This window comes from Demequina rhizosphaerae (assembly GCF_000971255.1).
Taxonomy (GTDB): Bacteria; Actinomycetota; Actinomycetes; order Actinomycetales; family Demequinaceae; genus Demequina; species Demequina rhizosphaerae.
In genome coordinates, this window is sequence record NZ_BBMC01000002.1 from 1 (window position 1) to 221313 (window position 221313).

The window sequence follows — 221313 nt, forward strand, 5'->3', positions numbered from 1 at the left end:
AGATCGTCTCGTGGCTCACGCGCATGCTCTCGTCGCTGGGATACTCGTCGATCAGAGCGTGACAGATCTGCTCCGGCGACCACTTCAGGCGCAGCTTCTCCACCACGAAGTCCCGCAACGGGCCAGGATGCGCGAGCTTCGACTCCTTGGGCCGGGTCCGGCTGGCCGCCCATGAGCGCTGCGCCGCATGAGGACGGTACAAGCGGTCGGTGCTGCGGTTGTCGATCTCGCGTTTGATGGTCGACGCCGGCCGACCCAGCTCCCGCCCGATCGCCCGCAGCGACCAGCCCTGGCGCTTCAGGTCCGCGATCGTCTCCCGGTCGACGATGGTCAGGAACCGAGGATCCAGCACCGCCTCAACAGCAGCCACGGACAGCTGGGGCGTAGCGGACGTGTAGGTCGTCATACCCGTCTTGTAGTCGATGAAGCGGCCATCGGGATAAAGGCGCGTGCCATTGGACTTCACGACGCCTCGGTCCCACTCCTCGGCGGTGCGCTCATGCGCGCCAACCCGGGCGGCAGCGACGCTGCGCCGCACCCCGGCAGCACGCAGCCGCTCATACTCGGCCCGTCCCGGATGGGGGCCCGTGCCCGGCGTTCCACGACCGCGCACACCTGCCTTCCGTGCCCATCCATACGCCGTGTTCCGGCTCACGCCAACAGCACGAGCAGCCGCCGTGATATTGCCCTCGTGCAATTCCAGCACGTCAAAGAACTGGACTCTCAACTCCTCAAACGACACGATCCCCGCAACTCCCTGAAGTCAGGGTGTTGCGGGGATCGTTAGAACCGACCATCGCTCCTCCCCGCCCTTCGCTCTGGCTTCTGCGGTGCTACACGACGGCCGGCTCGCGGCGCTCGCCGTCGCGGTCCGTGCCGGTCTCGCCGTCCCGCTCCTCGAGGTACGCGCCCTCGAGGTCGAGCGACTCCGGGACAGCGTCGCGCTCGAGCGTGGTGCGCAGCGGCACCTCCTTGACGAACATCAGCAGCACGAGCGCCAGCAGCGCGAGCGGCACGATGTAGAGGAACACCGGGGTGAGCGCGTCGTTGTACGAGCCCACGATGATGTCCTGCGCCTGCTGCGGCAGCTCGGTGACCGCCTCGGGGGTGAGCGAGTTCGCGTCGCCCAGCGAGGCCGCGCCGCCGGGCACGCGCTCGGAGAGCAGCTCGATGAGGTTGTTGGTGAAGATCGAGCCGACCACCGCGGCGCCGAGCGAGGCGCCGATCTGGCGGAAGTAGTTGTTCGCGGCGGTGGCCGTGCCGACCATCGACAGGGGGAACGTGTTCTGCACGATGAGCACGAGCACCTGCATCTGGAGGCCGAGGCCCATGCCGAAGATCGCGAGGTACGTGCAGGTCACCCAGATGGGCTGGGTCGCGCTCATGGTCGACAGCAGGAACATCGCCACCGCGATGATGACGGCGCCGACGAGCGGGTAGACCTTGTAGCGGCCGGTGCGCGACACCGTGCGGCCCACGATGATCGAGGTGGGCAGCATCGCGCCCATCATCGGGATCATGAGCAGGCCCGCGGTGGTCGCGTCGACCTGCGCCACCATCTGCAGGTAGGTGGGCATGTAGGCGAGCGTGCCGAACATCGCGATGCCCATGAGCAGGCCGGCCGCGGTGGTGAGGTTGAAGTTGCGGTGCTTGAACATCTCGAGCGGCATGATCGGCTCGGCGGCGCGGCGCTCGACCAGCACGAACGCGACGCCCGCGAGCACGGTCAGCACGACGAGGCCGAGGATGACGGGCGAGGTCCACTCGTACTGGCCGCCGCCCCACGAGGTGAAGAGCACGAGCGAGGCCGACGCGATCGCGATGAGGGCCATGCCCGCGACGTCGAGGCGGGGCTTCTGACGGTCGCGCGGGGCGGGGTGGAGGAAGATCGCGACGGACGCCATCGCGATGAGGCCGAGCGGCACGTTGATCCACATGCACCACTGCCAGCCGATCGACTCGGTGAACCAGCCGCCCAGCAGGGGGCCGACGACCGAGGCGAGCGCGAACACGCCGCCCATGAGGCCCATGTACTTGCCGCGCTCGCGCGCGGGGACGATGTCCGCGATGACGGCCTGCGACAGGATCATGAGCCCGCCGCCGCCGAGGCCCTGGATGGCGCGGCCGACGATGAGCTCGGTCATGCCGCCCGACAGCGCACCCACGACGGAGCCGACCATGAACAGGCCGATCGCGATCATGAACAGCGACTTGCGGCCGATGAGGTCGCCGAGCTTGCCGTAGACCGGCATCATGATCGTCGCCGCGAGGATGTACGCGGTGGTGACCCACAGCATGTGGTCGACGCCGTCGAGCTCGCCGACGATGGTCGGCAGCGCGGTCGAGAAGATGGTCTGGTCGAGGGCCGACAGCAGCATGGCCGTCATGAGCCCCACGAAGACCAGCAGGATGCCCCTGCGGTCCGTGGCGGGCGCCTCAGCAGCGCGCGCCGATGTGGTGGTGGTCATGGTCTCTCTTTCGAACGGGGACGGACGCGGGTCGCGCGTCAGGGGGTGACGATGCGCCGGATGCGCGCGATCGCCGCGTGGATGTAGGTCTCGACCTCCGCCTCGTCGCCGCTCTGCTCGATCCAGAGCCGGCTGATGACGGGGAAGGCGCCCATCGCGACGCTCATGACGAGCTGCGCCTCGTCGGACGCCTCGGTCTCGGGCATGTCGGGGAACTGGTCCGCGAGGCGGCGGCGCACGAGCGCGGCCGTGGCCTGGCGCTTGTCGGCCATCCGCGTCACCTGCAGCGCCTGGAGGCTGGGCTCCTTGGTGTAGAGCTCGCGGCGCATCGCGAACACGTCGCGGTCGGGCTCGGTGGCGAAGAAGCCGCGGGCGATGAGCAGCATGAGGTCCTCGACGATCGACCCGCGCGCCTGCACGAACTCCTCGATGAGCACCTCGTCGGGCGCCGAGGGGGCGGGACCGATGAGGGCCCCCTCCTTGGTGCCGAAGTAGTTGAAGTAGGTCCGCGGCGAGATGTCGCTCGCCTCGCAGATCATGTCCACCGTCACGTCGTCGACGCCGTACTCGAGGGCCAGCGCGAGCGCGGCGCGCTCGACGCGGCGGGTGCGGCGCAGGCGGTTGCGCTCGCGGAGTCCGAGGACGGGGGTGGCGGTGGGCATGGCTCAATTCTTGCAGTTACTGCACTTTTGCGTCAAGTGCAGATTTGCGCGGACTGCACGCATGGCGGGCTCCCCCGTCTGTGTGGGCCCGCGCCGCCCCTCCCCCGAACCGGCGTACGAGCCCGGGCACGCGCGCATCGTCCCCGGTGCACGGCCGGACGATGCGCCACGAACGCCGGTTGCGTGAGGCGGGCAGGGGCCGGCGGCCCGGAACGCACGAGGCCCCCGGGATCTCCCCGGGGACCTCGTGGACGGGTGCGGCCTAGCGGCCGCGCAGCTGACGGATGTCGGGGAGGTCGTCGTCGCGGGCGAGCTCCTCGATGTTGACGTCCTTGAACGTCACGACGCGCACGTTCTTCACGAGGCGCGCGCTGCGGTAGACGTCCCAGACCCAGGCGTCGGTCATGGTCACCTCGAAGTAGATGTCCCCGCCTGACGCCTTGACCTGGAGGTCCACCTTGTTGCACAGGTAGAACCGACGCTCCGTCTCCACGACGTACTGGAACAGTCCCACCACGTCGCGGTACTCGCGGTAGAGCGCGAGCTCGGCTTCGGTCTCGTAGTTCTCGAGGTCTTCGTGGCTCACCGTTCAATGATGGCCGCAAACCCCCCGGCTTGGCGAATGCCGCGCCGCGTCACGAGGCGCGGAAGGGCAGCTTCCAGGAGACACGGTGGAGCGGGGACGGGCCGTGGGCCCGGAGCGCCTCGAGGTGGGACGCGGCGCCGTAGCCCTTGTTGGAGTCCCAGCCGTACTCGGGGTGGTCCTCGTGGGCCGCGGCCATGAGGGCGTCGCGCTCGACCTTGGCGAGCACCGAGGCCGCCGCGATGGACGCGCACGCGCGGTCGCCCTTGACGATCATCGTCACGGGCGGCGCGTCCCACTCGTCCGCGTGGTCGGAGAAGAGGTCGGCCGGCGGCGGCGTGAGCCAGTCGTGGGTGCCGTCCAGCAGCACCGCGTCGACGGCCACGGGGATCGCGTCGAGGGCGCGGCCGGCGGCGAGCCGGAGCGCGGCGACGATGCCGACCTCGTCGATCTCGGCGGCGGTGGCGTGGCCCACCGCGCGACCCACGCCGAAGGACGCGAGCGGCTCGACCAGCGCCTCGCGCCGCGCCGCGCTCAGCAGCTTGGAGTCGGTGAGGCCCTCGGGCCAGGCGTCGCAGCGGGTGACGACGGCGACGCCGACGCTGACGGGGCCCGCAAGGGCGCCTCGGCCGACCTCGTCGATGCCGGCGACGGCGTCGAAGCCGGCGTCCCACAGCGCGGCCTCGTGGATCAGCGAGACCGTCACGTCACTCCTGGATGGCCTCGGCCTGGGCGCCGAAGGGGTTGCCGACGCCGCCGAAGCGGTCGAACGGCCACACGACGGCGAAGGTGGTGCCCACGACGTTGTCGACGGGCACGGTGCCGCCGCCCGGGTCGCCCATGTGGGCGCGGGAGTCGGCGGAGTCGTCGCGGTTGTCGCCCATGACCCACAGGTAGCCGGAGGGGACCTCGACGCGGAAGGTGGTGCCGCACGGGCGCGAGCCCTCGGCGGTGTAGTCCTCGTCGAGCGCCTCGCCGTTGACCGTCACCTGGCCGTCGGGGTCGGTGCACTCGACGATGTCGCCGGGCAGGCCGATGACGCGCTTGACGAGGTGCTCGCCGGCGTCCTCCGGCAGCAGGCCCGTCCAGGTGAGGACGTCCTTGACGACGAGCGTGAGGCCGCTGTCGTCGTCGGCGGAGTGCCCGAGCCAGTTCGCCGGGTCCTTGAAGACCACGACGTCGCCGCGACGCAGCGGCAGCGGGTCGGGGCGCCACTTGGTGACGAGGATGCGATCGCCCTCGACGAGCGTGGGCTCCATCGAGGGCGAGGGGATGTAGAAGGACTGGAAGAAGAAGGTCTTGATGACCAGCGAGAGCAGCAGCGCGCTCACGATGACGAGGACGAGCTCCTTCGCCCAGCCCCATGCACGACGGCCGGCGGACGGTTTCCCGCCCGCCGGCACGTCAGCGCTGGTCGCGATGGTCAGCTCTCGCGCTTCTCGCGGATGCGCGCCGCCTTGCCGCGCAGACCGCGCAGGTAGTACAGCTTCGCGCGACGCACGTCGCCGCGGCGGTCCAGCTCGATCTTCTCGATCGTGGGGGCGTGCACCGGGAAGGTGCGCTCGACGCCCACGCCGAACGAGATCTTGCGGACGGTGAAGGTCTCGCCGACGCCCTGGCCCTGGCGCGCGATGACGACGCCCTGGAAGACCTGGATACGCGAGCGGGTGCCCTCGATGACCTTGACGTGGACCTTCACGGTGTCACCGGCGCGGAACGCCGGGACGTCGTCGCGGAGCTGGTCCGCAACCACATGGTCAAGCTTCTGCATGACTTTCTCTCCTCGCACATGCCACAGGTCACGCACGGTATCCGCCTGATGGCGATCGGTGTGTTCAGCTGCGTCGCGGATGCCGCCGGACCCCCTGTGGCAGGTCTCGGCGCCGCGCGCACCGAGGAACTATTCTGCCACACCGTGCCCGGACGATGCGAGGGCTAGGCGGCAGCGGCGCGTCACCAGGCGCCGGGCTCCTCCGGCGGGAGCAGGTCCGGCCGGCGCTCGCGCGTGCGCGCGACCTGCTGCTCGTGGCGCCACTCGGCCACGCGCGCGTGGTGTCCGCTGAGCAGCACGTCCGGGACGTCGAGCCCGCGCCACGACTGCGGGCGCGTGTACGACGGGTACTCGAGCAGCCCGTCGGAGTGCGACTCCTCGACGATCGACTGCGCGTTGCCCATGAACCCCGGGATGAGGCGCGTGACGGCCTCGATCATCGCGTAGGCCGCGACCTCTCCCCCGTTGAGCACGTAGTCCCCGAGGCTCACCTCGAGCACGCGGTAGCCGGCCTCGGCGTAGTGCTGGGCGACGCGCGCGTCGATGCCCTCGTAGCGCCCGCACGCGAACACGAGCTGCGAGGCGGTCGACAGGTCCTGCGCGAGCGCCTGCGTGAACGGCACGCCGGCGGGGCTCGGCACGACGAGCACGCCCGTGGGCCGCAACACGTCGTCGAGCGCCTTGCCCCACACGTCCGGCTTCATCACCATGCCGGCGCCGCCGCCGAACGGCGCATCGTCCACCGTGCGGTGCACGTCCGGGGTGCCGTCGGACTTGAAGGCCGCGTAGTCGCGGAGATCGTGGACGTGCGTCTCGACGAGCTCGGCCTGGCGGGCCTTGCCCAGCAGGGACACGTCGAGCACCTGGAAGAACTCCGGGAAGATCGTGACGACGTCGATGCGCATCCTCATGACGACGTCTCCCCCGTGACCTCGGGCTGCTCGCCGGCGAGCAGGCCGTAGGGCGGCGTGAGCACGACGAGGCCGCCGTCGACGTCGACCTCGGGCACGAACTCCTCGACGAACGGGATCATCGCGCGGTGACCGCCGGGCTGCTTGACCACGAGCAGGTCCTGCGCGGGCATCGTCACGAGGTCGACGACCTCGCCGATCGCGTCGCCGTCGGGCGTGACGGCGGCCAGGCCGACGAGCTGGTGGACGAACCACGCGTCGTCCTCGTCGGACTCGGCGCCGTCGATCGTGAGCTCGATGCCGCGCGCGGCCTCGGCGGCGTCGCGGCCGCGGATCTCCTCGAACTGCACGTACCAGCGTCCGGCCTGGACGCGCACGCGGTCGACGGTGAGCGGGCCGGCGGACGCGGGCTCCGTGTCGAACACCTCGCCCGGCACGAGGCGGTCCTCGGGGATGTCGGTGCGCAGCTCGACCGACACCTCCCCCTTGAGCCCGTGGGCGCGGCCGATGCGGGCGACGGTCAATCTCATGACACCAGGGTACTTTCCGCCGCCGCGGCGCCCGCGCGCGCTAGCGTGGTCCCGACATCCACCTGGGGAGAGGCAATGGCCGCAGCCACGGGGCGCCCGCCCGGCGTCACCTTCGTCGTGATCCTCACGTGGGTCGCGGCCATCGGCGACCTGGTCACGGGCGCCGCGCTCGTGTGGCTGAGCCTCAACATGGGCGGCGTCGACATCGCGCTCACCGCGAGCGAGCTGCGCGCGTACGCGTTCGTGCTGCTCGCCGTCGGCCTCCTCACGTCCGCCTTCGCCCTCGGCGTCGCGGCCGGCTCCCAGGTGTCGCGCGTGATCGTCATGATCATCATGGCGGCGCGCCTCGCGGGCGGCATCTACGCCTACAGCGTGCTCGGCGAGCTGGTGAAGTGGCAGGCACTGGGCCAGGTGGTCGGCTCGCTGCTGATCATCCTCGCGCTGTCCACGCCTCGCGCGTTCGCGTATTTCCGAGCATCCTGAGAGGGAGCGCCGCGCGCGCCCGGACCGAGGAGGCTCCCATGGCCAGCGAACGTCGTCCCGTCTCCGTCACGCTGGTCTCGGCGCTCACGTGGCTCGCGGCCGCGCTCGACATCCTCGCCGGCGCCGCGATGATCTGGTTCTACTACAACCCGGACGACCTCAGCTCGAGCATCGACGCGGACAACCTGCTCTGGTACGGGATGACCACGCTGGTGGTCGGCGTGTTCACCGCGGCGGTCGCGGCGGGCCTCGCGATGGGCTCGCAGGGCGCCCGCGTGCTCGTCATCCTCGTGATGGTGCTGCGCATCGCCGGCGCCGCGTACGGCCTCGGCCGGGTGGGCGGCGAGGTCGCGTGGCAGGCCGCGCTCCAGATCGTGCTGGCCCTCGTGATCATCGGCCTGCTCTCGACGCGACGCGCCTCGACCTGGTTCCGCGGCACGCGGGTCTGAGCCCGCGCGTCGTCCCTCGGCACGAGCCGGCCCCGGACGCGAGAAGGCCCCCTTCCCGGAGGAAGGGGGCCTTCTGTGCGTCGAGCCTGAGGCTAGGCGACGTCCACGATGTTGACGCGGACGTCGTCACGCGCGATGGCCTCGACGACCGTGCGGATCGCCGTCGCGGTGCGACCGCGGCGACCGATGACCCGCGGAAGGTCGTCGGGGTGCACCACCACGTTGAGGGTGGTGCCGCGACGCCCGGAGCGCTCGGTCACGCGGACGTCGTCCGGGTTGCGGACGATGCTGCGGACCAGGAACTCGAGAGCGTCGACGACCATCGTCAGTTCTCCTCGGCGGGGGCCTCGGCGGCCTCGTCGGCGACCTCGGCCTCGGCGGCGGCGGTCTCCTCGGCCTTGGCGGCCTCCTTGGCGGCGGCGGCGTCGGCCTTGGCCTTCTCCGCGGCGTCGGCCTGGGCCTTGATGGCGTCGGCGGCGTCGGTCTTGGCGGCGGCACCCTTGACGGTGCTCACGCCCTTCTCACCCTTGAAGGTGGCCCAGTCGCCGGTGAGCTTGAGCAGCGCGGTGACCTGCTCCGAGGGCTGCGCGCCCACGGAGAGCCAGTACTGCGCGCGCTCCGAGTCGATCTCGATGACCGAGGGCTCCTCGGTGGGGTGGTACTTGCCGATCTCCTCGATCGCACGGCCGTCGCGCTTGGTGCGCGAGTCCATGACGACGACGCGGTAGAACGGGGCGCGCTTCTTGCCGAAGCGCTTGAGGCGGATCTTCACAGCCATGGCTGTCTCCTTCTGAATTCGGTGTGAGCCGGATCTCCACCCCCGGGGAATCACGGGAGCCTCGACCTGGCAAGACGAATCGGCGTGCACGGGTAGAGGGCCGTGCGCGCCAGCGCCCCATTGTGCCAGATGGGACGATGCGCGACCAACCTCGCGCCCCGCTCACCTCACGCTGGGCCACCCGGGCGACGTCTGCGCATCGTACGTGCCGTCGAATCGGCCGCCCGCGATGAGCAGCACCTCGAGGCCGCGCTCGAGCGCAGCGGCGACGACGCGCGGCCCTGCCCCGGCGATCGCGGTCGCCCACGCGTCGCACTCGGTGAGGTCGCGACCCGCCACGGACACCTGCATGTAGTGACGCGCGGTCTCCCCCGTGACGGGGTCCCAGATGTGGTCGACCACCTGCGCGCCGCCCGAGGTCGCGAGCGCGGTGAACGCGCCGCCGAGCTCGACGACGTCGACCACCGGGGTGCCGGTCGGGTCGCCGGAGACGCGGGGGTCCGCGATGCCGATCCGCCGCGGCCGGTTCCCCGCCACGAGCACGTCGCCCGAGGCGCCGACCATCCAGTCGGCGGCGCGGGCCGCGCGCAGGTGGCGGCTCGCGCGCGCGACCGCCCAGCCCTTGACGAGGCCGGTGGGGTCGAGCACGCCGTCCTTGCGGCGCGCGTCGAAGCCGCCGCCGGTCTGCTCGCGGTACCACTCGCAGGCCTCGAGGACCTCGCGCAGCTCGTGCGGCGCCTCGTCGAGCGTGAGGTCGCCGCGCAGGTAGCCGCTGAGGTACGAGTGCTCCTTCCACAGCGAGAACACCTCGTCGGCCCACACGAGGCCGGCGTGGAACTGCGCGAGCGCGCCGTCGACCTCGAGCGGGTCGGCGTCGTCGAGCTCGACGACGAACGGCATCGCCATCGCGTGCACCGTGGTGCGGAACGTCTCCGTCACAGTCCTGCCTCTTCGAACGCGCCCCGCAGCGACTCCGTGAACGCGGGCGAGGTGTACGACGCGCCGCTCACGGCCTCGACGTCCCACGTCTGCGCCGCGAGGACCTTCTCGCGCAGCTCCGGGATCGCGCGCGCGTTGATCTGCACGGACTGCGCGTCCTGCGTGCCCGCCGCGATCGCCTGCACGTCCGTCACCTCGCCGCCGGTCACCGTGATGCGCGCCTGGAAGTCCCCGCGGGCGTTGGAGACGACCGGGCCGTCGACCGTGGACGATGCGGGCTCGGGGTCGGCCTGCTCGGTGGCGGTGGCCGTCGGCGCGGGGTCCGCGGTGGTCGCGACGGGCTCGGGGGTCGCGATCGCGCAGTCGTCGTCCTCGGCGAAGTCCTTGTCGTCGTCCTCGTCGTCGCCGCTGTCGTCCGGCTCGCATGTGACCGACGGGGTGGGCTGCGGGACCGGGCTCTCGGAGGCCGTGGGGGACGCGGACGGCTCGGCGGTCGTCGGCGACGCGTCGGGGCTCGCCGGCGCGACGAGGTCGAGGGTCGGCAGCTCCTTGGGCGAGGCCGCCCAGCCCGCGCCGACGATCGCGGCGCACCCGCCGGCGACCATCACGGCACGGGACGCGCGCATCGCCTAGCCCGCCGCCTGGTCGAGCGCGCCCTCGACCGACTCGAGGAAGCCCGGCGACGTGTACGAGGCGCCGGACACGGCCTCGACGTCGGCGCTCTGCGCCGCGATCACCTTCTCCGCGAGCTCGGGGATCGCGGTCGCGTTGATCTGGAGCGACTGGGGGTCCTGCGTGCCCGCCTCGATCGCGGCGACCTGCGTGATCGCGCCGTCCTCGACGGTGACCTGCGCCTGGAAGCCGCCCTTCTCGTTCTCGACACGCGGGCCGTCGTACGTGCCGTCGACGTACGTGGCGGCGGCCGCGGCGTCGCCGGCGGGCTCCGCCTCAGCGTCCGTGCCGCAGCCCGTCAGCACCGTGGTCGCGGCGCCCGCGAACGCCAGCGCGCCCACCGTCCTGGTCATCGTCCTCATGCGCTCTCCCTCACCATCCGAACCTCTCGCGGTGGACCGCCGCCGCGGGCACGCCGGCCGCGCGCGCGTCGAGCTCCACCGTCTCGGCCCACGCCACGGGGCCGCACACGTACACGTCGCGGGACGCGACGTCGGGCACCAGCGCGCCCAGGCTCTCCCCCGCCGCCGTGCCCCAGCCGCCCCCGCGCGGACCGGCCACGACCACGACCTCGGCGCCGCGCTCGGCGGCGAGCGCCTCGACCTCGTCGATGAGGGGCGCCTCCTCGCGCGAGCGGACCCGGAGCACGACGGTGCACGGCTCGTGCGCCTCCTCGAGGAGCGCCCGGATGGGCGTGACGCCGATGCCGGAGGCCACGAGCACCGACCCTGGTGCGGTGCGCTCGACGTCGGTGAAGATGCCGAGCGGGCCCTCCGCGAGGACCCGCGTGCCGGGCGCGAGCCCGCGCAGCGCGGCCGAGGCGTCGCCCGAGGGCTTGACCGTGATCCGCAGCGAGTCGGGGCGTGGCGCGCGCGACAGCGACCACGGGTGCGCCTGCGTCCAGCGCTCGCGGTCGAGGAAGCGCCACAGCAGGAACTGCCCGGGACGCGCGCCCAGCCGGTCGAGGCTGCGGCCGCTCATGACGACGCTGGTCGAGCCGTCGGGCTGCGGCTCGACCGACGCGACGCGGAGGTCGTGGCGCGCGAGCAGCACGAGGGGGCGGACGAGGCGGAAGGCGAGGAACGAGCCGACGGCGAGGGTCCACAGCGCGAGCCAGAACCACCAGGCCGCGCCGCCGTCGCGGAAGGTCGAGCCCTCGAGGAACTGGTGCGGCACGACCGCCGCGATCGCGAGGTACACGAGCAGGTGGACGGCGTGCCAGCGCTCGTAGCGCCACCGGGACCGCACCGCGACGAGGGACGTCGCGACGACGATGGCGAAGAGCCCGAGCCCGACCTGCGCGGCCACCATGAACCACCCGAGGTCCCACAGCGCGACCGCCTCGGTGAGGATCGAGCGGCCGTCGTAACGCGCGCTCATCACGAGGATGAGGCCCACGTGGACGAGCATGAGGATGAACGCGACCTTCCCCAGCCGCGTGTGGGTCGCGGCGGCGCGGTCGTGGCCGAGCGCGCGCTCGACGTAGGGGGCGCGCGAGATCAGGGTGATCTGGGCGAGCACGAGCACCGCGGCGACGATGCCGGCGACGCGGCCGAGCCCGTAGAGGTGGTCGAGGGGCTCGGTGGTGAGCAGCCCGCCCGAGGCGACGAAGAGGGCGACGCCGACGGCGGCGACCAGGTAGACGGAGGCCTCGAGCCCGTCCCGCCACAGGCCTCGGCGGGCGGTGCGCCGCGCGTAGGCCTCGAGGGTGCTCACGGGACCTCCGGGGGCTCGGGGACGGGCTGGTCCGTGCAACGCGCGCGGGCGGCCTGACGTTCCTGCGCGCGCACGTGCATCGTACTTGCTACCAGGCGAACTCCTCCGCGTGCCGGCGCTCGTCGGGCACCCCGGCGGCCGCCGCATCGTCCAGCACGGCGTCGACCCACGGCTGGGGGCCGCATGCGTAGACGTCCGCGCCGGCGATCGACGGCACGAGCTGCGCGAGCCGCGTGGGGAAGGCGGCGGGCGCCCAGCCGTCGCCGCGGCGGCCGACGAGGACGTGCAGGGCGGCGCCGCGCGCGGCGGCGAGCTCGCGGAACTCGTCGAGGTGAGGGATCTCCGCCTCGGAGTGCGCGCGCACGATGACGGTGCAGCCGCCCGGCCTGATGTCCGCCGCCTCGAGCAGCGCCAGGACGGGCGTGATGCCGACGCCGGCGCCGGCGAGGACGAGGTGGTCGCCCGAGCGGGACTCGTCGGTGAAGATGCCGAGCGGACCCTCGACCATGACGCGGGTGCCGGGCTTGAGCGTCCGCAGCGCGGACGAGCCGTCGCCGAGGGGCTTGACCGTGATGCGCATCCAGCCGTCGCGCACCGTGCGGGACAGCGAGTACGGGTGCGCCTGGCCCCACATGCCCGCCTGGAGGAAGCGGAAGAGGAGGAACTGGCCGCCCCGGGCGCCGAGCTTGCGGAGCCGGCGGCCGTGCATCGCGATGACCGTCGACCCGTCGGGCAGGGTGCCGACCGCGGCCACGCGGATGTCGTGGCGCAGGAAGCGGGCCAGGGGGCGCACGACGCGGTACGCGAGGAGCCCGCCGACCGCGACGGTCCACAGCACCACCCAGTACCACCAGGCGACGCCCATGCTCATGAAGCTCTCGCCGTCGGTGAGCTGGTGCGGGATGGACAGCCCGACGGCGACGTAGCTGAAGACGTGGACGGCGTGCCAGTTCTCGTACCGCCAGCGGCTGCGCACGATCGCGTACGAGGTGATGACCACGGCGCAGAGGACGACGAAGCCGACGCTCGCCATGAACATGGGCCCGCCCCAGCCCACGACGAAGTCCCAGGTCTGCGCGAGGAGGCCGGTCTGGGTGGGCATCGCGTAGCCGGCGACGAGCAGCACGATGTGGGCGATGATGACGAGGAAGCCGATGCGGCCCAGCTGCGAGTGGACGCGCGCGGCACGGTCGTGGCCGATCGCCTGCTCGACGAGCGGGATCCGGGCGATGAGGATGAGCTGGGCCATGATCATGGTCGACGCTGCGATGCCGGCGATGCGGCCGAGCGTGATGAGCAGGCCGGCGACGCTGGTGACGTCGACGCTGCCCGAGGCGAGCATGAACGAGACCCCGCCGACGCCCGCGAGCCAGGCCGCGGCCTCGAGCGTGTCCTTGCGGCGGCTGCGTCCGGCGGCGCGCTCCCGCCGGTCGCGCACGGTCGGGTCGACGTAGCGGTGCGGCGCCGGCGCGCGGCGGGCGGGGGTCCGGGGCGCGACGGCGGTCATGCGATCCCCGCAACCTGCATCGCGCTGTACACGGCCTCCTCGACGGCGTCGGACGTGAAGCTCGCGCCGGACACGTAGCCCACGTTGACGTCCTGGGCCTCGAGGATCGCCTGCTCGAGCACGGGGATGGCGTAGTCGTTGATCTGCTGCGAGTGGTGGTCGGCCTCGCCGGACTGGAGCCACTCGATCGCGGTCATCTGGCCGTTCTCGACGGTGATCTCCGCCTGGAAGACGCCGTAGCGGCTGCTGATCGCCTCGCCGTCGTAGACGGTGGCGCCGCTCGAGTCGGTCGTGCCGGAGTCCGTGGTGCCGGAGTCCGTGGTGCCGGAGTCGGTGCTGCCGGAATCGGTCGTGCCGGTGTCCGGCGTGGCGGTCGAGGTGTCGGTCGAGGTCGACGAGTCGGCGCCGCCGCTCGTGCCCGAGCCCGAGTCCGCGGTGCCGGTGGACGTGTCGGTCGAGACGTCGGTCTGCGCCTCGGCGACGGTCTGGGTCGACGCATCGTCCGGCCAGAGGAAGCCGGTGCCCATGACGGCGCCGGTCGACAGGAGCGTGGCGGAGATGCCGGTGACGAGGATGCCCGATGAACGCTTCATACCCCCAATATCAGCGGCGGTACCTGAGAGCCCTCAAAGGTCGACCTGGGAGTTCGCTGGGAGCAGGGGCTTCACACCAGCGCGCCGCGCAGCACCACGTGGCGCGGCGAGCACAGCGCGGAGATGCTGTCGCGCGGGTCCTCGGCGTACACGACGAGGTCCGCGGGGGCGCCCTCCTCGAGGCTGGGCGCGCCGAGGAACTCCCGCGCGCGCCACGACGCCATCGCGACCACCTCGGCGTCCGGGATGCCCGCGGCGACCATGAGCGCCGCCTCGGCAGGGAGCGCGCCGTGGCCGATCGTGCCGCCCGCGTCCGTGCCGACGAGCAGCTGCACCCCGGCCTCGTGCAGCGCCAGCGCGTGAGCGAAGCGCCGCTCGTGCATGGGCCGCATGCGGGCCGAGTACGCGGGGAAGCGGGACTCGCCCTGGGCGGCGTAGCCCTCGAAGTTCGCGACCTGGAGGAGGGTCGGCACCACGGGGATGCCGCGGCGGGCGGCCTCGTCCATGTGGTCGGCGGTCATGCCGGTGCCGTGCTCGATGCAGTCGATGCCCGCGTCGAGGAGCCCGTCCATCGTCTCGGTGGCGAAGGTGTGCGCGGTGACGCGGGCGCCGGCCTCGTGGGCCGCGGCCACGCCCTCGGCGAGCACGTCGTCGGGCCACAGCGGCGTGAGGTCGCCCACCTCGCGGTCGATCCAGTCCGCGATGATCTTCACCCAGCCGTCGCCCTTGCGGGCCTCCTCCGCCATCGCGGCGGGCAGCTCGGCGACGTCGATCTCGCGCGCGTAGTAGCGCAGGTAGCGCATGGGACGGGCGATGAAGCGGCCCGCGCGGATGAGCCGCGGCGCCGTGGTGACGCCGTCGAGGAAGCGCGTGTCCGTGGGCGAGCCGGCGTCGCGGATGAGCAGCGTCCCGGCGTCGCGGTCGACGAGGGCCTGCTTGAGCGCGAGGTCGGGGTCGACCGCTCCCCCGCTGTCGAGCCCGACGTGGCAGTGCACGTCGACGAGGCCCGGCACGACCACGCCGTCCACCTCGTGCCGCGCCGCCACCGTGGGCGGCTCGTACGTGATCCGTCCCTCCACCACCCAGGCCTCGTCGCGTACGTCGTCGTCTCCGACGATCACGGGCCCGGTGAGGTGGAGCGCCATGTCAGCGTCCCAGGTACTTCGAGAGGTCCGCGTTGAGCGCGTCCCGGTCGACGTCCTGTGGCGCCTGCTGCCCGAGCCCGAAGGCCGAGCCCTGCGACGCCGCCGGGGCGGATGCCGCCCTGGTGCGCGCTTCGGCCTCCTGCTGGGCCCTCTTCGCCGGGTTGCCCGACTTGCCCTTGACCTTGCGCTGGGGCGCCTGCTTGCCCTTCGACTTCTTCCCGCCCGGAAGGCCGCCGAACGCGCCCGGGGCGCCGCCGGCGCCTGGCATCTGCGGCATGCTGCCGCCGCGGGACATCGCGCGCATCATCTGCTGCGCCTGCTCGAAGCGCTTGACGAGCGAGTTGACGTCCGAGACCTGCATGCCCGAGCCCTTGGCGATGCGCGCGCGGCGCGAGCCGTTGAGGACCTTGGGGTTGTCGCGCTCGAGCGGCGTCATCGACTGGATGATCGCCTCGGTGCGGACGAGCTCGCGCTCGTCGAAGTTCTCGATCTGGTCGCGGATCTGCCCCATGCCGGGAAGCATGGTGAGCATCTTCTTCATCGAGCCCATGTTCTTGAGCTGCTGCATCTGGCTGAGGAAGTCCGCGAGCGTGAAGTCCTCGCCCTTGGTGACCTTCTCGGCCATCCGCTCGGCCTCGGCCTGGTCGAACGTGCGCTCGGCCTGCTCGATCAGCGTGAGGATGTCGCCCATGTCGAGGATGCGCGACGCCATGCGGTCGGGGTGGAACACCTCGAAGTCGTCGAGCTTCTCGCCCGTCGACGCGAACATGATGGGGCGGCCCGTGACCTCCGCGACCGACAGCGCGGCACCGCCGCGCGCGTCGCCGTCGAGCTTGGTCAGCACGACGCCGGTGAAGTCGACGCCCTCCTGGAACGCGGTCGCGGTGGCGACGGCGTCCTGACCGATCATCGCGTCGATGACGAAGAGGACCTCGTCGGGCTCGGTCGCCTTGCGGATGTCCGCGGCCTGGCGCATGAGCTCCTGGTCGATGCCCAGGCGGCCGGCGGTGTCGATGATGACGACGCTGTGCTGGCGCTGCTCGGCCTCCTTGAGGCCCTTCTTCGCGACCTTGACGGGGTTGCCGCGGGGGCGCTCGTCCTCGCGCGTCACGCCCGCCTCGGGGGCGAACACCGGCACGCCGGCACGCTCGCCGACGACCTTGAGCTGGGTGACGGCGTTGGGGCGCTGGAGGTCCGCGGCGACGAGCAGCGGCGTGTGGCCCTGCTGCTTGAGGTGGTGCGCGAGCTTGCCGGCGAGGGTGGTCTTTCCGGCGCCCTGGAGGCCGGCGAGCATGATGACCGTCGGGCCGGTCTTGGAGAAGCGCATCGCGCGGGTCTCGCCGCCGAGGATGCCGATGAGCTCCTCGTTGACGATCTTGACGACCTGCTGGCCCGGGTTGAGCGCGCCCGAGACCTCGGCGCCGAGAGCGCGCTCGCGGATGTTGGACGTGAAGGTCCGGACGACGGGGACGGCGACGTCCGCGTCGAGGAGAGCGCGACGGATCTCGCGGATGGTGCCGTCGATGTCCGCCTCGGAGAGGCGGCCCTTGCCCCGCAGGTTGCGGAACGTCTCTGTCAGGCGATCGGAGAGGTTGGCGAACACGGATATCCCTTCACAACGTGCCCACCAGACTACCGGGTAGGACCGCCGCCTCCGGAGCCCAGGGCCGCGCGGGCGCGGTCGGTCAGCGTGTCGACCAGCTGCGCGCGCCACGCGGTCCACACCTTCGGGCCGGCCGCCTTCGAGTCGGCCTCGGTGAGGGTGCGGAGGATCTCGAGCAGGTCGGCACGATGCTCGACGGCGTCGAGCAGCGCCGCGACCGTGGCCGGGTCCTCCGGGTCCTTCGTGGTGGCGAGCACGGACAGCGTGAGGTGCTCGCGGACGAGCAGCTCGAGGTCGTGCGCGGTGCCCTCGGACAGGCCGATGCGCGCCGCCATCGCGGGGATGAGCGCGGCGCCGTCCTTCGAGTGGTCGGTGGCGCCCGCACGCTTGCCGATGTCGTGCACGAGCGCGGCGAGGTGGAGCAGGTCGGAACGGTGCGCGCCGCGCCGGTGCTTCGCGGCGATGGTGACGGTCTCGAGCATGTGGCGGTCGACCGTGTAGAGGTGGATGGGACTGCGCTGCGGGCGGTTGCGGACGCCGGCCCACTCGGGGATCCAGCGGACCGTGAGGCCGTGCAGATCCATGGCCTCCCACACGGCGACGAGGTGCGCGCTGCCGCGCAGCAGGTCCCGCAGGTACGTGCGGGCCTCCTTGGGCCACGGCTCGGGCAGGTCCGGGCAGCGCTGGAGGGAGTCCAGCAGGGTGGGCGTGAACGTGAGACCCGTGGTCGCGGCGCTGGCGGCGGCGCGCAGCGGGAGCAGCGCATCGTCCTCGGCGACGTACCCGGGGGCGAGCGCGAGCTCGCCGTCGACGTCGATGAGGCCCTCGGCCACCTTGACGTGGCGGGGCGCGGCCGCGCGGCGGCGCGCGAGGAAGGCGCGCGAGCCGACGCCGGAGCGCTCGAGCGCGCGGCGGGCGCCGCGCTCGGTGGTGTCGAGCGCGAACGCGACGGTGCGGCCGGCCTCGCCGATCGCGGCGAGCAGCTCGTCCGGGTCGTCGAAGCCGAGGCGCTCCGCGACCTCGGGCGCGACGTGGCGGCCGAGCACGTTGACGTTGCGGCCGGTCTCCATCTGGAGCGCGTCGCGCACGTCGAGCAGCAGCTCGCCGGCCGCGTCGACCGCGCCGTGCGGGCGGTCGGTGAGCCAGGTCGCGGACAGCGCGGTGAGGCTGACGTAGTCGCGCAGGCCGCCGCGGGCCTCCTTGAGGTGCGGCTCGATGAGGTAGGCCAGCTCGCCGTGGCGCTCCGCGCGGGCGCGGGAGGCGGCGAGCAGGTCGGGCAGGCGCTTGCGCGCGGCGGCGCGCCAGTCCTGGTAGATGTGCGTCCGGGCCTGCAGCAGGAGCTGCTCGTCGCCCGCGACGAGGTGGAGGTCGAGCAGGCCGGCGGCGGCCGCGAGGTCCTTCGAGGCGACCTGGCGGCACTCCGTCAGGGTGCGCATCGAGTGGTCGAGCTCGAGGCCCGCGTCCCAGATCGGGTACCACAGGCGCTGCGCGAGGTCCGCGACGGCGTCCTTCTTCAGGGTCGAGCCGTCGTGCAGGATCACGAGGTCGAGGTCCGACGCGGGGCCCGCGTCGCCGCGGCCCACCGAGCCGACGGCGCCGAAGGCGACGCCCTCGCGCAGACCATCGGAATGGTCGTCCCAGTGCTCCTTGAGGTGCGCGAACACGAAGTCCGCCATCGCCTGGCGTCGCTGGCGGCCGGGCAGCCCGGACGCGGCCAGCTCCTCGGCGCGCTCTCTCCTCAGACGCTTGAGGTCCCGCACCCCACGGGGGTGCGGGACCTCAGCGCGGGAGCCTTCACGGCTCTCCATATGTCTGGCGGTCTCCCTGCTTAGAGGGCGTCCGCGCCGTGCTCGCCGGTGCGGACACGGGCCACGTCGTCGACGGGGACGACCCAGACCTTGCCGTCACCGATCTTGCCGGTCTGCGCGGCCGAGACGATGGCCTCGGTCACGGTCGCGGCGTCGGCGTCGTCCACGAGGACCTCGAGACGCGTCTTGGGAACCAGGTCGACGGTGTACTCCGCACCGCGGTAGACCTCGGTGTGTCCCTTCTGGCGGCCGTAGCCGGCGGCCTCGGAGACGGTGACTCCCTTGACGCCCGCCGCCTCGAGGGCCGCACGGACCTCGTCGACGCGGTGGGGCTGGATGATTGCGGTCACGAGCTTCATGGTTTACACAGCCTCCTCGTAAGCGGTCTCGCCGTGCTCGGCGAGGTCGATGCCCTGCACCTCGACATCCTCGCTCACGCGAAGACCGATCGTGTACTTGATGGCCAGACCGATGAGCAGCGTCATGATGGCCGAGTAGACGATCGTGATCGCCGCGGCAGCAGCCTGGACGCCGAGCAGGGTCACGCCACCACCGTAGAACAGACCGGCGTCACCGTTGATGGTGCCCGAGGCGACGAGGCCGATGGCCAGGGTGCCCCAGAGGCCCGAGACGAGGTGGACGCCCACGACGTCGAGCGAGTCGTCGTAGCCGAACTTGTACTTGAGGCCGACCGCGAGGGCCGAGAGGACACCGGCGAAGAAGCCGATGACGATGGCGCCCCAGGTGTCGACCGACGCGCACGACGGGGTGATGGCGACGAGACCGGCGACCACACCGGAGGCGGCGCCGAGCGAGGTGGCCTTGCCGTCGCGGATCTTCTCCGTGAGCAGCCAGCCGAGCATCGCGATGGCGGTCGCGGTGGTGGTGTTGACCCACGCGAGGGCCGCGTAGCCGTCGGCGGCGAACGCCGAACCGGCGTTGAAGCCGAACCAGCCGAACCACAGGAGGGCCGCGCCGAGCATGACGAACGGCAGGTTGTGGGGCTTGAAGGGCTCCTTGCCGAAGCCCTTGCGGATGCCGAGCAGGAGAGCAAGCACGAGGCCGGCCACACCGGCGTTGATGTGGACGACGGTACCGCCGGCGAAGTCGTACGGGCCGGGCAGGTCCGCGAAGAGCGGGCCGCCGCCGCCGAGGAGGGCGTCGAAGCCCTCACCGTTGGTGCCGGTGCCCCAGACCCAGTGCGACACGGGGCCGTACACGAGGACGACCCAGATGAAGGCGAACGTCAGCCAGGCGGAGAACTTCATGCGGTCCGCGACCGAGCCGGAGATCAGCGCGACGGTGATGATGGCGAAGGTGGCGCCGAAGCCCGCCGAGATCAGCGAGATCGGGTCCTCCGCGTAGTTGTTGACGACGTCGATCATGCCGAAGTTCGAGAACGGCTCGCCGAACAGGTTGTTCACCGTCGGGCCGGCCGAGATCGAGTAGCCGAACAGCACCCACGCGAGCATGCCCACCGCGAGGGAGCCGAAGCTCATCATCATCATGTTCAGGACGGACTTGCTGCGCGACATGCCGCCGTAGAAGAACGCCAGGGCAGGCGTCATCAGCAGCACCAGCGAAGCCGACACGAGGAGCCAGCCGAGGGCCCCCACTCCGTCGGCGTATGCCATTGCGTCTTCCATTGGTTTGTCTCTCCTTTTCGCTAGCCATCCGGCTAGTCACCCAAGAGACTTCCGCAACGTTGTTAAACCTGGACGACCCCCATGTTTCCGAACGGTTACATCGGCCGGGCGCACGTAAAAGGTGCGTTGCGCAAACGGACAAGCCGGGTGCCAGGGGTGTCGGGGCGCCCCCGCGCGGGTCCGCGGCGCGCTACTCCCCCAGCAGCGAGTCGACGAAGCCGGCGGGGTCGAAGGGCGCGAGGTCGTCCGCGCCCTCCCCGAGGCCGACGAACTTCACGGGCACGCCGAGCTCGCCCTGGACGGCGAGCACGATGCCGCCCTTGGCGGTGCCGTCGAGCTTGGTGAGGACGATGCCGGTGAGCGGGGCGACCTGGCCGAACACGCGCGCCTGGGTGAGGCCGTTCTGCCCGGTGGTCGCGTCGAGCACGAGCAGCACCTCCTTGGGCGGGCTCACCTTCGATACGACGCGGACGATCTTGCCGAGCTCGTCCATGAGGCCCTGCTTGTTCTGCAGGCGCCCGGCGGTGTCGACGAGCAGCACCTCGGCGGCGTCGGTGCGCGCGCGGTCGGCGGCCTCGTACGCGACGGAGGCCGGGTCCGCGCCGTCGACGTGCGCGCGCACGACGGGCACGCCCACGCGGGCGCCCCACGTCTCGAGCTGGTCCGCGGCGGCGGCACGGAACGTGTCCGCCGCGCCGAGCACGACGGTGCGGTCCTCGGCGACCAGGACGCGGGCGAGCTTGCCGACCGTGGTGGTCTTGCCCACGCCGTTGACGCCCACGACGATCGCGCTGTGCAGCTCGCCGTCGCCCGGCGCTCCGAGCGCGAGCGAGCGGTCGAGGGCCGGGTCGACGACGTCGAGGAGCGCGGCGCGCAGCAGCGCGCGCGGGTCGCCGTCGGGCTCCGCCTTGAGGCGCGCCTTGAGGTCGGCGAGGAGCTCGTCGGTCGCGGCGGCGCCGACGTCCGCCATGAGGAGGGTCTCCTCGAGCTCGTCCCAGTCGTCCTGCGACAGCGCGCCGCGGCGGAAGATCGCGAGCAGCGACTGCCCGAACGTGGTGCCGACGCGTCGACGCAGGCGGCCGAAGCGATGGTCGACCGCCTCGGGCGTCTCGACCGCCTCGACGGTCTCCTCGGGGGCCTCCGCCTCCTCGACGGTCGGCGCGGCGGTGGCCGCCGCATCGTCCCGACGCGGGGGCGCCTCGCGCGGCGGCGCCTGCCGGTTCCTGCCGATGAGGGCGGCGCCCACGCCGCCGATCACCACGAGGCCGGCGACGATGGTCACCAGGAGGTCGCTGTCACCAGGGATCCATGAGATGTCCACGGGCACAGTCTGTCAGGTCGACCGGCGGGACGTCGCCGGGCCTGCGGGAGTCGTCAGGCGCGGTGGCGTGCGGGCTGGTGCGGGGCGCGCATCGTGACGATCGGGAGGGACGTGGTCTCGCGGCCCAGCTCGCCCACGACGTCGAGGGTCGACTCGGGGCGCTCGATCTCGTCGAACAGGTGCTCGCGGACCGGGCGGCGCTCCTCGGCGCCCAGCAGGATCCGCACGACGCGGCGGCCGCGCCCCTCGCTCGCGAAGGCGGCCACGAACACGATGGCGGCGATGAGCCCGCCCACCACCAGCGTCTGCACCATGTAGCTGAACATGCGTCGCTCCCCACGCCTCGGGCCCGTCGGCCGTCGGCCTTCCTGGCCGGCATCGCGCACCGGACAAGTGATGACAAAAAGGGGCACCAGGCCCCGCGAGGAGAACGTGCCGGGCGCGGTGGTGTTCCCGATCCGCCGCCGATGGGCGGTCTGCCAGGGCCGTCAGGCGGCGTCGTCGTCGCGCAGGCGCTGGCTGATGACGGTGGTGACGCCGTCGCCGCGCATCGTCACGCCGTAGAGCGCGTCCGCGATCTCCATGGTGCGCTTCTGGTGCGTGATGACGATGAGCTGGGAGTCCTCCTGCAGCTCGCGGAAGATCTCGAGCAGGCGGCCCAGGTTGACGTCGTCCAGGGCGGCCTCGACCTCGTCCATGACGTAGAAGGGGCTGGGGCGGGCCTTGAAGATCGACACGAGCAGCGCGACCGCGGTGAGCGAGCGCTCGCCGCCGGACAGCAGCGACAGGCGCTTGACCTTCTTGCCCGCGGGACGCGCCTCGACCTCGATGCCGGTGGTGAGCATGTTGGCCGGGTCGGTGAGCACGAGCTTGCCCTCGCCGCCCGGGAACAGGCGCGGGAAGACGCGGTCGAACTGCGCGGCGGTGTCCGCGAAGGCCTCCGCGAAGATCACCTCGACCCGCTCGTCGATCTCCTTGACGATGGTGAGGAGGTCCTCGCGCGAGCGCTTGATGTCCGCGAGCTGGTCGGTGAGGAACTTGTGGCGCTCCTCGAGCGCGGCGAACTCCTCGAGCGCGAGCGGGTTGACTCGGCCCAGCTGGTTCATCGCGCGCTCGGCCTGGCGCAGGCGCTTCTCCTGCTGCTCGCGGACGTAGGGCGTGGTGGCGGGCTCGGCGTCCTCGCCCTCCCCGTCCTCGGCGCCGGCCACGTCCGCCGCCTCCGCGCCCCACACGGGGACGCCCAGGTGCGGGCCGAGCTCCTCGACCAGCCGGTCGGGGTCCATGCCGAGCTCGTCGACCGCGCGCTGGCGCAGCTGCTCGAGGCGCACGTTCTGCTCGGCGCGGGCGACCTCGTCGCGGTGGGCGTCGTCGGTGAGGCGCGCATGCTCGGTGGACAGCTCGTCGACGCTGCGGCGCACCTCGGCGAGCTTGCCGGTGCGCTCGGAGCGCTCGGCCTCGACGGCGGCACGCTTGTCGTCGGCGTGCTGGACGGAGACGTCGATGAGCGCGATGGCGTCCTGGCTGCCGGCGATGACCTCGCGCGCGGCCTGGGCCTGGCGCTCGCGCCGGGCCGCGGCGGCCTCGGCACGGGCGCGCGCCTCGCGCTCGGCGACGGCGGCACGCTCGAGGCTCTCGGCGCGGGCGGCGAGGGCGCGGGCGCGCTCCTCGGAGGTGCGCAGGGCGAGGCGCGCCTCGGTCTCCTTGGCGCGGGCCGTGCGGGCGTTCGCCTCGTCCTCGTCGCGGCGCTCCTGCGCCTCGCGGGTGTCGGCCTCGAACTGCTCGGGCTCGGCCTGCGCGGCGGCGAGGCGCTCGGTGAGGCTCGCGAGCTCGTCCTCGTCGGCCTTCATGCGGCCGTGGGCCTGGTCGAGCTGGTCGGTGAAGCGCTCGGCCTCGGCCTTCGCGGCGCGGGCCTGCGCGCCCAGCTGACCGAGCTGCTCCGCGACGGCGGCCATGCGCGCGTCGGCCTCGTTGAGGCGCGCGAGCGTGCGCTCGTGGAGGCCGCGGGCCTCGGCCTCGGTGTCCTCGGAGGCGCGCAGCAGCTCCTCGGTGCGCTCGACCTGCGCGGCGGCGACGTCGCGCTTCTCGCGCGCGTCGTCGAAGGCGGCCTGGACGTGGATGACGCTCGGCGCGTCCCCGGCGCCGCCCGAGGCGGTGCGGCCGCCGAGCACGTCGCCGCGGCGGGTGACGGCGGTGACCTCGCGATGTGCGGCGACGAGGGCGCGGGCGGCCGCGAGGTCGTCGACGACGGCGACGCCCGCGACGAGCGAGCGGACCGTCGCGACGAGCGCGGCCGGGCCGTCGACGAGGTCGGTCGCCCAGCGGGCGCAGGCGGGAAGGTCGACGGCGGGGTTGTCGGCGGCCGCGTCCGGGTCCGCCACGAGGAAGCGGGCCCGGCCGGCGTCCTCGTCGCGCAGCCAGCGGATGGCGTCGACCGCGTCCTCGACGGAGTCGACCGCGAGGGCGTCCGCGAGCGGGCCGAGCGCGGCCGCCAGGGCGTCCTCCGCATCGTCCCTCACCTCGACGAGCGAGGCGACGGTGCCGGTGATGGCGCGCAGGCCGCTCGCGAGGAGCGCGCCGGCGCCGTCCTTGCGGACCAGCGACAGCTCGAGCGCCTCGCCGCGCGCGGCCCACGAGTCGCGCTCGCGCATCGCGGTGTGGAGGGCGTCCTTGAGCTCGGAGACCGCGGCCTTGGCGCGCTCCCACGCCTCGGTGGCGGACTCGTGCTGGACGTCGAGGTCCTCCTCCCCTGCGTCGACCGTGGCGACGGAGGTCTCCACGTGCTGGAACTCGGCGTTGGCGTCGTGGGCGCGCTTCTCGGCGGAGGCGAGCTGCTCCTGGAGGCGGCCGATCTCCGCCTCGCCCGACTCGACGCGCGAGCGCTTGGCGGCCACCTGGCCGGCGAGGCGCGCGACGCCCTCGCGGCGGTCCGCGACCGAGCGCAGCAGGTTCGCGTGGTGGCGGTCCGACTGGAACGCGCTCTCCTCGGCGTCCTTGCGTGCCTCGATCGCGGCCTCGAGGTCGGCGGCGGCGGCCTCGACCTCGGCCTCGAGCTCCTGGCGGGCCGCACGGGCGCGCTCGACCTGCTCGTCGAGGTCGACGAGGTCCGTGGGCGGCGCCTCGCTCTGGGTGCTGCCGAGCATGCGCAGGCGCTCCTCGGCGAGCGTGTGGAGGTTGCGCAGGCGTTCGCGGATGGCGCTGAGGCGGTAGAACGTGTCGTTCGCGCGGGTGAGCGCGGGGGCGGCTTCGGCGCTCTGGCGCTCGAGGTCGGCGAGCAGCGCGCGGGCGTCGGCGAGGGCCTTCTCGACGGTGTCGCGGCGCTCGAGCAGCGCGGTCTCGTCGGCCTTGTCCTTGGACATCGACTCGGTGAGCGTGGCGATGTCGTCAGCGAGCAGGCGCGAGCGGGCGTCGCGGACGTCGACCTGGATGCGCTGGGCCTGGCGCGCGACCTCGGCCTGCTTGCCCAGCGGGCCGAGCTGGCGGCGGATCTCGCCGGTGAGGTCCTGGACGCGCGTGAGGTTGGCCTGCATCGAGTCGAGCTTGCGCAGCGCCTTGTCCTTGCGGCGGCGGTGCTTGAGGATGCCGGCGGCCTCCTCGATGAAGTGGCGGCGGTCCTCGGGGGTGGCGCGCAGCACGGCGTCGAGCTGGCCCTGGCCCACGATGACGTGCATCTCGCGGCCGAGGCCGGAGTCCGACAGCAGCTCCTGGACGTCGAGCAGGCGGCACGCGGATCCGTTGATCGCGTACTCCGAGCCGCCGCTGCGGAACAGCGTGCGGCTGATCGTCACCTCGGTGTAGTCGATCGGCAGCGCGCCGTCGGTGTTGTCGATGGTGAGCGAGACCTCGGCGCGGCCGAGCGGCGCGCGGCCCGAGGTGCCGGCGAAGATGACGTCCGCCATCTGGCCGCCGCGCAGCGTCTTGGCGCCCTGCTCGCCCATGACCCACGCGAGCGCGTCGACAACGTTGGACTTGCCCGACCCGTTCGGGCCGACGACGCACGTGACGCCCGGCTCGAACTCGAGGGTCGTCGCCGACGCGAAGGACTTGAAGCCTCGCAGCGTCAGCGTCTTGAGATGCATGGGTGCGAGTGTAGGGGACGCGCGGGCGTGCTCAGGTGAGGCGCGAGCGGACACGCCCAGACGGGCATTCTGCCTGGTGGAAGGCCCGCCTACCTGGGCTTACAGGCCGGGGAACCAGATCCCGATCTCGCGCTCGGAGGACTCGGGCGAGTCCGAGCCGTGCACGATGTTGTGGATCACCGGCAGGTCCCACTGGCGCGCGAGGTCGCCGCGGATCGAGCCCGGGGCGGCCGTGGTCGGGTCCGTGGGGCCCGCCATGACGCGGAAGCCCTCGATGACGCGCTCGCCCTCGGCGACCACCGCGAGCACCGGGCCGGACAGCATGAACTCGACCAGCGGGTCGTAGAAGGGCTTGCCCACGTGCTCCGCGTAGTGCTCGGCGAGCAGCTCGGGGGTGGCCTGCCGCAGCTCGACGGCGACGAGCGTGTAGCCCTTCGCCTCGACCCGCCGGAGGACCTCCCCCGACAGGCCGCGCTTCACTCCGTCGGGCTTGACCAGGATGAGGGTGCGTTCCGTCATGGTGGGGAGCCTAGCGGGGGCCTCGCCGCGGCTGTCCAGGGCTCGCGTCACCTCCGGGGCGGAAAGGGCGGATCACCGGGCCCTGCCGGGTCCGGCGGGGCCGGGACCTCGCCGTGACAGGATGGACCCGTGATCACGATCGACGACTTCGACACGTATCCGGACTTCCCCATCGAGGGGATCCTCTTCTACGACATCGCGCCGATCCTGGCGAGCCCCGAGCGCTTCCGCGAGGCCTGCATCCAGCTGATGCCCCCGAGCGGCGCGCCCGTCGACATCGTCGCCGGCGTGGACGCGCGCGGCTTCATCTTCGCACCGGTCGTCGCGCAGACCCTCGACGTCGGCATGGCGATGGTCCGCAAGAAGGGCAAGATGCCCGGCGTCGACCTGCTCGAGTCCTCCGCGGAGATCGAGTACGGCGCGCGCGACCTCGCCGTCAGCGCCGGCTCGGTCGAGGGCCGCCACGTGCTCGTCATCGACGACGTCCTCGCCACCGGCGGCACCGCCCGCGCAGTCGCGGAGATGCTCGAGCGCGGCGGCGCGGCGTCGGTGCGCTTCAGCTTCCTCATCGAGATCGGCGAGCTGCCGGGCCGCGACGCGCTCGAGGGCTACGACGTCACGTCGGTCGTCACCGTCTGACGGGACGATGCGCGGCGCGCGGCCCGCTCAGGCGTTGCGGTAGCCGGTGGACCAGCGCACCGCGAGCAGCACGAGCGGCACCAACACGAGGCTTGCGAACGACACCTCGAAGGCCACGAAGCCCTGGCTGATGTCCATCGGCAGCGGGTCGAGCGAGCGCAGGTAGCCCGCGTGCACCGCGATGCCGGTGACGAGCACCGCGCCCGACAGCACGATGACGCCCACGAGGAACCACGGGGGCAGCTGGCGCGTCTCCGGGTGCGCGCGCAGGAAGCGCGACCACCGCGTGAGCATGTAGAACACCGAGACGTTGACCAGCACGAGGCCGGTGAACAGCAGCGCGTAGACGGCCGTCGACGGCCGACCCAGCCCCGCGAAGGCGTACAGCGACGCGTGCTCGAGCTGCCAGAAGACGAGGGTGAGGCCCAGCACGCCGAGCGCGAGGGCGCCGCCCATGCGCCAGAGGAAACCGCTCACGCCGGCTCTCCCCCGGCGGCGTCCTCGCCCACGGCCCCGTCCGCGGTCTCCGCGGCCTCCTCCGCCGCGGCGCGCTCGGCGCGCTCGCGGTCGATGCGCGACCCGAGCCGGAGCCCGATGATCCAGGTGACGAGGAACGTGCCGCCGATGATGGCGATGGTGGGCTCGATGAACCCGCCGAGCAGCATCGGCACCTGCAGCGCCCAGCCCAGCCAGCGCCCCCAGCGCTTGCGCTGCTGGCCCACGGCGTAGCCGAGCAGGACGACGAGGCCGAGCCCGCCGCCCCAGAGCAGCCCGCCCGGGATGTCGATCTCGCCGGCCCGGTCGAGGCCCCACAGCACGAGCACCGCGAAGAACGCGGCGAGCGACTGCAGCGCCAGGACGGCCTGGCAGAACGTCAGCGTCGCGGGACGCTGAGGACGTGCGCTCATCGGGCCTGCCCCTGGCCCTTGCGACGGTCCGCGCCGGTGAGGATGCGGGTCTCCGCGACGAGCGTGATCGACCCGACGACGAGCACGCCGGCGCCGAGGTCGTCGTCGCGCTCGGCGCGCTGGACGGCCGCGTCGATCGCGTCCGGGACGGTGCCGGTCGCGGTGACGCGGTCCTCGCCGAAGACGGCGATCGCGATCCTCTCGAGGTCCTCGACCGGGATGGCGCGCGGCGACGGCGACGCGGTCACGACGACGTGCGCGAGCGCGGGCTCGAGCGCCGCGAGGATGCCCTCGGCGTCCTTGTCCGCGAGCACGCCGACGACGCCGACGAGGGTCTCGAACGCAAACGACTCGTCGAGCGCGTCGACCATGGCGTCGATGCCGTGCGGGTTGTGCGCGGCGTCGACGAGGATGAGCGGCGAGGTGCGGACGGCCTCGAGGCGGCCGGGCGAGCTCACCTGCGCGAAGCCGGCCTCGACGGCCTCGCCCGACAGCGACACCGGCTCGCCTCCCGCGGCGAGCAGCAGCTCGACCGCGGCGAGCGCGAGCAGCGCGTTGTGGGCCTGGTGGGCGCCGTAGAGCGGCACGAAGATGTCGGCGTACGTGGCCGCGGGGGTGCGCAGCGTGACGAGCTGGCCGCCCACGCCGGGCTGGCGCTCCATCACCTCGAGGGCCTCGCCCTCCCAGTAGGCGCGCGCGCCGCGCTCGGCGATCGCGGACTCGAGGACCGGCACCACGCTGGCGGACTGCTCGGCGATCACGACCGCCGCGCCGTCCTTGATGATCCCGGACTTCTCCGCGGCGATGTCGACGAGCGACTCGCCCAGCCACTGCTGGTGGTCGAGCCCGACGGGCGTGACGACGGACACCTCGCCGTCGACGACGTTGGTGGCGTCCCACACGCCGCCCATGCCGACCTCGACGACGGCGACGTCGACGGGCGCATCGGCGAAGGCCGCGAGGGCCAGCACGGTGAGGACCTCGAAGAAGCTCATCCGCGGGCCGCCGGCCTCGACGGAGCGCGCGTCGACCATGTGGATGATCGGCGCGACGTCGAGCCACAGGCGCACGAAGTCCTCGCGCTCGATGGGCTCGCCGTCGATCTGGATGCGCTCGCGCACGCTCGTGAGGTGCGGCGACGTGAACAGCCCGGTGCGCAGGCCGTGCTCGCGGACGAGCGACTCCGCCATCCGTGCGGTCGACGTCTTGCCGTTGGTGCCGGTGAGGTGGATCACCTTGTAGGCCTGCTGCGGGCTCCCGAGGAGGTCGCACGCGTCGCGGACGCGGTCGATGGTGGGCTCGAAGTCGTGCTCGGGGTTGCGGGAGACGATGTGCGCGTAGATCTCGCGCTCGGCCTCCTCGAGGCTGAGGCCGCCGAGGTCAAGGTCGGTCATGGTCCAAGTGTGTCACGGCACGCACGAGCCGCCGCCGCATCGTCCTCGCGATGCGGCGGCGTCCGGACGCTACGCGGGGATGGTGCCGGGCTCGTCCGAGTCCTCGACCGGGGCGGTGCCGGCGGGCGTCGCCTCGACGGGCACGTCGGCGGCGTCGGCCGCGTCGACGACGGTGCGCGCGTCGACGGTGACCGGCATGTGCGTCGCCTGGAGGTGGCGGCGCGCCTCGGCGACGAGGGTGATCGAGCCCGCGATGAGCACGCCGCCCTCCCCCTCGGCCTCCGCGGCGAGCGTGGTCGCCATCTGCACGGCGTCCGGCACCGACGGCGCCACGCGCACGCGGTCCTCGCCGAAGATGGCGCGGGCGCGCTCGGCGAGCGCCTCCGCGTCGGCGGCGCGGTGCGAGCGGGTCTGGGTGATGATCACCTCGTCGATGAGGCCGGCGAGACCGGTGAGGATGCCCTCGGAGTCCTTGTCGGCGAGCACCGCGACCACGCCGACGAGGCGGTCGAAGTCGAAGGTCTCGCGCAGCGTGTCGGCGAGCGCGGCGATGCCGTGCGGGTTGTGGGCGGCGTCGACGATGACGGTCGGCTCGGCGGACACGACCTCCATGCGGCCGGGCGAGGTGGCGCCCGCGAAGCCGCGGGCGACCGCGGGCAGGCTGAGCGAGCGCGGCACGCCGTCGCCGAGGAACGCCTCGCACGCGGCGAGCGCGATGAGCGCGTTCTGCGCCTGGAACTCGCCGTGCAGCGGCACGAACACGTCGACGTAGTTGCGCGCCGCGGTGTGCATCGTGACGACCTGGCCGCCGGGGACGATGCGTCGGTCGGACACCGACATGTGCGCGCCCTCCCAGAAGATCGAGGCCTGGCGCTGCGCCGCCGCGGCGACGATGACCTGCGCGGCCTCGTCCTTCTGGAGCGCGCTCACGACGGTCGCGCCGGGCTTGATGATGCCGGACTTCTCGTGCGCGACGCCGGGCAGCCCGCCCTTGAAGTACTTGTCGTGGTCGCGCGCCATCGGAGTGAGGACCGCGACGCGGCCGTCGGCGACGTTGGTGGCGTCGCGCAGGCCGCCGATGCCGACCTCGAGGACCAGCGCGTCGACGCCCGCGTCCGCGTAGGCGGCGAAGCCGAGGACGGTGAGCACCTCGAAGAAGCTCATGCGCGGGCCGCCGCGCTGGATCGACGCCTGGTCGACCGCGTGGATCGCGGGCGCGACGTGCTGCCAGAGTCGCACCAGCGCGTCCTGCGGCAGCGGCGCGCCGTCGATCATGATGCGCTCGCGCAGCGTGGTGAGGTGCGGCGACGTGAACAGGCCGGTGCGGAGGCCGTGCGCGCGCAGCAGCGACTCGAGCATGCGGCTCGTGGAGGTCTTCCCGTTGGTGCCCGTCACATGGATGATGTCGAGCGAGCGATGCGGATCGCCGAGCAGCGACAGCGCCTGCGTGACGCGCAGCAGCTTGGCCTCGTGGTCGGCCTCGGGGGTGCGGGCGAAGATGTGCGCGTCGATCTCGCGCTCGGCCTCGGAGAGGCTCAGTTCGGGGAAGACATCCGTTGTCACGAGGGTCAATTGTGCGGCACGTTCCGGGGTGCTCCTGACACGTTCACCAAGCCTTCACCCGGCACCCGGTGACAGCCTTTTCTACCAGGCATATCGCCACTATTTCGGACGCGTTTCGGGACGATGCGCGACACGCCCGGACGCGACACGCCGCGCGGCGCGTCGGAGGGGTCGATGGAAGGGTGCAGCGCCGCCCGCCGGGAGGCCGTCGAGGGTCCCCCGGGAGGCGCCGTTCTCGCCCCGGCCCTCCGCCTGGGAGCGGGCACGGCGCGCCGCATCGTCCCCCGCCGCCGGCCCGACGAACCGGACCAAACGCACATCCTCGCCTCTAGCAGGCAACACGCAGATTCGGGACGGTGTGAGATTTCCCCGTGACACGCATCGTCGGGTGAAGTATTTTGACCCGACGGTTGTCGCACATGCTGAGGGGGATTGCGTGACCGAGTCGATGGAGCCTGCCCACGACCTGCCGGTCGCGGGCTGGTACGTGGACCCGCTCGATGCGGGGGTGCTGCGCTACTGGGACGGCGCCGCCTGGACCGCGCACGCGCGGCCGGTGGAGGACGAGCCCGAGCCCGAGCGCGCCCAGAAGCACCGCCTCGGCCTCGCCGCGGTCCTCGGCATCATCGCATCCACCGCCCTCCTCGGCATCGCCCTCGTCACCATCGCCGCGCTCGCCCAGAAGGAGGCGATGGAGGCGGACGAGGCGGCGGACCCGGTCGTCGTCGAGACCACCAGCGCCCAGCCCGCCGCCGAGCCCGCCGCACCGAGCGGGAAGACGCTCGCCAAGCGGGCGCGGTCGGACCTCGAGGAGCTGGGCGTCACCATCGTCACGGCCTTCGCGGAGCACCCCGACGCGCGCGTGGACGTCGCGGAGATCGACGGGGAGTACGTGGTCCTCGCCGAGGGCGCCGAGTACGCGCGGATCGAGGTCGCGGACGGCGTGCAGCTGGGCGACTACGTCGCCGGCGATGCCGACACCTTCTGCGTGTGGGTGACCACCCCGGCGAACGGCAGGATCCTGCACTGGTCGCCGCTCGACGTCGCGGACGAGGACGGGCGCGTCGACCGCTCGGGCGGCTGCGCGGACGTCGTCGGCTGACGCCGGCGCCTACTCCCCCGACGCGTCGAACAGCGGCGTCGACAGGTAGCGGTCGCCCCGGTCGCACGCGATGAACACCACGGTCGAGCCGGGCTCCTCGGCCGCGATCTCCAGCGCGATCGCCGCCGCCCCGCCCGAGCTCATGCCGACGAGCAGGCCCTCGCGCCGCGCGAGCGCCCGCGTGGTCTCGACGGCGCGCTCCTGCGTGACGGTGCGGACCTCGGCGATGTGGGTGGGGTCGAAGACGCGTGGCAGGTACTCCGGCGGCCAGGCTCGGATGCCCGGGATCGCGGCGCCGGGCGCCGGCTGGATGCCGACCACCCGCACGTGCGGCGCGATCCCGTGGAGGCCGCGCGACAGGCCGGTGACCGTGCCGGTGGTGCCCATCGACGACACGACGTGGGTGACCGTGCCCCGGGTCTGCTCCCAGATCTCGGGGCCGGTGGCGAGCTCGTGGGCGCGCGGGTTGGCGGGGTTGGCGAACTGGTCGAGGCGGACGGCGCCCGTGTCGCGGGAGATCTGCTCGGCGACGTCGCGGGCGAGCTCCATGCCGCCCTCCTTGTCGGTCTCGACGACCTCGGCGCCGTAGGCCGTCATCGACAGCGACCGCTCGCGCGACGAGCCGGCGGGCATGACGAGGATCATCCGGTAGCCCTTGACGGCGGCTGCCGCGGCGAGCGCGATGCCGGTGTTGCCGCTGGTCGCCTCGACCAGGGTCGCACCAGGGGCGATGAGCCCGTCCTGCTCGGCGGCGGCGATCATCGAGAACGCCGGGCGGTCCTTGACCGAGCCGGCGGGGTTGTCGCCCTCGAGCTTGGCGAGGACCATCCCGCCGCCCTCGGCCGGGAGGCGTTGGAGGCGCACCACGGGCGTGCGCCCCACGAGGTCGGCGATGGTCGGCGGCGCGTACGGGGTCACCATGCGCCCATCATGCCCGTGACCTCGCGCTTTCGTCCTCTACCCGCGCTACGGTGGCCGAGGAGGTGTCCATGCCCGCCCTTGTCGTCTGTGCCGCTCCCGTCGCGGGGATGCCCGGCTGCCGCGCCGAGCTCGTCGATCCCGAGACCCCCATCGCGACCGCCACCGACGCGGGCCTCACCCGCGGCGACGGCGTGTTCGAGACCGTCGGCGTCCACCAGGGACGGATGCACGACCTGGAGCCGCACCTCGAGCGGCTGGCGCAGTCCGCGTCGATGCTCGACCTGCCCGCGCCCGACCTCGGGGCGATGCGCGACGCGATCGCGCTCGCCGTGCGCACGCTGCTCGAGGGGCTGCCGACAGTCCCGCCGACCGCGCTCGCCAAGGTGGTCTACACGCGTGGCCCCGAGCACGGCCCGCACGCGGGACGCCCGACGGGCTTCGTGTACGCGGACGTGTTCCCCGACGTCACGCGGGAGCGCACCGAGGGCGTCGCGGTCATCACGCTCTCGCGCGGCTACCCGCACGCGATCGGCGCGAAGGCGCCGTGGCTGCTCGCGGGGGCCAAGACGCTGTCCTACGCGGTCAACATGGCCGCCGAGCGGCACGCGAAGTCGCACGGCCTCCAGGACGTCATCCTCACCACCACCGACGGCTACGTGCTGGAGGCGCCGCGCGCGAGCGTGCTCGTGCGGGTCGGCGACGAGGTGGTGACGCCGGCGGCCGAGGGAGGGCTGCTCCACGGCACGGCGCAGCGCGCGGCCTTCGCGTCCTTCACGGCGCGCGGGCTCGCGTGCACGTACCGCGACGTCACGGTCGACGAGCTCGAGGCGGCGGAGCACGTGTGGCTCACCGACTCGGTGCAGCTACTGCGGCCGGTCAACGAGATCGACGGCCGCGCGCTCGTCGTGGACCGCGCGCTCACGGACGGCGTCAACGCGGACCTGCTCGCCCACGGCTGACCCACCCCGATGACCCCTCCACGCGGGTGAGGCACTGCTCCACACGAAGTCCCCGATGTGAACGGGCACACGGTCGGGATCGGGCGCGCGCGGGGCGCCTCGCGTGGAGAGATCCCCGGGTCGCTACTCCCCCGTCGCGACCGGGCGGCCCTGGTGGGCCCAGGCCGACCACGAGCCCGGGTACAGGGTCGCCTGGATGCCGGCGATCTCGAGCGCGGCGATCTGGTGGGCGGCGGTGACGCCGGAGCCGCAGTAGACGGCCACCTCGGCGCCCGGCGAGACGCCGAGCCCCGCGAAGCGCGCCTCGAGCTCCGAGGCGGACAGGAACGTGCCCGAGGCGTGGGCGTTCTCGGTCGTCGGCGCGTTGACGGCGCCCGGGATGTGGCCCGCGACGGGGTCCATCGGCTCGACCTCGCCACGGAACCGCTCGCCCGCCCGGGCGTCCAGCAGGACGCCGTGCGCGGGCCAGGCCGCCGCATCGTCCGCCTCGACGACGGGCATGAGTCCCCAGCCGAGCGTCACGGTGCCGGGCGCGGGCGCGACCGCGCCGGTCTCGACCGGCAGCCCGGCGAGCACCCACGCGGCGTAGCCGCCGTCGAGGATACGCACGTCGACGCCGGCGTGCCGCAGCAACCACCACGCGCGGGCGGCGCCGAAGGACGGTCCGCCGTCGTAGACCACCACGGCGTCGCCGTCGTGCAGGCCCCATCGCCGCGCGGCCGCCTGGAACGCCTCGGGGGTCGGCAGCGGGTGGCGGCCCGCGCGCGGGTCGCCGATGTCCGCCAGCTCCGTGTCGAGGTCGACGTAGACAGCGCCGGGGAGGTGCCCCTCGGCGTGCTCGGCCTCGCCGTTGGGCTGCGCGAGCGCCCAGCGCACGTCGAGCAGGCGCGGCGGGGCGGACGATGCGAGGGCCGAGGCGAGCTCGGCGGGCGAGATGAGCACGGTCATGGGTTCCTCCTCGGCCCCTGACAGTAGCAACGGACCTGGTCCCGGGTCGCCGGCGTGTCGGCCGCGGATGCGGCCGACACGCCGGGAGGTCGGGACCCGATCCGTGCGGAGTGTCGAGCGGTCAGGCCTTGGCGACCTCGACCGCCTGCGCGCCCTCCGCCACCTTGACCTCGACCGCGAGCACCTCGCCCGCGATGAGGTCCTGGTGCGTCGCGACCGCGGCCACGCGCTCGGCGGGCACGGTGAGCGACAGCACGATGCGGTCGGAGACGTTGAGGCCGGCGTTCTTGCGCTCGTCCTGGATCGCGCGGATGAGGTCGCGGGCGAAGCCCTCGGCCTCGAGCTCGGGCGTGATCGCGGTGTGGAGCAGCACGAAGCCGCCTCCGGGCAGCACGGCCGCCACGGAGTCCGAGTCCTCGCCGCCGCCGATGACGGTCGCGAGCTCGTACTCCCCCTCGACCAGCGCGATGCCGCCCGACACGACCTGGCCCGACGCGTCGGACCAGTCGCCGGTCTTCGAGCCCTTGATCGCGGCCTGCACGTCCTTGCCGATGCGCGGGCCGGCCGCGCGGGCGTTGACGGTGAGGCGACGCTCGACCGGGTTGGCCGCCGTGAACTCCTCCACCGTGACCAGCGACACCGCCTTGACGTTGAGCTCGGACGCGATGAGCGCGGCGTACGCGTCCAGCGCGGCCGGGTCCTCGACCGCGACCTCGAGCGAGGTGAGCGGCTGGCGGACGCGGATCTGCTCCTTCTTGCGCAGCGCGTGCGCCGAGGACACGACCTCGCGGACCTGGTCCATGACGGCGCCGAGCGAGTCGTCCGCCCAGGCCGCGGGCGCGACCGGGTAGTCGGTGAGGTGCACCGAGCGCTCGTTGGTGAGGCCGCGGTAGATCTCCTCGGTCGCGAGCGGCAGCAGCGGGGCGGCCAGGCGCGTGAGCGTGACGAGCACCGTGTAGAGCGTGTCGAACGCGTCCTGGTCCTCGTCCCAGAAGCGGTCGCGCTGCGTGCGGACGTACCAGTTGGTCAGCAGGTCCATGAACTGGCGCAGGGACTCGGACGCGCCGGGCACGTCGAAGGCCTCCATCTGCGCCGTGACCTCGGCGACCAGGTCGGCCGTCTTGGCGAGCACGTACCGGTCCATCACCGGCAGCGACGCGACCCGCGCATCGTCCACCTGCGATCCCAGCACCCCGGCACCACCGTTGGCGGCGCCCGCGTAGAGCGTGAAGAAGTAGTACGTCGACCACATCGGCAGCAGCACCTGGCGGACGCCCTCGCGGATGCCCTCCTCGGTGACGATGAGGTTGCCGCCGCGCAGGATGGGCGAGGACATGAGGAACCAGCGCATCGCGTCGGAGCCGTCGCGGTGGAACACCTCGTTGACGTCCGGGTAGTTGCGCAGCGACTTCGACATCTTGCGGCCGTCCGAGCCCAGCACGATGCCGTGGCTCACGCACGTCTTGAACGCCGGGCGGTCGAACAGCGCCGTCGCGAGGACGTGCATGACGTAGAACCAGCCGCGGGTCTGGCCGATGTACTCGACGATGAAGTCCGACGGGTTGTGCGTGTCGAACCACTCGCGGTTGTCGAACGGGTAGTGCACCTGCGCGAACGGCATCGAGCCGGAGTCGAACCACACGTCGAACACGTCGCTGATGCGGCGCATCGTCGCCTTGCCCGACGGGTCGTCCGGGTTCGGGCGGGTGAGGTCGTCGATCCAGGGACGATGCAGGTTGGGCTCGCCCTTGTCGTCCAGCGGGAGGCGGCCGAAGTCGCGCTCGAGCTCCTCGAGCGAGCCGTAGACGTCGGTGCGCGGGAAGGCCGGGTCGTCCGAGACCCACACCGGGATCGGGGTGCCGAAGTAGCGGTTGCGCGAGATCGACCAGTCGCGGGCGCCCTCGAGCCACTTGCCGAACTGGCCGTGCTTGATGTGCTCGGGGACCCAGGTGATGTCCTCGTTGAGCTCGACCATGCGGTCGCGGAACTCGGTCACGCGCACGAACCACGAGCCCACCGCGCGGTAGATCAGGGGGTTCCGGCAGCGCCAGCAGTGCGGGTAGCTGTGGTCGTAGGTCTCGTGACGCAGGACGATGCCCGCCTCCTTGAGGTCCGTGATCACCTGCGGGTTCGCGTCGAAGACCTGCTGGCCCTCGTACTGCGGGTACTCAGCGGTGAAGCGGCCCTTGGAGTCGATGGGCATGACCGGCTCGATGCCGGCCTCCTGGCACACGAGCATGTCGTCCTCACCGAAGGCCGGAGCCAGGTGGACGACGCCGGTGCCGTCCTCGGTCGACACGTAGTCGGCGGGCAGCACCTGGTGGACGTTGTCGCGGTCCGCGTACGTGGCGAAGGGGGCCTGGTAGCGGCGGCCGGCGAGGTCGCGACCCAGCACGGTGCCGACGATCTGCGCGTGCTCGGGCGCGGGCACCTCGCCCTCGGGGGCGAGCGCGCCGAGCTCGCGGGCGTACGCGCCCAGGCGCGCCTTCGCGAGGACGATGCGGCTGCCGGCGAAGGCGCTGCCGGAGCCGGGCTCGACGACCGCATACTCGATGTCCGGGCCGACGGCGGCGGCGAGGTTGCTCGGCAGCGTCCACGGCGTGGTGGTCCACACGATCAGCGACTCGCCGGTGGTGTGGCCCGAGTCGTCGAGCAGCGGGAACAGCACCGTCAGGGCCGGGTCCTGGCGCATCGCGTAGACGTCGTCGTCCATGCGGAGCTCGTGGTTGGACAGCGGGGTCTCGTCGCGCCAGCAGTACGGCAGCACGCGGTAGCCCTCGTAGGCGAGGCCCTTGTCGTAGAGCTCCTTGAACGCCCAGATGACGGACTCCATGAAGGTCACGTCGAGGGTCTTGTAGTCGTTCTCGAAGTCCACCCAGCGGGCCTGGCGGGTGACGTACTGCTCCCACTCCTTGGTGTACTTCAGCACCGACTGCTGGCACGCGTCGTTGAACGCCGCGATGCCCATCTCCTCGATCTGGGACTTGTCGGTGATGCCGAGGATGCGCTCGGCCTCGAGCTCGGCGGGCAGGCCGTGCGTGTCCCAGCCGAAGCGGCGCTCGACGCGCTTGCCGCGCATCGTCTCGAACCGGGGCACCACGTCCTTGGCGTAGCCGGTGAGGAGGTGGCCGTAGTGCGGCAGGCCGTTCGCGAAGGGCGGGCCGTCGTAGAAGACGAACTCGTTGTTGCCGTCCTCCGTGCGCGCGGGGCGGTTGTCGATGGACGCCTGGAAGGTCTTGTCGGCCTCCCAGTACGCGAGCACGTCCGTCTCGATCGACGGGAAGTGCGGCGACGGGGGCACCTCGACATGCGCGTCCTGGTCGGAGCTGCGGTGAAGGGGATAGCGCGCGGCGGTCATGCGGTCCTCTGCGGTGGTGGTCCTGGCGTTCTTCTCGACTGCGAGGACGCCTCGCCCCGAGGGACGATGCGCGGTACCACCCCGCTTGCCTCCCACCGGGGTGGAGGGCCGCTCGTTGTCGCTGTGACGGGCTGCCCGTGCGGTTCTACTGGGGCCGAGGCCCGTTCTTCCGCAAGCTCGCCGGTGATGGCCGGGTCGACGCTGCTGCATAGAAGTGTACCGGGGCGTTCCCCGGACGGTCACCCCGCGGCGGCGGTGAACCAGGCGGCGATGATCGGCGCGGCGAGGTCCTCGGCTCCGGGCTCGGCCACGACGGCGACCGCCTCGTCCCCGTCGAGGTGGACCCAGGCGACCCAGGCGCCGTCGGCCGCTCCTCCGGTGACGTCCACCCGGACGCCGTCGCCGGGCACGGCCCCGATCCCGAGGTCCCTCGCCTCGACCTCGATGCCCGCCTGGGCTCCCTGCTCCCGGCATCCGGCCGCCGCGCGATCGATCGCCTCGAGATAGGCACGCCCGTCCTCCGCCGACGCGAAGCCACGCGCCGTCACGCCGCCGACCGCGGCACCCTCCACGCCCACGGCGCCCACGGCGACCGGCTCGCCACCGAGCCACGGCAGACCCTCGAGGCGGGCGAGCTCGTCGAGCGTCGCGCACGCGGGGGCCACGTCGGGTGCGATCCCCCAGGTCTCGATCAGGCCGGCCGCCGAGCCGTCGGCCTGCAGGTCGGCCGGAGGCTGCCAATCGCGGGCCCTCCGCTCGATCTCCAGGTTCGACGACGGGTTCGAGACGGCATCGTCGCCGTGCGGCAGCACGAACCCGTACGCGCCCAGCGCGACCACGCCCACCGCGGCCACACCGCCCGCGGCCTGCGCGATCCGTCGGTGCCTGCGCCGCGGACCGATCGCACGCTCGTACAGCGAGGTCTCGTCGCCCCGGTGCTGGTCCGCGAAGCGGCGGGACTCCTTGTCGAGCGAGTCGAGGAGCATCCCCGTGAGCTTGTCGGTCATCGCGCACCTCTTCTCGGGATCACGGCGGTCACCCGGTCCTCCTCCGGATCGGCGAAGCCCAGGTCGCCGAGCGTCTCGCGCATGTGCGCGATCGCGTCGTGGAGATAGCGCTTGACCGCGCCCTCCGACACACCCAGCTGTGCCGCGGTCTCGGCCGTGGTGAGCTGCTCGACGTGCCTCAGCACCACGCACGCGCGTTGGCGTGCGGGGAGCTCGCGCAACGCCAGCACCACCGCATCGTGTTCGCCGGCATGCTCGTCGGCGGGCGCCGCGTCCCGTTCGACCAGCAGGTGCTGCTTCGCTCGCGCGGTCGCCTGCGCGCTCTTGCGGTTGAGGAACTGGGTGAGGATGGTGCGCCGCACGTAGGCCTCCGCCCGGTTGACGTCATCGAGGCGACGGGCCCGCGAGAAGGTGCGGATGATCGCGTCGTGGACCAGGTCCTCCGCGGTCGGGCGGTCGCCGGCGAGCAGGTAGGCGTAGCCGACGAGGCGGCTCCGCCGCTCGCGGACGAGCGTGTCGAGCACGCCGTGCCACGTCCTCATCGCGCTCCACCGCCCCGCCGTCGGCTGTGCTGGTCCATGGTCGGTCGCCGCCCCGCGTTCCTCAGCCCGCGTCCATGTGCTCGACGAAGTCGCCGATGATCTGTGCGATCACCGCCTGCTCGTCGTCGAGGCCGACCGAGTCGATCATGATCGCGTAGGGCCCGTCGACATGGACGTAGTGGTTCCAGGGTCCGCGCTCCCCCACCTGGTCGACCTCGCCCGCCGCGTCGTAGAGGGTCGATGTGCCGCCGGCGAAGGTCACCCGCACCGTCGTGCCGTCGACGCCGTCGAGCTGCTCCTCGGCGACCTCCGCCACCTCGTGCTCGGTCGATGTCGATCCGTCCTCCCAGGTGGTCTCCCAGGAGTAAGTGGTGCAGTCGGCGTCGAGCAGCGCCGGGTACAGCGTGGCCGCGAGCTCCTCGTCCGCGAACGCGCGCGTGAGGATCCACACGACGTGCTCCGGCTCGTCCGCCGGCGGCTCGCCGCCGGGGAAGAAGGGTCCCACGGGGTTCACGATGTCGCCGGCGGCGTCGGTCCGATCCCTGTCCGTCGAGAGGGCGGTCGCCTGGTGGAAGGCCGTGCACGCGGCCGGGTCGTACACGTCGGAGCCGGCTCCCGTGAAGTTCTCGATGGAGTCGACCGGCGAGAGCTCGCCCGCGGGCACGGCGTAGCCGTCGATCTCGACCATGCCGTCGAAGGTCGCGAGGTGCCGCTTGAGCTCGGGATCGTCGATCAGCGCAGCCTCGGTCTCCACGCTCGCCGCGGCCTCCGCCGCGGTGGGGGACGCGTCGACGGCGCCCGACGAGTCGCAGCCTGCGAGCACCGGAACAGCGACGGCGCAGGCGCCGACGGTGACGGCGCGGACCATGGTGGCCGCGCGGGCGGTGCGGATGGATCGGTTCATGATGGTGTCTCCCCCGGCGACCCCCCGGCCGCCTCCACTTCCAGAACAGGCGACCGCGCGCCTCGGTTGTGCGGAAGCACGACGATCACGTACGGGGGGCGGGCGCATGGCTGCTACGCGCCGTTCATGTGATCGAGGTAGTCGGCGATGATCTGCGCGACGACGGCCTCCTCGTCGTCGATCGTCGCCGTCTCGACCATGATCACGAAGGGCCCGTCGACGTGGACGTACTCGCTCCACGAATCCCTGAAGTCCCCCTCCTCGATCCTCCCGTCCTCGTCGACGCCGTAGGCCCGCCCGCTCCCGTACACAACCCGGACCGTGGGCTCCTCGAGGCCGTCGAGCTGGGCCACGACGACGTCGTCCACCGTCTGCTCCAGCACCCGGTCGTGGAAGCCCAGGTGCTGGGTCATCGTGTAGGAGGTGCAGTCGGCCTCGAGCAGCGTCGTGTACAGGGACGCCGCGAGCGCCTCGTCCCCGAAGACGCGGGTCACGAGCCCGATGCTCGGGTCGAAGGGCGGTTCGGCGGGCATGACGCCCCCGGGGACGAAGAACCCCGGATAGCGGACCAGGTCGTTCGCCGCGTCGCGAAGGTCCTCGTCCGTGCCGAGCCCGACAGCCTGCTCGAGGGCGTTGCACCTGGCGGGCTCGACCACGGCGATGGCGGAGCCGAAGGCCTCGGACGCCGTCTCCGTGGGTTCGTCGCCGCTGTCGGGGCGCGCGAACCCCTCGATCTCCGGGTCGAAGCCGGCGAGCCGCTGCTGCAGCTCCCGGTCGTCCGCCGGACCCGCCGCGGCCGAGCCCGTCGCGGACACGGGCGACGCGACGGCGGGCGACGATTCCTCGGTCCCGCCCGCCGAGGACGAGTCGCAGGCGGCGAGCAGCGGGACCATGCCCACCACCGCCGCGACGACGAGGCGGGCACCGCCGCCCGCACTCCCTGCTCGAACCGACCGCTTCATGATGGTGTCTCCCCCGGCGGCCCCGCGGCCGCCTCACCACGTCAACAGGACAGCACGCCGCGGGGTTGTGCGCGACCCGGGCGGCCGGTCACCTCGCCCCGAGCGCCCGCCCGACCGCCTCGCGCAGCTCGCCCGCGGACGGCCTCCGCAGCACCGCACCCACGTGGCGGTCGGGCCGCACCACCGCGACGTCGCCCGCGTACAGCCGGGCGCCGAGCGGCAGCGACTCGACCCGCACCACGACCAGGCCCGCCGGCACCTCCGGCGGGTCGCACGCGACCGCGAGCAGCGCGGCGCGTCCCCCCAGCGCCGCGGCCAGCCGGCGCCCGTCCGGCAGCACGACGTCGGGCACACGTCGCCCTACCGGACCCGACCGCTGACCGCCGCCCAGCCGCGCCGCGGAGGACGACCGGTACTCGAGGTCCCGCATCGACAGCCTCCGGGTGAGCCGCCGCCGGAACCATGGCAGCCGCAGGCCGGTGCGCATCGCGAGGAAGCCGGGCCGGCGCAGCCGCGGGGGCGTCCCGAACTCGAGCAGCGAGTTGAGTCGCGCACGCCGCGCGACCACGTCCGCGACCTTCTCGCGCTCACGGGCGTAGCCGTCGAGCATCGCGTCGGCGGCGGCCCGGTCGCCCGCGGCCTCGGCGCGCAGCGCGGCGGCGGCCCGTCGGTCGCGGTGGCCGCCGGGCTGGTGAGCGCCTCGAGCGAGGCGAGCACCCGCCAGCGGCCGGGCGCGAAGCGCAGGCCCGCGAGCAGGCCCGGGCGCTCGGCGACGAGGCGCACGGGCGGCAGGTCGCCGTCGTCCGGGACGTCGACGTCGAACACCAGGAGGTCGGCGTCGAGGATCCGGCCGCGGTGGCGCGCCCCCTGGGACTCGCGCACGATCGAGCGCGACCCGTCCGCGCCGACCGCGTGGGGCGCGCGCAGCGTCGTCCAGTCGCCGTCGGGCGACGCGACCGCGACGGCGACCGCCGCATCGTCCTGCCGCACCTCGGTGACCTCGCCGTGGACCACCCGCACGAGCGGCGACTCCACGACCGCCTCGCGCAGCAGCGCCTCGGTCGCGGACTGCGGGATGACGAGCAGGCCCGGCATCGCGCTCTCGGCCGCGAGCGCCGAGAAGTCGACGGTGAAGATCGGCTCGCCGGTCTCCACCGCGACCGGCGCGACCGCGTCGCGCGGGTCGCCGGCCGCGAGGATGCGCTCCGCGAGACCCCACGCCTCGAGGGTCTCGAGTGTCCTCCCCCACACGCCGAACGCCTTCGAGCCGGCGGTCGGCTCGGCGTGCCGCTCGACGAGCACGCACGGCACGCCATGGTGGGCCAGCCCGAGCGCCGTCGCCATGCCCACCGGCCCGGCTCCGACCACGATCACGTCCGCGTCTGTGCTCGTCACGCGTGGCGCACCTCCCGTCTGCGGCATGAAACACACCCGCCCATGCGTTTATTCAGCCATGCGCACGGCCGCCGCGACGGGACCGCTGGAGGTTCTCGACGTCCTGTGGGACTGCGCGCTGCCCTCAGGGGAGCGGATTCCGGTGCGGAGGGACGATGCGCGGGGCCTGCTCGCGGAACGCGGCCAGCACCGCGGGGCGCGGCTCGTCGACGCGCTCCCCGCACGGGAGGACGGCACGCTCGACCAGGACGCCGTCGACCAGACGCTCCTCGCGGTCCACCTCGAGCTCGCGCGGCTGAGCGAGTTCGTGCACGTGCCGCAGGCGATGGCGCACTCCCTCGCGCCGATCATCGCGCGGCTGCGCGACCGCGCCGGCGGCACCATCCGCGTGGTCGACGTCGGCTGCGGGCTGGGGTTCGACACGCGCGTGGTCGCGGCCAGCGGCGCGCTCGGCGCCGACGTCGAGTTCGTCGGGCTCGACCTCAACGCCCTCCTGGTCGACGCGGCGGACCGGCTCGCGCGGGCGGAGTCGATCGACGTGCGCTTCCTCCACGGCGACGCGCTCGACCCCTGCCTGGCGATCGAGGACCCCGACCGCACGCTGATGATCTCCTCGGGCCTGCTCCACCACCTGGGGCGGGACGCCCTGCCCGCGTTCTTCGCGCGCCACGCGGAGCTGGGCGTCGCGGGCTTCGCGCACTTCGACCCGTCGCCGGGCTTCTGGACGGACGTGGGCGCGTGGACGCTGCACCGCACCCGCATGCGCGAGCCGATCTCGCGTCACGACGGCGCCGTGTCGATGCGCCGCGCGCTGCCCTCGCGCGACCTGCTCGCCGTCGCGCGCGAGGGCGCCGGCGACGCGTTCGACCTCGCGTGCGACGAGGTGCCGCGGCTGTACCCGCAGCCCGACAGGATCGTCCGGCCGGTCGTGGGGCACCCGCGATGAGCGGCCTGGTGGACACAGTGCAGGCGTGGCCGATCTGGGGCATCGGCGGGCCGGCGTGGGCGGCGCTCGCGGCGCTTCTCGTCGTGGTGCTCCAGCACGGCGGCACGGCCGGGATCCACGCCGCGATGGGCCGCGACGGGATGATCGACCACCGCCGGGCGGAGGCCGTCGGGGCACTGCGCGGCACGGTCGCGCTGGCGGCGCTCATGGGACCGGTGTTCGCAGCCTGGACGGTCGACGCGCTGTCCTCACCCGAACGCATGGACGCGTACGTGCGCGCGAACGAGGTCCTCATCGCGATCTACGGCCCGGTGACCGTGGTCGCCCTCCTCAGCTTCGTGCTCGCCCGCACGATGCCGTGGCAGGTGCGCTCGAACCTCAACTCCGCGGTGCTCGGCACGCTCGAGCTGCTGCGCCCGTGGATCGCCGCCGCGGGCGTGGCCGCCGCCGCAGCGGCGACCCGCGACCCGGGTGTCGCGGCGCTGGGCGCGGCCGCGGTGGTCACGGGCCTGCTCGTCGGGCCGCTGACCCGCCGCTGGTGGTACGCGCGTCCCGTGCGCCTCGCGGACCTGGGCGTCGCGCCGGAGGCGGGTCGTCCCTAGGCTCGACCGCATGAGGCTGACGCCGCCCGACGCGCTCACGCTCGCCCGCGTCCCGCTCGGCCTCGCGCTCGCCCTGCTGCCGCCGCGTCGTGCGCGCACGCTCGCCCTCGTGGCCGCGGGCACGCTGTCGGACGCGCTCGACGGGCCGTGGGCGCGGTCCCGGGGCGAGTCCTCGGAGAGGGGCGCGCGGCTCGACTCGGTCGCGGACGGCGTGCTCGTGGCCGGCGCCGCGGTGGCCTTCGCGCGCGGGGTGGCGCTCCCGCGCGCCGGCTGGGCGGTGGTCGCCGGCATCACCGCGGTCCGCGCGGTCACGCTCGGCGTCACGCGTGCGCGCTTCGGGGTGTGGTCGATCGCGCACACCCGGCTCAACAAGGTCTCGGGCGGTGTGCTCGCGGCGGGGGCCGGCGCCGCGCTCGTCCGCGGGCGTGCTCCGCTGCCGCTGGTGCTCGCGGTCGCGGCGCCTGCGGCGGCGGCCGCCGTGGAGGAGCTCGCGCTCGTGCTCACGGCCGACGGCTACGACCGCGACGTTCGGGGGCTGCTCGTCCGGTGACCGGGGCCGGCCCGCGGCCCCCGGCGCCGCCTCACCGCCGGGCGTCGGTCACCCACGCGCGGATGATCGCAGCGCCGAGGTCGGGGGCGGCCGGGTCCGCCACGACCGCGACGGCCTCGGAGCCCCGCACGTGGACCCACAGTCGCCACGTCTCGGAGGTCCCCCGCACGCCGATCGACACGAACACCGCCTCACCCGCGACCGCGTCGAGCGCGAAGCGTGAGACGGTCGCCACCGTGCCCCACTCGGCCAGCGCCTCGTCGCACCGCTCGGCGATGCGCGCGAGCTCGCCCAGGTAGCGCTCGGCGACCTCGACGTTCTCGAAGCCGCGCACATGCACGTCGTTCGCCGCGCCGTCCGGCTGGACGAACGCGCCGACGTGGACGCCGGTCGACCATCCCGAGCCTCCCTCGAGGCGCCCGAACGTCTCGAGCGCCGGGCACGCGCTCGACGCGGTCGCGACGTCGCCGATCGCCGCCGTCAGCGGGGCCGCCGTCGCGCCCGGGTCGATCGCCAGCCCCCGGACGGTCCACCCGCGCTCGCCGGGGCGCGCGCCCGGATCGGGGCTCACCGACGCCGAGGGACCGGCCGAGGCCGCCACCGGCGCCTCGTCCTCGGACGCGCCGGGGGCGAGGAAGCCGATCCCCAGCAGGCCCGCGCCCACCGCGGCGGCGACGGCGGGCAGGAGCAGCCGCGCCCGACGGCGCGGCGCGATCGCCCGGAGGTACAGCCCTACCTCGTCGCCCCGATGCTCGGCCTCGAAGGACCTCCGCTCCTCCTCGGCCGCCTCGTCCAGCGCCGCGTGCAGCTCCTCGCTCATGGCCTCCCACCCCTCCCGCGCGCCGTCCGGCGCCGCGCGTGCTCCCGAAGCCACAACAGGGTGGGATCGCAAGAGGTTGGGGCGCCTCACCCCTTGACACCCGCATCGTCCGCGCAAATACTAAACCGTATGGTTTACCAACTGGCCGAGCGGGCGCCGGAGGACGAGCGCCTCGACCGGGTCTTCGGAGCCCTCGCCCATCCCGCGCGCCGCGCGGTCCTGCGGGTGGCCGCCACGAGCCCGGCGCCGATCACGATGTCGGAGCTCGCCGACCGCACCCGGATGTCGCCGCAGCTGCTCAACAAGCACGCCGCGGCGCTCGAGCAGGCGGGCCTCATGACCCGCGTGGCACGCGGCCGCGAGCGCCGCGTCACCGTCGACGCCGCCGCCTTGGACGAGGCCCTCGACTGGATGAACCGCGCGCGAGCCTTCTGGGGCGGCGCGCTCGACAGCCTCGACGCGTACGTCGAGGAGCTGGACAGGGAGCAGACATGACCATCGCCGACACCGGCCTCGCCCTCACGCTCGAGCGCGACTACCGCATCGCGCCCGAGCGCATGTGGGAGCTGTGGACCACCGCGGAGCACCTCGCCGCCTGGCTCAAGCCGTCCCTCGACCGGTACAAGCCGTCGACCTGCGAGGCGGACGCGCGGGTGGGCGGGACGTACCGCCTCACCATCCCGGGCGTCACCGCCGACGAGCCCGACATGACCGCGTACGGCACCTACCTCGAGCTCGACCCGCCGCGCACGCTGCGGTTCACGTGGGGCTGGGAGGACATGGCGCCGGACACGACCGAGGTGATCATCGAGATCGCCCCGACCGACGAGGGCTGCCACCTCACCCTCACCCACGTGCGCCTGTGGGACGAGGACCAGCGCGCTCGCCACGCCGAGGGCTGGACGGGGACGCTCGAGAGCCTCGCGGCGCTGTACGGGTAGGCCCGCTCCGCGCGCGCGGCGCATCGTCCCGGCGCACACTGGTGGGACACCCGGCGATGCCGCCGGGACGAGGGAGGGGACATGCCCAAGTACGTCTTCATCTACCACGCACCCCCGATGCCGGCCGATGCGTCTCCGCCCGAGCCCGAGGAGGTCCAGCAGATGATGGACGCCTGGTACGGCTGGGCGACCAGCGTCGGCGAGAACCTCATCGACCTCGGCACGCCGCTGTCAGGCGGCATCCGCGTCGACCCCGACGGCGTCTCCGCGTCGACCAAGGAGGTCGCGGGCTACTCGATCGTCCAGGCGGACAGCATGGACACCGCCGTCGAGCTCGCGCAGTCCCACCCGCACCTCAACATGCCGGGCGGGTGCTCCATCGAGGTCCACGAGGCGGAGCCGCTGCCGGGCAGCTGAACCTCAGAGCTCGCGCACAGATCCTGCAGAGGCGGGCCCGGGTGCTTCCACCCGGGCCCGCCGCGTGCTGTCATGAAGGTCGGGAAGGATCCCGCCCGTCGTGCCGTTGCACGATGCGGCGGGACCGAGATCCCGCCGGGCGGCGTCGCCCTCGCACGCCGCCCCTCCCTCACGGACGCGGCGTCTGACCCTGCACGCGACCGACACGGGAGCCCCACCGTGACCGACCCCCTCACCCGTACCCTCGAGCTGGACCCGCTCGGGCCGCTCCTCGACCGCGAGGAGCCGCCCGCCCCGGTCCGCGACCATCACCACGAGCCCGAGCCGACCACCCTCACCATCCCGGTGGTGGGCGGCGGCGAGGCCGTGGTCGTCGACGAGCCCGAGCCCGGCTACCGCAGCACCGCGGCGCTCACCCTGTCGCCGCGTCGCGCGGGCCTCGCGCTCAGCGCGCTCGCACTCGGCGCGTTCGCGACCGGCGCCAACGAGGCGTCGATCGTCGCGCTGAGCGCCGACATCGCGCGCGGCCTCGGCGTGCCCGTCTCCCAGGTGGGCCTGCTCGCGACCGCGTTCGCCCTCACCGTCGTGATCGCGGCGATCCCCCTCACCGTGGTGACGCAGCGCCTGAGCAAGCGGGTCGCGCTGTCCGGCACGTTCGCCGTGTGGACCGCCGGCGTGGTGCTCGCCGCGAGCGCTGCCGCGCTCCCCCAGCTCGCCGCGGGCCGCATCGTCTCCGCGGCGGCGCACGCGCTGTTCTGGGCGATCGTCGCCCCCACCGCCGCGAGCCTGTTCGCGCCGCACCTGAGAGCCCGGTCCGTCACGCGGATCATGGTGGGCGCCGCGGCCGCGGGCGTGGTCGGCACGCCGCTCATCACCGTCGCGGGCGGCTCGCTCGGGTGGCAGGCGCCGTACTGGGGCTTCGCCGCGCTCGGCGTCCTCCTCGCGGTCGCGCTCGCGCTGCTGCTGCCCGGCGCCGCCCCGCCGCGTCCCGAGCACCAGGCCGAGCCGCACGCACGCGGCGACCTCCCCTCGCTGAAGGCGTTCGTCCGGGTGCTTGCCGTGACGTTCATCGCGAGCGTCGCGATGACGACCACCTGGACGTACATCGTGCCGTTCTACACGGACGTCGCCGACGTCGGGTCGCGGACCGTGCCCATCCTCTTCGCGCTCGGCGGGACGGTCGCGGTGGGCACCACCCTCGCCGTCACGCCGTACCTCGCGACGCACGCCGTGCCGACCGTCGCCTTCGGGCTGGCGGTGCTCTCCGGGGCCTGGACGCTGCTCGGGACCGGCATCGGCTGGGCCGCGGTGGTGGGCCAGGTCGCGCAGGCCGCCGGCTGGGCGGTGCTGCTCGCCGCCCTGCTCAACTGGGCGATGCGCCACACGCCGTGGCGCACGGAGGTGGGCGCGTCGACCTACACGGTCGCGATGAACTCGGGCGCGGCCGTGGGCCCGCTCGTCGGCGCCGTGCTGGTCGAGCAGTACGGCCTGCGCGCACTGCCGGTGGTCTCGCTCGGGCTGACGCTGCTCGCGGCGGGCGTGACCGCCGGCGTCGATCGGACGATGCTGCGGCGCCTGAGCGTGCCCCGCCGGGTGCGCCTCGCGCTCGAGGCGCGCGACGCCATGCGGGCGCGCCGCCGGGAGTGGCAGCGGCGCACCGGGGCGGCCGTGGGCGAGGCGCTCGGCTCCGCGGGCCAGGGCGCCGCGCGGGCCGCGGACCAGGGTGCGCGCCGCGCGGGCTCGGCCCTCCGCTCCCACGTGCGGGACTGGGCCGAGATCAGCTGAGCCCCGACCTGCGGGCGCGCGCGACCGGGCGCACACTGGAGGCGAGCGGCGCCGCTCCGCGCGCCCGACGCCGCGCGTCCCCGGAAGGCGCGCAGGAGTGATCATGCTCAAGGACAGCGTTGCGACCGCGTGCTTCTCGACGGACGACATCGCGAAGACCAAGGAGTTCTACAACGGGACGCTGGGCGTCCCGATCCTCATGGACCAGGACGATGCGGTGGCGTTCCAGTTCGCGAACGGCACCGCCGCCTTCATCTACCTCAAGGAGGACCACGTCCCGGCGGCCCACACGGTGCTCATCCTCACGGGCGCCGACGTGGAGGCCGAGGTCGCGGACCTCAAGTCCCGCGGCGTCGTGTTCGCTGACCTGCCGTACACGGACGACGACGGCATCACCCGCGAGGAGGGCATGCCCAAGACCGCATGGTTCCAGGACCCGTCCGGCAACTGGGTCGCCGTCGGCGAGAACTTCGCCTGAGCGGCGCGGCGACGGGAGACCACCGTGATCAGCGACAGCAAGGCGTTCTCGAGCTTCTCGACGGACGACATCGACGCCGCGGAGAAGTTCTACGCCGGCACGCTCGGGATCGACGTCCAGCGTCAGGGCGACGAGGGCATGGGCGAGATGCTGTGGGCCACGCTGCCCGGCGGGCGCCTGCTCATCTACTGGAAGGCGGACCACGAGCCGGCCTCGCACACCGTCCTCAACTTCGCGGTCGACGACTTCGAGTCGACGGTCGAGGAGCTCAAGGGCAAGGGCATCGCGTTCGAGAGGCTCGAGTGGACCGACGACGACGGCATCGCCCGCGACCCCGAGGGCCGCATGCCGGCCACCGCCTGGTTCAAGGACCCGACCGGCAACTGGATCTGCCTGCTGGAGGCCGATGGGCTCGAATGAGCATGCCTCGCACGCCCCGGTCCGCCGGTAGCGTGGAGGCATGTCCGACCTGACGGCGCTCGCCGACGAGTACTACACCTACGCGCACGGGCTCAGCCCGCTCGACCTCATGTGGGAGGGGCGGCTCGAGCACCTCGCGGAGTGGAACGACGTGTCCGTCGAGGGCCGCGCCGCCGCGCACGAGCGGCTCATGGAGTTCGCCCGGGACGCCGCCGCGATCGACGTGGGCGACGACCTCCAGGCGCTCGCGCTGCGCGACACGATCGCCACGCACGCACGGTCGGCCGCGCTCCACCTCGCGTGGGAGCCCGAGCTGCTCCACCTCAACCCGACGATGGGCGCGTGGGAGACGATCCTGTCGTTCGTCGACGCGTTCCCGCTCGCCACGGCCGCGCACGGCGAGGACTACCTCACCAAGCTGCGCCGCCTCCCCCGTTTCCTCGACGACCTGCTCGACGTCGCCGAGGACGCCGCCGCGGAGGGCCGCGTCGCGCTCGAGCGCCACCTGCTCGACACGGCGCGCTCCGCGGAGTCGTACCTGCGGTCCGCGCACGCCGGCGACGACCGCATGCTCGCCCAGGCCCCGCCGACCGCGATGGACGATGCGGCGCAGGCCGAGTGGGTCCGCGAGCGCGACCGCGTGGTCGAGGCGGTCGTGCACGAGGGCGTCGCGCGCTTCGCCGACCGGCTGCGCAGGCTCGCGGACGGCGGCGCGCCCGACGAGCGGCCCGGCCTCGTCCACCTCCCCGGCGGCGCGGCCGTGTACCGCGACCGCATGTGGTCGCACCTCCAGCTCGACCTCACCCCGGAGCAGGTCCACGAGCTGGGCCTCGCCCGGGTCGCGCGGCTCGAGGACGAGTACCGCGAGATGGCCGGTCCGCTGCTGGGGACCGACGACATCACCGAGATCTACGCGCGCCTGCGCGACGACGACGCGCTGCGGTACACGACCGCCGAGGACATCGTCCGCGACGCCGAGGCCGCGCTCGCCCGTGCCGAGGAGGCCGCGCCCGCATGGTTCGCGGTCATGCCCCGCGCGCGCTGCACCGGCCACGCGACGGACTTCGGCGCAATGGCCTACTACTCGGCGCCCGTGCCGTCGAGCGGCAAGGAGGGCGCCTTCTACTTCAAGACCTCCGACCCGCACGCGTGGGCCACCTACGAGTTCGAGGCGATCGCGTACCACGAGGCGATCCCGGGCCACCACCTCCAGCTCGCGCTCCATGCCGAGAACGAGGACCTCCATGTCGTCCAGCGCGAGATGTTCAGCACCGCGTACGCCGAGGGCTGGGGCCTGTACACCGAGCGGCTCGCCGACGAGATGGGCCTCTACACGTCCGACCTGTCGCGCGTGGGCATGCTCAGCGCGGACTCGCTGCGCGCGTGCCGGCTCGTGGTCGACACCGGCATCCACGCGCTGGGCTGGAGCCGCGAGCAGGCGATCGAGTACTGCCTCGCCCACTCCCCGCTCGACCGCCACCACATCGAGCAGGAGGTCGACCGGTACATCGGCCTGCCGGGCCAGGCGCTCGCGTACATGATCGGCCGGCTCGAGATCCTCGCGATCCGCGAGGAGGCACAGCGTCGCCCGGGCTTCGACATCCGGGAGTTCCACTCGGCGGTGCTCGGCTACGGCGGGGTGCCGCTCACCACGCTGCGGCGCATCGTCCTCGGCTGAGACGGGACGGCCCCCGCCCTCAGCCCCGAACGCGCGCCGCCTCGGACCTCCGCGGCCCACCCGTCGCGCCGCGTCCTCGCGCCCCTCCCCCGTGCGCGCTCCCAGGCGGGCGCGCAGTGCCGTATCGACTACCCCCCGGGGTAGGCATATGGTTTGCGACCTGTCAACTTTTACAACGTTACGAGGCATGCCTAACCTGGAGCAGTCATGTCGTTCCGCCCTCGCATCATCGCGCTCGCCTGCGCGCTTCCGCTGACCCTCGCCGCGTGCTCGTCGGCGTCCGACAGCGCACCCACCCAGAGCGCCGAGCGCATCGTCTCCGGCACCACCCCCACCACCGAGATCGCGCCCACCGCGCCCACCGAGATCGGCGGCGCCGCGACCGCGTCCGTGACCTCGCAGGAGGTCGTGGCGACAGGGCTGGACTCGCCGTGGTCGATCGCGCCGATGGCCGACGGCTCGCTGCTCGTGTCCGAGCGCGACAGCGCCCTCATCAAGCGGGTCCGCGCCGGCATCGCGACGAGCCTCAACGGCCCCGGCGCGGAGGCGCTGCGCCGCGTCGTGGACAACACCGGTGAGGGCGGCCTGCTCGGCATCGCCGTGCTGCCCGGCGACACCACCTACCTGTACGCGTACATCACGCGCGCCGACGACAACGCGGTCCTCCGCATGGAGCTCAACGGCGACCTGCTGAGCCAGCCCACCGCGATCGTCGAGGGCATCCCGTCGGCGAAGAACCACGACGGCGGCCGCATCGCCTTCGGCCCCGACGGATTCCTCTACATCGCGACCGGCGACGCCGGCCAGGCGAACAAGGCGGCCGACACCGGATCGACCGCCGGCAAGATCCTCCGCGTCGTCGCCAAGGGCGGCAAGAAGGACGGCAGGGCCGCGCCCGGCAACCCGTGGGGCAACCGCGTGTGGTCGACGGGCCACCGCAACGTCGAGGGCCTCGCCTTCGTCGCCGACGGCCGCCTCTACGCGAGCGAGCTCGGCCAGGACGCGTGGGACGAGCTCAACCTCATCACCGCGGGAAGCGACTACGGCTGGCCGTCGACCGAGGGCACCGACGGGCTTCCCGCCGACGGCATCACCGCGCCCATCGAGACCTGGGCGCCGGACGATGCGTCGCCGTCGGGCCTCGCGGCGACCCACGAGGCGCTCTACATGGCCTCGCTCAAGGGCGAGCGCCTGTGGCGCATCCCGCTCACCGCGGACGGCACGGGCGAGCCCGAGGTGATCCTCGACGGCGTCGGCCGCATCCGCGACGTGGCGGTCGCGCTCGACGGCAGCCTCTACGTGGCGACGTCGAACACCGACGGCCGCGGCAGCGCGCGCCAGGGCGACGACCGCATCCTGCGCCTCACCGTCGGCTGAGCCTGCTCAGATGGGCTCCGGCAGGAGCCCGGTGAAGTCGAGCGTGCCGTCCGCCGCGCGCGGGACCGGCGTCGCGGAGACGATGGCCTCGCGCGGGATCGGGCCGTACAGGTGCGGGAACGCGTCGCCGGCCTCCGGCACGTCCTCGAACTGGACGCGCGCGGTCACCTTCGCGGGGTCGATGCGCAGCAGCACCACGTCCTGGTCGCGGTAGAAGGCCTCGGCGACTCCCGCGACCTGCCGCGCGAGGCTGAGGTGGATGAAGCCCTCCTCCTCGAGCGTGCGACCGAGCGTCGAGACCGTGTAGGGCTCGGTCGCGTCCGCGTCCCACTCCGAGGCGGTCGCGAGGTGGTAGAGGTGCGGGATCTCGAGCATGCTCCCAGCGTGGCACGGGCGCGGCTGTGGTGCCGGGTGGCGCGCGGCTCGGGCTCCCGCGTCGGCCGCCCTCCCCGCCCCGTGTCGCCGCGCCGCACCGTCCCCTCCACCCGCCTGTCCGACCCCCGGCCGGCGTGTCGGCCGCCGCCGTCGTCACCCGCCGGGCCATCCCCCGCTGGCGGGCCGGCCGCCGACCTCGTTACCCGCCCACGCGATCGCCGGCCGGCGTGTCGGCCGCCGTCCACTTCACCCGCCCGGCGTGTCCGCAAGCGCGACGTGTTCCCGTACGGCTGTTTTAGGAATTCCTAAAACAACCCGCCGCAGCGCCGATCCACCCCGCGATCGGGGGTCGGCGACCTATCCGAGCGGGCCTTCGACCAGCACAGCGCGCGGGTGCAGCACGGCGAGCGTGATGCCGGGCGAGGTCGTCGCGATGGTGGTGTCGAAGGCGCTCCAGGTGCCGTCCGCGACGCGATACTCCCCCGCCCAGGTGGTCGTGAGCGTGACGGTCGCGGAGTCGAGGGCGCGGCCGTAGGCGTGCGTGACGGTCGCATCGGGGTAGGGAGCGCCGGGGTCGGAGGTGGTGGTCTGCTCGCCGTCGCCCCACGCCCAGGTGAAGGTGGAGGGAGTGGCGCGGATGTCGACGTCGGCGCCGAGCAGGACAGCCGAGTGGTGGCGGAGGCCGTCGTCGGCCATGGCGATGGTCGGCACGGTCGCGTAGACGACGCCGGTCGCGGGCTGCAGGGAGGCCTCGGAGGGGTCGGGGCGGAGCTCGGTCCACTCGCGCTCGATGAGGGCGAAGAGGTCGGCCTCGGACGGGCACGAGTACCAGGCGACGACGGCCCAAGAGGTCCACGTGCCGTCGGCAAGCTGCTCGCGCATCCACAGCGGCGCGATCGGATTCATGCCGCCGGGGCAGGCGGGGATCATGCCGGCGGCGAGGGGCGAGCAGGTCTCAGTCTCGGCAGTCATCGGGGTGCCACCCGCGCACGCAGGCGAACGCAGGTACTCCCTCGGGGTCGCGGAGACGCCCGAAGCACCGGGACCGCCCCCGCGAGCATCACTTCGCGCGCCCTCTAATGAGTACTCGCCGCGCTCAGGATCGGCGTCCGGGTCGAAGTCGATTCCGGGGTCCACAGCCACGGCCAACGTTGCCAGCACGAGTGCCGCGCTCAGCATCATGCCGCCGACTCCTCACCGACCACTTCGGCAACGGTCCACTGGCCGTCTTCGATAGCCAGAAACACGCCGTACTGGTAGTCGCGAGAACGAGCGGTCTGTGTCTCAGCGCCGTCGCCTTCGGCGACATAGCCTGCCGAGATCGACGCGGTCAGCAACACCGACGCCTCGGTATCGCTGGTCAACGCCGCCTGCGTTTGTCCTGTGTCAACCGTGATCTCGCCTCCGCGCGCCGTCCAACCCTCGTCGCGCACCCGCTCCGCGTTCGCGAGCGCATCCGCGCAGTACTCGCAGCCGTCCGCCGACAGCGCCTCCCAGATGCGGGTGTCGCCCGTATGGAACATGGGCGCGTACTGCTCGAGGAAGAACGTCGCCGTCATCATCGCGCCGTACACGTCCGCGCGCTCCGCGCCCTCCGGCATCATCGCTAGCAGCTCGTCATCGCTGAGGGCCGTCGCGGACGGGCTCGGCGTCGTGGAAGGGGTCGCCACCGCCGAGGCGATCGCGGTCGGCGACTCGGTGGCGATCGGCTCCGGCTCCCCCGTGCACGCCGCGAGGCCGACGCACGCGCCCGCGAGCATCGTCGCCGCGACCGCGCGGCGCGCCACCCGCCCCCCTGGGATGAACCGCATGAAACGAAGGTAACGGACGAAACCCCCTGGCAGAAGGGGTCGGCGTCGAGTTGGGGATGGCGAACGACTGTTTTAGGAATTCCTAAAACAGTCCGAACAGACCATGGCGCCCCGCGCGACACACCGGCCGCCCGCGCATCGTCCCTACCGGATCCGCCGCTTCCCCACCCCGGGCACGAACTTGCCCGTCCGCGCCGCGTAGTCCTCGTAGCCGGGGTACGCCCGCACGAGGTAGCCCTCCTCGACGCGCGTCTTGATGTCGAAGAACACCAGCAGCACCACCGCGGACACCAGCGTCCACAGCCTCCCCGACCCGATCGCCATCCCGAACGCGATCACCAGGATCCCCGCGTACATCGGGTGCCGCACGTACGAGTAGATCCCGCCGGCGGCGAGGCCGGCACCGTTGGGCGTCGGCATCGGCGTGAGCGCCCGCCCCAGGTCCTTCCCCGACCAGAACATCCCCAGGAGCCCGAGCAGCACCAGCGTGCTCCCCAGCCACATCGAGCCCTCCACACCGGGCCCATCAAGGAGCGCCGTCACGCCGACTGCCAGGAAGATCACCCCCTGCAGACCCACGAGGACGAGGCCCAGCATGCGGGTGCGTGGAGGTGTCGGCATCGGGCCAGGCTACCCGGCCCGCTTGCGGGCGACGCGAGGCTCGCGCGCCTCGGCCGCGTCCGACGTGCCGGGCTGATGCGCGTCGATCCACGCGTCGACGGTCTCCCACCACTCGTAGAGCCACGTCTCGCGCGCCTCACGACCCTCCGGCACGGTCTCCGGCTCGGCGGTCCAGCCCTTGATGACGATGCGCTTGTCGACGGGCAGCTCGCGCCACACGTCGGAGACCGTCGAGAGCCGCTCGAGCCCGGTGTGACCGACCACGACCACGCGCGCGTCGGGCCGCGCGTCCATCGCGGCGAGCACCCCGCCCGGGTGCGGCGGCATGACGTGAGGCATGGCCTCGGCGCGCTCGGCGAGCTCGCCGTGCCCCTGCTCGCGCAGCGCGGCGATCCGACGCTCGCGGCGCTTGGGCGTCGCGTTGGCGCCCTCGGGGAAGATCAGGAGCGCGCCGTCGTCGCCCATCTCGCGGGCGAGCGCCGCGATCGCCTCCGTACCGCCCGGCGCCCCGACCGCGCGGTGACGGCGGGGCGTGATGAACTGCGACGGGATGCGGTGGAGCAGGATGTCGATGGCCGGATCCCACTGGAGGGTGTCCTTGAGCACGATCGCGGGCGCCCGGCCGAACCGGTTGAGCAGCGCGTCAACGAGGATGAACGAGTCGCCCGGGCCCGCGTGACGGCACACGACGATGAGCGGACTCCCGGGCGCGATCTCGTCGAGGTTCGCGTCCTCGAGGTCGATCTCCAGGCGCAGCGTCCACTTGCCCTGCGTGAACAGGGCGGTGAGCATCGTCCGCGCGAGCGCGAGGTGGTTCCGCTGGGATGCCTCGGAGTCGAGGCGCGTGCCGAAGCCGTGCCAGACCCACAGCGCCGCGAGCGCGACCACGCAGGCCGCATCCCACAGCAGGTAGAAGCCCGCCAGCCAGACCACGCGCGTGAGCCGCAGGCGGCCCGGCAGCGCGAAGCTCACCGCCGCGGCGACCGCGACGAGCAGCCACACCGACACCGGCAGCCACAGGAACGCGACCGCGACGAGCAGCGGCGCGAGCACGAGCCGGCGCACCCAGCGCGGCGGCAGCCGCCACCAGCGCGCGCGGCGCCGGGAGGTGGGCGAGCCCGCCGCGGGGGACGATGCGGCGGTCACACGCCCTCCCGAACCCCGGCGAGGTACGCGGCGGTCGCATCGCGCGCGGCCTCGATGCGCGCGTGGGTCCGGTCGAGCCGCCGGTACGCGCCGAGCCGCTCGTCGCCCGGCTGACGCCCGCCGTACGGCAGGACGTGGAGCTCGACATGCGGCGGGACGGCGGCGCGCTCGCGCTGGAAGCGGTGGCGGCGGGAGATCTCGAAGGCGATGCGCGCGACGTCGGACGGCGTGCGCGGCGGGTGCAGCGGCTCCTCGATGCGCCCCACCTGGAGGACGTAGATGGTCGTAGCGCCGCGTGCGACCGCCTCCCCCACGGGGATCGAGTTGACGATGCCGCCGTCGACGAAGTGCTCGCCGTCGATCACGGTGGGCGGCAGCGCCGCCGGCACGGACGCGGACGCCATGACGGCGTCGACCACCGGGCCGGAGTCGAACCAGTGCTCGGACGCCCGCTCGATCGACGCGGCGCACACCGCGAGCGGCACCGCGAGGTCCTCGAACTGCGTGTCGTGCCCGATCACCTCCTCGATGAGGCCGCGCAGCGCGTCCGGGTCGTTGAGGTGGGTGCGGTGCTTCGCGAGCCGACGCGCCTGCCGGTACCAGGACTCGCCGTAGATGTCCCCCGCGGTCGGCGACGCCCACGTGTGCTCGAGCCGCGCGACCACGTCGAGGTGCGGGTCCTGCGCGACGGCCGCGCCGTTGATCGCCCCGATCGACGTGCCCACGACCAACTGCGGGACGATGCCCGCCTGGAGCAGCGCGCGCAGCATCCCCACCTCGGTGGCGCCTCGGACGCCGCCGCCTCCCAGGACGAATGCCACGGTCATGTGGCCAGGGTAGGCGGCTGCTAGCGTCGGTGCGGTGGCAGCGCGCCCCATCCCGACGCATCGTCGCTCCGAACCCGGGTCATGATCACGCTCATCATCGTCGGACTGGTCTCCGGAATCATCACCGCGATCAGCCCCTGCGTCCTGCCCGTGCTTCCCGCGATCCTCACCAGCGCGATCCAGGACGGCGCGAGCAGTCGACGCCGCCCGCTCGTCGTGGTCGCGGGGCTGGTCACCAGCTTCGCGGTGTTCACGCTCATCGGCGGCATCCTGCTCGCCAGCCTGGGCCTGCCCGACGACCTGCTGCGGTGGATCGGCATCGTGGTACTGGCGATCGTCGGCATCGGCCTCATGATCCCCAAGGTGGGCGAGCTGCTGCAGCGGCCGTTCGAGCGGATCCGCCCGATCCAGATGGACCGCAACGGCAACGGCTTCGTCATGGGGCTCGCGCTCGGCCTCGTGTTCGTGCCGTGCGCCGGCCCGATCCTCGCGTCGATCACCGTGCTCGCCGCGACGAACGGCGTGAGCTGGGGCCTCGTCGCGCTCACGCTCGCGTTCTCCGCCGGCATCGCGATCCCGCTGCTGGTGTTCGGCTTCGCGGGGCAGGCGATCTTCGGCCGCATCAAGGCGGTCCGCGAGCGCCTCCAGCTCATCCGGTCAATCTCCGGTGCGGTGCTGCTCGCGACGGCGCTCGTCATCGCGACCAACGTCGCCGAGCCGCTCCAGCGCGCGGTGCCGGGCTGGCTCGCGAGCGTGCAGAACACGATCGAGGACAACAACACCGTCCGCGACGAGCTCGACACCCTGGCCGGCCGCGAGGACGCGGACACCTCGCTCAGCGGCGACCAGCTGACCTTCGACCAGTGCGCCGACGACGGCGGCACGCTCCACAACTGCGGCCCCGCGCGCGACCTGCCGGGCATCGAGGCGTGGCTCAACACCGACGGCGGCGAGGCGCTCGACCTCGAGGAGCTCCAGGGTCAGGTGGTGCTCATCGACTTCTGGACGTACTCGTGCATCAACTGCCAGCGCACGTTCCCCTACCTGACCGCGTGGGACGACCGCTACCGCGACGACGGCCTCACCATCATCGGCGTCCACACCCCCGAGTTCGCGTTCGAGAAGGTGGTCGACAACGTCGCCGACGCCGCGGACCGCTACGGGATCCAGTACCCCATCGCGATCGACAACGAGTACACGACGTGGCGCGAGTGGGACCAGCGGTTCTGGCCGGCGCACTACCTCATCGACCAGAACGGCATGGTCCGCCAGGTCCACTACGGCGAGGGCGCGTACGAGGAGACCGAGACGCTCATCCAGCAGCTCCTCGACACTCCCCCGCAGGACACCGTGGTCGCGGACCCCGGCAACCACACGGTGGGCCGCAGCCCGGAGACGTACCTGGGCTACGGGCGCGGCTACGCGAAGGCCAACGGCGACTACCCGCGCGACGAGGCGTACGACTTCGGCACCGGCTCGGCCCCCGCGACGGACGAGGTCTCGCTGTCGGGCACGTGGACGGTGGGCGACGAGCACATCGCCGCGGGCGCCGATGCGTCGCTCGAGATGCGCTTCTACGCCGCCGACGTGCACCTCGTGCTCGCGGGCGAGGGCACCGTCACGGTGACGCTCGAGAACGACGAGTCGTACCGCGAGGTGGTGGAGGTGAGCGGCACGCCCGACCTGTACGACCTGTACACGGGCGACGCGACCACGGACACGATCCACCTCGACTTCACCGAGGGCGTCGAGGCGTACGCGTTCACCTTCGGGTGAGCCGCGCTCGCATCGGTGATGCGCTTCGCACGCGCGCCCGGCGCCTGCTGGTGGCGGTGGGCGCCCCCGCCGCCCGGCGCGCTCGCGTCAACTTTGAGATCCGCGGGAGGAGAATCCCGGCTTTCCACCCGCGGATCCCCAAGTTCGTGAATGAGGAGCGGCGGCGCGGCGGGGGCGAAGCTGCAGGAAGGATTCGGGAGCCCGGCGCCACCCATCCGCCGCGGCACCCGCACCGAACAGCAACCGTCGGGCACGACATCCCCAAGAAGCCCGGCACAGGGAGGAATCATGTACCGAATGCGCACGCTCGCCGTTCCGGGTCTCATCCTGCTGGCCGGCACCGCCCTCGCCGCCTGCGGCGACACGGAGCCCTCCTCGAGCAGCTCGGACGACACGATGATGGAGGAGACCATGGAGTCGACCCCCATGGAGTCCGAGTCGATGATGTCCGACGACGAGATGATGGAGGATGACTCCACCATGGAGTCCGACGACTCGATGGAGAGCGAGGACTCGATGATGGACGAGTCGCACGACGACTCCACCATGGAGGGCGACGACGAGATGATGGAGGACGAGGGCTGACGCCTTCGGACCGGACGATGCGGAGGACCAGGTGAGCGCGGACAGGGGCGAGCGGCGGCTGCGGGCGGTGCCCGCGGACCACGCCGACGCGACCCCCGACGCGCCCGCGGACGCCCGCGCCGACGCGGACGCGCTCGCCGACCTCCTCGTGCGGACCGGCCGGGGCGACCAGGCCGCCTTCGAGCGCGTCTACGACGCCCTGGCCGGCACGGTCCACGGGCTGGCCCTCCGCATCGTCCGGGACCCGCAGCTCGCCGAGGACGTGGCGCAGGAGGCGCTCGTCGAGGTGTGGCGCGCCGCGGCCCGCTACCGCCCCGACCACGGCTCGGCGCGCGCGTGGGTCCTCACCATCACCCACCGTCGCGCGGTGGACCGGGTCCGCTCCGAGCAGTCGCACGCGGACCGCCTCATGAACCACGGACCGCGCCACGCGGTCGGCGCCGCCGACCAGGTCGAGAAGCCCGAGGACGTCGTCGACGCGATGGACGCGCAGTGGCGCGCCGCGCGCGTCCGCAAGGGCCTCGAGGCCCTCACCCCGCTCCAGCGCGAGGCGCTCGAGCTCACGTACTACAAGGGCTACACGAACCGGCAGCTGGCCGAGTCGCTCGGGATCCCGCTGGGCACCGCGAAGGCCCGCATCCGCGACGCGATGATCCGGCTGCGCGACCACTGGGAGGTGGCGCGATGAACGAGAACGTGCACTCCCTCATCGGCGCGTACGCCGTGGACGCGGTCACGCCCGACGAGCGCGCCGACTTCGAGGCGCACCTCGACGCGTGCGAGGACTGCACCGCGGAGCTCGCGGGCCTGCGCGAGACCGCGGCGACGCTCGGCGAGGCCGAGGCGGCGCCCGCGCCCGCCGGCCTGCGCGCGAGCGTCCTCGAGGAGATCGGCCGCACCGCGCAGCTACCGCCCCTCACGGCGGACGATGCGCCGGCCGCGCGGGATGCTGAGGGTCCCGTGCCGCTCGGGATCGGGCGGGACGGCCAGGACGCTCAGGAGCGCCACGCGCGCCAGCGTCGCGGGTGGCCCCGACTCGCGGTCGCCGCGGCGGTCGCGTCGGTGCTCGCGGTCGGCGGGCTCGTCGGCTCGACGCTCATGGCCGACCGCGACGACCAGCTCGCGCTCGAGAAGGACGTGATGATGGTGACGAGCGCGCCGGACGCCAAGTCGATGGACCTCGGGCTCGGCACCGCGCACCTCGTCGTGAGCGAGAAGATGTCGTCCGTCGTGGCGATGGGCGACGACTGCCCGCACCCCAAGGAAGGCATGGCGTACCAGCTGTGGCTGGTGATGGACGACGGCTCCAAGGAGGCCGGCCCGACGTTCATGCCGGACTCGGACGGGACCTTCATGACGATGGTCCACATGGACATGGACGGCGTCGCGGCGATCGCGGTGACCGAGGAGCCGATGGGCGGCTCCGCCGAGCCGACCTCGACCGAGGTCGCGGTGGTGGGGCTGTAGACCCGACCGGCTCAGTCGTCGCCGTCGGGATGCTCGGCGCGCAGCTGCAGCGAGATCTGCTCGGCGTCGAGGATCCGCATCGCGTCGCCGAGCGCCTCCGAGCCGTACGTGCCCATCCCGCGCACCTCGAGGATGCGCTCGCGCTGCGCCTCGATGATCGCGAGCCGCAGCTCGAGGAACTGCACGCCGTGCCCGACGGTCTCGTCGTCCTCCGCGCGCGCGTGGCTCACCGCGCGGCGCACCGCGTCGATCACCCCGGGGGCGAAGGCGGCGCCGTCACGGGCGCGCAGCTCGTCGTCGGCGAGGATCGTGTCGGCCACGCCCGACAGGAGGTCCCGCAGCTCCTCGCGCTCGCGCTCATCGTGCACGGACTCCCCCGCGATCCCGAGGCGCTTCGTCACCCACGGCAGGGTCGAGCCCTGCATCATGAGCGAGCCGACGGCCACGACGAACGCGATGAGCACGAGCGTCGAGCGCAGCGGCGTGTCCGCGGGCAGCGACTGCGCCGCCGCGACGGTGATCGCGCCGCGCATGCCGGCCCACACGAGCACGCCGCCCTCGCGCCACCCGAGCGGGCGGTTCTCGAGGTAGTCGGCGTACGCCGAGTGCTGCTCGACGCGGCGCGCCGCCGCCTCCCGATGGGCGGGATCGGGATGCGACTCGGCCTGCTGGCCGAGTCCCTCGACACGCTCGTGCCGCGCCCTGACGCGGCGCGCGCGCCGCGCGGCCGCCATCACCACGGGGGCGATGTAGGCGATGCGGATGGCCAGCACGAGCGCCAGCGCCGCGAGGCCGATCCCGACCGCGCTCCACACCGAGCCGTGCGTCTCCTCGACGTCGGTGACGAGCGTGGTGACCTCGAGGCCGAGCAGCAGGAACACCACGCCCTCGAGCAGCAGCTCGGCGGTGCGCCAGTTGGTGCGTTCGGAGATGCGGTCCGCGGGACGCAGGTACTTGGGCGCCCGGTAGCCCGCGACGAGCCCCGCCACCACGGCGGCGACCAGGCCCGAGGCCCCGAGCAGCTCCGCGGGCACCGCCGCGGCGAACGGCGCGACGAACGAGATGGCGGTGCTGTTGGCGGCGCCCGGCACAAGGCGGCGGAGGCGCACGCTCAGCTCGCCCATCACCAGCCCCACCGCGACGGCGATGACGACCGCGCTCGCGAAGTCCCACGTCGCCTCGCCGAACGTCATGCTCGCGCCCGCCGCCGCGACGGCGGTGCGCAGCGTCACGAGGGCGGTGGCGTCGTTGAACATCGACTCGGCCTCGAGCACCGTGACGATGCGCGGCGAGACCCCCATCTTGCGGATGATCTGGACCGCGACCGCGTCCGTGGGGCTCACCACCGCGCCCAGCGCCGCGCCCAGCGCGAAGCCGATCCCCGGGATCACCTGCATGAAGAACAGGCCCATGAGGCCCGCGCTCACGAGGACCAGCACGATCGACAGGCCGCTGATGGAGCGGAAGTCGCGCCGGAACTCCGTCGCGGGCAGCGCCACCGCGGCCGAGTACAGCAGCGGCGGGATGATGCCCAGCAGGATGAACTCGGACTCGACCTCGATCTCGGGCACCCCGGGGACGAAGCTCACGCCCACGCCGAGCAGCACCAGGAGCAGCGGGGCCGCCACGCCCACGCGCGGCGCGATCGAGTGCACCGCGACGATCGCGATGACCGCCACCACGCCGATGAGAAGCACCTCGTCCATGCACGACCTCCCTGGAACCGCGCCGGGTCTCGTGACCCCAGCCAACCACCTCGGCGCCGCCGTGGGCGAGCGGCGCGACCGGCTCGGGTCGCGCGGAGGGGCGCGTGGCGAGACACTGAGTCATGGCCGAGATCCTCCTTTTCCACCACGCACTAGGGCTCACCGAAGGGCTCCTTGCCTTCGCCGAGCGCCTGCGCGCGGACGGCCACACGGTCCACTGCCCCGACTGCTACGCGGGCCGCACCTTCACCGACACCGACGAGGGCGTCTCGTTCGCCCAGGGCATCGGGCACGATGCGCTCCAGGAGGCCGCGCACAGCGCGGCCCGTCGTCACCGCGGCGCGGACGTGGTGATCGGCTACTCGCTGGGAGCCATGCAGGCGCAGCTGCTCGCGCAGGACCGCCGCCGCTTCCGCGCGTGCCTGCTGGTGGCGGGCGCGCTGCCGCCGGCCGCGCTAGGCGGGGTGTGGCGCCACGAGGTCGCGCTCCAGATCCACGTGGCCGACCCTGACGAGTGGGTGGTGCCGCAGGAGATCGACGCGCTGCTCTACCACGCCCCCCACGCGCGCATCTTCCGCTACGCCGGCAAGGGCCACCTGTTCATGGACCACTCGACGCTCGAGTACGACGCGGACGCCGCCGACCGGTTCGAGGAGCGCGCGAGCGCGTGGCTCGCGGAGCTCGACGAGCACCAGCGCTCCCGCCAGATGGCCTGAGGCGGCCGAGAGGTCGGAGGCGCCTGAGGCGCCCGAGCGGACCGACCGGCCACCGGCGCGTCAGGCGCTGCGGAGCCGCCGCCTGATCCGGTCGAGCGCGGCCTCGATGGCCGCCTCCCGCTCCTCGCGGGTCCACAGGCGCAGCGGCTCGGCGTCGGGCTCCCAGGTGCCGTCCGCATCGTCCCGTCGCGGCGGCCACGGCATCCACCGCCGGCCGTGACGCTCGCGCTGGCTCTGCTTGAGCGCGTCGACGCGCTCCTTGTCGGCGACGTGCCGGGGCTCGCGGCTGTAGCTCGCGCCGCCGAGGTCGCCCATGGTGATCTCGATGCCGTCGGTCCACGAGTAGCGCTCCTGGAAGCGGCCCTCGACCACGGAGAAGACGAGCCGCTCGAGCAGCTCGGCGCTGTCCTCGAGGGACTCGTCGCACGCGTCGCAGCCGCACGCGGGCGCGCGGGCCTCGCCGGCGGCACCCATCGCGACGACGATGCTGGGGAACGTGGTCTCCGCGATGACGAGCGGCGCGCAGCCGTCGTGGCGCGGCAGCAGCGTGGCGGCGCGGGCGATGCGGACCTGGCCCTGCTCGGCGCTGCGGACGGTGTCCGGGGCGTCCTCGGGCAGGCCCTCGGTGTAGCGCACGTCGACGTCGTAGGTGCGCTCGAGGTGCTCGACGAGCGCGTTGGCGACGTCCGCGAGCGGCGCGAAGCGCTCGGGGTGGCGGGTCAGCGAGTAGGTGCGCTTGGGAGGCCCGTCGGCTCCCCAGCGGTGGCCGTACGGGATCGCGTTGCCTTCGGGGTCGGTGAAGACCAGCTCCGGCAGCTCGGGCCTCTCGTACACGTGCGCCAGAGTACCGGTCCGGTCAACCACGGGGTGCGAGCGGCTCCGTGACGTCGGCGATCCGGGCGTCGAGCACCTCGACGAGCTGCTGGGTGTCGAGCGTCGCGGCCACGCCGTGCGCACCGCCGCCGATCGACACGGGCCCCTCGCGCGACACGATGAGCGCGTCCGCGATCACGGGCCACGGCCGCCCCGTCGCCGGGTCGGGGGTCGCGCCGAACGGGGTGATGGTGCCGCGCTCGTAGCCCGTGACGTCGCGCGCGACGTCCTTGTCGGGCATCGACAGGCGGCTCACGCCCAGGAGCGCGCGCAGCTTGGGCCAGCTGATCTCGCGGTCGCCGGGCACGAGCACCAGGAGGTACTCCCCCTCGGCGCGCCGCACCACGAGCGTCTTGAGGATCTGGCGCGGCTCGAGGCCGCGCGCCTCGGCGGCCTCCTCGAGCGAGCGGACGGGGCCGTGGACGGTGACGTCGAAGTCGATGCCGGTGTCCGCGAGCGCGCGGATCGCCGGGGTGTCGGGGGTGCTCATGCGGGAGGAACGCGGCGGGGGCGGCTTCTAGTCCCCGAGGTACCGGGTGCCGGTCGCGTCGGGCCCCTGGTCGGACACGAACGCGAGGCGCGCGAGGCCGCGCACGGCGGCGATGAACCACTCGGCGATCATCTCGTCGGCCTCGCCCTCGACGCCGGAGAACGCGACCACCATGCCGTGCCGCACCACGCCGCCGGGGTACAGGATGTCGCCCGCCGTGTAGAGGTGCGGCTGGTCCATGCGCACCCGCGACGTGTCGAGCCCGGTGCGCTCGGCGACCTTGGCCTTCGCGACGGCGTACCCGTAGGTCTTGTCCTCGGTGTCGCCGATGCTGCCGGCCCAGAGGATCGTGCCGGGCCGCGCGGGGTCCATGACGACGAGGTCGCCGACCGCGCCGCGGATCGCTCTCGTCTCCGCCGCCTTCTCGATGGCGGGCGTGACGAGAGCCCACGCCTTGGCGCACAGCTCGGTGGTGAGTCCGGTGAACATCGCTGGTCCTTCCCTCGCGTGGCTCCACGCTAGCGCCGAGGCGCGCGCGGCGGGCGAGGGCTCAGCGCGCGAACCGCTGCTCGTAGGACAGCTGCGCGGGGGCGTTCCACTGGAGGCCCGCGGGGACCTCGGGGTGCGGCGCGAAGTAGCCGTCGCGGAACTCGGTGCCGCCCATCACGGGGCCAGTACCCACCGCGAAAGCAGGGATGACGTCGCCCACGTACCAGTCGGTGAAGACGTCGATGCCCTTGTGGAAGATGCCGAACGTCACGACCCAGTAGACGCCGTAGACGAGCGCCGCGCCGAGCAGGAGCTGGATGACCACGTCGATCCACGCGATGCCGGTCGACCCCACCGCGCGGGGCGCGGCGACGGTCTGCGCGCGACCACCGCGGGCGGGCCAGCGGACCCGGAAATCCCCGGTGCGGCGCGGTCCCCAGGACCCGACCGAAATGTGTGGAACTGTCATGGTTTACCCCCAAATCCATAGGACCGCGGATGTGCACTTGTCGCAACCTGAAGCGGGTGACGAATATTCCAATCTCAGGTAAAGACGGATCCAACGGCCGAAGCGTTGTGCCAAGACCGGTTAATTTCGGGTGACGGGGCGGCGACGCCCCGGTTTCGCGTCGGGCGCCGGTCACGGCATGATTCAGGGAGGACGATGCGCCGGCCGGGCGCACACCGAGCGGAGGGGGCCGCACGTGACCGACAAGGACGACGAGACGCCCGTCATCCCGCTGCGCGAGGCGCCGGGCGAGCGCGCCGCGTGGGGACGATCGCCCCTGGTGATCGCCGCATGGATGCTCGTCGAGTGGCTGCTCGTCACCAATGCGATCCAGCCGTCGTCGCGGATCCGCGTCGCGGCGCTGCGCGCGTTCGGCGCGACCATCGGCGACGGCGTGATCTTCCGTCAGCGCACCCGCGTGAAGTTCCCGTGGAACCTCGAGGTGGGCGACGACTGCTGGATCGGCGAGGGCGTGTGGTTCCACAACCAGGACCGCGTGGTCATAGGTCACGATGTCGTGATCTCCCAGGAGACCTTCATCACCACGGGCAGCCACGCGCACCGCCGCAACATGGCCCTCATCACTCGGCCCGTGGTCATCGAGCCGGGCGCGTGGGTGACCTCGCGCTGCATCGTGACCGGCGGCGTCACGCTCGGGCGCTCGTGCCTGGTCTCCCCCGGCGCCGTCGTGATGAAGGACGTCCCCGCGGGACGCATCGTCGCCGGCAACCCGGGACAGGACGCGGGCGCACGCTTCCAGCCGCAGCCCAAGCGCGGCTGACCTCCTCCCTCCCGGCGGCCCGCGCGGGCCGCCCCTGTCAGGCCGCCAGGGCGACCCTCCCCATGCCGGCCGCCGAGGCGACGTGCGCGGCCTCGCCCAGCGTGCGGGCCGGGCGCTCCAGCCACACGGTGTCCGAGGCGTAGTACGTCAGCTCGGTCGACGCGGACAGCGGCAGCGCCGCGACCACGGCCGGCACCCCGGCCCCCAGGAGGCGCAGCACGGGCCGCACGAACTCGTGATCGCCCGATGCGATCACCACCGAGTCGAAGCGCGCGGCGACGAGGTCCACGTCCTCGAGGCACGCGCACAGCGCGAGGTCGGCGCCGGACTCCCCCGCCCGGGTCACCACGCGGGCGCCCGGCGCGAGGTCCGCGGCCGTGAACACCCAGTCGGGGCCCACCCCGACCACGAGCTGGTCGCGGCCGGCCGCATAGCCGACCGCGTCGAGCGCGGAGCTCAGCGCGAGCGCCCAGCAGGCGTCCGAGGCCAGCTCCGGCGCGCAGCCCAGCAGGTTCTCGAGATCGACGACGACGAGCCTGCGGCCCCCGTCACGGTGCGTCCCCTTCATGGTGTCCCCCCAGCGGATCGGTGTGGGAACCACGTTATGGAGGGGGTCCGACAGTCAGCCCTCGGCGTCCTCGTCGAGCCAGTCGAGCGAGCGCGCCACGGCCTTCTTCCAGTTGCGGTAGAGCCGGTCGGCCTCGGCGCGCGGCATGGTCGGATGCCAGCGGCGGTCCTCGTGCCAGTTGTCGCGCAGCTCGTCGAGGTCCGACCAGTACCCGACCGCGAGGCCGGCGGCGTAGGCCGCGCCGAGCGCGGTCGTCTCGACCACCTCGGGCCGGATGACGTCCGCGCCGAGGATGTCCGCCAGGAACTGCATGAGCAGCTCGTTCGAGGTCATGCCGCCGTCGACGTTGAGCGCGCGCAGGGGCACGCCCGCGTCCGCCTCGCCCGCCTCGACGACGTCGCGGGTCTGGTACGCGGTGGCCTCGAGGACCGCCCGCGCGAGATGCGCCTTGGTGACGTACTGCGTGAGGCCGAGGACCGCGCCGCGCGCGTCGGGCCGCCAGTAGGGGGCGAACAGGCCCGAGAAGGCGGGCACGAAGTACGCCCCGCCGTTGTCGGGCACGCTCGCCGCGAGCGCCTCGATCTCGCGCGCCTCGCGGATGGTCCCGAAGTTGTCCCGCAGCCACTGCACGAGAGCGCCGGTGATCGCGATCGAGCCCTCGAGCGCATAGTGCGGCGGATCGTCGCCGAGCCGGTACGCGACCGTGGTGATGAGCCCGTGATCGCTCATGATCGCCTCGAGGCCGGTGTTGACGAGGAGGAAAGTGCCCGTGCCGTACGTGCCCTTGGTCTCGCCCTCGTGGAAGGCGGCCTGGCCGAAGGTCGCGGCCTGCTGGTCGCCCAGGATGCCCGCGATCGGCACCTCGCGCAGCAGCGAGCGCCCGCCCACGTGGCCGTACACCTCGGAGGAGCTCCGGATCTCGGGCAGCAGCGCCCGCGGGATCCCGAACGCGTCCAGGAGGTCGTCGGACCAGTCGAGCGTCTCGAGGTCCATGAGCAGCGTGCGCGAGGCGTTGGTGACGTCGGTGACGTGGATGCCGCCGTCGACGCCGCCGGTGAGGTTCCACACGAGCCAGGAGTCCGGCGTGCCGAACGCCAGCTCGCCCGCCTCGGCGGCGTCGCGCGCGCCGGGGACGTGGTCGAGGATCCACGCGATCTTGGTCGCGCTGAAGTACGTCGCGAGCGGCAGGCCCGTCGTCGCCCGGAAGCGGTCGACGCCGCCCTCGTCCGCGAGCGCGTCCACGTGGGGCTGCGTCCGGGTGTCCTGCCACACGATCGCCGGATACACCGGCTCACCGGTGGCGCGGTCCCAGATCATCACGGTCTCGCGCTGGTTGGTGATGCCGAGCGCCTCGACATCGAGCCGGGTGACGTCCGCCTTCGCGAGCGCCTGGCCGATCACGAGGCGGGTGTTCTCCCAGATCTCCTGCGGGTCGTGCTCGACCCAGCCGGCCCGCGGCAGGTGCTGGCGGTGCTCGAGCTGCGCCTGCGAGACGATCCGTCCTCCGTGGTCGAACACGATCGCGCGCGTCGACGTGGTCCCCTGGTCGATCGCCATCACATACGACATGCGCCTCACGCTAGCCCAGCACCCGGGCGATTACCTGCGCAGTGGGTAGGCGTTGGTCGCTTCCGCGCGATCCTCGCGCGTCATGGGTACGTGGTGGTCGTTCCAGCGGTTGCCATCCCCGCGGGCGCGTCTCAGACTCGATCGGGGAAGGGAGCACCATGGCGCACGGAGACATCACGCACATCGACATCCCGGTCGGCGACCTCGAGGCCGCGAAGGGCTTCTACGGGGCGCTGTTCGGCTGGCAGATCTCGGCCCCGCCCGGGTTCGAGGACTACCCCATGTGGACGGCCCCGAACCAGGTGAGCGGCGGCGGGCTCGCGCCGCGCTCGGAGGGCTTCGAGCAGCCGCGGTCGTACGTCGAGGTCGACTCGATCGACGACACGCTCGCGCTCGCCACCGAGCACGGCGCGACCGTGCTCATGCCGAAGTCCGAGATCAGCGACACCAGCTGGTGGGCCGTCTTCGCGGACCCCGACGGCAACGCGATCGGGCTCTACGAGGGCGTCACGGACGTCGGCGAGGCCTGAGCGACCCGGGCCGCCTCGCGCGCGGCCTGGATGCGCTCGACCTCGTCCGCGCGGCGCCGCCGGCTCCAGCCGAGCTCGCGGCCCACGATCTTGGCGATCTCCTCGAGCAGCGACGGCGTGACCTCGCCGCGGAACGTCAGCTGCGTGCGGCGCTCGACCACGTCCGTGAGCCGCACGACGTGCTCGGCTCGCGCGATCCACGCGATCTCGGCGCGCGTGTACGCGGGCGCGTGCCGCAGGTGCCGCCCCTCGTCCCAGCGGGACCGGCCGCGCCGCTCGATCGCCGCGACCTCCTCCGCGCGCGTGCCGTAGCGGTCGAGCAGGACCCCGGCCCGCGCATCGTCCCCGGGCAGATGCACCGCGATCCAGTCGCCGCGGTCGTCGGGCCGCGGGTAGTCGCGGCCGCCGCCGATCGCCACGCCGGCGGTCGAGACGCGGCGCTCCCGGCCGAGCAGCCCGAGCACCTCGTCGGCGATCCGCTCCCCCAGCGCGCGATGCGTGGTCCACTTGCCGCCGACCACGCTCACCAACGGCACGTCGCCGCCGGGCAGCGTGGACCGCTCGAGCCGGTAGTCGCGCGGGATGCGGCCCGGGTCCTCGTCGCTGGCGCGCGGCAGCGGCCGGATCCCCGCGAAGCGATGCACGATCTGGTCGCGCGTCACCGGGATGCCCGGGAACACCCGCGCCGCGAGCTCGAGGAAATAGCCGACCTCGTCCTCGGTGCACACGGCGGGCTCGCGCGGGTCGGCGGGCAGGTCCGTCGTGCCGAGGATGACGCGCCCGTGCTGGGGGTGGATGAGGACGATGCGGCCGTCGTCGTTCTCGAAGAAGATCTCCCGGCCGCGGCACGCGGCGTGCAGCGCGGGGTTGTCGACCACGATGTGGCTGCCCTTGGTGCCGCCCATGAACGCCGTGTCCTCGCCGAGCGTCGCGTTGGTGAGGTCCGTCCACGGCCCCGACGCGTTCACCACCACCCGCGCCGCGATCCGCGCGGTCTCACCCGTGACGACGTCGCGCACGTCGACCGCGGTGGACGATGCGCCGGTCGCCTCGACGTACGTGGCGAGCCGGGCGCCGTCGTGGGCGGCGAGGCCGTCGAGCGCCATCTCGAGGGCGAGCCGCTCGGGCGCGCGCACGGCGGCGTCGTAGTACGTGGCGGTGCAGCGGATCGTGGGGTCGAGGTCGGGCAGGTCCTCGAGGGACTGCACGCGGCCGGCGAAGCTGTGGCGGGGCACGCCCGTGCCGTCGGCGGCGCGGCCGGCGTGCGAGTACTCGTCGTAGAGCGTGAGGCCCGCCTTGATGAGCATCGCCCCTCGGGGCGCGCGCCGGGCGGGGCCGCGGCCGCCGAGGAAGCGCAGCGGAGCGGTCGCGAGGCCCGACCAGATCGTGTGGATCGGGACGGTGGTCGGCAGCGGCATGACGTGATGCGGGGCGTTCGCGAGGAGCGCGTTGCGCTCCGCGACGGCCTCCTTGACCAGCCGGAACTCGCCGTTCTCGAGGTAGCGCAGGCCGCCGTGGATCATGCGGCTGCTCGCGGCGCTGGTCGCGGCCGCGACGTCGCCGCGGTCGATCAGCGTGACGTCGACGCCCTGCAGCGCGAGGTCGCGGAACGCGGCGACGCCGTTGATGCCGGCACCGATGATGAGCACGTCCGCGGTGGGGTGATCGCGCAGGTCGACCCAGGCCGGGCGCTCGTCCCGACCCCCGGGGCTGCGGCGCGGGGCCATGTCGCCATGGTGCGCAGGTGTCAACCAACTGCGCAATAGGTGACCCGTCCCCGACCGCCGCGAGCCCCCTCGCCGCACCCGCTCCGGCGAGTTCAGCGACGCTTCGAGCGGCGGTCCCGCTGGTCATGGTGGGCGCGCACCGCACCCACGGCCCACAGCGGCAGGATGACGCCGAGCGCGATGGCGAACTGAGGCAGGCCCGCGCCCACGTGCGGGAGGTCGCGGAACAGCCACACGAACCAGCCGACGACGGCGATCGCGAGCACCGCGAAGCCGTTCACCGCGGCCATCGATCTGTGTTGCTTGTCCATCTCGCGCGCCCCCGCTCCCTGTTCTCTCCACCGTCGAGCCTTCCCGGAGGGCTGCGGCCCCTCAAGCCACCAGTTGTGGGGGCAGCCCTGCGTTTGCCGCGCATCGTCGTTCGCGTGACCATGGAAGGCAGGGTCCCCACTCCGAGCTCACAGGAAGCGGATCATGACTGCCATCAAGGAAGCTGCCGACGCCTTCCTCGCGCACAAGCGCATCGCCGTCACGGGGGTGTCGCGCACGCCTGGATCGCACGGCTCGAACGTCGTCTACCAGCGGCTTCGCGAACGCGGCTACGAGGCCTTCGCGATCAACCCGAACGCCGAGACCCTCGAGGGCGGGCCCGCGTACCCCAATCTTGCGGCGGTGCCCGGCGGCGTCGAGGCCGTCGTCATCGGCACCCGCCCCGAGCGCGCCCTCGACACGATGAAGGAGGCCGAGTCGCTCGGCATCACCGACGTGTGGATGCACCGCGGCCCCGGCCAGGGCAGCGTGGACGATGCGGCGGCCGCGTGGGGCCGCGAGCACGGCATGTCGGTCATCGACGGCGGCTGTCCATGCATGTTCGGGCCGACCGCCGACGGCGGCCACAAGTTCATGTGCTCGTTCATGAAGCTCACCGGCAACGTCCCCCGCCAGGTATGAGCAGCCTCGTCGAGCAGGGGCGCTGGCGCGCGATCGACGTCGGCGGGGCGCAGCTCGACGTCTGGGAGACGGGCCCGCAGACCGACAAGCCCCCGGTCGTCCTCATCGGCACCGCGCTCACCGCGGACGAGCTGCTGCCCGTCGCCCGCATCCTCGCCGCCGACCTCGGCCGCGGGATCCTGTCCTACCGGCGCCGCGGATACGGCACGGCCGGCTCGGTCGCGGGCGCCGGCTCGATGCGCCTCGACGCGGGCGACCTCGTCGCGCTGCTCGACGAGCTGGAGATTCCCCGGGCCGTGCTGGTCGGCGTGTCGTACTCGGGCGCGGTCGCGCTGCAGGCCGCCGCGGACCACCCCGACCGGGTCGAGCGCGTGGTCGCGATCGAGCCGCCCCCGGTCCAGTCGGCGTCCGCGAACGCGTTCCGCGTCGCGAACACGCGCCTGGTGTCGGAGTACGAGCACCTCGGCGCCGCGCGCGCCGCGGACAGGTTCCTGTCCCGCCTCATGGACCCGCACTGGCGGCTCGACGTCGAGCGGCTGCTCCCCGGCGCGGTCGCGCAGGTCGAGGCGGACGCCGAGACGTTCTTCGCGGCGGACATCCCCGCGCTGCTCTCGTGGGACTTCGGCGAGGCGGACGCCGAGCGCGTCACCGCGCCGGTGCTGCTGGTGAGCGGCACGGCGAGCGCGCACTGGTTCGAGGAGGAGATCGAGGCGATACGCGCGTGGTTCCCGCATGTCTCCCACGTGTCCCTCGCGAACGCCGACCACTCGATGGCGCTCACCCACCCGACGGAGGTCGCGACCGCGATCGCGGGGTTCATTCGGGACGTCGCGGACTGAATCGGACGCATCGACCTGCCTGCTATCCCCACAAGTGGGGGCAGGCGCGTGTCGGCCCCCGTCACTAGGGTCGAGCCATGCAGGCACTCAAGGACGACATCCACCTCGACCTCGGCGACGAGGACGCGTGGATGTGGATTTGGTTCGTCGGATGGACCGTCGCGGCCGGAGCGATCGCGGGCAGCGTCTTCACGGACCAGTGGGGCGGGTTCGGCTGGGAGGCGGCCGTCGTGGGCGCGGTGCTCGGCGCGCTGTCGACGATCCCGCTCATGGTGCTCTTCCGGACGATGCGGGCGCTGGTCGCGAACACGGCCGCGCCGGCCGCGGCGCCGGGGACCGCGGGGACCGTCGCCGACGACGCCGGCGCGGAGCGCACCGCCCTCTAGACCGCATCGTCCTGCCGCGCCCGCGGCCGTACTCCCTTCCGCCTATTTCAGGATTTCCTAAAATAGCGAGGAGCGAGAGCGGTGGCCCGGGCCCACTGCGCCCACCCCAGCCACCGCGCCCACCGCGCCCACCGCTGTCGGCCCCCACCGATACCCTCGCGGCATGCGCCTGCTCCACACGTCCGACTGGCACATCGGCCGCACCTTCCACGGGCACTCGACCGACGAGCACCTCGCGACCGTGCTCGCGGCGATCGCGGACGCGGTGCGCACGCACCGCATCGACGCGGTCGTGGTCGCCGGGGACGTGTTCGACAGCTCGACCCCCAAGGCCGACGCCTTCACCATGCTCAACCGCGCCCTGCGCGACATCCGCGAGGCCGGCGCCCAGGTGCTCCTCACCTCGGGCAACCACGACGGCCCCGCGCGCCTGGGCCACATGGCCGACTTTGCCGCGTTCGGCGGCGTGCACCTCCGCACGCGCCTGCAGGACCTCGCCAGCCCCGTCACGCTCGCCGACGCGCTCGGCGACGTCCTCTTCTACGGCATCCCGTACGTCCACCCCGAGTTCCTGCGCGCGGCCTTCCCCGGCTTCGACGGCAGCACCCACCAGGACGCGCTCGCCTTCGCCATGGGCCTGATCAGGGACGATGCGGCGGCCCGGGCGGGCGCGGACGGCACGCCGCGGTACGTGGTCGCCTCGCACTGCTTCGCCTCGGGCGTCTCGGACACGACCGAGGAGTCGGGCCGGGCCGAGGAGCGGGACATCAGCCGCGGCGGCCTCAACATCGTGGGTCTCGACACGTTCGACGGGCCGGACTACGTGGCGCTGGGCCACATCCACTCGCACGCGACCCTCGCGCCGCGCATCCGCTACTCGGGCGCGCCGCTGCGGTTCAGCTTCGGCGAGATCTCGGGCACCAAGGGCGCGTGGATCGTGGAGCTCGGCGAGCCGGGGACGGAGCCGGCCGTCGAGTGGCTCGACCTGCCCACCCCGCGCGCCGCGGTCCGCCTCACGGGCACTCTCGAGTCGCTGCTCGCGCCCGGTGCGCACCCCGACGCCGAGGACGCCTGGGTCGACGTCGTCCTCACCGACGACCAGCTCCCGCGCGACGCCATGCGCGCGCTGCAGACTCGCTTCCCGCACGCGGTGACGCTCACGCATCGTCCCGCCACGCGTCACGACCACGGCGAGGCAACCTACGCCGAGCGGGTCGAGGGCAGGAGCGACCTCGAGATCGTCGACGAGTTCCTCGGCTACGTGCGCAACGGCGCCGCACTCTCGGAGGCCGAGAAGGGCCTGGTGGCGGACGCCTTGGGCACGCTCGAGGCGAGGGAGGCGACCCGATGAGGATCCTCCGGCTCGAGCTCGAGGGCTTCGGCCCGTACCTGGACCGCCAGGAGATCGACTTCACCGCCTTCGAGACCGAGGGCCTGTTCGCCATCACCGGCAAGACCGGCGCGGGCAAGTCGACCATCCTCGACGCGATCTGCTTCGCGCTCTACGACAAGGTGCCGCGCTACGAGAAGGCCGAGCCCGTCCTGCGCAGCCACTTCTGCGGCGAGGACGACGCGACGTCGGTGACGCTCGACTACGAGCTCGGCACCCTGCAGTACCGGGTGTGGCGCTCCCCCGCGTACGAGCGCGCGAAGAAGCGCGGCACGGGCACGACGACGAAGGGCGCGGAGGCGAAGCTGTACGCGCGCCGCGGCGCCGACTGGGAGATCCTCGCCGCCATGCCGCGCGAGGTCGCCGAGCACGTGGCCGCCACGGTCCCGCTCACCGGCGAGCAGTTCCTCCAGGTGATCCTGCTGGCCCAGGGCCGGTTCGCCGAGTTCCTCAAGGCCGACACGGCCGAGCGGCGCACGGTGCTGCGATCGCTGTTCGGCACGCGCCGGTTCGAGGACCTCGAGCAGCACATCCGCGAGATCGCGAAGACCAAGCAGGCGGCCGTGGACGCGGCGGACGCGCAGCTCGCGGGGCTCGTCGAGCGCGCCGCGGCGCTGACGGGCGTGGACGCGCCGCCCGTCGCCGAGCGGGACGCGTTCTGGGACGCGACCGGCTCCGCGCTCGCCGAGGCCGTCACCCTCGCCACCGCCGCGCGCGCCGAGGCGTCCGCGGTCGCCGACGCGGCCGCCGCGACCCTCAACGAGGCGCGCGAGGTCGAGCGTGCCCGCGAGCGGCTGAGCCGCGCGCGGGCGACCGTGTCGGACCTCGAGTCGCGCCGCGACGAGCAGTCCGCGCGCGAGGCGCGGGTGGCCTCCGCGCGCCGGGCGGTCCCGGTGATGGGGCCGATGCGCGAGGCCGAGCGGGCGTCGCGCGCGGCGACCGAAGCGACCGAGGCGCTCGCCCGGGCGCGCGAGGTCGCGGCCGCCGATGCGGTCGCGAGGCTCGCGTGGCCGGCAGGCGGGCTCGAGACGGCCGGCGAGGACGCGCTGCGCGAGCGCGAGTCGGAGCTCGCGGGCGAGATCGGCGCGCTGTCGGGCGCGCTCGCCGCCGAGCGGTCGCTCCCCGGACTCGAGACCGCCCACACCCGCGCGACCGAGGACGCGTCGAAGGCGGCCGGCGCCGTCGCCGAGACCCGTGAGGCGCTGGACGCGCTGCCCGCGCGCGAGACCGAGCTGCGCGCGTCGCTCGAGGCGGCCGGCACGACGGCGGCGCGGGTCGACGACCTCGCGGGCGCGGTCGAGCGCGCGCAGGCGTCGGTCGATGCGCACGCGACCGTGGGGCGCCTGAGGTCAGGCCTCGACACCGCGCGCGCGGCGGAGGCCACGGCAGCCGAGTCGCACGCGGCCGCCGCCTCCGCTCATGCCGCGCTCGTGCAGCGACGGCTCCGCTCGCAGGCCGCGCACCTCGCGGCCGAGCTCGAGGACGGCACGCCCTGCCCCGTGTGCGGCGCGATCGACCATCCCTCCCCCGCCCAACCGTCCGACGACCACGTCACCGACGAGGCCGTGGACGCCGCCTACGAGTCGCTCCAGGCCGCCGATCGCGTCCTCGCCGGAGCACGCGACGGCCGCGCCGAGGCCGACCGCACCCTCACCGCCGCGCGGGAGAAGGCCGGCGAGGGCGACGCCGAGTCGGCGGCCTCGACCCTCGAGGCGGCCCGGACCGAGCACGCCGCCGCGCTGGCCGCCGCGTCCGAGCGCGACCGGCTCGCCCGCGAGCTCGAGGCGCTTGCCAGCCGCGAGGCGACGCTCACCACGCGTCTGGAGGAGCACACCCGCGCCGTCGCTGTGGCGCAGGACGCCGTCACGCGCGCCGCCACCGAGCTCGCCTCCGCGCGGGAGCTCGCCGCGCATCGTCCCGAGGGCTACGCCACCGTGGCCGCGTACGCCGACGCGCTCACCGCCGCGAAGTCGCTCCTCGCCCAATTGACCGCCGCCACCGCCGCGGCCGACGACGCCACCGCCGCCCACGCCAACGCGACGGCGGCGCTCGACGAGGCGCTCGCGTCGTCCGGCCTCGCGAGCCTCGACGAGGTCCGCGAGGCCTCCCTCGACGCCGCCGAGCTCGCCCGCCTCGAGGCGGATGCCGAGTCCCACCGCAGCGGCCTGGCGGCGGCCCGCGCGGTAGTCGCGGAGCTGGCGGAGCGGGAGCTGCCCGATCAGGTCGCGGACCTCGACGCGCTCGCCGCCGCTGCTGCGGAGGCCGCGACCGCGCGCGATACCGCGATCGAGGCGGCCACCTCGGCGGCGAGCCGCGCGAACGACCTGGCGAACCTGTCGCGGCAGTACGCCGACCTCGGCGAGTCGACCGCGGGCGCGCGCGCCGAACGGGACGCGGTCGCGACGCTCGCGGACGCGCTCGAGGGCAAGGCGCCGAACGAGCGGCGGCTGCGGCTGGAGTCGTTCGTGCTGGCGTCGAAGCTCGAGCGGATCGTGGCGGCGGCGAACACCCGCCTGCGGACGATGTCGAGCGGGCAGTACCAGCTCGAGCACGACGACTCGGCGCAGTACCGCGGCAAGGAGACCGGCCTCGCGCTGCGGATCGCGGACGCCCACACCGGGCAGGCGCGCTCGACGCGGTCGCTCAGCGGCGGCGAGACATTCCTCGCGTCGCTGTCGCTCGCGCTCGGCCTTGCGGAGACGGTCACGGCGGAGGCGGGCGGCATCGAGCTGTCGACGCTGTTCATCGACGAGGGCTTCGGCTCGCTCGACGGCGACACGCTCGAGGTGGCGATGTCGACGCTCAACGACCTGCGCGACTCGGGCCGCACCGTGGGCCTGATCTCGCACGTCGAGGCGATGCACGACGCGATTCCTGCAAGACTCGAGGTGACGAAGGCGTCGGACGGGTCGAGCCGCGTCGCCGTGAAGGCGGGCGAGGTCGACTAGCGGTCACTGACGCAACCGCGAAGCCCCCAACAGGAGCACGTTGTGGTAGTCGGCGATCGCATCCCACTCAGTATCGGTTGGTTCGTCGTCGGGTTCGATGGTCTCGAGGATCAGAACGACGCCTGGCCCGTAGGAGACGACGCTCAGGATTCCGTAAACGTCGTTCTCGCCGAATCCGGTCTGATACTTCATCTGCACGACCGTCGCGTCTCCGAACCAGTCGCTCCAATCGTCTCGCGTCTGCACGGTTCCGAACGTGTCGAAGGCCGAGCCGAAGAGGTCATCGAAGATGTCGATGTACCCGCTCTTCACGTCCACCTGTGTCGCACGGCGCTCTGTCGCTCGATTCACCAGGCCCGACTCCGGGATCCGCGCGTAGTCGTCCGCGTACAGGTTGAGGAGCCCGTCCCCGTCGAACCAGTCTCCGGAAGCGGAGAAGCCAGGGGGAAGTCGCACGCTGAACGCCTCACCGACTGCGAGATCGAGGTCCGCGCTCGACGTGTACGCATCGCAAAACGTCGCGTCCGACGTGAGATACCCCGTGTTGAAGGCGATCGCGCGATCGGCGCCCGAGCCTGACACGTCGGTGTCGAAGAAGTCCTCGGTCCCGTCGAACCGCCCTAACTTGACCTGGCCGACGAACGCAGACACCTCGTCGCTCGTCCACAGGTACGACTCCCCGGTCGCATCCGCGGCCTCGCGCACATAGAGGCCAGCCCGGCAGTCTGCGCGCCATTCCTCCGCGAGCCGATCTGACGCCGGGTCCGCATACACGTTGACGTCCGAGACGTAGTGCGCGTACTCGTGCGCCATGGTCCAACCGACCCCGACGGTCGACTGAGAGGCCTCTGCCAGGGACGCTAACGCGGAGGTATCGAGGTACACCACGCGGGTCCCTCCGCAGTAGCTGGTGGCGCCGTGATCAAGCGTCGTGTCGCAGCCAACTGCAGCATCGGGACGATCCTGTGCGTCCGCCCACGTCAACTCGGCCGGCACGTCGTACACGCCCAGGAAGTAGGCGTCGAGACCTGGCTCAAGACTGCGGCCGAGAGCGCAAACGGAGTCGGCGCCCCACGTGTCGGAGTCGCCGATCAGGCACTCCGCTGCGTCGGTGTCGTCGCCTGATGCGCACGCCGCAAGCACCCATACGGTCGCGACCAGAACCCCAAGACCAGCCCCCCGGTTCATGAGGCCGATGCTAGGCGATTGCCTGCTAGAAGTGCGACAAAACACGCCAAAATGGGCACTTCCTCCGCCGCCTTCTGGAACAGCTCCTCGACGCGGCCATCCGTCCCGAAACCTGCCAGACTCGAGGTGAGGGTCAACGGTGACGACGCATGGGCAGGCATCTCTACAGCGACGAGTCGAAGGTCGACGGGTTCCGCTTCGCGGGTGCCGTCGTGGACGAGGACGACCTGCGCCGCCTCCGCCGCGAGGTGCTGCAGTGGCGGGTCGGCCACGCGCGGCGCTGGCACACGTCGAAGGAGAAGCCCGAGGCTCGCAAGCATGCGCTGCGGCGGCTCGTGCGGCTCCGGGACCACGTCGACATCGTCATCGTCGAGCACGCCAAGACGCACCCCGAGTACGTGGCGCGCGAGGCGTGCGTGGACGCGCTCGCGCGGTGGGCGTCGGACCACGGGGTGACGCACTGGACGCTCGAGCAGGACGCCCCGGTCGAGTACCGCGACCGCCAGACCATCGCGATGCTCATGCACACCGGCGAGATCCATCGGATGACGTACCGCCACGAGGCCGGCGCCGCGGAGCCCCTGCTGTGGATCGCCGACTTCGCCGCCTGGCTGTGGACCAAGGGCGGGTCGTACCGGGAGGCGCTGGAGCCCCTGGTGGTGCACCACGAGGTGGTGCGCGAGCCGACGAGGCGGGCGGCATGATCCGCTGGAGCGGGGCCGGGGCCGGGGCCGGGTCCGGGTCCGGTGCCGCGACCGGGGCCGCATCCCGGGCCTTGTCCGGTGCCGGCGCCTGGACCGAAAAGTGCCCGGACAGCGCGAAACCCGGCTGACCAACCATCCGGGAGGCTGCCGGGTTCACTGCTCGGAGCTACTGCCCTTCGCTACCTCTATTATCTCATCCCCGCGAGGCCCGGGCAATGGAGGTGGAGCAGGGACGATGCGCGCGTCGCGGGGCTGTGCGGAAGCGGCGCAGCGATGCGGGCGTGGCGGAGCGATGCGGGCGTGGCGGCGCGGCGCGCGCTACTTGCTCCGCAGTGTTTTAGGAATTCCTGAAATAGCCCGTCCGGGGTGGCGTGCGCCGCGGCGTGTCGGCCGAGAAAGACGTGCCCCCATCCCACTGTTTTAGGAATTCCTAAAACAGCGGGATGCGGGTGCGTCTCCCCGGGGGACACGCCGCGCGCGGAAGCGGACGCGACAACACGCGGCGCCACGCGGGGCCGCGCGCAGGACCGGGCGCGGCAGAGGACGCGGCTCCACGCGGGGCCGGCCCGCGACCCCCGGCCCCGGCCCCGGCCCTACCCCAGCGCCTCGAGGTCGCCGTCGATCACGGGCACATGGCGGTGGCCGACGCCCATGGTGTCGGCGTGCGCGAGCGCGCGGGCGCGATGCCCGGCCCACGCGAGCCCGACCGCCACGATCGCCGCCGTCGCCGCCGCCTCGAGGACCGCCCACGCGAGATGGTGCGGGATCGACACGCTCCACGCGCGCGCCGCCAGCTGCGACGGCGCACCCATCGCGTAGACGCCCCACAGCACCAGGGACGATGCGGCGACGCTCACCCACGCAGCCACGCCCGCGGCGAGCACGATCCACCGGTCGCCCGGCGCCTCGCGCCGCCAGCGCGCGACCGCGAGCAGCACGGCGCGGTAGACGGCCCAGCCGACGAGGACGCCCGCCACGGCCATGATGAGCACGTTCGCCCCGAGCGCGGCCCTGCCGCCGTCGCCGAGGACCAGCGCCTCGAAGGCGAGCACCCCGGTCATGGTGAGCACGCCCAGCCATGGACCGAGCGCGACGGCGAGCAGCGTCCCGCCGATGACGTGGGCGGTCAGCGTGCCGCCCATGCCCAGCGGCACGTCGAGCAGGTGCGCGACGAGGACGGCGCCGGCGCCGGCCGCGGCCAGCCCCCAACGCTTCTCGCCCTTGCGCAGCTGGACGCCCGCGTACGTGACGGCCCCGACCGCGGCGGTGCCGGTCACCACCAGCGTCACCGGGTCGAGGACCCCGTTCTGGATGTGCATGACAGTCCCCTTTCAGGCGGACGCGGCGCTCATGAGAGGACCACCGCGGGTGCGGGAATGGCGCAGCGGTTGACCGCCGCAAGCTCGGTGAGCGTGGCCGCGCGCACGCGGTCGCGGCGGGTGGTGTCGAGTCGGTCGCACACCCAGTCCCAGTGCAGCGACACCCAGTCCCCCGCATCGAAGGCCCGCGCGAGGGACTGCCCCTCGCGGCGGAAGCGCGCCTTCTCGGTGGTGACGGGACCCAGCCGCAGGAACCTGCCGTCCCACGCGAGGTGGCGCCCCTCCACCACGGCGGTGTCGCCTGCCACCGACACCACCCGTCCCCAGCGGATCCGGCACCTGTCGAGCACCTCGAGCGGCGCCTCGACCTGCCCGCCCCTCATGAGGCCCACCCAGGGATAGACGCCGAAGACATGGAAGCTGTGGTGAGGGGTGCCGCCCGTCGCGACGCCCTCGACCATCCGCTCGAACTCCTGGCGCGACAGCCGGGACCGGAAGCGGCTCTCGAGCGAGTTGGCGAAGGCCGTGCCGCCGCATCGTGCCACCGCCGACCCGCCCAGCCAGTACGCCTCGACCACCTCGCGGTCGAGCGGCGACCGCCCCAGGCACTCGCCGATGAGCTCGAGGTACGGCCACGCACCCTCGAAGCCGCGCGCGACCTCCTCGAGCGCCCGGCCGGACGCGCCCGCGTCGACGCGCTCGAGCAGCTCGCCGGCACGGTCGGGCCCGCAGTAGCCGAGATCGTTGGGCGGGAAGGCGTAGCGGCCGAAGAGCACCGCACCGTCGGCGGGCAACGGTGGACGAGGCGACAGCCGGGCGCTCATGTGGAGGCGCGCCTGCGCGCGGGAAGGAGGAACACGAGCCCGCCCGCGGCCAGCATGAGCAGCCACGGGAGCTCGAGCGCACCCGCGCCCGCGAGCGCCGCGGTGACGACCGCGCCGAGGACGAGCACCGCGGTGACGTCGACGGCCTGCGCACGGGCGAGCGCCTGGTGCCAGGTGAGCACGTAGCCGGCGAGCAGGGCACCGGTGACGGCGACCCACGCCCACTGGTCGGCGGTGCTCGGGATCACGTTCCCGAGGCTTGAGGTCGCGCCAGACCAGGCGAGCAGCGCGACCGAACCGCCGACCATGCGCGTGATCGAGAGCGTCCACGGGGTCATCCCCCGCAGCAGACGCTTCGACACGACCACCTCGACGGCCCATATGAGCGTGGCCGCCGCGACGAGCATCGTCCCCCGGTCCGCGACCAGGCCCACGTCACCCGCGAGGCCCCACTGCGCGAGGACCAGCAGCCCGATCGCGCCCAGGTGCCACCAGGACAGCCGCTCCTTGAGAGCGACGACGGCGAGCAGCGCGACCCACACGACGAGGGTCTTGTGGACGAAGGCGGCCTGCGTCGACGCGGTCGACGCGAGGCCCTGGAAGAACAGCACGAACGGCACCGCGCCGCCGAAGACCGCGACGAAGGCGAGCCCCCACCACTGACGTGCCCGCGCGGGGCGGGTGAGCCGCGCCCCGGCGGGCCGGGCCGCGAGGAACGCGGCGAGGATCAGCATCGCCGCCATCGCGTTCTTCGCGGTCGTGTAGGCGGTCGCGTCCCCGTACGCGGCCACTCCGTGGGAGTTCACGAACACGGCGACGCCCGAGATCAGGGCCGTCGCGCCCGCGAGCGCCACGCCCTTGGTGCGGGTGGAGATCATGTCGTCGCCTCCGGTTCGGAATCGCGGATGCGCAGCGCCTCGAGCGCCTCCTTCTCCGAGATCCGCTCGAGCGCGAACCCGGATTGGACCACCACCCAGTCGCCGGGCGTGATGTCGTCGTCCGACACCGTCATCTCGAGGACCAGCTGGCGCTGGCCGTGATCCTCGACCACGGCGCGACCGTCGTGGTGCACCTCGATGACCTTGGCGATGGTTCCTAGGCACATGACTGCACTTCCTCTCTCAATGCGATGAGCTCGGCGGCGGCCGTGGCGACCGCGGCGTCGATGTTCGCCTCGACCTCCGGGGACATCGGGCCGAAGTCGAAGCTCTTCGCCTCGACCCCGACGACCGTCACATGCGTGGGCAGCGTGCCCAGGGTGCGCGCGAGCTCGACGGCGCCGGCCAGCCCGAAGGCGTGGCTGCCGCCGCGGCCCGCCGCGGTGAAGGCGTGGGTCGGGAGCGGCTCGCCCGCGTCGCCGACCTCGCGGATGTGGAGCCGGCCCGGCGGGTTGCCGGACGCGACCGCGTCGATGACGAGCGCCGCATCGTGCCCCGCCCACAGCTGGACAAGCTGCGTGGGGTCCTCGCGCGTGACGACGTCGACGTCGTCCATTGCGAGCGCGCCCAGGCGCTCGGCGACGGCGGCGCCGACCGCATCGTCCCCCCGGTCGGGGCTGCCGAGCCCGACCACCAGCACGCGTCCGCCGGTCATGACCGCTTCACCCGCAGGTCGAGGAAGTGGGTGGCGCACGAGATGCAGGGGTCGTAGTTGCGGATGGCCTCCTCGCAGCGGTGGGTGAGCATGTGGTCGTCGAGGTCGATCCACTGCTCGGCGGCCTTGCGCAGGTCGGCCTCGATGGACGCCTGGTTCTGGGAGGTCGGCGGGACGATCTGCGCGTCCTCGATGACGCCGTCCGCGTCGATGCGGTACCGGTGCCAGATGAGGCCGCGCGGCGCCTCGGACGCACCGATGCCCTCGCCCGCGACCGGCGCGACCGGCACCGACGGCGCGTGCCCGTCGCGCCACGCGTCGACGATGCGCAACGCCTCCTCGAAGGCGTACGCGAGCTCGACGGTGCGCACGATGATCGACTTGAACGGGTTGCGGCAGGTCTCCCCCAGGCCGGCCTTGAGGGCGGCCTCCTGCGTCGTGGGGCTCAGCTGGTCGAAGTTGAGGCTGTAGCGCGCGAGCGGGCCCACGAAGTAGGGCTTGCCGTCGAACGATGCGTGGAGGGCGTTGGAGTGGGCGACGTGGAACTCCTTGACGTGGTCGGCGATCTCGGTGACCGGGAACCGCGCGCCGCTCGTCGCGACCACCTCGGTGCCGCGCTCGAGCGGGTACCAGTCGGGGTGGCGCAGCGCGACGTAGTTGTAGTCCTGCTCCATGTCCGGGAAGTCGAAGGTCGCGACCAGGGCGACGGCGGCCAGCGCATCGTCCCTCCCCTGCTCGAGGGCGGGGCGGAGGCGCTGCAGCTCGGCGACCGTGGGCATGCGGTAGAAGCCGCCCACCTTGACGTTGACGGGGTGGATCGCTCGGCCGCCGACGGCGGTCATGAGGTCGTTGCCCGCCTTCTTGAGGCGCAGCGCCATCTGGACCACCTCGGCGTGGTCCTTGGCCATCTCGAGCACGGACTCGTAGCCCAGGAAGTCGGGAGCGTGCAGCATGAAGATGTGGAGCGCGTGGGACTCGATCCACTCGCCGCAGTAGAGCAGGCGGCGCATCAGCTGGATCTCCGGCGTGGTGGCGACGCCGCAGATGGTCTCCATCGCCTCGGTGGACGCGGACTGGTACGCGACCGGGCAGATGCCGCAGATACGTGCGGTGATGTCCGGCGGCTCGGTGAACTTGCGGCCGCGCAGGAAGCCCTCGTAGAAGCGCGGCGGCTCGAAGATGTTGAGCTGGACGGACTCGACGTGGCCGTCCTTGAACTCGATGTGCATGCCGCCCTCGCCCTCGACGCGCGCGAGCATGCCGACCTGCATCACCTGGCCGCCGTCCTTGAGCTGGTGGGTCATGACGGGCCTCCGGTGGACGATGCGGCGGCCGCCTGGTCGCTCGCGGCGGCGAACTCGGGGGAGCCGGCGTTGAAGGTGCGGTAGACGCGGACGATATCGGCGTTGGACATGCCGAGCTCCGCGAGCTGGCGGGTCATGGCCTCGGTGTTCGCGGAGTCCTGCGGGCCGAAGCAGCCGTAGCAGCCGCGCCCATAGGACGGGCAGAGCGCGCCGCAGCCGGCCTGCGTGACGGGCCCGAGGCAGGGCGTGCCGGTGGCGACGGGGACGCAGACGTTGCCCTTGAGCTTGCACTCGACGCACACCGAGTAGGTGGGGATGCGGGGCTTGCGGCCGTTGAGGAACGCGGCGAGCACCTCGACCAGCTGGGTCTTGTCGACCGGGCAGCCGCGCAGCTCGTAGTCGACGTCGATGTGGCTCGCGATCGGGGTGGAGGTGTCGAGCGTGGAGAGGTACTCGGGGTGGGCGTAGACGATCGAGCGGAACTCGTCGACGTCCGCCCAGTTGCGCAGGGCCTGGATGCCGCCGGCGGTCGCGCACGCGCCGATGGTCACGACCGTGCCGGACTGCGCGCGGATCTCGTGGATGCGCTTGACGTCCTCGGGGGTGGTGATGCTGCCCTCCACGAGCGAGAGGTCGTAGGGGCCCTCGACGATCGCGCGGGTGGCCTCGGGGAAGTACGCGATGTGGATGGACTCGGCGATCTGGAGGAGCTCGTCTTCGCAGTTGAGGATGCTCAGCTGGCAGCCGTCGCAGGACGCGAACTTCCACACCGCGAGCTTGGGGCGGGCGTCGGGCGGGGCGGGTGCGGCGGCGGCGGCGGCGGCCGCATCGTGCTGGTGCTCGTGCGTGTGGGCGTGCTCGACCATGTCAGCACCCCCTCGTTCGAGCGGGCCGTGCGAGGAATCGGATGTCGTCCATGACACGCCTCCTCTAGCGACGCTAGGCCGCTATCCGGAGCGTGAAAGGGACCTTGGTCCGGGTGGGGCCTGCTACCCGGCCGGTTCCTGGGCAGGCACCGTGTCGACGATCTCGTTGGCGACGCCGTAGGGCACGTGGACGCCCATGATGAAGTCGGTGGCGTCCTCGAGGTGGCTGGCCTGGTCGTCGAAGAAGATGTGCGGGCGCATCACCTCGAGCACCTGGGACTTCGCGACGCCGCCGAGGAAGAACGCGTCGTTGACCTCGACGCCCCAATCGCGCAGCGAGCGCACGGCGCGCTCGTGGGCCGGGGCGGCACGGGCGGTCACGAGGGCGATGCGGAGCCGCTCCTCGTAGGCGGGGTCGGAGTCCTTGCGGGCACGTTCGAGCGCCTGGATGCGGTTGAGGTCCTTGAGCAGGGGCTGCAGCAGGCCCGGACGCAGCGCGTGCTCGCGGCGGTCGACCTCGTGGTCGCGGAAGGCGTCCATGCCGGCGGTCTTGAAGATGCGCTCGGAGCCGTCGTCCGCGAGGACGCCGTCGAAGTCGAAGGCGATGCGCAGGCCGGGATCCGACGCGTCGTACGCGGCCGCCGACGGGAGGACGTGACCCGCGGGGAAGCCCGCGGCGATCGCATCGTCCACGTCCTCACGGTTGCCCGACAGGAAGAGGGACATCTCGAGCGCGCCGATGTACGCGTACGGCGCCTGGCCCTGCGTGAAGACGGCGCGCGTCATGGTGAGGCCGTGCGCCTCGATGGAGCGCATCACCCGCAGGCCGGTGCTGGGGTCGTTCTGCGACAGGACGATGATCTCGACCAGGGGGTCGTCGGCGCGCAGGTCGTTGAGCGCGAGGAGGCGCTGGACGAACGGGAAGGCGGCGCCGGGCTCGAGCGTCTCGTCGATGCGCTCGTCCTGGTAGTGCCGGTACGCGGTCTCGCCGTGCTCGCGGAAGTAGGCGTCGGACTCGGCGAGGTCGAACAGCGCGGACGAGGCCACGCCCACGACCAGCCGGTTGTCGAGTGCGTACCGCATGCGCAGCGGGTCTCCTTCGCGTCGGGGGCAGGGGTTCGACCCTATCCGCCGGGGCGGACAGCGGTCACTCCCCTGTCTCGCCGCCGCTAGAGCTCGCGGACGTTCATGAGCGGCTCGAGGCGTGCGAAGTCGAGGACCGGCCCGTCGACGCAGACGAACAGCTCGCGCAGCTGGCAGTGCCCGCACAGCCCCACGCCGCACTTCATGCTCCGCTCCATGGAAAGGCGGATCTTGGGCTTGGGGACGCCGCGGGCGTTGAGGGCGGTCGCCGCGGACCGCATCATCACCTCGGGTCCGCACACGAAGGCGAAGGCGTTGCGGGGGTCGAAGCCGGCCCGCGCCACCAGCTCCGTCACGAAGCCGACCTTGCCCTTGTAGCCGTAGGGCGCGTTGTCGACGGTCATCTGGAGGTTGACGCCGTCGAGGTCGGCCCAGCGGTGCATCTCGTGGCCGTAGAGGATGTCGTCGGGGGTCCTGGAGCCGTACAGCAGCAGGACCTTGCCGTAGGCATCTCGGTTGCGGAGGACGTCGAGGATCGCGGGGCGCAGCGGGGCCAGGCCGATGCCGCCGGTGACGAAGACGACGTCGTGGCCCACCGCATCGTCCACGTCCCATGACGTGCCGAAGGGGCCGCGGACGCCGATCTCGGTGCCGGGCGCGGCCTCGACGAGGGCGCGGGTGACCGCGCCGACGTTGCGGATCGTGTGCTCGAGCGGCGCGGGGCTGGCCGGGTCGCCGGAGATGGAGATGGGCACCTCGCCGACGCCGAAGGCGTGGAGCATGGTGAACTGGCCGGCCCCGAAGGTGAGCGGCTCGGTGCCGTCGGCGGGGTCGAGCAGGAGCGTGAAGGTGTCGCGGGTGTCCTGGCGCACGTGGGTGATGACGTAGCGGCGCGGGACCATGGGGTCGGCGGGCTGCGGGCCGGGCGACGATGCGCGGGTTGCGGTGGTGGTCATGAGACGCCTCCTCTAGCGACGCTAGGCCGTTGTGAGGCGCGCGCGAGGGACCTTGGTCCGGGACGGCGGCCGTGCACCATCTGGCGCAGTGGTTCCAGCGGGGTATGCGTGGGCTCAGATCGCGTAGCCGAGCTCGTCGGCGATCGCGGACAGCAGCCGCACGGCGGTGGGGTCGTCGGCACGATGGATGAGGGTCGCCCTCCGTCCCACCTTGGCGGCGCCCGCGGCGAAGAGAACCACGTTGACACCGCTGCGCGCGGACGGGACGAGCAGCCCCTCCACGGCCGGGTCGACGGTGAGAACGCTGCTCGCGAGCCGCCGACATGACGCCCGCGGGCCACCGACCACACCCGCGTCAAGCCTGGTGCGGATGAGGAACCTCCCCTGCGCGGTGAGGTCGAGCAGCCTCAGCGGCTCCGGCATGAAGGACACGATGACGGGGTCGTCGCTGTGCACGTCGATGCGCCGCGTCGCGTGCCAGGCCTCCGCGACGGCGCCGACGAGGTCGCTGGCCGCGTAGAGCACGGCGCGTGCGGGCTGATCCCGCGGCGGCGGCACCTGGGGGTCCCACCGCATCGTCCGCAACGGCCCGTAGGTGCGGGGCTCCCACCACGGGCGTACACGGTCGCCCGAGGTGCGGACGATGCGCCAGAGCGGCCCCTCCCACGCCGTGAAGTCGGTCGGGCGGAGCGAAAGGTCGGGGGTCGGCCGCCCGTTCACCACAGACGCAGGCCGTCGGCCAGCTCGGCCACGGGCGCCGGGTCCCGCCCGGCCGTCAACCACCGCATGGGCGTCTCACCGTCGAGGTCCTCGTCCGGCGTCGCCATGAACGCCTCGACCGTGCGCAGGTCGACACCGTCGAGATGGGTGGCCACCTGCCCCCAGCCCGGGAGCTGGCCCGCGTGGGTGAACTGCCACGCAGGCAGGCGCAGGCGGCCGCGCGTGTCGCGCATCGCGAGGAGCTCACCGCGCTCGTGGCGGCGGGTGATGGTCGACACGGACACGCCCACACGGGCCGCTGCCTCTTGCGCGGAGAGCGCGCCCGCGAGCGCAGCACTCGCTGCCAGAGCGTCGGCGAGTGTCGCCTGGGTCGCGATCGCGGGCGCGTTGTGCGCGGCCCGGACCCGTTCCTGCGCGTTCGCCGGCAAGCCGGAACCCGCGAGCATGACGTCGAGGTCGGAGTCCGCGATCGCCGAGTAGACCACGCCGCGCCGCACGGCCGCGTCGACCGAGGCCTGGATCTCTTCGACCGTGATCGCGCCGGCCTCGACCTCCTCGGCGAGCGGGAGCGGCAGCTCGATGAAGTGGGTCATGACTTCACGCTACGTCCGTGCGCATCATGACGCAATGCTTTGCGCCACGATGCATCTGGCCGCGGCAACGCAACGTACGGCTCGTCTGGACGCGGCACGGTCACGCGCCGATGCCCCTCTCTCATGCGTCCGGCGGATCGACCAGCAACGGGCGCGTGAGGGGTGGGAGCAGCCGCGGATCACGCACAGCGATGCGGGACATGTACTCCAGCACGTCGGCGTGCCGGCCGACGCGGATGGTCGCGAGGATGCGCGGGTCCTCGACCGCCAGCACCTGCAGGCGAGCCAGCGTGTCCGGATCGCTCACGCCGTGACGCTGCCAGGCGGGGTCCTCGGCCGCCCAGTAGCCGGTGTCCTCCTCCGGCGCGCTCGCGCGTGGCGCGGGCGCGACGTCGACGTCGTCGTCGATCTGCCTGATGCGCCCCACCGTATCGAGCCTCTCCACGATCTCCCATCCGTCCGGCCAGTCGCGCTGCAGCAGGTCCCGCGCGAGGTGGGGAGGGACGGCATCGGCCCAGACCTGGACATATCCGTCGGCTGGCCGGTTCACGGCGAATCCCGCGCCGTCCAACTCCTGCAGGACCGGCCTGACGGTCGCCTCGGTGCCTTCAGGATGGGTCAGCCCGAGCAGCACGCCGGGCATGAGGGCCGAGATCTCCACCACGTGAAGGCTGGAGTCGGCGCCGAGCTCGCACCGGACCAGGTCGCCCACCACGAGGGGTGTGCCCATGAGGAAGTTCTCGAGGCGGTAGGTGCCGCCGCCCTCGCCCGCGTCCACCGCCGTCGCCCATGGCCACTCCCCCGCCATGCCCACCTCGGGCTTGTACGCGAGGTGGATCGTGACGTGATCACCGCTTCGCATGTGCACCTCCTCGAACTCTCGCACCGTAACAACGGCCACCGACACCGAGCCGGTTGTCCACAGGGCTGGGTTCGTTGGACTGATCCCGCAGATCGGCGGCATCTGAGACGGGGAGCGCGGCGAGCGCACCCCACCGCCACGCTTGCCCCGTGCCAACCTGCCGCCGAGCAGGCACCATAGGCACAGGGGACCTCGGCCGACGGCGGTCGAGGGCTGCGGCACGTGTGGTGGGAGGCGGCACATGGCGCGGAGTGGGAGCGAGCGCGTGTGTGCGCATGCGACGCGGGCCCGGTGCGCCTCATGACGACGATCGAGACGCCTGTGGTCCGCAGCGCGCTCGAGCGCATGCAGCGCACCACCTACTTCGCGACCGGCCTGGCAGCCGCGCTGTTCGCGGTGCTCTTCGCGGGCGGCGCCAACGGGTTCCTCGTCCAGATGGACCAGCTGCGCGCCCCTTTCGGCGCGTTCACCGTGCTCGTGGGCGTCCTGATCCCGGCGAGCCTCGCGGTGCTCGCCTTCGCGGCGAGCATCCGGGTGCTCCGCTGGATGGTGACGGTCGCCGCTGCCGGCTTCGTGCTCTCGCAGCTGCTGTGGGTGCCGATGATGACCGTCGACGTCCTCGACGACGGCGCCGCGCCCTGGCTGCAGGGCTTCGGCGCGCTGCACGCCACCCTGCTCGCGGTCGCGTGGCGCCGGCGCTGGGTGTGGGCGTACCCGGTGGCGCAGGGGCCGCTCGTCGCGGTGGTCGAGTACCTCGCGGCCGGAGGCGACCTCGAGCAGTCGCTGCTCGACGGGATGGGCGCCCTGGTGACCTCGCTCATCCTCACCGGGGCGGGGGCCGCCGTGGTGGCCGCGGCGGCCAAGCAGGACAGGGAGGCGGCGCGCGCCCGCGCCGAGGCGGCGCGCGAGGCGTCGCAGCGCACCGGCGAGCGCGAGCAGGCGCGGATCAACGCCCTCGTGCACGACGAGATCATGTCCGTCCTGATCGCCGGCGTGCGCTCCCCCACGCCCGCGGCGGTGCCCGAGCGGGCCCGGCGCGCGCTCGGCTCGATCGACGCGATCCGGCAGGCGCGGTCCGGCGAGACGGAGTACCCGCCCGAGCAGCTGGTCGCGGCGCTCCGCGCCACGGCCAACGACATCGGCGAGGACATCCTCGTGAGCGCGACCGTCACCACCGCGGAGAAGATCCCCGCCTCCGTGGTGACGGCCCTGGCGGAGGCGACAGGCGAGGCGCTGCGCAACAGCGTGATCCACGCGGGCGACCCGGGCAAGGCCGTGAAGCGCACGGTGACCGTCGCCGTCGCCGACGGGGAGGTCCGCGTCACCGTGCGCGACGACGGCCGCGGCTTCGCCCCGCGCTCGGTCTCGTCGCGCCGGCTCGGGCTGCAGGTGAGCATCCGCGGCCGCATGGAGGCGCTGGCCGGCGGCGGCTCGCGCATCGCCTCGACGCCCGGTCAGGGCACGACGGTCGAGCTGTGGTGGCGCCCGGAGGCGACACGATGAGCGCGGCGGCTCCGGCGCCGGTGCGCGGCGGCACCGATATCAGCCGGCTCCTCGGGCTGGGGACGCGCGGCGCGCAGCTGATCCTCGCCGTCTACATCGCCTCGAACATCGCGTTCGTGGCGAGCACCGCCGACGTGCTCGACCACGTGTGGGCGTCGTACGCCGCGGTGGCCCTCGTCACGGCCGGCGGCGTCGTCGTGACGCGCCCGCACCCGGATCCCTTCCCGCTCGGCCTGACGTTCGCGGTGCTCGGCATCGTGGTGGCGTCGACCGCGCTGGTGCTCTACGCGCTTCCCGACACCGGCACGCTCGGCCGGGCCACCTGGTACCTGGGCGCGAACACGTGGCTCCTGTGGTTCCTCATCCTCCGGCGTCGCGCGCGCCTCGCCTGGGCGGGCGGTCTCGTCATGGTCGCGGAGACGATGGCGTGGGCCGAGCTCTCCGGCCGCGGCGCCCTCGACGGCCTCAACCTCGCGAGCCCGCAGGTCCTCCTGCTCGTCATCGCGACGCTCTTCGGCGGCGCGCTGCGGCGCTCGACGTGGCGCATCAACGCGCTCGCGCGACGGTCGGTGGACGCGGCGGCGGCCGCGGGCGCGGTCGAGGCGGCGCGGCGCATCCAGGATCAGCGCGCCGACGAGCTCGCCGAGGTGGTCGTGCCTGCGCTCACGCTCCTCGCCTCGGGGACCCCGCTGGACGATGCGCAGCGCGAGGAGATCGTGCGCGTCGAGGCGCAGCTGCGCGACTCGGTGCGGGGGCACGGGCTGGCGCTGCCGCCGATCGTCGCGGCGGCGACGCGGGCCAGGTCGCGCGGGGTCAACGTGACGCTGCTGGACGACCTTGGCGCGCCGCTGTCGTCGGCGGAGAACGCCGCCGTCGTCCGCGCGGTCGAGAAGGCGCTCGACGCGGCCGCGGACGGCAGCGTGACCGTGCGGCTGCTCCCCTCCGGGCGCGAGGACATGCTGACGATCGTGTCGCTGGGCGGCGACGAGGTCAGGCGGGTGGCGGTGCCCAGCGGGGCTGGTTCGTAGGCGCGAGGCTGCGCGGAGGGGTGCTGTCGGACCGTCGTCCTAGCCTCCGACTATGGCCCACGAGATCCAGCTCATCAGCGACGGCATCGGCCTCGCAGTCATCGGCGACCCGGCGGCGGTCGACGCCTTCCTCACCTCCCAGAATCTGCCCTCGCGCGAGCTCGACGGTCGGCAGCTCAGTCGCTTGGAAGGGCGTACATCGACCAAACCCCAGGCCACCGCGGACGTTGCGGAGACCAGCGGCCGCTGGGTCAAGCTCACCCAGGTGCCGGCGCGGGTGATCGACAGGTACGGACTGCGCGCCAACGGCACGTCGGAGGAGCCGACCGGAGCGCTCGCCGGTGTGATGGCCCAGATCGCGCTGAAGCAGGCGATGGACGAGATCAACGAGTACCTCGTCGGGACCGGCACCCAGATCGACGACGTCCTTCGGGCGCAGCCCGACACCGCGGTCGCCGGGATGATCCGCGCCCAGGGAGTCATCGAGGAGGCGCTGACACACCGCGCGGGCGCCGGCGGCATCCCCAAGGCCACGCTGTCCACGGCGCAGGGCACGTCGCTCGTCATCGCCTACACGCAGGCATACGCCCTGCGTCAGCTCCGGGCGCTTGCGGACACGTTCGAGGATGCGGGGACGTCGGACGACCGCGCCGCCGCGGCGGAACAGGCGGCGAGCGAGGCGCAGGAGTGGCTGGCTGTGATCGCCCGCTCGTTCCGGCTCCAAGACTCGCTCCAGGTGCTCGAGCTCGACAGGGTGCTCGACGCGGCCACCGATGAGCTCGACGACCACCTCGAGCACCTCCGGTTCGCGCGCGGCGAGCGGCTGGAGGTGTTGTCGCAGGCCGGCACGCGGCTGGTCGAGCGGATCGACGCGGCCATCGCCGCGACTCGTGACGAGGACCTGCCCGACTCCGCACCGTCGCGCACGGTCATCGAGTCGAGGGACCTCATCGTCGTCGCCGTGCGCGACTTCGAGGACGGGCTGGGCATCGAGAGTGGCCGCGAGTCGCTCGACGCGCATCGGTGACGGGATATCGCGCCCGCGGCGCGCACCGAAGGTGACCGGCGCATCGTCCCGCGTCTAGGTGGATGATGCGGCGGTCGCCATCCGGCCGAGCGCCGCGGCCTCCTCGGTGATGTCGATGCCGACGGGGCACCAGGCGATGCAGCGGCCGCAGCCGACGCAACCGAGCATCCCGAACTGGTCCTCCCAGCTGGAGAGCTTGTGGGTGATCCATTGGCGGTAGCGGGCCTTGACGTCGCCGCGGAGGGGGCCGCCGTGGATGTAGCTGAAGTTCTCGGAGAAGCAGGAGTCCCACACGCGGTGGCGCTCGGCATTGTCGCCGGCGAGGTCGCTGGTGTCCTGGATGGTGGTGCAGAAGCAGGTGGGGCAAACCAAGGTGCAGTTGGTGCAGGCGAGGCAGCGGGAGGCGACGTCGTCCCAGCGGGGACTCTCGGCCGAAGCGCGGAGGACGTCGTGGATGGTGTCGGTATTGATGCTTCTGGTCTGGCGTGCGGCGGCTGCGTCGGTGACCGCGATCGCCTCCTGCTGTGCTTCTTGGCCCCCGGGGGTGGTCGCGATGGCGTCGGCGACCTCCCTGCCGGCTTCGGTTCCGACCTCGAGGACGAAGCGGTGCTCTGGCTCCATGACCTCGGTGAGGAGGAGGTCGTAGGCGGGCGCTTGTGCTTCGGGGTTGGTCGCGGCTGGCCGAGGGCCGGTGCCCATGGAGGCGCAGAAGCAGGTGGCGGCGGGCTCACCGCAGGCGACGGCGACGGTGAAGGTGCCGTCGCGTCGGGCGATGTAGTGGGCGTCGTGGAAGGGCCGGTCGGCGAGGACGGCGTCGTGGATCTGGACCGCGCGGAGGTCACAGCTGCGGACGCCCAGGAGGGCTATCGGCGCAGCGTCCGGGGTGTCGCGCTCGACGGTGAAGTGACCCTCCTCGCGGCGGCCGCGCCAGACGACCTCCTCGGCCGGGAAGAACACCGGCTTGGTGGACTGGGCCGGGTCGGCGAAGCCGAAGTAGGCATCGTCGTCGCGCTCGGTGAGCCGGTAGGCACCCGGTTCCTGGGTGTCGCCGACGCCCCGCGGCAGGTCGGCGGCCGCGTGGATGTCGCCGGTGACGATCGCGTCGCCCCGGACGGTCGGCCCGACGACGCGGTAGCCGCGCCGGCGCAACTCTGAGATCAGGGCGTCGAGGCCCTGCGGCTTGAGGATTCGGATGTCGTCCATGACACGCCTCCTCTTGCGACAGTAGGCGTGTTCTTCGGCGAGGCTAGGGACCTAGGTCCGGGCAGCGCGCGGTGTCGCGATCGTGCGCGGGCGGGAACACGCACCGCTGCTAGCCTCGACTCATGCCCATCGACAACGACGATGTCGACCTCTTCTTCGCCACCGGTGCGAAGTCGAGCAACAGCGGCGTGAATGCGCGACGAGAACGGGTGATCTACGAGCTCGTCGACGCCAGGCTGCAAGGGCGAGGCACGGCAGGCGTGACCGGCGATCGTGCGTCGCTGCTCGAGAGTGCACTCTGGGTCGCCCTGGAATCCCTGCCCGAGAACTTCCCCGACGTTGCAGATGCAACCTTGACTCGTATCTCCGCGCGCGGCGGCCTCGCGCACCGCCACGACTTCGAGCTCTATTACGAGTCGAGCGGGCTCACCACCTCGATTCCGCTCGAGTTCAAGGTGGGTCGCTCGCTCAGCGCGTATCCGCAGTTCCTCCAGGTCCCGGCGCGCCAACGGGGCGTGGTGACCTCCTCAGGGTTTCCGAGCTACGCCGAGTACGTCCACCACGAGTTCGGGAGCGAGCTGAGCGACATCGCAGGGGCTCCGCTGCCCAGCCTCGACGAATACTTGCGCGACGTCGGCAAGTTCACGCCCCCGCCCGGGTCGGCCTTCTTCGTCACGTTGAAGGAGGCTGCGAAGGACCGCGAGCGGGACAGCGCCGACCGGCTCTTCGATGTCTTCCACCGATCTGCAGACGGGTACCTCTCACGCGTCGAGGAGAGCCTCGAATCCGCCATCGCTTGGGAGAACCTGGCGGTCGACTTCTCCGCTCAGAGCAGCAAGGCATTCCTCATGTGGGACACGGACGCGTCGAGCTTTGCGCTCGAGCGCATCGCGCCCGAGACGCTCGAGCTCGCCGGCTCCGGCCGCGCCGAGATTTCACGCCGGACTTTCCTGCGGACGGGACTCCTGCTCAACACCGCATCCGGAGGTCAGGTGTCGCTCCGCCTGGTGTGGCGCAATCGTGCTGCGGTGCAGAACCCGGCGTGGCAGATCAAGCGCGTCAGCTGACGGGTGGCGGCAGCACCGACCGGTCCGGGGACGGAGCCCACCGATCGCGGTCACCTCATGGAGAACGCGCTCACACCAGCTTGATCTGCCAGGCCGGCCCCAGGATGCCGTTGCCGTTCTTCCAGCGCAGCAGCGCGTGAAGCGCGCGCCCGTTGGTCGTCGGGAGGATCAGTGTGTGATTGAGCGTGCTTCCTCGGGGAGCCGAGGCTGAAGCGCTGCGCGTCAGCACGAGCGGCGACGCCGAGAGCCGCTGCCACGCAAAAGTCTGGGTGTTCGCGTCCCAGAGCAGGAAGGCCTTCGTCGACTGGTAGGTGAGTCGGGTCTGAAGCGACTCCCAATCGATAGCCGTGTCGGCGCATGCACCCACGTCGTTGAGGTAATCGTGCGCGCTCGCACGGTAGGCGTTTGTCGCCAAGAGCCTGAACTCGGCGTCAGCCTTGTACAGGCCCTTCAGCTCTGCGAGCACGCTTCCCGGAGCGGCCGACGTCTTGTAGACGTTCGCGTCGTAGGCGCCGCGAGCCGGCATGGCCATGCCAGCGGCCTGAACGATCGCGGGCAGCCCCTGAGGATGATTGAAGTGCGCGTCGGAGTAGGTGCCGAACCCAGGGGCAGTGAATTTCCCCGGGTGCGCGTAGACCTGCAGGAACTGCGGCTGGCTCTGGATGGTGCCGCCGTTCTTCAGCTCGACGGCCAGCGTGTGGGAAGTCCCGCCGCGGGCGTAGATGAACTCGAAATCGTGGCTGTTGCCTCGTCCCCCGAGCCGGACCACGTTCGTGATGGCGCGGTTGTTCACCGGCCCCTGCGGCGCGGGGATCTGCAGAAGCGCGTTCTGCAACGCGGTCTCGACGATGCCCCAGGCGTTCGTAAGATGCCCACGCGGCGCACGCGGGGCTCCGATGCAGATCTCCTCTGCCAGCTGCAAGACCACCGCCTCACGGTCGTCGTTGGCATTCCCATTCGCGGTACGGGAAGCGGTGGAGAAGAAGGCATTGATCGCCTGCGGCGCGGGGGGCGCGGAGGCGACCGCGCTGGACGTCGGCGTGATGGACAATTGATTCTCCCTCAGTCGGTGTGCTGCACATCCCTCGTGTGCCGCTCGAACGTCAGAACAAGGTCTGGACGTCACCTTCGGCTGCCGGCTCCGACATCCCGCCGGGGCGTTCGATGTCGAGCGGAAGCCAGTGCGTGAGCTCAGTGGCCGAGAGTTGTGTGTTGCCCGTGAGGTTACGGACCCGCTCTGACATCAACGGAGATCGGAGCGCCGCGAGCACGTCCGAGATCGAGACTCGCGGCGTCACACCGGGACGGGATCGGATGACGTTGACGTGGTTCTCGCCGACGAACTTCATGCCTTCGGGTACCAGCGCACAGCGCAGGCTCCCTGCGCCGACGGAGCCGACGATGCGGTTGACGATGATCGCGGGCCCCTCGATCGGGGTGACTCCCTCAATGTATTGCGGCCGCTTCGGGTGGTCGTCGTTGATCAGGACGTCCGGCTCGGCACCTATGTTGCTGGCCCACATCAGCGGCACGGTGGATGCCGAGGCCTCTCGCCGCAGGCGCTCGCGATGATTGTTCCAGACCACGGTTCCGGTGACGGCCTCGTAACCCAGCGCCCACAGCGAGGACCGGCCCTCATACAGCCCCTCGAAGTGGGCGGCATTGTCCGTGAGGATGACCCGGTGGCGGGGGCTCCCGGAGAGGGCGCCGAGGTCGGCGGTGAAGCGCGTCGACTTGCCCCCCTTCTTGAGCACGATGAGCTGAACGCTCGTCTGCGCATCCGCGAACACACGACTCCCGTCGAGCACCTCGAGATGCTCGACCGACGCGTGTTCGCGGATGTATTCGCGAAGGCGCGAGAAGTAGGCGCCGTTGTTCATCGACGGCGGGACCACATAGGCGACGTGCCCGCCGTCGCGCACCGACTCGAGCGCCACGGCGAAGAACAGCGCGAAGATGTTCGGCCGGCCCGAGATCACCGAGGCGTACTTGCGCTTGGTGGAGGAATCGATACCACGGATCTCGAAATACGGCGGATTCCCGATCACCACATCGAACGGGGTATCCGGCCGGTTCAACAATCCGTCCTGTTGGATGAGCGTCGCGTCCGGCACGACCTCGCGCGCAACTGATAGCGCCTGCGGGTCGATATCCCAGCCCTCAAGGTAGAGTCCGCTCGCCCGGCGCTCAGCGGACAGCAGGAACTCTCCCGTTCCGACACCAGGATCGAGCACCCGGTCGCCGTCGGCCAGCGGCACAGAGTCGAGGAGCCTCTCCCGGACGGAGCGGGGTGTGAGGTACTGCCCGAGTGCCTTGCGTTCACCGATATCGCGCACCTTCAGGTACTCCTCAGACGCGGGCGAGTACGCCCTCTCGTCCACGAGGTCTACCGCTCCGATCGCATCTCCGAGTGACATTCGCACAGAGTAGCGCAGCGGTCCGACAGGGAGCCGTCGGCCTCGCGGTGTCGTCATAGCCTCATATGGGATCCAAGCGCCCAGACGACGGCCTGGGCGATGTCCGACCCGCTCGCCCGATGCGCTGCGAACAAGTCGCGCGATGCGGTCGCCAGGTGGACACGCCCGTGAAGGTCGAACAAGCCCACGACCTCGAGATCGCGCATCAGCAACCACGCGTGCGCAGGCGCCTTGTTGTACAGGGCGTCGTGGGCCGCATCGATAGCCCATTGCTCGCGAAGCTGTGGGATCGACGGCCAACCGCGCACAGGCGACAGCCACGCTCCTCCGTGGACCACGGACGGGTCTTCGGGCCGCTCGCCCCGCACGGTCCACGAATGCCGCGAATTCACCATCGTGCCGAGGACGTATGCGATCGCACGGTAACCGATAGTCTCGCGCGTCGTCGGCGGGAATCGGCCGGGGCCGCCGATGCCATGCTCAGCCTCGACGGCCTTCAGGACAGCGTGCGGGCTCGCAACCTCGAGGAGCTCTGTGGGTGTGACAGCGAAGTCATCGTGCCCGAGAATCCTGATCCCCGACACGCGTGAGAACCCGATCCGCAGCTCGCTCACGTCGGGCCACGAGACCACCTCGATGAAGGTGCCGAGCTCGTCATGCGCGAGCTCGCGGATCCGCAGGCGGGAGTGGCGCCGGCACAGCTCCGACGCCACCCACCACAGTTGCGCGTCGACGAACCGGTCGGCCGCACGGAACACCGTGGTGCCGCTCATGACCTCACCTCCGCGAGGTACGCACGGAAGGCGCGGTTCGGGTCGGCCGCGGGCAGCGCCGCCGCGACCTCCGCGAGCGCCCGCCCCGGCTCGACACCGAGGTGCCGCGCCGCGTAGAGAGCGGCCACCGTAGGCGTTCGCGAATGCGCGGCGACGCAATGGAGGTACACGTGCTTGCCTTCGGCGCGCAGCGCGGCCACCGTGTCGGCCGCCTCCTCGAGCACGAATCCCAGGTGCTCGTTCGCACCCGGCGCAGCATCGTCGATGAGCCACACCTCCGCGACGTCCGCCCGGCCGATACGCGCCGGAACCTCGAGGGCACCGAGCCGGCACAGCGACACGACCGCATCGATGTCCGCGGGCAGATGCGCGAGGTGGTGGACGCCTCCCATCAGCACACCATCGTCGTGCGGGTGGACCGCGAAGGCGTCGCGCTCGGGCCAGCCCGAATAGTCGACCCGGTCCCCCACGAGCCACCCTCGCGAGTCGGGCACACCGCCGCGGACGGCGAGCACCGCGAGCCGCGTCAGGTCCCCCGCCCGCAGCCCGGGGTGCCCGTGGAGCAGTCGCTGCCAGCCGACCGGGATGGCGGAGACGCCGACCAGGGCACCCGCGAGCGCGCCGGCGATCGCGGCGACGGTGTCCGTGTCGTTGTGGATCCGGATCGCCTCCTCGATGGTCCGGCGGAACGCGGCGGGCGTGTGCGTCGCGGGATCGTCGAGGACGATGCCGCCCGCGCGGATCGCGGCGTACGCGGCCTGGACGGCATGGACGACCCAGCCGTTGTGCTGGAACAGGTCGGGGTCGGCACCGTCGGCCGTTGCGAGCAACGCACCCCACCGCTCGCGGCGTGCCGCCGGGAGCGCGGCCAGCGCGTCGTCCAGGCGCACCCTCCCGTCGCGCACGGCGAGGTGGACGAGCACGCTCCACAGGGCGGCGCCGTCGCGGGCGTCGTCCTCGAAGTGCGTCAACCCGGCGATGGCGTCGGCGGCCTCGGCGACGCGAGCGGCGCCGTGCGCCTCGCCCAGGTACGCGAGCCCGACCGGAGCCGTCCGCATGACCGAGCCGTTGCCGCCACTGCGGCCGGCCACCTCGTGGACCCGACGCGCCGACGCAGCGGCAGCCACCGCATCGTCCCCCCGCATGCCGGAGAACACCTGGGACGTCTGGACGCCGACGTCCTTGGCGCCGCGCGCCCACGCGCTCCAGTCGCGGACGATGCGATCCTGCGCCTCTGCGCCGGCGAGGTCCAGCCCGGCTGCGGCGGCACGGAGGATGGGGACCGCCATGGAGGTGTCGTCGGTCCACTCGCCCGGTGACCAGGTGTGGCTGCCGGTCATGTCGGCGGTGGTGCCCGAGAGGGTGAGGTGCGGGCGAGCGGGCCCGAACTCGTACGGCGCGCCGATCGCGTCGCCGACGGCGGAGCCCACGATGGCGCCGGCGGCGCGGTGGGCGATGGAGCTGGTGATCGTCGTCATGGTGGTCCCCCTCGGTTACCTTTGGCGCAATTCTGCGTCAATTGACAAGTTAGCGCAACAATGCGACATTTATTTCTGTGACCAGCTACCGCGACTCCTCCGGCAGGGCCCTCACCGACTACCCGCGCCCGTCCGTCGCCGTCGACACCGCGGTGCTCACCGTGGTCGACGGCGCGCTGTGCGTGGTGCTCGTCGCGGACGGCCGCGACGGCGCCAACGGGACGATGCGCCTGCCGGGCACCTTCCTCCACGCCGGCGAGGTCCTGGCGGACGCGGTGCGGCGCTCGCTCGCGGACAAGGCGGGCGTATCAGGGCTCACGCCGGTGCAGTTGCACGTGTTCGACGCGCTCGACCGCGACTCCCGCGGGTGGGTGCTCTCGGTGGCGCACCTGGTGGCGGTGCCCGCTCCGCTGCTGGGCTCGGCCGCGCTGGTGCCGGTCGCGGAGGTCGGTCCGCTGGCGTACGACCACGCCTCGATCCTCAAGCTCGCCGTCGCGCGGCTGCGCGCGGACTACGCGGAGCACCCCGACCCGTGGGGGATGCTCGGCGGCCGGCCGTTCACGCTGCTCGAACTCGAGCGCCTGCATCGGGCCGTGGACCCTGAGCGGCCGGGCGGCAAGGACACCTTCCGCCGGCTCATGGAGCCGCAACTCGTCGACACGGGCACGGTCGGCCGCGGCACGGTCGGCAAGCCGGCACGACTCTTCACCCACCGCGACGCCAAGGAGGCGCGATGACCGACAAGAAGATTCTCTACATCGACCTGGACAACACGTTGGTCGACTTCTCGGCGCGGCTCGAGGGGATCTACCCCGACGTGCTCGCGCAGTACGTCGATGCGAACGGCCAGCCCAACTACGACGAGATCCCCGGAGTGTTCGCGCTGATGCCGCCGATGCCGGGCGCGATAGAGGCGTTCAAGGAGTTGGCAGAGCTCTTCGACGTCTACATCCTCTCGACGGCGCCGTGGGAGAACCCGTCCGCATGGCAGCACAAGATCGAGTGGGTGCATCTGCACCTGGGACGCGGCCCCGAGTCACCCGCCTACAAGCGGCTCATCCTCAGCCACCACAAGAACCTCAATGAGGGCGACTTCCTGATCGACGATCGCCGCGACCACAACGGTGCCGGCGACTTCGTCGGCGAGCTGATCTGGTTCGGTCAGGGCGAGTTCGAGACCTGGTCACAGGTGGTCGACTACCTGCGCCCGCTGGCGAACACGCCTCGAGCGCTCCGGTCCGGAGACACGTCGCGCCGGTACTTCGACGTCAGCGCCGCTCTCATGCGCCTCACGTCGCGCAGCAGCGAGCTCGACACCGTTCCGCCCGGCGCGGACCACCGCAGGACCGCGCCGCAACCGCCCGAGGGAGCCGGCGCATCGTCCGACGACGCGTTCGCGAATGCCATGGACGCGCTCGAGGCATCCGAGGCCTACCCCATGCTGTCGCCCGAGCACCGCGCTGCGGCGCAGCGTGCACTGCAGGAGTTCAAGCGGGCCGCAGCGGAGTCGGGGACGACGCTCGAGGGGAGCGAGCACGCGGCCGTCGCCGACCGCCTGGCCGCATACCTCGCGGTCGACTGGAGCCAGATCGACGTGGTCGAGGTGCGTTACCGCGATGGCTCCACCGAGGTGGTCGACCTCCGCGGCGACCAGAGAGGCACCGACCGTCTCTACGGCGTCATGGCGTTCCGGGTCATCGAGGCGCGCGACGGCGAGGACGGTGAAACCGAGTGATCGTCCTCCACGTCCCTCACGCCTCCCGCACGATCCCGTCCGACGTGCGTACCGGCATCGTCCTGTCGGACGCCGACCTCACGCACGAGCTCGAGATGATGACCGACTCCCTCACCGACGTCATCGCGTCGCGTGCCGCCGAGGCTGCGGGCCTCGAGGTGCAGGTGGTCGCCGCGCCGGTGTCGCGCCTGGTGGTCGATGTCGAGCGCTTCACCGACGGCTCGGAGCCCATGGAGACAGTCGGCATGGGCCCCGTCTACACGCGCACCCACGACCAGCGCACGCTGCGCGACGCCGTGGACCCGACGCTGCTCGACCGCTACTTCCACCCGCACGCCCAGGCTGTCGAGGACGCCGTGACCGAGGCGCTCGAAACCCACGGCCGCGCGGTGGTGATCGACGTGCACTCGTACCCCACGCGTCGTCTCCCCTACGAGATGGCGGCGGACGATGCGCCGCGCCCGGAGGTCTGCCTGGGCACCGATGCGGCGCACACTCCGCCGTGGCTGCTCGACGCGGCGAGCTCCGCATTCGGCGGCTTCGAGATCGGTCTCGACTCGCCGTTCGCCGGCACGTACGTGCCGCTGTCGCGGTACGGGGACGATGCGCGGGTCTCCTCGATCATGATCGAGATCCGGCGCGACCGGTACATGGACGAGGTGGCAATGACGGCGCACGATGGGATGGATGCCGTGATCGGGGCGCTCGCCGACCTGTACCGGCGCGCCGCCACGCCAGGCCCCTTCGGGCTGGTGGACCGCGCCCGCGAGCTCGCGATCGAGGCGCACGCCGGCCAGGTCGACAAGGCCGGGCTGACCTACTGGACGCACCCGGCGCGCGTCGCGGGCCACGTGCGCCGCCTCTACCCGGACGCGCCGGCGGCGGCAGTCGCCGCCGCCTGGCTGCACGACGTGGTTGAAGACACTGACTGGACGGTGGACGGCCTGCTCGCGGCGGGCTTCCCCCGCGAGGTGGTCGAGGCGGTCGTCGCGCTCAGCCGGACAGACGAAGTCGAACCGGATGTCTACTACGCGAGGATCCGCGAACTCGGCGGCATCGCGCTGATGGTCAAGCACGCGGACATCGCGGACAACACCGACGAGGCACGGCTGGCGAAGCTCGACCCCGAGCTGGCGAGCCGTCTGCGCGAGAAGTACGCGCATGCGCGGGACGTCCTGGGCCTCCCTGCCGCATAGGCAGCAACCCGTGCCGCGCATCGTCCCCCAGCGACGATGCGCGGCACGGGCCGTTCTCACGCGGCGCCAGAGCTCGGCGAGCCGCTCGCGGACGCGCCGCCCGACGCCGGCGGCTCCTGCACCTCGCCGCCCTGGGCGCGGCCCGTGAAGCCGCGCGACTTGCGCATGCGGTCCGAGGACAGCCGGCGTGACGTCGCCTCGGCACCCCGCGTGGTCAGGCTGTCCATCGACTCCGCGAACCACGCGGCCTCGTCGGCGAGCATGTCGCTTTTGGGCGCCGAGGACAGCGTCGCCGACATCGACCCGATGACGGACGCGGCGCCCGCGATGTCGCCCGCCCGCAGGTACCCCTCTGCCTCGCGCTTCGACCTCTGCGCGCTGAGCAGCAGCTTCTCCTGCTCGACGCGCGGGTCCGGCACGCGGCCGCGCGCGACGTCCGCGGGCACCACGTTGACCGACACCGGCACGGTGACCGTGTGCTGGTCGAGCGTCGCCAGCTCGACGTACGAGATCGCGAGGTCCGCCACCTGCGCGAGGCCGAGCGCGGGCATCCCCGGCACGTCGAACGCGACGGTGACGCGCCTCGTCTCCCCCGCGTAGAGGTCGCCGAGCTCGACCAGGATCCCGCCCTCGACCGCCTGCTGCGGCAGGCCGTCGTTGAGGACGGTGACGCCGGAGACGTCCTCGGACGGGGTGACGAGCAGGCTCGCCGCCTGGACGGTCTTGGACAGCAGCCCGTCGATCTCGCCCGCGACCGCGACGGCCGCGGCCTCGGCGTGCTCGGCGAACGCGTGGTTGCCGAGCCCGGCGCCGGCCATCTCGGTGAGGATGACCTCGTCGTAGCCGAGCCCGATGCCGATGGTCGACGTCGAGATCGCCTGCTTCGACGCCTTGCCCGCCACCGAGGCGAGCTTGACCGGGTCGGTGATGCCGGTATTCGCGTGACCGTCCGACAGCAGGATGATGGTCGCGCCGGCCTCCGTGCAGACCCGGCGGGCCTCCTGGAGGCCGCGCAGGTAGCCCGAGCTGAGGTCGGTCATGCCGCCCGGCTCGACGGTCGCGATGTCGTGGCGGATCCGGGCGCGACCCAGGTCGCCGACAAGGCCCGCCGGCACGACCACCTGGGCCTGCGAGTCGAAGGTGACGAGCCCGAAGCGGTCGTCGTCGGACAGCCGGTCGACCAGGGACAGCAGCGCCTCCTTGGCGTGGTCGAGGCGGTCGCCGGCCATGGAGCCGGAGCGGTCGAGGACCACGATCGCGGTGTGGGCGGGTCGGAGCTCTGCGCTGTTGTTGTCGGCGTCCGGCGCGGCGGGCGCCTCGAGCTCGAGCATGACGGTGACGGTGTCGTCGGCCTCGAGCGCGGCGACGTCCACGTCGAGGATGGCGTTGATGTGCATGATCTCTTCCTTGTCTTCTTGGTTCTTCAGGTGGGTGGGCGGTCAGGCGGCGACGGGGTCGCCGGAGGACGGGGTGGACGATGCGTCGGTGGCCTCGAGGCCGAGCGCGGCCGCCGCATCGTTCATCAGCCAGTCGACGAAGCGGTCGTTGACGAGTGCGACCTCGGCGCGGCGCTCGCGGATGCGGCGGATGGCCTCCTCGGGCGTCCAGCCGTCGAGCATGAGGACAATCGCCATGACGAGGCCCGAGCGATTGAGACCCGCCTGGCAGCGGACGAGGACGCGGTCGCCGGAGGTCCAGCGCTCGTGGGCCCAGCGGGCGACTCGGATCACCCGGTGGATGTCCTCGCCGTGGAGCGCCGAGTCCGGGAAGCCGAAGCGGAGCTCCTCGACGCCCCACTCGGCGGGCGGCGCCCACGCGAACAGGGTGGCGACGGCGTCGTAGCCCTCGGTGTCGGGGTCGCAGCCGGCGGCGGGGCCGCGGCTCCCCCACGGCGAGCTGTCCCAGCGCTCGTCCGCGGTGCCGCCCTGGAACAGGCGGGGCAGGACCTGGGTGTGGAGCTCGGTGGGCTCCTGGTCGGCGGACACCCAGCGCGGTGCGTACATCTCGTTCATTGCGGTTCCCCTCGGTCGGGAGGGCCGGACCCGGCGGGTTCCTGTTGCCCTCTGACCTGATGACGGGAAATCGGGCGAGGTGTTAACAACGAGTCTTGAACGCTCCCTGCGGACGCCTGTCGACGGCACGATGCACGGCACGCAGCAGTCCGGCTTCGGTGCCGATGTCGGTGGCCGGGTCTACGTTGTTCGCATGATCGACAGCGACCAGCTCGAGCGGCTCCGCGGGATCGCGCTGCGCACCGCCAGAGGCATCCTGAACGACGCACAGCGCGCGGACGACGTCGCGCAAGACGTGATGGTGCGACTGCTCGAGGAGGGCCTCGATGACCTCGCCAACCCCGATGGCTATGTCGCTCGGATGGCGAAGTTCGCGTCCATCGATCAGCTGCGCGCACGCAAGAAGGAGTGGGTCGCGGTCGAGGAGGACCTCGAGTGGATCGAGGGGATCGCGGATGCACAGCCCGGACCCTCGTCGGTCGCCGCTCGCCCTGAGTTCTTCCGGCTGCTGCTCGCGCCGCTGTCCGAGAAGCAGCGCTTCGTCTTCCTCGCCGCCCTCGACGGGGTGCCGAATGCGGAGATCGCGGAACGCTTCGGCTACGCCGACGCCCGCTCGGCTGCTGTGACGCTGACCCGTATTCGTCAGTTGATCCGTGCACCCTTCGAGCAGGACGAGCTCAAGGACCTCTTCGTCGCCGGCGCGATGCCGGCAGGACTGCACGCGGCTGCCGCGCGTGCCACCATCGACCTTGAGGTACCCGAGCCCGTCTCGCCCGGGCTCAGCGCCCGTGCATCGTCACTCGCCAGCGAGATTCGAGAGGCGCTCGCGGCATCCGCTCCGAATCGCTGAACCTGCGACCCGCGCGAACGCCGGTCAGTTGCGGTTGTAGCCGAACCTACGTGTCATCAGCGTCATCTTGAAATGGTTCTCTGCCTCGTCGACCACGTCTGGGGTGGTGTTCGATCCGAAGACCCGGAGGAGACTCCAAGTGAAATGGCCAGCGTGCTCGGGATCGGTCTCCAAAGCGTCTCGCAACGCCACGTTGCCGCCGTGCCCGGTGTCCGCGTACGCGCGCCATCGCCCAAGGATGCGCTCGCTACCGTCTGCCTTGCCGACGTACAGCTGCCCCGACTTTGAGTCGGCGATCAGGTAGATGCCCTGCACCGCGCCGAGTGCGGTGCGCCATGAGGCATAGCGCGACTCGTTGACGACCTCCTGGAGTTGCGCATAGGTCAACGCCACGCGGTCGAACCCGGGGAATGCGACGGCCTCCGGATCTGAGATCTCCACCACTGCGAATTCGGCAGCGCGCGCACCTCGCTTGGCCCAGTTGATGGTGTCCGCCGACCACTCAAGGACGAGGCGCCCTGCCAACGAGACAAGCAGGTCCGACGCCACAAGGTCGTAGTGGCGATGTGTCTCGGTGCGCTCCGCACCGACTTCACCGCGATTCTCGAATGCGCCGTAGAACCGCGACCGGCGTTGTCCATCCGCGACAAAGACCAGCCACCAGCGTGCAGGGTGTCTTGGGAACTTGGCGCCCTTGACCAACTGGCGTCGTGTGTACGCGAGCACCTTTGCAGGGGTGAGGTCGCTGTGGGACGCGAGTCCCTCTTCTTTGAAGGTGTGTCGAATGACCAAAACGTCCTCGAGATCGAGGCCTGTGGCGCCGAGGATTGCGCCGAGCCCCAAGGACCCATGCCAGCCTGAGTCGTGGATGTCGTCAGCCATGCCGACACCCTAGGCGACCGGCGCTACTGCGCACGCCTGCGTGATCGCGTCCGCTCCCGTGCCGCCACATCGTCCTCGGTCATCACCGCATAGACACGCACGTCCTCGTCAGCCGGGAAGTACGCACGCCGGCGCTTCTCGAGCGCCAACACGTACCACCACGGCGGCGTCATGTCCCGCTTGCGCCGGTTGTGGTCTTTGCAGAGTGCCTGACCGTTGCTCACCACCGTCGGGCCGCCCTTGGAGTGAGGGAACACGTGGTCGGCCTCGGCGGCCACGGCCGGACAGCGGCCCCACCCGAAGAGGAGCCCACCCTCGCATCGTCCACCTGCGCGCTCAAGCACCGTCGCCCGGGCGCCGTACTTGAAACCGCGCCACGGGTCGCGCCTGCGCGTCGACGGACCCCGCCCCGGCATGGGGAACGAGGTGACGGTCGAGACGATCGCGAGCGGGATGAGCCACGGGAGCAGGGGTCGCAGCGCGCCGAAGAGGCCACTGAGCAACGGCCCGACCAGATCGACCTCGCCGGTCATCCCACTACTCCGAGCCACAGCCCGTCCCGCGCCCGCGTCGCACCTACGAACAGCTCGCGCCGCTCGAGCTCCCATCGCTCCCGCTCGGCACCATCCACCGGAGGTTCCCCGAGCCCGATCTGCGCCTCCTTGAGGTACGGCATCAGCACCTGCTTGAACTCGAGGCCCTTCGCGCGCTTGATCGTCCCCACCTTCACCGCGTCCACCGCGGAGCCGTCGTAGGACTCGAGCTCGACCACCGGGCACCCGACGGCCTTGAGCGCGTCCCGCGCCTGCCGCGCCGCCCACGTGGAGACACAGAGCACGGCGACATCGCCCAACCCGGTCCCGATCGCGGTCACGGCCTCCCGCACCCGCGATACCAGGAGCCGGTCGTGCTCGCGGCGGCTCGCACATCGTGCCACCTCAGGGACCGGACCGTGCCGCGGCACGTCCGCCGGGCGCTCGCCGCGCGCCACCTCGCCCTCGATGTCGGCGTACTCGCTGCCGGCGATCACGTCGTGCGCGAAGCTCAGAATCTCCGAGGTGTTGCGGTAGTTGACGTCCATGACCACGCCACGACCGACCACCGAGATGCCAGCCTCGGCCAAGGTGTAGCCGCCCGGATAGATCGACTGCTGCCCGTCGCCGATGAGCGTGAGCCCGTCCGGCACATCGCCCACGAGCGAGTGAAGCATCCGCACCATCGCGCACGAGAGGTCCTGTGCCTCGTCGATCACGACGGCGACGTAGGGCTCGTCGAGAGGCTTGCGCTTGAGCTCGGCCTCCGCGAGCAGGATCACGTCGGCGAAGTCGTGGATCCGCGAAGCCCGTAGGCGGTTGTCGTAGTCCCGGTACAGCGACCACACCGCCTCACGCTGTCCTAGCGACAGCCGGTGCGTGCGCCCGGTGCGCGGCAGATCCGCGTACTCGTGGAACTGCGTGATGCCGCGCCCCTTGAGGATGTGGTCGATCTCGTCCTTCCAGTACCGATGCGTCAGCCCATTGGTGCGGAGCGGACTGTCCTTCGGCACCGCGGCCCACGCCTCGTTGAACAGCCCGTCGGCGAGCCTGCCGTCGACGCGGCATGCGACTCCGCGGTCGGCAAGAAGGTCGAGCGCGAACCGATGCACGCCGGTGAAGTGGACGCGGTCGACCACGTCGGGCGCCATGCGACCGAGAGACTGCCGCATCACCGCGGGAAGCGTGCGCACGAAGGTGGCGAACAGGATCCGCCCCGATCGGGTGCGCGCAAGATACGCGGCACGATGCAGACCCACCACGGTCTTGCCCGTGCCGGCGGCACCGCGGATGCGGCTGGGCCCGCTGAAGCTGCGCCGGACCAGCTTCGCCTGGTTGGGGTGGAGGAAGCTCATCCACTCCTCGATGGGCTGCGCGAGGATGCCCTCGAGCAGCGCAGATTCGACGGCGGACTCCGAGATGAGCTCCTCCGGCTCGGGGGACGATGCGGCTGGCACGACCGGCGCGGGCAGTGTCGGGGCCGGCGCGGGCAGTGTCGGGGCCGGCTCGGGCGCGGCGTTGACCTGCGGCAGCAGCGACAGGGAGCGACCGAGCACGACGTCGACCTGCGACTCCGTGAGCCTGTTCCCGCGAGCGGCGATGTAGCGGAGGATGTCCTTCTCCCCCACCACATCGACGGGGCCGACCTTCTCTCCGATCCCACCGTGGCCGGCGAGCACGGCGACGGCGTGCACCTCCCCGGGTGCGAGGCCGACCTCCGCGAGGTCGCCCTCGATGGTGTCGGCGAGGTCGGCGAGGGCCATCAGATCCTCGGTGACGTCCTCGTCGCCGCGGTGGATGCGCCCGGAACGCATCGACACGTCCTTCCACGCCTTGGTGTCGACGATGAAGACGCCCTGCGGGCCGATCGCGACGAGGTCGACCTGCGCTCGCCTGCTTCCCGGCCACTTGCGTTCGGCGAGGAAGTGCACGCCGACGGCGGCGAGCGGCGCCAGCACCTGCATCGTGCGCTTCTCCGTGACCGCGGCAATGCCGTACTTGGCGGCGTTGGCACGGGCCTCCGCGGCGGCCGCGGAGTACTGCTCGGCGAGCGCGGCCTGGCGCATCGCCTCGGCCTCGGCGGACTGACCTGCTGTCATGAGCGAACCCCCTGGCAGGAGGCTAGCGCCTGGGTGCCGAAACCAGTCGGTGTCCCGTCCGTGTCCCGAACGCGGCAGAGCTCGCCGCAATCTCGAACCCGTCCAGCGCATCGCCAAGGGAGAGCGAGGTCGTCGGAGTCACGGCGACAAGACTCGCGCGCCAAGGCGGCCGTACCGCAGTCGCGTCACCGCGTGACGGAATGAACCACTCGTTCCCGCGCGTTGACGCACCCCGGCACCCGGCGCGGCGCACCGCACCACGGCGACGCCCACGCACCCCACCTCCCACAAGGAAGGCCCACCATGAAGGCATTGATCCACCCCGAGTTCGGCAACCCCGCCCAGGTCCTCACCGTCGAGGAGATCCCCACCCCCCAGCCCGGCCGGGGCGAGGTCCGCGTGCGCCTCACCCTGTCCCCCATCCACAACCACGACCTGCTCACCGTGAGCGGCGACTACGGCTTCACGCCCGAGCTCCCCGCGCCCGCCGGCACCGAGGCCGTCGGCGTGGTCGACGCGCTCGGCGAGGGCGTCACGCACCTCGAGGTCGGCCAGCGTGTGGCGGTTGGCGGCGTGTTCGGCGTGTGGGCCGAGCAGTTCGTCGCCAACGCCGCCGCCCTCATCCCAATGCCCGACTCCATCCCGGACGAGGCCGCCGCGCAGCTGATCGCGATGCCGTTCTCCGCGATCAGCCTCCTGGACTCGCTCGACCTCGCCGCGGGCGACTGGATGATTCAGAACGCCGCGAACGGCGCCGTCGGCCGCCTCGTCGCGCAGCTCGCCGGCGCCCGCGGCATCAACGTGGTCGGCCTGGTCCGCCGCGAGGCCGGCATCGCCGAGCTCGCCGCCCAGGGCATCGAGCGCATCGTCGCCACCGACACCGACGGCTGGCAGGAGCGCGTCGCGGCGCTCACCGGCGGCGCGCCGCTCAAGGTCGGCATCGACTCGGTCGGCGGCCAGGCCAGCGGCGACGTCCTGTCGCAGCTCGCCGAGAACGGCACGCTCGTGATCTTCGGCGCGATGGCCTCGCCGACCATGGAGATCGGCTCGGGCGACGTCATCTTCAAGCAGGCCACCATCCGCGGCTTCTGGGGCTCCAAGGTCAGCGCCGCCATGTCGGACGCGGACCGGGGCCGCCTCATGGGTGAGCTTCTCGCCCGCCTGTCCGACGGCACCATCACCCTGCCCGTCGAGGCGACCGTCGCGTTCGCCGACATCGCCGACGCGGTCCGCGCCCACTACACGCCCGGCCGCGCCGGGAAGGTCATGCTCAAGCCCTGACAATCGCGGGACGATGCGGCGGCCGGGTTCACGCCCGGCCGCCGCGTCCTCAGCGCCACCCGCGAGGATTCTCCGCCATCTCCGCATCGCGCCTCTCGAGCTCCGCCGCGAGCGCGGCCGCGACCTCCGGGTGGCGATCGATCACGTCGTAGGACTCGCTCGGGTCGGCCTCGAGGTCGAACAGCCAGGGCCCCTGCTGGGTCACCGACACGTCGGACGAGCCGCTCGCGACATCCACGTAGGGCTGCTGCGTGTAGTACTTGTAGCGGCCGTCGCTCACCGCGAGGAGCCGTTCCCCCGCGTAGAAGTAGTAGTGCTCCCCCGCCCGCTCGGAGACTCCGGCGAGCAGCGGCGCCATGCTCACCCCGTCGAGCGTGCGATCGACGGGCGCGGCGATGTCGAGCCAGTCCATGAGCGTGGGCAGGATGTCCGTGCCCATCGCCATCGTGTCGAGCGTCCGCCCGCCGTCGAGACCGTCGGGCCAGTGCACGAGGAACGGCACCAGCATCCCGCCCTCGTACACCTCGCCCTTGCGTCCGCGGTGGTCGCCGGCGTCGCCCTGGTACCAGGGGCCGTTGTCGCTGGTCACCATGATGATGGTGCTGTCGAGCTGGCCCGTCGCCGCGAGCGCGTCGACGATGCGGCCGATGCCGTCGTCGAGACCCTCCACGACGTCGCCATAGAGGCCCGCGTCCGATCGCCCCTCGTTCTCCTCCGCGGCGAACAGCGGCTCGTGCGGGAAGTTGTGGGCGAAGTAGAGGAAGAACGGGTCGTCGCCGTCCGCGGCGTCGCCGATGAAGGCGACCGCCTCGTCCGTGTAGAGCGCGTCCAGCCCGGTCTGGTCGACGGTCTCGAGGACGACCTCGTCGTCGCGGTAGATCTGGAACGGGCTCATGTCGTTGGAGTACAGCGAGCCCAGGAAGGTGTCGAAGCCGAAGTCGTTCGGCAGCGACCCCGCGGTGTCGCCCAGGTGCCACTTGCCGATCATCCCGGTCGCGTAGCCGGCCGCCTCGAGCACCTCGGGCATGGTGATCTCGTCCTGGCTCAGCCCGGAGACGCCCGCGGCCTCGTTGATCGCGGCGTACGGGCTGTCGCTCGGGAACAGCACGTCCGGGACGCCCGCGCGCGGCGCGAGACGCCCCGTGAGCAGCGCGGCCCGCGACGGCGTGCACACCGCGGACGGCGCATGGAAGTTGGTGAGGACGATGCCGTCCTCGGCGAGGGCGTCCAGGTGCGGCGTCGCGATGGGAGTGTCGGCCATGAACCCCAGGTCGCCGTGGCCGAGGTCGTCGTAGTAGACGAGCAAGATGTTCGGGGCGTCGCCCGCGACCGGCGACGCGCGCAGCCCGTCGAGGTACGCGTCCTTCGCGTACTCGTGATCGGTGGGGGTGGCCGATGCGTCGGTCGCGTCACCCTCGTCGCCGAGGTGGACGTACGCGAGCCCGCCGACGACCACGACGCCCGGCACCGCCAGCCCGAGGCCCATCCCGACCCGCGCGACGCGGCGGCTCGCGGCCGTGCTCGCGGCCTCGTCCGACGGCGCGGACGGCGGTGGTGACGACATCGATGTCAGGCCTTCCTGCCGCGTCGGCTCGGTGATGCGCCACAGTCTGGCCCCGCCGCATCGTCACGTCAAAGACGCGCCGCGCGCGGGAGCGCTAGCCGCGTGCCACAGACTCCGGCTCCTCGACGACCTCGCCGACCTCGGAGATCTCCCCGGTCACCGCATCGTCCCCCTCGCCCTCCCGGACGACGCGCGGGATGCCGTGCGTGAAGTGGCTCGCGCGCTCCTCGGCCTCGGCGCTGCCGGTGAAGAAGCCGGACTCCCCCGCGTGCTCGGCGGACGTCGCCGCTCCGCCGCGCTTGCGCGGCCCGGGCGCCGCCTGCTCGGACACGAGCACGCGCTGCGCGGGCGCCGCGTCGGGCATGACCGACTGGATCCACAGCACCATCGCCTCGCGCACGAAGCAGCGCAGGTCGTACAGCGTGGGCGCGTCCTTGGCGGTGACGAGGATGCGCACGCGCACGTAGCCGGCGGTCGCCTCGGTCACCTGCAGGACGTTGGCGCGGCCGTCGTAGAGCGGCGTCTCGGTGAGCACCTGCTCGAGGTGCTCGCGCATCCGCTGCGGGGAGACGCGCCAGTCGAGGTCGAACTCGACGGACCCGAGCAGCTCCGACCCCTGCCGGGTCCAGTTCTCGTAGGGCGTGGTGGTGAAGTAGGTGCAGGGCAGGACGAGGCGGCGGTCGTCCCACAGGTCGAGCACCACGTAGCTGAGCGTGATCTCGCCGACGCGACCCCACTCCCCCTGGGCGACGATGACGTCGTCGACCCGCAGCGCGTCGCTGAAGACGAGTTGGATGCCGGCGAACATGTTGCCCAGCACCGACTGCGCGGCGAGGCCCGCCACGATGGACGCGATGCCCGCCGAGGCCAGCACCGACGCCCCGACTGCGCGGACCGAGTCGAAGCTGAACAGCTCCGCGCCCACGGCGATCACCACGATGAGGGCGATCGCGAGCCGCTTGACGATGAGCGTCTGCGTCCGCAGCCGGCGCGCGAGCCGGTTGTCGGGCATGTCGATGCTGTTGTGCGCGAGCGCGAGGTCGGAGACGAACCGCACGAAGGCGATGAGCAGCCATGCGAGCATCGCGATGGCGGCGACGGTGAAGAAGCGGCCGACGATCGGCATCCACTCCGTGTTGCGCAGCGCGGCGTGCACGCCGACCCACAGGCCGAGCACGAGCACCAGCGCCCAGAACGGGCTGCGCGTCTTCGTCTGGAGGTCGCGCGCCCACGGGTAGCGGCGGGCGACGAGCCGCATGATGACCTCGACCGCGAGCGCGAAGAGCAGCGCGGCCCCCACGCTGATCGCGACGGCGACCCCGAATCCGAACCAGTCCTCGAGCATGTCTCCTCCTGGGTGGAACCTGATGTTCGACCGTACGGGAGGCGTGTTTCATCGACGTGAACCCCGGGTGAGGGATCGCTGAGGGTGGGCGTGCGGGGGGACGATGCGGGGGTTGGGCTGGCGGCGCGCGGCCGGGTTGGCGGCGCGCGGGCCGGGTTGGCGGCGCGGCCGCCGCCGCTGCCGGTGCCGCTGCCTGGCGCCCCGCAACGTCACGCGAGCCGGTCACGCTCCTCGATGATCGCCGCCCGGCGTGCCGAGACGAGCAGGTCGGCGGAGTCCAGAGGTGGGCCCGGCCGTGTCCTTTCGCCCGACCGCGCCGCCTCCACCGCGCCGACCGCCCGCGACACCACCGCGGCACGGTCCGGCGCGGCTCCGGTCGCGCCGAACCACCCGGCGAGCACCTTGAGGTTGGCGCCCTTGCGGTAGCTCGCGATCGTGCCGTTCGCCTCGCAGACCACCTGGGCGACGCCCAGCGCACCCCGGAGCACCTGCGTGGGACGCCGGAACATGCCGGGGTCGCCCAGCGCCGCCGCCGCGAGGCAACGCCGCATCGCGGTCCGATGCTCGACATCGAGGTGCTCGTCCGCGACCTCGTCGAGCAGCACCAGGTGCTCGCCCACGCGCGTGCGGATGTCCTCCGCGATCCCGTCCCACACGAAGCCCTCGTCGGGGAGCGGCTCCGCGTCGAGGGCGGCGAGCGAGTCGGGCCCGCCGACCGAGGCCGCGAGTCGCTCGCGCGCCAGGTCCCGTGGGTCGCGCGGGGCGGCGACGCGGGGCGACGGGTCGCTGTAACCGCGGCCGATCCGCTCGAGCTCGCGGGCCCGCTCCGCCGCGGCCTCGCGGATCACGCGGGCCACCTCGAGAGTCGTGACGGGATCGACGCCCTCGCGGCGGTGCACGAAGCGAACGAACGCCGAGAGCACCGACGGCATTGCCTCCGCCGCGCCGCAATCCTTGGCCACGCCGGGCGCCCACACACGCACGAGGTGGCCCACCGCCGGGGCGTCCCACCGCATCGGCCCGCCGAGGCTGACCACCTCCGCGAAGGCGAGGATGAGGTCGAGCGCGCACCCGGCGCACTTGCCAGCGTTGTACGGGCGGTCGCCGGACTCGAGGAACTCCGTCCGCAGCGCCTCCGACGCGTCGGAGAGCGCCCCGTAGACGCGCTCCCCCGGGCGGGACACCGCCTCGTCCCAGGCCCCGCCCCAGCCCGCATCCCAGCCCTCATCCCGGTCCGCATCCCAGCCCTCGGACCACCGCTGCTCATCGCGCATGCCCCGACGCTAGTCAGCCAGCACGCCGCTCGGTCGTTCTCCACAGGACGGAACCCGCGCATCGTCCCCGGGTACCCGGGAGGCGATGTCCACAGACCCCGCCGCCACGCAATTATCCACATCTACCAGGGATGATGTTCGAAGCCAGTGTCAGACCCTCGTGATGAACTTGTTCCATGGACGTCACGACCGCCGCGCTCGACCGGGCAGCCGCTCGTGTGCGTGCGCTCGACGGCGCCGAGACCAGGGAGCTTCACGGCGAGGGCCTCCACGACGCGATCGTCGCCGCGTGCGGGGTGCTGTCGGAGGCGCGCCGCCTGGCGGCCCCGATTGCCGCCGCCGTGGCGCGCGACGCGGGCGGACAGGGATTGCGCGGAGGGATCACGCGGCAGGCGGGGCACCGCAGCCCGGAGTACTTCATCGCGAGCCTGCTCGGCGGCACGGTGGCGGAGGCGCGCACCCTCATCGGCGCGGGCCTCGCGATGGACCCTGACGAGCCCGAGGACCCCGACGACCCGGACGACCCCGACGAGGGCGGCGCCGGCGAGGGTGGAGGCGGCGAGGACGATCCGGATTCGCCCAACCCCGATCCGAAGCCCGCGAGGCCCAAGCCGCGCCCGCCGGTTCCGGGATCGCTCGCCGAGGCGCTCGGCAACGGCACCATCGCGGTCGATGCCGCCGCGCTCGTCCGCGCCACCTTGGCCGAGCTTCTCGACGTGGTGGACCGTGCCACCCTATGGGAGATCGAGAAGCGGCTCGTGGCGAAGGCCGCCCGGCTGTCGCTGTACGACCTGCGCAAGGCCTGCTGGCGCGAGCGCGCCACCGCCGATCCCGCGGGATGGCGCGAGCGCGAGAAGCGGATCCGCGCACGGCGTACCCTCACGTTGGGCGAGGACGCCGAGGGGATGGTGACGCTCACCGCGCGGCTCGACCCCCTGTCCGCCGCTCCCCTGCGCGCGTGGCTCGACGCGCAGACCGCCGAGGCCTTCCGCTCCGCGCGCGACGCCGGCGTCACCGAGCAGCGCAGCGCCGCCCAGATCCGCGTCGACGCCCTGGCCGCGCTCGCCTCCCACGGGCTCGACTGCGAGTCCCCGGCGTCCGGCGTGAAGACCACGCTCATGGTGACGATCGACCGTGACGCGCTGACCGGCGAGCTCGGCCTCGCTTCGTGCGATGGGATCGGCGTGCCCGTCACTCCCGCGACCGCGCGCCAGCTTGCCGTCGACGCCGAGATCCTGCCCGCCGTGTGCGGCGGCGAGTCCGAGGTGCTGGACCTGGGACGCGCGCGACGCCTCTTCACCCGCGCCCAGCGCCGCGCCCTCTCCCTGCGCGACGGAGGCTGCGCCTGGTGCAGCGCCCCGATCTCGTGGACGGAGACGCACCACATCGCTCACTGGGGGCGGGACGACGGCTGCACCGACCTGTGCAACGGCGTCCTCCTGTGTCGCAGCTGCCACCTCCGCCTCCACGACACCGGCTGGGAGGTCGAGATCCACGGCGGCGTCGTGTGGTTCCGGCCGCCCGCGTCCGTGGACCCTCAACGCGTGGCGATCCTGGGCGGACGGCGGCGTACGGCCCCCGAGGAGATGCCCGCACCGCCGCCCCTGCCCACCTCACCGAGCACGCGGACGTGCAGCGGGAACCACGTGCGGACATGAACGGCGTGAGAGGGGGACGATGCGCGGAGGCCGGGCGGTTCACAGCTGGCGCGCCCTCGCCGGGCGGCACCTCTGCGAGCACGGCACGCACGGGACGCCCGGGGAACGAGTCCGTTGCCAGGCCTCATGGGTCTCGCTAGGGTCGTCGGAAATCCGCACGCACGACTATTGGGGGTGCCTTCGTGCGGCATCTGCTTGCCATCACGGCCTTGGGCCTGAGCGCCGCACTCGGCGCCGCCATCCCGAGCGGCACGATCGACGACTACATCACCGCGGAGATGCCCTCCTCCGGCGCGCCCGGTGTCGCCTACGCCGTGGTGACCGACGGTGAGGTGACGGAGGTGGGCGCCCGCGGTGTGACCCGCGCCGGATCGGACACGGCGGTCACCCCGGACACGCCGTTCGTCATCGGCTCGATCTCCAAGAGCTTCACCGCGCTGGCCGTCATGCAGCTCGTCGAAGCCGGCCAGGTGGACCTCGACGCCCCCGCCGGAGACTACGTCGACGCCCTCGCCGACACCCCTGCCGGCGCCCCGACCGTGCGCAAGCTGCTGAGCCACACCAGCGGCTTCTCGACGGTGCAGGGCAACACCACGCGCGCGAGCTCCACGGGCGCCGCCGACGACCTCGCGAACGCCGTCGCCGCGCTCGCCGACGAGGCACCGGAATACCCGCCGGGCACCACCTGGGAGTACTCGAACACCAACTATCAGATCCTCGGCCGGCTGATCGAGGAGGTCGCGGGCACCGAGTTCCAGGCCTACGTGACCGCGCACATCCTCGACCCCGTCGGGATGGACGACAGCTTCGTGGCGGACGGCGAGGTCCACCCCGAGATCGCCACCGGGCACACGCCGTGGTTCTGGACCAAGCGACCGCTGGCCGAGAGCCCCACCGACCGCGTCACCGCACCGCAGGGCGGCATCGTCGCCTCCGCCAACGACGTGGCGCTCTACCTCGCGATGGTGATGAACGGCGAGGACGACGTCCTGAGCGCCGAGGGCAAGGCCGAGATGATGCGTCCGGCCAGCGCCGTCTCGCCGTTCTACGGCCTCGGCTGGTACGTCGACACGTCGGACGGCACCGTCGGGCACACCGGCTCCACGCCGGGCATCGAGACGCAGGCCACCATGGTGCCCGCTCAGGACGATGCGGTGGTGGTCCTGGTCAACGGCGGCAGCGGGGTGGGCTTCGGGGAGACCACGCAGCTGCGCTACGGGATCACGGCGATCGCGCTGGGCCTCGACTACGACGGCGAAGGCTCGCGCTGGGCCCAGAAGGCGCTCTTCGTGGGACTGACGCTCGCGCCGTTCGTATACCTCGCGAGCATGGCCTGGGCGTGGGCCAAGCGCGACGCGGTCCGCGCGAAGACGCGCGCCGGCGTCTCCGGCCTGTTCAGCCTGTGGTTCCCGCTGCTCACCACCGGCGTCGCGGCATGGGTGCTGCTGACCCTGGTCCCGAACCTGATGGGCGCCCCGCCGTCGACGGTGCGGGTCTTCCAGCCGGACATGGCGCTGGCGATGACCGCGACGGCCGTGGGCGGCGTCGTGTGGGCGGCATTCAGGCTCGCGATCGCCTACACCGGCAAGGCCGCCGTCAGTCCTCGATGACGTCCTCGCCGCGCGCCGCGAGCGCTGCCAGTCCGTCCCGCATCGCCTGGACCTGCGCGGCCGAGTGGCCCTCCCAGTCCGTCAGCTCGCCCACCACCTGCACCGCGGACAACGTCCGGTACGACCGCGTCGGGTTGCCGGGGAAGCGCTTGTCGGTGACGTTCGGGTCGTCCTCGAAGTCGCCCCGCGGCTCGACCACGTAGATGCGCCCGCGCCCCTCGCCGGCGGCGAGCTCGGCGCCCCACGTCGCGGCGTCGAGGGTCTGAGTGAAGTACACGTGCCGCAGCGGTGCGCCCGGTCGGAAGTTGGACTCGAACCCGGGCTCGAGCACGTCACCGGCCGCGAGCGCGGCCTTCGTGCCGTGCAGGAACGTGGACCCGTCGCCGTAGACCTCGAACGGCACCGGCGCATCCGCCATCGTCACCCTCCCCGATTCGAACCGTCGAAAGCGCGAGACCTACTCGTCGCACCCGCACGAGCCGGAAGGCGTCCGCGCCTGCCAGCACACCTCGCACACGCCGTAGCTCTTCTCCTCGGCGCCGGTCGCGGGCGTGATCTTCTTCTGCACGCCCGGGCTCATGCTGCGGCGCGTCACCGGGAAGTCGACGGCCCAGTTGACCATGCCGTTGCCGTGGGTCTTGTCGCGCACCCGGTCGGGCAGGTCAGAGGCCGCGATCGCCTCGCGCCGCGAGCCGAACCACTCCGTCGACCGCTTGCCGATGTGGAGCGGGTGAAGCCCGTCCTCGCGCATCGCCTTGATGTAGCTGGACTTGACCTCGCAGCCGATCACCCCTGCTCTGAGGGCGATCTGGCGCACCAGCGGCCGGGATTCTTCTGCGATCTTGAGCTGCTCCATGGCAGCCTCGAGCGGGATGAGGGGGACAGTGTTCACCCCTGAGGATCTCACGCCCACCCCGCCTTCCGCAGGGCCGGAGGGCCTACTCGAGATCCCCGAGGTCGATCGACAGGTCCACCTCGGCCGGCGCCGACAGCCCCGGCGGCGGCGCCGGCCGCGCCGGCCGCGCGACCACGTGCGGCACCTCCTCGACCAGCCGCTCGGGCAGCGTGTTGAGGAAGTACGCGTCCTCGAGGACATCCATGCCGGCCGACCCCATCCACGCCCGCACCGGCGTGTGCGACACGGTCCGCGTCACCACCAGCCGGTCCCGCGCACGCGTCAGCGCGACGTAGAGGACGCGCCGCTCCTCCTCGACCTCGTCGAGGTCCCCGAGCGCTCGCGCCGAGGGGTACGACCCCGCCGACGCCCCCGCGACGAACGCCCAGTCCCGCTCGAGCCCCTTCGCCGAGTGCACCGTCGACACGATGACGTGGTCCTGCTGCGACTCCGGCTCCATCTCCGACGTGAACACCGGCGACAGGATGTACTCCTCGAGGAACTCGAGGATCGACCGCCGCGACGCCGCCAGCCGCTCGACGTGCACGAGGTCGCGGGCGCGGGCCTCCCAGTTCTCGTTGCGGTACTTGTGCGCGAGCACCGGCTGCAGCATCGCCGCGGCCCGGCCCACCGCATCGTCCACCCGCGTGGCCGCCTCCTCGATCGCGTCGAGCCCCGCCGCCAGCCATGCCGGCATGCCCGCGAGGGCCGATGCGCGCGCCTCCCGGGCGGACGCCCCGCCCGAGCGCGCCGACAGGAACGAGTCGAACGCGCGCGCCGCCGTCACGTCCCCCACGCGCGGTACGAGGGTGAGCAGCCGCATCCAGGCGACCTCGTCGTCGGGGTTCGCGACCACGCGCAGCGCCGACAGCACGTCGCGGACGTGGGCGCTTTCCAGGAGCTTCACTCCCCCGAAGAACACGTACGGGATGTCGTTCTCGACCAGCCGCGCCTCGATCGCGCGCCCCGAGTAGTTGGTGCGCACCAGCACGAGGTGGGTCGCCCACGGCAGCTCGTCGCGGCGCGCGCGCAGCATCTCCGCGCAGATGAAGCCGGCCTCGTCCTGCGGCGTCTCGAACGAGTGCAGCTCGGGCTTTGCGCCCTTGCCCCGGACCGCGCGCAGCTTCTTGTCGTACCCGAGCGGCGACTCCGCGAGCAGCCAGTTCGACAGGTCGAGGATCTCCTGCGTGGACCGGTAGTTGTCCTCGAGCTTGAGCACCCGCGCGCCGGGCACGCGGTCGCGGAACGAGTGGATCGACGCGAAGTCGGCGCCGCGGAAGCCGTAGATCGACTGCGCGTCGTCGCCGACGCAGTAGAACCGCGTGTGCGGCACGAGCGGGTCGATGATCTGCCACTGCAGCGGGTTGGTGTCCTGCATCTCGTCCACGAGGATCTCGTCGTAGTGCGAGCCCACCCACTCCGCCACCGCGTCGTCCGCGAGCCGCGCGGCGAAGACCCGCAGGATGTCGTCGTAGGTGAGGTAGCGCCGCTCCTGCTTGCGCTGCTCGTAGGCGCGCACGGCGGCGCCGATGGCCTTGGCGTCGATGGCGTCGTCGGGGAACTTGACCCGGATCGCGTCCGCGAGGGTGCGGCGCGTGTTGTGCGCGAAGGACAGCACGTCGACGATCTGCGCCGCCTTGAGCCCCTCGACCCGCTTGCCGCGCCCGAGCACGCCGCGCATCACCTGCTGCTGGTCCTCCTGGTCGAGCACGCTCCAGCCCTCGTAGCCGAACACGTCGGGAGCGCCCCGCACCTCGCGCATGGCCCACCCGTGGAAGGTCACGGCGGCGACGCCCTGGGTGGACGATGCGGTGGCGGCGTCCCCCTGGACGCGGGAGCGGATCTCGGCGGCGGCGCGGCGGGTGAAGGTGATCGCGAGGATGCGGTCCGGGGGCGTGCCGTTGCGGATGAGGTGGCGGATGCGGGCGACGATCGTGGTGGTCTTGCCCGTGCCGGCGCCCGCGAGGACGAGGTTGTGGCGCGCCTCGGTCAGCACGGCCTCGCGCTGGGCGGGGTTGAGGTGCGCGAGCGCGCCGTCGTCCACCTGCTCAGCCATGCGCACGAGTCTAGGTGCGGGGTGCGACAGGCCGGACGATGCGCGGCGACGGCAGCGCGCCGGCTCTCCACAGCACCGCCTCCGATTTGATAGCAATTGCTATAGTCGACGTCATGTCCGAGAGCCTGCGTGACGTCGCCGTGCGCTGCGACGCGATGGTCGAGGAGGCGCGCCGCGAGCTCGTCGCTGCCGTCCGGCGCGCCTACGCAGCAGGCATGACCCAGGCCGCGATCGCCGGCGAGATCGGCCGCAGCCAGCCCGAGGTCAACCGGCTCCTGCGCTTCCACGGCACCACGCCTCATGCGCGTCGGCTGCGCGCACAGTCCACGCGGGTGCGCGAGGAGGTGAGCGCCGTCGGCGGCCGCAACGTCCGCGTCTTCGGCTCGACCGCCGCGGGCACCGACGGCCCGGGCTCGGACGTGGACCTTCTGTTCGAGATGCGCGAGCCCCTGAGCCTCATGGAGCTCTCCGCCGTGGAGCAACGGCTGACGGCACTGCTCGGGATGAGGGTCGACCTCGTGCCCGAGTCCTCGCTGCGCGACGACCTCCGGGTCCGGATCCTCGCCGAGGCGATCCCGCTGTGACAAGGACCGAGGCCGAGCGCCTCCGCGACGCGCGCCGCCACCTCGCGACCGCGCTCGAGTACGGGCAGCACGCCCCGCTCGAGCAGGTGCATCTCGACGCGATCTGCATGCGGATCGCCGCCGGCATCGAGGCGCTCAACGGCCTGTCCCCCGGGTCGCGCCACGCACTGTTCGGAGCCTCATGAGCTGCGATGTAGGGCATGTGGAACCGCATCGCACACACCTATGCACGCGTCGAACGGGAGGTCGTGGTCGCCACGCTTCGCGATGACATCCCGCCGCTTGTCGCCACCCTCGACCGCACACTCGAAGGTCCGCGGAAGCCGTAGCGCCCCGGCAAGGCCGGCCCCGTCCGCCACCAGCGCGCATGACAACGTTTTTCGGCGCTCTTTGCCCAGACTTGGGAATAGCTGCCATGACACCCGGGTTGGAGACATCGCCGCGGCCCGAGCGCCGAGGCCGGAAGCGTCCTCGGCACCCCGAGGGCCGGAACCTACGGAGCTGACACCCACGATGATCGCCGCCGCCGCGCAGCCGCACCTGAGCCTCGACAACTACGCCGACCTCCTCGCGCTCGGCGGCATCGTCCGCGACACCGCCGTCTGCTCCGCCTGCGGCCCCGACAGCGCCCCGCTGCGCCCGGAGGCCCTCTGGCTCGCGCACGACGCCCATGGCGAGGAGTTCAGCGGCGCCTCCCTCCTGTGCGTCCGCCACGCCGCCGACTGGGCCGAGAACGGCCACATCGCCCTCGCCGCCTGAGGGCGCGCCCGGCACCCCGCGCCCACACCCCGCTCGCGTCGACCTATTTCAGGAATTCCTAAAACAGCCCGCAGCGACCACCGCGCCCGCGCCGACACACCCGGCACACCCGTCACCCCCGACAAGCCGCGCTCCCACGCCTCCAGGTGAACATCTGCTCACCGCTCTTCCCGACACGCCGGACGCCGACCTACCCTGACCCCAGAGGCCCATCCCCCCTCAGGGCCCCGCAGGAAAGCAGAGCGTCCATGACCGACGTCCGCGACCTCATCGACTACGACAGTCCCCACAACTACGCGGAGCTCCTCACGCGCGCCGGCACCGTCCGCGACGCCGCGCACTGCACGCTCTGCGGCCTCGAGTCCGAGCCCCTGCCGCCGCAGAGGCTCTCGCTCATCAAGTACCGCCAGGCCGGCAGCGACAAGGGCTCCAGCCGGCTCTACTGCGACCTCCACCTCGCCGAGTGGCGGGACGATGCGCGCGCCGCCAGGCGCCCCGGCCGCCGGGCCGCGGAGCCGCCCGCGCACCAGATCTGCCCCACGTGCTTCATGCAGATGCCCCTCACCGGCGGCTGCGCGAACTGCGAGTGACGGGACCAGCGACCCGATCCAGGGACCAAGGCCCCACCGCCGGTCCCCGCGTGCCGGTATCGTGTTCTGCGCCCACGACGACAATGACGTACAGAACTGGGATTCCTGCATGATCCACGCCCCCGAGCGCCAGAACCTGAGCCTCGACAACTACGCCGACCTCCTCGCCCTCGCCGGCATCGTCCGCGCGACCGGCACGTGCAACGCCTGCGGCCCCGAGTCGCTGCCCTATCGCACCGACTCGCTGTGGCTCGTCCACGACCAGTCCGGGGAGGACACCAGCGGCCTCACGCTGCTCTGCGCGCACCACGCCTCCGACTGGGTCCACACGGACCACCTGACGTCCACCGGTTGATGCATCCACGAGCCGGGACGTTGGCCCCGCGCGACCCCGCGATCGCCCTGCCTACGGTGGAACTGCCCCTACCAGGAACGATGCGCACCCGGGAGTCGCCCATGACCGACACCCTCGAGAACCGGACCCACCTGAGCCTCGACAACTACGCGGACGTGCTGGCGCTCGCCGACATCGTCCGCGCGACCGGACGATGCGTCGCGTGCGGCGCAGACAGCGCCGCCGTCCGCACGGATGCGCTGTGGATCGTCCACGACCGCACGGTCGCGGACCTCGGCTCGGTGGCGATCCTGTGCGCGCGCCACGCCGCCGAATGGGCGCGCGGCGGACACGTCGTCGCCGGCGCGGCCGGGGACCTGCAGGGGCGCTAGGGCACCTGCGCGAGAACTAGAAGAGCGCCGCGCCGGCCTCGCGCTCGGGCGCGCCCGCGGCCTGCACCGGGCCGACCTTCTCGAGGTAGCAGCGGCCGCACAGCGACTCGTAGTCGGCCTGCTGGCCGTCGATCGCAACCTGCTCGCCGTGGCTGACGAACACGCCGCCGACCACGCGGCCGTTGAAGATCGCCTTCGAGCCGCATCGGCAGATGGTCTTGAGCTCCTCGATCGAGTGCGCGATCTCGAGCAGGCGCAGCGAGCCGGGGAACGAGCGCGTCATGAAGTCGCCGCGCAACCCGTAGCAGAGCACCGGGATCCCGTGCCGGACCGCGATGACGAACGCCTCGTCCACCTGCGCGGGCGTGAGGAACTGGGCCTCGTCGACGAAGATCGCGTCGATCGCGTCGAGGTCGCGGTGCGCGCGCAGGGCCTCGAGCATCGAGTCCTCGGAGTCGAGCAGCACGTCGACGGCGCGCTCGACGCCGATGCGCGAGGACACCGCCTCGCCGGCCTTGGTGTCGACGCCCGGCTTCACGATGACGGGGTGCTGCGCGCGCTCCTCGTAGTTGTAGGCCGCGGTGAGCAGCAGCGCCGTCTTGGACGAGTTCATCGCCCCGTATCGGAAGTACAGCTTCGCCACGTCGGCCCCTTCTCTGCGCGTGTGCGAGAAACCTTAGCGGCGCGGCGGCGTGCCGCGGGACGATGCGCGGCTACCCGGGCGCAACCGTGGACCAGTCGACGGGCGGCAGGCTGTCCCCCACGGCCGGCGCGTACGCGCGGCGCAGCGCGGCGCGCGAGCCGCGCGCCCCCACGAAGGGCGCGAGCGGGTCGCCGCAGATGCGGAAGTCGGCGAGCTCCTCCCACGCCGGGTCGAGGGCCTCGGCGAGGGTGGCCGCGCCCCCGAGGATCCGGCCGGCGATCGCGAGCCCGAGCGCGCGGTCGTCGTCGCGCGCGACCATGCCGATGGCCCCGAGCGCGCTCGCCGCGACGCCGCGCTCGACCAGCTCCTCGCAGATCCCGTGCCGCGAGCCGCGCCGCTGCGCGCCCGAGCAGGACAGCGAGATCGCGGCGCCGACGGGCTCGGCCTCGGGGTCCTCGAGCTGCCACGCCTCGACACCGCCGTAGCCGGCCCACCCCACGGGCGTGCCGAGCCCCGTGTAGAGCACCACGCCCGGCCCCGCCGCGAGCGCAACCAGCAGCTCGCGGCGGCGCAGGCGCCCCGTGGGAAGGTCGCGGAACGGGACGTCCCCGTCGTGAAGCAGCGCCGCGAGCTCCTCGGCGCGCTCGCGCACGTGCGACTCGCGGCTCGACAGCAGCGCGATCGGCCCCGCGCCGAGCCGCGTGCCCGGCGCGACCCGCGCCTGGGCGACCGCCGCCGCCCGCATGGCCCGCGCATCGTCCGGCATCACGCCCACCGGGACGGGCCGCCCGCCCCGCTCGATGAAGGGCCCGTCGACCACGTCTGCGATGGGGCGGTCGGCGGGCGCGAGGATGATCGCTGCGGTGGCGCGCTTGTCGGGCAGCCGCGCGGCGAGGTGGACGACGCGCGGACCCACCTCGACCGCCTCGACCCTGCGGACCGCGGCGTGGGCGGCGATCAGGGGCGCGGCCTGCTCGAGCGCCGCCGCGGTCCCGAGGACCAGCAGCCGGTCACGCGTGGACGACATCGGCGTAGGGCTGCCACGCGGTGGTGTCGAGCGCGGGCACCTCGCCGAACTTCCGGCGCCAGTAGTGCATGACGATCTGCGCCTGCTGCTCGCGGTTGAACTGCGAGAGGTCGCCGGCCGCGGCGTTGAGGTCGTCCTCGCCGCCCGCGCCGAACGTCTCGCCGGCCGCGTCGCCCGTGTAGCCGTAGTTGTATCCCTCGCCCACGAGCTGCGCCTCGAGCGCCTCGATCATGTAGATGGGCCCGGTGACGACGCCCTGCCACACGTGCGTGAGCTCGTGGATGAGGGTGTCGGGCGTGAGCACGTTCCAGGACGCGAAGTTGATGAGCTTCATCGTGGTGAAGGGTCGCTCGCCGTTGGCCCACTGGATGAGGTCGACGGGCAGCGACAGCACCGCGAGCCGCACCTCGTCGAGCGGGATCGACGTGCCGAAGACGTCCTCCGCCATGTCCCGCTCGGGCTGCGTGAGCGGCCGGTACTCGCCGGGGAACCACTCGAGGATGAGCGTGAAGGCGAGCGCGACGGCGGCGAGGCCCGCGAGCGCCGCGGCCTCGAGCACCTCGAGCGCGGTGCGGCCCAGCTGGCGGAACGTGTCGACGAGCTTGCGGGCCAGGTCCTCCGTGGGCTGCACGATCGCGACCTCGAAGAGCTCCTTCATGGTGCGGCCCAGCTGGTCGAGCGCCTCGACCAGGTTGGAGAAGGCGTCGCCGGGGTTGGCGAGCGTCGCGAGCAGCAGGTCCGCGAGGATCGCGCCGCCGTCGAGCAGCGCCCGCACCGTCTCGACCACCACCTCGATGGACCGCTTGACGGCCCACGCGAGCAGGTCGAGCGCCGTCGCGCCGGCCGCGAGCATGCCCTTGACCGCGGCGGCGATCGCGGGGATGCCGCTGTGCTCGACCCACGCGAGCACGCCGTCGATCGTGTGGCCGGCCTTGACGAGCGCCTCGGCGATGAACTCCAGGGCCTCCGCGCCCGCGGACACCGCCCACTCGATGACGTCCGCGATCACCATCCCCTGCGCCTCGATCGCGGCGACCACGTCCTTGAGGACCGCGATGCCCTTGGCGAAGGCCCAGTCGAGCACCTCGCCGATCCTGCGGCCCAGCGACTGCAGCATCTCGACGGCGGTGCGCCACGCGAGGTCGGCGATGTCCTCGGCCTGGGTGAGCAGCCAGTCGAGCGCGGCGCCGATCGGGCCCGTGGCCGCGAACACCGCCTTGAGCACGCGCCGGAAGACGAGGTAGCCCTGCTGGAGGGCGTTGGTGAGCAGCGACGCGACCGCGGTCCCTGCCTTGATCGCGGCGTCGACCAGCCTGCGCGCGAGGTCCCAGCCGGTGGCCATCGTCGCGAGGGCGAAGTCGGCGACGGTCTTGCCGAGCTCGAACGCCGCCTTGACGGCGTTCACGAGCGCCTTGCCCACGAGGTTGACGAGGTCCCGCGCGACCTCGAGGAGCGTACGCCCCAGCTCGAAGGCCGCGGCGACGATCTTGCGCACGGCCGCGAAGCCCGCGGCGGCCACCCCGGCGATGAGGTCGCCCAGGATGCGCCCGACGTCGAGCATCCCGGCGACGACCTCGCGGACCACGTCGACGGCGGCCTGCGCGAGGTAGCCCGCGAGCTCGACGAGCGTGCCCGCGATGCGGCCGATCGAGCGTGCGACCGCCCGCACGAACTGGACGCCGCGCTGCGCGACGTCCTGCACGATGCCCGACAGCGTGGTGCCCAGGTCGCGCGCGGTGCGCACGATCGTGTCGAGCAGGTTCGCCGGCTGGGCGACGGCCGCGACGAGGATCTCCCCGATCGCGCGGCCCACCGCGACGAGCGCCCGCACCACGCTCACCAGCAGCGCGCTGCCGAACGCGAACGCCTGCTGGAGCACCGTGCCGATCGCCTGGCCGATCGCGAGCAGCGCCTGCGTGATCCTGCCGATCACGTCGAGCGCCTTGCCGACGAGCCAGCCCATGACGGCGGCGACGGTCTGCCCGATCGCGAGGATCGCGCTCATCACCTGGTTGAGGGCGTCGGCGGCGAACGATGCGGCGGCCCCCAGGACGTCGCCGATCGCCTTGCCGACGTCGAGGATGCCGCGCACGATCTTGCGCAGGATGTCCGTGCCCGCCTCGACCGCGCCGAGCACGAGGTCGCCGAGCGTCGCGCCCGCCTGGAGCGCCGAGCGGACGAGGTCCGCGACCTTGCTCGCGGCCCAGTCCGCGATCGACGACAGCACCTCGCCCAGCGCCTGGATGCCGTCCCCGATGGCGTCGACGATGGAGTCCACCACGCCGCCGATCGCGTCGACGACGTCGCCGACCCACCCGAACGGGTTGAAGTCGTGCTCCGCCTCGGTGGGCGGCAGCGCGATGCCGCGCGCCCGCAGCTCGGCCCCCGCCTCGGCCAGCCAGTCCGCTACGGCGGCGAGCGCCGCATCGTCCCGCGTCCCGGCCGGCATGAGGAAGTCGCGCATCACCACCGCGGCGGGCGCCCGTTCGAGCAGCGCGACGCCCGTGACGACGGCGCGTGCGGCCTCCGGGTCGCGGTTCGCGGCGAGCACCGCGAGCCGGTCGGGCGCCTTCGCCCGCGCGACCTCGTCGAAGAGCTGCCGCGCCTGGTCGCGGGTGTCGATCGACGCGACGAAGGCGCGCGAGAAGCGGGCGGCGGCGCCCACGTCGGTCGCGGCGAGCCGCGCGAAGGTCGGGCCGAACTCGCTGGCCGCCGCTCGCTTCGCCCTCAGCGCGGAGGCGGCGGCGTCGACGTCGTTGAGCGGGATGGACGTGAGCGTCGCGATGCGGCTCTCGGTGATCGGGGTGTCAGGCATGGCTGCGTTACCTTCCTGCCGAGGCTCACGGGTGAAGGACGCCCAGGTGGGGCAGGAAGTCCGTGATCCGATCGACGGTGCCCACGACGACGAGCGGGTCGTCGGGCTCGATGAAGACCACCACGGAGCCGTCCGTGAGCGTCTTCGCGGACAGCAGCGCGATCGGCTCGCCGCCGTTGGTGTCGGGGATCTCGATGAGGCCCGCGCGCTTGTACAGCAGCGTGTCGAGGCGGGGATGGAGCTGGCGCTCGAGCGGCGGCGAGGCCGTGAGGCCACTCATGCTCGCGACGCTCCACCCGGCGAGGTACACCACCACCGAGCGCAGGTCCGGGGCGTACGCGGTCTCGACGTGCAGCTCGAGCGGCACGTCGACGGGCACGTCGACGCTGGTGCCGAGCAGCCCGCCGATGCTCTGCGTCGCCCGCACCGTGGCGCGCAGCCGGTGGGCCCGGTTGTGCACGCTCGCGCCGTCGTACGAGTACCCGGTGACCCCCGTGAACACGGCGCCGCCGTAGGTCGCGCCGTTCATCCCCGCGAGCGCGGGCTTGAGCAGCGTCTCGAAGGCCGCGACCACCTCCGCGGGCGTGCGGCGCATCGACCGCCCGTCGTCGGCGCTGGCCCACGGCTGCAGCGGCCGCGCGGCGGTCGCGCCGCGCTTCCAGAACACGACACCGTTCTCGAAGTCGCCGAAGCGGTTGGGGCTCGACGTCGGCGCCGGGCTGGACGGGCTGCGCGCCGCGATGAGGTCCGGGTCGATGTGGAGGATGGAGCCCACGCCGGGCCGCAGCCCGCCCACCGCCTCCCCCACCCGCGAGGCGGCGGACGATGCGACGATCGCCTCGGTCGCGGCGGCGCGGGCGGACGATGCGGCGCGGGAGACGGTCGCCCCGGACAGGGCGGTGCGGGCGGCGCGGCGCGTGGCTGCGCCGCGGGCGGGGCTCGCGGCCGCCTCGTCCGGCACCACGACGACGTCGCCGACCGGCAGGTTCGACACCGCGGGCGAGAAGCCCGACAGCACCGCCTCCGCGGGCAGCTTGATGACGTCGGGCGGGAGGCCGAGCTTCTTCTTGAGCTCGGGGAAGCGGTGTCCGATGCGCCGGTCGGGGATGAGCTCGTCGGTGATGGGGTAGCCGAGCGCGGCGTTGCGCTCGTAGCCCGCGGAGGCCCAGTACGCGGAGATGAGCCCGTGCACCTCGTGAGCGCCGGTCGCGGACGTCCAGTAGATGGAACCCGCCTGGAAGTGGTTGAAGCGGCCGCGGCCGTCGGGGGTGGCGGTCTCGTCGGTGGTCGGGTAGCCGAGCACGCTTCCGGACCCGCCGAGCGCGCGATAGTGGATCCCGATCGCCCCGTGCACCTCGAAGGCGCCCGCGTCCGAGCCCAGCACCGTCGCCTGGTCGCCCGGCAGCACGACCGTGGTGCGGTCGCCGATGTCGGACAGCCGCCCCACCAGCTCCCCCACCTCGAGCGCGGCGGTGTCGACCGCGGAGAAGGCCAGGCGCGAGGAGCCGGCGCTCGACGCGGCGAGGCTGGTCGCGGCCGCCGATGCGAGGGTGCCGGACGCCTCGCTCGCGACGGGGCTGATGCTCACGGTCGCGGCGCCTGCGCTGGCGGCTGCCGCCACGGTGCCGGCGCCGAGCGTGCCGAGCGCGCCCCCGCGGACGCCGCCGGACCCGAGGACGGTCGCGGTGACCGTGCTGTCGAGCCGGTCGAAGCCGCTCACGAGCCCGCCGATCCCCACCGGGTACCAGTGGATGGCGCCGCCCTGGAAGGTGTTGTACGCCCCCTTGCGCGCATCGTCGCTGCCGACCTTCTGGTCGCTCGTCGGGTACCCGAGGACGCTGCGCTCCCACCCGAGCGCCGCCCACTTGGCGCGGATCGGGCCGTGCACCTCGTGCGCCCCCGCGGCGGGATGCCAGAAGATCGAGCCGTGGCGGAAGTGCCGGTAGTAGCCGAAGCCGTCGGGGCACGCGGAGACGGCGCCGGACGTCGCGCCGAGGACGCCTCCCCCGCCCCCGAGGTCCGCGTACTTCGCGGCGATGAGCGCCGTGGCGCGGCCGAGCGGGTCCGTCGCGACGAGGATCGCGTCGACGAGCCCGGGCGCGAGCCCGACGACGTCCGCGCGGTCGAAGGCGTCCTTCACCACGAGGTCGACGTCCGCGCGCGAGGCGCCGGCGGAGTCGGGCAGGCGGTCGAGGATGTCGGGGACGGCGGCGAGGCCGCGGCTGAGGACGTCGGCGACGCTGAACTGCGAATCGATCGGCATGATTCCCCCTGAGGCTCTCTTTGCCGATAGCGCTCAGCGGTCTCGCAGCGGGCAGCCGGGGAACCGCCTCACTCAGGCTCGCACCGGGGTGGGGGCGTGTCAAAAGATGGGCCGCGCCGGGCGGGCCCGCTGCGCGGCAGGGGAAGGGTGGGTGCGCGACGCTCCCGCTATTCATGCAGGAACGTGCGCCCCCGCCTCAAGATGCATCAATAGCGGGAGCGTGCCGCAACCACACCCGTCACACCCTCCTACCAGGGCCGTCGCGCGGGTGGTCACGAGCGGTCGAAATCGGTGGCATCCTCGTATGGCTCACCGCGAGCAGTCGGCAGCGTCGCCGACGAGTTGAAGGAGCCCGCATGTCGCTCAACCGGACCGAGATCGCCCGTACCGGTCTCGAGCTCACCGCCAACCTCGAGCGGTCGGGCATCACCCGCGAGGACGTCGCCCGCGACCTCGGCTTCAGCACGCGCCGCCTCACCGAGACGCTCCGCGTCGGCCCCGCCTCGGACCCCGCCGACGTGTGGCTGCTGCGCGACTACCTCGACCGTGAGATCCGCGAGCGCGGCGAGATGCCCCACCCGTGGACGGTACTCACCGACCACGCCCGCGAGTCCGCCACCCGCTGGTTCGCGCTCCGCACCCCGCCGGAGCGCCGCGCGTCCTGACGGCCGCGCCCGGAAGCCTGAACTCCCGCACCCGGAGAGCCCGCGGCCCCTACCCCTCGGCGCGCCCGAACCGCTGCTGCGCGTTCTGCCGCGAGGTCCCCAGCGCCGCGCCGATCGCTGTCCAGGACTCCCCCGCCTCGCGCGCCTCCGCCACGACCGTCACGAGCCGCTCGTGCGCCTCGTCCACGCCCGCGGACGCGTCCGCGATCGCCCTCACATGCGCCGCGTGCCGCGCGCTCATCGTCGCGGGCGCCGCACCCTCCGTGCCGGTGGCGTCGGTGGTCGTGTGATCGCTCGGCGGTCGCATCGTCCCTCCTCGGGTCGCGGGGGCGGACCTCCACCATGCGCCCGCCCCCGCCGCATCGTCAACGGCGGCTTGACGGACGCGCCCGCCCGTCCCGACCTAACCTGAACGCATGGCCGACTCCCCGGCACCCGGCGCATCGTCCCCCCAGCCGACCCCCACCGCCACGACCACCCAGGTCACGGTGCTGTGGATCGCGATCCTCGGCAGCTTCGTCGCGTTCCTCGACGGCAGCATCGTCACGGTCGCGCTGCCCGCGATCGCGCGCGACCTGGGCGGCGGCATCGCGCTCCAGCAGTGGGTGACGGACGCGTACCTCATCACGCTCGGCGCGCTCATCCTCGTCGCTGGCTCCCTGTCCGACACGTTCGGACGGCTGAGGGTGCTCACGGTCGGGCTGATCGGCTTCGGCGCGATGTCGCTGGTCATTGCGCTCGCCCCGACGGGCGGGGTCCTCATCGGCGCGCGCCTGCTCCAGGGCGTCGCCGGTGCGCTCCTCGTCCCGTCGAGCCTCGCGCTCATCATGTCGACGTTCCGCGGGCCCGCGCAGGCGAAGGCGATCGGCACGTGGACCGGCGCGACCACCGGCGCGTTCGTCGCGGGGCCGCTGCTGGGCGGGCTCCTCACCGACTACGCGTCCTGGCGCTGGGCCTTCGGCATCAACGTGATCCCCATCGCGGTCACGCTCGTGCTGCTCGCCCGGGTCAAGGCCGCCGGCATGCGCGACGTGCGCCGCCCGGACGCGACCGTCGACTACCTGGGCGCGGTGCTGTGCGCGGTCGGGCTCGGCGCGCTCGTCTTCGCGCTGGTCGAGGAGCCGAACCTCGGCTGGGACCACCCCGCGATCCTCGGCGCGGCGGTCGGAGGCGTGCTCGCGCTCGCCGTGTTCCTGTGGCGCGAGTCCCGCGCCGCCGACCCGATGCTGCCGCTCGGCCTCTTCAAGGCGCGGAACTTCGCCTGGGGCAACCTCACCACGTGGTTCGCGTACGGCGCGCTCGCGCTCAACGGCTTCATCGTGAGCGTGTACCTCCAGCAGGGCGCGGGGCTCTCGGCGACCGCGGCGGGCCTGTCCGAGCTGCCGATCACCGTGCTCATGATCGTCTTCAGCTCGCGCGTGGGCGCGCTCGGCGGGAGGTATGGCCCGCGCCTCTTCATGACGGTCGGGCCGCTCGTCATGGGAGTCGGCTCGTTCATGCTCGTCGCGATCTCCGAGGACTTCTCCTATTGGACGCAGGCGCTGCCCGGCATCGTCGTGTTCGGCATCGGGCTGACCCTCATGGTCGCCCCGCTCACGTCCGCGATCCTCGGTGCGATCGAGACGTCCCGGTCCGGCATCGCGAGCGCGATCAACAACGCGATCGCGCGCATCGCGGGCCTGGTCGCGGTGGCGATGGTCGGCACGATCGTGGGCGGCGAGCTCGACCTCGACGGCTTCCACCGCGCGACCATCGTCACCGGCGTCTTCATGGTGGTCGCCGGCGCGATCTCGTGGGCCGGCATCAGGAACGATGCGGTCGCGCGGGACGATTCTGTCGCGCGGGACGATGCGGCGGGCGCCTGAGCGACCGCGTCGCGGGCACCGCTACAGGTCGATGATCGCGCGCTCGACGAGGTACTGACGGTTCATCACTACCGCCTGGATGGTCGCGAGCGAGACGCACGACATCGCGACGACGGGGACGGCCCCGGGCGCCGCCGCCGGCAGGATGAGCCCCCACGTCAGCGAGATCGCGAGCCAGATGCCGCCCGAGACGTAGTACTTGGGCCTGGCGGTCTTGATGCCCGCCCACAGGTAGCCCACCCACGGCAGCACGCCGAACGTCAGCAGCGGCGGCAGGATCCACCACGAGGTCTTCCAGCGCCACGCGCGGCGCTCGAGCCGGCGCAGCGCGTGCGGCGGCAGCGGCGTCCCGTCGGGACGCGTCCACTCGGCGGTCACGCGGTCTCCCTGAGGTCGTAGGTCCAGACGTTGAGGGTCATCGGCACGCCGCGGTACTCGTCGTCGAGCGTGCCGCGGTGCGTGAAGCCGACCGTCCGGCACAGCGCGTTCGACGCCGCGTTGTCGACGTTGGGGCAGGCCATGAGGGTCGGCAGCGGCCCGTGTGCGCGGGCGTCCTCGATGACGAGCCGCACGCCCGCGGTCGCGGCTCCCTGCCGCTGGAACTCGGGCAGCACCATCCAGCCGGTCTCGAGGCACGGCTCGCCGTCCCACTCGGACTCCCACCAGCCGATCGAGCCGACCGCGACCGGCGCATCGTCCCTCCGGATGGTGAACATGTGCGGCCGCCCGCTGTCCCAGCCGCGCACGTACTGCTCGTGGCGGCGCGCGATGCGGGCGTCGCTCTCGGGCCCGGCGAGGTGCTCCATCATCTCGGGGACGTTGGCGGCGACGAGCACCGGCAGGTCCGCGTCGGTCCACCGGCGCAGGCGGTAGCCCATCAGAGGCCCTTCTCCTCGTCCGTGAGGAGACCGGCCCAGCCCTCGAACTCGCCGCCGTGCTTGTCCGCGACCCGCTGGCACACGTCGATGGTCTCGCGCAGGAAGTCGGGCACGAGCGGCGTGCGGTACGCGCGGACGAACAGCATCCAGTCGGGGATGTCGTGGCTGGGCTCGACGACCTCGTGCGTGACGCGCATCGCGCGGAGCTCGTCGGCGGCGGCGCGCAGGCCCGGCTCCGAGGTGAAGGCGAGGAAGAACTCGGACTCCCGCGGGGCGGTGAGGACGGCGCCGCGCGACTCGAGCGCGGCGAGCTGGTCCTGATCCTCGTTCCAGAGGTCGTACGGCTCGACGCGCTTGCGGCCCCCGAAGACCTTCGACAGGAATCCCATGGGACCACGCTAGCCGCGCGCGGTCCCGCCTCCCGACCGCGCGGGTCTCACGAGCCGGCCGGGCCCCGCATGATCTCCTCGAAGCCGAGCTTCTCGTACAGCGCGAGCGCGCCCTCGTTGTCCGCGTCGCACGTGAGCGCGAGGTCGGGCTCGCCCACGGCCTTGAGCGCGCGGGCGCTCGCCGCCAGCAGCCCGGAGGCGACGCCCTTGCGGCGGTGGTCGGGCAGCGTGAGGCAGTCGAGGACGTACGGGCAGTCGGGCGCGTCGTCCTTGAGCGTGAGCCGGTGCACCACGGTGACCGCGCCCGCGATGTAGCCGTCCTCGGTCACGGCGACCGGGGACGCGACGGGCATGAACTCGCCCGCCTCGTTCTTGAACATGCCCTGGGTGAGCTCGACCACGCGGTCCCAGTCGGTGAAGGAGCCGCGGCGCGGGTAGCACTCCCACACCGCGGCCGCGAGCCACGGGATGTCCTCGGGCACCATTGCGCGGACGTGCGACCATGGAGTGGCGGCCTCGAGGATCGCGCCCACCGGCGCGCGCATGACGATCCGGTCGTAGGACTGCTCCGTCGCGTTCTCGGCCATAATGCCGACCGTAGCAAAGTCCCTCTTGACACATACCCCCAGGGGTATGCATAATGGACATCGAGCGGCCGGAGACCCTCCCCCTGAACCGGCCGCATCACCACGTCACCTCGAGAAGGAGAACACCTATGTGCTCGCGTATCACCTGCAACCAGTGCGGTAAGGCCACCTGGACCGGCTGCGGTCAGCACATCGAGCAGGCGCTCGCCGGCGTCGCCCAGGACCAGCGCTGCTCGTGCGACCAGAGCTCGAGCAACGGCTCGTTCGGCTCGATCTTCGGTTCGATCTTCTCGCGCTAAGCGCGCGAGGGGAGCGCGGTCTGCCCGCGCTCCATCCGGGGAGAGGCCCCCGTCGCCCACGAGGCGACGGGGGCCTTCGCCTTTCCCCGGGACGATGCGCGGGTGGAGCGAGGATCAGGGCGTTCCCCGATACCGCCGGCGGGCGGCGCGGCCTACGCTCGAAGGAGTCCCCCACCAGGACCCCACGGAGAACGAGATGAGCACCGCACCCACGCCCCTTCCGCCGAAGGACACGGCGATCACGTACATCCTGTGGTTCTTCCTCGGCCTGTTCGGGGTCCACCACTTCTACATGGGCAAGATCGGCCGCGGCGTCCTGTGGCTGCTTACCGGTGGTCTGTTCTTCATCGGCTGGGTCGTCGACCTCTTCACGATCCCCTCGCAGGTGCGCACCGTGAACGCGCGCCGCGCGGTCGGGATGCGCTGACCCGCTCCCGACCAACACCCGGCGGCCTCACAGCGGGCTCTCAGCAGCCGTTGGTGGGATGAGGGTCATGAACACCACCGCCACCACCACCACGGTCGCGGACGTCCTGGCCGGCCTCACCCGCGCCGAGGACGCCGCGTTCGCCATCGCGATCGACGCCGCGCTCGACGTCGAGGCCTTCGCCACCTACCTCGCCTTCCAGGAGATCGTCGACAACTACGAGGCGCCCGGGGCCCCCGCGGGCCACGCCTACGTCTGCTACGACGCGGCGACGAGCCGCCTCGCGGTGGTCGACTGGGCGCTCGACGTCGCGGTCGGCACGCGCAGCGGCCTGGGCGACGCCGCCGGCGCCCGCCTCCTCGCCGAGCGCTTCCTCGCGCACCCCGACTACGCCGCCCTCGTCGACGCCGAGCTCGAGCGCCTGTGCGCCGCGCTCGTCGACTCGGGCCTCGCGGACGCCTCCGCCGCCGAGTGGGCGCGCGTCCTGCGCGAGCACACGCCGTCGCTCGCGGTTGCGCCGAGTCTGTAGCGACGGCCGGCGTGGCCCCGGCCCGGCGTGACCCGGCCCCGCACCCCCCAGCGCGCGCCGGCCACCGACCCGAGGCCCAGCGCCGGAACCCGTTCGCTTTCGCGTATTTCAGGAATTCCTAAAACAGGGTCTCGGAGACGGGGCCGCAGGCGTCCGCGAGCGGGCCGGCGAGCGGGGCAGCATGCTCGGTGACGGGCCCCTGGGCGGCATGTCTTAGGAATTCCTGAAATAGCCGGGAGCGAGTGCAGTCTCCGGCGCGGCTCGCGCGGCACGACCCACCCGGCCCGCCCACGAACCGCCCCCCACCTTGAGCCTGCCCCACGCATCGGCCCTCCGACCCTCCCTGCTAGGTTCGAATCACCCTGCAGGAAGGCACGACCCCTCCATGAGCGAGAGCTTCGCACCGGCCATCACGATGCCCGAGTACGGCGTCCACTCGGAGGTCGGACGCCTCCAGAAGGTCCTCGTCTGCTCCCCCGGCCTGGCGCACCACCGCCTCACCCCGTCGAACTGCCAGGACCTGCTGTTCGACGACGTCATGTGGGTGGAGAACGCCGAGCGCGACCACGCCGAATTCGTCCAGCTGATGAAGGACCGCGACATCCAGGTCATGGAGCTGCACACGCTGCTCGCCGAGACCCTTGCGATCCCCCACGCCCGCGCATGGCTGCTCGACCGCAAGGTCACCCCCGACGAGGTGGGCCTGGGCCTCGCCACCGACATCCGCCACTTCCTCGACGAGCTCCCGTCGGACGAGCTCGCGAACCACATCATCGGCGGCCTCTCGACGCTCGACCTGCCGCGCGACTTCTCCCCGCCCGGGATCCAGCTGGTGCGCGAGGAGTCCGGCATGCGCGACTACCTCCTGCCGCCGCTGCCCAACACCCTCTTCACGCGCGACACCACCTCGTGGGTCTACGGCGGCGTCACGCTCAACCCGCTGTACTGGTCCGCGCGCCACGCGGAGACGCTCGTGATGAAGGCCGTGTACGGGTTCCACCCCGACTTCGGCGACGCCGTCAACGTGTGGTGGGGCGACCCGGAGTTCGACCACGGCCTCGCGACGCTCGAGGGTGGTGACGTCATGCCGATCGGCAACGGCACGGTGGTGGTCGGCATGTCCGAGCGCTCGAGCCGCCAGGCCATCACCCAGCTCGCGATGGAGCTGTTCCTCGCCGAGGGCGCCGAGCAGGTCATCGTCGCGAAGCTCCCCCGCCTACGCTCGGCGATGCACCTCGACACCGTCTTCACGCTGGCGGACCGCGACCTCTGCACGGTGTTCCCCGGGATCATCGACGAGATCGAGACCTTCACCATCCGCGAGGCCCCCGCGCCCACCATGCTCGACGTGCGCCGCGAGGACCGGCCGTTCGTCGAGGTGGTCGCGGACGCGCTCGGGGTCGAGATGCGGGTCATCGCGACCGGCGGCGACCGCTACGCGTCGGAGCGCCAGCAGTGGGACTCAGGCAACAACCTGCTCGCGCTCGAGCCCGGTGTGGTGGTCGCGTACGACCGCAACACCCAGACCAACGACGAGCTCCGGGCCGCCGGCGTCGAGGTCATCGAGATCGTCGGCGCGGAGCTGGGACGCGGCCGCGGCGGCGCCCACTGCATGACCCAGCCGCTGCTGCGCGACGCCTGAACGAGGGGGTGACCCGAGGCCGGCCACGTCGTCGGGGCCCCCTCGGGAAGAAGGTGCGGACACGCCATTGTGTCCGCACCTCTTGACGCTAGCGCCGTAAAACGTTGCAGAACCCGCCGTTACGGAATAGTTATCAATGGGAACGGTCACAATTCGACTCTGAGTGTCAATCGGGCCCTCCGGACGACGATGCGCGGCGTTCGCGGCATCCCGGGCTACAGTCGCGAGGGTGAGGGGGTGACGCGCATGACCGGTTCCGCGACGGACGTCCCCGAGACCGCCGAGCAGCCTCGACGGCAGCCCGCGCAGCGCGTGGGCCCGCACGGCCGCATCCTCATCCTCCGCACGCTGCGCGACCGCCGACGCCGCGCATCGTCCTCCCAGCCGCCGCGGCTGCTCGAGCCCACCTTCTCCGGCGTGGGCCTGGTCGCGGGCGCGCTGTTCGTCGCGGGCTCGCTCGAGCCGTCGCTGCTTCCGCGCATCCCGGTCGTGCAGGGCATCGCGACGGGCGTGTCGTTCATGGTCGGCTACGGGCTCGGCGCCGGCGCGCATGCCGTGTGGAACTACCTCGAGGTGCCCAACCTCCGCGGGCGCGCGCGGACCATCGTGGGGTGGACCGTCCTCGGCCTCATCGGGCTGAGCCTGTCGCTGGCGGTGTGGCGGTGGGTCGGGTGGCAGAACGGCATCCGCCGCACCTTCGGCATGGAGGAGCTCGACCCGACCGCGTGGCCCATCGTCATCGGCATCGCGCTCGTGATCGCCGCGGCGCTGCTCGTGGCCGCGCGGGCGCTGCGGAAGGTGTTCCGGTGGGCCGACCAGCTGCTCCTGCGCTTCCTCCCCCACCGGCTCGCCGTCACGCTCGCGACCGCGGGGATGGTGCTGCTGCTGTGGCTGCTCGTGTCGGGCGTGCTCGTGCAGGGCTTCTTCGTCGTGGCGAACTGGGCGTTCTCCGCGCGCGACCTCAACGACGACCGGGTCGGCACCACCGAGGTGACGTCCGCGCTGCGGTCCGGGGGCGAGGGTTCGTACGTCGAGTGGGAGGACCTGGGCCGCCAGGGCCGCGCGTTCGTGTCGGGCGGACCCACCGTGGACGAGCTCGACTCGTGGTCCGGCGGCGGCGCGGTCGAGCCGGTCCGCGTGTTCGTGGGGCTGCGCTCGGCCGACACGCTCGAGGACCGCGCGCAGCTGCTGCTCGACGAGCTCATCCGGACCGGCGCGTTCGACCGGGACGTGCTCGTCCTCACCACCACGACCGGCACGGGCTTCATCGACGCCAACGCCGCGGACGCGATCGAGTTCCTCTACGACGGGGACACCGCGATCGCGGGCCTGCAGTACTCGTACCTGCCCAGCTGGATCTCGCTGCTCGCGGACCAGGAGCTCGTGAACGAGGCCTCGCAGGCGACCTTCAAGCTGGTGCACGACTACTGGATGGAGCTTCCACCCGACGCGCGCCCGGAGATGTACCTCTACGGGCTGTCGCTCGGCTCCGCGGGCGTCGAGTCGATCCTCAGCTCGATCGACATCCTCAACGAGCCCATCGACGGGGCGCTCATGACGGGGCCGACCTTCCTCAACCTCATGCACAACGAGCTCGAGCGCTCGCGCGACGCGGGCTCGCCGGCCTGGCTGCCCGTGGTGAGCGAGGGCCGGACGGTGCGGTTCACGGGCGAGGCGGACGCCCTCGGCGACCCGGAGGCCGCGTGGGGCGACACCCGCGTGGTGTACCTCCAGCACGGCTCGGACCCGGTGGTGTTCTTCTCCCCCGTCACCTTCTATCGCGAGCCCGAGTGGCTCCAGGGCGACCGGCGCGCGCCCGACGTCTCGCCGGAGATGCGCTGGTTCCCCATCATCACGGGCTGGCAGACGATGCTCGACATGCCCGCCGCGGGCTCGGTGCCCGAGGGCTTCGGGCACATGTACACGGCGAAGGCGAACCTCCAGGCGTGGGTCGGCGTGACAGAGCCGGAGGGCTGGACGCGCGCCGACACCGAGGCGCTCGGCGACTTCCTCAACGAGCGCCGCCAGGAGCAGCTCACGCTGCTCGAGCAGCTCGGCCGGTAGAGGGTCGGGCGGCGCGCCGCCTCGCCTGCGCGACCTCGCCTGGACAGGCGCCCGCGCCCCCGCCGCGCGCGCACGCACGCGAACGCCCCGCGCGCCGAGGGGGACGTGGCGCGCGGGGCGTGACGGTGAGACGAACGATCAGCGCGAGATGCCGAAGCCGCCGGTCCAACCGATCTTCTCCGACACCGCGAGCGTGAGCTGCGCGAAGCCGATCGCCTCGAGCTCGTGGGCGCGCGCCAGCGAGCCGGCGTCGATCGCCTCGAGGCCGCCCGCCTCGACCGCGGCCACGAGGGCCGCCTTGGCCTCGGCCGAGTCGCCGGCGACGAGCACGGTGGTGGTGAGCTCGCCGACCTTCTTGGCGCCCAGGGTCGCCGCGAAGTTCGTGTTGAAGGCCTTGACCACGTGGGCGGCGGGGATGCGCGCCTGGATCTCGGCGGCGGCGGACGAGCCTGCCGGCACGACGAGCGAGTCGAAGGTCTCGAAGTTGAGGGGGTTGGTGATGTCGACCACGACCTTGCCGGCGAAGGCGTCGCCGTAGGCCTCGAGGATCGAGTCCACCGCCGGGAACGGCACCGCGAGGACCACGACGTCGCCGTCGAGGGGGGCGGTGCCCACCTGCTCCTTGGCCACGTAGGTGACGGAGCTGCCGCCGTCGGCGAGCACGCCGCCGATCGCGTTGGCCATGTTGCCGGTGCCGATGATGGTGAAGGTCGTCATGTCGATTCCTGTTCCGGGCCGCCTCGGCGCCCCATTGGTTGTACCTACAACAACTGACCATAGACCCTCTTGGTTGTAGATGCAACCTTTGGGTAGGATGGTACCCATGACGACCACCGACACCGCCCTGCGCCACCGCGAGCGTGTCGCGGTCGCGCGCCTGCACGCACTGCTCGAGCTGCTCCCGACCGCCCTGGACAAGCGCCTCGCCGACGCCCACCTCACGGCCTTCGAGTTCACCCTCCTCGAGGCGCTGCGCGAGGCCGACGGCGACCGCCTGCGCCTGAGCGCCCTCGCGTCGCGCACCAATGCGACACTCCCCCGCCTCTCGCGCGTGGTGACCGGCCTCGAGCGCAAGGGCCTGGTGACGCGCACGCCCTGCCCGGAGGACGGGCGCGCCTTCAACGCTGTCCTCACGGACGCGGGACGCGAGGCGTTCGAGGCGACGCGGCCGCTGCACGCCGACGCGGTGCGCGAGATGGTCCTCGACGGCATGACCGAGGACGAGGTCGACACGCTGGCCGACCTCGCCCTCAAGATCCTCGGCCGGCTCGACCCCGACCGCCGCCTCGCGGTGACGGCGAGCCTCGGCGACGCCGCGTGCGCGGCCGACCCGGCGGCCGCGGAGTGCGCGGCCGACCCGGCCGTCGCGGAGTGCGACGCGGACCCGCTGCCGGCGGACGACTGCCCAGCCGACCCCGCGCAGGCCTAGCCGCCCGGGGCGCCCGCGCCGACGCCCGAGGCGCCCGCACACGCGCCCACGCCCACGCCGCGGGGGCCGATGCGCCGTGCCGGCGACCACGCCGCGGGCCGAGCGCGATCACCGCCGCCGCGGGCCGATGCGCGGCTCAGTGGTGCTTCTGCGCGAGCCTCCACATCGTCCACGAGGTCCCGATGAACCTCGCGAGCTGCGCGAACACGTTCCTCCGACGCCTCAGCTCACCCTCGGTGGGCAGCGGCGCGTGCGAGATCTGCTCGTTGGTGGTGTCCATCAGAGCCCTCCGATCATTCCGGGATCCACGTCCACCCGGGACGGGCCTTCGCCTTGTAGATGAACAGGGTGTGGAGCATGCGCTTCACCCAGTGGCCCGACAGTCCGATCTCGCCCTTCGTCGCCTTGAGGTCGCGGCCGGTCTCGGGGTACTTCTCCCAGTCCGGCACCACGGGGCTCATGGTCATCGCGGCGGCCGTGCCGGAGCGGAAGCCGTGGCCCGCGGAGGCGACGCACGCGGCGGCCATCTCCGACATCGACGCCGAGTGCGTGGGGGCCGGGGCGCCCTTGAGGATCATGTCGGCGATCGACTTCGCGACCACCTTGCCCATGGTCCCCGACGGCATGCCGGTGCGCGGCGGCGACGGTGCGACCGCGACCCCGTCCGGGGTGGCGCGCGGCTTCGAGATCTGGTGCGGCGGCGCGAACGCGATGCCCACCGCGAACACGTTCCGGTAGGTCGGGTTCTGGTACGTCCGCGGCCAGTCCTTCGCGGTCCACTCCTCGTACGGCTTGGGCGTGTAGTCCGCATCGACCTTGAGGAAGCCCGACGGCGCGAACACCGTCGAGGTGATGTCCTCGCCCTCCCTGTCGAACGCCTTCCAGTCGTTGCCCTTGAACGGCGGCAGCAGCATCGCGAAGTCGAACTCGAGGTCGTTGTGCGACCCGTCGAGCTGGTCGTAGTGGATGACCCCGGGCTCGATCGAGGTGACGGCCGCGCCGGTGATGGCGCGCACGCCGCGCTCCCGGAACAGCGACTGCGTCCACAGCTCCGACGAGGTGCGGTAGCCGTTCTGCTCGAACTGCATGCCGCCGACGCCGAAGTCGCCGAGCTCGTTCTCGTTGGTGAGGTAGACGATCTCCGCGTTCTGGCGCACGCCCGCCTCGCGCAGCTCGTGCTCGACGTTGAACGTGTACTCGAACGCCGCGCCCTCGCACGTGCACGTGCCGTGCCCGACGCCGATCACCACGGTCTGCTTCTGGGTCCGCAGACGCGTCTTGAGCTCGGCGAGCCTGCCGGCCGCCTCGGTCGCATGGTCGGGCGTGCACACCGACAGCGTGTTGCCCGCGTCCGGTCCGAGGCCCGGCGTCGCGCCGAAGTTGAGCTTGGGACCCGTCGCGTTGATGACGTAGTCGTAGCGGATCTTCTCGTGCTCGCCGTCGCGGCCGGCTGAGGTGTGCTCGACCTCGACCGCGGGCCGCGCATCGTCCGCGTCGCCCTCGGGCCACAGCGCGAAGGCCTTGCCCTGCACGAAGGTGATGCCCTGCTTCTTGTAGATGGGTCCGAGCTCGAAGACCACGTCGTCGTGCCCCATCTTCCCCACGCCGACCCAGATGTTCGACGGGATCCAGTTGTACGTGGGCTTGGGGTTCACCACGACGATCTCGTGCTCCTGCGGCAGGAGCTTCCTCAGGTACAGCGCTGCGGTGTGCCCCGAAACCCCGGCACCCAGGACGACCACACGGGCCATGACCGATCACCTTCCTCGCTGATACGGACCGGCCGTCACCGTTGGCGGCCTACCTTTCAGGCTTATACCCCCGAGGGTATCCCTCGCAAGGGACGAAGGTCCCCGAATACGCGCGTTCCGGCGCGTCGCGACAGGCCGCCGAGAAACCCGCCCGGACAGCAGAACGCGCCGCCGGCCTCGGCCGGCGGCGCGTCCGCGACATCCGTGGCGGAGGCTCAGCCCTTCTTCTTCTCCGCCGCCTCCTTGAGCAGGAACATCGGCAGCAGCCAGGTGCACAGCGCGGTGATGAGCCAGACGAGCACGGTCGCGGCGATCCATGTCCCGACGCCGTCGATCGTGAGGCTGTCGACCATGAGCGAGGTGATGAGCAGCGCGACGAACGTCGACACCAGCCCCACGCCGCCCAGGAACGCGTTCGCGTACTTGGTGGCCATCTTGAAGATCAGCGGCGACAGGATCCACTGCGCGACGGTGAAGATCACCGACGCGGTGACGAGCGCGAGGAAGTCGATCTGGAAGCCCTCGAGCACCAGCGACGTGATCCACAGGCCGAGGGCCGCGGAACCGAGGAAGATCAGCGTGTTGATCAGGAATCTCACCATGAGCCCGACGCTACTACTCGAATGTCCGTTTCGCGCGGTAATCAGGCATGACGCGCGTATGGCGCGTCGGGACGATGCGCGGGCCCGGCGCTACTCGGCGGCGGGCTTGTCGACGGCCTTGCCCTGGTCGCCCTTGTCGCCGATGCGGTCGAAGAGCCCGGGCAGCACCCACACGCCGATCGCGGTGATGAGCCACACCAGCAGCGTGCCGCCGGCCCACGCGCCGAAGGTGTGGATGACCAGCCCCTCGGTGAGGGTCGCGGTGATGAGCAGCGCGACGAACGTGGAGATGATGCCCACGCCGCCCACGACCGCCCGCGCGCGCTTCTCGATCTGGCGCTCGATGATGGGCGACAGGAGGCTCTGCGCGAGCGCGAAGATCACCGTCGCGGTGATGAGCCCGCTGATCTTGAGCTCGAAGTCGTCGCCGAGAAGGAGCGACGTCAGCGCGAGCGCCGCCACCGCGGAGGCGAGGAACACGGCCGCCTTGAGCAGGAATCTCTCCATGGCCCGACGCTACCGCGCCGCCGGGACGATGCGCGAGAGGCTCCCGGCGCATCGTCCGGGCGGAAGGTGCCTGGAAAGACGACGAGGGCGCCTCCGAAGAGGCGCCCTCGTGGTGCTGTCGACCAAGTCTTCCGGCCACCAGGGACTTGCGGCCGGCGTCAAAGACGAATCAGGTCTAGGACCTTGTGCCTAGACAGTAGCGCATCGGGGGCCTCCCGCGCGTCGGATCGCATAGGATCGCTCGACCCGAACCGGACATCTGTCCGCAAACTTCGCCGGATAGTGTCGGGGCATGCTGCATCACGCTCCCCTCATCACGACGATCGCGGTGGGCCTGGTGGCGGCCTTCATCCTCGGGTTCCTCGCGCAGAAGGCGCGGCTGTCCCCCATCGTCGGCTACCTCGCCGCCGGCCTCCTCATCGGCCCGTACACCCCCGGGTACGTGGGCGACGTGGACCTCGCGACGCAGCTGAGCGAGATCGGCGTGATCCTGCTGATGTTCGGCGTCGGGCTGCACTTCTCCTTCAAGGAGCTGCTCGCGGTGCGCCGCGTCGCGCTGCCGGGCGCGATCGCGCAGATGACGGTGGCGACGGCGCTGGGCACGGGGCTGGGCTTCGTGCTCGGCTGGGGCACGGCCGGGTCGCTGCTGTTCGGCCTCGCGCTGTCCGTCGCGTCGACCGTGGTGATGCTGCGCGCGCTCGAGGAGCGCCAGATGCTCGACACGCGCGCCGGGCACATCGCGGTCGGCTGGCTCATCGTCGAGGACCTCGCGATGGTGATCGCGCTCGTCGTGGTGCCGGTGCTCGCGGGCGGCGCGGACGTCACCGGCGCCGAGCTCGCCGGGGAGCTGGCCCTCACCGTCGCGCGCGTCGCCGGCTTCGTCGCGCTCATGTGGTTCGTGGGCCGGCGGGTCATCCCGTGGACGCTCGCCCGCGTCGCGGACACCGGCTCGCGCGAGCTCTTCACGCTCGGCGTGCTCGCGATCGGGCTGGGCGTCGCGGTGGGCGCGGCGTGGCTGTTCGAGGTGTCGTTCGCGCTCGGCGCGTTCTTCGCGGGCATGATCCTGCGGGAGTCCGACCTGTCCCACCGCGCCGCCGAGGACTCCCTGCCGCTGCGCGACGCGTTCGCGGTGCTGTTCTTCGTCGCGGTCGGCATGCTGGTCGACCCGAGCATCGTCTGGCGGCAGCCGGTCGCGCTGCTCGCGACGGTCGCGATCATCGTCGGCGGCAAGCTCGTGGTCGCGTACGCGCTCGTGCGGGCGCTCAAGTACTCGCGGTCGATGGCGCTGGTCGTGGGCGCCTCGCTCGCGCAGATCGGCGAGTTCTCCTTCATCCTCGTCACCCTCGGCGCCGACCTCGAGGTGCTCCACCAGGACGCGCAGGACCTCGTGCTCGCCGGCGCGATCGTGTCGATCATCCTCAACCCGCTGCTGTTCGCGTGGGTCGCGCGCGTCTACGCGCGCCGGGAGGGCGTCGCGGTGGACGATGCGGAGGGCCCGGTGGAGTCGCACGCCACCGGCCACGTGGTCGTGGTGGGCTACGGCCGGGTCGGCGGGCGCGTCGCCGAGGGCCTGTGGGGCGCGGAGATCCCCGTCGTGGTGATCGACGACGACGAGACCCGGGTCGAGCGCATCCGCGCCGCGGGCCACGAGGCGATCCTGGGCAACGCCGCGCGCGCCAAGGTGCTGCACGCCGCCGGCATCGAGGCGGCGCGTGCGGTGCTCGTCGGCGTGCCCGACCCGCTCAACGCGGGCGCGATCGTCGCGAAGGCCCGCGAGCTCGCGCCGGACGCCGACATCGTCGCGCGCGGCCACGGCAAGCGCGACGTCGCGTACCTCCAGGCGCAGGGCGCGAGCCGCGTGCTCGTGGGCGTGCACGAGATCGCCGACCTCATGGTCGAGCGCGCCGGCGGCCCGCCGAACGAGCCCGAGGCGACGTAGCCTGACCGTATGAGCGACGACGCCCCGCGGCTCGACATCCTCGTGCGGATGCTCACGCACGCCTTCGACCTCGCCTTCGACGAGGCGCTCGCCGACCGGTCCAGCACGCGCGCCGAGTTCGTCATGCTGAGCCGGCTCGCGGACTCGCACGACCCGGTCACCTGGGAGGTGCTCGAGGGGTCGATGCCGGTCGGCTACGGACCGGGTCTGCTCACCGAGACGTGGAACGCGCTCGCCGTGGCGGGGTGGGCCGACGAGGTCGACGGGCTGCGCGTCGCGACCCAGGGCGGCCGCGAGGCGCTCGACGAGCTGCACGCCGCCATCGACGGCATCGCGACCGAGGCGACCGCCGGGATCGCGGCGCACGATGTCGAGGTCGCCGCGGAGGTGCTGCGGCACATGCTCGACAACCTGGACGACTGAGCCTCAGTCCATCCCGCGCATCACGCGGTTCCACGCGTTCGTGAGGGCCACGACCTCGACGATCGCGCCGATCTGCTTGCCGTTGAACCACGCCCCCGCCTGCTCGCGGGCCTCCTGCTCGAGCGCGCGCGGCGCGTCGGTGAGCACCTCGGCGAGGCGCAGCGCGGCGGCCTCCCCGTCCGTCACGAGGCCGGGCCGGATCTGGCGGGCGGGACGCGCGAGCGCGCTGATGAGGTCGGGACGGGTGCCCGCCTTCGCGAGGGACTCGGAGTGCAGGCGGATCGAGTGGTGGCAGCCGTTGAGGTGCGACACCCGCAGGCGGATCATGTCGCGCAGGCGCGGCTCGAGGGCGTCGCCGACGTCGCCGTCCAGCCTCTCGAGCGCCTTGAGGAAGCCGGCGCCGACCCTCGCCTCCATGCGCGGAACGGTACCCGCGCATCGTCCACCGGTACGGGAGGCGTGCCGCCCGCCCGCCAGGTGCCGCGCATCGTCCCTGCTCCCGATTCCCGCGCACCGTCCCCGCTCTGGAAGAATGGCGCGCATGACTTCGCGCATCCCTGACAAGGCCACCGTCGACGGGCTTGAGGACCGCTGGAACGAGGCCTGGGAGGCCTCCGGAACCTACCGCTTCGACGAGTCGAAGACCCGCGAGCAGGTGTACTCGATCGACACCCCGCCGCCGACCGTGTCGGGCTCCCTCCACGTCGGCCACGTCTTCAGCTACACGCACACGGACGTGGTTGCCCGCTTCCAGCGCATGCGCGGCCGCGAGGTGTTCTACCCGATGGGGTGGGACGACAACGGCCTGCCCACCGAGCGCCGCGTGCAGAACTACTACGGCGTGCGCTGCGACCCGACCCTGCCCTACGTCGACGGCTACGAGCCCCCGCACCAGGGCGGCGAGGGCAAGTCGATCAAGGCCGCGGACCAGCAGCCGATCTCGCGCAAGAACTTCGTCGAGCTGTGCGAGCGCCTCACCGCCGAGGACGAGAAGCAGTTCGAGGCGCTGTGGCGTCACCTGGGCCTGTCGGTCGACTGGTCGCGCACCTACCAGACCATCTCCCCCTCGTCGCAGGCGGTCGCCCAGCAGGCGTTCCTGCGCGGGCTGTCGCGCGGCGAGTGCTACCAGGCCGAGGCGCCGACCCTGTGGGACGTGACGTTCCGCACCGCGGTCGCGCAGGCCGAGCTCGAGGACCGCGAGCGTCCCGGCGCGTACCACCGCCTGGCCTTCGAGCCGGCGGCGGACATGGAGGAGGCGACCGGCTCGTACGAGTCCATCTGGATCGAGACGACCCGCCCCGAGCTGCTTCCTGCGTGCGTCGCGCTGGTCGCGCATCCGGACGACGAGCGCTACCAGCCGCTCTTCGGCAAGCACGTGCGGACGCCGCTGTTCGGCGTCGAGGTGCCCGTCGTCGCGCACCACCTCGCCAACCCCGAGAAGGGGTCCGGCATCGCGATGATCTGCACCTTCGGCGACATCACCGACGTCACCTGGTGGCGCGAGCTGCGCCTGCCGACGCGCCCGGTCATCGGCTGGGACGGCCGCGTGCTGGCCGAGGCGCCGCACGGGATCGAGTCGCCCGAGGGTCTCGCCGCGTTCGGCGAGCTCGCCGGCATGACCGTGTTCTCCGCCCAGAAGCGCATCGTCGAGATGCTGCAGGAGGCGGGCGTGATGGACGGCGACGCGCGCGCCATCTCGCACCCCGTGAAGTTCTTCGAGAAGGGCGACAAGCCGCTCGAGATCGTCACCACGCGCCAGTGGTACATCCGCAATGGCGGCACCGATGCCGGTCTCAACGCGGAGCTGGTCGCGCGCGGGTCCGAGCTCGACTTCGAGCCCGACTTCATGCGCGTGCGCTACGAGAACTGGGTCAAGGGCCTGACGGGCGACTGGCTGATCTCGCGTCAGCGCTTCTTCGGCGTGCCGATCCCAGTCTGGTACCCCGTGCTCGCGGACGGCTCGCCCGATTTCGACCACCCGCTGGTGCCTGATGAGGCGTCGCTGCCGGTCGACCCGTCGGTGGACGTGCCTGTCGGGTTCTCCGCCGACCAGAGGGACGTGCCCGGGGGCTTCACCGGCGAGAAGGACATCATGGACACGTGGGCGACCTCGTCGCTCACCCCGCAGATCGTGTGCGGGTGGCGCGACAACCCCGCGCTGTTCGCGGCCACGTTCCCCATGGACCTGCGCCCGCAGGGCCAGGACATCATCCGCACGTGGCTGTTCTCCACCGTGGTGCGCGCGCACCAGGAGCACGGCACGCTGCCGTGGAAGCACGCGGCGATCTCCGGCTGGATCCTCGACCCCGACCGCAAGAAGATGTCGAAGTCGAAGGGCAACGTCGTCACGCCGATGGGCCTGCTCGAGCAGCACGGCTCGGACGCGGTGCGTTACTGGGCCGCTGCGGCGCGCCTGGGCACGGACGCGGCCTTCGACGAGGGTCAGATGAAGATCGGCCGCCGCCTCGCGATGAAGGTGCTCAACGCCTCGAAGTTCGTGCTGGGCGCGACGGGCATCTCGACCGCGGCCGGTGCGTCGTTGGAGCAGGGCATCGCTGCGGCCGACGCGGTCGCCGCGGGCTCGGTCACCGAGCCGCTCGACCGGGCGATGCTGTCCGCGCTGGCCGACGTCGTCGACGCCTCCACCAAGGCGCTCGAGGGCTACGACCACACCCGTGCGCTCGAGGTCGCGGAGACGCTCTTCTGGACGTTCTGCGACGACTACCTCGAGCTCGTCAAGGCGCGCGCCTACGACGGCGCCGCCCCGGGTGAGGCGATCGACCCGTACGCGCCGTGCTCGGAGGGCGCCGCATCGGCCCGCACCACGCTGACGCTCGCGCTCGGCACGTTCTTGCGCCTGTTCGCGCCGGTGCTGCCGTTCGCGACCGAGGAGGTGTGGAGCTGGTACCAGCCCGGTTCGGTGCACCGCGCCGAGTGGCCGACCTCCGCCCCGCTGCGTACTGCAGCCGGCGAGGCGTCCTCGGGCGCGCCGCTGCTGGCCGCGGCCGGCGAGGCGCTGTCCGTGCTCCGCAAGGTCAAGTCCGAGGCGAAGGTCTCGCAGCGCACGCCGCTGACGTCCGTGGACCTGCTGGTGCCGGCCGCGAAGGCGGGCTTCGTGCGGGCCACGAAGGCGGACCTGCTGTCGGCGGGCCGCGTCGAGGCGATGCAGATCGTCGACACCGAGGCCGCGCTCGAGCCCAACGTCGACGGCCTGGGCTCGGAGGACGGCTCGCCGGACGAGATCGCGGACCCGACGGTGATGCGCACGGAGAACGCGGTCCTCGGCGAGGCCTGACCCCCGCCCTCCCCCCACCCGTCGCCCCCGTCCACCGCGCTGCGGGGAACTCAGCGACGGTTCTGGAAGGTTTGCGACTCCTACGGGGAACTGGGCGACGCCTCGGCCCGCTCAGCCCTCGAGCAACGCCACCGCGAGGGAGCGCTCGACCCAGCCCGCGTACGCGTCGATCGACCATCCCTCGACCTCGACGAGCTGGGCGTAGGTCTGCGGATGCCCGATGCTCCAGATGATCGCGGCGACGTCCTCGCGCGGCAGCTCCCGGGCGCCGGGGCGCTCGCGGAGCTGATCGGCGGCACGGCCGTAGTTCGCGAGCCGCTGGGAGGCTCGACGCCGCTCCAGCTCAGCGATCGAATCGTCGTGCGCGGCGGCTTCGCGGATGAGCCGGATCACGGGCGCGACGCGCGGCTGGGACTCCGCGAACCACGTTGCGAGCACTGCCACCATCTCGCGAGCCGTGGAGGTCGCTCCTGCCCTCTCCGCCATGAACTCGGGTACGCGCCGCGGCGCCCCCGGACCCGCGGCGACGGCGTCCAGCACGGCATCGAGGACCTCACGCTTGCTTCCGACCGCGTTGTAGACGGTCTGCACGGCCACGTCCGCCGCTCGCGCGATGTCGCTGATCGACGTCCGGCCGTACCCCTTCTGCACCATGAGCCGATGCGCCGCCTCGACGATGCGCGAGCGCGTGGCCTCGGCGTGCCGGCGATGAGCACGGGATCCGCGAGAGGTCTTGACGTCATCCACGAAACTAGAATAGCGTTCTAGTAAATGGAACATGGTTCCATCAAGCGCGTGTCCGGAGGTGCGCGATGGACGATCAGCACGATGTCGTGGTCATCGGAGGCGGCCAGGCGGGACTCGCCGCCGCGTACCACCTCAGCCGGGCGGGAGTCGACCACGTCGTGCTCGACGCGGGCGCCTCCCCCGGCGACCAGTGGCGCAGACGCTGGGACTCGCTCCGCCTGTTCACGCCCGTCCAGCACTCGACCATGCCGGGCCTTCCCTGGGAGAAGCCGCGCGGGTACTTCCCGACGAAGGACGAGGTCGCGGACTACCTGGCACGCTACCGGGAGGTGCACGGGATCGCCTTGCGGCACGGCGCGAGGGTGACCCGGCTCTCGCGCGACGCGGGCGGCTTCGCGCTCGAGACGTCGACCGGGGCCCTGGCGGCGCGCTCGGTGGTGGTGGCGACCGGCGCGACCTCGCTCCCGCACGTGCCGGACGTCGGCGCCGGACTCGACCCGAGCATCACCCAGTTGCACTCCGACAGCTACCGCTCCCCTGCTGACGTGCCCGGGCGGCGCGTCCTGGTCGTGGGTTTCGGGACGTCGGGCGCCGAGCTCGCGGTCGACCTCGCACGGGCCGGCCGCCAGGTGACCATCGCGGGTCGCCCCACACCCCACCCGCCCGACGCGCTGCTCGCCGTCGCGGGCGGTGCATGGTGGGTCATGATCACGAAGGTGCTGAATCGTCGCACACCCCTCGGCCGCAGGGTCGCGCCGCGGGCGCTGGCGCACGGCGCACCGCTGATCCGCATCTCCGCGCGTGACGTCGCGGCCGCGGGCGTCCGCCGGGCGGGCAGGATCGACGGCGTCGACAGGGGCCTCCCCGTCGCCGATGGCGCGCCGCTCGACGTCGATGCCGTGCTGTGGTGCACCGGCTACCGCGGGAACCTGTCGTGGATCGACATCCCCGCACTCGAGCGCGACGCACACGGATTCCCGGTGGCGCCCTTCGGCCTCGTGCCCGAGGTGCCGGGGCTCGGCTTCGTCGGCATGCCGTTCCAGACTCGGTTGGCCTCTCCGCTGCTAGGCGGCGTGGGCGAGGACGCGGCCAACGTGGTGGCGGCGCTCGCTCCCGCGCGCGCTCTCGTGCCAGGGGCGGGCTGACGGCTCCTCAAGCTGCTCGCCAGCAGCTCGAGACCGGCGGTCGCTCACCGCGCGCTGCGCGCCTCGAGCACTCCCCGCACCAGTGCCCGGCACCACTCGGGTCGCTCGGTGATGTCGCGATAGGTCAGCCGCACGGTCTGGATGCCGACCCGCGCCAGGTTGGCATCGCGCCGCAGATCGCGTTGCCGGCTCAGCGGGTCGGTGTGGAAGGCGGCACCGTCGAGCTCGATAGCGGTCATCGTGGCGGGGTCGTACATGTCGAGGCGGTACGTCTCCCCCGCAGCACGCACGAGGTGCTGGCGGAGCAGACGGGCGAACTCCTTGGTATTGAAGACGTTCCGCAGGCCCTTCTCCTCGAGGTAGCTCTCGGCTCCACGTGCCGCGGAGTCGATACGCCGGGTGAGCTCCTTGCGGGCGAGACACCTCGGCACCCGCTCGAGCGCCTCCTGCAGCCCGCGCGGGGTGGTGAAGCCGGTGCTGACGGCGCGGTGGACAGCGGTCGCCCGACGGTCGCGCGGCAGCATTCCGTAGCCGAAGATCACCGCGAGGTCGGGGCCCACGACGGTCGCCCGTCCGAGCCGCATGGTGGGTGGCGAATACGTGAGCCGGCGGAGCCGGATCCAGGACGGCGGGTAGGGCCGCTCCGCGTGCGGGAGGGTGATCTCGATTTGGGCGGGCGGATCGGTGACGAAGCCCCACAGGAACATCGCGGCGACTCCCGACAGCGCGGCGTTCGGTCCCGCCCACAGCAGAGCCGCATCGACCCTCGCGGTGAAGGAGTCGGCATGCACGGCGCCGACGTAGACGTTCGGGAGGAGTCGCACCGCCTCGCCTCGTGCCACCGCGGTCCGCGCCTTGCGCTCGGAGGACAGCCCTACGAGCTCCTCGAAGGTGAAGGCCCGGGGATACCGCCGCAGCGTCTCGGCGAGGGAGCCGGTGGCGTCGGCGGTCGGGAGCGACCTGAGGTGAGTCATGGCTCCGTTGTAGGCGGGGCCGCGCGCGCGGCGGGCGCTTCACGGCGCGCTCGGGACGGCGGAGGGCACCACCGCGGGCTGGGGACATCGGTGCGCCTGGACGCGGCGAGCGTCGCTCAGTTCCCCGTAGGAGTCGGAAACCTCTGAAAAGCGTCGCTGAGTTCCCCGCAGCGCGGTGGGGATGGTGCCGCGGTGGGGGTGGGAAGGCGGGGGCCTAGGCCGCGCCTTGCTCCTCCAGCGGGCCCTCGAAGGCCGGGCGGGCGCGGTCGAGGACCGTCTCGCGGGTGACGATGACGCGTGCGATGTCGTCGCGGCCCGGGACCTCGAACATGGTCTCCTGGAGGACCTCCTCCATGATCGCCCGGAGGCCGCGGGCACCGGTGCCGCGCTCGAGCGCCTGCTCGGCGATCGCGCGCACCGCGTCGTCGTCGAACTCGAGCTCCACGTTGTCGAGCTCGAACATGCGCTGGTACTGCTTCACCAGCGCGTTCTTGGGCTGCGTGAGGATGTTGACCATCGCGTCGACGTCGAGCGGGTTGACGGTCGCGATGACCGGCATGCGGCCGATGAACTCGGGGATGAGGCCGAACTTGTGCAGGTCCGCCGGCGTGACCTCCGAGAAGAGGTCGGAGTTGTCCGCCTCCTTGAGGGTCGAGCCGAAGCCGATGCCCTTGCGGCCCACGCGCGAGCTGATGATCTCCTCGAGGCCGGCGAACGCGCCGCCGAGGATGAACAGCACGTTGGTGGTGTCGATCTGGATGAACTCCTGGTGCGGGTGCTTGCGCCCGCCCTGCGGCGGCACCGAGGCCACGGAGCCCTCGAGGATCTTCAGCAGCGCCTGCTGCACGCCCTCGCCGGACACATCGCGCGTGATCGACGGGTTCTCGGCCTTGCGGGCGACCTTGTCGATCTCGTCGATGTAGATGATGCCGCGCTGGGCCTTGTCGACGTCGTAGTCGGCGGCCTGCAGCAGCTTGAGGAGGATGTTCTCGACGTCCTCGCCCACGTAGCCGGCCTCGGTGAGGGCCGTGGCGTCCGCGATCGCGAAGGGCACGTTGAGCATCTTCGCGAGGGTCTGGGCCAGGTACGTCTTGCCGGTTCCGGTGGGGCCGATGAAGAGGACGTTGGACTTGGCGATGTCCACCTGGTCCTCGTCGCCCTTGAGCCGGGTCTCGCCCGCGCGCACGCGCTTGTAGTGGTTGTACACCGCGACCGACAGGGCGCGCTTGGCGCTGTCCTGGCCCACGATGTACTGCCCCAGGAAGTCGAAGATCTCGCGGGGCTTGGGCAGCTCGGTGAGCTCGGCCTCGACCTGCTCCGCGAACTCCTCCTCGATGATCTCGTTGCACAGCTCGATGCACTCGTCGCAGATGTACACGCCCCCGCCCGCGATGAGCTTGCGCACCTGCTTCTGCGTCTTTCCGCAGAACGAGCACTTGAGCAGGTCGCCGCTGTCGGCGGGTCGGTTCATCCGGAGGCTCCTCTCACGAACGCTGTCGTGCCTCTCCAGGCTACCTAGGTGCTCCGACAAGCGGGAGACGGCGCGCCGGACCCGTGCGGCCCGATCCACGCTAGCAGGCACGACAAGGGAACATCCGGATGAATCGTGACCTTCCCGACATCGCCCCGAAACGCGGCGGGGCCGGCGACGGGCGGGCGGTGGGCGACGGCGACCGGGGAAGCGCCGGACGCGGCGGGCGACGGCGACCGGGGAAGCGCCGGAGGTGGCGGGCTGCGGCCACCGCGGGAGCGCCGGAGGCGACCGGCGAGGCGGGCGAGGCCCAGCCCCGCGACGGGACTGGACGGGACGATGCTCGTCCCGCGACGGCACGAGGCGCGCCCCGGGAACGCACGAGGGGCGCCGCCGCGGATCGCTCCGCGCGCGGCGCCCCTCGTGGACGGCCGGCAGATCCCTACGAGTGGATGATCTGCGTGCCCTTGCGGGACTCGAGCACCTGGTCGACCAGGCCGTACTCCTTGGCCTGCTCGGCCGAGAGGAACGTGTCGCGCTCGATGTCCTCGCGCACCTTCTCCGCGGTCTGACCCGAGTGGAAGGCGAGCGTGTTCTCGAGCCACTCGCGCATGCGGAGCATCTCCTCCGCGTAGATCTCGATGTCCGAGGCCTGCGCACGGGCGCCGCCCTCGATGCGCGGCTGGTGGATCATCACGCGGGCGTTGGGCAGCGCGAGGCGCTTGCCCGGGGTGCCCGCGGCGAGCAGCACCGCCGCCGCCGAGGCCGCCTGGCCGAGGCACACCGTCTGGATCTCCGGCTTGATGTACTGCATCGTGTCGTAGATCGCGGTGAGCGCGGTCTGCGAGCCACCGGGCGAGTTGATGTACAGGGTGATGAGGCGGTCCGGGTCCTGCGACTCGAGGACCAGGAGCTGCGCCATCACGTCGTCGGCGGACGCGTCGTCGATCTGCACGCCGAGGAAGATGATGCGGTCCTCGAACAGCTTCGCGTACGGGTCCTGGCGCTTGAAGCCGTAGGCCGTGCGCTCCTCGAACTGGGGAAGGATGTAGCGCGACGAGGGGGCGTCCGCCGCCCCGCCGCCGAACGTGCCGGCCGTGCGACCGGCCGCCTGGAACGCGCGCTGGATCTCGCTCACGCCTTGCCTCCCTGGGACTTGTCGCCGGCCTCGGCCGCGTGCTTGATGACCTTGTCGACGAAGCCGTACTCGAGGGCCTCGTCCGCGGTGAACCAGCGGTCGCGGTCGGCGTCCTTGGTGATCTGCTCGATCGTCTTGCCGGTCTGCGCGGCGGTGAGGTCGGCGAGCACCTTCTTCATGTGCATGATGAGCTCCGCGTTGATGCGGATGTCGGTCGCGGTGCCGTAGATGCCGCCCGAGGGCTGGTGCATCATCACGCGGGCGTGGGGCGTCGCGAAGCGCTTGCCCGGCGCGCCGGACGAGAGCAGGAACTGGCCCATCGAGGCCGCCATGCCCATCGCGACCGTCGCGACGTCGGGCTTGATGTACTGCATCGTGTCGTAGATCGCCATGCCCGCGGTGATCGAGCCGCCGGGGCTGTTGATGTACAGGTAGATGTCCTGGTCCGGGTCCTCGGCCGCGAGCAGCATCATCTGGGCGCAGATGGCGTTCGCGTTGTCGTCGCGCACCTCGTCGCCCAGCCAGATGATGCGCTCCCGCAGCAGCCGGTTGAAGATCGAGTCGTTGAGCCCCATGCTGGGCCCATCGCCTCGCGCCGTGATGTCGTTCACGTGTCTCCTCCTGTCGAGCGTCCTGGTCGACAGTAACGCGCGCGACCGACGCCGCGATGCCGTTTCCCCCCTGGTTTCGCTACGGGGTGAACGGCTACGGTCGTGTCGGGCGCGAGGGACGCCCGCGATGAGGGGACACGCATGACGACCAACGACGACGCGTACCTGCAGGCCCAGGGCGAGGGGACGATGCGCCCGGTCGAGCCGAGCGCTCCGGTCCAGGAGAGCTGGGACCCGGAGCCCGTCTCGGAGATGACGGTGGCGCCTCCCGCGCCCGTCTCGACCTCCGACTACGCCGCGATGCAGACGCCTCCCGCCCCCGCCCCGAACACGGCCTACGGGGCCGCCGAGAGCTACGCCGCGCCGGGCGGCTACGCGGCCCCCGGCTACGCGGCCCCGGGCGGCGCGACCCCGGGCTACGCGGCCCCCGGGCAGCCCGCCTACGGCTACGCGCCGCGCCCCACGAAGACGTGGATGAACGTCACGTCGCTGGTGTGCGCGCTGCTCGTGCCGGTGGTCGGCTCGCTGCTCGCGGTGATCTTCGGCCACCTGGGGGTCGCGGCGTCCAAGCGCGGCGACGCCGAGTACAAGGGCATCGGCATCGCCGGCCTCGTCCTCGGCTACCTGGGCCTGATCGCGGGCATCGTGTACCTCGTCGCCGCGATCGCGCTCGTGGCGAGCAGCTCGACCGTCACGGTCCAGTAGCCGACCCAGGAGCGACACCCCGAGGAGGGATCAGGGCCGTATCGGGCGCGCGGACGATGCGGCGGCCCCGTCGCGCTCGCTAGCGTCGAGGGAGAGGCCGCCGCCGGGGCGGCGAGGAGGACGCCATGAGCAACGCACCGCAGGACCCGTACGGCCCCACGCCCGACCAGGGCGCCCCGCAGCAGCCCCAGCCGCAGCAGCCGCAGTACGCGCAGCAGCCGCCGGCCTACGCGCAGCCCGCCGCTCCCGCGCCCCAGCCGCCGTACGGCGGCTACGCGCCCGCATCGTCCCGCGAGAAGAACTGGATGGGCCTCACCTCGCTCATCCTGTCCCTCGTGGGCCTCTTCACGTGGTTCACGGCGATCGCGGGCATCGTCTTCGGCCACCTCAGCCTGAGCGCCGCCAAGCGCGGCGAGGCCGACAACCGGGGCACCGGTCTCGCGGGCCTCATCATCGGCTACGTCGTCACGGTGCTCGGCATCGTCGCGATGATCGTGTTCTTCGTCGTCATCGGCTGGGTGGTGAGCGAGTGCGGCGGCGACAACCCCGCCGACTGGTGCACGGACCCGAACGCGTAGGAATACCAGGCCCTCGCCGCGCCCGCGGGGCCGCGCGCGGCTAGCCTGAGGAGAGGTCCCGCACACGCGACCCGAGGAGGGACGATGTCCACGCCCGACGAGAACGAGAAGCCCCCGGAGCCCACCCCGGCGGAGCCGACCGCCTACGAGCCCGCGCCGTCGACCGAGCCGACGCCCGCCGCCCCCGAGCCGCCGGCGCAGCCCGCCGCCGCATCGTCCCCGACTGCGTCCCCGCCGTACCAGCAGCCGGCTCCCCCGTACCAGCAGCAGCCTCAGCAGCCGGCGCCGCCGTACCAGCAGCCCCAGCCGACGTACGCTCAGCCCGGGGCCGCGCAGGCGGGCTACCCGCAGCAGCAGCCCCCGCCGCAGCGCCCGCCGGGCCAGTCCGGCGCGAAGACGTGGATGAACATCACGTCGTTCGTCACGAGCATCCTGGGCCTGGGCCTGGTCGGCGTGATCTTCGGCCACCTGGGCGTGTCCGCGTCGAACAAGGGCGAGGCGGACCTCAAGGGGCTCGGCATCGCGGGCCTCATCCTGGGCTACGTGCAGATCGTCATCGGCATCATCGTGGTCATCGCGGTGATCGTCGGCGTCGCGAGCTGCGCCTCGGACCCCGAGTGCGTCGACTGGTGGACGAACATCCAGAACGAGCTCGACAACGCGATGGCGATCTGACCCGCCCGCCCCCGGACACGGCACGAGGCCCCGGCCACCTCACGGTGACCGGGGCCTCGTCGTGTCTGCGAGCGGGTCGCGGAGGGTTACTCGGCGGCGGCGTCCTCGGCGGCGGCCTCCTCGGCCTTCTCGTCCTCGATCGAGCCGATGACCTCGGAGAGGTCCACCGCGGCGCCCGCGGTGTCGACCACGGTGGCGCGGCGCAGCGCGAAGGCGGTGGCCTTCGAGCGGGCGACCTCGGCGACCATGGCGGGGATCTGGCCGGCCTGCTCCACCTGCTGGATGAAGGTGCCCGGGTCCATGCCGTACTGGCGCGACGAGTTGATGAGGTAGTCGAGGAGCTCGGGCTGCTCGACGTCGATGTCCAGGTCGTCCGCGAGCTGGTCGAGGAGGATCTGGGTGCGGAGGGCCTTGGTGGCCTCCTCGGTGACCTCGGCGCGGTGCTCGTCGTCCTCGAGGCGGTTCTCGTTCTCGAGGTGGTTGTGGACCTCGGTCTCGATGACCTTCTTGGGGAGCTCGAACTCGGTGGCCTCGGTCAGCTTCTCGAGAAGCTTCTCGCGGGCCTCCATGGCCTGGTTGTTGGTCTTGATGCGCGCGGCCTGCGACTGCAGGTCCTCGCGGAGCTCGGCGATGGTGTCGAACTCGGAGGCGAGCTGGGCGAAGTCGTCGTCCGCCTCGGGGAGCTCGCGGGTCTTGACGGCGGTCACCGTGACGGTGATCTGCGCGGTCTCGCCGGCGTGGTCGCCGGCGGCGAGGGGGCCCTCGAAGGTGGTCTGCTCGTCGGCGGACAGGCCGGTGATGGCCTCGTCGATGCCCTCGAGCATGTTGCCGGCGCCCACCTGGTAGGAGGTGCCCTGCACGGTGTCGATGGTCTCGTCGCCGATGACGGCGGTGAGGTCGATGGTGACGAAGTCGCCCTCGGCGGCGGGGCGGTCGACGCCCACGAGGGTGCCGAAGCGCTCGCGGAGCGCGTCCAGGCGCTCGTTGACGTCCTCGTCGGAGACGGCGATCGGCTCGACCTCGATGGTGAGGTCGGTGGCGGCGGGGAGGGTCACCTCGGGGCGCACCTCGACGACCGCGGTGAACTCGAGGCCCTCGTCACCCTCGACGATGCCGGGGACCTTGGTGACCTCGACCTCGGGCTGGCCGAAGGGGCGGATGCCGGTCTCGCGGACGGCCTCCGAGTACCACTTGGGGAGGCCGTCGTTGACGGCGTGCTCGATGATCGCACCCTTGCCGACGCGCTGCTCGAGGACCTTCGCGGGGACCTTGCCCTTGCGGAAGCCGGGGATCTGGACCTGCTTGCCCACGTGCTCGTAGGCGTGCTGCATGCTGTCGGCGAGGTCCGCCTCGGTGAGGTTGACCGTGAGCTTGACGGTCGTGGCGTCGATCTTCTCGAGGGCGCTGGTCACTACGTACTCCTGGCGTCGGTTTGTGGGGCCCGGGGGGCTCCGTCGGCTCCCGCTGTTCGGGCAACCCTGCAATCGTACGCGCCGCACGCGCACAGGCCAATTCGTGGGACATACCTCGCGATGCGGAAGACATACCGGACGATGCGGAGAGCCGGGCCCCGGAGCTCTTGACGGCCGCGCCCGGGGGGCGTGGGATGGCGCCATGGACGATGAGCGTCAGGCCGCCCTCTCGGAGCTGGTCACCGCGGTGCACCGCATGATCCGGGTCACCGTGTCCGCCCACGGCGACCGCACCGCATCGTCAACCCGCCAGCTCCTCGCCACGCTGCACTCCGAGGGCGCGATGTCGATGCGCGACCTCTCGGCCGCCCTGCGGATCGCGGCGCCGGCACTCGCGCACAGCGTGGCGATGCTCGAGGACCGCGGCCTGCTCACGCGCCACCTCGACGCCGGCGGCAGCGGCGCCGACATGGTGGCGCTCACGGACGCGGGCAGCGACGAGGCGGAAGCCTGGCACGCGCAGCTGTCCGCGATGATCCTGCCGGGGCTCGCGCACCTCACCGACGAGGACTGGGCGGTGGTCGCCGGGGCGGCCGCCCGCATCGCGTCCTTCGACGGCGACGCGCTCGAGACGCAGCCGCCCGAGCCACGCGGGCCGCGCCCCGTCTGAGCGCGCCCCGCGAGCCGGCTAGAGGAACTGCGCGGGGTCGAACTCGGAGATCGGGATGATCCGCACGCGCGGCAGCGTCTCGTTGAACGCGTGCACGTCGTACTCGAGGTCGAAGAACTCGAGGCCCTGCTCCTGGAGCTCGATGAAGCCGCTGTTGCGGAACTCGACGAAGCCCGCGAGGCCCACGCGCCGGCCGTCGAGGAGGTCCTCGACCTGATCGACGAAATCGCCGTCGTTGCTCACCAGCACCACGTCGGCGTCGCGCTCGCGCAGCGCCTCCATGGTGCGCTGGATCGCGATGTCGACGACCTTCTCCCCCGCCGAGCCCGACAGCGGCACCGGCCGGAAGCCGATCGCGAGCAGCGCCTGCACGAACGTCATCGGCAGCTCGTTGTTGGCCGCGAGGAAGAACAGGCCCTGGGCCGGCTGACCCCACCGCTCCTCGGTGTGGCGCAGCACGCGCTCCCAGCGCGGACGCTCCTCGGGCCGCGGCCGGCGCCCCAGGATCGACGTGCCGAGCGTGGCGTCGATGTTCTCGCCGTCGACCAGGACGTACGTGACCCGCTTGTCTCTACCCATGCCGCGAGCCTACGCGGGCTTAGCCTGACCGCATGAGCGATCCGCGCATCGTCCCTGCCAACCAGGCCTCCCGCGACGACCTCGACACGGTGATGCGGGAGGGCGGCGACGCGCGCTCGTGCCGCTGCCAGTGGTTCAAGCTCGCGCGGTCCGAGTGGCAGTCCACGGGCCGCGAGGCGCGGGCCGATGCGCTGGCCGAGCAGGCCGCGTGCGGCCGCCCCGACGCGACGTCGACGTCCGGGCTGGTCGCGTACGTCGACGACGAGCCGGCCGGCTGGGTCGCCGTCGAGCCGCGTGTCGCCTATCCGCGCCTGCGGACCGCGCGCATCCCGTGGGCCGGCCGCGACGAGGACCGGGACGATGCGGGGGTGTGGGCGATCACGTGCTTCGTGGTGCGCACGGGCTTCCGCGGGCGGGGGCTCGCGAAGGCGCTCGCCGTCGCGGCCGTCGCGCATGCCCGCGAGCGCGGCGCGACGGCGGTCGAGGGCTACCCGCGCGTGGAGGGCGGGACGGCGTCGGACCTGTTCGTCGGGTCGGCGTCGGTGTTCGCGGCCGCCGGGATGGCGGAGGTGTCGCGACCGACCCCGGGCCGCGCGGTCATGCGCGTGGAGCTGTGATGCTCGCCGCGGCGATGGTGCTGGCGGGGCTCGCGGCGCTCGTGCATGTGGCCATCTTCTGGCTCGAGTCGGTCGCGTGGATGCGGCCGGAGACGCGGCGGGTGTTCGGGATCGCGTCGGAGGACGATGCGCGGGTCACCCGGACGCTCGCGTACAACCAGGGCTTCTACAACCTGTTCCTCGCGGTGGTCGCGGGGACGGGCATCGTGCTGCTCGCGGCCGGGTCGACCGCGGCGGGCGCGGCGCTGGTCTACGCGGGCTGCGGGTCGATGGCCGCGGCCGCGCTCGTGCTGGTGTCGGGGTCGCGGGCGTACGCGCGGGCGGCCGCGTTCCAGGGCGTGCTGCCGCTGCTCGCCATCGTCGCGCTCACCGTCGCGGTGGCGTGACGGTCACCGCGCCTCGACGGGAAGGCCGGACTGGCGGTACTCGAGGGTCTGCACCGTCCAGAAGATCGCGAACAGCCCCAGGACCGCCGCCTCGATCCAGAACACGAGCGGGGTGGTGTCGGCGGAGCCGCGGCGCAGCTCGACGACCCCTATGACGGCGCCCAGCGCCAGCACGACCGCGAGCGCCCAGGCGATCGTCCGGTAGACCGGGGCGGCGCGCAGCGGCCTGCGCGCGAAGCTGAACGTGTGGCCGGTGTCGCGCGCGTTGAGGAAAGCGACGGCGATCATCGCGGCGATCGCGGAGATCGCGGCGGCGTAGTGGCCGAGGTCGAGGATCCACCCGCGCACGCCCTCGCCCCACCAGCCCCAGAAGCCGGGCACGAACAGCACCCACAAGGCGGTCGCGGCGGCGAGGCCCCAGCGGTCGAAGCGGTCGCCCCAGCGGCGCGCCCGCAGCGTGAAGAAGGCGAAGACCAGCCCGGCGAGGCCCACGATGGCGAGGCTCGTCACCGTGACGTCGACGAGGTCGAGGTAGCGCGCCGGGACGCAGGCCTCGCGGCGCGGGCATGCGGCGCCCTCGTCCCCCTTGAGGGGCGTGGGGATGGCGGCGACGATCGGCAGGAGCAGGCCGGCGATGTCGAGAAGCGCGTTCTCGGGCCCGGGACGGCCGCGGATCGCGATCGCGAGGATCCCGGCGGCGACGAGCGTGGCCACGAAGATGCTCTGCACCGGCGAGTAGAAGTACGCGCTCATCGAGCTGCGCAGGTCGCCGCCGTCGTGGACGATCTGCACACCCAGGCCGACGAACAGCAGGAGCACCATGGCCGCCACGGCCACGCGCATGTAGAGGTAGGTGCGGACGATCCCCTGGGACAGGCCGTCGTCCGGTGCCGTCGCGTCGGTCCCCATCGAGCCCCCTCGATCCCGCCTGCACGGTCGTCCTCCATTCAAGCACCGTGGGTGGGTGCGGCGTCGGGGCGCGGACCTCGCGGGGCCCGCCCCGCGCTCGGGGCGGCCGCGGGTCAGCGGGCGATCGCGCGCACCTTGGGGCCGGACATCGGCAGCCCCGCGAGGGGTGCCAGCAGGCATACGTCGAGCACGCCGACGGCCATGAAGACCGCGGCGGGCGCGAGCAGCCACAGCCAGGCGCCGCCGAGGGCGACCCCGGCGATGCCGAGCGCGATGCCCGCGAGCGACCGGGTCCACCGGCCGGCGGGCGAGCTCATGAAGCGAACGAAGGACATGGGGACCTCCTCTCCCCTCGAGGCTATACCCGGGAGGGTATGCGCGGGAGGGGTCGCGCTCAGGCCTCGGCCTGCTTGGCCTCGAGACGCTCCTTCGACGCGGCGCGCCACACCTTGACGCCCGCGTCCGCGTTGAGCAGCGCGATGCCCACCCCCACGACGATGTCCGGCCAGCCGGAGACCCACGCCAGCGCGATCGCGGCGGAGGCGATGATCGCGACGTTCGCGAGCGCGTCGTTGCGGGCCGACAGCCACGCGGCGCGCGCGAGCGACCCGCCCGTGTGGCGGTGCCGCACCAGGATCGCGGCGGCGGCGAGGTTGGCGAGGAGCGCGCCGAAGGCCGTCACGGTGAGGGGGATCGTCTCCGGTCGCGTGGGATCGAGGATCTTCACGACCGCGGTGACGAGCGTGACGATCGCGGGCACGAGGATGACGATCGCGAGCGCATGCCCCACGCGCGAGCGCCGGTGCAGCGGCCACGCGGCCGCGAAGAAGATCAGCAGGTTGAGGATGCCGTCCTCGAGGAAGTCGATCGAGTCCGCGACGAGCGCGACGGAGCCGATGAGCTGCGACACCGTGAACTCGACGACGGCATAGCCGAGGTTGATGAGGGCGACGGCGAGGACGGCACGGCGGAGCGGATCGAGGCGGGTCACGCGACCATGGTGCCAGGCGGGGTGGCGACGGCGATCAGCGCGGCGCGGGCTCCGGCGCCCCCCGCACGAGAAGCCACAGCGACAGTCCCGCCTCGGCGAGGAAGCTGATGGCGAACGCGGGGTAGCTGAGCTCGGGCCGGTCGGGCACGAGCAGCGCCTGCAGGAACCAGAACGCGACGGCGACGGCGTCGAGCAGCACGAGGTAGGCCAGCGCGCGCGGCACGAGCCGGGAACGGAGCAGCAGCACGCCGAGCGGCACGAGCCACGTGCTGAAGAAGAGCTGGGCGGCCACCACCCCGTTGCCGTGCAGCTCGATCGCGACGAGGGCCGCGCCGGCGGGCGCATCCGCGACGACGCCCACGGTGAGCACGACCAGGCTCGCCGCATAGACCGCGACGCCGACAGCGTTGAGCACCAGGAACAGCTGTGCGAGATTCCTGCCGAAGGGCCGCAGCAGCACCTGGAGTGCCCACGCGGCGAGCAGGAACAGCAACTGCGACACCAGCGCGAAGACCAGCCCCACCCGGAAGCGCATCTCCGCGGTGGCGATGAGGTCGGCGAGCGCGTCCTCGTTGCTCAGGCCGATGCGGCCGATCTGGTCCGCGAGGAACGACGCGAGGATGAAGGAGAGGTAGAGCGCCCCGGCGGTCCGGGCGATCGCGGACCTGCGCTGCTGAGCCTCGGACGAGACCGCCATCACGACCCCCTCGGGCGGCGAGCTTCGACCCCTCCAGTCAAGCACTCCGCGCGCCCGCGCGTCGGGTCGGAGTCGGGTCACCCGCCGGGCGTGCACCCGGGAGGCGCGGAGTTGCCGCTGATGAGGAAGTCGTCGCACTGCAGGTAGTACGGGTGGAGCCAGCCGAGCAGCAGGCTGAGGCCCGCCACCGCCACGACGATCAGCGCGGCACCGAGCCGGCCGCGCAGCGGAACGGCATCCACCAGGTCATGACGGACGGTGGTCAGCAGGACCCACAGCATCGCGGGGAGGCCGACGACCGTCACGACGGCACCGAAGACCCTGAGGACGGCGCTCACCGCGCTCTCCCCCGGCGGCGTCACCAGCTCCCCCACCACCCACAGGCTCGGCAGCGCGAGGCTCGCCAGCAGCGGCCACGACGGCCGCGGCCCGCCCTGCTTCAGCAGAAGCACGAGCAGCGCAGCCGTCGCTGCGGCCCAGAGCATCAGGATCTGCTCGAAGAAGACACGCCCCCACGCACCCACGGTGAACGCCGGCCACCAGACGACGGTCGCGGTCGCGACCACGAACGCCCCCACGGTGCGACGCGCGCGCAACGCCGCATCGTCCGACCCCGGCGCATCCTCCGTCGCCATGGCGCCCCTCTCGAGTCGCGCTCCCCTCAGTGAAGCACCGCCGCCGCGCGAGCGCTCCCAGAGGGTAGTTGACACGTCAACTCTCTCGCCCTACATTTACTTCAACCTACAAGCATTCAAAGGAAACCCCCATGGACACCGTCTTCCTCATCGCGCGCATCCTGCTCGCGGTCATCTTCCTGCTCTCCGCCGTCGGGCACGTCGTGAACGCGAACGCCATGGCGCAGTACGCCGACTACAAGGGCGCCCCGGGCGGCAAGGCCGGCGTCATCGCGTCCGGCATCGCCATGGGCGTCGGCGGCCTCATGATCCTGCTCGGCGTGTACGGCGAGATCGGCGCGCTGCTCATCGCCGCCACGCTCATCCCGATCACCTTCTTCATGCACGCGTTCTGGAAGGAGTCCGACCCCCAGGCGCGTCAGACCGAGCAGATCTCGTTCAACAAGAACCTGGGCCTCATCGGCGGCGCGCTGGCGCTGTTCCTGCTCTTCGCGAGCCAGGGCGCGGCCGCGGGGCTCACCATCACCGAGCCGCTCATCACCATCGCCTGAGCGGCACCGGCGATGCGGAAGGGGCGGGCCGATCGGCCCGCCCCTTCGCGCTTGCGGGCGGGTCGCTCGCCACGTGCCGCGGTGGTCGGGGTGACAGGATTCGAACCTGCGACCCTCTGCTCCCAAAGCAGATGCGCTACCAAGCTGCGCTACACCCCGTTCGCGCCGCTGCGGGCGCGTGTCCCTCGCTCCGGCGAGGCTCCGCTACTCTAGTACGCGCCGAGCGCGCGTCAGCGCCGGTCGGCTTCGCGGGTGTAGCTCAATGGTAGAGCCTCAGTCTTCCAAACTGATTACGCGGGTTCGATTCCCGTCACCCGCTCTCTCGCGCAAGGCCCGTTCCGTCAGGAGCGGGCCTTCGTCGTTCCGCGGCGGCAGCGCCGTCCGGGCCGCGCTTCCTGGGAGGTGCCGAGCGCCCGATTTCCGCTGTTCTGAGCAGTCAGCACCTCGCAGCGCGGCGAGGTGCGCGGCGAACGAAGCGGCGCGAGGCCTACAGCGCCGCCCAGGCCTCCCGCCGCACCATCACCCGCTCGAGCGCCTCCAAGAACCGCGCCACCGCGGCCTCGTCGATCGTGAGCGGCGGCTTGATCTTGAGCACGTTCTTGTGGTCCCCGGTCGGCTGCACGATGACGCCCTCCTCGAGCAGCGCCTCGCAGATCTCGCGGGCGCCGGCCGGGTCCGGCTCGTCCGGCCCGCCGCGCACCACCTCGACGCCCAGGTACAGCCCCATCCCATGGACGGCACCCAGCGCGGGGAAGCGCGCGCACAGGTCGAGCAGCCCGCCCCGCAGCCGCTCCCCCATCACCCGGGCGTTCTCCTGCAGCCCGTCCTCATCGAGCACCCGCAGGACCGTCGACCCCACCACGGAGCTCACCGGGCTGCCGCCCGCCGACGAGAAGAACGACCCCTCGACGGCGAAGCGCTCCGCGATCTCGCGTGTCGTGACGACCGCGCCGAGCGGGTGCCCGTTCCCCATCGCCTTCGCGACCGCGATCACGTCGGGGACGACGCCCTGCTGCTCGAAGCCCCAGAAGTGCGCGCCGAGCCGGCCGTAGCTCACCTGCACCTCGTCCGACACGACGAGGCCTCCGCGCGCCCGCACCGCCTCGGCGAGCCCATGCAGGTAGCCGTCGGGCAGCACGATGCCTCCGCCGTTGCCGAAGATCGGCTCCGCGACGAGGCCCGCCAGGGCGACGCCCTCATCGTCCAGCGCCGCGAGCCGCGCGAGCGCGTCCTCGAGGTACCGCCCCGCCTCGGCACCCCGGTGGCGCCCGCGGTAGGTGTTGGGGGCGTCGAGCAGGCGGACCCATTCCGGGCGCGACTCGAGCGCGCCCGGGTTGTCGCCGAGCGAGGTCGAGATCGCGTCGGCCCCCACGGTCCAGCCGTGGTATGCCTCGGTGAGCGCGAGGATGTCGCTCCGGCCGGTGGCCGCGCGCGCGATGCGGATCGCGAGGTCGACCGCCTCGGAGCCGCTGTTGACCAGCAGCACGGCGTCGAGACCCTCGGGCGCGCGCGCCGCGAGCTCCTCCGAGTACGCCACGACCGCCTCGTAGTGGAAGCGCGAGTTGGTGTTGAGGAGCCTCAGCTGACGGGCGACTGCCTCCGCGACACGCGGCTCGCCGTGGCCGAGGATCGCCACGTTGTTGACCATGTCGAGGTAGCCACGACCGGTCGTGTCGAGCAGGTGGTGGCGCCAGCCGCGCTCGACGCGCGGCGGAACCTCGTAGTAGTGCTCCTGCACCGCGGCGAAGACCGCGTCGCGAGCGGCCAGCAGCGCCTCGGGCGAACGGGACGATGCGAGGTTCGCGGGGACGCGGCCCAGCAGCGGGGCGGGATCCGGGCAGAGCGCCTCCCAGGCCTCGTCGTGGCCAGGAGCCGTCCGCGCGGGCGGAGCGAGCTCCGGCAGCACCGACTGCCACAGCAGCACCACGGCCACGCCGTCGCCGCCCGCCGCGGCGTGCGCGAGGGTCTCGCCCGCGACGACGCGCGTGCCGGCGGCCGCCGCCGGGTCGATGCCGCGCAGGTGGACGGCGGGTCCGTAGTCGACGCGCACCGTGAGCGCGTCGCCGTCGACGGCGGTCACGACGCCGCCGTTGGGGCTGACCACGACGGTGCCCGGCGCGACGGCGATCGCTCGCCCCGCGAGACGCGAGCGCGGCGTGCCCGCATGCCCGGCCTCAGGCAGGAGGAGATGCTCGCCGTAGCGCGTGAGCGCGCCCGCGCCGTCGCCGCGCGCGTGCGCCAGCGCTGCACGGAGCGCGTCGGGCGCGAGCCACGCGCCGCCGTCGTAGACGGGCGAGGTCACCGCCAGGTCGACCTCGGGCGCGTCGGCGAGCCCCGCGATCATGGGCGTGTAGGTCCGCGAGGCGGGCTCGGGGATCCGGCCCAGCGCGTGCCGCACGAGCAGCTCGGCCTCCTCGAACCCGAGCGACAGCGCGCGCTCGAGCATGCGGTCCTCGAGCGGGCGCCGCACGCGCGCGTAGTCGTTCGACGGGTCCTCGGCCACGACCCGCTCGCCCGCGGTCGCGAGCACGACGGCGCGTGCGACCACCAGCGGCCACACCGCGGCGATCTCCTCCGGCGTCAGAGCGACCACCGCGTCGAACGCCGCGATCGCGTCGAGAGCATCGCGCAGCGCCGGGCCGTCGTGCTGCAGCAGCCCGCAGGCCGCCACGGCGGCCTCGGCCACCAGCCACCCCCGCCCCAGGTCGCCGAAGTCGATGACGCCCGCGATGGCGCCGTCCGCGCCCAGCACCACGTTGTCGGCGGTGAGGTCGCCGTGGATCGGCTGGACCCGCAGCGAGTCACGCACGTGCAGGATCCGGCGCTCCGCCTCCGCGAGCACCCGCGGGAGCTGCTCACGGCGCGCGCCGCGCAGCACCGGCATCGCTTCCGCGACCACGCGACGCGCCTCGCGCAGGTCCCAGTCGCCCCCGTCGGCGAGCCCCGGGTGGTCGAAGCCGGCGAGCGCCGCCGCCACGGATCCCGCCCGCGCGCCGAGCGCGGCGGGCAACCCCGAGGGAAGGCGTGCGCCGCCTGCAGGCTCGCCCTCGAGGAAGTCGAGGACGCGGGCATGGGTCCCGTCGCCCAGGGGCACGATGCGCGCGGCGCCGAGGGAGGCATGGGCGCGCGGGACCGCGACGCCCGCCGCGGCGAGGTGCGCGAGCGCCGCGTCCTGGGCCTCGAGCTCCGTGCGCGCGATGCCGGCGTGCGAGACCTTGAGGAGGCGGCGCGAGCCGTCACCGAGGATGAGGAGGACGTTGCGGTCCTCGTTGCTCCCGAGGGACCGGGCATCGGCGATGTCGAGGCCCCACCCCCGCGCGGCGAGCGCGCGCAGGGCGGCCAGGTCGTGGTCGGCGCTCATGATGAGCGCATCGTCGCACGCCTGCCTGCGGGCCGCCCGCGACGCGCTCGACGCCGCGCGCGGCCCGCATCGTCCCTACGCGGAGGCCTCGGAGAGGGCCGCGATCTCGTCGGCGGTCAGCTCGAGCGTCATGGCCGCGAGCAGCGGCTCGAGCTGCTCGAGCGTGCGGGCCGAGGCGATCGGCGCCGCCACGGTCGGCTGGTCGCGCAGCCAGGCGAGCGCAACCGCCGCGACGGGCACGTCGTTGGCCTCGGCCGCGGCGTCGAGCGCGGCGAGCACCCGGCGGCCGCGGTCGTCGAGGTACTCGCCGGCCTGGGCCGCCCGCTGGCTGTCGACGGTCGCGCCGTCGCGGTACTTGCCGGTGAGGAAGCCCTTCGCGAGCGCCCAGTACGGCAGCACGCCGAGGCCGTGGCGCTCGGCGGCGGCGCGCAGCTCGCCCTCGAACCCGCGCTCCATGAGGTTGTAGTGCGGCTGCAGCGCGACGGGCCGGTGGAGGCCTTCGCGCTCGGCGATCGCGAACCACTCGTCGATCCGGTTGGCGCTGTAGTTGGAGATGCCGATCTCGCGCACGAGGCCCTGGTCGACCAGCCGCGAGAACTCCGCGGCGGTCTCCTCGAGCGGAGTCGCGGCGTCGTCGAAGTGCGCGTAGTAGAGGTCGATGCGGTCGGTCTGGAGCCGCGCGAGGCTCGCGCGGGCGGCCGCGGCGATGTTCTCGGCGGACAGGCCCGGGTACTCCGGGTGCTGGCTCACCTTGGTCGCGACGACGACGTCGTCGCGACGTCCGCGGCTCGCGAGCCACTCGCCGATGACGGTCTCGGACTCGCCTCCGCGGTTGCCCTCGGCCCAGGCCGAGTAGACGTCCGCAGTGTCGATCATGGTGCCGCCACCCCCGACGAAGGCGTCGAGGATCGCGTACGAGGCGTCGCGGCCGGCGGTCCAGCCGAAGACGTTCCCGCCGAGCGCCAACGAGGCGCGGGACAGGTCGAGGGTTCCGAGGGCGGTGGCGGTGATCTCTGCTGTCATGCAGATGTCAACGATCGACGGCGCCCACGATTCCCGGACCGAGGGCCTAGAAGAGCCCGAGGATCACGCCGGCGACCGCGAGCGCCACCGTGTCGTGAGCCGTGTCGATGACGGTCACCGCCGGGCTGCGCACCGCGAAGCCGTTGTGGATCGCGTGCGCGCCGCCGCGGAACACGAAGCCGACGAGCGCGCCCAGCAGCAGGCCGCCCGACCAGTCGTCGACGCCGAGCCCGTTCATCAGCATCGCGAGCAGGATGACGCCCAGGATGTTGAACAGGATGGTGCCGCCGAACGCCGCGCCCATGTTGGCGTCCTTCATGAGGTCGTCGGTGACCCCGGCCCGGTCCCGCCACACCTTCCAGAAGCCCGCCGGCGAGTACCACCACCAGCCGATCGCGAAGCTGACGACGAACGCCACGAGCACCGCGACCCAGTCGATCCCGTCGAACGTGAACCAGTCCATGACCCCTCCCCCGGGTCCGCGGGCCGCGGCGGCGGCCCGTCATCGTGAGCGTAGCCCCGAGTCGCCGGCCCCGCCCCTCCTGCGGCAACCGGCAAACGAGACCGTGCTCGCGCGCATCGTCCCTGGTGTCGGTCGACGAGGTCGGCGGGATACGCCGGTTGCGTGCGTCGCGCGGCGGGCCGGGTGGGCCCGATGCGCCGGTTGCGTGCGCCGCGCGGCGGGCCGCTCAGCCGGGGTCGGGGTCGGTGCCCTCGGCGGTGGCCGCGATGTGCTCGAGGTCCTGAGCGAGCGCCTTCTGCGTGGCCTTCATGCCGGCCTTGCCGAAGAGGAACCAGCCGATGCGCTGCGCCGGGCCGGGATCCGGGGTCTCGGCGGAGAAGTCGCACACGAGCCGTGTGCCGCCGTCGACCTCCTCGAGCGAGTAGACGGTCCGGTACTGCGTGCCGCGGGACTCCGCGTGGATCGCGGTCGAGCGCGGGGCGTCGACCTCGACGACCTCCATCTCCTCGGTCTCCTCGCGTCCCCACATCTTGCGCGTCTCGCGCCACCGCACGCCGACGTCGTACCCCTCGCCCTCGAGCCGCTCGAGGCTCACGATCGCGGGGATCACCTCCACCGCGTAGTCGAGGTCCGTGATGACGTCCCAGACCCGTTCGACCGCCGCGGCGATCTCCCTCTCGGCGCGCACGCTGTGCCCCACCATGACCCGTCCCCTCTGCCGGTTGCGCTCAGGCTAACCCTCTCGAACCCCTCCGACGCTCAGGAGAAGTGCCTGATGAGGTCGCCGATGTCGGCCTTGAGGCGGACGGTGCCGCCGAGCGAGAAGAAGGTCGAGATCGCCCTGCGCATCGCGCGCTCCGCGATCGACGGGTTCGCCTGATAGACGTGGAAGACACGGCGCACGAGCGTGCCGTCCTCGGACTCCTGCAGGAACGTGGTCGACGTGAACTCGCCGTCGGGACCCACCCGCTCCTGGACAAGGCGATGATAGGGATCCGTCGCGACGGTGGTGAGCCGCACCACCACGGGCTCGCTGCCGGCGTCCTTCTCGGTGAACTGCATGACGTGGCCGACCTCGCCGGGGATCCCCTCCTCCGTCGCCGCCTGGCTCACCATGGTGAACACTTCGACGCGCAGCTCCGGGTCGGTGAGCGCATGCCAGACGTCCTTCGCGGACGCAGGCACGAGCCCCTCCCTCTCGACCGACACATCCAGCGGCCCGGGCATGACGCCTCCTCCTCCGCGGGCGCTCGGGGCGCGCCCCTCCTCCCACCGTAATAGCAGGAACGGCGCGTCGCCCGGAGGGTTGCCACCGCCGCGGGCGCGGCGCTAGCCTGACCTCGAAGCCCACGAAAGGTCCGGGAGATGAGCATCGAGCGCCGTGCGGTCGCCGCACCCGCCTCTGCCCTCCCCGCGTGCGCTCTCGATGACACCTGTGGCCGTTGCTGCGGCTGCTGCTGTCTGTAGAGCGCTGGAAGCGCCTCGCCCGGCCACCGGCCGAGCCTCGCCCGCACCCAGCGCTCGCCCCGGGCATCGTTCTCGATGCTCCAGCGTTGTGCACCCCGGAACACCTACCTCTCAAGGGAAAAGAGGAATCAAGCCCATGGCACGCATCTACGAGGACGTCACCGCCCTCATCGGCAACACCCCCCTCGTCAAGATCAACCAGCTGACCGAGGGAGTCGACGCGACGGTGCTCGGCAAGCTCGAGTTCTACAACCCCGCGAACTCCGTCAAGGACCGCCTGGGCGTCGCCATCGTCGACGCCGCCGAGGCGGACGGCTCGCTCCAGCCCGGCGGCACGATCATCGAGGCGACGTCGGGCAACACCGGCATCGCGCTCGCCATGGTCGGCGCGGCGCGCGGCTACAACGTGGTCCTCACGATGCCCGAGACGATGTCGAAGGAGCGCCGCGCGCTGCTGCGGGCCTTCGGCGCGGAGCTCGTCCTCACCCCAGGCCCCGAGGGCATGCGCGGTGCGGTCGAGGCCGCCAACAAGATCGCCGAGGAGCGTCCCGGCTCGATCCTCGCCCGCCAGTTCGCGAACGAGGCCAACCCCGCGATCCACCGCCGCACCACCGCGGAGGAGATCTGGAACGACACCGACGGCGAGGTCGACATCGTCATCGCCGGCATCGGCACCGGCGGCACCATCACCGGCGTCGGCGAGGTGCTCAAGGAGCGCAAGCCGTCCGTCCAGATCATCGGCGTCGAGCCGGCCGAGTCGCCCATCCTCAACGGCGGCCAGCCCGGCCCGCACAAGATCCAGGGCATCGGCGCGAACTTCGTGCCCGAGATCCTCAACACCGAGATCTACGACGAGATCTTCGACGTCGACGCCGAGACCGCGGTCGCGACGGCCCGCGCGGCGGCCCGCAAGGAGGGCCTCCTCGTGGGCATCTCCTCGGGCGCGGCGATCCACGCCGCCATCGAGGTCGCGAAGCGCCCCGAGAACGCCGGCAAGACCATCGTCGCGATCATCCCGTCGTTCGGCGAGCGCTACCTGTCCTCGGTCCTCTACTCGGACCTCATGGACTAGTCGCGCCCTCCACGCATCACCCCAGCAGTCCCCACCCGGAGGTACCCAGATGGCAGCCGAGATCGGAGCGTTCGCCCGAGCGCTCGAGGACGTCCGCACCGCGAAGCGGCGCGACCCCGCCGCACCCGCGTGGTGGGTGATCGTGGGCTCCTACCAGGGAGTCCATGCCGTCTGGTACCACCGGGTGGCGCACTGGCTGTGGAAGCGCGGCATGCGTTCGTACGCGCGCCTCGTCTCGCAGATGGCCCGGCGGGCCACCGGCATCGAGATCCACCCCGGCGCGCAGCTGGGGCGGCGCGTGTTCATCGACCACGGCATGGGCGTGGTCATCGGCGAGACGGCGGTCGTGGGCGACGACGTCCTGATGTTCAACGGCATCAACCTGGGCGGCACCACGATGAGTCCCGGCAAGCGCCACCCCACCATCGGCGACCGGGTCGTCATCGGGGCCGGCGCCAAGGTCCTCGGCCCGCTGCGGGTGGGGCCCGACGCGCGCATCGGCGCCAACGCCGTGGTGGTCAAGGACGTGCCGGACGGCGCGACCGCGGTGGGCATCCCCGCCGTCATCCGCAACCACCCCGGACCCACGGAGGCCTCGACCGCCGCATCGGCCGTGGACTCGGGCGACTCGCACCGCCACCCCGACCCGGACGCGCCGCCGGAGCCGGTGCGCGAGCCGGCGATGTACTACATCTGAGCGGTCCCGGAGAGGCCCCTCGCCCGTGGGCGAGGGGCCTCTCCGCGTCCCTAGACTGGAGTCATCCCACCTCGAAGGAGACCAGTCGATGAAGACCTTCACCCTGCCCGGAACCGAGATCACGGCACCCGCCGTCGTGCTCGGCCTCATGCGCATCGTCGAGAAGTCCGACGAGGAGGTCCGCACCCTCGTGCAGACCGCCCTCGACGCGGGCATCGACTTCGTCGACCACGCGGACCTCTACGGCCCGCCGTACCACGGGTGCGAGCGCCGCTTCGCGGAGGCCCTCCAGCTCACGCCGTCGCAGCGCGAGGCGCTGACGATCCAGACCAAGTGCGGCATCCGCCAGCCCGGCCCGTACTTCGACTTCTCGTACGAGCACATCATCGAGTCCGTCAACGGCTCGCTCGAGGCGCTCGGCACCGACTACCTCGACATCCTGCTGCTGCACCGCCCCGACGCGCTGGTCGAGCCCGACGAGGTCGCCCGCGCCTTCGACGAGCTGCACGCGGCCGGCAAGGTGCGCCACTTCGGCGTCTCCAACCACACGCCGGGCCAGATCGAGCTGCTCAAGCGCAGCGTGCGCCAGCCGCTGGTCGCCAACCAGATCCAGCTGTCCGTCACGCACGCACCGTCGATCGCGAGCGGCATCGCCATGAACATGGGCGACCTCGACCAGTCGATCGACCGCGACAACGGCGTCGTCGACTACTGCCGCCTCAACGACATCACTCTCCAGGCGTGGTCGCCCTTCCAGTCGCGCTTCTTCAACGGCCCGTTCCTGGGCAACCCCCACTACGAGGAGCTCAACGCCGTCATCGACCGTCTCGCGTGGAAGTACGAGGTGCCCGCCGAGGCGATCGCCGTCGCGTGGCTCACCCGCCACCCCGCGCAGATGCAGGTGGTGCTCGGCACCACGACGCCGTCGCGCGTCGAGGCCGCGGCCAAGGGCGCGGACGTGCACCTCGCGCGCTCCGAGTGGTACGAGATGTTCCGCGCCGCCGGGCACACCGTGCCCTGACCTGCGAGCCGCCGGTCCAGACGACAACGGCCCACCCGTTTCGCGGGAGGCGGTCGGGCGCGGACGGACGCATGGGGAAGGCCCCCTCACCCCGGTCGGGGCGAGGGGGCCTTCGCGTGGTGCGGGGAGGCGTACGGGGACCTCCCCGGGGACGATGCGCGGGTTACGCGGACATCGAGCGCAGCATCCACGCGGCCTGCTCGTGCGCCGCGAGGCGCGCGTTGAACAGGTCCGCGGTGGCGCCGTCGCCGGCGTCCTCCGCCACCTCGACGAGCGGGCGCACGAGGCGCGCGAGCGTCTCGTGGTCGCGGGCGAGGTTGTCGACCATCGTCATCGCGTCCGTGGTGCGCTCGTTGTCCTTGATCGAGGCGTGCTCGAGGAACTCGGCGAACGAGCCCGGCGCGCCGGAGCCGAGGGCGCGCATGCGCTCGGCGAGCACGTCGGTGGCCTCCCACAGCTCCTGGTACTGCTCCTCGAAGAGCATGTGCAGCGAGCGGAAGTGCGGGCCGGTGACGTTCCAGTGGTAGCCGTGCGTCTTCACGTAGAGCGTGAACGTGTCGGACAGGACCTGCGCGAGCCCCGCGTTGATCGCCTTGAGGTCCTCCGCCTTGATACCGATCTTCGGGGTCGACTCGGTGGTCTTCACGGGCGTGGTGGCAGCCATGCGTCCTCCTCTTGTTGCGGTCCGCGGCGCCGCAGGATCACGACGCCGTCCTCTGTCGCCAACCCGCACCGGGGCCGCGGCATTCCCGGCCCCGCCAGCGCCCGCATCGCCACCCGTGACCTCCGCACCTGCCGGAATGAGACCTCACCCTGATACGTTCCGGGGGCATGGAGCACATGCGTCTCGACCACCACCGCAAGGCCGATGCCGAGCACTGCCCCGCCCCCGTCCTCGGCGACGCGCCGGGCGACGACGAGCTCGCCCTGGCGCTCGCGCGCACCAAGCGCGTCGCCGTCGTCGGCTGCTCCCCCAACCCCTCGCGGACGAGCTACCAGATCGCGGTGTGGCTCATGGAGAACACCCCGTACGAGCTGTACCTGGTCAACCCCGCCGCGGTCGGCGAGGAGATCCGCGGCCACGGCTTCTACGGCTCGCTCGCCGAGCTGCCGGTGGCCGTCGACCTCGTCGACGTCTTCCGCCGGGCCGAGTTCACCCCGGCGATCGCGGCCGCGTCGGTGGAGGTCCACGCGAAGGCGCTGTGGCTCCAGCTGGGCATCACCCACCCGGACGCGATGGCCACGGCGCGCGGCGCAGGCATGGTGGCGGTCCAGAACCGCTGCATCAAGGTCGAGTACCGCCGCCTCGCGGACCGGATCGACTCCTTCCGCACGCTCTGACGCGCGAGCGAGACGGCGCGACACGCCGCGCGACTCGCCGGGCGCGCGCCGAGGCGCCGCGGCCGCCCGGTGCCACCATGACGATATGTCCGTCACGCCCGGGTATCGCCTGATCTCTCTCGACCGCGCCCGTGCGCAGGAGATGGTCGACGTCAACGCATGGGCCTTCGTGAGCGAGCCCGAACCCGCGGACGTCCCCGAGTGGGTCGCGATGCTGCCGTTCGGGCGCATCAGGGCGATGGAGGTCGAGGACCCCACGCGCGGCGACGTCGGCTCGCTGGCGGGCGTCGCGGGCGCCTACACGTTCCGCATGCGCGTGCCGGGCGGCGACCTGGTCCCCGTCGCGGGCCTCACGTGGGTGAGCGTCCACACCGCGCATCGGCGCCGCGGCCTGCTGCGCGCCATGATGGCCGATCACCTCAGCGACGCGCGCCGCCGCGGCGAGGTCGCATCCGCGCTCTACGCGGCCGAGACCGAGATCTACCCCCGCTTCGGCTACGGGATGGCCGCGCGTCAACTCAGCGTCAAGGTCCCCCGCCACGCGACGCTTCGCGAGGTCGCCGGCGCGGACGAGCTCACCGTGCGGATCGAGACCCTCGACCGCGAACGCCACGGGCGCGTGCTCACCCTGGTCCAGCGCCGCCTCGCGCGCCCGGGCACCATGACGCTCGACGACCCGGTGGCGCTCGCCGCCCGCTTCGGCGACCCGGGCGCGAAGCGTCGAGGCAGCGAGCGGATGCGCATCGTCGTGATCGAGGAGCCCGGAGGCGCCCCGGCCGGCTACGCGATCTTCCGCCGCTCCGGCGCGTGGTCCGAGGACGGGCTCCCCGAGGGCAAGGTCGACGTGTTCCAGGCCGCGGCCGCGACGCCCGCCGCCGCGCACCGGCTGTGGAGCGTGCTGCTCGACATCGACCTCACCGCCACGGTCGAGGCCGGCCCCCTCGCCGCGGACGACCCGCTCATGTGGATGCTCGCGGACATGCGCGCCGCCCGCCCGCGCCTGCGCGACAACATCTGGCTGCGCATCGTCGACGTGCCCGCGGCGCTCACCGCGCGCGAGTACCTCTGCCCTGTCGACGCGGTCATCGAGGTGACGGACCCGCTGTTCCCCGACAACACCGGGCCCTGGCGCGTGACGTCGCGCGAGGGCACGGGCCACGTCGAGGCCGCGCCCGGGGAGGAGCCCGATCTCGTGCTGGCGGTGCAGGAGCTGAGCGCGGCCTACCTGGGCGGGGTGAGCCTCGAGTCGCTCGCCGCCGCGGGCCTTGTCGAGGAGCGCACGCCGGGTGCGCTGCACGCCCTCGCGGCGGCCTTCGAGTCGACGTCGGCGCCGGTCTGCAACCTGTTCTTCTGATACTCGCGCGGGCGCGCTCCTACCCTCTGCCAGGTCGCATTCCCCCGCGTGAGCAAGCCCACAGGATTGGGCGAGCGCGGCGCATCGTGACACCGTGGAGGCATGAAGAAGGCAGAGGGATACCGGCCCGTCTCCGTCGAGGAGGCGCGGCTCGACGAGTTCTTCGACGTCGTCCAGTGGGCGTTCGTCGGCGAGTGGCTGCGGGAGGACCGGCAGGACTATGTGGACGCGCTCCCGGTGGAGCGCGCGCGGGCGATCGAGGTGACCGATGCGCGGCGCGGCCGTGTGGGCGAGGTCGCCGCGGTGCACGCGAGCTTCGGCACCGAGATGGTGGTGCCGGGCGGGCGCAAGGTGCCCACCGCCGGCCTGTCGTGGCTGGGCGTGCACCCCGCGCATCGTCGCCGCGGGCTCATGACGCGCATGATCCACGACCACTTCGAGCGCTCGCTCGCCCGTGGGGAGGCCGTGTCCGTCCTGTACGCGATGGAGGCGCCCATCTATGCGCGCTTCGGCTACGGCATGGGCTCGCAGACCGTGAAGGCGGAGATCCCGCGCGGAGCGAAGATGTGGCCCGTCGAGGGCGCCGACGACCTCACGGTGCGGCTCGAGCGCGCGTCCTTCGACGCGCACGACGAGCTGGTCTCGGGGCTGCAGGCGCGGCTCGACCGTCCCGGCACGGTGATCAACGCGGTCGGCTCGGGACGCAACGCGCGCTTCACCGACCCGGTGGGCAACCGCCGCGGCATGGAGAAGTGGCGCCTCGCGATCGTCGAGGACGCCGGCGACCCCGTCGCGTACGCGTTCTTCCGCCGGCACGCGCGCTCCTCCGTGGGCATCCACGACGGCGTGTGCCAGGTGCGCGAGCACGGGTCGATGAGCCCGGCCGCGTCGCAGCGCCTGTGGCAGACCCTCACGGACTTCGACCTCGTCGAGACGACGATGACAGAGAACCTCGCGACCGACGACCCGCTGCTCCACCAGCTGCGCGATCCCCGTGGGGTGCGCTCGAAGGTCATCGACAACCTGTGGGTGCGCCTGCTCGATGTGCCCGTCGCGCTCGAGGCGCGCGAGTACTTCCACGACTGCGACGTCGCGGTCGAGCTCACGGACAAGCACGTGCCCGGCAACGCCGGCACGTGGCGCATCCGCATCGCCGGCGGCGAGGCGAGCGTCACGCGGACGGACGATGCGCCGGACCTGTCGATGGACATCCGCCACCTCTCCCAGTGCTACCTGGGCGGCACGTCGCTCGAGGCGCTGGTCCGGGCCGGCCTCGTGCGCGAGCACACGCCGGGCCAGGCCCGCGAGCTCGCCATCGCGATGCTGTCCCCGGTCGCGCCGCTGGCCAACTGGGACTTCTGAGGGCCGCGCCGGCGCAGCGCAATCTGACGCCGGCTCACGCGCACCGTGGCGGGTGCGCCGAGAAGCACGAAGCGCTCGTGCTCCCCAGGCCGAGGAGCGCGAGCGCTTCGTCGTGCGTGCGAGGGGCGCGCGTCAGCGCTGCGCCTCGAAGTCCTTCATGAGGTCGATGCGGCGCTGGTGGCGCTCGTCGCCGGAGAAGGGCTCCGCGATGAACGCGTCGGCGATCGCGGTGGCGTCCTCGAGCGAGTGCATGCGGGCGCCGATCGAGCCGATCTGGGCGTCGTTGTGCTGGCGCGCGAGCTTCGCGGTCTCGACGGACCAGATGAGCGCGGCGCGGATGCCGGTGACGCGGTTGGCGGCCAACTGCTCGCCGTTGCCCGAGCCGCCGATGACGATGCCCAGGTCGGCGCCGTCGCTCGCGGCCACGGCCTCGGCGGCGGCGATGCACATGGGCGGGTAGTCGTCGAGCGCGTCGTACTCGTACGCGCCGTGGTCGACCACCTCGTGGCCGGCCTCGGTGAGGTGGGAGGCGAGGTGCTGCTTGAGCTCGAAGCCCGCGTGGTCCGCGGCGATGTGGATGCGCATGGCGCCCATTCTGCCAGCGCTCGCGACGTCGACTGCCAATGGCCAAGGTGTCGACTGCCAATGACAAAGGTGAAGGACGATGCGCGAGGGACGGATGGGGATCGCCGTGCGCGTCCCTCGGGTCCCACCGGTCACTTCTGTCATTGGGAATCATCCGGGGCGCGGGCTCGCCGTGAGCGAAACGGCCCGGCCCCGCGCATCGTCCACCCCTAGGGTGAGAGGCATGACGCTCCACTCCGGCATCGACCAGTCCGAGTTCTCCCCGACCGTCCGCGCGCAGGACGACTTCTTCCGGTACGTCTCCGGGCCGTGGGAGGCGACGCACGAGATCCCGGGCGACCGCTCCGCGGACGGCTCGTTCTACACGCTGCGCGACGAGGCGGAGAAGCAGGTCCGCGTCATCATCGAGGAGGCGTCGCGCGAGAGCCAGATCGGCGCGCTGTACGCGTCGTTCATGGACGTCGACCGCGTCAACGCGCTCGGCGTCACCCCCCTCGAGCCCGACCTCGCGAAGGTCGACGCCGCCACCACCCACGAGGAGCTCGCCCGCGCGATGGGCGAGCTGCAGCGCGACGGCGTCTCCGGCGCGGTCGGCTACTACGTGTTCGCGGACCGCCTCGACCCCGACCGCAACGTCGTCTACCTGGGCCAGTCCGGCATCGGCCTGCCCGACGAGGCGTACTACCGCGACGAGGCGCACGCCGCCGCTCTCGAGAAGTACGTCGCCCACGTCGACCGCATGGCGGGCCTCACGGGCCTCGCGTTCGACTCGTCCACCGTGGTGGGCCTCGAGACCGCGATCGCGCGCGAGCACTGGGACGTGGTGAAGACCCGCGAGGCGGAGCTCACGCACAACCCCACCACGCTCGACGGCCTCGGCACCGACGCCCCAGGCTTCACGTGGGACGCCTGGTCCGAGGCGATCCGCATGCCGGAGACCGCGCACGGGCTGCTCGTGGTCGGCGAGCCGTCGTACTTCACCGCGTTCGCGAAGATCTGGGCCGAGACCGACCTCGACACCTGGAAGGCGTACCTGCGCTGGCGCATCGTCAACTCGCGCGCCGCGTACCTCACCGAGGAGCTCTCCAAGGCGAACTTCGACTTCTACGGCACCGTGCTGTCGGGCGCGACCGAGCAGCGCGAGCGCTGGAAGCGCGCCGTCAGCCTGGTCGAGGGCGTCGCGGGCGAGCTCGTGGGCCAGGAGTACGTGTCGCGGCACTTCCCGCCGGCCTACAAGGAGCAGATGGACGCGCTCGTCGCGAACCTCATCGAGGCGTACCGCGTGTCGATCGAGGACCTCGACTGGATGACGCCGGCCACCAAGGACAAGGCGCTCGAGAAGCTGCGCCAGTTCACGCCCAAGATCGGCTACCCGGACAAGTGGCGCGACTACACGGGCCTCGAGGTCTCCCCCGACGACCTCGTGGGCAACGTGCGCGCCGCGAGCGCGTTCGAGGAGGACTGGGAGTGGGGCAAGATCGGCAAGCCGGTCGACCGCTCCGAGTGGCTCATGACCCCGCAGACGGTCAACGCGTACTACCTGCCGGTCGCGAACGAGATCGTGTTCCCGGCCGCGATCCTGCAGCCGCCGTTCTTCCACCCCGACGCGGACGACGCGGTCAACTACGGCGGCATCGGCTCGGTCATCGGCCACGAGATCGGCCACGGCTTCGACGACCAGGGCTCGAAGTACTCGGGCACCGGCGCGCTCGAGGACTGGTGGACCGAGGACGACCGCAGCGCGTTCATGGAGCGCGCCAAGACGCTCATCGAGCAGTACAACGGCTACTCGCCGAAGCAGCTCGAGGGCTCGCACCACGTCAACGGCGCGCTCACCGTGGGCGAGAACATCGGCGACCTCGCGGGCGTCGAGATCTCCCTCAAGGCCTACGAGATCGCGCTCGGCCACCCCATCGCGGAGGCGCCCGAGGTCGACGGCCTCACCGCGGTCCAGCGCTTCTTCATCGGCTACGCGCTCACCGAGCGCATGAAGGTCCGCTCCGAGGCGCTCGTCACGCGCCTCGCGACGGACCCGCACTCCCCCAGCGAGTTCCGCGTCAACGGCATCGTCCGCAACATGGACGCCTGGTACGAGGCGTTCGGCGTCGGCTCCGAGGACGAGCTGTGGCTCGCGCCCGAGGAGCGCGTCTCCATCTGGTGACCCTCTCGCCGCCGGGGCCCCAGCCCGCGTGTCGGACCGATCGCGGATCGGTCCGGCACGCGGGCTGTTCCGTGCTCGCGGGTCGGGTCGGTCGCCGATCCGTCCGACACTGGGGACGGAGGTGGTGACGGTGGGAGGGACGATGCGGCGGTCGCCGGCCGTGGCGCTCGCCGGGATGCTGGGTCTGGCGGGCATGCTCGCCGGGTGCGCGGACGGCGGCGGCACCGCCGAGCCGGCATCGTCCGCGCCGTCCGCCGTCGCCGAGGCGACCGCACCCGCGGGCACCCTCCCCGATCCGTGCGAACTGCTGTCGGCCGCGGACATCGAGGCCGCGTCCGGCGTCGCGTTCGGCGAGGGCATGCTCGTCGAGGACGTCGCCGCCGAGGACCGGGCGTCGTGCGTGTGGAACGCCGTCGACAGCCCGCTCCCCATCGTCCAGGTGCTCGTGGTCGCGGGCGCCGATCTGGCGGCCTCGCAGCGGGAGTCCGCAGAGGAGTGGATGGGCGAGTCCGCCGACGTCGACGTGGCGGGCGCCACCGACGCGTACGAGGTCGGCCAGGGCACGATCCTGGGCATGCAGGTGGGCGACCTCTTCGTCGAGGTGTCGTTCATGTCCGCCGACGAGGGCGACCTCACCGACACGACGGTCGCGATCGCGGAGCTGGCGATCGCGAGCATGTAGGCGCGCGAGCGCGGGCAGCCGGATCAGCTCAGCGCGACATCGCGCCGCGCGAAGCGGGCGATCCCCGCCCACGCCAGCCCGACGCCGACGATCGTCATGACCACCAGCGGCGTCCAGTCCATCGACTCGGCGGGCAGCGTCGGGGTGGCGGAGAACGGCAGGACGGCCAGCGCCCAGTCGGGCAGGTTCAGGGCGTCGCCGATGACCATGACCATCCACAGCGCGCCGACGGCTCCCCACGACAGCGCGATCGCAAGGCGCGGCAGGTACCCGAACAGCGCGACGGCGAGGCCGGCGACCACGGTGACGGCCGGCCAGTACGCCAGCGCGGCACCCATCAGCCGCATCGTCTGAGAGGAGTCGTCGATCGTCGCGCCGTAGCCGAGCCCGAGCAGCGCACCCCCGACGGCGAGCAGCACGAGCGAACCGACCGCAGGGATCACCAACCGCATCAGGGCCCAGCGCGTCCGGGAGAGGGCGCCCGCGAGCTGCGCCTCGACGATCCCGCTCGCCTCGTCGGCGCGCAGCTGCGTGGCGGACTGCACCGCGAAGACCGCGGTGAGGAGCGCGATCATCCCGGCGAGCAGGCCCAGCAGCTCGTCGATGCCCGCGCCCTGGAGGATCGCGGCCATGCTGTCCCCCGCGTCGTCCAGGAGATCGGTCATCTCCTCGGCGACGGAGCCGAACAGCATCGCGCTGAGCACGATCGCGATCGACCAGCCGATCAGCGGTCCCCGCTGGAGCCGCAGCGCGAGCCCGAGCGGCGACGCGTACCGGGCCGGCGCGTCGGACCGCCCGGCGCGGTCGGGCAGCAGCCCGGCGCCGTGGTCGCGCCGCTCCTCGATCAGCCATGCCGCGGCGAGCAGCACGGCGGTCAGCAGCACCATCAGCCCGAACGGCCACCAGCGGTTCGCGCCCCACGGCGCCATCTCCTGACCCCAGCCGAAGGGCGAGGCCCATGTGAGCGCGCCGTCGCCGAGGTCGCCGATCATGCGCAGCACGTAGAAGCCGACGACCACGATCGAGCCGAGCGCGTTCGCGCCCCGCGATGTCGAGGCGAGCTGCCCGACCAGGGCCCCCACCCCGAGGGCGACGAGCCCGACGCCGGCCAGCGAGGCGCCGAGCACCCACGAGCCCGTGGTCCCCGCATCGTCCGGGTCCAGGCCCAGCGCGATCGAGGCGACCGCCACCGCCAGCCCGATCGCGAGCGACAGCGTCGCGAGCACGGTCCAGGCCGCGACGGCCCGCGCATGGTTGCCGAGCATCCTGGAGCGCAGCAGCTCGGTGCGGCCCAGCTCCTCGTCGGCGCGACCGTTGCGGGTGACGAGGAAGACGATGCCGAGCGCGAGCGCGACCGCGCACGTCATCCAGATCTTGGTCCACACCGCGCCGCCGAGGGTGTCGGGTGCCGCCGCGAGACCGGTGAGCGCCTTGATTCCCGGGTTGTCGGAGATCGCCGCGAAGTCGTCGAGCGACTCCTGCGTCGTGAAGACGTCCCCGAAGTAGCGCGCGATGTAGGCGAACAGGCCGACGACGACCAGGAACCACACGCCCAGCCGCACCCGGTTGCGGCGCACCATGAAGCCGATGCTCGCGCGCAGGCCCGCCAGCCCGTCGGCCGGGGGACGATGCCTCGACGCGCCCGGCGCCCGACGATCCGGGTGGTCGGGGCGACGCGGCTGCTCGGGACGCGCGGCGGCGTCCACCCGGGTGCTCATCGCGCGCCTCCGTGGTGGACGGCGGCGAGCTCGTCGTCGTAGTGGCGCAGGAACAGGTCCTCGAGCGAGGGCGGGCTCGCGACGAGGGAGCGGGGCTTCAGGCGGGCGACCTCGGCGAGGACGGCGGGCAGCGCATCGTCGTCCACGGCGAAGGACGTGTGGCCGTCCTCCGTGGAGAGGTCGTGGACCCCCGGCAGCGCGGCGAGCGCGTCGGCTCCCGAGTCGAGCACGGTCGTCACCTGCGTGCGGGTGAGGTGCCGCAGGTCCGCGAGCGTCCCGGACTCGACGGTCTCGCCCTCGCGGATGATGACCACCCGGTCGGCGAGCGTCTCCACCTCCGTGAAGATGTGGCTGGACAGGAGCACGGACCGGCCCTCGGCCTTGACCTCCCGGATCGACTCCTGGAACGCGGCCTCCATGATCGGGTCCAGGCCGCTGGTGGGCTCGTCGAGCAGCAGCAGCGGGGCCCGAGAGGCGAGCGCGGCGACGAGCGCGACCTTCTGCCGGTTGCCCTTCGAGTACGCGCGGGCCTTCTTGGTCGGGTCCAGGTCGAACCGCTCCAGCATCGTCCGCTTGCGCTCCGGCTCCAGCGGTCCCGACAGCCTGCACAGGATGTCGATCGTCTCCCCGCCGGTGAGGTTCGGCCACAGCGTCACATCGCCGGGGACGTATGCGAGGTCGCGGTGGAGGCGCACCGCGTCGGTCCACGGGTCGCCGCCCAGCAGGCTGGCCGTCCCGGCGTCGGAGCGCAGCAGCCCCAGCAGCACCCGGATCGTCGTCGTCTTGCCCGAGCCGTTCGGCCCCAGGAAGCCCGTCACCTGCCCGACGGGCGCCGCGAGATCGAGCCCTCGCAGCGCATGGACCCGTCCGAAGCTCTTGTGAAGGCCCTGGATCTCGACTGCCATCTCAGCGGTCATGGGTGGTTCCTCCTTCTGGGGACTCCGCATGGGTGAGGTACTGCTCGAGCAGGGTGTCGTCGGTGAGCAGCCCCTCGGTGTACAGCTCGAGCGTGGGAAGGATCTGGTCCTGCCCCGCGGCCTGGAGCGAGGCGACGAACTCGTCCGGGGTCGCGCCGGGCATGGTGATGAACTGGACGAGCATCGCGCCGGTGGCCTGGTAGGCGAGGTAGCGCAGGCGGGCCTCCTCGTCGCGCGACGGGCGGACCATGCCCGCGGTCACCGCCCGCGCCATCACACCGCGGGCGTTGTCGATGAGCCGCTCCAGGAAGTCGTGCGCGGCGGGCCCGCCCGCGTGCACCGCGCGCAGCATGTAGACCAGCACCTCGGCGTTCGCCCCCGGCGAGGCGAGGAGGTGCCCGATGCTGCCCGCCGGCTGGTCGATCGCGTCGTTCTTCACCTCGGAGTAGCGGCGCAGCACCTCGTCGTCGCACTCCGCCCGCAGCCCGGCCTTGGATCCGAAGTGGTGGGTGATGAGACCGGGCGAGACGTCGGCCTTCTGCGCGATCCTGCGGACCGAGGCGTCGAAGCCCTCGTCCGCGAAGCACCGGATCGCGACGTCGCGGATGCGGGCCCGCGCCGTGAGGTCCGCGTCCTCACGCGCTGCCGAATGCGCGACTATACGCATGTACAACATGCTAGACACGCGACCAGTCGCGGTCAACGGACGTGGATCGTCACCGCGCGAGGTAGACGCGCGCCTCCCACGGGCCCAGCGGGATCTCGCCCGCGCCGGCCGGATACGGAGTCGCATCCGCGCCGAGGTTGTGCAGGATCAGCGCGCCGTGGGCCACGTCGACCATGGCCACGGCATCCGCGCCCGACAGGTTCACCGCGACCGTCATGACCGTGCCGTCGAGCGCGCGCCGGTACGCGAACACCTGCGGGTCCTCGGGCAGCAGCATCTCGAAGCTGCCGTGGGCCACCACGTCCTCGGAATGCCGCAGCGCGATGAGCGCCCTGTAGAACGACGCGACCGAGTCCGGGTCGTCGCGCTGCGCCTCGGCGTTGAGCCACGTGTGGTTGCGCGTCACCGGCAGCCACGGCGTGCCGGCGGTGAAGCCCGCGTGCGCGGACGCGTCCCACTGCACCGGGGTGCGCGCGTTGTCGCGGCTCTGGGCCGCGAGCCCGTCCATGATCCGCTCGATCGGCACGTCCATCTCGCGCAGCTCGTCGTACGCGCCCAGCGACTCGATGTCGTGGTACTCGTCGATCGACGTGAAGCCGGCGTTCGTCATGCCGATCTCCTCGCCCTGGTAGATGTACGGCGTGCCGCGCATGAGGTGCAGCACCGCGGCGAGGGCCTTGGCGGACGCGGCCCAGTGGTCGCGGTCGTCGCCGAAGCGCGACACGACGCGGGGCTGGTCGTGGTTGTCCCAGTACAGCGAGTTCCACCCGCGCTCCGCGAGCGCCGCCTGCCAGCGCCCGAGGATCGACTTGAGGCGCACGAGGTCGAGCGGCTGGGGGTCGAACTTGCCGAGCGGGCCGTGGTCCACGTCGACGTGCTCGAACTGGAACACCATGTCGACCTCGCGGCGCGCGGCGTCGGTGAAGAGCACCGCGTCGTCCACCGTGACCCCGGGCATCTCGCCCACGGTGAGGAAGCGCCCCTCCCGCCCCTCGAACACCTCGCGGTGCATCTCGTGGAGGAACTCGTGGTTGCGCGGGCCGCACGCGTACAGCGGGAAGCCGTTGCCGAGCCCGCCAGGCAACGGCTCGCCGTCGCGCAGCGGCAGGGTCTTCGAGATGAGGTTGATGACGTCCATCCGGAAGCCGTCGACGCCGCGGTCGAGCCACCAGTTCATCATCGCGTAGACGGCGTGGCGGACCTCGGGGTTCTCCCAGTTGAGGTCCGGCTGCTTCTGGTGGAACAGGTGGAGGTAGTACTCCCCCGACTCCTCGTCGAAGGCCCACGACGGGCCCGAGAAGAAGGCGCGCCAGTTGGTCGGCTCGGCGCCCGTGCCGCCGGGCTCGAAGCCCTCGCGCGGCGGCCGCCACCAGTACCAGTCGCGCTTGGGGCTGCGCTTCGACGAGCGCGACTCGAGGAACCACGGGTGCTCGTCCGACGTGTGGTTGACCACGAGGTCCATGACGATCTTCATGCCGCGCGCGTGCGCCGCCGTGAGCAGCGCGTCGAAGTCCTCGAGGTCGCCGAACGTCGGGTCGATGGCCTGGTAGTCGGAGATGTCGTAGCCGTTGTCGGCCTGCGGCGACGCGTAGATGGGCGACAGCCAGATGACGTCGACGCCCAGCCACTCGAGGTGGTCGAGCCGCGACCGGATCCCCTGCAGATCGCCGATGCCGTCGCCGTCCGAGTCCTGGAAGCTCCGCGGGTACACCTGGTACACCACCGCGGACTTCCACCAGTCGTCGCTCACGGCCTCTCCTCTCGCCTCGTCGCCTCACCCACCCTAGTCGGACTGGCGCGCCGCGAGCCGGGCGTAGAGGCCGTCCGCCGCGACCAGCGCGGCGTGCGTGCCGGACTCGACGATGCGGCCGCGCTCGACGACGTGGATGACGTCCGCGTCGCGGATGGTGGAGAGACGATGCGCGACCACGAGGGTGGTGCGGCCCTCCGCCGCGCGGTCGAGGGCGGCCTGGACCACGTGCTCCGAGACCGTGTCGAGGGCGCTCGTCGCCTCGTCGAGCAGCAGCACGGGCGGGTCCTTGAGCAGCACGCGCGCGATCGCGACGCGCTGCTTCTCGCCGCCGGAGAGCCGGTAGCCGCGCTCCCCCACGATCGTGTCGTAGCCGTCCTCGAAGCCCAGGATCGCGTCGTGGATGTCGGCGCGCCGGCACGCGTCCTCGAGCTCGGCATCCGTCGCGTCGGGACGCGCGTAGCGGAGGTTCTCGGCGATGCTCGCGTGGAAGAGGTACGTCTCCTGGCTCACCACGCCCACGTGGTCGACCACGGACTCGTGGCGCAGCCGTCGCACGTCCTCGCCGGCGAAGCGCACCTCGCCGGCGGTCGCCTCGTGCAGGCGCGCGGCGAGGTAGACGATCGTGGTCTTGCCCGCGCCGGAGGGGCCGACGAAGGCGTGCGTGGTGCCCGGCTCGACGCGGAAGGACACCCCGTCCAGGGTGGGCGGCGCATCGTCCCGTGCCCCGGGATAGCGGAAGACGACGTCGCGGAACTCGACGGCGCCCAGGGGTCCCGGGGCGTCCTCGACCGCGACCGCGTCGTCGGCGTCGCGGATCGCGGGCTCGAGGTCGAGGTACTCGAAGATGCGCGCGAAGAGGGCGCGCGAGGTCTGCACCTCGAGCGCGACCCGCATGAGCGCCATGAGCGGGAACAGCAGGCGCGCCTGGACGGCCGTGAACGCGACGATGGTGCCCGCCGTGAGGGCGGTCGAGCCGCGGCTCATGAGCACGCCGGCCGCGAGGTAGATGACCGCCGGGACCGAGGACATCATCACCGACACGAGCCCGAAGAACCACTGGCCGGTCATCGCCTGCTGGACCTGGAGGCGGATCTGGGTGGCGTTCTCCTTGCGGAAGCGGTCGGTCTCGAGGCGCTGCCGGTTGTAGACCTTCGACAGCATGATGCCGCTGACGGACAGCGTCTCCTGGGTGATCGCAGTGAGCTCGGACAGCGACTCCTGCGTGCGGGCCGCGATGCGCGCGCGGATCCGTCCCACGCGCCGCTGCACCACCACGAGCGCGGGCATGAGGATCACCGCGAGCACCGTGAGGCGCCAGTCGAGCAGCACCATCGCGACGAGGCTCGCGGCGACGGTGACGGTGTTGCCGACGATGCTCGACACGAACGTGGTGAGCACGCCCGAGACGCCGCCGACGTCGTTCTGGAGGCGCGACTGGATCACGCCGGTCTTGGTGCGCGTGAAGAACGCGAGCTCCATCGACTGGAGGCGCGCGAACAGCCGCTCGCGCAGGTCGCCGGTGACGCGGTTGCCCACCGAGGACGTGAGGTACGTCTGCCAGATCTGCAGGCCCGCGGCGACGAGGTAGATGGCGATCATGATGCCGACGAGCTCCGCGAGCAGCCCGAGACGCAGGCCTCCGCTCGACGGGAACAGCGCGTCGTCGAAGATGCGCTCGACGATGAGCGGCGGGATCACGGTCGCGCCCGCGGCCGCGACCACGAGGATCGCGGTGGTGAGCAGCGCACCGCGGTAGGGCCGGAACAGCGCGACGACGCGCGGCCACAGGTCGGGGATGTCCGGGGCCTCCGCGTTGAGGGCGCGCTGCGCCTCCTCGTCGCGGCTGGCGATGCCGCGACCCGGCATGCCGCCCATGGCGGCGCGGCGGCTCCCGGCGGGAGCGGGATGGCTCATGTCGACAGCCTAGGTCCCCTGGCAGACGGCGAAGTGTAGGGCTTTGGTGACAATTGCGCGTTCCGAGATGTTTTACCCCTAACGTGGCGTTCCGGACCCACCCCGGGGTCCGACGTGAGGAAGGAACGCAATGACCCGCAGGATCCTTACCCTGGGCACCGTCGCCGCCGCCACCCTGGCAGCAGCGGTCGCCACCCCCGCGGCCGCCGTGACCGACGGCGACTTCGACGGGAACGGCCACCCCAACGTCGGGATGATCGTCTTCTACGCGCCCGACGGCGCCGGCGACGTCCACCGCTACCGGTGCAGCGCGACCCTCGTCTCCGAGACCGTCCTCCTCACCGCCGCGCACTGCACGGACGGCACCGTGGGCGACACGATCGTGAGCTTCGACCCGGTCATCGCCGAGGAGCCGCCGAGCGGCCTGCCCGAGGCCGACCCCGCGACCGGCTACGTCGGCGACCAGGTCGACGAGCAGGGACGCACGTGGGAGGCCGGCACCGCCCACACGGCGCCGGGCTACTCCGACTTCACCGACCTCAAGAACTGGAACGACTACGGCGTCGTCGTGCTCGACGACCCCATCACCGACATCGAGCCCGCGACGGTCGCGCCCACCGGCTACCTCGACACGTTCAAGCAGCCCGCGCTCAACAAGACGATCTTCACGACCGTCGGCTACGGCACCGAGGTCCGCAAGGCCGAGAGCGGCCCGCAGAAGCCCACGCCGATGTCGTACCCGATCATCCGCCGCGTCGCGCAGGAGCCCGGCCAGAAGCTCACGCCGCAGATCCTGCAGGTCAACGGCAACGGCAAGGACAACCGCGGCACCGGCGGCACGTGCTTCGGCGACTCGGGCGGCCCGACCTTCAAGGACGGCTACCTGGTCGCGGTGACCAGCTACGGCTACACGTCCAACTGCCGCTACCTCGACGGCCTCCAGCGCGTCGACATCGACGAGGCGGCCGCCTTCCTCGCCGACTTCGGGGTCGAGCCCGCCACGCTCGGCTGACCCGCGCATCGTCCGGCGGCCGTCCCCACGCCGGGGGCGGCCGCCGGCCCGTGCCACACTGGCGGCATGCCCGCCGCCCTCCCGTCGATCGCCTTCTTCGAGCCCCGCATCCCCGAGAACACGGGCAACGCGATCCGCCTGTCCGCCGTCACGGGCGCGCCGCTGCGCCTGGTCGAGCCGCTCGGCTTCGAGCTCGAGGACTCGAAGCTCCGCCGCGCCGGGCTGGACTACCACGACCTTGCGAACGTCACCGTGCACCCCGACCTCGACGCGATGCTCGACGCGCTGCCGGAGGCGCGCGTCTTCGCGTTCACCGCGCGGGCCGGCACCACCTACACCGACGTCGCGTACGAGCCGGGCGACATCCTGCTGTTCGGGCCCGAGCCCACGGGGCTGCCGCAGGAGGTCATGGACCACCCACGGGTGACGTCGCTCGTGAGGATCCCGATGCTGGCGAGCCGCCGCTCGCTCAACCTCGCGAACTGCGCGTCGATCGTCATCTACGAGGCCGCGCGCCAGCTCGGCTTCGGCGACATGGAGTGAGCCGGGGCTAGATCCCCAGCTCGCGCAGCTCGGTGACCTCGGGCTCGCCGGCGGCGCGCGCGAAGGCCTCCATGCCCGCCCGCACCGCCTCCTGGTCCTCCGGCGAGGCGGACTCGAGCACGTCTCGCAGCAGCGCGCGGCGCGTCTCCGTCACGGTCGCCACGAGCTCTGCGCCCGCCTCGGAGAGGTCGACGTGCACCTCGCGCCGGTTGTCGGGCGCCTCGCCGCGCGTGATCCAGCCGCCGGCCCGGAGGCGCTCGACCGTGCGGGTGAGCGTCGACGGGTGGATGCCGATGCGGTCCGCGAGGTCGCCCATGCGCTGCGGTCCAGCCGTGGACAGCACGACGAGGACGCGGAACTGGGGCACGGTCACCTCGGCGAGCGCCGGGGCGAGCGAGCGGGCGACGATGCCGAGCAGGGCACGGGAGGCGACGAGGGTCGCGGCGGTGGCGTCGGTGGGCACGCCTCCACCGTAGCGCCCGCGCATCCGCACCTCTGCTAGGGTCCAAAGGTTGCTTCCGTACAACCGTGAGGATGTCCCGTTGTCCGCGCATGCCGCCACCCGGGCCGAGCGCCCGTGGTCGTTCGCCCGCCTCCGCCGCTCCGAGAACACGGTGCTCATCGCCCTCGCACTCGTCGTAGGCATCCTCGGCGGCTTCGGCGCGATCGCCTTCCGCTGGCTCGTCGAGACCGCCACCTGGATCTTCACCGGGCACGCGGACTACGCCGGCACCACCGGCCACCCCGCCCACCCGTGGCTGCCGTGGCTCGGCGGCTTCTTCGTCGTGCTCGCCCCGGTCGTCGGCGGGCTCATCTACGGCCCGCTCGTGCAGCGGTTCGCGCGCGAGGCGCGCGGCCACGGCGTGCCCGAGGTCATGTACGCGATCCACCGCCGCGGGGGACGCATCCCCGCCCGGGTCGCGTTCGTCAAGGCCCTCGCCTCAGCCGTCACCATCGGCTCGGGCGGCTCCGTGGGACGCGAGGGGCCGATCGTGCAGATCGGCTCCGCGCTGGGCTCGTCGCTCGCGCGCGCGGCCCGCCTCGACGAGAACGGCGTGCGCATGCTCGTGGCCTGCGGCGCCGCGGGCGGCATCGCGGCCACCTTCAACGCGCCGATCGCGGGCGTGTTCTTCGCCTTCGAGCTGCTGCTCGGCACGCTCGCGGCGCGCTCGTTCGGCGCGATCGTCATCTCCGCCGTCACCGCATCGGTCATCGGTCGCGTGTTCCTCGGCGACGAGCCGTTCCTGGTCCTGCCCGAGTTCCACGTGGGCCACCTGGGCGAGTACGGGCTGTACGTGATCCTGGGCGTGCTGGCCGCGCTCGTGGGCGTGACGTTCACGCGGGTGCTCTACAAGATCGAGGACCTCTGCGACGCGGTGTGGCGCGGCCCCGAGTGGGCGCGCCCCGCGGTCGGCGGCCTCCTGCTCGGCCTGCTGCTGCTCGCGCTGCCCCAGATGTACGGCGTCGGCTACCCGGTGCTCGAGGGCGCCGTGATGGGCCGGTACGCGATCGGCTTTCTCGTCATCCTTCTCGTCGGCAAGATCATCGCCACCTCGCTCACCATCGGCATCGGCGGCTCGGGCGGCGTGTTCGCGCCGTCACTGTTCCTGGGCGCGATGCTCGGCGCGGCCTTCGGACAGGGCGCCGATGCGCTGCTGCCCGGTCTCGACCTCGACCCGGGCGCGTACGCCGTGGTCGGCATGGCCGCGGTGTTCGCCGGAGCCTCCCGCGCGCCCATCACCGCGGTGCTCATCCTCTTCGAGCTCAGCGGCGAGTACACGATCATCCTGCCGCTCATGCTCGCCGTCGCCGTGTCGACGCTGCTGTCCGGCGCGCTGTCGCACGACTCGATCTACACGCTCAAGCTGCGCCGCCGCGGCATCGACATCTCGCGGCGCGCCGACACCCGGGCCCTCCACGGCTCGACCGTCGGCGAGCTCATGACCGCCGCTCCCCCGACGCTGCGCCGCGGACTTCCCGCGGCGGACGCCGTCGGCGCGCTCGTGGCCGCGCGCCGGCACACGCTGCCGGTCGTCGACCGCGACGGCCGGTACCTCGGCGTCGTCACCTCGTCCGCTGCGGCCGGCGCGGTGACGTCGGACGACGACGCGGCCGAGGTCATCGTCGGCCAGCTGCTCGAGAGACGCGCGGGCGTCGCGCCCACGGACGCGGTCGAGGACGTGCTCGAGGGGCTGCTCGACGAGGAGGGCGCGGACGGCCTCGCGGTCGTCGAGGGCGGCGCGCTCGTCGGGTGGCTGCAGCAGGACGCGGTGCTGCGCCGGCTCGCCTCCGCGTCCGTGTGACATGGCCCGGCGTCGTCCGCACCGGCCCGCGCGGTTGCTAACCTCTTCGTGATCGAAGGGACCCCCGCATGACGCTTCGCCTCCTGCCCGCCTGGACCGCCGCCGCCGTCGGCGCCGCGGTGGTGCTCGCCGGCTGCACGCCGCTGGCCTCGGACGCCGAGCCCAGCGCGGACGCGTCGTCGCTGGCGGACCCGAGCCTCTCGGCCGTCGCCGTCGCGCCCGCCGGAACCCCGGACCCGTGCGACATGATCACGCTCAAGAAGCTCAACGGCATCGTCGACGTGAAGATGGCCGACGGCGAGTTCAACTCGAGCCTGTCGTACGAGGGCCGCAACATCTGCGAGTGGCGCCCCAAGAACGAGGAGCGCTCCGAGCCGCGCGTCCAGGTGGAGATCAACTGGGAGTACCCGGACCCCGAGGCGCACCAGGCGATCGCCGAGGGCGTGTTCGGCAGGACCGTGAAGCCGGGCGGCAAGATCAAGAACGCCGACTACGCGTACGCGCTGCCGGGCCGCCGCACCATCGGCATGGGCGTGGGCGACTACTTCGTCAAGGTCTCGTTCATCCAGCCGAACCGCAAGGGCGCACCGGACATCACCCTCAAGCTGGCGCGCGCGGTCTCGTCCACGCTCGCCGAGGAGATCGGCGCGGCCTGACCGCTCGCCGCATCGTCCCCGCGGACGCTACGGCGTCGGCGCCTTCGCGTCGTACTCGCGCCACGCCCGCTGCGCGCGGGTGAGGATCGCGATGAGCGCGATGATGGCGACGCCGCCGAGCAGCGGCGGGAACCACAGCGCGACCGCGGTCGCGAGGATGCCCGCATAGAGGTCGCCGAGGCGGGGCCCGCCCGTCACGACGACGATGAAGACGCCCTGGAGGCGACCGCGCATCTCGTCGGGCGCGGCGGTGATGATCATGGTCTGGCGGAAGATCGCGCTCACCTCGTCCGAGGCGCCCATGCCGGCCATGCACAGCGCGAGCACGATGAGGGTCGCCCAGTGGACGCCGCCCCAGCCCTCCGCGGGCTCGTGACCGGTGGCGCCGAGCAGAAGCGTGGTGAGGCCGAACAGCGCCGCGAACAGGCCGAAGAGCTGGATCGCTCGCGAGATCGCGACGCCGTGGCGGTGCACGCGGGCCACGGGCCCGGAGAACAGGCTCGTGAGCATCGTGCCGATCGCGCCCGCGGCGGTGAGCGCGCCCACGGTCAGCGAGCCGCCGCCGACCACCGTCGCACCGAGCGCAGGGAAGAGCACGTACGGCCTGCCGAACGTCATCGCGATGATGTCGACGAGGAAGCTCATGCGGATGTTCGGCGCGTGCCGGAGGAACGTCAGCCCCTCCTTGAGCACGGGCCAGCCGGCCTCGACCCGCTCGCCCAGCCGCGGCAGCGACGGCAGCATCCACACCCCGAGGAAGCCCGCGGTGAAGAGCACCGCGTCGATGGTGAAGGTCCACGGCAGGCCCACGCTCGCCGCGAGCACGCCCGCGAGCGCCGGGCCGATGGTGAGCATCGCGCCGAACGAGATGCCGTTGAGCGCGGTGGCGCGGCTGATCATCTCGGGCGGCAGGATGCGGCCGACCACGGAGCCGCGGGTCGCGTTCGAGACGGTCGACGCGACCGCGCTGAGCGTCGTGACGACGAAGAACGGCCACACCGCGGCGTGCGTGCCGTCCGCCTGCAGGTGCTGGTCCCAGAAGGACAGGACCGCGAGCGCGATGGTCGACGCCCATGCCACGAGCGACGAGGAGATGAGCACCTTCCGGCGGTCGAAGACGTCCGCGATCATGCCGCCCCACAGGCCGGCCACGATCATCGGCAGCAGCGCGATACCGCCCACGAGGCCGACCATGAACGTCGACTCGGTGATCTCGTAGATCTGCAGGCCCACCGCGACCTGCGTCATGAACGCGCCGATCCCGGAGATCGCGCCGCCGATCCACAGCCGCGCGAACGCGGGGCTCGCCTTGAGCGGCGCGATGTCGACCAGGTGGCGGGACAGCCCGCGGCGGGACGATGCGGGGGTGGCGGTCTCGGGCGCGGCGCCGGCGGGGTCCTGGGTCACCGCAGGATTCTAGGGCCGGGCCCCGACGGCGTCAGTCCAGGCCCTTCTTGAGGAAGCGGGCGGTCGGCTCGTAGCCGAGGCCCTTGTAGAAGTCGACCGCGCGCGAGGTCGCGACGCAGATGTGGGCGGCGCCCCAGCCCGACGCGATGTGCTCGGCCTCCGCCATGAGCGCGGCGCCGATCCCCTCGGCGCGGCGGTCGGGGATCACGTAGAGCTCCTCGACGACCGCGACGACTCCGCCGGCGAAGAGCGTGGGCAGCCGGTGGACGGCGACGTAGCCGACCGGCTCGCCGTCGTGCTCGGCGACGAGCACCCCTACGCCGAACTGGCCGACGAGCGCCGCGAGCGCGCCCGCGACGCCGTCGGGCTCGGGCGGGGCCGACAGCGCGAGGTCCGCCGCGAAGCCCGCGAGGACGGCGGCGTCCCTGAAGGTCGCCGCCCGGATGCTGAGAGCCGCATCGGCCATGCTCCGACGCTAACCGACACGCGCACCGTGCACCGGATGCGCCACCGCACGCGCACGTGACATCGTCATGACACAATCGCGCCATGCCAGGTACCAACCTCACGCGCGCCGAGGCCGAGGCCCGCGCCGCAATCGTCGCGGTCGACAGCTACACCGTCGACCTCGACCTGACCACGTCGGACACCACCTTCCGTTCGACCTCCACCGTGCGTTTCACCGCCACCCCGGGTGAGAGCACCTTCATCGACCTGATCGCCCCGGCGGTCGCGAGCATCACCCTCAACGGCGAGGAGCTCGACCCTGCGACCCACTTCGCGGACTCGCGGATCTCGCTGCCCTCGCTGGCGGCCGAGAACGAGCTCACCGTGGTCGCCGACTGCGCGTACATGAACACCGGCGAAGGCCTGCACCGCTTCGTCGACCCCGAGGACGGCGAGGTGTACCTGTACTCGCAGTTCGAGGTCGCCGACACGCGCCGTGTCTACGCGGTCTTCGAGCAGCCCGACCTCAAGGCGTCGTTCACCTTCGCGGTGACCGCGCCCGAGCACTGGCACGTGCTGTCGAACTCGCCGTCGACCAAGGAGGCGGCCGAGGGCTCGATCGAGATCGCCGGCACCGCGCGCGGCGTCGCGCGCTGGAGCTTCTCCCCCACGACGCGGATCCCCTGCTACGTCACCGCGATCGTCGCCGGCCCGTACCACGAGGTGCCGGGCACCGTGGAGTCGCGCAAGGGCACGCTGAGCGCGAACGTGTACTGCCGCAAGGGCCTCGCGCCGTACCTCGACGCGGACGTCATCCTCGACGACACCCAGAAGGGCTTCGCGTTCTACGAGGAGAAGTTCGAGACGGACTACCCGTTCGAGAAGTACGACCAGATCTTCGTCCCCGAGTTCAACGCGGGCGCGATGGAGAACGCGGGCTGCGTGACGTTCCTCGAGGACTACGTCTTCCGCTCCAAGACCGCGCAGGCGCGCGTCGAGCGCCGCACCGTCACGGTGCTGCACGAGCTCGCGCACATGTGGTTCGGCGACCTCGTCACCATGCGGTGGTGGAACGACCTGTGGCTCAACGAGTCGTTCGCGGAGTTCGCGTCGACGCTCGCCACGGCGGAGGTCACCAAGTACTCGAACGCGTGGGTGACCTTCAACGCGCTCGAGAAGTCGTGGGCGTACCGCCAGGACCAGCTGCCGTCGACGCACCCGATCATGGCCGACATCAAGGACCTCGAGGACGTCGAGGTGAACTTCGACGGCATCACCTACGCCAAGGGCGCGTCCGTGCTGCGCCAGCTGGTCGCGTGGGTGGGCCAGGACGAGTTCTTCACCGGCGTCGCCGAGTACATGCGCAAGCACCACCATGCCAACGCGACGCTGAACGACCTCCTCGTCGAGCTCGAGAAGGCGTCCGGCCGCGACCTCGCCGGCTGGTCCGACGTGTGGCTGCAGAAGGCCGGCGTCACCACGCTGCGCCCCGTGGTCGAGACGGACGATGCGGGGGTCATCACCTCGTTCGCCGTCCGCCAGGAGGTCCCGGCCGAGTGGCCGACCCAGCGCCCGCATCGTCTCGCGATCGGCGGCTACGACGTCGTGGTCAACGAGGTCGGCGACGAGGTCCTCGAGCGCGTCCTTCACGTCGAGACCGACATCGACGGCGAGCTCTCGCACATCGACGAGCTCGTCGGCAAGCAGCGTCCCGCGCTCATCCTCGTCAACGACGGCGACCTCGCGTATGCGAAGGTGCGCCTCGACGAGGCCTCGCTCGAGGCCGCGGTCGAGCACGTGTCCAAGTTCACCGACCCGCTGGCACGCTCCATGGTGCTCGCGGCGGCGTGGGACATGACGCGCGACTCGGAGATGCCGGCGCGCCAGTACGTCGACCTCGTGCTCAAGAACATCGGCGACGAGTCCGAGTCGACCACCGTGCTGGTGCTGCTGCGCCAGCTCGCGACGACGATCTCGCTGTACGTGCACCCGTCGCACACCGACGCGGTGCAGGCCGCGACCGCGCGCGAGATCTGGCGGCTCATGGTGGCCGCCGAGCCTGGCTCGGACAGCCAGCTCCAGTTCGTCAAGGCCTTCGCGTCGCTCGCGTGCGTCGACTCGATGTTCGACACGGTGCAGGCGCTCATCGACGGCAAGATCCAGATCGACGGCCTCACCATCGACACGGACCTGGCCTGGGACCTCCTCATCGCGCTGGTGTCCGGCGGCCGCGCGGGCGAGGTCGCGATCGAGCTCCAGCTGACGAAGGACGCGACCGCGTCGGGCGAGCGCCGTGCCGCGCACGCCCGCGCCGCGATCGCGACGCCCGAGGCCAAGCGGACGGCCTTCGACGCGCTCATCAACGCGGAGAAGGACCTGCCCAACGCGCTCCAGTACGAGACCATCGCGGGCTTCAACCACGTCCACGACCTCGACCTGCTGGTGCCGTTCGTCGACGAGTACTTCGGCGCGCTGCGCCGCATCTACTCGACCAAGACGAACGAGATCGCCGCGAACCTCATCGAGGGCCTGTACCCGGTCGAGCTCGCGGGCCGCGTCCCCGACCTGCAGGACAAGGCCTTCGCGTGGCTCGAGGCGAACCCGGACGCGCACGACGCGCTCAAGCGCCTGGTGAGCGAGGGCAAGGACGGCGTGCGCCGGGCGCTCAAGGCGCAGGCGGCGGACCTGGCCTACGAGGGCTGACCGCCTCACCTTCGCCCACCCCTCCCACCCCTTCGGCCCCTCCCGCCCCTTCGGGTGGAATGGGTAGATGACGGTCGATTCTCGGAGGTTCCTGCGCCTCAGGGGTGGACCAGTGTCGGTGTGAGACCGGCATGACGACGACGGCCGTCGCGGAGCGATCCGCGGCGGCCGTCGTCGCATGTCCCCCGCGGGACGACAACCATCCACCCATGGCGCGCGGGGATCCCGCCAGGGCGACCACCGTCTACCCATGCGCGGGGCCGGCCGGCGCTCGGCTCCCCGCCGCGAGGAGAGGGCCGGGACCCCTGCGGTGGGTACATAAGGGCATCCCCTGCCAGACTTGACCCATGCCAGGTCTGAACCTCACCAAGCAGGAGGCCGCCGAGCGCTTCGCGATCGTGCAGCGTGCCCGCTACTCCGTCTCGCTCGACTTCACCCCCGCGGGCGACACCTTCCGCTCCGACACCACGATCGAGTTCGCCGCCACCCCGGGCGCGACCACGTTCATCGAGGCGGTCGCCCCGCGCGTCGACCTCATCGAGCTCAACGGCGAGGCGCTCGACCCGGCGCTGCACCGCGACGGCCGCATCGAGCTCGCGGACCTGGCCGAGCACAACACGGTCCGCATCGCGGGCGACTTCGGCTACCGCAACGACGGCCAGGGCATCCACCGCTTCGTCGACCCGGCCGACGGCGAGGTCTACCTCTACAGCCAGTTCGCCGCGAACGACACCCGCGCGGCCTTCGCGTGCTTCGACCAGCCCGACATCAAGGGCGAGTTCGCCTTCTCCGTCGTCGTGCCCGACCACTGGATGGTCATCTCCAACTCGCCCACCCCCGAGCCGGCCTACGAGGACGGCGTCACCACCGTCGGGGGCGCCGAGCACGGGCTCGCCCGCTGGACCTTCGGCCCCACGGTGCCGATCCCCTCGTACGTCGCGGCGATCGTCGCGGGCCCGTACGCGTACCACGAGGGCGTGCTCCACAGCGCGAAGGGCGACATCCCGGCCCGCATCTACGGCCGCCCGTCGCTCGAGCAGCACTTCGACGGCGACCGGGTCCTCGAGGACACCCAGGCCGGCCTCGAGCTGTACGAGCGCGTGTTCCGCACCGAGTACCCGTACGAGAAGTACGACCAGGTCTACGTGCCGCAGTACAACCTGGGCGCGATGGAGAACGTCGGCTGCGTCACGATCTCCGAGGACCGCCTGCTGTTCCGCGGCCGCCCCACCGCCGCCGAGCTCGAGTTCCGCACCGTCGTGGTGCTGCACGAGCTCGCGCACATGTGGTTCGGCAACCTCGTCACCATGAAGTGGTGGGACGACCTGTGGCTCAACGAGTCGTTCGCCGAGTTCGTCGGCACGTGGGCCGCGGCCGAGGTCTCCGAGTGGAAGGACGCGTGGGTGACCTTCGCGGCCAACCGCAAGTCCGTCGCCTACGTCCAGGACCAGCTGCCGACCACGCACGCGATCGTCACCGAGGTGCCGGACACCGAGGCCACCGTCTCGGCCTTCGACATGATCACGTACGCCAAGGGCGCGTCCGCGCTGCGCCAGCTCGCGCAGTACGTCGGCGAGGACGCGTTCTTCGGCGGCGTCGCCACGTACCTGCAGCGCTACCACCACGGCAACGCGACCCTGGCGGAGTTCCTCGCCGAGGTCGAGGAGGCCGCCGGCCGCCCGCTCGACGAGTGGGCGCGCGTCTGGCTCGAGACCCCCGGCGTCACCACGCTGCGCGCGGTGCTCGCGACGGACGACGCCGGCACGCTCACCCGCCTCGCGGTCGACGAGGACGTCCCGGCGGAGCACCCGGTGCCCCGCCCGCACGGCGTCGAGATCGCCGGCTATCGGCTCCGCGACGGCAGGCTCGACCGCGACTGGGCCGTGACGGCCACGGTGGGCGGCGACCTCGTCGAGGTCCCCGAGGCGGTCGGCCACCCGCGCCCGGACCTGCTGCTCGTCAACGACCGCGACCTCACGTACGCCAAGCTCCACCTCGACGACGTGTCGCTCGCGACCCTCGAGGCGCACATCGACGCGATCGCGGACCCCATGGTGCAGGCGACCGTGCTCGACGCGCTGTGGCACATGACGCGCGACGGGTCGCTGCCCGCGCAGCGCTACATCGACGCGGTGCTCACGCTGCTGCCGCACGTGGGCAACTCCGCGACCGCCGAGTCGCATGTGGCCCTCATGGTGGTGGCGCTGCGCCGCTACCTCGCGCCCGAGCTCGTCGCCGAGGTCACCGAGGCCGCCGCCGAGCGGCTGTGGACCGCGCTCGCGGCCGCCGAGCACGGCTCGGACATCCAGCTCCAGCTGCTCAAGGGCTACGCGCAGCTCGCGTCGACCACGGAGCAGGCGCTGCGCCTGCGCGCGCTCGTCGAGGACGCCGCGGAGATCCCCGGCGTCGAGATCGACTCCGACCTCACGTGGGACCTGCTCGGCGGGCTCGCGGCCGCCGGCGGCATCGACCTCGAGGAGGTCGACCACTACGCATCGCTCGACGTCTCGGCGGCGGGCCAGCGCCGCGCCGCCGGCGTGCGCGCCTCGGTCGCGACCGTCGAGGCGAAGCAGGCGGCGTGGGACGCCCTGGTGCGTCCCGCGGACGGCCCGGCGATCAACGCGGTCCAGTTCGAGCTGGCCGCCGGCCTCGCGCGCGCCGTCGACCCCGCGCTGCTCGCGCCGCTCCTCGACGACCTGCTGGGCTCGCTGCGCACCTACTACGACGCGAACGCCGGCTTCGTGGGCGCGCGGGTCGCGCGCGCCGCGCTGCCGGTCCAGCTCGTGGGCCGCGTCGACGGCCTCGCCGACCGTCTCGAGCACTGGCTCGCGGACCACGGCGACGCCCCGAGCGTGCTGCGCAAGACCGTGGTCGAGGCGCTCGACCACGTGCGCCGCGCGCAGGTCGCGCAGACCGTGTCCCGGATGGCGATCCCCGCCTGAGGTGCGCCGGGACGATGCGGCGCTCGCCGCATCGTCCCGCGCCACCCGGGGCGTCCGGCGCGTGGGGAGGTTCTATCCGCGCGCGTGCTTGATCGCGCGGAAGAGCCGCCGCACGCGCGGGTGCTCGAACAGGTCGTCGAGCAGGACCGGGACGCCGTTGCCGTCGGTGACGGGGACGCACCAGTTGGGGTACTCGGTGTCCGTGCCGGGCATGTTCTGCGCGCGGCGCTCGCCGACCGCGTCGGTGACGGCGACGCCGGTGAGCAGCGCGGGGCTCTCGAGGACCCAGCGGTGCAGGCCCGCGATGAGGTCCTCCTCGTTGTAGTCCCCGAGGATCCAGCCGCGCTCGAGCATGATGTCGATGAAGGCCTGCCGCTCGCGCTCGGCCTCCGCCTGCGCGTCCTCGATGCTGCCGCCGCCGAGCATGCCGAGCTCCGCGCGCAGGCGCACGTGCTCGCCGGCCAGGTACGCGCCGGTGGGCGGGAGGTCGTGCGTGGTGACGGCCGCGAGGGTGTCCGCGCGGTAGTGCTCGGGCAGGCGCGGCGCGCCATCGTCGTGACGCTCGAACCACGTGATGGACGTGCCGAGGATGCCGCGCTCGTGCAGGTACTCGCGCACCCACGGCTCGACGGTACCGAGGTCCTCGCCGATGACGATCGCCCCGGCGCGCTCCGCCTCGAGCGCGATGATGCCGATGAGCGCCTCGTGGTCGACGTACACGTAGACGCCGTCGACGGGGATGTGGCCCTCGGGCACCCACCACTGCCGGAACATGCCGAGCACGTGGTCGATGCGCAGCGCGCCCGCGTTGCGGATCGCGGCGCGGACCATGTCGCGGAACGGCAGGTACGCGGCGGCCTCGAGCGCGCGCGGCTGCCACGGAGGGATCGACCAGTTCTGGCCGAGCGCGTTGTAGAAGTCCGGCGGCGCGCCCATGCTCTGGCCCTGCGCGAGCACGCGCTGGTACGACCACGCGTCCGCGCCCTCGGGGTGGACTCCCACCGCGAGGTCGATCATCACGCCGATGCTCATGCCGGCGCGCGTCGCGGTCGCCTGCGCGTTCGCGAGCTGCTCCTCGCAGATCCACTGCAGCCACGCGTAGTACAGGACGCGGTCCGCGTGCTCGTCGCGCCAGCGCGCGACCGCGGGCGAGGCGGGCGAGTCGAACTCGTCGGGCCACGGCAGCCCCTTGTGGGCCTCGGCGATCGCGCACCACGTGGCGAAGTCCTCGAGCGCCGCGCCCTCACGCAGGCAGAACGCCTCGAACAGCGCCTCGCGGCCGGCGGAGCGCGGCGCGAGGAACACCTCCTCGAGCGCGGCCGACTTGAGGCGCCAGATCGCGTTGCGGTCGAGCAGCTCGTCGGTGTCGTTGGTGCGCTGCGGGCGCTCCGCCTCCCACGCGAGAAGCGCCCGCTGCTGCGACGGCAGGTACGCGACCTCGGGGATGTCCTCGACGCGGATGTACAGCGGCGACATGTAGCGCTTGGACGTGGGCAGGTACGGCGAGTTCGCGATCGGCGCCACCGGCTCGGTCGCGTGGAGCGGGTTGATGAGCACGAAGTCCGCGTCGCCGCGCGACTTGCCCAGGGCGCAGAGGTCCGCGAGGTCGGCGAGGTCGCCGATGCCCCACGAGCGCTTCGAGCGCAGCGAGTACAGCTGGACCGTCAGACCCCAGGGACGATGCGCGCGCACGTCGTCGCGCATCGTCACCCGCGCGGGGGTGACGACGACGTAGCCGCGGCCGCGGCGTCCCTTGGTCTCCGCCTCGACGACGTGCCAGCCGAGCGGCAGGTCGCCGGGGATCTCGAAGGTCGCGCGCCCGAGCGTCTGCACGCCCACCTTGCGCGGCGGCACCCAGCGGTCGAGCTGCGCGAGGTCGCGCGACTCGCCCGACTCGAGGCGCACGCTCGCGGCGGCGGGGTCGCCGTCGACGACGTGGACGGGGATCTCCCGCACCTCGCCGGCGCGCACCACCGTGATGGGGGGCACGAGCCTGGACCATTCCTGGTCCTCGAGGTCCTCGAGCGCGCGTTCGCACGCGCGGTCCGACGAGGCGTCGAGCCCCATCGAGGTGAGGGCGGCACGGATCGCCGCGGCGGAGCACTGGACCTGGGTTCCGTCGATCGCGTAGTACTCGACGGAGACGCCGCATGCGCGCGCGAGCGCGACGAGCGGCTCCGACGGGGCCTCACGCTCGACCTCGGGCGCATCGATCACGTGTCAATCCTGCCAGATGCGAGGGTGTATAGGGGAGGCGGCGCGCGCTCGCTACTCTGTTGGGGTGCTGATCCTTCCCGCCGAGTCGTCCCCCTCCCCCTCCCCCACGCTCGAAGGCCCCGCCAGCGACGTGCAGAACCTGTGGGAGGACCTCACCAGCGACACCTCGGGCCAGTTCATCGGGCTCGGTATCGCGATCCTGCTGCTCGTCATCGTGTGGTTCGTGGGCCGCGCGGTGATCCGCGGCATCGTCGTGGGCATCGAGAAGGGCACCCCGCTCGACGGCCGCGCCCGCCGCGCGATGCGCAAGGCGAAGATCAAGGTCGCCGAGCCCGACACCATGGAGCTGCGCCTCGAGGGCGAGCGGCGCCGCCAGCGCGCCAACACCATCGGCAGGGTCCTCAACTCGACCCTCGCGGTCGTGCTCGTCACCGTCGGCGTCACCACCGTGCTGTCGATGGTCGGCGTGCCCGTGGGCCCGCTCATGGCCTCCGCCGGTGTCGTCGGCGTCGCGCTCGGCTTCGGCGCGCAGTCGCTGGTCAAGGACGTCCTCAGCGGCGTGTTCATGCTGCTCGAGGACCAGTACGGCGTGGGCGACGTGGTGAACCTGGGCGAGGCCACCGGCTCCGTCGAGGAGGTCGGGCTGCGGTGCACGCGGCTGCGGTCGCTCGACGGCACCGTCTGGTACGTGCCCAACGGCGAGATCACGCGCGTGGGCAACATGACCCGCATGTGGTCGCGCGCGCTCGTCGAGGTGCGCTTCGCGTACGACACCGACATCGAGGCCGCCCGCGAGGCGATGATCGACGCGGTCAAGGCGGCCCAGGCCGGCCACGAGAAGGTCGCCTCGTCGATCCTGGGCGAGCCCGAGGTCGCCGGCATCGAGTCGCTCGAGTACAACGCGGTGATGCTGCGCCTGCTCGTCCAGACCAACCCGGCGACCCAGTGGGACGTCCAGCGCGAGGTGCGCCACGAGATGCGGCGCATCTTCGCCGAGCGCGGCATCGAGCTCGCGGTGCCCGGCGAGGCCATGGTGGTCGACTCGCAGGGCCCCAAGCGCCTGCTCCACGACTCCGCCCGCCCGAAGAGCGACGAGCAGCCCGTCGACCAGGACGGCCGCCGCCTCCCGCCGCCCAACGACGCGGACGACGAGTGAGCACGCCGGGCATGAGCGTGGGCGCCGGGCCCGCGCAGGAGCAGGGCCGGTCGTTCTTCGAGGAGGTCGGGGGCCACGCGACGTTCGACGCGATCGTGCGCGCCTTCTACGAGGGCGTCGCCGCCGACCCCGTCCTGCGTCCCATGTACCCCGAGGACGACATGGAGGGCGCGGTCGCGCGGCTCACGCTGTTCCTCGAGCAGTACTGGGGCGGCCCCACCACCTATTCGGAGACCCGCGGCCATCCGCGCCTGCGCATGCGGCACATGCCGTTCAAGGTCAACCCGGACGCGCGCGACCGCTGGATCGCGCACATGCGGGAGGCGGTGGCGCGCCAGAACCTCGCGCCGCTGCACGCCGTCACCCTGATGGACTACCTCGAGCGCGCCGCGCACTCGATGGTCAACACGTTCGAGCCGACCGAGGAGAGCTGATGCCCGCGACCGAGGATGTGTGGGCGGACTCCGCCGTCGCCGCCGGGATGAAGGTGCTCGACCTGCGCCGCTTCGGCGACACGAGCTTCGAGGGCGACTCGCTGCCGATGCCCGGCGGGCGTGTGTTCGGCGGCCAGGTGCTCGCGCAGGCGCTGCTCGCCGCGGGCGCGACGGTGCCCGACGACCGCTTCGCGCACTCGCTGCACGGCTACTTCCTGCGTGCCGGCGACGCGGCGCATCCCATCCAGTTCGAGGTGGAGGTGCTCCGCGACGGGCGCTCGTTCTCCGCGCGGCGCACGCACGCGCTGCAGAACGGCCGCCCGATCCTGTCGATGATCGCGTCGTTCCAGGTCGAGCAGGAGGGCCCCGAGCACGCGGTGACGATGCCCGAGGTGCCCGGCCCCGACACGGTCCGGTCCGGCATCGAGGTGCTCGCGCCGTTCCAGGGCCACCCGTCCGCGGACTTCTGGCTCACCGAGGCGCCGTTCGACGTGCGCCACGTCGAGGGCTCGCTGTTCCTGGGCCCGGACAAGCGCCCCAAGCAGTACCAGACGGCGTGGATGAGGCTGCGCGGGCCCATCGAGGGCTCCGACCTCATGCACCGCGCGCTGCTCGCCTTCGGCTCCGACCAGGTGATGCTCGAGCCGCTGCTGCGCCGCCACGGCGCCTCGTGGGTGACGCCGGACATCTCGTTCGCGAGCCTCGACCACGCGATGTGGTGGCACCGCCCGGCCCGCGCCGACGAGTGGCTGCTCTTCGTCCAGGACTCCCCGACCGCGCAGGGCGGGCGCGGCCTCACCGGCACGTGGATCTTCTCGGAGGACGGCAGGCTCGTCGCCTCGGCCGCCCAGGAGGGCATGATCCGGCTCCCCTGACAAAGGGTCTACCAGGGATTTCGCCCACCCCTCGCCACGATGCTTGATGGTGACACGATTATTTCGATTCTGTAACGAAGCGCGATCTGGTTGGACACCGGCGGGGGCCGGGTTGTTACGGTCGCAGAGCCGTTCCGACTGGCAAGAGCCCGTCATGCGAACGTCAATGACCAGCCAAAGGCCTCCTGGCGCGCCCCTCCCCGGATGACGCGCCGGAGCGCTAGTAGCGGCGCCCCCGGGCGCCGCCAGGCGGGCCCGTGATTGCCGTCCGACGGCTGCGAGTCCTCTCGCTAGCCGAGGCCCTTGCGCACCTGAGAACCCCCAGGAGCTAGGACCGAATGAACGACGACACGATCGCCCTGCGCGCCGACGGCCTGTACAAGGTCTTCGGGCGCCACGCCGACGAGGCGGTGATCCAGCTGCACCGCGGCACGCCCCGCGACGAGCTCGGAGCCGGCACGACGGCCGCCGTGATCGACGCCTCCTTCGAGGTCCGTCGCGGCGAGATCTTCGTGGTGATGGGCCTGTCCGGCTCGGGCAAGTCGACCCTGATCCGCATGCTCAACGGGCTGCACGACGCGACAGCCGGCACGGTCGAGGTCGCCGGCGAGCGCATCACGGACATCCCCGCGAAGCGCCTCCGCGAGATCCGCAGGAAGCGCATCTCGATGGTCTTCCAGCACTTCGCGCTGCTGCCCCACCGCACCGTGATCGACAACGTGGCCTACGGGCTCGAGATCCAGGGCGTGCCGCTCGAGGAGCGCGTCGCCCGCGCCCGCAAGGTCACCGAGATCGTCGGCCTCAAGGGCTGGGAGGAGAAGCACCCCTCCGAGCTCTCGGGCGGCATGCAGCAGCGCGTGGGCCTGGCCCGCGCCCTCGCCGCCGACACCGACGTGCTCCTCATGGACGAGGCGTTCTCCGCCCTCGACCCGCTGATCCGCCGCGAGATGCAGGACCAGCTGCTCGAGCTCCAGGCCGAGCTGGGCAAGACCATCATCTTCATCACGCACGACCTCAACGAGGCCATGTACATCGGCGACCGCATCGCGGTCATGCGTGACGGCCGCATCGTCCAGATCGGCTCGCCCGAGGACATCCTCACCAACCCCGCCAACGACTACGTCGAGCAGTTCGTCCAGGACGTCGACCGCGCCAAGGTGCTCACGGCCGAGTCCGTGATGCGCAAGCCGCGCGCGGTCGTGCACGTCGGCGCGGGCCCCCGCGCCGCGCTCACCACGATGCGCGACGAGCAGCTTGCCGGTGCGTACGTGGTCAACAAGGACCGGACGATCGTCGGCTGGGTCAGCGACCGCGACGTGTTCGACCTCGTCCGCAGGGGCGAGAAGGACCTCGCCTCGGTGATCCGGGCGGACCACGGGGCGGTCGCCACCGACACGGCGCTGGCCGACCTGTTCATCCCGTCGCTCGAGGCGGCGCTGCCCCTCGGCGTGATCGACCACCGCGACCGCCTCGTCGGCGTCATCCCCCGCGTCACGCTGCTCGCGGCGCTGGGCGGCGAGCCCGAGGCCGCCGCCACCGCGACCCCCCGTCCCGACCCGCTGCCCGCCGAGGTGGTCGACGAGGTCCTGGAGGCCGCCGTCGGAGCGGGCGCCGGCAACCCGAAGGAGGCCATCTGATGGAGTTCCGCATCCCCGTCGGCACGTGGATCGACGCGTTCTTCGAGTGGCTCGAGGACACCTTCTCGTGGCTCTTCGAGGCCCTCCGCCAGCTCTTCATCTGGATGTTCGACGCCGTCGACTGGATCTTCGCCACGCCCCCGGCCCTCGTCGTCGTCGCGGTCGTCGCGCTCGGCGCGCTGCTCGCCCGCGGCTGGAAGTTCGCGCTCGGCGCGATCGCCGGCCTGCTCTTCATCATGAGCGTCAACCAGTGGGACAACGCGATCGACTCGCTCGCGCTGGTCCTCGTGGCGGCGTTCCTCGCCGTCGTCATCTCCATCCCGCTCGGCATCTGGGCCGCGCGCAACGACACGGTGTCCAAGATCCTCAAGCCGGTCATGGACTTCCTGCAGACCCTGCCCGCGTTCGTCTACCTCGTGCCCGCGCTCGGCCTGTTCCGCATCGGCGTGGCCCCCGGCATCATCGCGACGCTCATCTTCGCGATGGCGCCCGGCGTGCGCCTCACCGAGCTGGGCATCCGCGGCGTGGACAAGGAGGTCGTCGAGGCCGGTCAGGCGTTCGGCGCGCACCCGCGCCGCATCCTGCGCCAGATCCAGATCCCGCTCGCGATGCCGTCGATCATGGCCGGCATCAACCAGATCATCATGCTGTCGCTGTCGATGGTGGTCATCGCCGGCCTCGTCGGCGCGGGCGGCCTGGGCGGCGACGTCGCGCAGGCGATCTCCGCGCTCAACGTCAGCCTCGGCTTCGAGGCGGGCCTGTCCGTCGTGGTGCTCGCGATCCTGCTCGACCGCTTCACCGCGTCCTTCGGGAAGGGCCTCGGCCTGTACTCGAGGTGGCGCCGGTCGTACGTCGCGAAGAAGGAGGCGGACCAGCAGGCCCGCTTCGACGCCGAGGAGGAGATCGCCCGCGGCGGTCGCCGACCGGTCGCGACCGTCTGACCCGATCCGCGCATCGTCCACCCGGACGCTGCTTCGCGCCGTCCGCCCGGACGGCGCCAGAGACCTCGCGGCTTCTGAGGGAGCCGCGCGCACCCCGCCCTGCCGGAAAGGGCGGCCGGTGCTCACTGCGAGGGGAGACACCCCTCGCTGGGAAAGGAAACATCATCATGAAGCTTCGCGCCTTCGCGCCCTTCGCCATGGCCGCCGCCGGCGGTCTCGTGCTCGCCGGCTGCTCGTCCTCGGACGCCGACTCCGACACCGCCGCCTCGGGTGAGGCCGCCGGTGGCGACCTCACCCTCGCCGTGTTCAACGGCTGGGACGAGTCGCTCGCGACCTCGCTCCTGTGGGAGAACATCCTCGAGGGCAAGGGCTACAACGTCGAGCTCGAGTACGCCGACCCGGCCGTCGTCTTCCAGGGCGTCGCGGACGGCGACTACGACGTCGTGACCGACGTCTGGCTGCCCCTCACCCACGCCTCGTACATCGAGGAGTTCGGTGACGACATGGAGGAGCTCGGCGCCTGGTTCGACTCCGCCGCCCTCACCGTCGCGGTCAACGCCGACGCCCCGATCGACTCGCTCGCGGACCTCGCGGACAACGCCGACGAGTTCGGCGGCCGCATCGTCGGCATCGAGCCCGGCGCCGGCCTCACCGCCACCGTCCAGGACGCGGTCATCCCGACCTACGGCCTCGAGGACATGGAGTTCCTCACCTCGTCGACCCCGGCGATGCTCTCGGAGCTCGACACCGCCACCTCGAACGGCGAGAACATCATCGTCACGCTGTGGGAGCCGCACTGGGCCTACGGCGCGTACGACCTCAAGAACCTCGAGGACCCCGAGGGCACGCTCGGCGAGGCCGAGAGCATCGTGACCTACGGCCGCACCGGCCTGGGCGAGGACTTCCCCGAGGTCGCCGAGTGGATGGGCGCGTTCACCATGGACGCCGACCACCTCTACGACCTCGAGAACCAGCTCAACGGCGCGGACACGGCCGACTACGCGGACATCGTGTCCGAGTGGGTCGCCGCGAACCAGGAGTGGGTCGACTCGCTCACCGCGTAAGGCTCAGCACCGATCGGAAGCGCCGGTCGCCCCTCCGGGGGCGGCCGGCGCTTCTGCGTCCCGTCCCGGTGGCGCGGTCCCCGTCCCGGTGGCGCGGTCCCGGTCCTGCGGCCGCCGCACCATCCACGTCCACGTGTGTCAGCGTGGGCTGAAATGGCAGTTGCGAGCGGCCGGGCTCCCGTTCAGCACCACGCTCGACGCACCGCTGTTTCACGTCACGATGACATGTGCGAAGGGGATGCATGCCGCCACCCACCGGAACGCGTCGCCACACGCCCCCGACCGTTCAGCGCTTGCGGAAGCGCACCGGCTCGTCGAGGTGCGGGCTCCAGGCCTCGCGCTCGGCGTCGGTGAGGCGGCGCGGCCGCTGCGTCGCGGAGTCGACGAGCACCAGCGTGGTCGCCGCCTTCGCGTAGAGCACCGGCGCGTCCTCGCCCTGCGGCGACCACACCTCGTAGCAGATCTCGATGCTCGCGCCGCCGAGCCGGCCGATCCACAGGCGCACGTCGAGCGGGCGGCGCAGGTACGGGATCGGCTCGAGGTACTCGATCTGCTGGGCGGCGATGAGCGTGATGGTCTCGGCGTCCGGCCCGCCCGCGATGAGCGCGGTGTGCGGGACCTCGTGCTCCTCCGCGGCGGAGCGGTCCGCCCAGAAGACGCGGATGCGCGCCTCCTCGAGCAGGCGGAGCATCTCCGCGTTGTTGACGTGGCCGTAGGCGTCGAGGTCCGACCACCGCAGCGTGATCGGGACGTGGATGCGGGTCATGCAGGCCACGCTAGCGCCGCGCGACCATCAGATACCCATGAGGCGCACGGATCTGGCGGAACCGACCACCGTCTACCCATTCGGCTTGCGGGCGGCGCCGGGCGGGCGCGGGGGCCGGGCGTGCGCGGGGGCCGGGCGGGCGCGGGGGCCGGGCGGGGCGGCGCCGGGCGGGGCGGCCAGATCCCGCGATACCTGCGCGGACACGGCTCTCCGGCGTAGCGTGGCCGGATGGAGTTCTTCGAGCCGCAGGTGATCCTGTTCGTCGAGGACTGCGAGCGCGCCGCCGGCTTCTACGCGCGGCTCGGCTTCGTCGAGACCTTCCGCAGCGACGACGAGGCGCCGATCAAGGTCGAGATGGCGCTCGGCGGCTTCATGCTCGGCCTCGCGCATCCCGAGCCCGCCGCGCAGAGCCACGGCCTCGAGCCCGTCACCGAGGGCGACCGCGTGTGCCTCACCCTGTGGACCGACGACGTCGAGAGCGCCTTCGACAGGGCGGTCGAGGCCGGCGGGCGCGCGCGCCGCGAGCCGCACCGCTTCCGCGACGTGCTGCAGGTCGCGTTCGTCAACGACCTCGACGGCCACCCGATCCAGCTGGTCGAACGCGTCGGCTGACACGGCGACGCCCCTCGCCTGTCACCAGACGAGGAGCGTCGACGATCGACCCAGGAGAGCCGGGGAGCTCTCGGAACCGACCGCCATCCACCCGCTCCCCGGGGCGCGGGGCGCCACCGGAGGCGCCGGAGACGGACGGCCGGGCTGAGGTCAGTCGCGGGTGAGCTTGCGGTAGGTCACGCGGTGCGGACGGGCCGCCTCGGCGCCCAGGCGCTCGACCTTGTTGGCCTCGTAGGACTCGAAGTTGCCCTCGAACCAGAACCACTTGGCCGGGTCCTCCTCGGTGCCCTCGTACGCGAGGATGTGCGTCGCGACGCGGTCGAGGAACCAGCGGTCGTGCGAGACCACCACGGCGCAGCCGGGGAACTCGAGCAGCGCGTTCTCCAGCGAGCCGAGGGTCTCGACGTCGAGGTCGTTGGTCGGCTCGTCGAGGAGCAGCACGTTGCCGCCCTCCTTGAGCGTCAGCGCGAGGTTGAGGCGGTTGCGCTCACCGCCGGACAGCACGCCGGCGGCCTTCTGCTGATCCGGGCCCTTGAAGCCGAACGCGCTCACATAGGCGCGCGACGGCATCTCGACCTTGCCGACGTTGATGTAGTCGAGGCCGTCGGACACGACCTCCCACAGCGACTTCTGGGGGTCGATGCCGCCGCGGCTCTGGTCGACGTAGGAGACCTGCACGGTCTCGCCGACCTTGAGCTCGCCGTCGTCGAGCGGCTCGAGGCCCACGATGGTCTTGAACAGCGTGGTCTTGCCGACGCCGTTGGGGCCGATGACGCCGACGATGCCGTTGCGCGGCAGCGAGAACGACAGGCCGTCGATGAGGACGCGGTCGCCGAAGCCCTTCTTGAGGTTCTTCGCCTCGATCACGGTCGAGCCCAGGCGCGGGCCCGGCGGGATCTGGATCTCCTCGAAGTCGAGCTTCCTGGTGCGCTCGGCCTCGGCCGCCATCTCCTCGTAGCGGGCCAGACGGGCCTTGGACTTGGTCTGGCGGCCCTTGGCGTTGGACCGCACCCACTCGAGCTCCTCCTTGAGGCGCTTGGCGAGCTTGGCGTCCTTCTTGCCCTGGACCTGGAGGCGCTCCTGCTTCTTCTCGAGGTAGGTCGAGTAGTTGCCCTCGTACGGGTAGAGGCGGCCGCGGTCGACCTCGCAGATCCACTCCGCGACGTGGTCGAGGAAGTAGCGGTCGTGGGTGACGGCGAGCACGGCGCCGGGGTACTTGGCGAGGTGCTGCTCGAGCCACAGCACGGACTCGGCGTCGAGGTGGTTGGTGGGCTCGTCGAGCAGCAGCAGGTCGGGCTTCTCGAGGAGCAGCTTGCACAGCGCGACGCGGCGGCGCTCACCGCCGGAGAGCACCGTGACGTCGGCGTCCGGCGGCGGGCAGCGCAGCGCGTCCATCGCCTGCTCGAGCTGCGCGTCGAGGTCCCACGCGTTCGCGTGGTCGAGCTCCTCCTGGAGCGTGCCCATCTCGGTGAGCAGCTTGTCGTAGTCCGCGTCGGGGTCCGCCATCTCCTCGGAGATCGCGTTGAAGCGCTCGAGCTTGGCGTAGATCTCGCCCACGCCCTCGCGCACGTTGCCGATGACGTCCTTCTCCTCGTTCAGCGGCGGCTCCTGCAGGAGGATGCCGACGCTGTAGCCGGGGGTGAGGCGGGCCTCGCCGTTGGAGGGCTGCTCGATGCCCGCCATGATCTTGAGGATCGTCGACTTTCCTGCGCCGTTGGGGCCCACCACGCCGATCTTCGCGCCCGGGTAGAAGGCCATCGTCACGTCGTCGAGGATGACCTTGTCGCCGTGCGCCTTGCGCGCCTTCTGCATGGTGTAGATGAACTCTGCCACTGCTGCTCCGTCGGTTGTCCTGAACGGGCGCGCGGGCGCCCGGATGCCGTCCCATAGCCTACGCGAGGACGATGCGCCGGCGAGGTCGGGCGGCCCGCGCCGCCGCTCAGGGCACAGGCTCGGGCTCGTCCTCCCGGTCGAGCGCGTCGAGCCCGTCGGCCTCGACGCCCGGCGGCTCGGTCTCGAACGACGAGGCGTCCACCGCATCGTCCCCGGCCGCGCCCTCCTTCGAGGCCGCGATCGCGCTCGCCGCGGGGCTCATGTCCTCCTCGCTCAGCGACGCGTCCCCGGTGGCGCGCCGGAAGGTCGCGACGCCCCGCATGCAATCCGGCCCGACGGCGGTCGCGTCGATGAGGTGGTCGACGCGCGGGCCGTCCTTCGCCTCCCACGTGCTCGTGCGCAGGCGCCCCGTCACGACGACGGGCATGCCGGTCCTGATCGAGTCGCTGACGGTGATCGCGGCGCCGCGGAACACGCGCACGGTGAACCACTCGGTGACGCCGTCGACCCACGTGCCCTTGTCGCGGTCGAAGTAGCGCGGCGTCGACGCGACGCGGAACGACGCGATCGCGAGGTCGCCCTGCCCCTTGAACAGGCGGACGTCGGTGGCGGCCCACCCCGCCACGGTGATGGTCAGCTCGTTCATGCTCCCCTCCCTGGTGCCGCACGGTGCGGCTGGGTCCAGGGTGCGAGCGCGGCTCGGGACGATGCGCGGGCGGGCGCGGATCCGGGGAGGCCCGGCGGGTGGCGGGGCGCCGGGGACATCGGCCCTGGCCGGGCGCGGCCGGTGCCGCGAGAGACGCGAGAGCCGCAGGAGGCCGGAGGGCGGAGCCTCAGCCCTCGTGGCGGTGGCGGTCGTGCCGCTCGTGGTGGTCCTCGTGGACCGGCGCCCAGATGTCGGCGGGGAGCGCGTGCTCCTCCTCCTCGACCTCGCCCGCCTCCGCGTGCAGGATCTCGGGCTCGACGACCGGCTCCTCGGGCTCCCCCGCGCCGGCCGGGGCCGAGGCCCGCGCGATCACGGTGAGCTCGTCGAGGTTGCGGTACGCCTGGTGGATCAGCTGCGTGGGTCGCACGATGCCGGGCTCGATCGCGGCGTGCACGGCGTCGCGGCCGAGCTGGAGCATCTCCTTCTCCATCGCGCTCGCGCGCGAGCGCCGCCGGCCGAACGACGCGTGCCGCGCCTCGGGCCACGCGACGTCGGACAGCGCCGCGTCGATGAGCGCGGTGAGCTCCCCGGCGGGCGCGACGGCCTCGCCGATGACGATCCGCCACTGCACGGGCAGCCCCTCGGAGGCCGCGTCGATCCAGTCCAGCCGCTCGCGGTCGACCACCTCGAGGCGCATCGTCTCCTGCGTGGGCACGGATGACGACCGGCCCGCGACCACGGCCGCGGCCGCCTCGGCCCGCGCGTCGACGCCGGCGGCGGCGGCGAGCGCCGCGACCAGCTCGGACACGTCGGGCAGCACCGGCTCGGCGTCGCGCGCGAGCGCCCGCTCGAGCGTGCGGCCGGCGGCGACGAGGTCCGCGGCGACGGCGTCGGCGGCCACCGAGCGCGCCTGCACGGCGCCCTCGAGCTCCGCGCGGAGCACGTCGACGCCCTGGCCCGTGCGGGCGCTCACCGGCATCACGGGCACGGAATGCATGCCGTCGAGCGCGAGCAGGCGCTGGAGGTCGCGCGCGACCTCCCACCCCTCCTCGGTGGTGAGCCGGTCGACGTGGTTGAGCACCATGAGCGACGGCTGGCCGGTCACGGAGGTCTGCTTGAGGTAGCCCTCGTGGATCGCGTTGTCGGCGTACTTCTGGGGGTCGACGACCCACAGCAGCAGGTCGACCTGGGGCACGATGCGGTCGACGACCTCGCGGTTGTGCGGGTTGACCGAGTCGTGGTCCGGCAGGTCGAGCAGCACGAGGCCAGCGAGCGCGGGGTCCGGCGTGGTGCCCATGGCGTCGAAGCGGCGCAGGCGGCGGTCGGGCGCGACGCCCAGCCAGTCGAGCAGCGCGTCGGCGCGCTCCGGGCCCCACACGGAGGCGCTGACGTCGGAGGTGGTGGGACGCGCGACGCCCGGCACCGCGAAGTCGACGCCGACGAGGGCGTTGAACAGCGTCGACTTGCCGGAGCCGGTGCCGCCCGCGAGCGCCACGACGGTCCAGTCGATGCCCAGGTGGAGCCGCTCGTCGCAGCGGTCGACGGCGGCGTGCAGCTCGTCGCGGATCGCGACCGGGATCGCCTCGCGCGCCCAGTCGAGGGACGAGCGCAGGCGGTCGACGCGCTCGCGCAGCACGGTGGTCTCGTCGTGCGCGGGGACGTCCTCGAAGCTCACGCTCACAGCAGCCCCCTCAGCTCTGCGCGCCGCAGGCGGATCTTCGCGGACGAGTCGGGCATGAGCGACGGGATGTCGGTGGGCCGCATCATGTCGAGGGACTCCCGGTTGACGCAGTGGCGCCGCGCCCCGTCGAGCTCCTCGCGCGCCTCGTCCACCGCGGCGCCGACGGCTTGCGGCGAGGTGAGGATCATGAGCACCGTGCGGGCCTCCTCGATGCCGAGCGCGGCGCTCGCCAGGGCGGTCGTGAGCCCGGGCTCGCCGATCACCTGGATGCCGTGCTCGACACCGGGCAGCGCGAGCACGATCTCCTGGCAGCGGTGCACCCAGCGCCGCGACGCGTCCGCGGCCTGGCGCTCGCGCGCCTGGCGCGCATCGCGCGGGTCGCGCCGCTCCGCGAGCCACGGCCCCACGCCGGTCTCGGCGCGCCGCAGCGCGTCCTCCATCGCCTCGGCGACGGACGATGCGGCGAAGACCAGGCGCGACTCGACGGCCTCGAGCAGGTCGCGGTAGATCGCGTGCAGCACCTCGTCGCGCTGCTCGCGGGCGTGGCCGCGGCGCACCCACACGCTGTTGCGGAGCTTGAAGAGGGCGCCGCCGTCGGACGTCGCCTGCTGCCAGCGCGCGGTGAGCGCGCCGGTGGGGATGCTCTCCCACCAGCGCTCGCCGCCCTCGTGCGAGACCTGAGCGGCGGCGCGGCGCACCTCCCCGCGAACGTCCTTGGCGGCGGCGGACTGGTCGTCCATCGCCTCGGCGAGGGTCTCGAGCCACTCCTTGAGCGACTCGGCCGCGCCGTGCAGCGTGCGCTCGACGATGGTGGTGGCGGAGGCGGCGGCGACGGAGTCGAGCCAGCGGCCGAGCCCGCCGACGACGTCGCGCGGCACGATCGACTGGCGGTTGGGCGCCTCGGGGATGACGAAGAGCGGCAGGGTCTCGAGGTGCTCCTCGGCGAGCCGGTCGACCAGCTCGCGGCGCACCTGGGCCGCCACGTCGACGGTGACGCGGTTGAGCACCACCGCGATCGACGCGCCGCGGTCCGCTCCGGCGCGCAGCGCCTCCCACGGCACCGCGTCGCCGTAGCGCGCGGCCGTGGTGACGAAGATCCACAGGTCAGCGGCCTCGAGCATCGTGTGCGCGATCTCGCGGTTCTCGCCGCTGATCGAGTCGAGGTCGGGCGAGTCGACGAGCGCGAGCCCGCGCGGCACCGCCTCGGTCGCGATGACCTTGGCGCGCTTGGCCACGTCCGACAGCACCGAGGTGTCGAGCGGGTGGTGGAACAGGTGCGGCACGCGGGTGGTGGGGCGCAGCACGCCCGACGGCGTGAGGTCCTCGCCTACCAGCGCGTTCACCACGGTCGACTTGCCGGCGCCCGTGGATCCGGCGACGACCACGATCGCGGGCGACGCCTCCTCGCGCACGCGCGGGATGAGGTGGTGGTCGAGCTGGTCGAGCATCCGCTGGATGGTCGCGCGGGCGTCCTCGACGCCGGCGACGGGGAGCGGCAGCTGGACACCCGCCACGACGCGGCGGGTGTCGACCAGGGCGTCCAAGAGGTTGCCGGGATACGACCACGTCTTGATGGGTCGCATGCTCATGCGACGACGCACCCGTTCCGCAACATGCGACAAGGGTAGCGCGGAGGTCACTTACCAGGCGGCACGGGCGCGCGTCGCCCCGCTCACCCGCCCCGGTACTGCTGCACGGCCCATCCGTTGCCGTCGAGGTCGGAGAAGTAGAGGAACGTGCCGCCGTCCCGCGGGGACATCACCACGGGCGTTCCCGGGTCGAAGCCGCGCGCCAGCAGCGCGTCGCGCGCCGCCTCGATGTCGTCCACGACCAGCTGGAGGCCCTTCAGGGAGCCCGGCGGCGACTGCGGCATCCCCGTCCCGATGACGATCGAGCACGCGGATCCGGGCGGGGTCAGCTGCACGAAGCGCGTCCCGGGCGCGGGCGTGACGTCGTGGTCGAGCACGAAGCCCAGCCTGTCCACGTAGAAGTCGCGCGCACGGTCGACGTCGGCGACCGGCACGAGCACCACCTCGAGCTTCCAGTCCATCGCGGCCCCCTCGCGTGACTCCCTCGACGGTATCCCGGGGCGCGGGCCGTGCCAAGGGACGATGCGCGGGTGGCGCGGGCCGGCGCCGGTAACCTAGGTGCGCGGCTCCGGCCGCCCGCCCCCGTAGCTCAGTGGATAGAGCATCGGACTTCTAATCCGCAGGTCGCTGGTTCGAATCCAGCCGGGGGCGCCCGCTCAGGCCCCGCCCTCCGCGAGCCGCGCGATCTCGAGCATCATCCGCCGGCTCATCACGAACACGATCGCCTCGAGCGGGAAGCGGCCGAAACCGAGCCGGGCTCGCCAGTCGGACGTGTGGTCGTACCGGCCGCGGGTGAGCAGCCGGCTCCCGCCGCCGGCGTCGGCCCGGACGACGAACTGCCACGTCACCGCTCCCCCGCTCTCCTCCGCGGCGAGGTCCGCCGGCGCGCCGGCGAGCACGAGCGCGTGCGGCGGGTCGACGACGGCGACCCGCATCGGCGGCGCGTCCGGGTGCAGGCGGATCTCCTGACCGACCGCGGGGTGCTGGTGCTCCGGCAGCACCTCGGTGGTGTTGACGATGCGGCAGCCGATGAGGTTCTCGAGCGTCTGGTACGAGTAGAACCCGCCGCGGCCCTGCCCGATCTGCGCGATCCACGGCCACACCGCCTCGGGCGGCGCCGCGACGCCCACCCCGAGCGTGTACGACCACTTCGGCTCGGGCACGAGCGCGTCGCCCGGCAGTTCGTCGGTCGCCTCGGTGCCGACCGTGCCCCAGCGGAGGCGCCCGTCGCCGACGAGCGGCGTCGCGGCGAGGTGCAGCGCGATGAGGCCGGCGCCCTCGAGCGCCGGCACGACGCCGACGCCCGGGGGCCGCGACCCGCGACGCGGTCCGGCTCCCATGGCGACCTCCTCGACCCCCTCCCTCCATGATGCGGCCGCCACGCCCGGGCCACACGCGGACGCGCGACGCGCGAATCCGGGACCATCACCGTGCACAGGTCCCAGATCAGGACCGATGCCGTCCACTAGCCTGCGAGGAGGCAATCACGAGCTCGACCCGCAGCCCGTGTCGGCGGCAGTCCTTCCGTGGGTCGACCGAGACAAGCGCGTCACGGCCCCCGCCGGGATGCGCGGGACGGATGGACGATGCGCATAGGAGTCCCCGCGGAGACGCGAGAGGGCGAGAGGCTGGTCGCGGCGAGCCCGGCGTCGGTGGCCCAGCTCATCAAGCTGGGCTACGAGGTCGAGGTCGAGAAGGGCGCGGGCACGTCCGCGAGCTTCCTCGACGAGCAGTACGCGGCCTCCGGAGCCGCGCTCGTCGACGCCGAGACCGCGTGGGGCGCGGACATCGTCACGTGCGTCAACGCCCCCACCCAGGAGCAGGTGTGGCGCCTGCGCGAGAACACGACCGTCGTGTCGATGATGTCGCCGCAGTCCAACCCCGAGCTGCTCGCGGCCCTCAACGAGCGCGACGCGACCGCCCTCGCCCTCGACGCCGTCCCCCGCATCTCCCGCGCGCAGGCCATCGACGTCCTCTCGACGCTGTCGAACGTCGCCGGCTACCGCGCCGTGATCGAGGCCGCGGAGACCTACGGCGGCATGTTCACCGGCCAGGTGACCGCGGCCGGCAAGACCGCCCCCGCCACCGTGTTCGTCATCGGCGCCGGCGTCGCCGGCCTCGCCGCGATCGGCGCGGCGAGCTCGCTCGGAGCCCAGGTGCGCGCGTTCGACGTGCGCCCCGAGGTGGCCGAGCAGATCGAGTCGATGGGCGGCACGTTCGTGCACGCCGCCGACGCGCAGCAGGAGATCAGCGCCGACGGCTACGCCAAGCCGCTCACCGAGGAGCAGCAGGCCGCGGCGATGCGCGTGTACGCCGCCGAGGCCGCGCGCGCCGACGTCGTCATCACCACCGCCCTCGTGCGCGGCACGGCCCCCACGACGATCACGGCGCACGTGGTCGCGGGCATGCGCCCCGGCTCGGTCATCGTCGACCTCGCCGCCTCGGGCGGCGGCAACTGCGAGCTCACCGTGCCGGGCGAGACCATCGTCACCGACAACGGCGTGACGATCGTGGGCTACACGGACCTCACGAGCCGCATGCCGCGCCACACGTCGACCCTGTTCGGCACCAACATCGTCCACCTCATGGAGCTCCTCACCCCGGAGAAGGACGGGGTGATGGTGCTCGACCTCGAGGACCCGGTCCAGCGCGGCATGACCGTCGCGCACGCCGGCGAGATCATGTGGCCGCCGCCGCCGGTGTCCGTGTCCGCGGCGCCCGCCGCGTCCGCCGCGCAGGGACCCAGCGAGGAGGAGCTCGCCGAGAAGGCGCGTGCCGAGGCCGCCGCCGCGGAGCGCAAGGCCCGCCGCCGGAACTGGCTGTACGGCGCCGGCGCGGTGGGCGCGCTCGTGCTGCTGTCGTTCGCGGACTCCGCGACGGTGCAGCACCTCACGGTGTTCGCCCTCGCGGTCATCGTGGGCTTCTACGTGATCTCGAACGTCAAGCACTCGCTGCACACGCCGCTGATGTCCCAGACGAACGCCATCTCCGGCATCATCCTCGTCGGCGCGCTGCTGCAGATCGGCTCGGAGGACGCGGTGGTGTCGACGCTCGCGTTCGTCGCCGCGGCCGTGGCCAGCATCAACATCTTCGGTGGCTTCCTGGTGACCTACAGGATGCTCGGCATGTTCCGGAAGGACGCGTGATGACCCTCACCTCGCTCGCCCAGGCGACCTACGTGGTCGCGGCCGTGCTCTTCGTCCTGTCCCTCGCGGGCCTGGCCAAGGAGGAGACGGCGCGCCGCGGCAACATCCTCGGCATGGTCGGCATGGGCCTCGCGCTCGCCGCCACCGTGGTCCTCGCGCTCGACCAGTCCGAGCGTCCCGTGCTCGTCACGGCCCTGCTCATCGCGATGGTCTTCGCGATCGGCGCCGCGATCGGCACGTGGCGCGCCCGCACCGTCGAGATGACGCAGATGCCCGAGCTCATCGCGATGCTCCACAGCTTCGTCGGCGCCGCCGCGGTGCTGGTCGGCTTCAACTCGCACCTCACCGAGGAGGCGGACCCGGTCCACCAGATCGAGGTCTTCCTCGGCGTCCTCATCGGCGCGGTCACGCTCACCGGCTCGATCGTCGCGTTCCTCAAGCTGTCCGCGCGCATGAAGTCGCGCCCGCTCACGCTGCCCGGCCGCAACTGGCTCAACCTCGCCGCGCTCGTCGCGAGCGCGGGCCTCCTCGCCTGGTACCTCGCCACCGACAGCATCGTGCCGCTGCTCCTCATGACCGCGATCGCGCTGCTGCTGGGCTTCCACCTGGTCGCCGCGATCGGCGGCGGCGACATGCCGGTCGTGGTGTCGATGCTCAACTCGTACTCCGGCTGGGCGGCCGCCGCGGCGGGCCTCATGCTGAGCAACGACCTGCTCATCGTCACCGGCGCGCTCGTCGGCTCGTCCGGTGCGATCCTCTCGTACCTCATGTGCAAGGCGATGAACCGCGCGTTCCTGTCGGTCATCCTCGGCGGCTTCGGAGCCGAGGGCGGCACCACGACCTCCGAGGGACCGCAGGGCGAGCACCGCGAGGTCAAGGCCCCCGAGGTCGCCTCGCTCCTCGCCGGAGCCAAGTCCGTCGTCATCGTCCCCGGCTACGGCATGGCCGTCGCGAAGGCGCAGTACCCGGTCGCGGACCTCGTCTCGATGCTGCGCCACCAGGGCGTCGAGGTCCGCTTCGGCGTGCACCCGGTCGCCGGCCGCCTGCCCGGCCACATGAACGTGCTGCTCGCCGAGGCGAAGGTGCCGTACGACATCGTGCTCGAGATGGACGAGATCAACGAGGACTTCCCGGACACCGACGTGGTCCTCGTCATCGGCGCCAACGACGTGGTCAACCCCTCCGCGCTCGAGGACCCGGGCTCGCCGCTCGCCGGCATGCCGGTGCTCGAGGTGTGGAAGGCGGAGCAGTGCATCGTCTTCAAGCGCTCGATGGCCACCGGCTACGCGGGCGTCCAGAACCCGCTGTTCTTCCGCGACAACTCGGCGATGCTCTTCGGCGACGCCAAGACGCAGGTCGAGGCGATCCTCACGGAGCTGCGCTCGCGCGACGGCGCCGCGGTCTAGCTCCGGCAGGGCGAGGGCCCGGATCCCGTACGACGGGATCCGGGCCCTCGCGCGTGTTCAGGCCGCGACGGTCTCGCGGGGGGACGATGCGGCGGGCGCCTCGGCCGGCAGGCGCAGCCCGCGCACGAGCAGGGTGATCGCGAGGCTGATCTCCCACACGAAGATCGGGACGGCCGC

224 protein-coding genes and 3 tRNA genes (1 of these 227 only partly in view) are annotated in these 221313 nt (G+C 72.3%); 91 read left to right on the plus strand and 136 right to left on the minus strand.

The genetic code is table 11. From position 1 onward, the window contains the following. The 9 genes from AOM07_RS00020 to rimM form a co-directional block, all read right to left on the minus strand. On the minus strand, nucleotides 1-538 hold a 538-nt coding region (locus tag AOM07_RS00020), incomplete at its 3' end, for a helix-turn-helix domain-containing protein (RefSeq protein ID WP_228374365.1). 295 nt (nucleotides 539-833) lie between these two features. Then, a complete protein-coding gene (locus tag AOM07_RS00025) occupies nucleotides 834-2468 on the minus strand; it encodes an MDR family MFS transporter (RefSeq protein ID WP_084829976.1) in 1635 nt (544 codons plus the stop codon). Between the two features lie 38 nt (nucleotides 2469-2506). Beyond that, the gene (locus tag AOM07_RS00030) at nucleotides 2507-3130 is read right to left on the minus strand and encodes a TetR/AcrR family transcriptional regulator (protein WP_062309868.1); all 624 of its coding nucleotides are present in this window, start codon (nucleotides 3128-3130) and stop codon (nucleotides 2507-2509) included. A 262-nt stretch (nucleotides 3131-3392) separates the two neighbouring features. Continuing rightward, nucleotides 3393-3716 (minus strand): DUF2469 domain-containing protein, encoded by a 324-nt coding sequence (locus AOM07_RS00035; RefSeq protein ID WP_062309872.1) that lies wholly within the window; start codon nucleotides 3714-3716, stop codon nucleotides 3393-3395. A 49-nt stretch (nucleotides 3717-3765) separates the two neighbouring features. Further along, nucleotides 3766-4419, minus strand: coding sequence for a ribonuclease HII (gene rnhB / locus AOM07_RS00040; RefSeq protein ID WP_062309875.1), 654 nt, complete (start codon nucleotides 4417-4419; stop codon nucleotides 3766-3768). A 1-nt stretch (nucleotide 4420) separates the two neighbouring features. Beyond that, the gene (lepB, locus tag AOM07_RS00045; RefSeq protein WP_062309880.1) at nucleotides 4421-5116 is read right to left on the minus strand and encodes a signal peptidase I; all 696 of its coding nucleotides are present in this window, start codon (nucleotides 5114-5116) and stop codon (nucleotides 4421-4423) included. Between the two features lie 20 nt (nucleotides 5117-5136). Continuing rightward, entirely contained in the window at nucleotides 5137-5484 is a 348-nt protein-coding gene (rplS, locus tag AOM07_RS00050) for a 50S ribosomal protein L19 (RefSeq protein WP_062309884.1), read from the minus strand. A gap of 182 nt (nucleotides 5485-5666) precedes the next feature. Next, entirely contained in the window at nucleotides 5667-6389 is a 723-nt protein-coding gene (gene trmD / locus AOM07_RS00055) for a tRNA (guanosine(37)-N1)-methyltransferase TrmD (protein WP_062309888.1), read from the minus strand. Between the two features lie 2 nt (nucleotides 6390-6391). Beyond that, entirely contained in the window at nucleotides 6392-6925 is a 534-nt protein-coding gene (gene rimM / locus AOM07_RS00060) for a ribosome maturation factor RimM (protein WP_062309893.1), read from the minus strand. A 75-nt stretch (nucleotides 6926-7000) separates the two neighbouring features. On the opposite strand from rimM, the gene AOM07_RS00065 reads away from it, so the two are divergent. Together AOM07_RS00065 and AOM07_RS00070 are read left to right on the plus strand one after the other, a co-directional pair. Beyond that, nucleotides 7001-7408 (plus strand): hypothetical protein, encoded by a 408-nt coding sequence (locus AOM07_RS00065; RefSeq protein WP_062309897.1) that lies wholly within the window; start codon nucleotides 7001-7003, stop codon nucleotides 7406-7408. Between the two features lie 38 nt (nucleotides 7409-7446). Beyond that, nucleotides 7447-7857 carry a hypothetical protein gene (locus tag AOM07_RS00070; RefSeq protein ID WP_062309902.1) on the plus strand — a complete coding sequence of 137 codons (411 nt, stop codon included), beginning with the start codon at nucleotides 7447-7449 and terminating at the stop codon, nucleotides 7855-7857. Nucleotides 7858-7949: 92 nt separating this feature from the next. Here AOM07_RS00070 and AOM07_RS00075 read toward each other — a convergent pair whose 3' ends face one another. From AOM07_RS00075 to ndk, 17 genes are all read right to left on the minus strand, one after another. Then, nucleotides 7950-8180, minus strand: coding sequence for a KH domain-containing protein (locus AOM07_RS00075; RefSeq protein ID WP_062287270.1), 231 nt, complete (start codon nucleotides 8178-8180; stop codon nucleotides 7950-7952). 2 nt (nucleotides 8181-8182) lie between these two features. Next, nucleotides 8183-8635, minus strand: coding sequence for a 30S ribosomal protein S16 (gene rpsP / locus AOM07_RS00080; RefSeq protein ID WP_062309905.1), 453 nt, complete (start codon nucleotides 8633-8635; stop codon nucleotides 8183-8185). Between the two features lie 162 nt (nucleotides 8636-8797). Next, nucleotides 8798-9574, minus strand: a complete 777-nt coding sequence (locus tag AOM07_RS00085; protein ID WP_062309908.1) for an FAD:protein FMN transferase — start codon at nucleotides 9572-9574, stop codon at nucleotides 8798-8800. Further along, complete coding sequence (locus tag AOM07_RS00090; RefSeq protein WP_062309913.1) at nucleotides 9571-10200, minus strand: FMN-binding protein; 630 nt, start codon at nucleotides 10198-10200, stop codon at nucleotides 9571-9573. The genes AOM07_RS00085 and AOM07_RS00090 overlap by 4 nt, the downstream gene beginning before the upstream one ends. Nucleotides 10201-10203: 3 nt before the next feature. Beyond that, nucleotides 10204-10608, minus strand: coding sequence for an FMN-binding protein (locus AOM07_RS00095; RefSeq protein WP_084829977.1), 405 nt, complete (start codon nucleotides 10606-10608; stop codon nucleotides 10204-10206). 10 nt (nucleotides 10609-10618) lie between these two features. Continuing rightward, complete coding sequence (locus AOM07_RS00100) at nucleotides 10619-11962, minus strand: ferredoxin reductase family protein (protein WP_062309923.1); 1344 nt, start codon at nucleotides 11960-11962, stop codon at nucleotides 10619-10621. A gap of 88 nt (nucleotides 11963-12050) precedes the next feature. Then, nucleotides 12051-13469 (minus strand): ferredoxin reductase family protein, encoded by a 1419-nt coding sequence (locus tag AOM07_RS00105; RefSeq protein ID WP_062309928.1) that lies wholly within the window; start codon nucleotides 13467-13469, stop codon nucleotides 12051-12053. Beyond that, nucleotides 13466-14062 carry an FMN-binding protein gene (locus AOM07_RS00110; RefSeq protein ID WP_062309931.1) on the minus strand — a complete coding sequence of 199 codons (597 nt, stop codon included), beginning with the start codon at nucleotides 14060-14062 and terminating at the stop codon, nucleotides 13466-13468. The genes AOM07_RS00105 and AOM07_RS00110 overlap by 4 nt, the downstream gene beginning before the upstream one ends. A gap of 71 nt (nucleotides 14063-14133) precedes the next feature. Then, nucleotides 14134-15207 carry an amidohydrolase family protein gene (locus tag AOM07_RS00115; protein ID WP_062309936.1) on the minus strand — a complete coding sequence of 358 codons (1074 nt, stop codon included), beginning with the start codon at nucleotides 15205-15207 and terminating at the stop codon, nucleotides 14134-14136. Nucleotide 15208: 1 nt separating this feature from the next. Then, on the minus strand, nucleotides 15209-16810 hold the full coding sequence (gene ffh, locus AOM07_RS00120; RefSeq protein ID WP_062309939.1) for a signal recognition particle protein: 1602 nt from the start codon (nucleotides 16808-16810) through the stop codon (nucleotides 15209-15211). 29 nt (nucleotides 16811-16839) lie between these two features. Then, the gene (locus tag AOM07_RS00125) at nucleotides 16840-18570 is read right to left on the minus strand and encodes a [protein-PII] uridylyltransferase family protein (RefSeq protein ID WP_228374336.1); all 1731 of its coding nucleotides are present in this window, start codon (nucleotides 18568-18570) and stop codon (nucleotides 16840-16842) included. A 68-nt stretch (nucleotides 18571-18638) separates the two neighbouring features. Then, nucleotides 18639-18977, minus strand: coding sequence for a P-II family nitrogen regulator (locus AOM07_RS00130; RefSeq protein ID WP_042215355.1), 339 nt, complete (start codon nucleotides 18975-18977; stop codon nucleotides 18639-18641). Between the two features lie 3 nt (nucleotides 18978-18980). Next, complete coding sequence (locus tag AOM07_RS00135; RefSeq protein WP_062309946.1) at nucleotides 18981-20252, minus strand: ammonium transporter; 1272 nt, start codon at nucleotides 20250-20252, stop codon at nucleotides 18981-18983. 202 nt (nucleotides 20253-20454) lie between these two features. Continuing rightward, the gene (gene ftsY, locus AOM07_RS00140) at nucleotides 20455-21585 is read right to left on the minus strand and encodes a signal recognition particle-docking protein FtsY (protein ID WP_228374337.1); all 1131 of its coding nucleotides are present in this window, start codon (nucleotides 21583-21585) and stop codon (nucleotides 20455-20457) included. A gap of 53 nt (nucleotides 21586-21638) precedes the next feature. Next, nucleotides 21639-21911: a hypothetical protein gene (locus tag AOM07_RS00145; protein WP_062309949.1), complete on the minus strand. Its 273-nt coding sequence runs from the start codon at nucleotides 21909-21911 to the stop codon at nucleotides 21639-21641. Between the two features lie 162 nt (nucleotides 21912-22073). Beyond that, the gene (gene smc / locus AOM07_RS00150) at nucleotides 22074-25661 is read right to left on the minus strand and encodes a chromosome segregation protein SMC (RefSeq protein WP_062309952.1); all 3588 of its coding nucleotides are present in this window, start codon (nucleotides 25659-25661) and stop codon (nucleotides 22074-22076) included. A 99-nt stretch (nucleotides 25662-25760) separates the two neighbouring features. Continuing rightward, the gene (ndk, locus tag AOM07_RS00155) at nucleotides 25761-26180 is read right to left on the minus strand and encodes a nucleoside-diphosphate kinase (protein WP_062309955.1); all 420 of its coding nucleotides are present in this window, start codon (nucleotides 26178-26180) and stop codon (nucleotides 25761-25763) included. Between the two features lie 129 nt (nucleotides 26181-26309). Between ndk and AOM07_RS00160 the strand changes: the two genes are divergently transcribed. After that, nucleotides 26310-26819 (plus strand): adenine phosphoribosyltransferase, encoded by a 510-nt coding sequence (locus tag AOM07_RS00160; RefSeq protein ID WP_062309959.1) that lies wholly within the window; start codon nucleotides 26310-26312, stop codon nucleotides 26817-26819. Between the two features lie 27 nt (nucleotides 26820-26846). Here the strand turns inward: AOM07_RS00160 and AOM07_RS00165 are convergent, their stop codons facing one another. The 4 genes from AOM07_RS00165 to AOM07_RS00180 all read right to left on the minus strand — a co-directional run bounded on the left by AOM07_RS00165 (nucleotide 26847) and on the right by AOM07_RS00180 (nucleotide 30684). Continuing rightward, nucleotides 26847-27296 carry a hypothetical protein gene (locus AOM07_RS00165; RefSeq protein ID WP_156165352.1) on the minus strand — a complete coding sequence of 150 codons (450 nt, stop codon included), beginning with the start codon at nucleotides 27294-27296 and terminating at the stop codon, nucleotides 26847-26849. Then, nucleotides 27293-27727 (minus strand): DUF4233 domain-containing protein, encoded by a 435-nt coding sequence (locus AOM07_RS00170; protein WP_062309967.1) that lies wholly within the window; start codon nucleotides 27725-27727, stop codon nucleotides 27293-27295. Before AOM07_RS00170 ends, AOM07_RS00165 begins: the two co-directional genes overlap by 4 nt. Further along, nucleotides 27724-29121: a bifunctional folylpolyglutamate synthase/dihydrofolate synthase gene (locus tag AOM07_RS00175; RefSeq protein WP_062309970.1), complete on the minus strand. Its 1398-nt coding sequence runs from the start codon at nucleotides 29119-29121 to the stop codon at nucleotides 27724-27726. Before AOM07_RS00175 ends, AOM07_RS00170 begins: the two co-directional genes overlap by 4 nt. 69 nt (nucleotides 29122-29190) lie before the next feature. Continuing rightward, nucleotides 29191-30684 (minus strand): bifunctional folylpolyglutamate synthase/dihydrofolate synthase, encoded by a 1494-nt coding sequence (locus tag AOM07_RS00180; protein ID WP_228374338.1) that lies wholly within the window; start codon nucleotides 30682-30684, stop codon nucleotides 29191-29193. A 436-nt stretch (nucleotides 30685-31120) separates the two neighbouring features. On the opposite strand from AOM07_RS00180, the gene AOM07_RS00185 reads away from it, so the two are divergent. Continuing rightward, a complete protein-coding gene (locus AOM07_RS00185; RefSeq protein ID WP_062309974.1) occupies nucleotides 31121-31786 on the plus strand; it encodes a DUF2510 domain-containing protein in 666 nt (221 codons plus the stop codon). A 9-nt stretch (nucleotides 31787-31795) separates the two neighbouring features. Here the strand turns inward: AOM07_RS00185 and cysM are convergent, their stop codons facing one another. Continuing rightward, on the minus strand, nucleotides 31796-32707 hold the full coding sequence (cysM, locus tag AOM07_RS00190) for a cysteine synthase CysM (protein WP_062309979.1): 912 nt from the start codon (nucleotides 32705-32707) through the stop codon (nucleotides 31796-31798). A 68-nt stretch (nucleotides 32708-32775) separates the two neighbouring features. On the opposite strand from cysM, the gene AOM07_RS00195 reads away from it, so the two are divergent. Continuing rightward, complete coding sequence (locus AOM07_RS00195) at nucleotides 32776-33666, plus strand: aminodeoxychorismate lyase (RefSeq protein WP_062309983.1); 891 nt, start codon at nucleotides 32776-32778, stop codon at nucleotides 33664-33666. Nucleotides 33667-33789: 123 nt separating this feature from the next. Here AOM07_RS00195 and AOM07_RS00200 read toward each other — a convergent pair whose 3' ends face one another. The 8 genes from AOM07_RS00200 to AOM07_RS00235 all read right to left on the minus strand — a co-directional run bounded on the left by AOM07_RS00200 (nucleotide 33790) and on the right by AOM07_RS00235 (nucleotide 42782). Then, nucleotides 33790-34614, minus strand: a complete 825-nt coding sequence (locus AOM07_RS00200; RefSeq protein ID WP_062309989.1) for a sulfurtransferase — start codon at nucleotides 34612-34614, stop codon at nucleotides 33790-33792. A gap of 121 nt (nucleotides 34615-34735) precedes the next feature. Then, entirely contained in the window at nucleotides 34736-37972 is a 3237-nt protein-coding gene (gene ileS, locus AOM07_RS00205; RefSeq protein WP_062309994.1) for an isoleucine--tRNA ligase, read from the minus strand. 239 nt (nucleotides 37973-38211) lie between these two features. Then, nucleotides 38212-38979: a hypothetical protein gene (locus AOM07_RS00210; protein WP_062309999.1), complete on the minus strand. Its 768-nt coding sequence runs from the start codon at nucleotides 38977-38979 to the stop codon at nucleotides 38212-38214. Continuing rightward, on the minus strand, nucleotides 38976-39521 hold the full coding sequence (locus AOM07_RS00215; RefSeq protein WP_062310002.1) for a sigma-70 family RNA polymerase sigma factor: 546 nt from the start codon (nucleotides 39519-39521) through the stop codon (nucleotides 38976-38978). Before AOM07_RS00215 ends, AOM07_RS00210 begins: the two co-directional genes overlap by 4 nt. A 61-nt stretch (nucleotides 39522-39582) precedes the next feature. Then, on the minus strand, nucleotides 39583-40425 hold the full coding sequence (locus AOM07_RS00220) for a hypothetical protein (RefSeq protein ID WP_062310005.1): 843 nt from the start codon (nucleotides 40423-40425) through the stop codon (nucleotides 39583-39585). Nucleotides 40426-40538: 113 nt separating this feature from the next. After that, complete coding sequence (locus AOM07_RS00225) at nucleotides 40539-41387, minus strand: hypothetical protein (protein ID WP_156171719.1); 849 nt, start codon at nucleotides 41385-41387, stop codon at nucleotides 40539-40541. A gap of 88 nt (nucleotides 41388-41475) precedes the next feature. After that, a complete protein-coding gene (locus AOM07_RS14570) occupies nucleotides 41476-41739 on the minus strand; it encodes a hypothetical protein (RefSeq protein ID WP_062310012.1) in 264 nt (87 codons plus the stop codon). 8 nt (nucleotides 41740-41747) lie between these two features. Continuing rightward, complete coding sequence (locus tag AOM07_RS00235; protein ID WP_062310016.1) at nucleotides 41748-42782, minus strand: FAD-dependent oxidoreductase; 1035 nt, start codon at nucleotides 42780-42782, stop codon at nucleotides 41748-41750. 58 nt (nucleotides 42783-42840) lie between these two features. Between AOM07_RS00235 and AOM07_RS14575 the strand changes: the two genes are divergently transcribed. The 3 genes from AOM07_RS14575 to AOM07_RS00250 are packed head-to-tail and all read left to right on the plus strand — an operon-like array spanning nucleotide 42841 to nucleotide 44880. After that, nucleotides 42841-43728, plus strand: coding sequence for a class I SAM-dependent methyltransferase (locus tag AOM07_RS14575; RefSeq protein WP_062310019.1), 888 nt, complete (start codon nucleotides 42841-42843; stop codon nucleotides 43726-43728). Nucleotides 43729-43736: 8 nt separating this feature from the next. Beyond that, nucleotides 43737-44330, plus strand: coding sequence for a hypothetical protein (locus tag AOM07_RS00245; protein WP_156171721.1), 594 nt, complete (start codon nucleotides 43737-43739; stop codon nucleotides 44328-44330). Between the two features lie 10 nt (nucleotides 44331-44340). Beyond that, nucleotides 44341-44880 carry a CDP-alcohol phosphatidyltransferase family protein gene (locus AOM07_RS00250; RefSeq protein WP_062310027.1) on the plus strand — a complete coding sequence of 180 codons (540 nt, stop codon included), beginning with the start codon at nucleotides 44341-44343 and terminating at the stop codon, nucleotides 44878-44880. 31 nt (nucleotides 44881-44911) lie between these two features. Here AOM07_RS00250 and AOM07_RS00255 read toward each other — a convergent pair whose 3' ends face one another. After that, complete coding sequence (locus AOM07_RS00255; protein WP_062310030.1) at nucleotides 44912-45700, minus strand: hypothetical protein; 789 nt, start codon at nucleotides 45698-45700, stop codon at nucleotides 44912-44914. Nucleotides 45701-45829: 129 nt separating this feature from the next. Between AOM07_RS00255 and AOM07_RS14840 the strand changes: the two genes are divergently transcribed. The 8 genes from AOM07_RS14840 (at nucleotide 45830) to AOM07_RS00295 (ending at nucleotide 52796) form a co-directional block, all read left to right on the plus strand. After that, nucleotides 45830-46195 carry an ArsR/SmtB family transcription factor gene (locus AOM07_RS14840; protein WP_062310035.1) on the plus strand — a complete coding sequence of 122 codons (366 nt, stop codon included), beginning with the start codon at nucleotides 45830-45832 and terminating at the stop codon, nucleotides 46193-46195. After that, a complete protein-coding gene (locus tag AOM07_RS00265) occupies nucleotides 46192-46641 on the plus strand; it encodes an SRPBCC family protein (RefSeq protein WP_062310039.1) in 450 nt (149 codons plus the stop codon). Before AOM07_RS14840 ends, AOM07_RS00265 begins: the two co-directional genes overlap by 4 nt. A gap of 81 nt (nucleotides 46642-46722) precedes the next feature. Continuing rightward, complete coding sequence (locus AOM07_RS00270) at nucleotides 46723-47058, plus strand: YciI family protein (RefSeq protein ID WP_062310043.1); 336 nt, start codon at nucleotides 46723-46725, stop codon at nucleotides 47056-47058. A 219-nt stretch (nucleotides 47059-47277) separates the two neighbouring features. Further along, complete coding sequence (locus AOM07_RS00275; protein WP_062310047.1) at nucleotides 47278-48843, plus strand: MFS transporter; 1566 nt, start codon at nucleotides 47278-47280, stop codon at nucleotides 48841-48843. Between the two features lie 103 nt (nucleotides 48844-48946). Then, complete coding sequence (locus tag AOM07_RS00280) at nucleotides 48947-49321, plus strand: VOC family protein (RefSeq protein WP_062310050.1); 375 nt, start codon at nucleotides 48947-48949, stop codon at nucleotides 49319-49321. A gap of 24 nt (nucleotides 49322-49345) precedes the next feature. Then, nucleotides 49346-49741 (plus strand): VOC family protein, encoded by a 396-nt coding sequence (locus AOM07_RS00285; protein WP_062310053.1) that lies wholly within the window; start codon nucleotides 49346-49348, stop codon nucleotides 49739-49741. Between the two features lie 40 nt (nucleotides 49742-49781). Beyond that, the gene (locus AOM07_RS00290) at nucleotides 49782-51419 is read left to right on the plus strand and encodes a DUF885 domain-containing protein (protein ID WP_062310056.1); all 1638 of its coding nucleotides are present in this window, start codon (nucleotides 49782-49784) and stop codon (nucleotides 51417-51419) included. Nucleotides 51420-51626: 207 nt separating this feature from the next. After that, nucleotides 51627-52796: a PQQ-dependent sugar dehydrogenase gene (locus AOM07_RS00295; RefSeq protein WP_062310060.1), complete on the plus strand. Its 1170-nt coding sequence runs from the start codon at nucleotides 51627-51629 to the stop codon at nucleotides 52794-52796. A 6-nt stretch (nucleotides 52797-52802) separates the two neighbouring features. Here the strand turns inward: AOM07_RS00295 and AOM07_RS00300 are convergent, their stop codons facing one another. The 6 genes from AOM07_RS00300 to AOM07_RS00325 form a co-directional block, all read right to left on the minus strand. Further along, nucleotides 52803-53171 (minus strand): DUF952 domain-containing protein, encoded by a 369-nt coding sequence (locus tag AOM07_RS00300; protein ID WP_062310063.1) that lies wholly within the window; start codon nucleotides 53169-53171, stop codon nucleotides 52803-52805. Between the two features lie 357 nt (nucleotides 53172-53528). Continuing rightward, on the minus strand, nucleotides 53529-54143 hold the full coding sequence (locus tag AOM07_RS00305) for a zinc transporter (protein WP_156171722.1): 615 nt from the start codon (nucleotides 54141-54143) through the stop codon (nucleotides 53529-53531). Nucleotides 54144-54349: 206 nt separating this feature from the next. Next, complete coding sequence (locus tag AOM07_RS00310; protein ID WP_062310071.1) at nucleotides 54350-54982, minus strand: DUF6318 family protein; 633 nt, start codon at nucleotides 54980-54982, stop codon at nucleotides 54350-54352. Between the two features lie 144 nt (nucleotides 54983-55126). Further along, nucleotides 55127-55603, minus strand: coding sequence for a methyltransferase family protein (locus tag AOM07_RS00315; RefSeq protein ID WP_084829982.1), 477 nt, complete (start codon nucleotides 55601-55603; stop codon nucleotides 55127-55129). A 9-nt stretch (nucleotides 55604-55612) separates the two neighbouring features. Continuing rightward, complete coding sequence (locus AOM07_RS00320; RefSeq protein WP_228374339.1) at nucleotides 55613-56749, minus strand: 1-acyl-sn-glycerol-3-phosphate acyltransferase; 1137 nt, start codon at nucleotides 56747-56749, stop codon at nucleotides 55613-55615. Continuing rightward, a complete protein-coding gene (locus AOM07_RS00325) occupies nucleotides 56746-57576 on the minus strand; it encodes a patatin-like phospholipase family protein (RefSeq protein ID WP_062310077.1) in 831 nt (276 codons plus the stop codon). Before AOM07_RS00325 ends, AOM07_RS00320 begins: the two co-directional genes overlap by 4 nt. Before the next feature lie 81 nt (nucleotides 57577-57657). On the opposite strand from AOM07_RS00325, the gene AOM07_RS00330 reads away from it, so the two are divergent. The 4 genes from AOM07_RS00330 to AOM07_RS00345 all read left to right on the plus strand — a co-directional run bounded on the left by AOM07_RS00330 (nucleotide 57658) and on the right by AOM07_RS00345 (nucleotide 61404). Further along, entirely contained in the window at nucleotides 57658-59352 is a 1695-nt protein-coding gene (locus tag AOM07_RS00330) for a cytochrome c biogenesis protein DipZ (RefSeq protein WP_062310082.1), read from the plus strand. A gap of 288 nt (nucleotides 59353-59640) precedes the next feature. After that, nucleotides 59641-59937 (plus strand): hypothetical protein, encoded by a 297-nt coding sequence (locus AOM07_RS00335; RefSeq protein ID WP_062310084.1) that lies wholly within the window; start codon nucleotides 59641-59643, stop codon nucleotides 59935-59937. A 31-nt stretch (nucleotides 59938-59968) separates the two neighbouring features. Beyond that, nucleotides 59969-60625: a sigma-70 family RNA polymerase sigma factor gene (locus AOM07_RS00340; RefSeq protein WP_228374340.1), complete on the plus strand. Its 657-nt coding sequence runs from the start codon at nucleotides 59969-59971 to the stop codon at nucleotides 60623-60625. Continuing rightward, nucleotides 60622-61404 carry an anti-sigma factor gene (locus tag AOM07_RS00345; RefSeq protein ID WP_062310088.1) on the plus strand — a complete coding sequence of 261 codons (783 nt, stop codon included), beginning with the start codon at nucleotides 60622-60624 and terminating at the stop codon, nucleotides 61402-61404. The genes AOM07_RS00340 and AOM07_RS00345 overlap by 4 nt, the downstream gene beginning before the upstream one ends. 11 nt (nucleotides 61405-61415) lie before the next feature. Here AOM07_RS00345 and AOM07_RS00350 read toward each other — a convergent pair whose 3' ends face one another. Continuing rightward, nucleotides 61416-63110, minus strand: coding sequence for a cation:proton antiporter (locus AOM07_RS00350; protein WP_062310093.1), 1695 nt, complete (start codon nucleotides 63108-63110; stop codon nucleotides 61416-61418). Between the two features lie 122 nt (nucleotides 63111-63232). Here AOM07_RS00350 and AOM07_RS00355 point away from each other — a divergent pair, with 122 nt between their 5' ends. Then, a complete protein-coding gene (locus tag AOM07_RS00355; RefSeq protein ID WP_062310095.1) occupies nucleotides 63233-63826 on the plus strand; it encodes a dienelactone hydrolase family protein in 594 nt (197 codons plus the stop codon). Nucleotides 63827-63886: 60 nt separating this feature from the next. Here the strand turns inward: AOM07_RS00355 and AOM07_RS00360 are convergent, their stop codons facing one another. The 4 genes from AOM07_RS00360 to AOM07_RS00375 all read right to left on the minus strand — a co-directional run bounded on the left by AOM07_RS00360 (nucleotide 63887) and on the right by AOM07_RS00375 (nucleotide 66147). Continuing rightward, the gene (locus AOM07_RS00360; RefSeq protein WP_062310098.1) at nucleotides 63887-64660 is read right to left on the minus strand and encodes a DUF6226 family protein; all 774 of its coding nucleotides are present in this window, start codon (nucleotides 64658-64660) and stop codon (nucleotides 63887-63889) included. Between the two features lie 22 nt (nucleotides 64661-64682). Next, nucleotides 64683-65189: an aminoacyl-tRNA deacylase gene (locus tag AOM07_RS00365; RefSeq protein WP_062310103.1), complete on the minus strand. Its 507-nt coding sequence runs from the start codon at nucleotides 65187-65189 to the stop codon at nucleotides 64683-64685. Nucleotides 65190-65216: 27 nt separating this feature from the next. Next, the gene (locus tag AOM07_RS00370; RefSeq protein WP_062310108.1) at nucleotides 65217-65678 is read right to left on the minus strand and encodes a hypothetical protein; all 462 of its coding nucleotides are present in this window, start codon (nucleotides 65676-65678) and stop codon (nucleotides 65217-65219) included. A gap of 61 nt (nucleotides 65679-65739) precedes the next feature. After that, a complete protein-coding gene (locus AOM07_RS00375) occupies nucleotides 65740-66147 on the minus strand; it encodes a hypothetical protein (protein WP_156171723.1) in 408 nt (135 codons plus the stop codon). 235 nt (nucleotides 66148-66382) lie between these two features. Here AOM07_RS00375 and AOM07_RS00380 point away from each other — a divergent pair, with 235 nt between their 5' ends. Further along, nucleotides 66383-66967 (plus strand): LbetaH domain-containing protein, encoded by a 585-nt coding sequence (locus tag AOM07_RS00380; RefSeq protein WP_062297401.1) that lies wholly within the window; start codon nucleotides 66383-66385, stop codon nucleotides 66965-66967. A 37-nt stretch (nucleotides 66968-67004) separates the two neighbouring features. Here AOM07_RS00380 and AOM07_RS00385 read toward each other — a convergent pair whose 3' ends face one another. Beyond that, nucleotides 67005-67535, minus strand: a complete 531-nt coding sequence (locus tag AOM07_RS00385; protein ID WP_062310113.1) for an NYN domain-containing protein — start codon at nucleotides 67533-67535, stop codon at nucleotides 67005-67007. A 54-nt stretch (nucleotides 67536-67589) separates the two neighbouring features. Beyond that, nucleotides 67590-69104, minus strand: a complete 1515-nt coding sequence (gene glpK, locus AOM07_RS00390) for a glycerol kinase GlpK (RefSeq protein ID WP_062310117.1) — start codon at nucleotides 69102-69104, stop codon at nucleotides 67590-67592. 158 nt (nucleotides 69105-69262) lie between these two features. Between glpK and AOM07_RS00395 the strand changes: the two genes are divergently transcribed. Beyond that, nucleotides 69263-69634, plus strand: a complete 372-nt coding sequence (locus AOM07_RS00395) for a VOC family protein (RefSeq protein ID WP_062310119.1) — start codon at nucleotides 69263-69265, stop codon at nucleotides 69632-69634. Here AOM07_RS00395 and AOM07_RS00400 read toward each other — a convergent pair. Both AOM07_RS00400 and AOM07_RS00405 read right to left on the minus strand, forming a co-directional pair. After that, nucleotides 69601-71361, minus strand: coding sequence for a glycerol-3-phosphate dehydrogenase/oxidase (locus tag AOM07_RS00400; RefSeq protein ID WP_062310121.1), 1761 nt, complete (start codon nucleotides 71359-71361; stop codon nucleotides 69601-69603). The genes AOM07_RS00395 and AOM07_RS00400 overlap by 34 nt on opposite strands. A 92-nt stretch (nucleotides 71362-71453) precedes the next feature. Beyond that, on the minus strand, nucleotides 71454-71672 hold the full coding sequence (locus AOM07_RS00405; protein WP_156171724.1) for a hypothetical protein: 219 nt from the start codon (nucleotides 71670-71672) through the stop codon (nucleotides 71454-71456). Nucleotides 71673-71835: 163 nt separating this feature from the next. Here AOM07_RS00405 and AOM07_RS00410 point away from each other — a divergent pair, with 163 nt between their 5' ends. From AOM07_RS00410 to AOM07_RS00430, 5 genes are all read left to right on the plus strand, one after another. Beyond that, a complete protein-coding gene (locus tag AOM07_RS00410; protein WP_062310127.1) occupies nucleotides 71836-72312 on the plus strand; it encodes a CoA-binding protein in 477 nt (158 codons plus the stop codon). After that, nucleotides 72309-73151 carry an alpha/beta fold hydrolase gene (locus tag AOM07_RS00415; RefSeq protein ID WP_062310131.1) on the plus strand — a complete coding sequence of 281 codons (843 nt, stop codon included), beginning with the start codon at nucleotides 72309-72311 and terminating at the stop codon, nucleotides 73149-73151. The genes AOM07_RS00410 and AOM07_RS00415 overlap by 4 nt, the downstream gene beginning before the upstream one ends. 77 nt (nucleotides 73152-73228) lie before the next feature. Further along, nucleotides 73229-73537 (plus strand): hypothetical protein, encoded by a 309-nt coding sequence (locus tag AOM07_RS00420; RefSeq protein WP_062310134.1) that lies wholly within the window; start codon nucleotides 73229-73231, stop codon nucleotides 73535-73537. A gap of 163 nt (nucleotides 73538-73700) precedes the next feature. Further along, nucleotides 73701-74888, plus strand: a complete 1188-nt coding sequence (locus AOM07_RS00425) for an exonuclease SbcCD subunit D (RefSeq protein WP_062310136.1) — start codon at nucleotides 73701-73703, stop codon at nucleotides 74886-74888. Further along, nucleotides 74885-77875 (plus strand): AAA family ATPase, encoded by a 2991-nt coding sequence (locus AOM07_RS00430; RefSeq protein WP_062310138.1) that lies wholly within the window; start codon nucleotides 74885-74887, stop codon nucleotides 77873-77875. The genes AOM07_RS00425 and AOM07_RS00430 overlap by 4 nt, the downstream gene beginning before the upstream one ends. 3 nt (nucleotides 77876-77878) lie before the next feature. Here AOM07_RS00430 and AOM07_RS00435 read toward each other — a convergent pair whose 3' ends face one another. Continuing rightward, on the minus strand, nucleotides 77879-79063 hold the full coding sequence (locus AOM07_RS00435; protein ID WP_156171726.1) for a neutral zinc metallopeptidase: 1185 nt from the start codon (nucleotides 79061-79063) through the stop codon (nucleotides 77879-77881). A 149-nt stretch (nucleotides 79064-79212) separates the two neighbouring features. Between AOM07_RS00435 and AOM07_RS00440 the strand changes: the two genes are divergently transcribed. Beyond that, a complete protein-coding gene (locus AOM07_RS00440; RefSeq protein WP_062310143.1) occupies nucleotides 79213-79767 on the plus strand; it encodes a hypothetical protein in 555 nt (184 codons plus the stop codon). A gap of 593 nt (nucleotides 79768-80360) precedes the next feature. Here AOM07_RS00440 and AOM07_RS00445 read toward each other — a convergent pair. From AOM07_RS00445 to AOM07_RS00500, 12 genes are all read right to left on the minus strand, one after another. Next, nucleotides 80361-81086: an energy-coupling factor ABC transporter permease gene (locus tag AOM07_RS00445; protein ID WP_062310147.1), complete on the minus strand. Its 726-nt coding sequence runs from the start codon at nucleotides 81084-81086 to the stop codon at nucleotides 80361-80363. Nucleotides 81087-81115: 29 nt separating this feature from the next. Then, nucleotides 81116-81910, minus strand: a complete 795-nt coding sequence (locus AOM07_RS00450; protein ID WP_084829984.1) for a DUF6390 family protein — start codon at nucleotides 81908-81910, stop codon at nucleotides 81116-81118. Continuing rightward, nucleotides 81907-82788 carry an EamA family transporter gene (locus tag AOM07_RS00455; RefSeq protein ID WP_062310154.1) on the minus strand — a complete coding sequence of 294 codons (882 nt, stop codon included), beginning with the start codon at nucleotides 82786-82788 and terminating at the stop codon, nucleotides 81907-81909. Before AOM07_RS00455 ends, AOM07_RS00450 begins: the two co-directional genes overlap by 4 nt. Further along, complete coding sequence (locus AOM07_RS00460; protein WP_062297434.1) at nucleotides 82785-83015, minus strand: HypC/HybG/HupF family hydrogenase formation chaperone; 231 nt, start codon at nucleotides 83013-83015, stop codon at nucleotides 82785-82787. Before AOM07_RS00460 ends, AOM07_RS00455 begins: the two co-directional genes overlap by 4 nt. Next, entirely contained in the window at nucleotides 83006-83503 is a 498-nt protein-coding gene (locus AOM07_RS00465; RefSeq protein WP_062310159.1) for a hydrogenase maturation protease, read from the minus strand. Before AOM07_RS00465 ends, AOM07_RS00460 begins: the two co-directional genes overlap by 10 nt. Next, nucleotides 83500-84807, minus strand: a complete 1308-nt coding sequence (locus tag AOM07_RS00470) for a Ni/Fe hydrogenase subunit alpha (RefSeq protein ID WP_062310162.1) — start codon at nucleotides 84805-84807, stop codon at nucleotides 83500-83502. Before AOM07_RS00470 ends, AOM07_RS00465 begins: the two co-directional genes overlap by 4 nt. Further along, a complete protein-coding gene (locus tag AOM07_RS00475; RefSeq protein ID WP_084829985.1) occupies nucleotides 84804-85673 on the minus strand; it encodes an NADH-quinone oxidoreductase subunit B family protein in 870 nt (289 codons plus the stop codon). Before AOM07_RS00475 ends, AOM07_RS00470 begins: the two co-directional genes overlap by 4 nt. 123 nt (nucleotides 85674-85796) lie before the next feature. Next, complete coding sequence (locus tag AOM07_RS00480; protein ID WP_062310165.1) at nucleotides 85797-86756, minus strand: 5'-nucleotidase; 960 nt, start codon at nucleotides 86754-86756, stop codon at nucleotides 85797-85799. Nucleotides 86757-86842: 86 nt separating this feature from the next. Beyond that, nucleotides 86843-87712, minus strand: coding sequence for an FAD/NAD(P)-binding protein (locus AOM07_RS00485; protein WP_062310169.1), 870 nt, complete (start codon nucleotides 87710-87712; stop codon nucleotides 86843-86845). Nucleotides 87713-87826: 114 nt separating this feature from the next. After that, a complete protein-coding gene (locus tag AOM07_RS00490; RefSeq protein ID WP_062310172.1) occupies nucleotides 87827-88435 on the minus strand; it encodes an RES family NAD+ phosphorylase in 609 nt (202 codons plus the stop codon). Then, the gene (locus AOM07_RS00495) at nucleotides 88429-89025 is read right to left on the minus strand and encodes a hypothetical protein (protein WP_062310175.1); all 597 of its coding nucleotides are present in this window, start codon (nucleotides 89023-89025) and stop codon (nucleotides 88429-88431) included. Before AOM07_RS00495 ends, AOM07_RS00490 begins: the two co-directional genes overlap by 7 nt. Before the next feature lie 121 nt (nucleotides 89026-89146). After that, entirely contained in the window at nucleotides 89147-89887 is a 741-nt protein-coding gene (locus tag AOM07_RS00500; protein WP_156171727.1) for a hypothetical protein, read from the minus strand. A 300-nt stretch (nucleotides 89888-90187) separates the two neighbouring features. On the opposite strand from AOM07_RS00500, the gene AOM07_RS00505 reads away from it, so the two are divergent. Genes AOM07_RS00505 through AOM07_RS00515 form a run of 3 tightly spaced genes read left to right on the plus strand, consistent with a single transcriptional unit; the run spans nucleotide 90188 to nucleotide 93445 of the window. Continuing rightward, a complete protein-coding gene (locus AOM07_RS00505; RefSeq protein WP_156171728.1) occupies nucleotides 90188-91390 on the plus strand; it encodes a sensor histidine kinase in 1203 nt (400 codons plus the stop codon). Beyond that, on the plus strand, nucleotides 91387-92418 hold the full coding sequence (locus AOM07_RS00510; RefSeq protein ID WP_156171729.1) for a DUF8320 family protein: 1032 nt from the start codon (nucleotides 91387-91389) through the stop codon (nucleotides 92416-92418). The genes AOM07_RS00505 and AOM07_RS00510 overlap by 4 nt, the downstream gene beginning before the upstream one ends. Before the next feature lie 52 nt (nucleotides 92419-92470). After that, complete coding sequence (locus AOM07_RS00515) at nucleotides 92471-93445, plus strand: hypothetical protein (protein ID WP_062310187.1); 975 nt, start codon at nucleotides 92471-92473, stop codon at nucleotides 93443-93445. A gap of 54 nt (nucleotides 93446-93499) precedes the next feature. Here AOM07_RS00515 and AOM07_RS00520 read toward each other — a convergent pair whose 3' ends face one another. Further along, the gene (locus AOM07_RS00520; RefSeq protein WP_062310190.1) at nucleotides 93500-94648 is read right to left on the minus strand and encodes a 4Fe-4S dicluster domain-containing protein; all 1149 of its coding nucleotides are present in this window, start codon (nucleotides 94646-94648) and stop codon (nucleotides 93500-93502) included. Nucleotides 94649-94770: 122 nt separating this feature from the next. On the opposite strand from AOM07_RS00520, the gene AOM07_RS00525 reads away from it, so the two are divergent. Next, complete coding sequence (locus tag AOM07_RS00525; RefSeq protein ID WP_062310193.1) at nucleotides 94771-95715, plus strand: hypothetical protein; 945 nt, start codon at nucleotides 94771-94773, stop codon at nucleotides 95713-95715. A 70-nt stretch (nucleotides 95716-95785) separates the two neighbouring features. On the opposite strand, the gene AOM07_RS00530 is transcribed toward AOM07_RS00525, so the two are convergent. Genes AOM07_RS00530 through AOM07_RS00545 form a run of 4 tightly spaced genes read right to left on the minus strand, consistent with a single transcriptional unit; the run spans nucleotide 95786 to nucleotide 100383 of the window. After that, nucleotides 95786-96766 carry a hypothetical protein gene (locus AOM07_RS00530; protein WP_062310194.1) on the minus strand — a complete coding sequence of 327 codons (981 nt, stop codon included), beginning with the start codon at nucleotides 96764-96766 and terminating at the stop codon, nucleotides 95786-95788. Between the two features lie 52 nt (nucleotides 96767-96818). Continuing rightward, nucleotides 96819-98132: an HsdM family class I SAM-dependent methyltransferase gene (locus AOM07_RS00535; RefSeq protein WP_169748100.1), complete on the minus strand. Its 1314-nt coding sequence runs from the start codon at nucleotides 98130-98132 to the stop codon at nucleotides 96819-96821. Between the two features lie 53 nt (nucleotides 98133-98185). Continuing rightward, entirely contained in the window at nucleotides 98186-98905 is a 720-nt protein-coding gene (locus tag AOM07_RS14845) for a TY-Chap2 family putative peptide chaperone (RefSeq protein ID WP_062310200.1), read from the minus strand. After that, a complete protein-coding gene (locus tag AOM07_RS00545; protein ID WP_062310202.1) occupies nucleotides 98902-100383 on the minus strand; it encodes an ADP-ribosylglycohydrolase family protein in 1482 nt (493 codons plus the stop codon). Before AOM07_RS00545 ends, AOM07_RS14845 begins: the two co-directional genes overlap by 4 nt. Nucleotides 100384-100460: 77 nt before the next feature. On the opposite strand from AOM07_RS00545, the gene AOM07_RS00550 reads away from it, so the two are divergent. The 3 genes from AOM07_RS00550 to AOM07_RS15055 are packed head-to-tail and all read left to right on the plus strand — an operon-like array spanning nucleotide 100461 to nucleotide 103314. Continuing rightward, a complete protein-coding gene (locus tag AOM07_RS00550) occupies nucleotides 100461-101120 on the plus strand; it encodes an NUDIX hydrolase (protein WP_156171731.1) in 660 nt (219 codons plus the stop codon). Next, on the plus strand, nucleotides 101117-102118 hold the full coding sequence (locus tag AOM07_RS14330) for a 5' nucleotidase, NT5C type (protein WP_084829988.1): 1002 nt from the start codon (nucleotides 101117-101119) through the stop codon (nucleotides 102116-102118). The genes AOM07_RS00550 and AOM07_RS14330 overlap by 4 nt, the downstream gene beginning before the upstream one ends. Then, the gene (locus tag AOM07_RS15055) at nucleotides 102115-103314 is read left to right on the plus strand and encodes an N-formylglutamate amidohydrolase (protein WP_187329744.1); all 1200 of its coding nucleotides are present in this window, start codon (nucleotides 102115-102117) and stop codon (nucleotides 103312-103314) included. The genes AOM07_RS14330 and AOM07_RS15055 overlap by 4 nt, the downstream gene beginning before the upstream one ends. 56 nt (nucleotides 103315-103370) lie before the next feature. Here the strand turns inward: AOM07_RS15055 and AOM07_RS00565 are convergent, their stop codons facing one another. Both AOM07_RS00565 and AOM07_RS00570 read right to left on the minus strand, forming a co-directional pair. Beyond that, entirely contained in the window at nucleotides 103371-104711 is a 1341-nt protein-coding gene (locus AOM07_RS00565) for a vWA domain-containing protein (RefSeq protein WP_062310209.1), read from the minus strand. 42 nt (nucleotides 104712-104753) lie between these two features. Further along, the gene (locus AOM07_RS00570; protein WP_062310213.1) at nucleotides 104754-105326 is read right to left on the minus strand and encodes a protein-tyrosine phosphatase family protein; all 573 of its coding nucleotides are present in this window, start codon (nucleotides 105324-105326) and stop codon (nucleotides 104754-104756) included. A 193-nt stretch (nucleotides 105327-105519) separates the two neighbouring features. On the opposite strand from AOM07_RS00570, the gene AOM07_RS00575 reads away from it, so the two are divergent. Next, nucleotides 105520-106176, plus strand: coding sequence for an RNA polymerase sigma factor (locus tag AOM07_RS00575; protein ID WP_169748101.1), 657 nt, complete (start codon nucleotides 105520-105522; stop codon nucleotides 106174-106176). A 24-nt stretch (nucleotides 106177-106200) separates the two neighbouring features. On the opposite strand, the gene AOM07_RS00580 is transcribed toward AOM07_RS00575, so the two are convergent. Genes AOM07_RS00580 through AOM07_RS00590 form a run of 3 tightly spaced genes read right to left on the minus strand, consistent with a single transcriptional unit; the run spans nucleotide 106201 to nucleotide 109690 of the window. Next, nucleotides 106201-107058, minus strand: coding sequence for a GIY-YIG nuclease family protein (locus tag AOM07_RS00580; protein WP_062310219.1), 858 nt, complete (start codon nucleotides 107056-107058; stop codon nucleotides 106201-106203). A 23-nt stretch (nucleotides 107059-107081) separates the two neighbouring features. Then, nucleotides 107082-107591: an HNH endonuclease gene (locus AOM07_RS00585; protein ID WP_062310222.1), complete on the minus strand. Its 510-nt coding sequence runs from the start codon at nucleotides 107589-107591 to the stop codon at nucleotides 107082-107084. Continuing rightward, nucleotides 107588-109690 (minus strand): nuclease-related domain-containing DEAD/DEAH box helicase, encoded by a 2103-nt coding sequence (locus AOM07_RS00590; protein WP_062310226.1) that lies wholly within the window; start codon nucleotides 109688-109690, stop codon nucleotides 107588-107590. Before AOM07_RS00590 ends, AOM07_RS00585 begins: the two co-directional genes overlap by 4 nt. A 303-nt stretch (nucleotides 109691-109993) precedes the next feature. Here AOM07_RS00590 and AOM07_RS00595 point away from each other — a divergent pair, with 303 nt between their 5' ends. Beyond that, nucleotides 109994-110971, plus strand: a complete 978-nt coding sequence (locus tag AOM07_RS00595; protein ID WP_062310228.1) for a zinc-binding dehydrogenase — start codon at nucleotides 109994-109996, stop codon at nucleotides 110969-110971. 49 nt (nucleotides 110972-111020) lie between these two features. Here AOM07_RS00595 and AOM07_RS00600 read toward each other — a convergent pair whose 3' ends face one another. The 3 genes from AOM07_RS00600 to AOM07_RS00610 form a co-directional block, all read right to left on the minus strand. Next, nucleotides 111021-112535, minus strand: coding sequence for a sulfatase family protein (locus AOM07_RS00600; protein WP_062310231.1), 1515 nt, complete (start codon nucleotides 112533-112535; stop codon nucleotides 111021-111023). Nucleotides 112536-112629: 94 nt separating this feature from the next. Then, complete coding sequence (locus tag AOM07_RS00605; protein WP_084829989.1) at nucleotides 112630-113880, minus strand: mechanosensitive ion channel family protein; 1251 nt, start codon at nucleotides 113878-113880, stop codon at nucleotides 112630-112632. Nucleotides 113881-114089: 209 nt separating this feature from the next. Then, on the minus strand, nucleotides 114090-115154 hold the full coding sequence (locus AOM07_RS00610) for a hypothetical protein (protein WP_062310233.1): 1065 nt from the start codon (nucleotides 115152-115154) through the stop codon (nucleotides 114090-114092). Nucleotides 115155-115330: 176 nt separating this feature from the next. On the opposite strand from AOM07_RS00610, the gene AOM07_RS00615 reads away from it, so the two are divergent. Both AOM07_RS00615 and AOM07_RS00620 read left to right on the plus strand, forming a co-directional pair. Further along, on the plus strand, nucleotides 115331-116812 hold the full coding sequence (locus AOM07_RS00615) for an HNH endonuclease signature motif containing protein (RefSeq protein WP_062310236.1): 1482 nt from the start codon (nucleotides 115331-115333) through the stop codon (nucleotides 116810-116812). 182 nt (nucleotides 116813-116994) lie between these two features. Continuing rightward, complete coding sequence (locus AOM07_RS00620; protein ID WP_062310240.1) at nucleotides 116995-118422, plus strand: serine hydrolase domain-containing protein; 1428 nt, start codon at nucleotides 116995-116997, stop codon at nucleotides 118420-118422. Here AOM07_RS00620 and arr read toward each other — a convergent pair. Genes arr through AOM07_RS00635 form a run of 3 tightly spaced genes read right to left on the minus strand, consistent with a single transcriptional unit; the run spans nucleotide 118409 to nucleotide 121373 of the window. Next, nucleotides 118409-118840, minus strand: a complete 432-nt coding sequence (arr, locus tag AOM07_RS00625; RefSeq protein WP_062310243.1) for an NAD(+)--rifampin ADP-ribosyltransferase — start codon at nucleotides 118838-118840, stop codon at nucleotides 118409-118411. The genes AOM07_RS00620 and arr overlap by 14 nt on opposite strands. Nucleotides 118841-118879: 39 nt before the next feature. Next, nucleotides 118880-119314, minus strand: a complete 435-nt coding sequence (locus AOM07_RS00630; protein ID WP_156165366.1) for a hypothetical protein — start codon at nucleotides 119312-119314, stop codon at nucleotides 118880-118882. Nucleotides 119315-119360: 46 nt separating this feature from the next. Continuing rightward, entirely contained in the window at nucleotides 119361-121373 is a 2013-nt protein-coding gene (locus AOM07_RS00635; RefSeq protein WP_062310250.1) for an ATP-dependent helicase, read from the minus strand. 113 nt (nucleotides 121374-121486) lie between these two features. On the opposite strand from AOM07_RS00635, the gene AOM07_RS00640 reads away from it, so the two are divergent. The 7 genes from AOM07_RS00640 (at nucleotide 121487) to AOM07_RS00665 (ending at nucleotide 124032) form a co-directional block, all read left to right on the plus strand. Next, nucleotides 121487-121957, plus strand: a complete 471-nt coding sequence (locus AOM07_RS00640) for a nucleotidyltransferase family protein (RefSeq protein WP_062310253.1) — start codon at nucleotides 121487-121489, stop codon at nucleotides 121955-121957. After that, nucleotides 121954-122142, plus strand: a complete 189-nt coding sequence (locus AOM07_RS00645; RefSeq protein WP_062310256.1) for a hypothetical protein — start codon at nucleotides 121954-121956, stop codon at nucleotides 122140-122142. Before AOM07_RS00640 ends, AOM07_RS00645 begins: the two co-directional genes overlap by 4 nt. Before the next feature lie 15 nt (nucleotides 122143-122157). Beyond that, entirely contained in the window at nucleotides 122158-122286 is a 129-nt protein-coding gene (locus AOM07_RS15180; RefSeq protein ID WP_369401188.1) for a ribonuclease HepT family protein, read from the plus strand. Between the two features lie 184 nt (nucleotides 122287-122470). Further along, on the plus strand, nucleotides 122471-122716 hold the full coding sequence (locus tag AOM07_RS00650) for a hypothetical protein (RefSeq protein WP_062310260.1): 246 nt from the start codon (nucleotides 122471-122473) through the stop codon (nucleotides 122714-122716). A 248-nt stretch (nucleotides 122717-122964) separates the two neighbouring features. Then, nucleotides 122965-123306 (plus strand): hypothetical protein, encoded by a 342-nt coding sequence (locus tag AOM07_RS00655; RefSeq protein ID WP_062310263.1) that lies wholly within the window; start codon nucleotides 122965-122967, stop codon nucleotides 123304-123306. 109 nt (nucleotides 123307-123415) lie between these two features. After that, nucleotides 123416-123661: a hypothetical protein gene (locus AOM07_RS00660; protein WP_062310266.1), complete on the plus strand. Its 246-nt coding sequence runs from the start codon at nucleotides 123416-123418 to the stop codon at nucleotides 123659-123661. 101 nt (nucleotides 123662-123762) lie between these two features. Further along, a complete protein-coding gene (locus AOM07_RS00665) occupies nucleotides 123763-124032 on the plus strand; it encodes a hypothetical protein (protein WP_062310269.1) in 270 nt (89 codons plus the stop codon). Nucleotides 124033-124048: 16 nt separating this feature from the next. Here the strand turns inward: AOM07_RS00665 and AOM07_RS00670 are convergent, their stop codons facing one another. The 4 genes from AOM07_RS00670 to AOM07_RS15010 all read right to left on the minus strand — a co-directional run bounded on the left by AOM07_RS00670 (nucleotide 124049) and on the right by AOM07_RS15010 (nucleotide 130780). Then, a complete protein-coding gene (locus tag AOM07_RS00670) occupies nucleotides 124049-124675 on the minus strand; it encodes a thymidine kinase (protein ID WP_062310270.1) in 627 nt (208 codons plus the stop codon). A 70-nt stretch (nucleotides 124676-124745) separates the two neighbouring features. Next, nucleotides 124746-125702: a Rossmann-fold NAD(P)-binding domain-containing protein gene (locus AOM07_RS00675; protein ID WP_062310273.1), complete on the minus strand. Its 957-nt coding sequence runs from the start codon at nucleotides 125700-125702 to the stop codon at nucleotides 124746-124748. After that, nucleotides 125686-128517, minus strand: a complete 2832-nt coding sequence (locus tag AOM07_RS00680; protein WP_062310276.1) for a hypothetical protein — start codon at nucleotides 128515-128517, stop codon at nucleotides 125686-125688. The genes AOM07_RS00675 and AOM07_RS00680 overlap by 17 nt, the downstream gene beginning before the upstream one ends. Nucleotides 128518-128542: 25 nt before the next feature. Beyond that, nucleotides 128543-130780, minus strand: coding sequence for an LGFP repeat-containing protein (locus AOM07_RS15010; RefSeq protein ID WP_062310278.1), 2238 nt, complete (start codon nucleotides 130778-130780; stop codon nucleotides 128543-128545). Between the two features lie 356 nt (nucleotides 130781-131136). On the opposite strand from AOM07_RS15010, the gene AOM07_RS14865 reads away from it, so the two are divergent. Continuing rightward, entirely contained in the window at nucleotides 131137-131445 is a 309-nt protein-coding gene (locus AOM07_RS14865; protein ID WP_062310280.1) for a DUF2316 family protein, read from the plus strand. Between the two features lie 49 nt (nucleotides 131446-131494). On the opposite strand, the gene AOM07_RS00695 is transcribed toward AOM07_RS14865, so the two are convergent. Next, complete coding sequence (locus AOM07_RS00695; protein WP_062310284.1) at nucleotides 131495-131752, minus strand: hypothetical protein; 258 nt, start codon at nucleotides 131750-131752, stop codon at nucleotides 131495-131497. Nucleotides 131753-131861: 109 nt separating this feature from the next. Between AOM07_RS00695 and AOM07_RS00700 the strand changes: the two genes are divergently transcribed. Then, nucleotides 131862-133310: an MFS transporter gene (locus AOM07_RS00700; protein WP_084829991.1), complete on the plus strand. Its 1449-nt coding sequence runs from the start codon at nucleotides 131862-131864 to the stop codon at nucleotides 133308-133310. A gap of 21 nt (nucleotides 133311-133331) precedes the next feature. Here AOM07_RS00700 and AOM07_RS00705 read toward each other — a convergent pair whose 3' ends face one another. From AOM07_RS00705 to AOM07_RS00720, 4 genes are read right to left on the minus strand one after another with little or no spacing between them, the layout of a single operon-like run. After that, nucleotides 133332-133688, minus strand: coding sequence for a hypothetical protein (locus tag AOM07_RS00705; protein WP_062310286.1), 357 nt, complete (start codon nucleotides 133686-133688; stop codon nucleotides 133332-133334). Beyond that, nucleotides 133685-134188: a GNAT family N-acetyltransferase gene (locus AOM07_RS00710; protein WP_062310289.1), complete on the minus strand. Its 504-nt coding sequence runs from the start codon at nucleotides 134186-134188 to the stop codon at nucleotides 133685-133687. The genes AOM07_RS00705 and AOM07_RS00710 overlap by 4 nt, the downstream gene beginning before the upstream one ends. After that, complete coding sequence (locus tag AOM07_RS00715; RefSeq protein ID WP_062310291.1) at nucleotides 134188-134577, minus strand: ribonuclease E inhibitor RraB; 390 nt, start codon at nucleotides 134575-134577, stop codon at nucleotides 134188-134190. The genes AOM07_RS00710 and AOM07_RS00715 overlap by 1 nt, the downstream gene beginning before the upstream one ends. 47 nt (nucleotides 134578-134624) lie before the next feature. Then, entirely contained in the window at nucleotides 134625-135164 is a 540-nt protein-coding gene (locus tag AOM07_RS00720; protein WP_062310293.1) for a GNAT family N-acetyltransferase, read from the minus strand. A 128-nt stretch (nucleotides 135165-135292) separates the two neighbouring features. On the opposite strand from AOM07_RS00720, the gene AOM07_RS14870 reads away from it, so the two are divergent. The 5 genes from AOM07_RS14870 (at nucleotide 135293) to AOM07_RS00740 (ending at nucleotide 140125) form a co-directional block, all read left to right on the plus strand. Further along, a complete protein-coding gene (locus AOM07_RS14870) occupies nucleotides 135293-135463 on the plus strand; it encodes a DUF8730 family Cys-rich protein (RefSeq protein WP_169748102.1) in 171 nt (56 codons plus the stop codon). Nucleotides 135464-135659: 196 nt separating this feature from the next. Beyond that, the gene (locus tag AOM07_RS00725; RefSeq protein ID WP_062310295.1) at nucleotides 135660-135890 is read left to right on the plus strand and encodes an NINE protein; all 231 of its coding nucleotides are present in this window, start codon (nucleotides 135660-135662) and stop codon (nucleotides 135888-135890) included. Between the two features lie 67 nt (nucleotides 135891-135957). Then, a complete protein-coding gene (locus tag AOM07_RS00730) occupies nucleotides 135958-136419 on the plus strand; it encodes a CotH kinase family protein (protein ID WP_062310297.1) in 462 nt (153 codons plus the stop codon). Nucleotides 136420-136804: 385 nt separating this feature from the next. Continuing rightward, nucleotides 136805-138061: an arginine deiminase gene (locus AOM07_RS00735; protein ID WP_062310301.1), complete on the plus strand. Its 1257-nt coding sequence runs from the start codon at nucleotides 136805-136807 to the stop codon at nucleotides 138059-138061. A 246-nt stretch (nucleotides 138062-138307) separates the two neighbouring features. After that, entirely contained in the window at nucleotides 138308-140125 is a 1818-nt protein-coding gene (locus AOM07_RS00740; RefSeq protein ID WP_156171732.1) for an alpha/beta hydrolase, read from the plus strand. A gap of 138 nt (nucleotides 140126-140263) precedes the next feature. Here the strand turns inward: AOM07_RS00740 and AOM07_RS00745 are convergent, their stop codons facing one another. Further along, on the minus strand, nucleotides 140264-140842 hold the full coding sequence (locus tag AOM07_RS00745; RefSeq protein ID WP_062310308.1) for an NADPH-dependent F420 reductase: 579 nt from the start codon (nucleotides 140840-140842) through the stop codon (nucleotides 140264-140266). Between the two features lie 106 nt (nucleotides 140843-140948). On the opposite strand from AOM07_RS00745, the gene AOM07_RS00750 reads away from it, so the two are divergent. Then, complete coding sequence (locus tag AOM07_RS00750; protein ID WP_062310311.1) at nucleotides 140949-141554, plus strand: MarR family winged helix-turn-helix transcriptional regulator; 606 nt, start codon at nucleotides 140949-140951, stop codon at nucleotides 141552-141554. A gap of 136 nt (nucleotides 141555-141690) precedes the next feature. Here AOM07_RS00750 and AOM07_RS14585 read toward each other — a convergent pair whose 3' ends face one another. The 4 genes from AOM07_RS14585 to AOM07_RS00765 form a co-directional block, all read right to left on the minus strand. Further along, entirely contained in the window at nucleotides 141691-141834 is a 144-nt protein-coding gene (locus AOM07_RS14585; protein WP_156165367.1) for a hypothetical protein, read from the minus strand. A 13-nt stretch (nucleotides 141835-141847) separates the two neighbouring features. Then, nucleotides 141848-143305, minus strand: coding sequence for an NAD(P)/FAD-dependent oxidoreductase (locus AOM07_RS00755; RefSeq protein WP_062310314.1), 1458 nt, complete (start codon nucleotides 143303-143305; stop codon nucleotides 141848-141850). 215 nt (nucleotides 143306-143520) lie between these two features. Continuing rightward, nucleotides 143521-143907 (minus strand): phage holin family protein, encoded by a 387-nt coding sequence (locus AOM07_RS00760; RefSeq protein WP_062310321.1) that lies wholly within the window; start codon nucleotides 143905-143907, stop codon nucleotides 143521-143523. A gap of 90 nt (nucleotides 143908-143997) precedes the next feature. Further along, on the minus strand, nucleotides 143998-144414 hold the full coding sequence (locus tag AOM07_RS00765) for a phage holin family protein (RefSeq protein ID WP_062310324.1): 417 nt from the start codon (nucleotides 144412-144414) through the stop codon (nucleotides 143998-144000). Nucleotides 144415-144706: 292 nt separating this feature from the next. Between AOM07_RS00765 and AOM07_RS00770 the strand changes: the two genes are divergently transcribed. Next, entirely contained in the window at nucleotides 144707-146353 is a 1647-nt protein-coding gene (locus AOM07_RS00770; protein ID WP_062310327.1) for a cation:proton antiporter domain-containing protein, read from the plus strand. Nucleotides 146354-146362: 9 nt separating this feature from the next. Then, nucleotides 146363-146776 carry a winged helix DNA-binding protein gene (locus AOM07_RS00775; RefSeq protein ID WP_062310330.1) on the plus strand — a complete coding sequence of 138 codons (414 nt, stop codon included), beginning with the start codon at nucleotides 146363-146365 and terminating at the stop codon, nucleotides 146774-146776. Between the two features lie 3 nt (nucleotides 146777-146779). On the opposite strand, the gene AOM07_RS00780 is transcribed toward AOM07_RS00775, so the two are convergent. Continuing rightward, nucleotides 146780-147193 carry a carboxymuconolactone decarboxylase family protein gene (locus AOM07_RS00780; protein ID WP_062310332.1) on the minus strand — a complete coding sequence of 138 codons (414 nt, stop codon included), beginning with the start codon at nucleotides 147191-147193 and terminating at the stop codon, nucleotides 146780-146782. Nucleotides 147194-147317: 124 nt separating this feature from the next. On the opposite strand from AOM07_RS00780, the gene valS reads away from it, so the two are divergent. After that, nucleotides 147318-150071 carry a valine--tRNA ligase gene (valS, locus tag AOM07_RS00785; protein ID WP_228374341.1) on the plus strand — a complete coding sequence of 918 codons (2754 nt, stop codon included), beginning with the start codon at nucleotides 147318-147320 and terminating at the stop codon, nucleotides 150069-150071. 111 nt (nucleotides 150072-150182) lie between these two features. Here valS and AOM07_RS00790 read toward each other — a convergent pair whose 3' ends face one another. Continuing rightward, complete coding sequence (locus AOM07_RS00790; RefSeq protein WP_062310335.1) at nucleotides 150183-150818, minus strand: TetR/AcrR family transcriptional regulator; 636 nt, start codon at nucleotides 150816-150818, stop codon at nucleotides 150183-150185. Nucleotides 150819-150883: 65 nt separating this feature from the next. Here AOM07_RS00790 and AOM07_RS00795 point away from each other — a divergent pair, with 65 nt between their 5' ends. Next, entirely contained in the window at nucleotides 150884-151963 is a 1080-nt protein-coding gene (locus tag AOM07_RS00795; RefSeq protein WP_062310338.1) for a flavin-containing monooxygenase, read from the plus strand. A gap of 44 nt (nucleotides 151964-152007) precedes the next feature. Here AOM07_RS00795 and AOM07_RS00800 read toward each other — a convergent pair whose 3' ends face one another. The 4 genes from AOM07_RS00800 to AOM07_RS00815 all read right to left on the minus strand — a co-directional run bounded on the left by AOM07_RS00800 (nucleotide 152008) and on the right by AOM07_RS00815 (nucleotide 156121). Further along, entirely contained in the window at nucleotides 152008-152937 is a 930-nt protein-coding gene (locus AOM07_RS00800; RefSeq protein WP_062310341.1) for a hypothetical protein, read from the minus strand. A 214-nt stretch (nucleotides 152938-153151) separates the two neighbouring features. Beyond that, nucleotides 153152-154408, minus strand: a complete 1257-nt coding sequence (clpX, locus tag AOM07_RS00805; RefSeq protein WP_062310344.1) for an ATP-dependent Clp protease ATP-binding subunit ClpX — start codon at nucleotides 154406-154408, stop codon at nucleotides 153152-153154. Between the two features lie 442 nt (nucleotides 154409-154850). Further along, nucleotides 154851-155546, minus strand: coding sequence for an ATP-dependent Clp protease proteolytic subunit (locus AOM07_RS00810; protein WP_082101565.1), 696 nt, complete (start codon nucleotides 155544-155546; stop codon nucleotides 154851-154853). Continuing rightward, nucleotides 155543-156121, minus strand: a complete 579-nt coding sequence (locus AOM07_RS00815) for an ATP-dependent Clp protease proteolytic subunit (RefSeq protein WP_062299720.1) — start codon at nucleotides 156119-156121, stop codon at nucleotides 155543-155545. The genes AOM07_RS00810 and AOM07_RS00815 overlap by 4 nt, the downstream gene beginning before the upstream one ends. 177 nt (nucleotides 156122-156298) lie before the next feature. On the opposite strand from AOM07_RS00815, the gene AOM07_RS00820 reads away from it, so the two are divergent. From AOM07_RS00820 to AOM07_RS00830, 3 genes are all read left to right on the plus strand, one after another. Continuing rightward, nucleotides 156299-156862, plus strand: coding sequence for a DUF4190 domain-containing protein (locus AOM07_RS00820; RefSeq protein WP_062310347.1), 564 nt, complete (start codon nucleotides 156299-156301; stop codon nucleotides 156860-156862). Between the two features lie 125 nt (nucleotides 156863-156987). Beyond that, entirely contained in the window at nucleotides 156988-157440 is a 453-nt protein-coding gene (locus AOM07_RS00825) for a DUF4190 domain-containing protein (protein ID WP_062310350.1), read from the plus strand. Nucleotides 157441-157524: 84 nt separating this feature from the next. Beyond that, on the plus strand, nucleotides 157525-158115 hold the full coding sequence (locus AOM07_RS00830) for a DUF4190 domain-containing protein (protein ID WP_062310353.1): 591 nt from the start codon (nucleotides 157525-157527) through the stop codon (nucleotides 158113-158115). An 86-nt stretch (nucleotides 158116-158201) separates the two neighbouring features. Here AOM07_RS00830 and tig read toward each other — a convergent pair whose 3' ends face one another. Next, the gene (gene tig, locus AOM07_RS00835; RefSeq protein WP_062310356.1) at nucleotides 158202-159527 is read right to left on the minus strand and encodes a trigger factor; all 1326 of its coding nucleotides are present in this window, start codon (nucleotides 159525-159527) and stop codon (nucleotides 158202-158204) included. A 202-nt stretch (nucleotides 159528-159729) separates the two neighbouring features. On the opposite strand from tig, the gene AOM07_RS00840 reads away from it, so the two are divergent. Continuing rightward, nucleotides 159730-160197: a MarR family winged helix-turn-helix transcriptional regulator gene (locus tag AOM07_RS00840; protein WP_062310359.1), complete on the plus strand. Its 468-nt coding sequence runs from the start codon at nucleotides 159730-159732 to the stop codon at nucleotides 160195-160197. Between the two features lie 18 nt (nucleotides 160198-160215). Here the strand turns inward: AOM07_RS00840 and AOM07_RS00845 are convergent, their stop codons facing one another. Next, complete coding sequence (locus tag AOM07_RS00845; protein WP_062310362.1) at nucleotides 160216-160776, minus strand: NYN domain-containing protein; 561 nt, start codon at nucleotides 160774-160776, stop codon at nucleotides 160216-160218. Nucleotides 160777-160808: 32 nt separating this feature from the next. Here AOM07_RS00845 and AOM07_RS00850 point away from each other — a divergent pair, with 32 nt between their 5' ends. Both AOM07_RS00850 and AOM07_RS00855 read left to right on the plus strand, forming a co-directional pair. After that, a complete protein-coding gene (locus AOM07_RS00850; RefSeq protein ID WP_062310365.1) occupies nucleotides 160809-161393 on the plus strand; it encodes a GNAT family N-acetyltransferase in 585 nt (194 codons plus the stop codon). Further along, entirely contained in the window at nucleotides 161393-161779 is a 387-nt protein-coding gene (locus AOM07_RS00855; RefSeq protein ID WP_062310368.1) for a DUF1304 domain-containing protein, read from the plus strand. The genes AOM07_RS00850 and AOM07_RS00855 overlap by 1 nt, the downstream gene beginning before the upstream one ends. Nucleotides 161780-161782: 3 nt before the next feature. Here AOM07_RS00855 and AOM07_RS00860 read toward each other — a convergent pair whose 3' ends face one another. The 5 genes from AOM07_RS00860 to AOM07_RS00880 form a co-directional block, all read right to left on the minus strand. Next, on the minus strand, nucleotides 161783-162688 hold the full coding sequence (locus tag AOM07_RS00860; protein WP_062310370.1) for a hypothetical protein: 906 nt from the start codon (nucleotides 162686-162688) through the stop codon (nucleotides 161783-161785). Nucleotides 162689-162801: 113 nt separating this feature from the next. Then, nucleotides 162802-163023: a hypothetical protein gene (locus AOM07_RS00865; RefSeq protein ID WP_062310373.1), complete on the minus strand. Its 222-nt coding sequence runs from the start codon at nucleotides 163021-163023 to the stop codon at nucleotides 162802-162804. Between the two features lie 59 nt (nucleotides 163024-163082). Then, complete coding sequence (locus AOM07_RS00870) at nucleotides 163083-163679, minus strand: cation efflux transmembrane domain-containing protein (protein WP_062310376.1); 597 nt, start codon at nucleotides 163677-163679, stop codon at nucleotides 163083-163085. Nucleotides 163680-163713: 34 nt separating this feature from the next. Continuing rightward, a complete protein-coding gene (locus AOM07_RS00875) occupies nucleotides 163714-164376 on the minus strand; it encodes a DUF4386 domain-containing protein (protein ID WP_062310378.1) in 663 nt (220 codons plus the stop codon). Between the two features lie 77 nt (nucleotides 164377-164453). Then, entirely contained in the window at nucleotides 164454-165011 is a 558-nt protein-coding gene (locus tag AOM07_RS00880; RefSeq protein ID WP_084829995.1) for a hypothetical protein, read from the minus strand. A 131-nt stretch (nucleotides 165012-165142) separates the two neighbouring features. Here AOM07_RS00880 and AOM07_RS00885 point away from each other — a divergent pair, with 131 nt between their 5' ends. Further along, entirely contained in the window at nucleotides 165143-165562 is a 420-nt protein-coding gene (locus AOM07_RS00885; protein ID WP_062310382.1) for a DoxX family protein, read from the plus strand. 82 nt (nucleotides 165563-165644) lie between these two features. Here the strand turns inward: AOM07_RS00885 and AOM07_RS00890 are convergent. After that, nucleotides 165645-165721, minus strand: a tRNA-Pro gene (locus tag AOM07_RS00890). Between the two features lie 89 nt (nucleotides 165722-165810). Here AOM07_RS00890 and AOM07_RS00895 point away from each other — a divergent pair. Then, nucleotides 165811-165881 (plus strand) — tRNA-Gly (locus AOM07_RS00895). Nucleotides 165882-166049: 168 nt separating this feature from the next. Here the strand turns inward: AOM07_RS00895 and AOM07_RS00900 are convergent. The 5 genes from AOM07_RS00900 to AOM07_RS00920 form a co-directional block, all read right to left on the minus strand. Next, entirely contained in the window at nucleotides 166050-168923 is a 2874-nt protein-coding gene (locus AOM07_RS00900) for an aminotransferase (RefSeq protein WP_062310387.1), read from the minus strand. A 75-nt stretch (nucleotides 168924-168998) separates the two neighbouring features. Continuing rightward, nucleotides 168999-169946 (minus strand): aldo/keto reductase, encoded by a 948-nt coding sequence (locus tag AOM07_RS00905; protein ID WP_062310391.1) that lies wholly within the window; start codon nucleotides 169944-169946, stop codon nucleotides 168999-169001. A 46-nt stretch (nucleotides 169947-169992) separates the two neighbouring features. Beyond that, nucleotides 169993-170409: a DUF1761 domain-containing protein gene (locus AOM07_RS00910; protein WP_062310394.1), complete on the minus strand. Its 417-nt coding sequence runs from the start codon at nucleotides 170407-170409 to the stop codon at nucleotides 169993-169995. A 226-nt stretch (nucleotides 170410-170635) separates the two neighbouring features. Continuing rightward, a complete protein-coding gene (locus AOM07_RS00915) occupies nucleotides 170636-171112 on the minus strand; it encodes an SRPBCC family protein (protein ID WP_062310399.1) in 477 nt (158 codons plus the stop codon). Nucleotides 171113-171168: 56 nt separating this feature from the next. Further along, the gene (locus AOM07_RS00920) at nucleotides 171169-171636 is read right to left on the minus strand and encodes an SRPBCC family protein (RefSeq protein ID WP_062310402.1); all 468 of its coding nucleotides are present in this window, start codon (nucleotides 171634-171636) and stop codon (nucleotides 171169-171171) included. A gap of 376 nt (nucleotides 171637-172012) precedes the next feature. On the opposite strand from AOM07_RS00920, the gene cysK reads away from it, so the two are divergent. The 3 genes from cysK (at nucleotide 172013) to AOM07_RS00935 (ending at nucleotide 174666) form a co-directional block, all read left to right on the plus strand. Continuing rightward, complete coding sequence (cysK, locus tag AOM07_RS00925; RefSeq protein WP_062310405.1) at nucleotides 172013-172948, plus strand: cysteine synthase A; 936 nt, start codon at nucleotides 172013-172015, stop codon at nucleotides 172946-172948. A gap of 49 nt (nucleotides 172949-172997) precedes the next feature. Further along, the gene (gene cysE / locus AOM07_RS00930; protein ID WP_084829996.1) at nucleotides 172998-173645 is read left to right on the plus strand and encodes a serine O-acetyltransferase; all 648 of its coding nucleotides are present in this window, start codon (nucleotides 172998-173000) and stop codon (nucleotides 173643-173645) included. An 88-nt stretch (nucleotides 173646-173733) separates the two neighbouring features. Continuing rightward, nucleotides 173734-174666, plus strand: coding sequence for an aldo/keto reductase (locus tag AOM07_RS00935; protein WP_062310408.1), 933 nt, complete (start codon nucleotides 173734-173736; stop codon nucleotides 174664-174666). 163 nt (nucleotides 174667-174829) lie between these two features. Here the strand turns inward: AOM07_RS00935 and AOM07_RS00940 are convergent, their stop codons facing one another. Continuing rightward, complete coding sequence (locus tag AOM07_RS00940; RefSeq protein WP_062310411.1) at nucleotides 174830-175330, minus strand: Dps family protein; 501 nt, start codon at nucleotides 175328-175330, stop codon at nucleotides 174830-174832. A gap of 167 nt (nucleotides 175331-175497) precedes the next feature. Between AOM07_RS00940 and AOM07_RS00945 the strand changes: the two genes are divergently transcribed. The 3 genes from AOM07_RS00945 to AOM07_RS00955 all read left to right on the plus strand — a co-directional run bounded on the left by AOM07_RS00945 (nucleotide 175498) and on the right by AOM07_RS00955 (nucleotide 178723). After that, a complete protein-coding gene (locus AOM07_RS00945; RefSeq protein WP_062310414.1) occupies nucleotides 175498-176007 on the plus strand; it encodes a CoA-binding protein in 510 nt (169 codons plus the stop codon). A gap of 85 nt (nucleotides 176008-176092) precedes the next feature. Beyond that, nucleotides 176093-177361 carry a GNAT family N-acetyltransferase gene (locus AOM07_RS00950; protein ID WP_062310417.1) on the plus strand — a complete coding sequence of 423 codons (1269 nt, stop codon included), beginning with the start codon at nucleotides 176093-176095 and terminating at the stop codon, nucleotides 177359-177361. 102 nt (nucleotides 177362-177463) lie between these two features. Next, entirely contained in the window at nucleotides 177464-178723 is a 1260-nt protein-coding gene (locus AOM07_RS00955) for a GNAT family N-acetyltransferase (RefSeq protein WP_062310420.1), read from the plus strand. Nucleotides 178724-178855: 132 nt separating this feature from the next. On the opposite strand, the gene AOM07_RS00960 is transcribed toward AOM07_RS00955, so the two are convergent. Then, nucleotides 178856-179308, minus strand: a complete 453-nt coding sequence (locus tag AOM07_RS00960) for a ribose-5-phosphate isomerase (protein WP_062311432.1) — start codon at nucleotides 179306-179308, stop codon at nucleotides 178856-178858. A gap of 223 nt (nucleotides 179309-179531) precedes the next feature. On the opposite strand from AOM07_RS00960, the gene AOM07_RS00965 reads away from it, so the two are divergent. Then, nucleotides 179532-181469 carry a M13 family metallopeptidase gene (locus AOM07_RS00965; RefSeq protein ID WP_062310422.1) on the plus strand — a complete coding sequence of 646 codons (1938 nt, stop codon included), beginning with the start codon at nucleotides 179532-179534 and terminating at the stop codon, nucleotides 181467-181469. A gap of 142 nt (nucleotides 181470-181611) precedes the next feature. Next, nucleotides 181612-182151, plus strand: a complete 540-nt coding sequence (locus tag AOM07_RS00970; RefSeq protein WP_084829997.1) for a DUF3558 family protein — start codon at nucleotides 181612-181614, stop codon at nucleotides 182149-182151. A gap of 23 nt (nucleotides 182152-182174) precedes the next feature. Here AOM07_RS00970 and AOM07_RS00975 read toward each other — a convergent pair whose 3' ends face one another. From AOM07_RS00975 to AOM07_RS00995, 5 genes are read right to left on the minus strand one after another with little or no spacing between them, the layout of a single operon-like run. Next, the gene (locus AOM07_RS00975) at nucleotides 182175-183869 is read right to left on the minus strand and encodes an ABC transporter permease (protein ID WP_084829998.1); all 1695 of its coding nucleotides are present in this window, start codon (nucleotides 183867-183869) and stop codon (nucleotides 182175-182177) included. Next, nucleotides 183866-184786, minus strand: coding sequence for an ABC transporter ATP-binding protein (locus tag AOM07_RS00980; protein WP_062310427.1), 921 nt, complete (start codon nucleotides 184784-184786; stop codon nucleotides 183866-183868). The genes AOM07_RS00975 and AOM07_RS00980 overlap by 4 nt, the downstream gene beginning before the upstream one ends. Further along, a complete protein-coding gene (locus tag AOM07_RS00985) occupies nucleotides 184776-185453 on the minus strand; it encodes a TetR/AcrR family transcriptional regulator (protein ID WP_062310430.1) in 678 nt (225 codons plus the stop codon). Before AOM07_RS00985 ends, AOM07_RS00980 begins: the two co-directional genes overlap by 11 nt. A gap of 49 nt (nucleotides 185454-185502) precedes the next feature. Next, on the minus strand, nucleotides 185503-187203 hold the full coding sequence (locus AOM07_RS00990; RefSeq protein ID WP_062310433.1) for an alpha-glucosidase: 1701 nt from the start codon (nucleotides 187201-187203) through the stop codon (nucleotides 185503-185505). Between the two features lie 33 nt (nucleotides 187204-187236). After that, a complete protein-coding gene (locus tag AOM07_RS00995) occupies nucleotides 187237-189081 on the minus strand; it encodes an ABC transporter ATP-binding protein (RefSeq protein ID WP_062310436.1) in 1845 nt (614 codons plus the stop codon). A 169-nt stretch (nucleotides 189082-189250) separates the two neighbouring features. On the opposite strand from AOM07_RS00995, the gene AOM07_RS01000 reads away from it, so the two are divergent. After that, entirely contained in the window at nucleotides 189251-190132 is an 882-nt protein-coding gene (locus tag AOM07_RS01000) for a trypsin-like serine protease (protein WP_062310440.1), read from the plus strand. A 66-nt stretch (nucleotides 190133-190198) separates the two neighbouring features. Continuing rightward, entirely contained in the window at nucleotides 190199-190675 is a 477-nt protein-coding gene (locus AOM07_RS01005; protein ID WP_062310443.1) for a tRNA (cytidine(34)-2'-O)-methyltransferase, read from the plus strand. A 7-nt stretch (nucleotides 190676-190682) separates the two neighbouring features. On the opposite strand, the gene AOM07_RS01010 is transcribed toward AOM07_RS01005, so the two are convergent. After that, a complete protein-coding gene (locus tag AOM07_RS01010) occupies nucleotides 190683-191138 on the minus strand; it encodes a MarR family winged helix-turn-helix transcriptional regulator (protein WP_169748103.1) in 456 nt (151 codons plus the stop codon). A gap of 79 nt (nucleotides 191139-191217) precedes the next feature. Between AOM07_RS01010 and AOM07_RS01015 the strand changes: the two genes are divergently transcribed. After that, nucleotides 191218-192978 carry a chloride channel protein gene (locus tag AOM07_RS01015; RefSeq protein WP_228374342.1) on the plus strand — a complete coding sequence of 587 codons (1761 nt, stop codon included), beginning with the start codon at nucleotides 191218-191220 and terminating at the stop codon, nucleotides 192976-192978. 68 nt (nucleotides 192979-193046) lie between these two features. Next, nucleotides 193047-193634 carry a hypothetical protein gene (locus AOM07_RS01020; RefSeq protein ID WP_062310449.1) on the plus strand — a complete coding sequence of 196 codons (588 nt, stop codon included), beginning with the start codon at nucleotides 193047-193049 and terminating at the stop codon, nucleotides 193632-193634. Nucleotides 193635-193661: 27 nt separating this feature from the next. On the opposite strand, the gene AOM07_RS01025 is transcribed toward AOM07_RS01020, so the two are convergent. Both AOM07_RS01025 and AOM07_RS01030 read right to left on the minus strand, forming a co-directional pair. Further along, entirely contained in the window at nucleotides 193662-195041 is a 1380-nt protein-coding gene (locus tag AOM07_RS01025) for an MFS transporter (RefSeq protein WP_084829999.1), read from the minus strand. 31 nt (nucleotides 195042-195072) lie between these two features. Then, nucleotides 195073-195507, minus strand: coding sequence for a GNAT family N-acetyltransferase (locus tag AOM07_RS01030; RefSeq protein WP_062310452.1), 435 nt, complete (start codon nucleotides 195505-195507; stop codon nucleotides 195073-195075). An 83-nt stretch (nucleotides 195508-195590) separates the two neighbouring features. Between AOM07_RS01030 and pepN (AOM07_RS01035) the strand changes: the two genes are divergently transcribed. Further along, nucleotides 195591-198191 (plus strand): aminopeptidase N, encoded by a 2601-nt coding sequence (pepN, locus tag AOM07_RS01035; protein WP_062310455.1) that lies wholly within the window; start codon nucleotides 195591-195593, stop codon nucleotides 198189-198191. Between the two features lie 347 nt (nucleotides 198192-198538). After that, nucleotides 198539-201133 (plus strand): aminopeptidase N, encoded by a 2595-nt coding sequence (pepN, locus tag AOM07_RS01040; RefSeq protein WP_062310458.1) that lies wholly within the window; start codon nucleotides 198539-198541, stop codon nucleotides 201131-201133. A gap of 72 nt (nucleotides 201134-201205) precedes the next feature. On the opposite strand, the gene malQ is transcribed toward pepN (AOM07_RS01040), so the two are convergent. Beyond that, a complete protein-coding gene (malQ, locus tag AOM07_RS01045; protein WP_062310461.1) occupies nucleotides 201206-203350 on the minus strand; it encodes a 4-alpha-glucanotransferase in 2145 nt (714 codons plus the stop codon). Nucleotides 203351-203414: 64 nt separating this feature from the next. On the opposite strand from malQ, the gene AOM07_RS01050 reads away from it, so the two are divergent. From AOM07_RS01050 to AOM07_RS01075, 6 genes are all read left to right on the plus strand, one after another. Then, nucleotides 203415-204506: a mechanosensitive ion channel family protein gene (locus tag AOM07_RS01050; RefSeq protein ID WP_062310464.1), complete on the plus strand. Its 1092-nt coding sequence runs from the start codon at nucleotides 203415-203417 to the stop codon at nucleotides 204504-204506. A gap of 11 nt (nucleotides 204507-204517) precedes the next feature. Next, a complete protein-coding gene (locus AOM07_RS01055) occupies nucleotides 204518-204940 on the plus strand; it encodes a globin (RefSeq protein WP_062310467.1) in 423 nt (140 codons plus the stop codon). Further along, on the plus strand, nucleotides 204940-205815 hold the full coding sequence (locus AOM07_RS01060; protein WP_062310470.1) for an acyl-CoA thioesterase: 876 nt from the start codon (nucleotides 204940-204942) through the stop codon (nucleotides 205813-205815). The genes AOM07_RS01055 and AOM07_RS01060 overlap by 1 nt, the downstream gene beginning before the upstream one ends. Before the next feature lie 338 nt (nucleotides 205816-206153). After that, nucleotides 206154-207452: a quaternary amine ABC transporter ATP-binding protein gene (locus tag AOM07_RS01065; RefSeq protein ID WP_062310473.1), complete on the plus strand. Its 1299-nt coding sequence runs from the start codon at nucleotides 206154-206156 to the stop codon at nucleotides 207450-207452. After that, nucleotides 207452-208393 (plus strand): ABC transporter permease, encoded by a 942-nt coding sequence (locus tag AOM07_RS01070; protein WP_062310477.1) that lies wholly within the window; start codon nucleotides 207452-207454, stop codon nucleotides 208391-208393. Before AOM07_RS01065 ends, AOM07_RS01070 begins: the two co-directional genes overlap by 1 nt. 167 nt (nucleotides 208394-208560) lie before the next feature. Next, nucleotides 208561-209457, plus strand: coding sequence for a glycine betaine ABC transporter substrate-binding protein (locus AOM07_RS01075; RefSeq protein WP_062310481.1), 897 nt, complete (start codon nucleotides 208561-208563; stop codon nucleotides 209455-209457). Between the two features lie 286 nt (nucleotides 209458-209743). Here AOM07_RS01075 and AOM07_RS01080 read toward each other — a convergent pair whose 3' ends face one another. Next, nucleotides 209744-210223, minus strand: a complete 480-nt coding sequence (locus AOM07_RS01080; protein WP_062310484.1) for an acyl-CoA thioesterase — start codon at nucleotides 210221-210223, stop codon at nucleotides 209744-209746. 228 nt (nucleotides 210224-210451) lie between these two features. Between AOM07_RS01080 and AOM07_RS01085 the strand changes: the two genes are divergently transcribed. Further along, on the plus strand, nucleotides 210452-210835 hold the full coding sequence (locus tag AOM07_RS01085) for a VOC family protein (protein WP_062310487.1): 384 nt from the start codon (nucleotides 210452-210454) through the stop codon (nucleotides 210833-210835). Nucleotides 210836-210985: 150 nt separating this feature from the next. On the opposite strand, the gene ettA is transcribed toward AOM07_RS01085, so the two are convergent. The 5 genes from ettA to AOM07_RS01110 form a co-directional block, all read right to left on the minus strand. Next, a complete protein-coding gene (gene ettA / locus AOM07_RS01090; RefSeq protein WP_062310491.1) occupies nucleotides 210986-212668 on the minus strand; it encodes an energy-dependent translational throttle protein EttA in 1683 nt (560 codons plus the stop codon). Nucleotides 212669-212774: 106 nt separating this feature from the next. Continuing rightward, on the minus strand, nucleotides 212775-213314 hold the full coding sequence (locus AOM07_RS01095; RefSeq protein WP_062310494.1) for a single-stranded DNA-binding protein: 540 nt from the start codon (nucleotides 213312-213314) through the stop codon (nucleotides 212775-212777). Nucleotides 213315-213501: 187 nt separating this feature from the next. Continuing rightward, complete coding sequence (locus AOM07_RS14875; RefSeq protein WP_169748104.1) at nucleotides 213502-214995, minus strand: GTPase; 1494 nt, start codon at nucleotides 214993-214995, stop codon at nucleotides 213502-213504. Then, a complete protein-coding gene (locus AOM07_RS01105; protein ID WP_062531098.1) occupies nucleotides 214992-216584 on the minus strand; it encodes a dynamin family protein in 1593 nt (530 codons plus the stop codon). The genes AOM07_RS14875 and AOM07_RS01105 overlap by 4 nt, the downstream gene beginning before the upstream one ends. 83 nt (nucleotides 216585-216667) lie before the next feature. Next, entirely contained in the window at nucleotides 216668-217045 is a 378-nt protein-coding gene (locus AOM07_RS01110) for a VOC family protein (RefSeq protein ID WP_062310503.1), read from the minus strand. 117 nt (nucleotides 217046-217162) lie between these two features. On the opposite strand from AOM07_RS01110, the gene AOM07_RS01115 reads away from it, so the two are divergent. After that, a tRNA-Arg gene (locus AOM07_RS01115) sits at nucleotides 217163-217235 on the plus strand. Between the two features lie 5 nt (nucleotides 217236-217240). Here the strand turns inward: AOM07_RS01115 and AOM07_RS01120 are convergent. After that, entirely contained in the window at nucleotides 217241-217924 is a 684-nt protein-coding gene (locus AOM07_RS01120) for a hypothetical protein (RefSeq protein WP_062310504.1), read from the minus strand. Between the two features lie 246 nt (nucleotides 217925-218170). On the opposite strand from AOM07_RS01120, the gene AOM07_RS01125 reads away from it, so the two are divergent. Next, nucleotides 218171-219730 (plus strand): Re/Si-specific NAD(P)(+) transhydrogenase subunit alpha, encoded by a 1560-nt coding sequence (locus tag AOM07_RS01125; RefSeq protein ID WP_062310505.1) that lies wholly within the window; start codon nucleotides 218171-218173, stop codon nucleotides 219728-219730. After that, nucleotides 219730-221136, plus strand: a complete 1407-nt coding sequence (gene pntB / locus AOM07_RS01130) for a Re/Si-specific NAD(P)(+) transhydrogenase subunit beta (protein ID WP_062310507.1) — start codon at nucleotides 219730-219732, stop codon at nucleotides 221134-221136. The genes AOM07_RS01125 and pntB overlap by 1 nt, the downstream gene beginning before the upstream one ends. A 57-nt stretch (nucleotides 221137-221193) precedes the next feature. Here the strand turns inward: pntB and AOM07_RS01135 are convergent, their stop codons facing one another. Further along, nucleotides 221194-221313, minus strand: the end of a protein-coding gene (locus tag AOM07_RS01135; protein WP_062310511.1) for a DUF4386 domain-containing protein. 573 nt of this gene lie beyond the right edge of the window; only the last 120 of its 693 coding nucleotides appear in the window; the start codon falls outside the window, past its right edge; it ends in the stop codon at nucleotides 221194-221196.

What these genes read in the sequence shown, in the direction of transcription:
- AOM07_RS01000 (WP_062310440.1), top strand. Translation starts at nt 189,251, where the DNA reads ATGACCCGCAGGATCCTTACCCTGGGCACCGTCGCCGCCGCCACCCTG.
- AOM07_RS00115 (WP_062309936.1), bottom strand. Translation starts at nt 15,207, where the DNA reads ATGGCGCTCCACCTCACCGGGCCCGTGATCGTCGGAGACGACGACGTA.
- AOM07_RS00975 (WP_084829998.1), bottom strand. Translation starts at nt 183,869, where the DNA reads ATGAGCACCCGGGTGGACGCCGCCGCGCGTCCCGAGCAGCCGCGTCGC.
- AOM07_RS00575 (WP_169748101.1), top strand. Translation starts at nt 105,520, where the DNA reads ATGATCGACAGCGACCAGCTCGAGCGGCTCCGCGGGATCGCGCTGCGC.
- AOM07_RS00455 (WP_062310154.1), bottom strand. Translation starts at nt 82,788, where the DNA reads ATGATCTCCACCCGCACCAAGGGCGTGGCGCTCGCGGGCGCGACGGCC.
- AOM07_RS00270 (WP_062310043.1), top strand. Translation starts at nt 46,723, where the DNA reads ATGCCCAAGTACGTCTTCATCTACCACGCACCCCCGATGCCGGCCGAT.
- AOM07_RS00405 (WP_156171724.1), bottom strand. Translation starts at nt 71,672, where the DNA reads ATGGACAAGCAACACAGATCGATGGCCGCGGTGAACGGCTTCGCGGTG.
- AOM07_RS00395 (WP_062310119.1), top strand. Translation starts at nt 69,263, where the DNA reads ATGGCGCACGGAGACATCACGCACATCGACATCCCGGTCGGCGACCTC.
- AOM07_RS00865 (WP_062310373.1), bottom strand. Translation starts at nt 163,023, where the DNA reads ATGTCCTTCGTTCGCTTCATGAGCTCGCCCGCCGGCCGGTGGACCCGG.
- AOM07_RS00800 (WP_062310341.1), bottom strand. Translation starts at nt 152,937, where the DNA reads ATGACTCACCTCAGGTCGCTCCCGACCGCCGACGCCACCGGCTCCCTC.
- AOM07_RS00225 (WP_156171719.1), bottom strand. Translation starts at nt 41,387, where the DNA reads ATGAAGCGGTCGGTTCGAGCAGGGAGTGCGGGCGGCGGTGCCCGCCTC.
- AOM07_RS00520 (WP_062310190.1), bottom strand. Translation starts at nt 94,648, where the DNA reads ATGGACGACATCCGAATCCTCAAGCCGCAGGGCCTCGACGCCCTGATC.
- AOM07_RS00660 (WP_062310266.1), top strand. Translation starts at nt 123,416, where the DNA reads ATGATCCACGCCCCCGAGCGCCAGAACCTGAGCCTCGACAACTACGCC.
- rpsP (WP_062309905.1), bottom strand. Translation starts at nt 8,635, where the DNA reads ATGGCTGTGAAGATCCGCCTCAAGCGCTTCGGCAAGAAGCGCGCCCCG.
- AOM07_RS00820 (WP_062310347.1), top strand. Translation starts at nt 156,299, where the DNA reads ATGACGACCAACGACGACGCGTACCTGCAGGCCCAGGGCGAGGGGACG.
- AOM07_RS00675 (WP_062310273.1), bottom strand. Translation starts at nt 125,702, where the DNA reads ATGTCGTCCACGCGTGACCGGCTGCTGGTCCTCGGGACCGCGGCGGCG.
- AOM07_RS00250 (WP_062310027.1), top strand. Translation starts at nt 44,341, where the DNA reads ATGAGGCTGACGCCGCCCGACGCGCTCACGCTCGCCCGCGTCCCGCTC.
- AOM07_RS00850 (WP_062310365.1), top strand. Translation starts at nt 160,809, where the DNA reads ATGAGCGATCCGCGCATCGTCCCTGCCAACCAGGCCTCCCGCGACGAC.
- AOM07_RS01110 (WP_062310503.1), bottom strand. Translation starts at nt 217,045, where the DNA reads ATGGACTGGAAGCTCGAGGTGGTGCTCGTGCCGGTCGCCGACGTCGAC.
- AOM07_RS14845 (WP_062310200.1), bottom strand. Translation starts at nt 98,905, where the DNA reads ATGAGCGGCACCACGGTGTTCCGTGCGGCCGACCGGTTCGTCGACGCG.
- AOM07_RS00480 (WP_062310165.1), bottom strand. Translation starts at nt 86,756, where the DNA reads ATGCGGTACGCACTCGACAACCGGCTGGTCGTGGGCGTGGCCTCGTCC.
- AOM07_RS00725 (WP_062310295.1), top strand. Translation starts at nt 135,660, where the DNA reads ATGAGCACCGCACCCACGCCCCTTCCGCCGAAGGACACGGCGATCACG.
- AOM07_RS01055 (WP_062310467.1), top strand. Translation starts at nt 204,518, where the DNA reads ATGAGCGTGGGCGCCGGGCCCGCGCAGGAGCAGGGCCGGTCGTTCTTC.
- AOM07_RS00280 (WP_062310050.1), top strand. Translation starts at nt 48,947, where the DNA reads ATGCTCAAGGACAGCGTTGCGACCGCGTGCTTCTCGACGGACGACATC.
- AOM07_RS15180 (WP_369401188.1), top strand. Translation starts at nt 122,158, where the DNA reads ATGTGGAACCGCATCGCACACACCTATGCACGCGTCGAACGGGAGGTC.
- AOM07_RS00720 (WP_062310293.1), bottom strand. Translation starts at nt 135,164, where the DNA reads ATGGCCGAGAACGCGACGGAGCAGTCCTACGACCGGATCGTCATGCGC.
- AOM07_RS01125 (WP_062310505.1), top strand. Translation starts at nt 218,171, where the DNA reads ATGCGCATAGGAGTCCCCGCGGAGACGCGAGAGGGCGAGAGGCTGGTC.
- AOM07_RS00830 (WP_062310353.1), top strand. Translation starts at nt 157,525, where the DNA reads ATGTCCACGCCCGACGAGAACGAGAAGCCCCCGGAGCCCACCCCGGCG.
- AOM07_RS00780 (WP_062310332.1), bottom strand. Translation starts at nt 147,193, where the DNA reads ATGGAGGCGAGGGTCGGCGCCGGCTTCCTCAAGGCGCTCGAGAGGCTG.
- AOM07_RS00615 (WP_062310236.1), top strand. Translation starts at nt 115,331, where the DNA reads ATGGACGTCACGACCGCCGCGCTCGACCGGGCAGCCGCTCGTGTGCGT.
- AOM07_RS00195 (WP_062309983.1), top strand. Translation starts at nt 32,776, where the DNA reads ATGCCCGCCCTTGTCGTCTGTGCCGCTCCCGTCGCGGGGATGCCCGGC.
- AOM07_RS14840 (WP_062310035.1), top strand. Translation starts at nt 45,830, where the DNA reads ATGGTTTACCAACTGGCCGAGCGGGCGCCGGAGGACGAGCGCCTCGAC.
- AOM07_RS00365 (WP_062310103.1), bottom strand. Translation starts at nt 65,189, where the DNA reads ATGAGCACCCCCGACACCCCGGCGATCCGCGCGCTCGCGGACACCGGC.
- AOM07_RS00300 (WP_062310063.1), bottom strand. Translation starts at nt 53,171, where the DNA reads ATGCTCGAGATCCCGCACCTCTACCACCTCGCGACCGCCTCGGAGTGG.
- AOM07_RS00350 (WP_062310093.1), bottom strand. Translation starts at nt 63,110, where the DNA reads ATGGACGAGGTGCTTCTCATCGGCGTGGTGGCGGTCATCGCGATCGTC.
- AOM07_RS00610 (WP_062310233.1), bottom strand. Translation starts at nt 115,154, where the DNA reads ATGCGCGATGAGCAGCGGTGGTCCGAGGGCTGGGATGCGGACCGGGAT.
- AOM07_RS00710 (WP_062310289.1), bottom strand. Translation starts at nt 134,188, where the DNA reads ATGGGCTACCGCCTGCGCCGGTGGACCGACGCGGACCTGCCGGTGCTC.
- smc (WP_062309952.1), bottom strand. Translation starts at nt 25,661, where the DNA reads ATGCATCTCAAGACGCTGACGCTGCGAGGCTTCAAGTCCTTCGCGTCG.
- pntB (WP_062310507.1), top strand. Translation starts at nt 219,730, where the DNA reads ATGACCCTCACCTCGCTCGCCCAGGCGACCTACGTGGTCGCGGCCGTG.
- AOM07_RS00500 (WP_156171727.1), bottom strand. Translation starts at nt 89,887, where the DNA reads ATGCGAAGCGGTGATCACGTCACGATCCACCTCGCGTACAAGCCCGAG.
- AOM07_RS00355 (WP_062310095.1), top strand. Translation starts at nt 63,233, where the DNA reads ATGGCCGAGATCCTCCTTTTCCACCACGCACTAGGGCTCACCGAAGGG.
- AOM07_RS00755 (WP_062310314.1), bottom strand. Translation starts at nt 143,305, where the DNA reads ATGGCCCGTGTGGTCGTCCTGGGTGCCGGGGTTTCGGGGCACACCGCA.
- AOM07_RS14870 (WP_169748102.1), top strand. Translation starts at nt 135,293, where the DNA reads ATGTGCTCGCGTATCACCTGCAACCAGTGCGGTAAGGCCACCTGGACC.
- AOM07_RS00680 (WP_062310276.1), bottom strand. Translation starts at nt 128,517, where the DNA reads ATGCCTGACACCCCGATCACCGAGAGCCGCATCGCGACGCTCACGTCC.
- AOM07_RS00025 (WP_084829976.1), bottom strand. Translation starts at nt 2,468, where the DNA reads ATGACCACCACCACATCGGCGCGCGCTGCTGAGGCGCCCGCCACGGAC.
- rimM (WP_062309893.1), bottom strand. Translation starts at nt 6,925, where the DNA reads ATGAGATTGACCGTCGCCCGCATCGGCCGCGCCCACGGGCTCAAGGGG.
- AOM07_RS00385 (WP_062310113.1), bottom strand. Translation starts at nt 67,535, where the DNA reads ATGAAGGGGACGCACCGTGACGGGGGCCGCAGGCTCGTCGTCGTCGAT.
- AOM07_RS00740 (WP_156171732.1), top strand. Translation starts at nt 138,308, where the DNA reads ATGACCGGTTCCGCGACGGACGTCCCCGAGACCGCCGAGCAGCCTCGA.
- AOM07_RS00750 (WP_062310311.1), top strand. Translation starts at nt 140,949, where the DNA reads ATGACGACCACCGACACCGCCCTGCGCCACCGCGAGCGTGTCGCGGTC.
- AOM07_RS00875 (WP_062310378.1), bottom strand. Translation starts at nt 164,376, where the DNA reads ATGGCGGTCTCGTCCGAGGCTCAGCAGCGCAGGTCCGCGATCGCCCGG.
- AOM07_RS00430 (WP_062310138.1), top strand. Translation starts at nt 74,885, where the DNA reads ATGAGGATCCTCCGGCTCGAGCTCGAGGGCTTCGGCCCGTACCTGGAC.
- AOM07_RS00640 (WP_062310253.1), top strand. Translation starts at nt 121,487, where the DNA reads ATGTCCGAGAGCCTGCGTGACGTCGCCGTGCGCTGCGACGCGATGGTC.
- AOM07_RS00495 (WP_062310175.1), bottom strand. Translation starts at nt 89,025, where the DNA reads ATGACCCACTTCATCGAGCTGCCGCTCCCGCTCGCCGAGGAGGTCGAG.
- AOM07_RS00505 (WP_156171728.1), top strand. Translation starts at nt 90,188, where the DNA reads ATGACGACGATCGAGACGCCTGTGGTCCGCAGCGCGCTCGAGCGCATG.
- cysE (WP_084829996.1), top strand. Translation starts at nt 172,998, where the DNA reads ATGGCAGCCGAGATCGGAGCGTTCGCCCGAGCGCTCGAGGACGTCCGC.
- AOM07_RS00070 (WP_062309902.1), top strand. Translation starts at nt 7,447, where the DNA reads ATGGCCAGCGAACGTCGTCCCGTCTCCGTCACGCTGGTCTCGGCGCTC.
- AOM07_RS01080 (WP_062310484.1), bottom strand. Translation starts at nt 210,223, where the DNA reads ATGACCCGCATCCACGTCCCGATCACGCTGCGGTGGTCGGACCTCGAC.
- AOM07_RS00305 (WP_156171722.1), bottom strand. Translation starts at nt 54,143, where the DNA reads ATGACTGCCGAGACTGAGACCTGCTCGCCCCTCGCCGCCGGCATGATC.
- AOM07_RS15010 (WP_062310278.1), bottom strand. Translation starts at nt 130,780, where the DNA reads ATGCCGATCGATTCGCAGTTCAGCGTCGCCGACGTCCTCAGCCGCGGC.
- arr (WP_062310243.1), bottom strand. Translation starts at nt 118,840, where the DNA reads ATGGCGGATGCGCCGGTGCCGTTCGAGGTCTACGGCGACGGGTCCACG.
- clpX (WP_062310344.1), bottom strand. Translation starts at nt 154,408, where the DNA reads ATGAACCGACCCGCCGACAGCGGCGACCTGCTCAAGTGCTCGTTCTGC.
- AOM07_RS01065 (WP_062310473.1), top strand. Translation starts at nt 206,154, where the DNA reads ATGAACGACGACACGATCGCCCTGCGCGCCGACGGCCTGTACAAGGTC.
- AOM07_RS00585 (WP_062310222.1), bottom strand. Translation starts at nt 107,591, where the DNA reads ATGACCGGCGAGGTCGATCTGGTCGGGCCGTTGCTCAGTGGCCTCTTC.
- AOM07_RS00295 (WP_062310060.1), top strand. Translation starts at nt 51,627, where the DNA reads ATGTCGTTCCGCCCTCGCATCATCGCGCTCGCCTGCGCGCTTCCGCTG.
- AOM07_RS00950 (WP_062310417.1), top strand. Translation starts at nt 176,093, where the DNA reads ATGTCCGTCACGCCCGGGTATCGCCTGATCTCTCTCGACCGCGCCCGT.
- AOM07_RS00955 (WP_062310420.1), top strand. Translation starts at nt 177,464, where the DNA reads ATGAAGAAGGCAGAGGGATACCGGCCCGTCTCCGTCGAGGAGGCGCGG.
- AOM07_RS00545 (WP_062310202.1), bottom strand. Translation starts at nt 100,383, where the DNA reads ATGACGACGATCACCAGCTCCATCGCCCACCGCGCCGCCGGCGCCATC.
- AOM07_RS00065 (WP_062309897.1), top strand. Translation starts at nt 7,001, where the DNA reads ATGGCCGCAGCCACGGGGCGCCCGCCCGGCGTCACCTTCGTCGTGATC.
- AOM07_RS00425 (WP_062310136.1), top strand. Translation starts at nt 73,701, where the DNA reads ATGCGCCTGCTCCACACGTCCGACTGGCACATCGGCCGCACCTTCCAC.
- AOM07_RS00700 (WP_084829991.1), top strand. Translation starts at nt 131,862, where the DNA reads ATGGCCGACTCCCCGGCACCCGGCGCATCGTCCCCCCAGCCGACCCCC.
- AOM07_RS01005 (WP_062310443.1), top strand. Translation starts at nt 190,199, where the DNA reads ATGCCCGCCGCCCTCCCGTCGATCGCCTTCTTCGAGCCCCGCATCCCC.
- AOM07_RS00565 (WP_062310209.1), bottom strand. Translation starts at nt 104,711, where the DNA reads ATGCACATCAACGCCATCCTCGACGTGGACGTCGCCGCGCTCGAGGCC.
- valS (WP_228374341.1), top strand. Translation starts at nt 147,318, where the DNA reads ATGACTTCGCGCATCCCTGACAAGGCCACCGTCGACGGGCTTGAGGAC.
- AOM07_RS00515 (WP_062310187.1), top strand. Translation starts at nt 92,471, where the DNA reads ATGGCCCACGAGATCCAGCTCATCAGCGACGGCATCGGCCTCGCAGTC.
- AOM07_RS00510 (WP_156171729.1), top strand. Translation starts at nt 91,387, where the DNA reads ATGAGCGCGGCGGCTCCGGCGCCGGTGCGCGGCGGCACCGATATCAGC.
- AOM07_RS01060 (WP_062310470.1), top strand. Translation starts at nt 204,940, where the DNA reads ATGCCCGCGACCGAGGATGTGTGGGCGGACTCCGCCGTCGCCGCCGGG.
- AOM07_RS00795 (WP_062310338.1), top strand. Translation starts at nt 150,884, where the DNA reads ATGGACGATCAGCACGATGTCGTGGTCATCGGAGGCGGCCAGGCGGGA.
- AOM07_RS00845 (WP_062310362.1), bottom strand. Translation starts at nt 160,776, where the DNA reads ATGGGTAGAGACAAGCGGGTCACGTACGTCCTGGTCGACGGCGAGAAC.
- AOM07_RS00775 (WP_062310330.1), top strand. Translation starts at nt 146,363, where the DNA reads ATGAGCGACGACGCCCCGCGGCTCGACATCCTCGTGCGGATGCTCACG.
- AOM07_RS00770 (WP_062310327.1), top strand. Translation starts at nt 144,707, where the DNA reads ATGCTGCATCACGCTCCCCTCATCACGACGATCGCGGTGGGCCTGGTG.
- AOM07_RS00735 (WP_062310301.1), top strand. Translation starts at nt 136,805, where the DNA reads ATGAGCGAGAGCTTCGCACCGGCCATCACGATGCCCGAGTACGGCGTC.
- AOM07_RS00310 (WP_062310071.1), bottom strand. Translation starts at nt 54,982, where the DNA reads ATGCGGTTCATCCCAGGGGGGCGGGTGGCGCGCCGCGCGGTCGCGGCG.
- AOM07_RS00595 (WP_062310228.1), top strand. Translation starts at nt 109,994, where the DNA reads ATGAAGGCATTGATCCACCCCGAGTTCGGCAACCCCGCCCAGGTCCTC.
- AOM07_RS00475 (WP_084829985.1), bottom strand. Translation starts at nt 85,673, where the DNA reads ATGGTCGAGCACGCCCACACGCACGAGCACCAGCACGATGCGGCCGCC.
- AOM07_RS00665 (WP_062310269.1), top strand. Translation starts at nt 123,763, where the DNA reads ATGACCGACACCCTCGAGAACCGGACCCACCTGAGCCTCGACAACTAC.
- AOM07_RS00145 (WP_062309949.1), bottom strand. Translation starts at nt 21,911, where the DNA reads ATGTTCAGCTACATGGTGCAGACGCTGGTGGTGGGCGGGCTCATCGCC.
- AOM07_RS00635 (WP_062310250.1), bottom strand. Translation starts at nt 121,373, where the DNA reads ATGGCTGAGCAGGTGGACGACGGCGCGCTCGCGCACCTCAACCCCGCC.
- AOM07_RS00315 (WP_084829982.1), bottom strand. Translation starts at nt 55,603, where the DNA reads ATGCCGACACCTCCACGCACCCGCATGCTGGGCCTCGTCCTCGTGGGT.
- AOM07_RS00900 (WP_062310387.1), bottom strand. Translation starts at nt 168,923, where the DNA reads ATGAGCGCCGACCACGACCTGGCCGCCCTGCGCGCGCTCGCCGCGCGG.
- AOM07_RS00760 (WP_062310321.1), bottom strand. Translation starts at nt 143,907, where the DNA reads ATGGTGAGATTCCTGATCAACACGCTGATCTTCCTCGGTTCCGCGGCC.
- AOM07_RS00090 (WP_062309913.1), bottom strand. Translation starts at nt 10,200, where the DNA reads ATGCGCGCGTCCCGTGCCGTGATGGTCGCCGGCGGGTGCGCCGCGATC.
- AOM07_RS00175 (WP_062309970.1), bottom strand. Translation starts at nt 29,121, where the DNA reads ATGACCGACCTTGACCTCGGCGGCCTCAGCCTCGAGGAGGCCGAGCGC.
- AOM07_RS00655 (WP_062310263.1), top strand. Translation starts at nt 122,965, where the DNA reads ATGACCGACGTCCGCGACCTCATCGACTACGACAGTCCCCACAACTAC.
- AOM07_RS00880 (WP_084829995.1), bottom strand. Translation starts at nt 165,011, where the DNA reads ATGGCGACGGAGGATGCGCCGGGGTCGGACGATGCGGCGTTGCGCGCG.
- AOM07_RS00450 (WP_084829984.1), bottom strand. Translation starts at nt 81,910, where the DNA reads ATGAGCGCCCGGCTGTCGCCTCGTCCACCGTTGCCCGCCGACGGTGCG.
- AOM07_RS00220 (WP_062310005.1), bottom strand. Translation starts at nt 40,425, where the DNA reads ATGAACCGATCCATCCGCACCGCCCGCGCGGCCACCATGGTCCGCGCC.
- AOM07_RS00460 (WP_062297434.1), bottom strand. Translation starts at nt 83,015, where the DNA reads ATGTGCCTAGGAACCATCGCCAAGGTCATCGAGGTGCACCACGACGGT.
- AOM07_RS00730 (WP_062310297.1), top strand. Translation starts at nt 135,958, where the DNA reads ATGAACACCACCGCCACCACCACCACGGTCGCGGACGTCCTGGCCGGC.
- AOM07_RS00440 (WP_062310143.1), top strand. Translation starts at nt 79,213, where the DNA reads ATGGGCAGGCATCTCTACAGCGACGAGTCGAAGGTCGACGGGTTCCGC.
- AOM07_RS14575 (WP_062310019.1), top strand. Translation starts at nt 42,841, where the DNA reads ATGCGCACGGCCGCCGCGACGGGACCGCTGGAGGTTCTCGACGTCCTG.
- AOM07_RS01020 (WP_062310449.1), top strand. Translation starts at nt 193,047, where the DNA reads ATGACGCTTCGCCTCCTGCCCGCCTGGACCGCCGCCGCCGTCGGCGCC.
- AOM07_RS00325 (WP_062310077.1), bottom strand. Translation starts at nt 57,576, where the DNA reads ATGACCGTGGCATTCGTCCTGGGAGGCGGCGGCGTCCGAGGCGCCACC.
- AOM07_RS00400 (WP_062310121.1), bottom strand. Translation starts at nt 71,361, where the DNA reads ATGGCCCCGCGCCGCAGCCCCGGGGGTCGGGACGAGCGCCCGGCCTGG.
- AOM07_RS01075 (WP_062310481.1), top strand. Translation starts at nt 208,561, where the DNA reads ATGAAGCTTCGCGCCTTCGCGCCCTTCGCCATGGCCGCCGCCGGCGGT.
- AOM07_RS00745 (WP_062310308.1), bottom strand. Translation starts at nt 140,842, where the DNA reads ATGACGACCTTCACCATCATCGGCACCGGCAACATGGCCAACGCGATC.
- glpK (WP_062310117.1), bottom strand. Translation starts at nt 69,104, where the DNA reads ATGTCGTATGTGATGGCGATCGACCAGGGGACCACGTCGACGCGCGCG.
- AOM07_RS00940 (WP_062310411.1), bottom strand. Translation starts at nt 175,330, where the DNA reads ATGGCTGCCACCACGCCCGTGAAGACCACCGAGTCGACCCCGAAGATC.
- AOM07_RS00110 (WP_062309931.1), bottom strand. Translation starts at nt 14,062, where the DNA reads ATGAAGCGTTCATCGGGCATCCTCGTCACCGGCATCTCCGCCACGCTC.
- AOM07_RS00030 (WP_062309868.1), bottom strand. Translation starts at nt 3,130, where the DNA reads ATGCCCACCGCCACCCCCGTCCTCGGACTCCGCGAGCGCAACCGCCTG.
- AOM07_RS00970 (WP_084829997.1), top strand. Translation starts at nt 181,612, where the DNA reads ATGCGGCGGTCGCCGGCCGTGGCGCTCGCCGGGATGCTGGGTCTGGCG.
- AOM07_RS00945 (WP_062310414.1), top strand. Translation starts at nt 175,498, where the DNA reads ATGGAGCACATGCGTCTCGACCACCACCGCAAGGCCGATGCCGAGCAC.
- AOM07_RS00470 (WP_062310162.1), bottom strand. Translation starts at nt 84,807, where the DNA reads ATGACCCACCAGCTCAAGGACGGCGGCCAGGTGATGCAGGTCGGCATG.
- pepN (WP_062310458.1), top strand. Translation starts at nt 198,539, where the DNA reads ATGCCAGGTCTGAACCTCACCAAGCAGGAGGCCGCCGAGCGCTTCGCG.
- AOM07_RS00765 (WP_062310324.1), bottom strand. Translation starts at nt 144,414, where the DNA reads ATGGAGAGATTCCTGCTCAAGGCGGCCGTGTTCCTCGCCTCCGCGGTG.
- AOM07_RS00600 (WP_062310231.1), bottom strand. Translation starts at nt 112,535, where the DNA reads ATGTCGTCACCACCGCCGTCCGCGCCGTCGGACGAGGCCGCGAGCACG.
- pepN (WP_062310455.1), top strand. Translation starts at nt 195,591, where the DNA reads ATGCCAGGTACCAACCTCACGCGCGCCGAGGCCGAGGCCCGCGCCGCA.
- AOM07_RS00435 (WP_156171726.1), bottom strand. Translation starts at nt 79,063, where the DNA reads ATGAACCGGGGGGCTGGTCTTGGGGTTCTGGTCGCGACCGTATGGGTG.
- ileS (WP_062309994.1), bottom strand. Translation starts at nt 37,972, where the DNA reads ATGACCGCCGCGCGCTATCCCCTTCACCGCAGCTCCGACCAGGACGCG.
- AOM07_RS00570 (WP_062310213.1), bottom strand. Translation starts at nt 105,326, where the DNA reads ATGAACGAGATGTACGCACCGCGCTGGGTGTCCGCCGACCAGGAGCCC.
- AOM07_RS00580 (WP_062310219.1), bottom strand. Translation starts at nt 107,058, where the DNA reads ATGGCTGACGACATCCACGACTCAGGCTGGCATGGGTCCTTGGGGCTC.
- AOM07_RS00330 (WP_062310082.1), top strand. Translation starts at nt 57,658, where the DNA reads ATGATCACGCTCATCATCGTCGGACTGGTCTCCGGAATCATCACCGCG.
- AOM07_RS01095 (WP_062310494.1), bottom strand. Translation starts at nt 213,314, where the DNA reads ATGAACGAGCTGACCATCACCGTGGCGGGGTGGGCCGCCACCGACGTC.
- AOM07_RS00345 (WP_062310088.1), top strand. Translation starts at nt 60,622, where the DNA reads ATGAACGAGAACGTGCACTCCCTCATCGGCGCGTACGCCGTGGACGCG.
- AOM07_RS00985 (WP_062310430.1), bottom strand. Translation starts at nt 185,453, where the DNA reads ATGCGTATAGTCGCGCATTCGGCAGCGCGTGAGGACGCGGACCTCACG.
- AOM07_RS01070 (WP_062310477.1), top strand. Translation starts at nt 207,452, where the DNA reads ATGGAGTTCCGCATCCCCGTCGGCACGTGGATCGACGCGTTCTTCGAG.
- cysM (WP_062309979.1), bottom strand. Translation starts at nt 32,707, where the DNA reads ATGGTGACCCCGTACGCGCCGCCGACCATCGCCGACCTCGTGGGGCGC.
- AOM07_RS00075 (WP_062287270.1), bottom strand. Translation starts at nt 8,180, where the DNA reads ATGGTCGTCGACGCTCTCGAGTTCCTGGTCCGCAGCATCGTCCGCAAC.
- AOM07_RS00905 (WP_062310391.1), bottom strand. Translation starts at nt 169,946, where the DNA reads ATGACAGCAGAGATCACCGCCACCGCCCTCGGAACCCTCGACCTGTCC.
- AOM07_RS00105 (WP_062309928.1), bottom strand. Translation starts at nt 13,469, where the DNA reads ATGACCGCCGTCGCGCCCCGGACCCCCGCCCGCCGCGCGCCGGCGCCG.
- AOM07_RS00935 (WP_062310408.1), top strand. Translation starts at nt 173,734, where the DNA reads ATGAAGACCTTCACCCTGCCCGGAACCGAGATCACGGCACCCGCCGTC.
- AOM07_RS00290 (WP_062310056.1), top strand. Translation starts at nt 49,782, where the DNA reads ATGTCCGACCTGACGGCGCTCGCCGACGAGTACTACACCTACGCGCAC.
- AOM07_RS00525 (WP_062310193.1), top strand. Translation starts at nt 94,771, where the DNA reads ATGCCCATCGACAACGACGATGTCGACCTCTTCTTCGCCACCGGTGCG.
- AOM07_RS00415 (WP_062310131.1), top strand. Translation starts at nt 72,309, where the DNA reads ATGAGCAGCCTCGTCGAGCAGGGGCGCTGGCGCGCGATCGACGTCGGC.
- AOM07_RS14330 (WP_084829988.1), top strand. Translation starts at nt 101,117, where the DNA reads ATGACCGACAAGAAGATTCTCTACATCGACCTGGACAACACGTTGGTC.
- AOM07_RS00445 (WP_062310147.1), bottom strand. Translation starts at nt 81,086, where the DNA reads ATGCACATCCAGAACGGGGTCCTCGACCCGGTGACGCTGGTGGTGACC.
- AOM07_RS00485 (WP_062310169.1), bottom strand. Translation starts at nt 87,712, where the DNA reads ATGACCACCACCGCAACCCGCGCATCGTCGCCCGGCCCGCAGCCCGCC.
- AOM07_RS00855 (WP_062310368.1), top strand. Translation starts at nt 161,393, where the DNA reads ATGCTCGCCGCGGCGATGGTGCTGGCGGGGCTCGCGGCGCTCGTGCAT.
- AOM07_RS00825 (WP_062310350.1), top strand. Translation starts at nt 156,988, where the DNA reads ATGAGCAACGCACCGCAGGACCCGTACGGCCCCACGCCCGACCAGGGC.
- AOM07_RS01105 (WP_062531098.1), bottom strand. Translation starts at nt 216,584, where the DNA reads ATGAGCATGCGACCCATCAAGACGTGGTCGTATCCCGGCAACCTCTTG.
- AOM07_RS01030 (WP_062310452.1), bottom strand. Translation starts at nt 195,507, where the DNA reads ATGGCCGATGCGGCTCTCAGCATCCGGGCGGCGACCTTCAGGGACGCC.
- AOM07_RS14585 (WP_156165367.1), bottom strand. Translation starts at nt 141,834, where the DNA reads ATGGACACCACCAACGAGCAGATCTCGCACGCGCCGCTGCCCACCGAG.
- AOM07_RS00885 (WP_062310382.1), top strand. Translation starts at nt 165,143, where the DNA reads ATGGACACCGTCTTCCTCATCGCGCGCATCCTGCTCGCGGTCATCTTC.
- AOM07_RS00910 (WP_062310394.1), bottom strand. Translation starts at nt 170,409, where the DNA reads ATGGACTGGTTCACGTTCGACGGGATCGACTGGGTCGCGGTGCTCGTG.
- AOM07_RS00695 (WP_062310284.1), bottom strand. Translation starts at nt 131,752, where the DNA reads ATGCGACCGCCGAGCGATCACACGACCACCGACGCCACCGGCACGGAG.
- AOM07_RS00535 (WP_169748100.1), bottom strand. Translation starts at nt 98,132, where the DNA reads ATGTCACTCGGAGATGCGATCGGAGCGGTAGACCTCGTGGACGAGAGG.
- AOM07_RS00265 (WP_062310039.1), top strand. Translation starts at nt 46,192, where the DNA reads ATGACCATCGCCGACACCGGCCTCGCCCTCACGCTCGAGCGCGACTAC.
- AOM07_RS00860 (WP_062310370.1), bottom strand. Translation starts at nt 162,688, where the DNA reads ATGGGGACCGACGCGACGGCACCGGACGACGGCCTGTCCCAGGGGATC.
- AOM07_RS00130 (WP_042215355.1), bottom strand. Translation starts at nt 18,977, where the DNA reads ATGAAGCTCGTGACCGCAATCATCCAGCCCCACCGCGTCGACGAGGTC.
- AOM07_RS00915 (WP_062310399.1), bottom strand. Translation starts at nt 171,112, where the DNA reads ATGGTGGGGCACAGCGTGCGCGCCGAGAGGGAGATCGCCGCGGCGGTC.
- AOM07_RS01120 (WP_062310504.1), bottom strand. Translation starts at nt 217,924, where the DNA reads ATGGGAGCCGGACCGCGTCGCGGGTCGCGGCCCCCGGGCGTCGGCGTC.
- AOM07_RS00370 (WP_062310108.1), bottom strand. Translation starts at nt 65,678, where the DNA reads ATGTTCACCGGACTCACCACCGAGCTGTGCGCCAAGGCGTGGGCTCTC.
- AOM07_RS00840 (WP_062310359.1), top strand. Translation starts at nt 159,730, where the DNA reads ATGGACGATGAGCGTCAGGCCGCCCTCTCGGAGCTGGTCACCGCGGTG.
- ndk (WP_062309955.1), bottom strand. Translation starts at nt 26,180, where the DNA reads ATGACGGAACGCACCCTCATCCTGGTCAAGCCCGACGGAGTGAAGCGC.
- AOM07_RS00715 (WP_062310291.1), bottom strand. Translation starts at nt 134,577, where the DNA reads ATGGGATTCCTGTCGAAGGTCTTCGGGGGCCGCAAGCGCGTCGAGCCG.
- AOM07_RS00650 (WP_062310260.1), top strand. Translation starts at nt 122,471, where the DNA reads ATGATCGCCGCCGCCGCGCAGCCGCACCTGAGCCTCGACAACTACGCC.
- AOM07_RS00255 (WP_062310030.1), bottom strand. Translation starts at nt 45,700, where the DNA reads ATGAGCGAGGAGCTGCACGCGGCGCTGGACGAGGCGGCCGAGGAGGAG.
- AOM07_RS00960 (WP_062311432.1), bottom strand. Translation starts at nt 179,308, where the DNA reads ATGCGCATCCACATCGCCGCGGACCACGCGGGCTTCGAGCTCAAGCAG.
- AOM07_RS00135 (WP_062309946.1), bottom strand. Translation starts at nt 20,252, where the DNA reads ATGGCATACGCCGACGGAGTGGGGGCCCTCGGCTGGCTCCTCGTGTCG.
- AOM07_RS00210 (WP_062309999.1), bottom strand. Translation starts at nt 38,979, where the DNA reads ATGACCGACAAGCTCACGGGGATGCTCCTCGACTCGCTCGACAAGGAG.
- AOM07_RS00335 (WP_062310084.1), top strand. Translation starts at nt 59,641, where the DNA reads ATGTACCGAATGCGCACGCTCGCCGTTCCGGGTCTCATCCTGCTGGCC.
- AOM07_RS00590 (WP_062310226.1), bottom strand. Translation starts at nt 109,690, where the DNA reads ATGACAGCAGGTCAGTCCGCCGAGGCCGAGGCGATGCGCCAGGCCGCG.
- AOM07_RS00410 (WP_062310127.1), top strand. Translation starts at nt 71,836, where the DNA reads ATGACTGCCATCAAGGAAGCTGCCGACGCCTTCCTCGCGCACAAGCGC.
- AOM07_RS00605 (WP_084829989.1), bottom strand. Translation starts at nt 113,880, where the DNA reads ATGCTCGAGGACTGGTTCGGATTCGGGGTCGCCGTCGCGATCAGCGTG.
- AOM07_RS00980 (WP_062310427.1), bottom strand. Translation starts at nt 184,786, where the DNA reads ATGACCGCTGAGATGGCAGTCGAGATCCAGGGCCTTCACAAGAGCTTC.
- AOM07_RS00420 (WP_062310134.1), top strand. Translation starts at nt 73,229, where the DNA reads ATGCAGGCACTCAAGGACGACATCCACCTCGACCTCGGCGACGAGGAC.
- AOM07_RS00375 (WP_156171723.1), bottom strand. Translation starts at nt 66,147, where the DNA reads ATGACAGTTCCACACATTTCGGTCGGGTCCTGGGGACCGCGCCGCACC.
- trmD (WP_062309888.1), bottom strand. Translation starts at nt 6,389, where the DNA reads ATGCGCATCGACGTCGTCACGATCTTCCCGGAGTTCTTCCAGGTGCTC.
- AOM07_RS00815 (WP_062299720.1), bottom strand. Translation starts at nt 156,121, where the DNA reads ATGGGGCTCAACGACTCGATCTTCAACCGGCTGCTGCGGGAGCGCATC.
- AOM07_RS00200 (WP_062309989.1), bottom strand. Translation starts at nt 34,614, where the DNA reads ATGACCGTGCTCATCTCGCCCGCCGAGCTCGCCTCGGCCCTCGCATCG.
- AOM07_RS00920 (WP_062310402.1), bottom strand. Translation starts at nt 171,636, where the DNA reads ATGCCCGGGCCGCTGGATGTGTCGGTCGAGAGGGAGGGGCTCGTGCCT.
- AOM07_RS00215 (WP_062310002.1), bottom strand. Translation starts at nt 39,521, where the DNA reads ATGAGGACGTGGCACGGCGTGCTCGACACGCTCGTCCGCGAGCGGCGG.
- rplS (WP_062309884.1), bottom strand. Translation starts at nt 5,484, where the DNA reads ATGCAGAAGCTTGACCATGTGGTTGCGGACCAGCTCCGCGACGACGTC.
- cysK (WP_062310405.1), top strand. Translation starts at nt 172,013, where the DNA reads ATGGCACGCATCTACGAGGACGTCACCGCCCTCATCGGCAACACCCCC.
- AOM07_RS01085 (WP_062310487.1), top strand. Translation starts at nt 210,452, where the DNA reads ATGGAGTTCTTCGAGCCGCAGGTGATCCTGTTCGTCGAGGACTGCGAG.
- AOM07_RS00995 (WP_062310436.1), bottom strand. Translation starts at nt 189,081, where the DNA reads ATGGGCGGCATGCCGGGTCGCGGCATCGCCAGCCGCGACGAGGAGGCG.
- AOM07_RS14865 (WP_062310280.1), top strand. Translation starts at nt 131,137, where the DNA reads ATGTCGCTCAACCGGACCGAGATCGCCCGTACCGGTCTCGAGCTCACC.
- AOM07_RS00965 (WP_062310422.1), top strand. Translation starts at nt 179,532, where the DNA reads ATGACGCTCCACTCCGGCATCGACCAGTCCGAGTTCTCCCCGACCGTC.
- AOM07_RS00095 (WP_084829977.1), bottom strand. Translation starts at nt 10,608, where the DNA reads ATGAGGACGATGACCAGGACGGTGGGCGCGCTGGCGTTCGCGGGCGCC.
- AOM07_RS00465 (WP_062310159.1), bottom strand. Translation starts at nt 83,503, where the DNA reads ATGACCGGCGGACGCGTGCTGGTGGTCGGGCTCGGCAGCCCCGACCGG.
- AOM07_RS00170 (WP_062309967.1), bottom strand. Translation starts at nt 27,727, where the DNA reads ATGAGCGCACGTCCTCAGCGTCCCGCGACGCTGACGTTCTGCCAGGCC.